The sequence below is a fragment of the Listeria aquatica FSL S10-1188 genome (genome assembly GCF_000525795.1).
Classification (GTDB): domain Bacteria; phylum Bacillota; class Bacilli; order Lactobacillales; family Listeriaceae; genus Listeria; species Listeria aquatica.
Window position 1 is genome coordinate 1 of record NZ_AOCG01000008.1, and the last position, 168,603, is coordinate 168,603.

The following is a 168,603-nucleotide window of genomic DNA, read 5'->3' on the forward strand; positions in this document are numbered from 1 at the left end:
ATTTGGAAGACCAAGCCAATGAAGTCGCCTATAGAAAAAAGAAAAAGCCAGCCTAGACGAACGGGAGGAGAAAGCATGAGCATTGATATGTATGTGTCAAAGTCGAAAGCCCAAGCGACCAGTACGAGTCAAGTTTGCCAGAAACACTTGGAGGGGTATGAAGCTCTTCAACAAGCGATTCATCAATTTACAGTAGATAGCCCTTTACTGAAAGGGAAAGCCTATGATTCAGCCAAAGCTTTTTATAGCGCGGTTCTGTTGCCCCTTGTTCAGGCCGGAATCCTTTTAACAGAAGCGACTGAAGAAGCCGTTCAGAAATTCTCGGAGCGTTATCAAAGTGAAGTCGATAGTGGGGACTTAAAGGAATCTGAGTTAGAAGAACAAATTCGGAAAGCAAATGACCTTATTAATCAAGCGAATGCGCTTCAAACAAAAATCACACAATCTCAATTACCCGAAACGGATCATCGAACGCAACTCAATCTCAATCAAGCTTTGATCAATTCTTATCAAACCAATAAGGAAGAACTGGAAGAAAAACTTCGAAAGTTACGGGCATTTCATGCGAGTTCACCGAGTATTTTTTCAGAAATTGCGAGTTTGAAACAAGCGATTGATCAAGGGATTGCGCAAACCAAGACAGCTTGGAATTCCTCAACAGGAACTTTTATGGTTCCGAAACAAAGCGATTTGACGTGGACTGAAACTATTAAAAATAAATACGAAAAGTATCTAGAATTGACTGGCACAGCACTGATGGCTGGAGGATATGTTTCTACAGCAAATGTAGTTCGAGCTGAAGGTAAGGCAAGCATTAAAAAAAATTAAAGGCGGGACTTGGCATAATTCATCTGTTAGAAGCACAAGATCTGGTAAAAAAAACTTGGGGGCAAGTAAATGGTGATGTAAACCGTTTTAAAAACAGTAAAAAATGCCAAAACAGCTGACGAAATTATTAATGGAACAGGAAAAATATCAAGTGGTTTGCCAAAAAGTATAGGGGTTTTTGGCGGTACAACAGCAGTTCTTGATGGTGGGTTGACTTATCTTGAAAGAAGAGATGAATATGGAGAAACGAGTGCTGTGATAGATGGTGCTGTGCATACAGGTACGGCAGTGGGGTCCTTATATGCAGGGGCCGCAATTGGTTCACTCATCCCTATTCCAGTAGTTGGAACAGTAGCAGGAGCGGTTGGAGGTTATTTAGTCAATGGTATTTCTAACACACTTTACGATGGATTTGCTCATGGAGAATGGAACTGGGATAATTTTAAACTGTGGTAAAATACAGAGAAGAGATTATGATAAAATTCATTCTATGAGGAGAATCCTTTAATGAAGAAAATTATTTATATTGGAGAAACGGCTGGCTATACAGTTTATTTTGATAGAAAAAGAAAGCAAATTTTAAAAATCAAAGAAAAGTCAATGGTTAAGTAACAAAAAAAACTAGAAATAATTCTAAGGTTATCATTCTCACTCTTGTAGCAATTATATTGTGCGGAAGTGTACTAACATTTTTTGGGAAAGATCAGTTTTTTATGGGAGAATATACGATTGGCATATTGTTTTTTTTTTGATTCTTTTTTGGATGTTTGAATTCTTCTTTTTAGCCACTCTAACTCATCGTATTTTATATAAGGACATAAAAAAAAGCAGAGAAAGCAACAAAAAAAAAGAATTTAGAAATGCTGTCCAAAATAATAATATATGGAATATCTTTAACAATAAAAAGGTTACTATCTCTAAGAAAATTTTTGCATGGGTACTTACTTTTTTTATTTTTAGGAACAACAATAGGGTTTTTCTATCTTTTATTTAGGATTAACCAACAAGGTTTATTTTTGGGAAGTCCAATAGGAAGTGAGCTTATTCCATTGAGCCTTTTTGGGGTACTCCCCTATATTGTATTTTATCTCATTTGGCAAAACAATTTGATTAGTTGGTTTAACATAGTGGAAAATTATCAAAAGAGAAAATTGGAGGGGAAATAAAATGGATGGAAAAATTTTACCGTTAGGAAGCGTAGTCACTTTAAAGGATGGAGATGGCTCTGTGTTAATGATCGTTTCCAGAGCAAGTGTGATAGAAGATAGGAAAAAAGCATTTTTTTTATGATTATGGAGCTGTATTAATTCCCCAAGGGATGATATCCCCCGAAGCAGTCTATTTTTTTAATCGAGAAAATGTCAGCCAAGTCTTATTTAAAGGATTTTTGAATGATAAAGAAAGGGAGTTTGCTGAACATTACGATCAAATGATTGAGGAGAATGAAATTCCCAAAGGGACTGTTGATTAAGCGATTTAACTAATTTTATAACCAGAGACAAGTCTAGAATCTATAAATTCTAGACTTTTTTAGTCCAACGAAAGAATGCGGGTTATAACAACCACTGATACTTAGATTTAGTTTATAAAATAATCTATAAAGAAAAGTTTATTATATAGTGAAATAAGCACATGTTTATGAAATGCAATGGAGATTATAGAGATTAAGTGATAAAATTGATTTTAGGAAAAAGTTTTTATAATAGGAAAAAACAGTAGTACAGAACCAATTCCTATCTAATGAAAAAAATTTTATTAATTAAAAGAATAGAAGTGAGGAGGAATTAAAATTATCCAGAAAAAAACATATTATCAATGAATCATGATGAGGCTCGAAGATTTTTTTTTGAAACCTTCTAGTTATTTTAGTCAAAATCTTCCAGTATATTTTAATATTACATACCTTCTCGAAAGTGCTTTGGAAAAGTTAGGAGAAGAAAGTCTAGAAACAAAAAACCACTTGTTTGAGAACCATAAATATTCAAAGTGTCCAAATATAATTATACCATTTACATAAATAAAGAGAGCAACACATATCGACCGCTAACGTTAATTCATCCTTATCTATACGTAGATTTTGTTAATTTGCTGACGAAGGAGACTAATTGGAAAATACTAGTTGAAAGATTCGAAGAACTTCAAGATAGCGTTCAAAATAAAATTGTTTGTAGTAGTTTACCTTTTGAGACAGTTAAGGTTAGTAAAGCAGATAGTAAAAAAGAATACGCACTAAATTTTTGGGAGTCAATCGAACAAGAGACTATAAAATATAGTCTAGAATATAATTGTCTTTTAAAAGTAGATATACAAAATTTTTATGGAAGCATCTACACTCATACCTTATGTTGGGCATTACATGGTGAAGAAAAATCAAAAGAAGCGAAGAACCAAAGCAAACTTGATGACTTATTAGGGGATAAAGTTGATCGAAAATTTCAATATATGAATTATGGAGAAACAGTAGGGATACCTCAAGGAAACATTATTTCAGATCTTATGTCTGAACTTCTACTCGCATTTATAGATTATAAGCTGGTGAGAAGAATTAAAAAAAATTGAAAATGAATCTGAGAAAAGCATTGATTACAAAATATTACGCTATCGAGATGACTACCGTATTTTAACTAAGAATATAGAAGAATCCATGATTATTAATCGAGAGCTCGTAATTCTGTTACAAAGATTTAAACTAAGTCTAGGAAAATCAAAAACGTCCCAAGTTACCGATTTAATTTCTGGTGCATTAAGAGAAGATAAGCAGTATTGGATAGAGCATGATCTAGTAATAAAACTTACAACAGATAAATTATATGAATTACCCCAAAATTTTATGAAACAATCTATTGATAAACAAAAAAACAGGTTAGTAAAGGAAAAAGCATTTTCTAAATTTTTTAGAAAAAACTTTCATAATAGAGCATACAAGACAACTTTGCAGAAACACTTATTTATTATAAAAGCTTTTTCAGATATTTACCCTAACAGTGGTCAGCTTATTTCAGCTTTAAGCGAGTTTGAGAATCGATTATTAGATATGAATTCTACTGATTTTAAGAATACTGGGACAGAAGTAGAGGTAATAATAGCAATATTGGTTGATATTATCAAAAAAAATCCTAAAATTACTGAAATAGGTGTCAAACTTTTATCAACATTAATCCAAAAAATTGAATCAAGTGAATTTCAATTGGAATACTTAGAAGGAATAAGCGATTTTATAAGTATAGATACCAGTGAAATAAAGTTTAAGTATATCCAATCAGTAAATAAAAAACTTCACCAAAGTAGTTATAATGACTATTTAGAAATTTGGCTACAACGATTAATCATAAAAAACTTGAAAGATGATACTGAGATTAGTATGGATTATATTACTAAAAGCAAAAATGAACTTGTACGTCTTTGCAATGCTGTGCTACGGAGGAAAGAAATTAAGAAAGAATTTATTTTTAATGAAGATTGGCTAAAAGAAAAATATAGATTGGATTTGAAAAAATTAGTCAATGAGGAAGAAATATTAAAGCTTCCTGAACTGATTTCTAGTGATGAAATCTATTTAGTAGAGTATGATTTAAATACTTGATGAAGTTATGTGGTAATAGTGAGTACTATTTCCCTGTATAGATTTTGGCAGGGAGTTAAAATCTATACAGGGGAATTTAAATTGGAAAAATGATAACTGTTTAAAATATGAAATTCACATGAAAGTTCAGTATAGAAAAGTAAACCTTCATGATAAAGAAGGGATTCCTTTGATTTGATAAAAAGCTTAAATCCAATAAAACACTAAAAAATTACTCTGAAGAATATCGAAATGAATATGGCTTTACGGAAAAAGAATGGTACGGAGAATAGTGGTAGTACGATGGAACTCAATATGAGCCAAAATCAAATAAGCATGGAGTAGGAACGAATAATGCTCCTTCTGAAAACTGGAGGGGAAATTAATGAGTTTATTTTCAAAGATTGTAAATCAATTCTCCTTTGAACAAGCCCTAGAAAAGAATTCGCTAAATCAGATTTATATAACATTAAATGGAACGGGGAAAGAGCTATTATCTAAAACATTAAAAATATTTATTTTTGCTGTGGTTTCGTTGCTAGTATGTCTTTTTTCTAGCAATAACTGGTTTGTATTTCCAATCATCGCAGCGATCATTATTTTAGTAACAGTCATAGGGTATTTTAGAAGTAGTCTCTATTTTAAACCGGCTATCTATAATATTGCTATCTATTTATTTGTACAAACGGCTCTTATTTTCTATATTTCAAGTCTAGAGGTAACAGATAGTAGCTTTATAAATCGAGTAATTGCTATTGTCTATATATTAATAGGATATAGCCTATCTTTTTATGTAATCAAGTTAAAACTACTAGAAAAAGTGCAGACCAAGTATTTAGAAACAGATGAAAAGCAGTTAAGAAAAAGGAAATCTATTAAGGCTATTAGGATACTTTCTATTGCTTTAGTGAGTCTTATCATAATTATTATTGCAGGTATGCAGTTATATAGAATAAATAAATGGTGGCTTGGTGGGACCAACGCAGATTTCCTTGCTGGACAAAATGGTACATTTGCTGGAACCATTATCGCATCTGTTTTTGTTTGTATTGCATTACTTGTATTATTTCTAATTACTTTACTTCCTACCCTACTTTTAAATGCAACAACGGTTGTAGATGGGTATATTTACAAAAAATACTCAGAAGATTTTAGAACAGAATATGAATATACTGAAGAAGAATGGTATGGCGAATAATCATTAATTCAAGTCTTCCGAAATAATTAAATTCTTCAAAAAGCTCATGTTACCTAAACATGGTTTTTTTTGTTGGGAGACAATCATTCTATAGCATCGACAACTCAATAAACGAACAACTCCCTTTTCCTATTTCATTAGGGAGGGGAGTTTAAAGGTGGATAAGACGACTTGCAAAATATTCGTCTACCTCCTGCTTATCATATCTGGGCATATTAAATACCAGGTATTTTTTAAATGCTTTTTTACTAAGAAACTCATAGAAGTTCTTTCATATTCACGATTTCTTTATACTGAACTAGAATGTCTGAATGCGTTGCAAAATGTGTAGGAATCTTATACACGTATTTTTTAGAGTGTGCCTTACGAGTGCAACTGCCAAGTACTCTGGGGATAAAGGAAGTGCCTATTATAATCTTGACTCTAATCAATATTCTGATTTCATGACTGGATGTTTCCTGGAACAGACTACTGCTTTTAAACTTGGAAGTAGAATATACCTTACAAGATTGTAACTATTCATTCTATTCTTTCTACGTTATAATTCTCTGGAATAAATACATCAGGAGAGTGAAAACATGAAAAAGTTAGATTTAACAAAAATTGGGAGAGTTTTAGCGCCTGCTTTGGTAGCAACGCTTGTTATGACTTCCGTTGCACCAGCAGTTTCTGTATATGCACAAGAGAAACAAATTCCAGCTACACAAAAGGAAGAAGTGGATATAGAAGTGCCATCCAAAGAAGAACTAGAGCGTTTGGGATTATCAGAACAGGAAATACAAGAGTTGATGCAAGTTTCAGACACAGGGATTACGTTAAAAGATGGAGTAGCCTATGATCAAAATGGCGATCGAATTTTGTCTAGAGAACGTGGAAAACTAAAATGGGCTGTTAAGTTATTGAGGGCTGCATGGAAAAAAGTACCTTCAAAAGTAAAGAAAACTTTAGGTGGGGTAGCTGGGTTTGAAAGTTTATTAAGTTTTATAGATCATTTTACAGGAAAAGTATCAGATGCTATTTATTTAGGTTGTCGAAAATTAGGGATGAGTAAAACAGTTTCGTGGTGGGTTATGAAAGTTTTAACCTTTATAGCATTTTAAAAAACTAGGAGAGATCAAAAATGAAATTAAAGCTTACTAAAACCACAAGTACAATCTTTTTTGTTTTGTTGTTCATCCTCATTTTTAGCGTGATTCCTAAATTGTTTCCACATAACAACATTATTTTTTGGATAATAAATATACTGGCTATTCTCTTTGTCATAGCTGTGATTGTAGATTCATATTCTTCACGAAAGAAAAAAAATTGAAGCGCAGAAAAGAAAAAAAATTGCAAAAATAAATCTAGTACTTTTATTATTCGTATAAAAAATTCATGACAATTGTACTCTGTCCATATAAGTTGGATATTTAGTCTGAATTTTGGATTTCAACACAAGAAAGCGTGGATTTTTTATTATGATACGGTTATTCTATAGCATCCACATTTCAATAATCGAAGAACTCCCTTCTCTTATTATCCTGGAGAGGGGAGTTCTGTTTAAAGATGGATAAGACACTTGCAAAATAATCGCGTGCTTCTTGCTTATCAAGACGTGGCATATTAAATACTAGATATTTAGTAAAGGCGTTTTTTTTAAGAAACTCATAGAAATTTTTTGTGCGCACGATTCCTTTATACTGAACTAGAATATCTAAACGTGATATGAATTGAAGTAGGAGTTTTTTGAAAAGAAATACTCACTACTCAACGGAATAAATTCAAACTAGGCCATTGACTTCCTGTTTCGCGCAGAGAAATCGATAGCCTAGTTTTTTTTATTCGCGTCGAATGCCGCACTTGAATTTAGCTTTTCAAGAATTAGTCTTACTGGTTTCAGGTTAGCGTTTAAAGTTTTTTCGCTTCTTTTGACTTTCTAAAACTTCAATAATAGCTAGAAACGCAGGTTTTATTTGTTCATTTTGGAAATAAACTCCGCCGTATAAGTAGGCTTCGTATTGTTTTGTGAGTTCTGTGAAAGCGGAAATGTCGATTCGTGTTGCATAAGCTGTTAGGGTCTCGCTTGGCTCTCTGCTCTTACTAAAGAATTTTGGCAATTTGCGATAAGCAACTTCAAATGGAAGTCTGTCATGCTTGATTTGCCATTTAAAATAGCGCAGCAATAGTGCTTTCCGCTTCACAACTAAGAAAGTAAGCAGAGGGATTACAAGGCCACATAAAATCCAGTAAATGTATTTAGGAAGCTGAAATGACTTATCTTGGTGCCTAGTTTCTTGCTTCGTACTATTTTGGGAAGTTTTGTTTTTCTGCTGTTTTTTAGTGTTCTCTTCTTTTTTAGTTGATTTGTCTTCTTTAGCGGCTGTATCCGAGCGATTTTCGGTTTGACTATTTTGATTAGCATCTAGACGATTATCACCAGTCGTATTTGTGAAAGCTTCTGGATTATGAAAGGTTGCCGTCGGTTCAAACGGGACCCAACCTGTTCCAGGGAAATAAACTTCTGGCCAAGAATGGGCATTGTTATTTTGAACTTTATAAATCGTATTTGCACCATCTTTTCGAGTCTCTTCTCCAGGCGTAAATCCCTTCGCGAAACGAGCAGGTATCCCAAGTGAACGTAACATGACAACCATTGATGTTGAGAAGTTATCACAGTAGCCAACTTTAGTCTCAAACAAAAATTGATCGACATAATCAGCCCCGCGCTTCGTTTCTGTCGCATCTTTCGTACTATAGCGAAACTCACCAGAGAAGCTTAGATAGCGTTCAATGGCTTTTACTTTTTCATACGTATCACTTTCAGACTCTGTCAGCCGATTTGCGAGATTTTTGACACGCTTTGGAAGGCTGTTTGGAAGCTGTGTATAGCGCTCCACAAATTCATCTTGCAAAGTCGTATAGGTCGCTTCTTTCATCTTCCGAATATCATAAGTGGGCCGCTTTATTTCTAGTGAGTAATTTTTTAATGGAACCTTGAGGTGTGACCTTTTCATTAGATGCAACATAACGGAACGGCCCAGCTGTTGACTGAACATTTTGTGTGCCGTAAGCATAAACAAGATAGTCATTAGAAGCTGTGAAGCGAATCGTTGCTTGTTCACTTTGTTCAGCATAATCTTCATTCAGTTTAACAGGGAAGTCTGCCAAGCTATTAAAACGCTCTGGATTTGCCGTACTTGGCTGAGCCCAGCCTTTTCCAGTATAGGTTTGTTTGGATTCAACACGCCAGTAATGTGGATGTTTTGTAGTAACTTGGAATACTTCACTATAATCAGCTTCAAGGGCTCCACCTAGTTCTGTATCGTCTTCACTATAACCGACCGTTCTTGTTGTATCTATTCCAAGTGTTTGGCGAATAAAAGGAACAGGATCGTTCCAAACAGGTTGATGGATAGGAAGAAAAAGCGAAAGCCCCGTAATAATAGCTAAGGTAGCAAGAAATCCGATATGATAAGTAGCAACCCGCTTCGTTGAGTCTAGTTGACTTGCGTAACCAAGTCGCGCTGTTAATGTTAGGTGAAGCAATAAAAAAACCAATAATGACAGTTCGAACAAGTGCCAGTTCACCATGATAGTCTGTGAAGGTATGAATGATAGCAACATAAATCACTGTGAGAACTAGGATGCTCATGATTCGACTTTTCTTTAGCAGTGAATAAGAAGTAATGTAAGCAAGCAACCATAGTGCAACGAGAAACGTCATGAAAATAAATTCGTCACCGATTTCAGTGGCATTAAGATGAATCATATGGCTGATTCCGTTTATGACCATTCTAGTCAGTTCTGAGTAGAATGATGGATCAAAAAGATTACCACCATTAAATAAGAGTGCCATCAAAAGGGCAAGGATAATGAGGTGAAGCGGAATCGAATAGTAGAATCGTAAACCTATAAAAAAGCAACCGAGCGATAAAGCGACAAAAGCCACCATATAAACCGAATAGTTGGTTTCCGTTAAGTAACTAAATGGATAGACCCATTCCGAAACAAGCAGAACAGCCAGCACATAAAGCAGGAATTTTAAAGTTTTTTGTCCCATCAAATGCCTCCTTTGCTGTGTGAAAGTTCCATTTTAGATAAGTAAATAATTTGTGGGTGTTTGGCTCCACTTTCTTGTAGCGCGACAAGTGTGACCTTGTTTTCGCCCCATTTATGCACTTCCCGGAGGAGCACTTCATTCGTAGTCGATGTAAAGAGCAGTAAATGCTCGCTTTGCGCGAGTTCCTCTTGAAGCTCGGGAAGGAGAACAGCGGGTTCTTGCGGCTTGATTTTTGCAAAAGCATGAGAAAGCTCACTTAAGTGCTTTTTCCCTTGGTTAAAATCGAATGTTTCGCTTGGACTTCCAAATAGCGCGACACGGAGTTCCCCATTTTCCTCAACCATTTTGCGAACAAATGAATATGCAGCGCTTAGGGCGATTTCAAAATCTGGATCTGGCGTGCCGAAAAAGCCAACGCTCATACGACTTTTAGCACTATTTTCAAATTCCCTTGTCATCATCGTGCCGGTTTTTGCCGTTGTTTTCCAATCAATCGAAGCGACTCTGTCTCCAGGGTTATATTCACGCAAACCGTGTAAGTTTTCGTTTTTCTTAATGGTCCAGTGTGTGGCATTTTTACCATGTTCCGGTGATGCTTCACTTAATTTGTTAGCGATTTCCGGGAAATAAGTGGGGTAAACAATGAGTGTTTTCGTTTCTCCCATTCTGATACTTCGTTCAATTAACCCGAGCGGATCGCTTGTTCTTAATTCAAGTGGAGGGAATTCATGGATTCCACGTTTGGCTTGTACCGGTTCAAATGGAAGCGTGAGTTTCCTTTTGAAGAAAGGAAAAGTTAATTCGCGAAGCACATGCTGAGCATGGAGCGAATCGGGAAGCGGCTGCTTAACAAGCAGGTAGCAAACTGGAAAGTGCGATTTTCGAGTTAAGGATAGCCTTAAGTTAATGGCATCTCCAGAAAAATATTCTTGTTTGTCAAATTTTCGTATAAGTTGCCAATTTTTCAGCCGATAAATGGAAAAAATAAGGACAAATAATAAAATGAAACCGAAAAAATAAGTTAAAAACCAACTAGAATGGTCACCTTGGAACAAGGCGTAGACGATTAAACACACAAAAAGCAAAGCAAGCCCAAACCATTTAGAGGCAAGAAAAAGGGGGCGTAGCTTATTCATTTAAAGCGCCCTTTTCAATTGGAACGGCTAAATCTGACAGGATATCATGAATCACGTGTTCCGGCTTGATACCGTTATAGAGTGCATTAGCTGTCAGAATGAGACGATGTCCAAAAACGAATGGTGCTAGATATTTAATATCATCTGGTGTAACAAAATTTCTTCCTGAAACAAAGGCAAAGCTTTTCGCAGCTTTCATTAAGGCGATTGTTGCTCGCGGGCTTGCCCCAAGTGTGATTGCTTGATGTTGCCGCGTAGCTTGGGAAAGCTCAACGATATAGCTTTTCAATTCATCAGAAAGTACTACTTTTTGGCTCATCTTTTTGAGCTCCACCAGTTCATCTGAATGAATAACTGTTTGGACGGATGAAAGGACCACTGAACTTCGCTCACCACTTAGCAGCTCGATTTCTTCTGCTTTTGTCGGATAGCCCATCATTATTTTAAAGAGGAACCGGTCAAGCTGAGCTTCTGGAAGCGCGTAAGTCCCTTCATATTCAATTGGGTTTTGGGTCGCCATGACGAAAAAAGGCTCAGCAAGTGGATAAGTCGTCCCATCTACAGTAACGCTGTTTTCGGCCATTCCTTCTAGCAAAGCGGCTTGTGTTCTTGGGGCTGTTCGGTTGATTTCGTCGGCTAAAATAATGTTGCCCATGATCGGACCTGGCCGAAACTCAAATTTGCGGCTATCTGGGTTAAATACCGAAACGCCGGTGACATCAGAAGGCAGTAAATCTGGCGTGAACTGGATACGCTGAAAAGTAGTATCAAGCGATTTTGCAAGAGCACGGACGAGCATGGTTTTACCGACCCCAGGAACGTCTTCAATTAAAACATGACCGCCTGCAAAAAGAGCGGTTAAGCTAAGTTCGATAACGCGGCGTTTGCCGACGATGACTTGTTCAACTTGTTCGATAATCTGTTCGATTTTATGAGATGAGTCATTCATTGGTTAAGAGCCTCCCGTTCATTTGTGTTGTAATAAGTATATGATAGAGAAGGAGTGAAGTACAATAAATTAATTTGAGGTTTCCGCTGAAAAGTATTGCCACGCGGTGTGAAAACCTATAAAATGGAAGTGAAATCTTAAAGAGAAGAGGCTGAATAATGACGAAAAAATCCATTTACGGATTGACGTTTGATGACTTAACGGCTTGGTTTACTGAAAAAGGACAGAAAAAATTTCGGGCAACACAAGTTTGGGAATGGCTCTACCGGAAGCGTGTCGATTCTTTCGATGAAATGAGCAACATACCTAAGGAGAGCATTCAACTACTAAAAGAAAACTTTGTATTAAACACATTAGAAGAACAAATTGTGCAGGAATCTCTTGATGGCACGATTAAATATTTATTTAAGCTAGAAGATGGCAACCTAATTGAAACGGTTATGATGACGCATGAATACGGGCTATCTGTTTGTGTAACGACTCAAGTGGGATGCAACATCGGCTGTACGTTTTGCGCAAGCGGGTTATTAAAAAAACAACGGGATTTGACTGCCGGCGAAATTGTTTCGCAGATTATGAACGTGCAACATTATTTGGATAAACGCGGGAAAGATGAGCGTGTAAGCCATATTGTTGTCATGGGGATTGGCGAACCGTTTGATAACTACGATAACGTTATGAGCTTCCTGCGAGTCGTGAATCACGACAAGGGACTTGCAATCGGCGCACGCCACATCACTGTTTCAACAAGTGGACTTGCACCAAGAATTATTGATTTTGCAAATGAAGACTTCCAAGTGAACTTGGCGGTTTCGCTCCACGCGCCGAATAATGACATTCGGACGAATATCATGCGGATTAACCGGACGTTCCCGCTCGAAAAACTAATGAGCGCGATCGAATATTACATTGAAAAAACAAATCGTCGTGTGACCTATGAATATATCATGTTGCGCGATGTGAACGATTCGAAAAAAGAAGCGCAGGAACTAGCGGATCTACTCAAGAATCAACGGCGTTTGTCTTATGTCAATTTGATTCCCTACAACCCTGTCGATGAGCATAATCAATATGAGCGGAGTCGCAAAGAAGATGTGCTGGCATTTTATGATGTGTTAAAGAAAAATGGTGTCAATTGCGTCGTTCGTCGCGAACATGGGACGGATATTGATGCAGCTTGCGGACAACTTCGAAGCAAACAAATCAAACGTGTTGGCGTAAGAGAAAGAATGCGTCAAAAGAAATCGCTTGAACAAAACTAAACTTTAAAAAAGCTCGCATTAAAACAATGGGTATACTTGTTTTGACGCGAGCTTTTTTTGTTAGTTGAAGTAAGCAAAATGGATGAAAAAGTAGATTTTGGTCAATAGGATGAGCATTCTTAACGGCTTTTTTCAAAAGTGTAAAAAATTTGCTTGCAACTCTTTTTAAAAGTGTTATAATGATTTTGTCGTAAAGGAATTATGGCTTTTCAAGCAGTTATTTTAGGCTGCTTGTTTCGTTTTTTATTCGTAAAAAGGGGTGCCGAAATTGAATAAATCTTTTTTTGCAGAAGCGAGAAAATGTGCAGAACGATTTTGTAAAGCTTTAAATTTTAATCCTGAAAAAAGTGACCATTTAGAGTCAAAAGTTGTAACTTCTTATTTATTTGGTCTACTCACCATGCTCGGATCAGAAATGGATGCCGATGGAAGTGAAATTCAGGCTAGCCTTGTGGCATCGCTTGTTCATGTTTTTGGTTTCAGTGAAAGAGATGCTTCAGATCTCTCAGCGCATGTCATTAAATGTACGGAACGTGAAAGGCATCCGGCACAGTTTACTGTCATTGAAAGAGGTCTTGAAGGTTACATGGAGTATTATCGTACAGGGAAGGATGCAGAATTTCCAAAAGATATCCAAAGTATCTTGGATATTATGCATGAATTTTCCACGGTTAAATAATCAAACGAATGATGGAAGTCCGCTTTTTGTAAAAAAGCGGACTTTTTTACAAAAGGGAGAGAAGGACAACATGAATGAAACCGTTGTGAATAGTTTTTTGATTCTGGTCATTTTAGTGATTTGCGTCGTTAATATCTTGGGGATGGTGGTCTTAAGAAGGGGGCGTTTTTTCACATGATCTTATTCAGTTCGTGACAAATCGGGAAGTGAGAAACCTCTTGATTGGAGCTAAGGATGCTGAAAGAAAAAAAAGCCGTGCAATATTTGACGGCTAGCATCCTAAGTTTTGTCATCGGGTTTTTATCTATTATCCTATTCGCTAATTTAGATGGCTTTGTGTGGACCATTCTTTTTGTATTAGCTGCAATCTTAGTTAGCGGGTTGTTAGAAAAGAAAGCAGAAGAAATCCTCGGTAAAAAAAATAGATCCGAAAAATGCTGTGCGAATTTTAAAAATAAAAAAGAGGAACGAAGTCTCTAATTTTTAATTTAGAATGGTTGGTTTATTAAAATCTTTTTGTTTGACTTGAAGTGGACTTCAAGGCATATACTTCACTTGTAAGATGTTAGACAAATGGAGGTAGAGAATCATGATGTTAAAAGAAACTTATCGTTTAGCAAATGGTAACGAGATTCCAAAACTTGGGTTTGGCACGTGGATGATTGATAATCAAGATGCGGCAAAAGCTGTGCAAGAAGCCATTCAAGTCGGTTATCGCCATATCGATACGGCACAAGCTTATAAAAATGAAGCTGGAGTAGGCGAAGGAATCCGAAACTCAAGCATTGCTCGGGAAGAAATTTTCTTAACAACAAAACTAGCAGCTGAAATTAAAGATTATGCTGGTGCGGTTGTAGCAATTGATGGTTCGCTTGAAAAATTGGGTCTTGATTATATTGATTTGATGATTATCCATAGTCCAAAACCATGGGCGGAATTTCAAAGTGATGCAGATCATTTCTTTGAAGGAAACTTGGAAGCATGGAAAGCGCTAGAAGAAGCTTACCAAGCTGGAAAAATTCATGCAATTGGGGTTTCAAATTTTGAACAAGTGGATTTAGAAAACCTTCTTGAAAATGGCACAATAAAACCTATGGTCAACCAAATTTTGGCACATATCGGGTATACGCCATTTGATGTCATTGCTTTTTCACAACAGAATGGTATTTTGGTGGAAGCTTATTCACCGATTGCTCATGGTGAAATGCTGCGAAGTGCAGAAATTACAAACATGGCTGAAAAATACGGGGTATCTATTCCGCAACTCGCCATCCGCTATTTGTTACAACTTGATTTACTCCCACTTCCTAAAACGCTGAATAAAGCACATATGGTGAACAACGCCGATGTTGATTTCGAAATTTCAAGTGAAGATATGAAGACTTTGAAAGAGCTTAAAAAACCTTGATTATGGAAAAAATACGGATATTCCTGTTTTCCGCCGTGCGACGGATCAGTGATGAATTTTGAAATGCACTTGCCTTTCTGTTTTAGAAACAGGAAAGCAAGTGTTTTTTAGTTAGTCGATGCTTGAGTCTCTTTTTATTGAGATATCTTGTAACTTCCTGTATAAAGAAGTGGGGGGGATAGTAATGCGAATTTATTTTTATGGATGCGTTTCAATGGATGGTTACTTAGCAGATAAGGATCATAAAATTGACTGGCTTCTTGAGACAGGGACAACTGAGGAGACAAATTATGATGCATTTTATAAGCGTATGGATATCACTGTAATGGGAAAAAGAACATTTGATGATATTGCCGATATGGATGGTATCGAATCGTTTTATGGAACGACTGAGAATTATGTCTTTACACATGCAGATAGTCTCTCTGTGAAGAATTTTATTCCCATTTCAGGTAATGTTGTTGAAAGGATAAAAAATATGCCGCAAGATAAAAATATTTGGATTGTCGGTGGAAATACAATTTTAGCGGAGCTACTCGATCATGATATGATAGATGAATTTTATGTTCAGGTTGCGCCGGTTTTGCTTGGTGATGGAATTCCGCTTTTTACACAAAAAGAAGGTGTGAAACGGTTTAAATTGAAAGAGGTTCATCAATTCGGTCCATTTGCAGAAATGGTTTTTGAAAAATAATAGAATGTTTATAGAAATATGGCCTTCAGAGTAGTTTTGAAGGCTTTTTTTTGTTGGTTAAAAAAAAGTAAGTGAACGTATTTACATAATGATGACTTTTATAGTATGATAGGAAATGTTCGAAATAAATATGTATATTATGTTACTTTTATAAAATTAATTGTGATTTTTTACACATTTTTTTCGGGCGCAAAATAACACACTAAACAGGAGGCGTCATGAAGCTTAGGAGGGTTTCTGCGGGTTCTTGTGGGTAGTGTCAGAAACTAGTGAATAAAAATGAGGGGAAGTTTTTTTATGTGGAAAAAGAGTACGAAGCTTTTAGTCGCGCTCGTCATTTTTGGAGGATCATTTATTTCTGGAACAAGTTCTTTTGCGGCAGAAGAGTTAGCGTATGTTCCGAAAAATCCTGGAAACGTATATGATGATTTTAGTGGAAACTATGGCTTACTTGGAGTGGCTTCTAAATTTCATATTTTTGCGAAGGACAAAACGATTTTAACGGCACACGTGAATGGTAACGTTGCAACGAAAGCGCTTGAGGCGTATAACAATTTTGGAACGGATATTGTGGAAGGAACGTTGCCATTTGAAGTAAATTATATACAAGAAACCAACCAACTGATTGCTTCTTCTGAGATTAGTGATACGAGCACGAGAACAGATAAGTTTGTTGTGGGCTCTGAAATTCCAGTCGGGGAAGCAGATGGGCACCCAGTTGTAAATGGAACGAGATTAGACCATTTATCTGTAGATGATTTATATCAAGAAAAGGAAGGGAATCACTACATCGATTTTGAAGCGGAATTTGCGCGCTTAGGAAGTGTGGCAGAACAGTTAAGGCAAACAAGCGCAATCAAAAATTATACGGCAGCTGATTTTCCGGATCGGAACAAGCGAGAAATTGACTTGACGGATGTGAAAGACAAAACAAACACAGTGACTATTAATCTAGATGCGGCTGTTCTGACTCAAGACACGCCACTTACGATTAAAAATCCAAATGATGTAAATCTTGTATTCAATGTTATGCATGGTTCGAATGATTTGGCGGTTCAGTCTCAAATTCATTATAATGATCGGGTCAATCACGAAACAGAAAACTTTGATGATGCGAATGTAGTTTGGAATTTTGGAACCGAATTAGCTCATTTAGCTGTTCAGGCACCATTTCAAGGAACTGTTCTTGCTCCGAATGCTTCCATTACGGTAACGCAAAACTTGGATGGTTCGATTATCGGGAAAGATGTGTCAATCCAAGCTTCTACTAATCGCTGGGATCCAAATCCGATTGCATTACCTAAAGCGACTGAGCAAACGCTTGAAATTTCGGGAGAGAAAGTTTGGCAAGACTTGGATAACAAATGGGATACGCGTCCAGAATCGATTACTGTGAATTTATTGCAAAACGGGAAGGTTTATGACACACAAGAAGTGCGGGCTAATAACGATGGAAAGTGGCTCTATCACTTTTCTGGGGCGCCAAAAATGGATGCGAATGGCAAGGCTTATTCATATACGGTTGATGAAGGAAATGTACCAGAAGGATACGTGAAAAGTGTGAATGGAACGACGATTACGAATACGTATCAAAATTCGACACAAACATCCATTTCTGGCAAGAAAGTTTGGCAGGACTTTGATAATCAATTAAATACCCGTCCAGATGCGATCACGATCGAGTTACTTCAAAATGGTGAAGTCTATCAAACGAAACAAATTCAAGCGGGCGAAAATGGGGATTGGACGTTTTCTTTTTCAGGACTCCCTAAGTATGATGCGAGCGGTGAAGCTTATTCATATACGGTTGATGAAGTGGATGTTCCAGAAGGTTATGTGGAGTCAGTAGAAGGAACGACGATTACGAATACGTATGCGAAAAAGCCGTTAAAAAATATTCAAGGAGATGTCATCTGGAAAGATAAGAATGATGAATACGATACACGTCCTGATAATGTTAAAGTCATTTTGTTTCAAAATGGAAAAGTGTTTCGAGCACAAGAGGTTGATGCAGATCTAGATAGTGATTGGGATTTTGATTTTACGGATGTGCCACAGTTCGATGCGGATGGCAAACCTTATGTATATACGGTAAATGAAGGTAATGTGCCAGCTGACTATGATTCTTCGGTAAGTGGTTATACGATCACAAATGTGCTTGAAGAAACAGTAATGCCTGAACCAGATGATCAGGAAGATGATTTGCCTGATAGTAGACCTGACGGGAGTGTGGACGGAACTACAGATGGAGATTCAAACAGACAAATAAATGAAAACGCGGAGGGGCGTTTGGTTAACGGTTTTAGTGGTTATTCGAATGAGCGCTCGGCGGTAGAAAAAATAACTGCGGCGTCGCCTCGTGTTACGACAAATTCAGTCGCTGTCTCGCCGCAAGAAAAGACAAAACAGCTTCCTAAAACGGGTGATGCAGATGGAAAAAGGTCTCTTTTAGTGGGGATTTTGCTAGCTGGTATAGGGGTTTTTTTGGAACGTAACGGCATATCGTCGTACTCGGAAAACAGGATATTAATTTGGAAAGTAGAAATTGGGCTTTTGAGCGGAAATAAATTCGGCTGAAGTCCAATTTCTTTTTTTAAAAGTGTTAGTTTTTTCGAGCTCAGGGAAAATAACAGATGAGGTGATGAACATGCTAAAAATGAAACGGATTTATGAAGGCGTGACTGAAGGGGATGGTTGCCGGATTCTTGTGGATCGACTCTGGCCGAGAGGGATCTCGAAGGAAAAGGCACAGCTCGATTACTGGGAAAAGGAAATTGCGCCAACGAATGACTTGCGGAAAGCATTTCACTCCGAACAGATCGATTATGAAACTTTTAAAGCTCGCTATTTAGAAGAGTTAAAGCAAAATGAGGCAGTGCCAAGTTTTATTGAGTTGCTTAGAAGGGAACAGGCGAAAGGCGATGTGACCCTTTTATTTGGTGCAAAAAATGAAATGGAAAATCAAGTGACGGTTTTGATGGAATGGTTGCAAGATAAACTTTAATTGAAAATGAGAATCATTATCAATATAATCGAAGGGAACAAAGTACGATTAAGGGGGACTTTGATTGATTATTGTGACGAATACGATTCGAGTTGAAAAAGGTTCATTAGAGCATGTGGTGCGCCAGTTTACGGGTTCGGATAGCGAGCATGGTGGTGTGGCGCAACATATTCAAAATGTGGAGGGCTTTCTTGGGTTCGAGCTTTGGGAGACGGATCTTCCAGATGCAGACTATGAGGAGCTTACGGTGATGAGTAAATGGGAAAGTGCGGAGGCACAGCAAGCGTGGGTGAAAAGTGACGCGTTTAAAAAGGCGCATGGTCGCACGAAGGATTCCCGGGAACAAAAGCGTGATCGTAAAGGGATTCTTGAAAATAAAATTACGCAGTATCAGGTGCGGCATGTGGTGCCTTTGAGCGATAGAGGAATAGCGCATGAGTGAGCTGAAACAGGTGATAGTGGAGCGGCGCTCGGTGAAGCAAATTTCAGGCCGAAAGATTGACCGATCGCTTGTGGAAGAGATAGTGGAACTGGCGGCGTTCGCGCCATTCCATAGCAAGGTGGAGCCGTGGCAAATTTACGTGATTCAAGATGCGAAACAGAAGGAAAAGCTTGTCCGGGCAGTTACTTTTTCTAGAAACGATGGAACGACGTTTGAACAAGTCGAGGAAATGCTTGAGCGAAAATTTCTGACCGCTCCTGTCATTTTGATAGTGACTTCGGCTCTCTTTCAAGACTCGAAGAAGGATTTCGAGTCGGTTGCGGCGACAAGTGCTTTTATTCAGAATTTGCAGTTGGCGGCTTGGGAAAGCGGAATCGGCACGATTTGGCGGACGCCGAAATTTTTGTTTCAGCAGGCGTTTTGTGAGGCGCTTCAAATTGGTGAAGAGGAAATGGTGATGGGGATTTTGCCGCTCACGTTTCTTCCGGATGATAAGCCCGATGTAAAGACGCGACGCAAGCTCAGCGAGTATCTGCATGAGCTTTAAATTTAGCGGTTGCAACTTACCGGTTCCTGACGTACAATAAGTAAGTGATTTAGAGACGGAGGTGCGAATTTATGGCAGTACCTGCTAGACGAACTTCGAAGGCGAAGAAAAATAAACGGCGGACGCATAAGGGGCTTTCGGTTCCGGGTCTTGTTCTTGACAAGGAAACGGGCGAATATCGTATGAGTCACCGCATTTCACCGGATGGTTCTTATAACGGTAAACAAATTATTGAATAGTTTTATTTTACCCATTTTGGCGTGAAGGGCGTTTTTTTTCTTCCGAAAGATGGGTATTTTTTTTTATATTGCACATGATAAAATGGAGAGGAAGAGATGAACTCGAATTTGACAGAAATGAGGCACGGCGATGAGCGATGAATTTGTAAATAACGAAGAGGCTTTGAAAGATTATCAGGCGAATGCTTTTCGGACGCCGGATGGCTATACGAGTGATATTTTACTATTTGCTATGAAAGAGAAAAAAACTTCATGTGCTCTTGATAAAGCGCAGCCAAACGAATGCGGAAGGTCATCCTAATGTAGAGGGCGGCAAATGGGCGTTTCCAGGTGGATTTGTAAATCCGGATGAGGATGCTTATCAGGCGGGGGTTCGTGAGCTTGAAGAGGAAACGGGACTTACTGGTATTACACTGACGCCGTTTGGGGTTTACGATAAACCCGGGCGTGATCCGCGTGGTTGGATTATTTCACGGGCTCATTATGCGTTTGTGCCACTTGAGGCACTACTTAAACGCGTGGCTGGTGATGATGCGGCGCAAGTGGACTTGATTCCTGTCAGTGAGGCGTTTCGTTTGCCACTTGCTTTTGACCACGAAACGATTTTAAGTGATGCCATGGAAAAAATCACACGGGAATTGTTACTTTCAACGAAGATGAGCGACTTTCTGCCAGAATTTTTCAGTGCTAGGGAACTATATGAAGCGATCGCAACTGCCGCTTATCGGGATGCACTGCCACCGTTTGAAGTGTTTGAATCGTATCTTGTTTTGCTTCCGTTTATCGAACGAGACGAAACGGGGCGCTATTCTTTTAACCAAGCGGTGAATGCGCACAGTATTTTCTTCTAAGCAGGGGGGCTGAACATGGAACAGGTAAAAGTAAAACAAATGGAAATCGGAAGCGGAAAGCCTAAAATTTGTGTTCCGCTTGTTGGTAAAACGATTGCTGATTTAAAGCGCGAAGCGAAACAAGCGGCAAGTTTAGGAATTGATTTCGTTGAGTGGCGCGCTGATTATTTTGCAAAAGTCATGGACCTAGAAACAGTGAAATGGGCTTTACGTGAATTTAAGCCGTTTTTAGAAGGGCTACCGCTGTTATTTACGTTCCGAACAAAGGCTGAAGGTGGCGAAACGGAAATTTCAGAGGAATTCTATTTTGAACTGAATCAAGCGATTATTCGAACGAGGGAAGTGGATTTGATTGATTTGGAGCTGTTTCATGAGGAGCGGCATTTAAACCGATTAATCAGTGAAGCCCACCAAGCAGGAATCAAAGTCGTGATGAGCAGTCATGATTTTGAAAAAACACCGCTTAAAAATGAGCTTTTAAAGCGATTTAAGCGGATGGAAGCTTTGGATGCTGACATCACAAAAATTGCTGTAATGCCGCAAGATGGGACGGATACTCTTGCCTTGCTTGATACGGCTGCTGTGATGAATGAAGAGGCGAAGGTGCCATTTATTGCGATTGCGATGGGCGAGCTTGGCGTGCTTTCACGACTTTCAGGGCGCTTTTCGGGTTCGGCTGTCACCTACGCAGCAGCAGAAGAGAATTCGGCTCCCGGACAAATCTCGGTTGCAACGACGAAACAGATTCTAGATGCGCTTGGCGAAAAAGATGCATGATCTTCACAAAACTGTAACAAAGTATTTCGCCTGTTGCTATTGTGCGCTTCTTTGAAATATGATAAGATTAAAATTAGTCAAATTGGACGGTTTTAGGAGGAAAAATAATGAGTACAGTTTTAACGATCATTTTGGTGATTGTATCCGTACTTCTCGTAGCAGTTATCATTCTTCAACCAGGAAAAAGCAACGGTTTATCTGGTGCAATTTCTGGTGGGGCTGAACAATTATTCGGGAAGCAAAAAGCAAGAGGGTTAGAATTGATTTTACATCGGACGACGATTGTTTTATCAATTATTTTCTTTGCTTTATTAATTGCACTTGGCTTTTTTGTTAAATAAGGTTGAGGTTGTAAGAGCGGAATAAATGGATGTGAAAAGCATTCCTGCCTAGAATCTGGCAGAGGAATGCTTTTTTATTTGGGCGGGTTCTACCCGCGAGGGAAAGTAAGTTGGGGAAAGTCTCACCTATATTCCTGCAAAAAAGCAAATGGTTTTCTTTTTTAGCTAGAACATGATATATATTATATTCATGGGGTTAAGAAACATGGTGGGAGGAATAATGAATGAATATTTTGGTTGCGCTTGTGCCTGCGGTTATGTGGGGGCTAATGCCGCTTGCTGTTGCTAAAAGTGGTGGGAAACCTAAACAGCAGATTATTGGAACAGCTTTCGGAGCGTTACTTTTTGCTGTTTTTGTATTCTTATTTACTGAGCCACATTATACAGCAACGATTTTGATTGCGAGTTTTATATCGGGCGCTTTTTGGTGCTTGGGTCAAATGAATCAGTTCCGTGCCTTTACGCAAGTCGGGGTATCGAAGACGATGCCGATTTCAACGGGGATGCAACTTGTCGGGACTTCACTTTTTGGTGTGTTTGCGTTTCATGAATGGGAAACAACAGCTAAATTAGTGCTTGGTTTTAGCGCACTTGCTTTAATTATTATTGGAATTTTTATGACGAGCTATCAGCAATATAAAGATGATGGTTCGGAACAAAATATGAAAAAAGGAATCATCACATTACTGATTTCTTCTATTGGTTATGTCGGTTACGTTGTCACAACGCGCTTTTTTGATATCAGTGGTTGGGATGCGATTTTACCGCAAGCGGTCGGGATGGTTGTTGCGTCGTTCGTATTCACAATTGGCGGTCGCGATGAGCCTCGCTTCACAAAGGCAACGTTCCTTACGATTATTCCAGGTTTAATGTGGGCAACGGGGAACCTAGCATTGCTTTTCTCAAATCGAATGGTTGGAGTCGCAACTGGATTTTCACTCTCACAAATGGGGGTTGTATTGTCAACGCTTGGCGGAATTTTGATTCTTGGTGAAAAGAAAACGAAAAAAGAGCTCGTATTTGTGTTACTCGGTGTCGTTCTTGTGATTGTCGGCGGAACGATGATTGGATTTGCCAAAAGTTAAAGAGAAGCGGCCTTTTCTAAAAGGGCGCTTTTTTTTAGCGGTGGGAATATTTTTGATTGCGGGGAGGCGTTTTTTCTCGTACACTAGACATAGAAACAAAGTCATAAGGAGCGTTTGAAGATGAAATTCACACCGCCAAAACCGTTTTTATTTGAGACGGGGAAAAGGGCAGTTTTACTGTTGCACGGATTTACGGGAAGTTCTGCCGATGTAAGAATGCTTGGCAGGTTCTTGCAGGAAAATAATTATACGGCTTATGCGCCGCAGTATAAGGGGCATGGCGTTTCGCCGGATCTACTTTTAAAGACTGGACCAAGTGACTGGTGGCAAGATGTGCTTGATGCCTATGAGCATCTTCGAGAGCTTGGTTATCAAGAAATTGCGGTTTGTGGATTGTCGCTTGGCGCACTTTTCTCGCTGAAACTGGGATTTACAAAACCGGTGAAGGGGATTGTGTCGATGAGTGCACCGACAAAAATGGATAGTTCATCCCCGATCATTTCCGGGTATATGGATTATGTCCGAAATTATAAGCGGCTTGAAGGGAAATCTCAGGAGACGATCGAACTGGAAATGCAAGATTATGCAGGGAAATCAATGGATCAAATTGCGAAGCTGAAAGATGAAATTAATTCGGTGATACAGGATATCGATCTGATTTATGCGCCGATTTTTGTCGTGCAAGGTCGTTTAGATGATATGGTGGACGTGGACGGTGCGAAGCGGATTTACGACGAGGTGCAGTCGAATGAAAAGCACATCAAATATTATGAGAACTCTGGGCATGTCATTACGATCGACAAGGAGCGAAAGATTTTGCAAGACGATATCCTTCAGTTTCTTGACGGATTAGATTGGCAAGTTTAGAAGAAAAGGAAAATGGAAAGGAGGGGATCCGTGTGAGTGAACAGGAAATGGCACAGCTTGTTTTGAATTTTTTGAAGGAACACAAGGATACGGCTTATTCGCTTGATGAACTTGAGCTTGCTCTGAAGCCGGAAGATGCGGAAAGTTTTAAGGAAATGGTGAAGGCGCTTGTGCGACTTGAGGATAGCGGTGCGGTGATACGAACGAAACGCAACCGCTACAGGATTCCAGAGCAAACGGATTTGATTCAAGGAACGTTTCGGGCACATGAACGTGGTTTTGGGTTTGTGATGCCGGAAAATAAGGACTTGGATGATATTTTTATTCCGCCGAATGAAGTGCGCGATGCGATGAATGACGATGTGGTACTTGCGAAAATCACAAAACGTAAGGGGGATAACCTTGCAGAAGGCGTGATTGAAAAAATTGTGGAGCGGAAAACGGCGCAAGTTGTCGGTACTTATATGGAAGATCTTGCCGGAGCTGGGATTGTGATTCCGGATGATAAGCGTATTTCAGGCGAGATTGATGTGGATCTTGAAGACGGGTTGAAACCAGTTGATGGGCATAAGGTGATTGTGGAACTTACGGCATATCCGCATGGAAACACGCGGGCTCGCGGGATTGTCAAGATGATTATCGGGCACCGCAATGATCCGGGCGTGGATATCTTGTCGGTGATTCATAAATACGGGATTCAGTCGACTTTTCCAGAAGAAGTTATGAAGGAAGCGGCAGAAGCGCCAAGTGATCTTACGGGTGTCGATATTGGAGCGCGTCGCGATTTGCGCGACCAAGTGATCATCACGATTGACGGGGCAGACGCGAAGGATCTTGATGATGCGGTCACGGTGCGCGAGCTTCCAAACGGGAACTTTGAACTAGGGGTTCATATTGCAGATGTTTCATACTATGTAACGGAGGACTCGGCACTTGATAAGGAAGCATTGGAACGCGGTACGAGTGTTTATTTGGTAGACCGAGTGATTCCGATGTTGCCGCATAAACTTTCAAATGGAATTTGTTCGCTGAATCCGCAAGTGGATCGCTTTACGCTTAGCTGTGTGATGGAAATTGATGCGGAAGGGCAAGTCGTGAATCACGAGATTTTTGAAAGTGTGATTAAAACGACGGAACGAATGACTTATGATGATGTCAACTCGATTCTTGTTAATCAGGACGAGGAACTGCGTGAGAAGTACCGGGTAATTGTGCCAATGCTAGATCAAATGCTTGAGCTTTCGAAAAGATTGCATGCGAAGCGTGAAAAGCGTGGCGCGATTGATTTTGATGCTAAAGAAGCACGCGTGATTGTTGATGAAGAAGGGCATCCGCAAGAAGTTGTGATGCGGGAACGTTCAGCTGGGGAGCGCCTAATTGAAGAATTTATGCTTGCAGCGAATGAAACGGTTGCGGAACACTTCCACTGGATGGATGTTCCATTTATTTACCGGATTCACGAAGATCCGAAGGAAGATAAATTGGCGCGGTTCTTTGAGTTTATTACGAACTTTGGACTGGTTGTGAAGGGAACGGCTAACCAGATTCATCCGTCAGCACTTCAACAAGTGCTTGATGAAGTGAAGGGGAAACCAGAAGAAATGGTGGTTTCAACGGTGATGCTGCGCTCGATGCAACAAGCGAAATATGATACGGTTTCGGCGGGGCACTTTGGGCTTGCGACGGACTTTTATACGCACTTCACTTCGCCGATCAGGCGTTATCCGGATCTGATTGTGCATCGTTTGATTCGGGAATACTTGATCAAAGGAGATGTTCGGCCTGAAACGCTTGAGAAACGGGCGGAACAGCTTCCTGAGATTGCGGAGCATTCTTCGAAAATGGAACGGCGTGCGGTTGATGCGGAACGTGAAACGGATGAACTGAAGAAAACGGAATTTATGGTCGACAAGGTTGGCGAGAAATTCCAAGGGATTATTAGTTCGGTGACAAATTTTGGATTGTTTATTGAACTGCCAAATACGATTGAAGGTTTGGTGCATGTTAGTGCGATGAAAGGCGATTATTATCAGTTCCACCAAAATCTGCTTGCGATGATCGGCGAACGCACCGGGAAGGTTTACCGTATTGGCGATGAAGTCGAGGTTGAAGTGGCGAAAGTGGATGTGGATGGTCGCGAAATTGACTTTAAGCTTCTCAGTGAAGGGAAGGATTCGGAGCGCGCGAAAGGAAGTCGGCAGAAGCAAAAGCCGATCAATAAGACACGCGGTTATAAGTCTGTGAACAAGAAGCACAAAGGAAAGGAAAGTAACAAACCGAAAAGAGAAGCGGGTTCTGATGAGGAATGGCATACGAAGCCGAAGAAGAAAAAAACGCAAGAAGGCTTTTTATGAAGGTGTAGCTAAAGGGAACCAGCCGAAGAATAAGAAGAAGAAAAAACGCAGATAGGAAGGAGGCGTTTTTAGATGCCAAAGGGTGAAGGGAAGCTGATTGCTCAAAACAAGAAGGCTCGTCATGATTTTTCGATCGAGGAGACGTTTGAGGCGGGGATCGTTCTTCAGGGAACGGAGATTAAATCGGTTCGGAATGCGCGTGTGAATTTGAAGGATGCTTATGCGCGCGTTGACCGTGGCGAGGTATTTTTACACAATATGCACATCAGTCCTTATGAACAGGGCAATCGTTTTAACCATGATCCGCTTCGGACGCGAAAGCTTTTGCTCCACAAGAAGCAAATTAGCCGTTTGATTGGTGAAACGAAAGAAGCAGGGTACTCGATTGTGCCGCTCAAAATGTATATCAAAGATGGCTATGCGAAAGTCTTGATAGGCATTGCGAAGGGTAAGAAGAAATATGATAAGCGCGAGGATTTGAAGCGGAAAGAAGCGAAACGTGATATCGAGCGGGCGTTTAAGGAAAGGCAACGCTAATTCGTTTAGGGGAAATAAGCGGGTGGCAAGAAAAAATTCGCCGGCATTTCTTGAAACTAAAGCAGTCTTTTAGTATAATTAATGAGTTCGGGGCTGTTACGGATTCGACAGGGATAGGTCGAGCTGGGGTTGCGCGTCGGGGGTGTCGTCCTCGTTAACAACGCAAAAGCCAATAATAACTGGCAAAGAAAACAAATCTTTAGCTTTCGCAGCGTAATAGCGGCTTAAGCTGATCCTCCGTGCATCGCCCATGTGCTACGGTAAGGGTCTTACTCGAAGTGGGATACGACTAAGGGCTTCCGTTTGTAGTCTTTAGGAAGAGATCAATCAAGCTAGCTGAAAGGAAGCCTGTTGCAGGGCCGAGATTCAAGTGAAATTCGAATACTGCGACTACACGCGTAGAAGCTTCGGTGCCGATATTTCTGGACGCGGGTTCGACTCCCGCCAGCTCCATATTTTAAAACAGAAGAGACGCTGTTAGAACTCCCAAATGGTTTTGTGAAGCCATTTGGGAGTTCTTTGTTTGGGTAATTAGTGAGATATGACTTTTTCACAACTTGTTATTACCTTAGGATTGTCATTTATTGTGGAATTGGATTCTGGACAGAGGGCCATTTATTTTAAGGCCAATTGTATAGGGCATAGAAGTCATTAGCAATATGTTTTTATTTAGCACAGTTTTTGCTTACTTGAAGGATATTTATTTGAATAAATGTGGTATGAAAATATTATTGAATAATCTAACAGATAGATTAACAAAGGGGATTAAACTTACACCTATATTAAATTAACGAATAATTCAAAAGATACTATTTTATTCTTCTTGTTTTTGTGCTATGATAAGTCAAAGCTCACTATAGACATGTTTTTAGTGCCTCGCCAATAAAAGTTTCTCGTAAAGCTAATTCACACAACAAAGATATTTCAAAAGAGAAAGTGGAGGATACATCATGAAAAAGCTTATTTTAAAAAACACTTGTCGGAGTCATTTGTTTATCCCTTGTCAGTATATTTGCAGTTCCGTAACATTCTGAAGCAAAATATTATGGTAATGGGGTATATTCCAACAAGAAAAAATGCTGGGTTGACTGGAGCAAAGCTAGAGCAGCGATTGGTAAAATAGTTGTTAATGGATGGATACAACACGGCTCGTTGTGTTCTCATTAATTATTGAAGGTGATTGCTATGAATGAAAAGAAAATACTTTATTTTATTAGTGAGGCCTATTCGGATAAAGAAATTCAAAATAATACTGAGTTAGCCGAGTTACTTTTGAAGTATGCGAAAATGCTAGAAGAAGGGACGGGGTACAAACTCGTTTGTGTGAAACTTAGTAATGCGATTTCTCGCTATTTAGTAACTCATAAACTACAATTTCCAGAAGCTTTGACGGAGCTTTTTAATCAAATTGAGCCGGAAGCTCAGAAATATCGTGGTGCAGTATCGTTAGATATGTGGCTAAATAATTTCTAGATACTAGTTTTGTGTTAGTTAGTTTTATAGGCGTTTTTTCGATAGTAGCTTCATGCGTGAAATGAATAGGAAAATAATGGTTAATAGATTTTAAAAGCCGAGTTTCTAACGAAGCGTTAGAAACTCGGCATTATTTTTTTATTAAATTCGGTATTGGTTAAAGCGATTATTTTTTTTTCCATTTGGATACGAGTTCTTGGTATCTTAATTCTTCTTCATCTGAATAGCCAAGTGTGATCACGCGGTCGATGTTTTCTTCGTTGAAAAAGAGGGATTCGTTTGGGCTTACGCCTTCGGGATAGAGACAGCCGATGTAGTCAAAAAAGGCTTCTTCGCCGTTTTTCTCGATGGTTTGGCTTCGGCCGATAATCATGATTTTTTTGTTGCCTTCTTTTAAATAAACAATTGTTCCCAGTTCTAACATGCTAGGTCTCCTTTTTTATTATTTTTGTGGATTAACCTTGTAATGCTTCCCAATTTGCCCAAACGCCTCGTCCGATTTCATGAGGTGAGGGTTCTGATTTAAGGAATTTATTTTGATCGGTCAACTTGGATATGACGGAATTTCCAACTCCAAAGAAATGATTCCAATCAGTGAGAGTGAATTCTAGAGTGGTTTTACCGGTTGGCTTTTCAATTCCGGAGGCGCTTATGTGGTGCGTGATTCCTTGCCCAATCGTTTTTTTCGTCGTTTTCACTTATGCTTATTACTGTGATGTTTGAAACTTGTTCGTCGTATTTTACCACTTCACCATAGGTTATGATTACTGGGTGAGCGGTGCCTGCTTTTGTGAATGTACTTGATTGTTTCATCGCAGATAATAGTGATTTGTTTTCGGCGCTTGCCGCGATAGTTGTTTTGTTTTCTCTGAGATAGGTTAATACTGAATTTGGAAGTTGATGGCTTGGGTTTTGGCTTAAATATGAATCAAGCTTGTTTAAATCTTGTTTCTTGAGGTTTGGGACTTTTTTTGGCGATCTTATCAATTTCTGATTTTGAAACGTTGTTTAAACTATTTAATTGTTTTAACCAACTTATCGACGCGCTGGCCTCAGGTGTAAAAGTATGGGTTGTGTGGTTATAACTGCCATTAGCCAAATAAGCAACTCCGGCTGCAACTTGTTCTAACAATTGATTTGCTAAATGATAGATGGGCGCACAACTAAAATTGAAATCGTGGAGTTTTTGAATTTGTTCAATGATTTTTTGGGTATTCATTAGTTGGATTTGGGAAGCAGCAATGTAGTTTTGGTTATTTATTTGTGCTTCGTTCAAATCATTGGATAGAGAATTCATTTGCGTGACGATTGCTTGCATAGTGTCTTCATCGATTCGCGCTGACGGGGAAGGATCGACTTGTGCTGCGAATTGCTGCTTAAAGATTTGGTTAGCTTCAATTATAGCTTCGTTTGCCGCGATCATTCCTTCGACAATTGGTAAGTGGTATTCTTGGAAATGCTTTTTCATCCCTTGATAAGCTTTTCCTGTTAAACCGTCTGCTTGTTGTATTTCTAATAAGACGGCTTTTAAATTTTGATTGGCTGTATTTTTTTTGTTTTAAAATGATGTTGATGTTTCGGATTTGTGAGTTCATCTCAGTCATATCGATTTTCAGCCCCATTTTATGTATCCTCCCTTGCTGTTTTCCGGTAGTTGTTTTCTACTTCCTGAATATGCCGCTCTATTTCTCTTTTTTTCTTTGTGCATTTCATCATAGCGGTCGTAGAAACGTTCATTCACCTTGCGTTCTTCTTGAAAAAGTTTGTCTTGAGACTGAATTTGAAATTGTTGCGCGAAATCGCCTTGCCAACAGGAACCTAGTTCATCCAGCAGTTGCTTACTACGATTTAATAGCTGCCCGTAATTTTCTTGCGCTTCTTTTAAATTTTCCATGCCCTTCCCGTGCTTTTCAAAATCTTCCTCGGCCGTTTGCAACTGATAACGAATTCTTTGTAAGTCTTCCTGTCTATTTTGTTTTGAATTCAAGGTATCACCCTTATTTCAGTTGCTGGATTTCTGAAGCTACTACTTTGTCTTGTTCGGAAAAGCATTCTGCTGTTGTAAGGATTTTTTTCGATGCTGTCTTGTAAGTTTTTTGTATACTCGTCAGTGTAGCGCAAGCTGTTACTAAAGGCGCTTTGCATTTCTTTTGCTGGCGTAACTGTAGAAAAAGTTCCAACAGCCAGCAATTGTCTCGTTTGTTGAAGTTCATCGCAAGCTGTCCGCAATTTTTCTGCCAGTTGTTTTGCCTCGGTTTGACTTGATTTGATTTCACTCATTTTTTTCGCCGCCTTTCCCTTGTTTTAAAATTAATGTGCTTTCATCTAAAAAGTATACCATGATCGAATTCAGCGAAAACATGGATTTTTTGTAAATAAAAATCAAAAATTGGCGTTATTGATTAGAAACACACTCGCATAGATGTCAAACAACCCGAACTGAGTTCTCAGAACGGGTTGTTTGGCGTAAGTTTGATCATAAAAATAAATTCGTCTGGATTTTGCACAATTTGATAACGATAGTCATATTTGGTAAGGATGTTATCGACGACGAAGAGTCCAAGGCCGTGGCTAGGGAAGTTTTCGCTAGAATCTTGGGTGTGGAAGGGGCGGACAATCTCTTTTACGTCAAGCTGAATCGGGCTATTCATTTTATTTTGGATATAAAAAATATTGCGGCTAGCCCGGTAGCCAATTTCGATGGTGGAATCACTTGGAGAGTATTTTAACGCGTTGCTGATTAAATTGGAGCAGACTTTTTTGAGATGTTTACCTGGAATGTTAATGGTCATTTCGCCGTTAAGTTTGCTTAGATCCATCGTAATATTTTGATCAAGAATAATTGGTTCAAACCATTCTAGCGTGTTCTTGACAGCTTCGGTTAGGTCGGTCTTTCCTTCTGCGAATTCAATTTCAAGCCGAGACGCATCCATAATTTCATTCACAAGGCTCGTCATGTCATCTAACTTTTTGATCGCAACTTGCATATGATGAGGTTTGTCGGCGTATTCTGGGAAATCATGGAGCATTCCTTCAAGTATGAGCCTGAGCGACATGATCGGTGTTTTGAGTTCGTGATTGCTACCGCGAATGAAGTCAATCCGGTCTTTTTGCTTTTTCTGTTCTTTTTGGTATTGCGATTCAAGATTGCGAGAGGCTTCGTCGAGTTTGCGGAACATTTCTGAGATGTTTTCTTCGAGAACTTGGAATTCGGAAATCAAATTTCGTTTTTTGGATGGTTGACCGGGTGAAACGGTTTTGTAAGAATCAATCAATGTGTTTAATTCGTTGAATTGTTTCCTTAAGTTTCTTGAATAAATAAGGGAAAGAATGCAGGAAACGATAATTCCTAAAAGTAGGCCGTAAAGAAGTAACTCTTTTGATAAGGCAAGGATGGCTCGAGGTGAAAAATCATTGGTCGTAGAAATGAAAACATGATAGGGAGTATGTTTTTTTTCATATTTTAGATAGTCAGAGTTAAGGGAACTGAAGTAATCTTTGTAGTTAGAAATGGTTAAGCTATTGTCTTTTGTATCTTTATAGATATTCAAGTTAGAATAATCGAGTTTGCCATTTTTAAATATGAAAATGACGTAGTCTTGTTTGATCGACATACTATCGATATTATTTGCGATCTCTTTATTTTGGTAGATTTTTAAAAAATTTGCTCTGCTTCTTTTTTTAAAAACTTTTTTGTTGCTGCTTTTGAATGGTTGTAATGAGTAATAAGACGGTGATCAGAAAGAAAAGCAATAAAGTTAGGCCGACACTAACGAAATTAGTGAACCAATTTCGATAAAATAAGTTTATTTTGGTACGCCGACTAGTTTCTTTCAATACGATACCCCACTCCTTTAATTGTCGTAACGAGTTCTGGGAAAAGTTTTTTTTCGAATATTTTTGATGTGCATATCAATGGTTCGTGTATCCCCAAGATAATGATAGCCCCAAATAATATCTAGTAATTCTTCGCGTGTATAAATTTTTCCTTTTCCAAGTAAGAGGGTTTGGAGTAATTCAAATTCTTTTGCTGTTAAATCGACGGGTCCTCCTAAATAAAAAACTTCATAGTTGTTGACTACGAGGCGTATGTCTTTATATTCAATTTCCATTAAGCTTTCTGTGTAAGTTCGCCTAATGACGGCTTCGATTTTATAAGCGAGCAAATTCATGGAGAAAGGTTTGCTGATATAGTCATCAATTTTATACTCGTAAACATTGATTTGAAATAGTTCATCAGTCAAAGCGCTGATTACGATAATGGGGATGTCGCTATTTTTGCGGATTCGTTTGATGAGTTCTTCGCCTGATATCCCTGGAAGCATCATATCCGTCAAGATGACGTGAAATTCTTCACTTTGAAATAAATTCCATGCTTGTTCTCCGTTTTCTGCGGCAGCAACGTCATAACCAGAACGAGTCATGGAAGCTTGGATCGCCGTACGAATATCAGTTTGATCTTCTACTACTAAGAGCTTGTATTTCAACACTATCTCCTCCAAAAGGTATTTTTACAACATTTGGAAAGTCTTTTTGCTCAAATTTATGAACACACTTCTGCGCATAAAGATTATAACAGAGTCTTTTTAGTTAAGATAGCCTTAAAAGAAAAAATTTCGAATAAGCTCATTAGCTCGTTGTAAAGACTCATTTCTTGATTAAATTTTACATAAATTATATATAGGAGTCATTTGAAAAACATAGAAAACTGTCAAAATGACAAAGAAATCTTGACGATCTGGAAAGAAAAAAGACTTCTAAAGCGCATATTTTGAGAGAAGTAGAACGAGGCGGGTTAAGAAAATGAACGAATTAAAAAAGAAATTTTTTCCTTGTTTTATGGACCATCAAAACTTTTTGAGTTATGCGAAGTTAGTCTATTTATCAAAAAATGAAAGATTTACTCCGTGCCAAGATAGGCTTTATTTAATTGATGAAGGCGTTTTTTACTGGGAGTTTTCCGCGAAGAAATACCATGCCTTTATCGGTGAAGGGGACTACTTTGGGTTTGATTCCGAAGAAAAGAAGTCGTATAAACCGGTAACCGATGCTGTACTTTGGGAGATTCCGCTTAGCTTTATTCATGATAATTGCCCGGTGAGTGTATTAGCAGAAATCACTTACCGAGATACAGCACGCTATGAGAGATGGCAGGGGCTTGAGGAAAAAAGAAAACGAGCGACACAGGAAGGCATATGGTGTCTAGCCTTAAGGATGCAGCAAACTCGGCAACAAAGAGAGGCATTTGATGATCACGATTTTTTTCAATTATTTAGTGAGACTTCGCTTACAGATAAGGAGAAAGAAAAGTTTCTTTTATATTTGATCAACCAATGTATTGTCTTAAAGGCGGAACAAATTTACGTTTTATCTTATGTGAATTTAAGTGAGCACATAGAGGAAATGCTAGGATTTTAATGTGCTAATGGTTGTGTCAGATGGACAGAAGTCAAAACGGAATGAGTGTGAAAGAGATGCGAACCAAGTGAAAATGACTTAAAAATTCTTTGAAAAGTATAAGGATAATATAAAAATTTACATTAACTATATATTAGTCTGATAAAAAAATTATGTAAATGTGTAAAAATAAGGATCGTGGTCAAAATACCATGTTGAAATGATTAAGGTTGGAGGAGGTGTAAAAGTGAAACAAGTTTGGCTACTTTTTTTTATTTGCTTTTTTAACCTTTATGGAAACACCAATTCTAGCTTGGGCAAGTGAAGAGCAACCTCCGGATGGAATAAAGTTGCAATCCGTTTTTAAGATACCAGAAGGAGCAGATAGCTCAGTGATAGAAGCGGAGAACCAAGACATTGCTGAAATTACGGCGAATAAGAAAAATCAAGCGGGGGCTATTTGGAATTTAGATAGTTATAAGATGGATCTTACAAAGGATTTTAAGATGTCAATGTATCTTTATTTTGGGAACAAAGGAACGTTAGCTGCAGATGGTGCGGCTTTTGTGATGCAAGCGGATAAGGATCAAAATAATGCTTTTCGAGCAGGTGAAAGCAGGCGTTTAGGTGTTTGGGATTCAAGTCGATATAATGAATTTGGTCTTGCAATCGGTCATTCTTTTGCGGTGGAATTTGATACACATTATGATCGCAATTTTGACAGTATGCTTGCTAAAGGACGTAATCATATTGCTTGGGGCTATCCGGATCAAAGGGAGACCTATAAGGATGAATGGTCACTGCTTGGTTCACAGCGCTCCCTCCTTCACGGGGAACCGATTTTTCCAAATGGCGATTATTTATCGGATGGAAAGTGGCATTTGTTTACAGTGAAGTGGGATGCGAAAATGGCACAGCTTACGTATAAATTTGATAAATTGCGAGAGATTCATGTGCCGATTGATGTCGCGCAGACGTTTGGAACGAATCAAGTATACTGGGGATTCACAGGAGCAACGGGGTCACAGTTTTCGGAAAGTAAAGTGGTTTTTGAGGAATTACCTGGGCGACTTGAGGGAAAAACAGCTGAGCATATTTTTGATTGGTGGTCGAAAAAGTCGGTGAAGAAAGAGGATGTCTATGCTGGACAGATGTTGACATATGAACTAGATACTACTTATTTAACGGGGCAGGAAGAGTGGAAAAATGTGGTACTCAAAAAGCGACTGGATAAGAATGTGGATTATGTCGCAGGATCTCTTCGGATGGTAAACGAGAATGGGGAAGAAAGTGGACTAAATGAAAGTTATTTCGAAGGGAAACTGTTACAAGTCCCATTAGGCGATTTTGAGCAAGGCGGGGCTAATAAAAAGATTCGATTTGAAGTACGTACGCATCAAGTTGCAGAAGATTATACAGTAATAGAGGAGGCCGCATCAGTTGGCGAAAATCTAATTACTCATTCTAGTCCAATCACTTATACACTTAAAAGCAATGTGGCTCCTGTTATTGAGTTACGAAGCTCTGGTGGTGTTGTGGGGGTTGAAAATTTGAGTGTTGAAAAGACGCGTCTGCTAGGAAGTTGGATAGATCCTGATAGCGATTGGGTGAATATCTACTATCAAATTAGTGGTCGTGAGTCAGAAAAACTCGAACAGCAAGACAATAATCCCAAAAATGTTAATCATAATTTTAGCATTGATGTGGACGCGGAAAACTTGAAGCCAGGTGTTTATCAAGTAACTGTCTATGCCGTAGATCGGGAAGGTGTGAAGTCGAATATCGATAAGCTCAATCTTGTTGTCCAGGGGTCGTTGAAATTTGCGGAACTACCTGATTTTGAATTTGAGCTAAGTGAGATTCCGGTAGACAAAACGATGATGATTCATGCCGCCTTTACGCAGAAAATGGCGATTTTGGATACGCGCGGGGAAGGCAGTAGCTGGAATTTAAAGGCGCGTCTTAAGGAGCCGCTTATTTCTAAGGAAGGGCATTATCTTGATCAGCTTTACTATTTAGATGAAACAGGTGCCGCACGTCGGCTGGAGCAAGAGGATTTGATACAAATTCGCGCAGGAAAAACTGCGGAAGAGCCGCTTCAAATTCTTAACTGGAGTGAAAAAACAGGACTTGGCATTAAACTAAGTCCGGCCAATTATATCGGAGAATACAGCGGGACGGTTGAGTGGGTACTTGAAGACACACCGGCGTAACTAGCTGAGAAAATAAAAAAGAAAAAGAGGAACCCAAAATGAAAAAAAGAAAAAATTAGTAGTAGCAGTATCTAGTGTATCAGCGGTGCTTTCACTTGGCATGCAGACGGCCTTCGCAGCTGGAGATACGGCAACATCACAAGTAGAGGTGAAGCTGCAACCGGGGAAAACTGAAAAACCGGTAGATCCGATCGTTCCAAATGAAGACCCTAATGAACCTTCTGGAGAAACGGGGAATGTAGGCTTGTTGACAATTGATAATGTGACCCCGTTTGAATTTGGCCTGCATGATTTGACGGAAGAGACGGAAAACTTTTCTGTCATAACAAAGCACCCCAATGTACAAGTTTCTGATCGTCGTGGTGAAGGACAAGGTTGGGCGCTTCAAGTTGGATTATCTGCTTTTTCAGATGCGAAAGAAAAAGATAAGGTGCTAAAAGGCGCGGAACTTGTGATTCCGGAAGGACAGCTTCAAACGACTGCTGGAAATGTTTCAAAAAAACCGGAAGAATTTGCGGTGAAGCTTGAGGCAGACGGGAAAAGTACGGCTACTTTGATGCAAGCGGATCAAGACTCTGGGATGGGTTCTTGGGCAGATGTGCTAAACAGCAAGGAGATTAAACTTTCGGTGCCTGCGGGCAACTATTCAGGTGAATATAGCGCGACTTTAAGCTTTAGTCTTGTTGATGCGCCAACAAAATAGGAAGGGCGAACAAGGTGGCAATTAGTCTTTTTAGATTGATTGCCATTTTAAGTAGAAAGGAAATGCAGATGGGTATAAATCGGGTTTTAAGTAGTGTGATTATCGGGATTGTTATTTTTTTAGGTGCTGCAGGAAGTGTGCAGGCAAGCGATATGAATTATAGTGTGCAAGCGAATATTCCAGCAAATCAGTTGGATAAAGCGAAGACGTATTTTGACTTGCGGATGAAGCCTCGGGAAAAGGAGACGATTTCGCTGACACTTAAAAACAAGTCGGGAGAAGCGGCAACCATTTTGGTGGAGCCAAACCGGGCAACAACCAATCGAAATGGGGTTATCAATTACGCCGCATCAAATGAAAAGCGAGACAGTTCACTCGAGGTAGATTTTGAACAATTGATTTCTAGCAAAAAGGAAGTAAAGTTGGCGCCAAATGAAGAGAAAAAGGTGGATTTTACGTTACAAATGCCAAAACAGCCGTTTTCTGGAATGGTTTTGGGTGGTTTTTATGTACACAAAAAGGAAGCGAATGCCACTAGGGCAGGGGCGAAAGTGGTACAGGTGAAAAATGATTTTTCTTACGTGATTGGAGTGAAACTAACGGAATCGGATGAACCGGTTGTGCCCGATTTGCAGTTGAATGAAGTGAAACCTGGTCTTGAGAATTATCGGACGATGGTTTCAGCTAATATCCAAAATACTTCGGCAACCATTGTTTCGAATTTGCACATAGAAGCGGAAGTTTTTAAGCAAGGAGGGAAAAGGCGATTCATCATGTGAAACGTGATAATCAAGTGATGGCGCCGAATTCCAATTATGATTTTATCATTCCTTGGGACAAGGCAAAGCTAGCTTCTGGCAAGTATTTGCTGAAATTAAAAGCAGATGATGGTGCGGGGCATAAGTGGGATTTTCGGAAAGGCTTTGTGATCCGAGAGAAAGATCGGGCGTTAAATGAGGAGGCCCTTTTACTTCCAAAGGAGCGACATTCGGTTTTGAAAAGCAGTTTGATCGTTGGCGGACTTTTTGTTGGAATGATTAGCACTTTGACTTTTTTCGTAATCAGAAGTCGAAAGAAAAGCGAAAGCTGAAAATGAGAAATGGTATCTGAAAAAAGCAGGAATCCAGAAGTGGCAACTTCGGATTTCTGCTTTTTCTACTTTATGTGATCATGAACTTTTGAGTTCTTTTATCCAGGTACTTCTTTTGCTCCATAAATATAATTTCATGTTGGAAAGAGAGGCTTCTTTGCTTGAAAAATTCGTAATGGAACTAGCAAAAATTTTACTAACTTTATTTGCTTCATCATCTGCTATAATAATTTTATCTATTTTTCTTGAACTGTCATCTAGATCAAGAAAAGAAAAGAGTGGCTCTACATATGCTTCAGATCTCGGATTCGCTACAGCTTTAATCAATTTTTGATTGGATTTTTTAGTCATTCCAATTGCAAAGTCAAAAGAAATTGTGTTTCCGGTTTTTCCAATAAATTGAGCATTAGGCGTTATGCTTAAATCATTATCTAGTAGAAATTCTTGCAGATCCTCAGAAAAGAAATTCGCAGTTTTATTTCTTGTTGTGAGTAGCATATCATTGATTCGAATAATACATTGAATTAACATATGCTGTTTGACAGGGTAACTCGAAAGATCATCAAATTCAATAAATAACTCATAGGTCTTAGAATTAAAGCTAACGCCAAATGTTCTTAAAGTTTTATTGAAAAAATCTTTTCGTTTGCCTTGTTTGAAAACATCCACTCCTATAGAGTCTAGTTCATCAACAGCATATCCATCGTCAGATAGAATGTAATGAGTAGATTTTTGCTCAAGAAATAGATTAATATAGTCATTACTAGGGTCTACAAAAGGTGTCTCGATCTTGATGAAATCTTGATTCGCTTCAAAATTGATTTTTTTCATGGACCAATCTAAGTATTCCTTTTTTAGCTTGCTTTTTAAATCAATCATGAAACATCTACCTCCTCTCATTCAATATAGGATGGTTGTATTGACATATATCTCGAATTTATCAAGTTTAACAACATGAATTCGTTCTAAAAATTTTCGAAAAACAACAGCAATATCTTCTAGCTCTTCAGATGTCAAATACATTTTAGCATAGTTTTCATTTAAAGGGTATGCAATACTATCACCATATTTTTCATCAGCTATATGAATATGGGGACAGGCGATTATTTGATTGGCATATTCGAAATCGCCATTTGGATTTTCGTGAGCGGGCCCACATAAATCAAGACGGATCAATTTAGTATCTCGATGTAAGTCTTCTCGCAATTGAAACGTGCATTTTGGAGCTTTGCGACCGGCGCGGTTTAAGTCAACTGTAAAGGTTGTTAAATTGCTTTGTAACTTTAATGAAGATTTTTCACCGTTATCTGGCAACCAAATTTTTTGAAGAAAGGGATCGTTTATTTGTTTAAAACTAGCAATTAAATTTCGAATGTCTTCGTTTGTTAGCATAAATATCACTCCAATGATAGTATCTAGATGAAATTTGATCTATAAAAATTTTTCAGTAATTGGGGTAATTTGTTCTTTATAATTAAAAATATCAGTTACAGCAAAGATTTCAATTTCAGTTTTTGCATCATCATTTAAAATGATATATTTTCGTGAATGATTAATATAAAGTCGAAGAATCCATTTGCGTATGTTGTCATCTATAATAATATTGAAGTAGGATCGATTATCACGATAAAAAATTCGGTTTAAATCAATCGTATCTTTCAAAATAAGCTTAGTTGTCGCAAAAGCTTCAATTTCTTCTTCAGTGGTGACAATCTTTGTTTCATCGAATTCCGATTTTTTATCTTCTTCCTCTTCATTGGCTGTCGAAGTAACAGATGAATTAAGAGCAGCAGTCAGTTTACTGTTGACCTGTTCTGCAATGAATTGTTTAAAACCACGTTTTACAACGGGTGTGAATTTATCAATAACTTCTTTTCTTTTTACACCATCATAGATTTTAGCAATGATAAATTTAACGAATTCCTCGCTAGGATCGTTAAGCTGTGTGGTTAAAAACTCTTTTATGTAACCTAAGTATTTTAAATCGGAAGCAGCTTTCGAAATGTCAACCAAATCAAAATTTTCTTTATGAAATTTAAAAATTTCAGTAGTTTGACCATCTTTTAATTCAGTTACGAAAAAAGAGAAGAAGGGTGACCGGTCCATTTTGTTTGGCTCATCTAAGTCTGTGTAAAATCGGTATTCATCACCATTTGTCAAAATACCAATTTTCGCTGAGGTTGTACCAAAATAACGGAACAATTGCGAATCATGCTTATGTAGTTTTTCAGCGACGGATTTTGCTTCGATCAAAATCAGTGGCTCTTTATCTTTCAAAATCGCATAATCCACTTTTTCTCCCTTTTTTATACCAACATCTGCAATAAATTCTGGGGAAAATTCTAGCGGATTAAAAACATCATAGCCTAAAATTTGAAAGAAAGGCATGATAAGAGAAGTTTTTGTGGCTTCTTCTGTTGTAATGCTATCTTTTAGCTGAGTAACACGTTCACTAATCGTTTTTAAAGCTGTTGAAAATTGTTCGAGTTCCAATTTAGTCATCTCCTATATCTGTTTTTGTTCTTAAAACTTGGAATCACAGGCCTTACCACTTTATTCAGATTAAAACTTCATTTACCTATATCAAATTTACCAAAATGCAATAGGTGTTGCAATTTTTTTTGTGACTTTAGATGCAGTTGTTTTCAAAAAAAAAACAGAAGTTGTCTGATCAACTCCTGTTTTCAAATTATTGTCTTTTATTCATTAATATGTCCCTTATTCTTCTTATAGAAATAAATAGGAAGCCCGATAGCAGTGAGGAGGAGCCCAATGCCAGCATTTAAGGGCTGCGTGAACAGCGTGTTTACGACGATGAAAATCCCACCAAGAATCGCAATAATCGGAATAACTGGATAGAAAGGTACTTTGTATGGCCGAACGAGACCGGGTTCGCGTTTTCTCAAAATAAAGACCGCAAAGAAAATCATCGTATAGAAAATCCAAATAACAAAAATCAGCATGTCGGTTAACTGATTAAATTGACCAGAGAAAATCATGATGATCGAGATGAGTAAAATGACAATCCCGCTGTTATAAGGAACGGCTGTTTTTCCAAGTTTGCGGAACCAGCCGCTAAATGGTAGCTGATTTTGTAAAGCCATCGCATATGGAATTCGAATTCCTGTCATGGTATAACCATTGATGGTTCCAAAAACAGAAATCAAAATCCCAATTGTAATTAGCTTTCCGCCGATGGATCCGAAAATCAAGTTTGCCGCATCTGCTGCTGGTGTTGCTGTCGCTGCAAGAGCTGCTGCTGGCATCACCATTAAATAAGCGATATTGATTAGTAAGTAAACGACCATGACGCTCGTAAGCCCAATAACGATCGCTTTTGGCAAGTCTTTTTTCGGGTTTTTCATTTCGCCCGCAATATTCCCAACGTGAATCCAACCGTCATAAGCGAACATCGTAGCTACAAGCCCCGAACCAAGACTCGTGAGAAACGGATGATCCTCAACGCTCATCGGAAATAACCGAAACGCAACATCGCCCTGATGGAATAACCCAAAAATAATAATAAGTGCTAAAGGAACGAGCTTACAAATCGTTGTGACCGCTTGGAAAGAACCTGCAATTTTGGCTCCGAGAAAATTCATGAGCATAATGAATACGGCTGCTGCTATCGCAACGGGAATGATAATGCTGTCGCTTGTACCAAATAAATTAGCTACCTGTGTTGCAAAAATAATGGATAGGGCAGCAATATTTGCCGGAAAATAAATGACCGTCTGCGCCCAACCTAGCATGTAGGAGGCAAGCTTCCCATAGGTTTTGCGGAGATAGACAACCATTCCGCCAGTTTCAGGAATTGCTGCCGATAATTCTGCTGCTGTCAAACCGCCACAAATGGTGATCACACCACCGAGAATCCAAGCAAGAAGTCCAAGCCCAGCCGTTCCAGTTGCAGAAAATACGGCTTCTGGTTTGAAAAATACCCCTGACCCAATTACGGTTCCGACAACAACAGTAAGCGCCGTGAAAAAGCCAATCTCTTTTTTTAGTTTTTGTTGTTCCATAAATTCCCCTAACTGACTGAGAAAGCAAATCGGTTTTACTTTCCCAGCTCATTTTTTATGCTGTAAGCAAAACGTATTAATTTGCCATACTAGTATTTTGCATTTTTTTTGGACAATTTTTCAAGCATATCCTGTGTCATGCGGTCAAGATCGTATTTAGGAGCAAATCCCCATTCGTTTTTTGCACAAGTGACGTCAAGTGAATCGGGCCAAGAATCCGCGATTTTTTGGCGAACAGGATCCACATCATAGCCAAGTGTAAAGTCAGGCATCACTTTTTGAATCGATGCAGCAACTTGCTCAGGATCCACACTCATCGCTGTGATGTTAAAGGCATTACGATGAACTAGGCGACTTGGGTCAGCTTCAAGCAATTGAACAATCGCATCAATTGCATCTGGCATGTACATCATATCCATGAAAGTCCCTTTTCCGATAAAGGAATCATAATGTCCTTTTTTGAGTGCTTCATAATAAATATCTACGGCATAATCGGTTGTTCCACCACCAGGAAGAGTTTTGTAAGAAATAAGACCCGGGAAGCGCACACCACGTGTATCAACGCCGAATTTTGTATAGTAATAATCACAAAGAAGTTCACCCGCTACTTTTGTTACTCCATACATGGTTGTTGGTCGTTGCAACGTATCTTGTGGTGTGTTTTCACTTGGTGTTCCTGGACCAAATGAGCCAATTGAGCTCGGTGTGAAAAATTTCAAATTGAGTTCGCGAGCCACTTCAAGTGCATTCATAAGACCGCCCATATTAAGATCCCAAGCAAGTTGAGGTTTTGCTTCCGCAACCGCTGAAAGAAGAGCTGCCAAATGGATTAAAGTGTCTACTTCATATTTTTTAGCTAAATCTTGCATTTTTTTGCTTATCGGTGACATCCAAAATTTCAAAGATTCCTTCATTGCAAACAGGGCTATCGATCTTACGAAGATCTGTCGCAACCACATTGTCTGTTCCATAATCTTCACGCAAGCGAGTAGTCAATTCTGAACCAATTTGTCCAAGGCATCCAGTAATCAAAATCTTCTTCATTCAAATTCCCTCCAAGTTTTAACTTCCTTTTTTTGACTAGCTTTATTTGTGCTTTAATCAGCTGATTACGCCAAGTTCTTTTCCAACTTTTTCATAAATCGCGAGAACTTGATCAAGCATTTCTTTCGTATGCGCTGCTGTTGGCATGTTACGTACACGACCTGTTCCTTTTGGCACTGTAGGGAAGACGATCGATTTTGCATAAACACCTTCTTCAAGCAAGCGGCGCGAGAATTTTTGCGTTAAGTTTTCATCACCAATGATACATGGTGTGATCGGTGTTTCTGAGTGACCAATATCAAATCCTAGCTCTTTTAAGCCAGTTTTCAAATAAGTTCCATTTTCCCATAATTTATTAATCGTTCCTGGTTCTTTTTCCATCAAATCAAACGCAGTGATACAAGCTGCTGCTGAGCCAGGCGTAAGCGATGTGGAGAATAAAAACGGGCGAGCGCGAACTTTTAACCAGTCGATGAGTTCTCTAGAGCCTGCAACGTATCCGCCGACAACTCCAATTGCTTTTGAAAGAGTCCCAATTTGGAAGTCGATTTTGTCCGATAATCCGAAATGCTTCACGGTTCCAGCACCACCGCCCATAACGCCAGAGCCGTGTGCGTCATCAATATAAGTAATGAGTCCAAATTCTTGGGCGATTTCAACGATTTCCGGAATTTTCGCCACATCGCCATCCATTGAGAAGACGCCGTCACTGATATACATGACTTTTTCATATTCACCACTTTCTGTCGCTTGTTTGGCAAGTTCGCGCAAGTGATCCATATCTTGATGGCGTGCTCGGATGACTTTAGCACCTGAGAGTCGACAGCCGTCAATGATCGAAGCATGATTTAATTCATCCGAGATAATCGCATCCTTTTTCGTCATCACTGCCGAAATTGCTCCCATGTTACAATTGAATCCAGATTGGAATGCGATGGCAGCTTCGGTATGTTTGAATTCCGCGATGCGTTTTTCAAGCTCATCATGAATTGTCATCGTTCCGTTAATCGTACGTACAGCACCAGCACCAACGCCAAATTCTTCTGTCGCTTCTACACAACTTTTCTTAAGACGAGCATCATTTGAAAAACCTAGGTAGTTGTTAGAAGATAAATTGATAAGCTGTTTACCATTAATTTCGATTTCTGCGCCATTTGGACCTTGCAAAGAATCAATTTCGTTATACAATCCTTGTTCGCGAAGCGCTTTCAAATTTGGTTCTAAAAAATCATGTAATGTTGAACTTGTCATTTTTAAAATTCCTCCTGTTTATTTAAAAATATTCTTTATGAAAAGAAGTTTTGTGTCTTTTTTTGTTCCAGAAATTCGCGCAGACTAACAGCAAAGAACGCTTCCAAACTTTTCTTGCCGCCAGATTCAGCTAGAGGTACGAGGCTATCGTCTTCTGTGAGCATATTCAGCAAATACGTAATGATTTCAAGCTCCGCCGCATTAAGCTCATAAGGTAGAACAAAAATCATCACAAGTGAAACCCCAGATTTGACTTCTCCGTCCATCTGAAAATCAATGGAATGAGCCAGCTTGAAAGCGAAAAGAGCCGCCCGGTCAACATTTTCATTCACAACAAAAATCCCCGTATTCATACCTGCAGAAATCATTTTCCGATTCGACTCAAGCGAATTTAGTTTTCCAAAAAGTCTTGTTCCGTCAATGCTTTCATTTAGCTCAGCGATACGCCCGCTTAATTTTCGAAGGTTGTCTTCTGCGTTTCGTGTCATAGCACTTTCCTGCTCAATGACAATGGATTCAAGAAACGAAAGGACGAGCTGAGAGTAATTATGTATACGTTTAAGTTCCGCGATGGTACCCGTTAGACTTGTATCAAATAAGTGATTTTGAACCGCTTGCGTGTTTTTTTTCAGCACTTACTTTTTGCTCCAGTTTCGCTTCGATTTTTGCGATTTCCTCATCAGAAATGAAGATGCTAATCCATTCATAGTCCATGGAAAAATCGCTTAATTCCGTTGTAGAAAGAATGATGTCATATTTTTCGAAATCCGTTTCTTTCGTAAGCTCAAGTGGCGTGACAAATTTCATTTTTTGGAGTTTCGGCAGCCGTTTTTTAAACTTAGCCCGAATCCAAGTGGTGACACCGTTACTTCTTGAAGTTACAACGAGCGCGCTATAAGGACGTAAATTTTCAGCCTGTAAAATCGCGGCTTCAAAGTGTAAAACGATAAAACCACTTTCTTCTTCTGGTAAAGCAGGAAACGGGTAGAGTTCAGACGCAATTTTGTGCACAGAATCAAACAACTCGCCAAATTCGGAGCGGATCAAACTGAGGAGCGGGTTGTTTGGCGGCAGATTCTTTTTCAGCCGCACAAGCGAGTATTGAATATGCTCAGAAAGCCCTAGCAAAAGAGGCATTTCAGCAAGCGGGAGCCCCAGTTCACGCGTTACACGTGAAATCAATTTTTTAGCAATCCGAATAGCTTGAACCTTTTCGTTACGATAGAAAACCGCTTCTCCCGTGTGAATTTCCGATTCGAGAATTTGCATGGTCAATTCCGTTTTTTCCGTTTCAGGAATGGAAAATTCTGGAAGAGTATCTTGCAAAATTCGCTCGGCAATATCATATTCCGGATAGTCTTGAATAAAAATGGGTTGATCCTCTTTTTCAGCGGCAAACTGACCAAGTTCCATTTGCTTAACAGCAATCAGTAGATAAAGCAGTAAATGCAGATAAGAATCTTCTTGAATTTCGTATGGTAGCTTTTTCATCCAACGTGTCAAGACATAATCCGTTTGCTTAAGCGAGTCAAAATTGATGAAAGCGCTTAAAAAATTAAATTCTTCTGGTGATGCGGCAGATAGATCAGGATGACTGAAATAGTGCTGCAATTTAATTTTAGGAATCAACTGGAAAATCAATTCACGAATGAGTTCTCGTTTTATTGTAATCGAGGCCTCAAGTACCACGCCAATCCCGCGACGCCGTTTAATTCGCAATTTGCCATGCCAATCTTCTTCAATATGCGAAAGATCACTACTTACAGTGGACACCGTAACGCCAAGTTCGTAAGCAAGAGAAACAAGTTTAACGGGTTCTGTTTTCTTAAGCAAAATTTGAAGCAACTGCTGTTTGCGCTCAAAAGGTGTAAACTCATGTTTACCGTTTTGGAGCAATGTCCGAAGAATGGTCTCACGGTTTTCCTCGGCACCAGTTACAGATAAACGACTTCCTTTTTTGTCGAGCACAAGTTCAAATTGAGCCAAAGTTTGGCGAACCTCTTCCAAATCACGGCGAACAGTTCGCTCGCTGACATTTAGCCAGTGGGCAAGCTCCGAAACACTCAAATCCTGTTTTTTAGAAAGTATTTTCTCAAGAATAATGCGTGCTCTTGCGGACAAATACATCAGGTTTCTTCCTTTCCAAAAACGCCGGTCATTCTGCCATTTACAAGAACTGCTGGTGTAGACTTGGCTGCTTTATTCTACATCTATATCTTATGACCGCGCTGATTAATAAGCAATATAAACAAATTGTCAATTTGTCCAAAAAAGTTCAATTGAAATGGACAAAATCATGTGAACGATAGAAAAAATCGGAAGGAATCATGGAGAGAGTCTTAGAGGGAGAATCCATTTGCCATTTATATTTTGGCATGTTTGTGAAAAATGAATACTGACTGTTCTCTAAGTATACCGAAGAAAGCTCCAATCGTGAATTGATACCCATCCAAAAAAGAACTTGCGCGACCGTCAAGACAGTCGCGCAAGTTCCCGTTTATACTTTTTAATTTTCTTAATCGCCCAGTCATAGTGGCTGGAAGTGCTAGAAATGAAATACGATCCAAGGGACGTGGTGTTTGTCCAAGGATAGTAACGCTTCGTAAACAATTCCTCATCCGTATGAGCACGAATCAATTCCATCATTCGAAGATGACTTTCCTTAAGCAACCGTTCGGCACATTCCAAATCCGTATCTTGATAGGCTTTCCAAATTTCAAAATTAAGAGCAGGAAGCGTTTTAAAAGTGTAGCCTTCTTTTGGGATGGCTGGCTTTTCCCCGCTCATGCCTATCTTATACCAGGTTTCCATCATATTGTGCCATTCGTGTAAATGGATGAAGACATCACGAATGTTGCGGTCGCGGTCTTCAAATGGAAAGGTTCCCTGTTTCGCATCTGCGCTAAGTGTTTCGATCTCTTTAAAAAGGCGATCAAACTGTTTCTTGCTCGCATCCAGTAATTCGGTTTTAGTTGCAGGTCGAACCATTCTTATCAGCTCCTTATAAAGTTAGTATAAAGGCTGACACGGTGTAAGAGTCAAATTTTTGGCATATACACGATTTCAAATAAGTGTCCATTAGGATCGTAAAAACTCTTGCTTATCATCTCGCCTTCGTTCATTTCCATACCTCGTTCCGCTCCAGCTGCAATTGCTTTTTCATAGAGCTCATCAACTTCTTGTTTGGAACTCGCGCCTAAAGCAGTGATAACAGATGTTTCAGTATCAAATGAGCCAATTGGCTTTTTCGTAAATTGTTTCATAAATTCGGTTGTAAGTAGCATGATGAATAAATGATCACCGAGCACCATACAAGTAGCATTTTCATCAGTGTATTCGGGATTGAATTCAAAACCAAGTTCTGTAAAAAAAGCAATAGATTCGTCGAGATTATTTACGGGCAGATTAACAAAGATACTATCAAAACGTCTTGCCATACTATTCTCCTCCAATTTTAAAGCCCCGGGTCAATCTTTTACGAAAGGCTCCGAGGCAGTTGATTTAGTCTAATATTCTTCTGTGGAAATGCGGTTTTGCTTCTTGTTGCTGTTTTTGTTTCATTTGATTTTGCTCGGCATGCGGGTCATCTCGCTCATTTTGCTTAGCAATATCTTTAATGTCCGGCTGCTGCTTCTTTTCCTTTGAGAGATCCTTCAAGTTGGGTTTTAAGTCATCTTTCATCGTTAAAATCCTCCTTAAAATAACGAACTAGTCTTGATATACCCGAAGGAAAAAGAACGAAACCAAAAAAAGAAAAAAACACTTCTGAAAAAGGGAATAAAAGCGATGAGAACGAGCTTGCAAACGGTTTCTCCGTATACTATAATAAAGAAAGATAATGAAAAAGGATTGTTACTGTTCGGCAGGCAAAACCTGGGTTAATTTAAGAACTGTTTTTGGTGTGCAGTGATTAAATTGATTAAGGTTTTTTTTCTTTTGAAAGGAGGAGGAAACTGTATGAAAATCAAGAAGGTGCTGAATAATAATGTGGTGTGGGCAGAAAATGAACATGCAAAAGAGATTGTTGTGATGGGCCGAGGGATAGCCTTTCAAAAGAAAGTCGGGGATGAGGTTGATGAAGCAAAAATTGAAAAAACATTTATAATGCGATCAAATGAAATGTCAGAGCAGTTAATGGAATTATTAAATGAAATTTCTCCGAAAACCTTCCGTGTTGCAGATGATATTATTCAATATGCAAAAGAAACTTTGGATGCTGAACTGAGTGATAATATTTATATTACACTAACCGATCACATTAACTTTGCAGTTTCTCGGCATAGACAAGGACTGGATATGAAAAATGCATTATTATTTGAAATAAAACGATTTTATCATAAGGAATATTGTATTGGCTTAAAGGCACTTGGAATGATTCAAGAGGAATTAGGTGTGCTTCTTGGAGAGGATGAGGCCGGTTTTATGGCGCTTCATATTGTGAATGCTAGACAAGACGGTCAACAAATGCGGACAACGTTTGAGATGACAAGGATCGTACAGGATATTCTAAATATCGTGACGTATCACTACGGTATGGTTCTTGACGAAACGTCTTTAAACTACACACGTTTTGTTACTCATTTACAATATTTTGCACAGCGGATGTTGACCGATGAAATCAAAGAGTCTGGAGACGATTTTTTGTATGAACAAGTTCGAGTGAAGTATCCAGAAGCGTTTCGCTGTATGCTTAAAATCGATCAATATTTAAAAAAGTACACACCAAGCTGAATTAACACGCGATGAGCAAGTGTATTTAACTATCCATATTTACCGGGTAACGGAGGAAGCTAGATAAGGTGTATGACGAAATAGATAGGTAAACGAATGAAGCTGAGCGATGATGGAACGAAATCGTCATCGCTAAGAATTTTTAAAAAGTGTTTTTTTACTAGATTAGTTTTCTGAATAAAAGTCCGAATAATCTAACTTTAATGATTTGTAAAATGCTAAACTTTGAGATGAGCTAGGTTTCGTAAGGGGGCTCATTAAGTTAAATGCTAAGAGGGGTGGCACTTTATTTTTTTAGAATTTAAATGGGAAAGGGACGATTTAAGTTTCATGCTCACACACGTCAAATTAAAATCATCAAGTGGACATGATAAATTTAGTAAAAATCTAATGGAGGTGTGGCGCCGGATAGGAACCCATTTTTTAACTATTTATACAATGTATATGCAATTATAATACAATATCAATACAATATTAAATGATTATGTGATACAATGAACAAATCGATCTTAATTAGATTGATAACAAAATAGAGAGGAAGATGGAGATGTGCACAAGTATTACTTTACAATCTAAAGAGGGGAATATGTACTGGTCTAGAACCCTAGATGAGACATTTGAGGAAACGGTTGAAGTTAAAATGTTTCCAAAAAATTACCCTATACAAGGAAAGGAGGAAACCTTTACAAGTAAATTTAGCTTTATGGGTGTGGGTGTATCGTTTTCGAATGCCTTAGCTGATGGCATAAATGAAGAAGGTCTTGTTGGCGGATTATTAGTATTAAAAGAATCAAGCTGGGCTGCAAGAGATGAAATTCTAGCAGAGGGTAAAAAGCCAATGTATGGCGAAGAAATAGTGACTTGGATTTTAAGCCAGTGCGGTACAGTAGATGAAATTGAAGAAGCTATTAAGGAGATTGTATTAGTGGATGAAGATTATGTGGAAGGAGCTCATTTCCCTTTACATTATTGTTTCACAGATCGCAATCAAGAACACGTTGTTCTTCAACCGACTGAAAAAGGTCGTTTTAAAGTTTATCGAAATGCGATTGGAATACTAACTAATAGCCCAGAATATCATTTTCATATCAGTAATTTAAGAAATTATATGCATTTGTCTGGATACGACCGCAATGAACCAAATGAAATTCGTGGAGAAATCGTCAAACAAATTGGTTCAGGTTCAGGTCTATTAGGACTACCAGGGGACTATACTTCTCCAAGTCGTTTTGTCAAAGCTGCTTATTTAAGTGAATTTGTAGATAAGCCATCAGATAGTGAAGCGATAATGACCCTATACCGTGTGGCAAGATCTGTTGCCATTGCACCTGGTTGGGAAAAAAATTGATGAAACGGGAGAAAGTGATCGAAACATTTACTGGTCTGGATACGATCAAAATGAACGGGCGATCTACATTCAACCGGCTCGAACAAATACGTTTTCCAAAGTAACGTTAGATCCTTCTAAAACTACTCCTACAAGTTATGAAGTATCTTACAGCCCTTCTATTTTTGAAAGTGCAGAGCGTGTACCAAATGCTCACACGATTGAAATAGAACGTGAAAAATTTGGAAAAGATATTTCAAACAAAGTTTTTAACTAATTCCTAGTAAGAAATAAATAAACCGCCTCTAAAAGAACTGGATTTTTGGTCTTTTCTTTTGGAGGCGGTTTGCAGTTATATCAATAAATTTTGGTTAAACAAAGAAAAAGGACTAATCATTAGCTGGTAAAGTTATGGTTCGACATCAAATGAATAAGCAATCAAGGAGCAAGTGAGAGGCCGATATGAGATGAGAACGAACTGATTTATTATAAGCAAATCCATGCATTTAATAAGTCTCATTTTAGGGTATCTTTTTAAAAGAGGAAGGGATACTTGTTGTGTAAATAGATATTGGAGATGTAGAAATGAGATCATTACAAGAACTTGATTACCAGACTCTTATTTATCTTTACGAAAAAAATATTGAATTAGATAAGGGCTTCTTAAATGCCTGTTACCCTAGTTTATATCGTTTACATCAATATGGATTTTTAACGGATTTATAGAAATCAGAAGCTAAATGATGTCCCGAAAAGAAATGAAAAAAGAACCATGTCATAGATACATGGTTCTTACAAGAATTTCACTTATAAAGTCGTAAAATGATTAAAATTTAGAACGTTTTGGTGTAACTTAAGCAAATAAATCAGCAAGTGCCACATCCGCAACAGATTTTGCTGCAACGAGGAGGGCATCTTCATCGATATCGAACTTCGGATGGTGATTGAAGTAAGGATTTTCGACGCCTTTAGGAGCGGCACCAACGTAGAAGAATGAGCCCGGGATTTTTTCAAGATAGTAAGCAAAGTCTTCAGATCCGGAAAGTTGTGGGAACTCGCTAACCGACGTTAGATAATCACCGATTCCTTTTTGCTCAAGTGTTTCAGCAATTTGCATGGTGATTTTTTCGTCGTTGTAAAGTGGTGGATAGTCACGAGTAAGTTCAAGCTCGCAAGTCACACCAAATTCTGCTTCGATGCCTTTTACGATTTCACGAATGCGTTCGTCGAGTTTGTCTGCCACTTCGTTTGTCATGTAGCGCATATCGCCTTCAAGCGTCACGTGATCTTTAATGACGTTAAATTGCCCCGCACCGTCGAACGAACCAATCGTCACAACTCCCATATCAAAGGGATTTAATGAGCGAGAAACGATAGTTTGGACGGCGTTCACAAAATGGGCACCAGCAACAATGGCGTCATTTGCCATATGTGGTGACGAGCCGTGACCACCTTTCCCTTGGATACGCAACTTGAAGTAGCTTCGGCCGGCCATTGCGTAGCCGGGATGGTAAGCCACTTCGCCTGCTTTCTTGAATGGGAAGAAGTGAATGCCATAAATGTGTTCCACGTCATCTAGCAAGCCGGATTCTACCATACTTTTTGCCCCACCAGGAGGAAGTTCTTCAGCATGTTGATGAATAATTTTAATCGTACCTTTTAGTTCATCTTTCAGTTCAATCAGGCAATCCGCAAGTACAAGCAAGTAAGCCGTATGCCCATCATGACCGCAAGCGTGCATCACGCCTTTTTCGGATGAAGCAAAGGGAAGGCCCGTTTCTTCTTCGATCGGAAGGGCATCAAAATCGGCGCGAAGACCAATTGTTTTGCCGGGTTTAGCACCTTCGATGGTGACAATAATGCCGTGGCCATTTCCGACTTCTTGATCAATTTCAACTGGCTTTCCTTGATAGAAATCAAGGACGAACTGAGCGGTTTTTTCTTCTTGAAAAGACAGTTCGGGATGATTGTGGAGATGGCGTCTGATTTTGATCATTTCATCTTGGCGCTCATCTAGCATTTTCATTAAATTTTTCACGCATTCGAGACAACTCCTATTCGTTAGTTTGCACAGTTTGGACAGCTTTTTTGGTTTGTGGTGTCATGAAGATAACGGCAAGCAGGGAAAGGACGCAGAAAGCTACGTTCGTAAGTAAGCCAACCATTGCTGCGACTTCGATATTTCCACTTGCTGCAATGACACCGTATACAGTGGCAGAAATCGCAACGCCGAAAGATCCACCAAGTGAACTTGCCATTTTGTAGATTCCTGATGCTACACCGACTTTATCTTCTGGCGAGTTGGATACGGCTGTATCGGTTGAAGGCGTTGCATAGATGCCAAGTCCTAGACCGAAGAAAGCATATCCAATGAAGACAAAGATCAAGTAAATCAAATTAGGCAAGAAGGTCATGGCCATGAGTGCAATCCCGATCGCCGTGATGAGGGAGCCAAAAATCATCGGTTTTCTTGCTCCGATTTTTTGTAATAGTTTTTCACCGACGCGAATCATTGCAAGCACGCAGACTACATAGCCGAGCGTGAGCAAACCTGATTGGAAGGCGGTAAAGCCGCGCCCTACTTGGACGTAAGTGTTTGCAACAACGAGTGTTCCAGCTGCTGCATTTAGCAAGAAGTTGGAAAGTGTTGCCCCGCTATAAGCCATGTTTTTGAAGAGGCTGAATTCGATAAAGCCATTTGTTTGGCGTAGTTCAATGCGGAAGAAGAAAAAGGCACTGATTAGGAAGACAAGAATCATGATGATTGTTGTTGGACTTGTCCAACCAAATGTAGAGCCACGTGTAATGACAAGGTTCAAACAAACCATTGCGATGACAAAGGTAACAAGGCCCCAAGTATCGAAACGGCCTTTATTTCCTGTTTGCGCTACTTTGCTTTCTGGTGTGCCTTTAATAAGAAGCATGCCGAGAAGTGCGATGATGATCGAAATGATGAAAATCCAGCGCCAGCCCATGTAAGTGGCGATGGCACCACCGACGAAGGAACAGAATCCAGAACCACCCCAAGAACCAATCGACCAGTAGCTTAAAGCACGTTGGCGGTCTTTCCCGTCAAAGTAAGTTTTCATAAGCGAAAGGGTTGCCGGCATGATGCAGGCAGCAGAAAGTCCTTGGATAACACGACCAATGATGAGAAGTGTGGCTCCATGAGCAAGGACAATGAGTAGCGAGCCTAAAATACTTAAAACAAGTCCGATATAAGTGAGTTTCATTCGACCAAATTTATCAGCTAGTCCGCCAGCAACAACGATAAAGATTCCAGAGAAGAGGGCGGTAAGACTAATTGCGATATTGAGCAAATCGGATGAAATCCCGATGTCACTTTGAATGGCGGGGACAATATTTACCATCGACTGTGCGAACAGCCAGAAGGTTAGAACCCCAAATACGATTCCGATAATCAGTCGGTTCGTTCCTTTATAAGTGGTTTGTTCTTGTTGCATTAGTTTGCACTTCCTTTCAAGTATTCAGAAACCACTGCGCCCATTGATTTAGCAGCAATTAGCAAGCAGTCTTCGTTAATGTCAAATTTTGGATGGTGATGGGGATAAAAGACCCCGTTTGCTGGTTTTGCGCCCACGTAGAAGAAACAGCTTGGTACTTTTTCAGCATAGTAAGCAAAATCTTCGGATGGAGGTTGTGGTTCGCAACGTGTCACTTCAGTTACTTCTTTAATATCTGCATCTTTCAATGTTTGGGAAACAAAATCGGTCAATTTTTCGTCGTTCATAAGGACGGGATAGTCATTTTGATAGTCAAGGTCGTAAGTGATGCCAAACATGGCTTTGATACCATCAAGAATACGTGTAATCTCCGTTTGAATAAGTTTACGTGTTTCTTCTGTCATGGCACGAACATCGCCTTCAAGAGTTACGTGATCTTTTATGACATTAAATTGACCTTTTCCATCAAAAGAGCCAATTGTAATTGTCCCAACACTGAATGGGTCCAAACGCCGACTGATGACTGTTTGAACAGCAGTTACAAAATAGCTTGCTGCAACGATGGCATCATTTGCCATGTGAGGGGACGAGCCGTGTCCGCCTTTTCCGTGGATGGTCACATTGAAATAGGAACGACCGGTTTGGATGGCTCCTTCACGGTAGAAAACTCCGCCTGTATCCATAGGACTCATCACGTGAATGCCGATAACATTGTCGACGCCGTCTAAAGCGCCATCTTTGATCATTTGAAGTGCCCCGCCTGGAGGAACTTCTTCGGCAGGTTGGTGTAATACTTTGATTTTGCCTGTGAATTGATCTTTTAATTCAATTAAAGTTTCTGCGAGGATAAGCATGTAAGCTGTGTGACCATCATGGCCGCAAGCATGCATCACGCCTTCGTTTTGCGAAGCGAAAGGAAGGCCTGTTTCTTCTTTAATGGGAAGCGCGTCAAAGTCGGCGCGAATAGCGAGAGTTTTCCCGGGTTTCCCGCTATCAATTGTGACTACTACGCCGTTTCCGCCAGTAAAGGTTTGAACGTCGCAATCTTTGTCGCGGTAGAAGTCAACGATGTATTGTTTGGTGTTTGTTTCATGGAAGGATAATTCTGGGTGTTCGTGTAAATGACGTCGAATGCTCACGATGCGATCCTTTTTGTCGTCTAAACGTTTGAAAAGTTCTTCTTTCATGTCGTTCATGTTTTTTTCCTCCTATAATAATGAATAATCTATAATGACATTCTTATTATAGCCAGTTTGAACGGCCGGATAGGGGCGTTTTTTTGTGTTGTTTGGGGACTTTTTTTTGTTTTAAGTTTGTGATTGGATTTACGAAGGTTGAAATTTAGGGGTGGATTTTTGACATTAAAATGAAAGTAGGCAAAAATGAAAATGCGAACAAAGAAAAAGCCAAAAAGACGAATGCCTTTTTGGCTTTTATAGAGTTATTCGGCAAGCTTCAGCCGCTCGATATTCAAATACTTCTGTGCGGTGAAGGCGAGCGCCCCGTAAAGCGTGGAATTCTCGCCAAGGGAAGTGTTTTTGATGATGACATCGGCAGCGAGACGGTTAGCTACACGTTCTTTAATGAAATCAATCGTAATCGGGATTTTTCTCGTAATCGAGCTGTTGATCACAACGATTTCTGGCGCATACATCATAATGATATTATTGATGCCTACACTTAGAATATCAGAATATTTTTGGAGTAGAGCTAAAGTTTCCGGATCTTTTTCTTCATAATAACGAACAAGCACATCTGAATTGACTTTTTCAAGTCCTTTTAATTCGCGAAGTTCACTGTAGATCACTTCATTCGCTCCGTAACGTTCTAAGCAGCCACTATTTCCGCAGGGACAAGCCTTACCGTGTGGTTGAAAAATAGTATGTCCGATTTCACCTGCTTTCCCGTCTTTTCCGAGATGCAACTTACCGGCTTCAACGATCCCAGCCCCAATTCCGCTATGCATGCTGATTGCGATCAATTTTTCGTATTCTGATGAAAACGTGTATTCACCGAGTGCTGATAAATTGGCTTCGTTCTCGATGTAAATCGGAAAGGCGTATCGCGCGCCGAGCTCAGTAAATAAATCTAGTTGGTCAAGATCGTAGTAAGGCGTGAAAATAATTTCTTCATTTGACACTTGCCCGTGAATCGCAAGCGTCATTCCAACAATGCCATGTGGAGTTTCTGGAAGATCTGCCGTTAAATTGCGCACCGTTTCTTCTATAACAGAAATCGCATTTTCTGAGGAAATCAGTTTGTCTTTTTGGCTAATACTTTTAATAATCGTACCATCGATATACGCTAAAGCCGCTTCGATGTAGTTGTAGCCAATGTCGAGTGCGAGCAGTAAGGACGATCTTTTATTGAAAGATAACATGATCGGCTTTCTTCCACCGACATTCGAGGAGTCACCGATGCGTGTTTCGAAAATTAGATCAATATCCATGAGCTTTTTCGTGATCGACGAAACGGAAGCCTTGTTTAGTTTGGATAGCTCGGATAGTTTCGCTCTCGAAATTTCTTTGTTTTGAATAATAAAATTTAATATTTTCGCTTCGTTTTGTTCACGAATGGTGTATTTACTGGAAATCATAGGGCGGCTCCTTTCGCTTTTGTCTATAATCATAGCATATATTTTTTGAAAGCGGTTGACAATTATTTTAGAATCTTTTATATTAGTTCTTGTAAGTTAGTTTATCGTACAAATAAACCTAAGTCAACTTTGAATGGAAGGAAGTGAAGGTCTAGCCCAGTTCAGATGGAAACAAAAATTAATTGTAAAGTTTCGCTTGAATTGAAAACGCTATCACTATAAAAGACTTTAAGAGTTTTGATTGAAAATAAATTAGGAAGTTTTATGAAAGCGTTGCCTTTATCAAGCAACATGCATTCGTACAATAGTCATTTGCGGGTTCTAGCAAAAAAATCTTATTGATAAAACAGAAATGAGGGAGCAAAGTGGAGCAAAATCTAGATCAAAAAAATGTGGCTGGCGGGGCAATTAGCACACCGGCAAAAACGGTCAGAGCGAATCAAGTGCCTTGGAAAGAGCGAATCGCATATGCAATGAGTGACTTTGGCTGTAATACAGTTTTTCAAATTTTAGGAACGTATTTTCTTGTATTCTGTACGGATACACTTGGCGTTGCGGCAGCAGCGACTGCTGGACTTTTCGCGTTAACAGCCATCATCGATTCAGTTGACGGCATTTTTTGGGGACAACTGATCGACCGGACGCACACTAAATGGGGAAAATCACGGCCGTACTGGCTTTGGTTCACGATTCCATTTGCCATTTTTTGTGTCATGGCTTTTTCAGCTCCAAGCTTTATTATGGGCAGTGAAACAGCGAAAATTGTATGGATTTATATCGCCTATATTGGCGCGAAAGTTCTTTATTCGGCTATTAATATTCCCGTTACTTCGATTTTACCAGCACTCACCTCTAATCCTAAAGAGCGTGTGACACTTTCAACGATTCGTCAATTTTTTGGAAACTTTGGGTCGGCGCTATTCTTGCCGTTAACCCTTCCCGCTGTTATTTTCTTTGGCGGATTGATGGGCGATGGCGCGAGTGGCTCGAAATCAGCTTCTGGTTGGACGATTTGGGCAATTATCCTCGGCGTTATTACGATCATCGCGATGTTTACTGCGTTTTTTGGAACGAAAGAACGCGTTGTAACGCGAGACTCGAAACGTTCAGTTCCCATGCGAGAAAGCGTGAAAGCAATTAAAGGAAACTATCCGTGGTTTATCATTATTTTCATCAACTTTGTTTTCTGGGGAGCTTTTGCGATTCGCTCAAGCGCGCTTCCTTATTACTTCAAATATAATCTAGGTCAAGAAGCACTCGGCTCGCTTACACTTCTTGGAACTACACTTCAACTGGCTACAACCGCGCTTGTTCCGTTTTTTGTCGGCAAAATCGGGAAACGCAACACGATGATGATCGGAATGATTGGAACGATCGTTTCCCAACTTTTACTATTTTTCTCTGAACAAATGGGCGGGAATGTGCCGGTTATTTTAACAGCCGTCGTTTTCTTCTACCTAAGCCAAGGTTTGATCGGAGCACTAATTGCCGTCATGCTCTCGGACGCAGTGGATTTTGGAGAATGGAAAAATGGCATTCGTGCTGAAGGTTTTGTTACCTCTTTCTCTTCTTTTTCCGCGAAACTGGGGATGGGACTTGGTTCGATGCTTCTCTCTGCAGTACTTGCCATGGGTCACTACATCGAATCGACGGGCGCAAATGCAACGAGCCAGCCAGATACAGCTCTAAACGCGATTTCGCTCGGCTTCATCTGGATTCCGCTGATTGGCTACATTCTATCCGCGATTGCCCTTTACTTCAATAACTTGGATAAATTTGAAGACCAAATGGCATCCGAACTTGACGAAAAACACGCTCGTGAACTATCCGAGTAAAATAAATCATAAAGGAGAATGATGATGAAATTTACAGATGGTTATTGGTTAAGTAAAGAGCAATATAAAATTGAAAATCCAGTTGAGGTTTATGAAGCTTCCGCTGTGCCAGATGAAGCTGGAAATGACTCGCTTCTTGCCTACGCTACGTACCGGAAAATCATCGAACGCGGGAACACACTTAATGTCGGAAATACAACGATTCGTGCGTTCTCGCCGATGGAAAACGTGATTGGCATTCGGTTGACGCATTTCGACGTGGATGACAAAAATCCGCGCTACACACTTTATCCTGAGAAAAACGTGGCACCGAAAGTCGAAATTGAGGAAGGTGAAGTAAACGGACAAGGCGCGGGCGTTCGGGCAGGAAACGCGAAACTGAGCTCTGGTCAGCTTGATGTAGAATTGCCGCTTCACGGCGACTTTAGGATGGCTTTTCATTTTACAGACGCATCAGGAGAGCGCCATGAGCTAACCGCTTCGGAGCAAGCCGCACAAGCGTCGATTGATGACATTACAGCCGGGTCGATGTATCCGCTAAGTGTGTCTGGTGCGCAAGCGAATTATCAGGATGCGCGTCAGGCGGGGACAATTTTGAAGCGTTCGAAGCATTTTATGCGCGAAATGTTGAATCTTGATGTGGATACGAAAATTTATGGAACTGGGGAACGCTTTACACCATTTGTGAAAAACGGCCAAACGGTGGAAATTATCAATAAAGATGGTGGTACAGGTTCGGAACAATCGTATAAAAATATCCCGTTTTACTTGGCGTGTAAGCCAGGGCTTAAAAAGCAAGATGGGCTTTACTACGGCGTATTCGTGAATCACAGTCAACCTGTGAGTTTTGAGATTGCATCCGAAAACGTGCAACGCGTGCAATTTGCAACTGAAGGCGAGCATCTGGAATACTTTGTCATCGCAGGGGCATCTGCAAAAGAGGTACTCGGCAAATTCAACAAATTGACGGGTGGCGGCACTCTTCCTCCTGCTTGGACGTTTGGGCTTTGGCTTTCAACTTCGTTTACGACGGATTATTCGGAAGAAACGGTGATGAAGTTTATCGATGGTATGGAAGAACGCGATTTGCCGCTTGATGTGTTTCACTTTGACTGTTTTTGGATGAAGGGGTTTGAGTGGAGTAATTTTGAGTGGGATAAGGAGGCTTTCCCGGATCCGAAAGGGTTGCTTCGTCGTTTGCATGATAAGGGTCTTAAAATCTGCGTGTGGATCAATCCTTATATTGCGCAAAAGTCGCCTCTCTTTAAAGAAGGAGTCGAAAAGGGATATTTTATTACGCATGAAGATGGTACGCCTTGGCAGTGGGATCTTTGGCAAGCGGGCAATGCTTACGTTGATTTCACGAATCCAGATGCGGTTTGTTGGTATCAAACTCATTTGAAACGTTTGCTAGAAATGGGCGTAGATTGCTTTAAAACGGACTTTGGGGAACGTGTGCCAATGTATGATGCTAAATTTTATGATGGCTCGAATCCACAAGGTGCGCATAATTTCTACACACACCTCTATAATGAAGCGGTTTATGAAGTGCTTAAGGCCGAAAAAGGGGACCGTGAAGCAGTTGTTTTTGCGAGAAGCGCGACCGTTGGCGGACAACAATTCCCAGTTCATTGGGGCGGGGATAATGTTTCAAGCTATACGTCAATGGCAGATACTTTACGCGGTGGTTTATCCTTCTTATTAAGCGGTTTTAACTTCTGGAGCCATGATATTGGTGGGTTTGAAGAAAGTACACCAGCTGATCTTTACAAGCGCTGGACGCAATTTGGATTGTTATCCTCGCATTCGCGCTATCACGGAAACATCCAGTACCGTGTGCCTTGGCTATTTGACGAAGAAGCCGTTGAAGTAACGCGCAAATTTACGAAGCTCAAAGTACAAATGATGCCATATTTGTATCCGCAAGCGCGCAAAGCTGTGGAAGAAGGAATCCCACTTATGCGCCCACTTTTCCTTGAATTTGCGAATGATCCAAACACTTATGGGCTTGATCTACAATATATGCTTGGGGATAGTTTACTTGTTGCACCAATCTTCAACAAAGAAGGTAAAGCGAGATTTTACTTACCAAAAGGAAAATGGACACGCCTTGTCAAGGATGAAGGCATGACAGATGTGGTCGAATCAGATGGCGAATGGTTTGAAGAAACGCATAGTTTCCTAAGCTTACCGCTATTCGTCCGTGAAGGCCACGAGGTGAAACTTGATACGAATCTTAAAAAAGCAGGGGATTATAAGGAAAAAGCATGAAGCCTCGCAAAATCCACTGTGTTCTTGCGAAAAAAGAAAGAAGTCGTTTTCAGTGCGGCTTCTTTTTTGTGCATGAAAATAGTTGTTCATTTTTCGAAAGTAAAATTTGGAAAAAGGGTTATAATAAGAAATAAAGAGAGCGAAAAGTCACAAAGGAGTGAGGAAAATGGCTATTTCAGAAACGAAAGCCCGAGAATTTTACGAGGCGCTGCTTCATAAAAATAAACAGTACGATGGCACTTTTTTTGCAGGAATCAAAACAACGGGGATTTTTTGCCATGCGAGCTGTCCGGCTAGAAAGCCTAAGTTTGAGAACTGCGAATTCTTTTTGACGGCAGAAGAAGCATTACTGGCCGGATTTAGACCTTGCAAACGTTGCATGCCACTAACTTATCCGAATAGCATCCCAGAAGAAGTCGAAACGCTCGTCGCTGCCGTTGAGGCCCATCCAGAAAAGCGCTGGAAAGAAGCTGATTTTCACGAACTAGGGATCCATTCTGCTACAGCGCGCCGCAAATTTAAAGAGATTTACGGCATGACTTTTGTGCAATACGCGCGCTCAAGACGAATGGGGATTGCTTTCAAAGAAATCTTAGCGGGCGAAAAAGTCATAGACCAGCAAGTTTCGCTTGGATATGAATCCGCAAGTGCCTTCAATGATGCTTTCACTAAAATCATGGGGAATCCGCCCAAAAAAACCGAAGTGAAGCCGCTTTACGCCAATATTATCGCGACGCCAGTTGGGCGAATGTTCAGCCTCACAGATGAAGAAGCGTTGTACCTGCTTGAATTCATGGATCGGCGTGGCTTAGAACGTGAAATTGAACAGCTACGAAAAAAACACAACGCCCGAATTTTAGTAGGGAAAACAGAAACGAATGCCAAACTCGAACAAGAGCTAGAAGAATACTTTGCGCAAGAACGAACGGATTTTACGATACCGCTTCATTTGGATGGCACGCCGTTTCAAAAACAAGTATGGCAGTCACTACTTGAGATCCCTTCAGGCGAAACAAGATCCTATCAAGAGATCGCACTCACGCTTGGCAATAAGAATCTCGTTCGAGCGGTTGGAAATGCCAATGGCTTGAATAAAATCGCGATCGTTATCCCGTGTCACCGAGTGATCCAGACAAATGGAGAACTTGGCGGCTACGGGGGTGGCATCAGGCGCAAGAAATACTTGCTTCAATTAGAAGGTCATAAAATGGAATGAAACTTTTCGAAACACTCTTAACCGCTATACTTTTTAGTGGTCAAGAGTATTTTTCTGCTTAGCTATCGTTTTCGTGCAAATAATGAAAAGGGAACGGAAAATTTGTCATATGTGGAGAGGAATCACTGGGGATTTGCAAAATCAAAATGGCGGGTGCAGAATACATTTCTCTTCGGGAAAATCATTAGCTGAAGTTTACTTCGCAAACGCTTCTTCCTCTCGTTGCAAACTTCATTTTTATTGTGTATGATGAATGCGGGTAGTTTTTAGAATAGTCAGAGGTGAATACATAAAATGGATAGTTAAGTACAAAAGTAGAAAAGAAAAAAAATGGTCTTGAAAAAGTGTCTCTTACACATTTTGGAAGTTCAACAGATAATTTAGAGAGGAGGGGCTTATTATCGGCTTCTTTGTTTTTACGGTTTTACCGCTAGTCGCAGTAGGTTTATTGATTTTAATTATTTTACTGTCCATGTTTTTTTTCTAAAAGGAAATAAAACCTATGAAATCGTTGATATGTATAGCATTCAAGAGGGAACACCCATCTACTATAAAGATTACCGACATGTGAAAGTTTATTTATCACGTTTTAACACGGAAAAAGCGATTAACCGTTATATGACGCAAGAAGGGCTTTACTTTGAAACAGTTGCAAGATCCATGTTGGATAAAGAATTAACGGTTTTAGATAAGTCGGTTTTTGTATTAGTAATAGAAGATACTGAGACGAATAAATTGACGATTAGCTATGATATGGAACGTCTGTCTCAGGAGTATTTAGAAACACTCATGCAGCTATCTATTGGTGAGACTGTGCAATTGAAAGATTTGACTCAAGAAGTTTCGCTAGATATTCCTTCGTATGCTTATGTTTTGGTGAATGAGAAATGAATGGAATTCTGTGACTATGTCTATTCCGATGAAGAGGAGATGAGCTATCAGGAACTTGTTGCAGGCTTGGAAAAACACGCAGTATATAGAGCTTAATTGAGATTAAATCAAAACCATCCTTTGTTTTATATTTTTAAAACAAAGGATGGTTTTTTATTGATTTTCTTGATAAAAGCTTTTAAGTTCTGCTTTTCGCTGAACGGGGATCTCTTTTTTAGGAATGTTACAAATGGCTCCCTCAAGAGCATAAAGAAAATGCAGGCAAGCCCCTTTGTCTACAAGATGTTTCGTTTTTAAATAAGCCGATTCTGTTCCGATCGTGACAAGTTCTTCGGCAGTCCTAATACCAGCAAGATTTAGTTTTTCTTCATTCACTTTCCCTAGATTTGGCATGTTTGAAATCTGCATGATATGCACTCCTTTAGCTAGCTGTCTATATTATTAAATATATACTCTCAAAAAGTGAAAAGCAACAAGTGATAGAGGCTACAATTCTAGCATTTGGGCTTATCAGAGATTTTAAGGCAACAAGTCCCCATTGATTTTGATAAGTCTATCCTTACGTTTCCTGCTAGTAGGAAAAAAATTTAAATGAATGCGCTTTCTATAACTGATATGCTTGATTTAACAAAGGAGGAATGAACGATGACGAAAAAAATCTTACTTGTCTGTGGTGCAGGAGCTTCTTCAGGATTTGTCGCGGCGGCGGCAAGAAAAGCCGCAAAAAAAAAGTGGCTTGGATTTCGAAATCAAAGCTAAAAGCGAATCGGAGTTAAATGATAATTTGGAGACGACAGACTTACTTTTAGTGGCGCCGCATTTAAAATACATGATCGACGAAGTAAAAGATGTCTGTGCGGAAAAAGGTGTGAAATATGGTATTATCCCTCAAAAGATTTATGGTTCTCTTGACGGGAAGGGGCTCGTTGAATTTGCTGAAGAAGTTTTAAAGGAAGGGAACTAGTATGGAAAAAGTAAAAAAAAGAAGAATTGAATTTGCTTTCCATGGAGGTCATTTTACATGCTGGAAATGCGAGAGATTTTGTTTTTAAAGCAATTGAACAAGCCGCAAATGGCGATTTTACAGAAGCAGATAGCTTGATGGAGCGAGCAAACGAAGAGATTCATCAAGCTCACAGGGTGCAAACGAGTACACTACAAAAAGAAGCAGAAGGAATTGAAATTCCCTATTCCCCACTGTTTGGGCATGCGCAAGATACACTGATGACTGTGAAAACGGAATTTAACTTAATTCGAGAATTTATAAAGTTGTATAAAAAATCAAGTGAGAGGTGACAGACATCATGGACAAATTTATGACATGGATGACAGATAGATTTTCTCCAAAAGTAAATAAAATTGCTTAAAAATGCTTGGGTCGCTTCCATTCAAGATGCCATTTTAACGGCTATGCCAATGGTTTTTATCGGATCATTTGCTACGATTTTAGCGATTATTAAAGATTACTGGCCGGCTTTTCCAGATTTGTCTCCCATCAGTACATTTTCTTTCGGATTATTTTCCCTGTTTATTTCTTTTCTTATTCCTCAGTCAGTAATGAAACATAAAGGAATTAAAGGAGTTGAAAAACAGGCGGGCTTAGCGGGTGTCGCTTTTTTCTTAATTATGATTTTCCCAACGCTTTCAGGAGATGGCGGAAAAATCACATTTGATTTAAATGCTTTTGGAACAGGTGGCATGATAGCAGCTCTCTTAGCGGGGCTATTTGTTGGATTGATCATGGTGCTTTTTGCCAAACTTAAATTCATTAGTGATGATTCACCGATTCCAGATTTTGTAGCGGTTTGGTTCAATACGCTTTTGCCGATTATTGTTGTTCTTTTGGTGGGCTGGTTGTTCACATTTGAATTGAGAATTAGCTTATATGATATTGTAAACAGCATCTTTTCACCACTCATTCAGCTTGGTTCCAGTTTTTGGGGGGTTCGTCATTATTTATTTCTTAGGATTTTCTTTTCTATATTCATTCGGCATTTCCAGTTGGGTTATTTACCCTGTTCAAGTTGCCATCGCTTTGCCAGCTATTGCACAAAATCAAGCTAATTATGCGGCTGGAGAAGCGGTTACTAACATCTTTACTTCAGAAGCTGGGCAACTGTTTTTGATTGGCGGTGGTGGGGCAACGCTATCGTTATGTATTATGCTTGCATTTATGGCGAAATCCAATCGACTACGGATTATCGGGAAGGCATCGCTGATTCCATCAATTTTCAATATTAATGAACCGATCGTGTTTGGTGCGCCAATTGCGTTTAATCCAATTTTGATGGTTCCTATGTGGATTAATGGGCTAGTTGGCCCAATCATAACGTGGTTTGTAATGAAATGGGGAATTGTTCCGATTCCGTATGAACCGTTTCAGTTGTGGTATTTGCCAGCCCCAATACTTGCGTGGGTAACTACAAAGTCAATTACCGGGCTTTTGCTCATCGTTGTTTTGTTCGTCATTTCTTGGTTAATTTATTACCCATTTTTCAAAGTGTATGATAAACAAGCAGTTGAACAAGATCTCGAAATGGAAGGAAAGTGATCACTATGAGAAAGAATAGCTATCCGTATTTCCCTGAAAATTTTTTTGTGGGGCGGAGCGATTGCCGCTAATCAAGCAGAAGGTGCTTTTACTGCTGATGGCAAAAAGCCAAATACTTCTGATGTGCAACCTTACTTAAAAGGATTATCCAACCAAGAAATTCAGGAGATTGAAAAGGAAGGGATGACACTTAAACAAGTTCGGGAGCATTTGGATGACACTAGTCATTATTATCCAAAACGTCATGGCATTGATTTCTATCATACTTATGAAGCGGATCTGGAGCTGCTTGCCGAAATGGGCTTTAAAACGTTTAGAACTTCGATAGATTGGTCAAGAATTTTTCCAAATGGTGATGAAAGGGAACCAAACGAAGAGGCACTCAGTCATTATGGGCGTATGATCGACAAAATAATTTCACTCGACATGGAACCGATCATCACGATGTTACATTATGAAACTCCGATAGGGATCACACTTCACTATGGCGGTTGGCAAAATAAGCAGGTTATCGATATGTTTGCGCGGTATGGCAAAGTTTTGTTAGATCGTTTTGGTGGTCAAGTAAAGTACTGGATTGTTATTAATCAAATTAATATGATTCAAATAGAGCCGTTTCTTTCACTGGCATTATGTTCTGACCAATTTGAAAATCAAGAGGAAGCGGAGTACCAAGCTGTTCATAATCAAATGGTCGCTAGCGCTAAAATAAAAGAATATGCAAAGGAGTTGCCATTTGATCTAGAGATTGGAACGATGGTTGCAGATGGAACGACCTATCCTTATTCTTGTAAACCAGATGATGTGGTTTTAGCCATGCGCCATAACCGGATGCAATATTTCTTTACGGATGTACAGTTTAATGGTGTTTATCCAAAGTATGCGCTAAATTATTTTGCAGAAAATAAGCTTACAATTGAAATGACCGCAGAAGAAAAAAAGATTGCTAAAAGAAAATACGTTGGATTATCTCGCGATTTCCTATTATTTCTCGCAAATGGTAGATAGTAGCCGCAATGAAGATAAACCGGCATCAGTGACGCCTAATCCAATGCTTCCAGAAAGCCCGTGGGGATGGAAGATTGATCCGCAAGGTCTTTACCATACCCTTTCGCAATATGCAGATCGGTATCAAAAGCCGATTATCATCGCTGAAAATGGATTTGGGACTTATGATGAAGTGGAACATGGTCAAATTCATGATGATTACAGGGTAGATTATTTAAGCAAACATATTGAGCAAGTGGGAAGGGCAATCTATGATGGAGCACGTGTTATTGCTTACTGTGCGTGGGGGCCAATTGATATTGTCAGCTGTTCTTCACAGCAAATGTCAAAACGATATGGCTTCATTTATGTAGATCTTGATGATGAAGGTCGGGGAAGTGGCGATCGAATTAAAAAAGACAGCTTTGATTGGTACAAACAGGTCATTGAAACGAATGGCGAACAAATTTAATTGAAAAACGAAGTGGAAAACTAGCATTTTAATGGGGGCTAGTTTTTTCACTCACTAGTGTGAGGGTGAGAAATATGCCTAATAAAGAGCGATTAGTGGCTTATTTGAAAAATGTATCACAGACGAGATTTGTTTCTGCAAGGGAATTAGCTGAGGTATTAGGTGTCACGGACCGAACGATTCGAAACTATGTGAAAGCGATCAATACAGGACCTAGTCCTTTAATTGAAGCAAATAGGGATGGTTACCGAATTCTTTTACAAAATGAGCAGACACAAGTGACAGATTCAGTGGAAGAGTCTATTGATAGTAGACGTTTTTATATTTTACGGCGCATGTTCAAAAACACAGAACGAGGAATCGATGCTTTGGATATGGCGGATACATTATATGTTTCAGATGCGAGCATTCGTGCTGATTTGGCTGCACTACGCAAGCTAGCGGGGAAATATGATTTAGTGATTCGGCAACAGCAAGGGCGTTTTATTTTGGAAGGAAAAAGCCGAAATAAGCGACGGTTAATGGTTCAACTCATGCGCTCTACTAACCAAGGCGATACTGGTTTTGAAGTAGATATCCAAAAATTTCTTGATGAGATTCCTTTAGAAGAAGTTATAAAAATTGTCACTAGGACATTTGAAAAGTTTCAACTAAAACCAAACTCGTATTTTTTACAAAATTTTATCTTGCATTTGGCTATTGCCATTGGTCGAGCAAAAGAAGAATTTGCAAAGTGGCAAACGAATCAAGAACACGTGGAAACAGGGAATGTTGTTCAAGAAATCAATCACTGTCTAGCAGAACGATTTGGGATTGAATTGCTCCAAGAGGATAGCCAGGAGTTGCAACTTTTATGTGATGGTGAATTTCGCCATACTGACGTTGAATTATTAGAATTTGTGGAACCACAAGTTTTAAAGTCTTTAAAGCGAGCACTGGCTGAGATTAAAGAAGTGTATTTGTTAGATTTTAATGATCAAGCTTTTAAAAAAACGGCTCTTGTTGCATGTGCAAAATTTATATATACGGTCAAAACAGCAAAAATTTTCTAGAAATTTAAGTTTGCTAGAAATTAAAGTGAAATACCCTGTTCTATTTGATATGGCTATTTATTTGTGTTCCATTCTTTCCAATGACTTAAAAGTGACGATTTCAGATGACGAAATTGCTTTTTTAGCACTTCATATTGGTTCTTTTGTAGATGATCAGAGGAAAGCGGAGACTAAAATCAGAGCGGTGATTGTAACGCCTCGCTATAACTCAAATGAAGAGCGTATCAAAAGTCGAATAAAGAAGGAACTTGGAGAAGAAGTCATTATTGAAGCAGTAGTGCAAGATCTATTAGACCTCGATTTATCTATTCAGCCGAATTTAATCATTTTCACACAAATGGTTAGCGAGAAGAAATGGGACTTCTTTTCACAAGCAAAAACAGTTACAATCAAGGAATTTATCACTACAAAGGATTTGAACTTGATACGAAGGAAAGTTGAGGAAATTAAGCAGGAAAAATATAAAACTTTTTTAGAAGTCCTTTTACCCCAACTAATCGAGGAAGCTTTCTATCAGGAAGTGACAGAACGTGTAAATAAAGCGGACATATTCGAAATGATTGCTGAGGGATTTCTCAAAAAGCAATTTGTTCCTGAAAATTTTGAGGAGAAACTCATAGAAAGAGAACGTTTGTCTGCGACTTCTTTTCCAAGTGGAGTAGCAGTTCCACATGCAATTAAATATGTTTCTTATCGCACTGGAATATTTGTTATTCATTCACGTGAATGTATTGAGTGGGAGGGCGTTGATGTTAATTTAGTGATCGCTTTATCGGTTGATCAAGATGATTCAGAGGATTTTAATAAAATTTTTCCAAGAATGATTGAGCTACTTGCGGAGGAAGTGAATGTTGCCTATTTGAATAAAAGTGAAAATCGTAAGGACTTTATCAAGCGATTGATTCATTTAATGACGTCTAACGGTTACTATACCGAATAAAAAAGACGTAAGCAGGAAAGTTTATCCTGCTTACGTCTTTTAGTTTAACTAGCTTTCACGATGATCGAACTTAGCTTCATCAAGTGGAACCATCTTGGTTTTTCTTGCAAGTTTGTATGACAACCAGAAGATCAAGAAAATCGGCAATCCAATATAAGAAATACCAATTTTTTGCCACCAAGCAGGGTTTGTGAAATCAGGATTTAAGAATGACTGATAGTCTTGTCCGATAATCACTAGAATACATAAGATTAAAGCGAGGATGGGTCCAAATGGGAAGAATTTCGCGCGATATTTTAGCTCGCTTAAATCATGCCCTTGTTTTAAAAAGGCTTTTCGGAAACGATAGTGACTAATCGCAATTCCCACCCAAGCAATGAAACCAGTTAGACCAGAAGCGCTTAGTAACCATGTATAGATAATCGTTCCGTTTTCACTAAGTGTTGTGACAAAAGTGAGCGCCCCGACAATAGTTGTGACAACAAGAGCGGCCATTGGGATACCGCGTTTATTGACTTTAGCTAAGAATTTAGGTGCTTTGCGGTCTTTAGCCATGGACCAAAGCATCCGTGTTGATGCATATAATCCTGAGTTTCCAGCAGATAGTACCGATGTCAAAATGACGGCATTCATAACGGAAGCTGCAAAAGCCAGTCCTGCTTTTTCAAATACAAGTGTGAATGGACTAATGGCAACATCGGTTGCTTCGCCGCCAAGTAAGTTTGGACTTGTATAAGGAATGATCAGCCCAATAACAAAGATGGCAAAGATATAAAATAATAAAATCCGCCAGAAAACTTGTTTAATGGCTTTAGGGACACTTTTTTCTGGTGTCGCGCTTTCACCAGCCGCAATTCCGACAAGTTCAGTTCCTTGGAAGGAAAAACCTGCAATGAGGAAAGTTCCTAAAATCGCGAAGAACCCGCCTTTAAATGGGGCTTCACCAAATGTAAAGTTTTTAAAGCCGATAAACTGACCACCGAGAATACCAAAAATGGTAAGAACACCGATGACAAGGAAAACAATAACAGTTGCCACTTTGATGATGGAGAACCAGTATTCACTTTCACCGTATGCCCGAACGGAAAGAGCATTCAATCCGAAAATCAAAACTAGGAAAATCGTGCTCCATAACCAAGCGGGAGTTTGAGGAAACCAGAACTGGACGATGATCGCCGCCGTTGAGATGTCAACGGCAAGTGTGATGGCCCAGTTAAACCAGTAGTTCCAGCCAAGTGCAAAACCAAAAGCAGGGTCAACAAAGCGAGTTGCATAGGTACTAAAAGAGCCAGATACAGGCATATAAGTCGCCATTTCCCCAAGACTTGTCATCAAGAAGAAAACCATTAATCCAATCGCGACATAAGCGACAAGTGCACCTCCTGGTCCTGCTGTTGCGATCGCATTTCCACTTGCGAGGAAAAGCCCCGTTCCGATTGACCCGCCGATTGCGATCATCGATAAATGTCGTGTTTTGAGCGAGCGTTTCACGTCGCCATTTTCATTATTACTCATCAATCAAACTCTCCTTTTTTTGTGTCGATTATTCATGCACTTTAAAGGATTTTAGTCAATAAAAAAACCACTCGCTTCGCTATCAGAAGAGAGTGGATTGAATTTTAATTAACGTCAATTCATCCTTGTCAGATAGCGCACCTACTAAAATGACTGTTTTAGTAGCAGTCCAGCTGCTTTCGCAAACTGTCCCAGCAAAATAAACCGCAAAATTTATCTCACTTCGGCAACTTTCCTGTTTAACTTTCTTCACTGGCGTTTCGCGCGCCTCCAAAAGTTTACTAGTGATCGCTGCAACCTCTACCTCACCAAACGCGGATGAGGATTTGTGTTTTAATTGTAAAAGTTCCTTTTCAATAGTAAAGCAAATCTAACAAGAAAGCAACCCTCTTTTATAAAAAAACAAAATTCAAAAGCAAAACCTTTTTTTTCTTGCAAGAAACGGGGGTCTTGACAACGGAAGCTTCACCCCGTAAACTGAAAAGTGTAGAAAGTAAGCGTCCTAAAAATTTAATCGAGGTGCTTTTGGTGAGTGTAGTAGAATCTTAATTTAGGAACTGAATAGTAGAAATGAAAATTTTCCTCTTTTGAGGCTTATTTCTGCTTGCCTAATGAAGATGCCAACACTTTCTAAAGTTGACTCTCTTTTTGTATAGAGATATTTAGAAACTGCAGGGGTTGTTCTGCAGTTTTTTTTGTTATCGTGGACGCGTGATATGGTGTCTTCTTGCTTGAAAGGAGAACGTAAAATGAATACTCTTACTTTTGATAAATTAGAATACCCAGAACTTACACAGCTATTAGCTGAAAACTGTGTGAGTGATGCGGCTAAAGAAAAAGCACAGCAACTAAAACCTTTTAAAAATAAACGCACAATTGAAGCAAAACTTACTGAAACGAGCGAGGCTCGGAAAATCTTAGATAGCGGACAGAATTTGCCGTTATTTGGTATTAGTAAAATGAAACAAACTCTTATTAAACTTGAAAAAAGCTTTGAAATGACACCTGCTGAATTAATGGGCATTGCGGATTTTTTGCGAAGTACAAGGCGTATCAAACAGTTTCTTGAAAAAAATAGTGGGATCTCTCCGATGCTTGCTCGATTCGCGGAGAGCATTCAAAGTTTTATGGAGATTGAAGAAGCGATTAGTCAGGCGATTAGGAACGGGGAAGTGGACAATGTAGCAAGCGCAACCTTGCGAAAAACGCGGAAGCTTCTTGAGGATAATCAAGCAAAAACGACTGAGCGCTTGGATAAATTTATGAAGAATCCGGAAAACAAGTCTTATATTCAGGAATTCTTTGTGACGCGAAAGAACGCTCACGATACGATTCCAATTAAAGCGAGCTTTCAAAAGTTTGTTCGCGGTACGGTAATTGAAGTTTCAAGTAAAGGAACGACAGTTTTTATAGAACCAGAAACGATTGCAAAATTAAGCGCCATTCGTGCCAATTTGAAGGCAGAAGAGCAAGCGGAAATCTATCAAATTCTGGCAGCACTTTCTGGGGCTGTTCTTGCTGAACTTGATGGGATTAAACATAATCTCGAAGTGATCACGGAATTTGATTTCATCTTTGCGAAGGGGAAGCTCTCAAGGCAAATGGAAGCAACAAGTCCGTCTGTGAATGAAAGAGGCGAAATCAAATTGAAACAAGCGAAACATCCGTTTCTTGCCATGAAATTAGCTGTTCCTCTTGATTTTTCAATAGGTGAAAACTATCGCGGCTTGATTATTACGGGGTCGAACGCGGGCGGAAAAACGGTTGTGCTAAAAACGGTTGGACTTTTGACGTTAATGATGATGGCAGGGCTGCATGTTCCAGCTGCTGAAAACTCGGAACTTGCGGTTTTTGAGCGAGTTTTTGCGGATATTGGGGACAATCAAAGTTTAGAAAATGCACTCAGTACTTTTTCTTCACATATGCAAAATGCGGGCGAGATTTTAGCGCGGGTCAATGAGAAAACGCTTGTCTTGTTTGATGAGATTGGAAGTGGGACAGAGCCAAATGAAGGTGCTGCGCTTGCAATCGCGATTCTTGAAGAATGTTATCGCCGCGGGGGTATAACGCTTGCATCAACGCACTATGAGGCGATTAAACGTTACGGAGGCAAGCATCCAGATTTTATCAATGCACGTATGGCGTTTGATCCAGAGACACTTGCGCCGAAATATCAACTCATTATCGGAGAATCTGGTGAAAGCAATGCCCTTTATATTGCAGAAAAGATGAATATTGATCGCAAAGTCTTACAAAAAGCGAAGCATTACATGAATACGGAAGATTATGCGCTTGAAAAACGGAACTTTAAGCCAAAAAACGTAGCGCATCCTGTAGAACAAACTCATCAGCCATCACTTGAAAAAGGCGACCGCGTACAACTACTTGAAACAGGAGAAATCGGCCTTGTTTTTAGTCATGAACGTGGGGAAGTGATCGTTTATGCGGGCGGCAAGAAACGAGAGGTTTTGGCTCGAAGACTGAAATTGCTTGCCTCAAGAGTGGAACTTTATCCGGCTGATTATGACTTAAATCAGTTGTTTACAAGTTTCGAGGAAAGAAAAGAACAACATGACTTTGCTCGCGGTTCGAAAAAAGCCTTGCGACGTGTTCAAAAAGAAATCAAACAGTCACGTGAGGAAAAGTGACTGTTTGAAAAGATGATTACTTAAGCAGAAAATCCACAGATTTTCTGCTTTTGTGTTTAGTAGAAGAAAAGAGTCCAGCACTTTTTTATTTTTTTTGAGTTGCGCTACAATAATGATGCTAATAATAATTAATAAAAACCAACTTGTTATTTTTCCAATATGTACAGGACGCCATGCGGCAAGCTGATCCGGATAACTCCAAGCGCCAAAGAAACTGGCGATATTTTCTGCCAAATAAATGAAAAAAGCGATGAGAAGAAAAGCAAGTGAAAGAGGCATTTTTAGCTCCTTTTGTGAAACTGTAAAATAAACATGTGTTCTTGCAAAAAGGAGTAAAACAAGAACGATTAGGATATAACGAATATCGGGTAAAAAGTGATGAGTAAAAAAGTTGGCATAAATAAGGAGACAAATCCCGACTGCCAGAAAACTATTGGGCCAATTTTCAAGGCGTAATTGGAATTCTTTAAAGGCTCGACAAATATAACTGGCTACACTGGCGTACATAAAACCGCTGTACAATGGGACACCGAGTAAAACAGCAAAGCCTGAACCTGGATAACTCCAAGAGCCCATCTGTACTTTATAGATTTCGAGACCAAGCCCGATAAGATGGAACAACATGATGACCTTCAGTTCATCAAAAGTTTCAAAACCGTAACGAATCAATAAAATTTGTGTAAGCAAACAAATCAATAAAAGTAAATCGTAGCGGGTAATGAAAGGTAGTGGAAAAAATTTGGTTATTCCAAGTGCACAAAATATAATGGCGGGGAAGAGGCAGCACTTTATTTGTTTCCAAGTGAAGTCTGTTAGTCTAGTTAAAAAAATCATTTAATCACCTTCCCTTCTTTATTAGAATAACCCAAAAAGCTTTAGAAAAGTATAAAATCTAATATAGAATTACTGAAGAAGCAAAATCATATCCGATTTTTGATTTTAAAAGATAGGAGAACACATTCATTATTAATTTATGTAATAATAAATATTAACATTTACTATTTTTATTAATAATAAAATCCCCTTATACTTGAAGAAAGAAAAACGGAGACAGAAGGATTGAAGGGAGAAAATGATGATTTTTACGAAAAAAAAGTTTTTGGATTGCGGCAGTAACGACTCTCATTTGTTCGCTTGCCGGAAAATATTTAGCACTTGTTCCAGGCTTTAGCTTGGTTGGGGCCCTTGTTATTGCTCTTTTATGTGGCATGTTATTTCAAACCGCGAGTCCAGTTATTTACGCAAGTATAGAAGGCATTGGTTTTATTTCGAATAAATTTTTGCGTCTAGGAATCATTTTGTTAGGGTTTCGACTTAATTTATACACCCTTGCAGAATCGGGCATAAAAACGATTTTATTAGCCTTGATTGTTGTTACGGGAACGATTCTACTCACTTACTGGCTTTGCCGAGTTTTCCATGTGGAAAATCGTTTAGCTATTTTGACAGCAAGCGGTTGTGGAATTTGCGGAGCCGCTGCTGTGATGGGTGTTTCGCCGCAGGTAAAGGCGGATAAAGATGATGCTGTGCTTGCGGTTGCGGTTGTGTGCATCATGGGAACTGTCTTCACCTTGATTGAAATTGGCTTGAAACCATTGCTTGGTTTTTCTGATGGACAATTTGGTGTGATGGCAGGCGCTTCGCTTCATGAAATTGCTCATGCAGTTGCTGCAGGTGGCTCGGCAGGTATGGCAGGTTTAGATGCTGCGATCATCACAAAATTATCACGTGTGATTTTACTTGCTCCTGCCGCTCTTTTTATTGGCATCTGGTACACGCGCCGTTCTGCTGGAAGAGGCGAACCAAAAGGGAAATTACCGATTCCATGGTTTATGGCAGGCTTTTTACTTTCAAGTGCGATTGGGAGCTTTTTACCAATTTCGCAGGCTTTGATTGATGGACTTGTAAGCCTTGCTTATCTATTTCTTGGTATGGCCATGGCAGCCCTTGGTATGAGTGTGAATTTTAAAGTGATCGCCGAACGCGGTGGTAAAGTTTTTCTTGCCGCAGGAATCAGTTCGGTCGTATTACTTGGCTTTACAATGCTTGCGAGTAAGCTGTTTTTTTTAAAAAGGAGGGAGACGCTTGTTTCAATTATTAGAGACTTTTATTGCAGTTTATGAAACGAATAGTTTTACAAAAGCCGCAAACGCACTCTATATTTCGCAGCCAACTATTTCGGTGCACATTGAAAAACTGGAAAAAGAACTGGATGTGAAACTATTTGAGCGAAATGCGCGCAACCGAATTGAAAAAACAGAAGCCGCTACTTTATTCTATGAAAAAGCTAAACAAATCTTAAATGGATGGGAAAGTGGCAAAGAGGAGCTTGCGGCTCTTTCTGGGAAGGCAAGAAGGAAGTACACGATTGCGGCTTCCCAAACGATTGGCGGATATTTGCTACCGCAAATCATGAACGCACTTGGACAGCTTTATCCGCAAATTAATTTCGAAATTTTGCTTGATAATTCGACGAATGTCTACAAGGCAGTCCATATGTTTGAAGCGGATCTTGGTCTTGTCGAGACACCTGAAGTTTATCCAGATATGGACCGAACGATTTTCATGAAAGATCAACTTGTCATTTTAGGCGACAGGGAATTAGAACGCTGGATTTTGCGCGAAGAGGGCTCAGGGATTCGGCAGTATACAGAAATGTATTTGAAAGAACAGCAAATTTTGCCAGAAGAAAAAATCATCGCAAGCAGTAATGCTTTGATTTTAGAGCTTGTTAAGCAAGGGATGGGACGGACGCTCCAGTCAGCCCGCGTTGCTGAAAAATTATCTCTCCTAGTTCAAAAAACAGATTTTATCCGTCCGCTTTATTTGATTTTACCGAAAGAGGACAGCGGAAAAAATGTCGAATTGGCACAATCGATTTTGGATCTGTTAAAAAAACTCGGCGATGTTTAAATAAAAAAATCATGAGAAACTGGTAAAAAAAATGTTTATATTGATCTCCCTCAAGGGAAAATGTAGTAGGATAGTAAAGTGGCTAAAACAATTTTTTGAGAGGAGATTACTATTTTGGAACAGCCTTCAGTGGATGAGCTCAAAGAATGGCGAAATATCATGTTGATGCACCGGTTTGCGCTTGAAGAAGTCAACACTAAACTAAAAATTCTCAATGAGGAATTTCAATTTTTACATGATTATAATCCGATGGAACATTTAAAATCGCGCGTGAAATCACTTGAAAGTATCGGGGCGAAGCTAGAGAAAAAGGGTGTGGATATTACACCAGAAAATGCACGGGAACACGTTCATGATATTGCTGGCATTCGAATTACCTGCTCGTTTGTCTCGGATATTTTTAAAATTGAAGAGATGATCAAGCATCAGGATGATCTAAAAATTTTACGTGTGAAAGACTATGTTACATACCCAAAAGAAAGCGGCTATCGCAGTCTTCATATGCTCTGTGAAGTGCCAATCTTTTTGACAAATCGCTCTGAGAAAATCATGGTCGAAATCCAGATTCGTACTGTTGCGATGGATTTTTGGGCGAGCCTTGAACATAAAATTTACTATAAATATCAAGATGAAGCCCCAGAATACTTAACGAATGAGTTGCGTGAAGCGGCGGATATTGTCACGCAGCTGGATGAAAAAATGAAAAATTTAAATGACGAAATCAATAAGTATAAAAATAATCTGGAAAATGAGTGATTTTGTGCGCGAATTGTTAACTTTGTTAATAATTTGCGCATTTTTGGATTTTCCTGCATAATATTATAAGCACAAAAGGAGGAAACTAGAATTGGAGATCTTTTTATTTGTTTTACTGTTATTACTCGCTATATTAGTATCCAATTTACTCAACCGCTTCGTCCCGGTTGTCTCCGTACCGCTGATTCAAATTGGGCTTGGGATTTTAATTGCACTTTTACCACTTGGGTTTGAGCTTGATTTAAATCCAGAATTATTTTTGCTATTATTCATTGCCCCCTTGCTCTTTAATGATGGTAAGCGGACGGATAAGAAGGCTTTGTGGAAACTACGCGTGCCGATTTTACTGCTTGCACTTGGTCTAGTCTTTATTACCGTGCTTGTTATAGGCTATTTTGTCAATTGGATGATTCCAACGATTCCGCTTGCAGCAGCTTTTGCATTTGCAGCTGCGCTAGCACCGACAGATGCCGTAGCTGTGAGTTCACTCTCAGGGCGAATTACTTTGCCAAAACGAGTGATGAGTCTACTTGAGGGAGAGTCCTTAATAAACGATGCATCAGGACTTGTGTCCTTCCAATTTGCTATTGCGGCAATGGTAACAGGGACATTTAGTTTATTAAATGCATCTTGGAGCTTTCTTGTCATTGCTATCGGTGGTGCTCTTGTCGGGCTCATCTTAACTTTACTTAAGTTTCAACTACTAAAGTGGGTGAGGGGACTCGGAATGGAAGATGTCACCTTCCATATGTTGATCGAAATTTTAACCCCGTTTGTGATTTATTTAGCAGCAGAAGAATTACATGTTTCTGGGATTCTCGCGGTAGTTGCAGCAGGTATTATGCATGCCGTTGAACGGAAACGACTGGATCCACAACTTGTGAAGCTAAGTGTAGTTTCAAAAAGTACTTGGTCGGTGATTATTTTTGTTTTAAATGGTCTAGTATTTTTAATTTTAGGTACCCAACTACCATCTATTGCGAGAGTCGTTTGGGAAGATTCTGGAATCAGCAATACACAAGTGTTGATGTATATATTCTTGATTACGCTCGCTTTGATTCTCTTGCGTTTCTTCTGGGTTAGTGGCTTATGGATGTTTGACTGGCTCTTCAAAAGTGATAAATCGAAAAAAACGCAAAAACCATCCGTGCGAGCATCTATTTTAACGAGTTTATCGGGTGTCCGGGGAGCTGTTACACTTGCGACAGCTTTATCCATTCCCTTTTTCCTCGATAACGGCGATATGTTCCCGCAACGAGCATTGATTATTTTTATGGCATCAGGCGTGATATTATTTACACTGCTTATTGCAACATTTATCTTGCCGATTCTTGCTAAGGGAAATGAAGCTGATCTTGGAAATGAACGGGCAGAACGTGCTACACAGATTTGGATTTTGCGCAAAGTGAAACGAGAGTTACAGAATCAAATTACACCGGATAATAAAGCGGCAACGGAAATGGTTATTCGTAATTATAGACGTCGAATTCAGGAATTGCAGCAAGGAGAAAACTCGCAAAAGCGTGATATGACACAAGCTGAGAAAGGAAAAACGGCTGGAGATTATCACTTGGGAACATGAATATACGCAGAAGCTTCTAGCTGATGGAAAGATTAGTACAGAAACGGCCTACCGCTATGGTAGCTTTCTCAACATGATGGAAAGTGCTTTAAAGCAAAGATTCAAAACGAAAATCAAAAATTTTATTCGATTTGGAAGTCGGTTGCTACAAATGCTTTTACATCCAAAACGGTTGCGCGCACTAAAATCAAAAGTACGGAAGCAACACCCTGAACGTACAAAAGCTTTTAAAGAAATCAATTTTGTACGAGTGGAAAATGAAAAAATGGTCATTCGAAAATTAAAAAGCACAAATGAACCAAGATAATATGGATTTATTGTTGCCGCTTTTGAATGAGCATAAGGAACACTTAGAACGTCTTACAACGGAGCGAATTCGTCCAAGTTCGCGAGAAAAATTTGAACAAAAAGTGCATGAAGTGGAACTTTCAGGTATTCAAATTGAACGTGATACCATTCAAGGCTTATTTGAAGAAGGAAAAATTTCGCGCGACCTTGCACGCGATATGAGACAAGACTTGAATCTACTCGAAACTTACACAATCGAAGAAGATTTAGTCTAACTAAGAAGACTTAAAAGAAGGCATTCAAAATGCGCTTTTAAGTCTTTTTTTTTAGCCTAAACCATAGTTTGAAGAAATTTTAAAAAGTATCTTGATGTGTGATTTCAAATGTTGTATAATGATTCTTGCTTTGAGTAAACCTGAAGTTTATAAATACTAAACAAGTGCGTTTTAAAGTTTACTTTTATTAAACTTTGAGAAAGGAAGAAAAGATGGAAATCGGCAACAGAATTAAGAATTTGCGTCTTAGCAAGAACCTGACACAAGAGGAACTAGGAGAACGGACAGACTTATCAAAAGGCTATATTTCGCAACTCGAACGTGATTTAAGTTCGCCGTCGATTGAAACTCTTTTTTCGATTCTTGAAGTGTTAGGCTCTACTCCAAAAGAATTTTTTGATGAAGAAAAAGGCAAACAAAAGGTTATTTACGAACAGAGAGAACGTATTTTTTTTGAAGATGAGGAGAAGGGCTATCATATTGAATGGCTTGTTCCCGAATCGAATGAAAAAGAAATGGAACCTGTGTTGCTTGAAATAGATCCACATGGGGGGTTTTAAAAAAATTTGAACCCTCGCTTTCAGAGACTTTTGCTTACGTACTAAGTGGTGAGGTTAAGGTATGTTTGGGCGAAGAAAGCTACACGGCAAAAGCGAATGAGACCATTTATTTTCATGCCTCAGATCGCCATCAAATTGTAAATCAAACGACTGAAAAGGCAGTGCTCATCTTAGTGGCAACGGAATCGTATTTATAGAAGGGGAGGAATACAATTGACAGAATCCATTATTTGCTTTAACAAAGTTACAAAGCAATTTGATGACGACGAACCCGTTTTGAAAAATGTCAGTTTTGAAATTGAAAAAGGAAAATTCTATACTTTGCTTGGCCCATCCGGATGTGGAAAAACTACTATTTTACGCTTGATTGCAGGTTTTTTAGAGGCAACAGAAGGAGACATCTATTTGGACGGGAAGAAAATCAATTCCGTACCGGCCAACAAGCGCCCGGTAAATACGGTATTTCAAGATTATGCGTTATTTCCACATTTAAATGTATTTGAAAACGTCGCATTTGGCCTTCGAATCAAAAAGCTAAATCAAAAAGCGATTGATGAAAAGGTAAAAGAAGCGTTGCGTTTTGTCAATTTGTCTGGTTATGAGAAACGGGAAATCAGCGAAATGTCTGGTGGGCAAAGGCAACGGGTGGCGATCGCACGAGCTATTGTGAATGAGCCAGAAGTTATTCTTTTGGATGAACCACTCTCCGCGCTTGATTTGAAACTAAGAACAGAGATGCAATACGAATTGCGTGATTTGCAAAAGCGGTTAGGTATCACGTTTATTTTCGTTACGCATGATCAGGAAGAAGCCCTTGCAATGAGCGATGAAATCTTTGTGTTAAATAAAGGAGAAATTCAGCAGAGTGGTTCACCGATCGACATTTACGATGAACCGATTAATCGCTTTGTAGCAGACTTTATCGGTGAATCAAATATCGTTTCCGGGAAAATGATTCAAGATTTTGAAGTGGAATTTGTGAATCGCCGTTTTGAATGTGTCGATCAAGGCTTTAATGAAAATGAAATCGTTGAAGTGGTGATTCGACCGGAAGACCTAGAAATTACAACAGCTGACAAAGGAAAACTGCAAGTCGAAGTGGACTGGGTATTATTCCGCGGAGTGCATTACGAAATGGGCTGTATTGATATTGACGGTAACGAGTGGCTCGTGCATACGACGAAAAAAGCTAAAATCGGTGATAAAATTGGGCTCGCGTTTGATGCCGAAGCCATTCACGTCATGCGACTTGGAGAAACAGAAGAAGAATTTGATAAACGTTTAGAAAGTTACGAAGAGGCGTAAGTGAATGACTAGAAAAGCAAGAAACTTATATCTCGTTCCTTATATTCTTTGGATTATTTTGTTTGTTGTTGCCCCGATTTTATTAATTGTTTATTATTCCTTTTTTGACGTGGACGGGAATTTTACATTCAGCAACTATCAACACTTTTTTACACCCGTTTATTTAAAAATGACGCTGAGTTCCTTTTGGTATGCTTTTTTGATCACTTTGTTCACCTTGCTGATTTCCTATCCGACCGCATATTTGCTCACGAAATTAAAGCATAAACAATTGTGGCTCTTGCTGATTATTTTACCTACTTGGATCAACCTTTTGCTTAAGGCCTACGCTTTTATTGGGATTTTTGGTACCTACGGAGCGGCTAATCAATTTTTAGATTTAGTCGGCATCGGACAACAGCAAATTCTTTGTACCGATTTTAGCTTTTTGTTCGTCTCCACATACATTTTCATCCCTTTTATGATTTTACCCATTTTTAATGCGATTGAAGAAATCAATCCCTCCCTTATTCAAGCATCTCGTGATTTAGGGGCATCTAATTTTACAACATTTCGCCGAGTTATTTTCCCGTTAACTGCAGATGGTGTGAAATCAGGTTGTCAAGCGGTTTTCATTCCTGCGCTTTCGCTCTTTATGATTACTCGTTTGATTGCTGGAAATCGCGTAATTACACTTGGAACTGCTATTGAAGAGCATTTTCTTGTAACGCAGGATTGGGGAATGGGCTCAACCATTGGCGTTTTTCTTATTATTGCTATGATTATTATTATGTTTTTAACTGGAACAAAACGCAGAAAGGGGGCTAAAAAATGAAAAAACGGAAATGGAGTCATCTTTATCTCATTTTTATTTTTATCGTACTTTATGCCCCGATTTTTTATTTGATGTTTTATTCCTTCAATTCAGCTGGAACGATGCATGGCTTTGGAGGATTCACACTCGATTATTACCGTGAAGTGTTTGCTGATACGCGTTTACTTGTGATCGTTTTAAATACATTTGTGATCGCGCTTCTTTCTTCTGTGATTGCAACGGCGATTGGAATTTGCGGAGCACTAGCTATTCGTTTTATGCCAAAGCCGGTTGGGAAAAATTCACTACTAAGTCTAAACAATGTCTTAATTGTAAGTCCTGATGTTATTATCGGTGCTAGTTTTTTAATTTTCTTCACCATACTTGGGCTAAAATTAGGATTCACCTCAGTACTTGTTTCCCACATTGCTTTTAGCATTCCGATCGTTGTATTGATGGTGCTCCCGAAACTGCAGGAAATGAGCCCGACTTTAATTGACGCCGCGCGAGATCTAGGTGCAAGCCAGTGGCAAGTCTTGTCAAAAGTCATTTTACCTTACATTGCTCCAGGCGTTCTCGCAGGCTTTTTTATGGCGTTAACTTATTCGTTAGATGATTTTGCCGTGACATTTTTTGTGACAGGAAACGGTTTTTCCACTTTATCCGTTGAAATTTACTCACGGGCACGCCAAGGCATTTCCTTATCAATTAATGCCCTTTCAACCCTTATCTTCCTATTCACGATTCTGCTTGTCATTGGTTATTACTTCATCAACCGTAAAAATACGAGCAAAACAACGAGAACGGGGGCGAATAAACGATGAAATCCTTGCTTAAAATGTTCATCCCCGTGATTCTCCTTGCGCTCGTCATGATGTTGCTTGCTCATTTTATGAATCGTGAAGAAGGTTACGCTGGAGGAAATACTTTAACTATTTATAATTGGGGCGATTATATTGACCCAAGTTTGATTAAGAAGTTTGAGAAAGAAAGTGGCATAAAAGTGATCTATCAAACCTTCGATTCGAATGAAGCGATGATGACAAAAATAGAGCAGGGTGGAACGACATTTGATGTTGCGATCCCAAGTGATTATGCAATCAACAAAATGAAGCAAGAAAATCTCTTGATCCCACTAGATCATCAAAAATTACCAAATGCTCGGTATATTGATTCGCGTTTTATGGATTTGTCATTTGATGAAGGTAATAAATATTCGATGCCTTATTTTTGGGGGACACTTGGCATTATTTATGATCAAAAACAGTTCCCTCATGTGGATTTTTCTACATGGGATTCACTTTGGAATACGGACTTGAAAAATCAAATTTTACTAATCGATGGTGCACGTGAAATCATGGGGATTGGCCTTAATAGTCTTGGCTATTCTTTAAATGATACAAATGAAGCACATTTGAATGAAGCTCTTCATAAGCTGAAAAAAATGACACCGAATGTAAAAGCTATTGTAGGTGATGAAATCAAACTTTTAATGGCAGACGGCGAAGCAGGAGTGGCCGTTACATTTTCCGGGGAAGCCTCAGAAATGCTTAGCGCCAATAAAGACTTAAATTATGTCATTCCAAAACAAGGATCAAATCTTTGGTTCGATAATATGGTAATCCCGAAAACAGCGAAAAATGTGGACGGGGCACATCGATTCATTGATTTTATGCTCAATCCAAAAAATGCCGCGAAGAATGCAGAGTATGTAGGTTACTCAACCCCTAATAAAGCTGCCGAAAAACTTCTTCCAAAAGAAATTGCAGATGATAAACGTTTTTATCCAAACTTAGATGAACTCAATCATTTAGAAGTCTATGATAATCTAGGAAAACGCATGCTTTCACACTATAATGAACTTTTCCTTGAATTTAAGATGTACCGAAAATAGACAATGCAAGTTCACTTTCTAATTTGATCTTCGCTATGAAAACAACAAATTGTCTTTGTCCCATAGAAAAAGCCTTTGAAAATCAGAAACTGATTTTCAAAGGCTTTTTTGAAATTAAATCTGAATTCTTCTGCTTGATAAAGCCAGAAAGAATAAACTTGGAAAGTCTATATTAAAAGTTAAACCGGTCCATTAACTAGTTCCCATGTGAATTGACTGGAATAATTTCCACTTTGTGCAACACCAGGTGGAACTTCTAGGAAGAATCCGTCGTCTTGATTTTTCCAAGAAACCGAAGTGATATCTCCTGTTGAACTTGTTGTTTGTTGAGTTAGACTATCATACACAGTAGTTGCAGGAGCACCCGGTACAATCGTTTTTTCATCTCCATTCCCTTGCTTGAATAAGAATTTACTGTTGCTATCGTTTGGTAAAACATGATTGTTTGCATCATTTTTAAACGGTGAAGTTTGCTTAAAATTAATATGCCATTCCTTCTTATTCGCTCGAGAGTCCTCTACGTCGAGTTTAAATGTATCATCTTGTTTAAGATGAAGTGTCTTGTTGCTGATTTTACCGCCATTAAAATTCATCACATCTGGAACATCCACAAATTTAAGCTCTCCCGCACGAACAATGACGTTTTCTGATTTCGATAATTGGGTGAGATCAGGATCCTGTATAGAACTTACAAAAGAAGTATGGAACAGTAAAGCATCTTTTCCAGCACCGAAAAATTCATCCTGCTCATTCTTCTCGTATGGAATAGGTTTATCTCCTGTTTTCACATCCAAACTAATCGTAAGAGCAGGTTTACCAGAAGAAACGGCAGGAATTAGTGTAGGATCTGCAAAAGTAAAGCCGTTGGGATTACTGCCAGGTGCGTTTTGAGCCCTAACCGTTTGGCTCTTTCCGTTTACCTTGAACGAATCTCCATCTATCTCCAGTCCAAGATTGTGGGCAGCATCCGAAACCCCAAAGAAGTAAGCACGAGGGTTGAAGTTATCTGGAAATGCGAAGGTGCTTTCTTCGAGTTTAGGCATTCCAGGAAGAGGAACGCCTTTTCCGCCAAGCTCAATGGACATTGTGAATTTGTCGCCAACGCCACCCTCAACAGTATTTTTCAAGTTAGTGTTAGGTTCTCCCGTTTTTGAATTCACAACTTTGAACGAAGAAACGACCTCTGGATTCACCCGAAATCCACCAACTGAATAGCCTAAGACATTTTGAACGAATAGATTGCTTTTGGCGCTTTCTTTATCTACGGATTTAGGCAAAGATGAATCATTCAGTATATTTGGATTATCAATCGAAACCGTGTAATTCATCGGCTGATCGGGAACAGTGATATACGCATCTTCGTTAGGAAAGCCACTATAAATTTGTTTGTAGAGACTTCCGTCTGGTTGCCTTGTTCCATCTGCATTTGCAGCCCAAATCGTATAGATATGTTGGCTGCTGAGTTTATCGGGCAAGAAATCTAAGAAACTTAGCTTTTTCTTTAGCTCATCTGCGGATGGTGTTGGATGAGATAGCTGATATGCAAGTTGTCTTGCAAATTTATTTTTATAACCAATGGCTAATGTGTTATTGCGAGCGGGGGCACCATCTGTAAACCGAGGGGCGAATAAATATAGTTTTCCATTGGGCTTAGTAAAAGCGCTCCCGATAAGCCCCCCTTGGAACATATAATCCATATTTAGAGAGATCCCGTCGTAACTTGGATCGCCGCCTTCTTCGCTAGTTGTACGAATCAAATTTCCATAGAGCGGCCCATCAGCTATCGCGTTTTTACCATTACGGTAATCTGATTTACTATCAAATGCGTCGTCCCAACGTTCAGTTGACTGTGTATACATTGTGTCATATATATTTTCTATACTTAATTCATTTCCTGCCAAACTGTATTTTCTGTTTGGGGCCATCATTATGAAAAAGTCCATCAGTTTTGGATCAAGTGCACCAACTAAATGGTTGAATGCCAAATTCACATTCGTTGTGTTCGTAAGTTTTGTTATCGTATCTGGGATTCGTCCATCCAGTTCATTTTTATATAAATAAAGTTTCTGCAAGTTTGTTAAATTTCCAATAGACGCTGGAATATTACCTGATAGCTGATTACGAGATAAATCAAGGACAGTTAGATTTTCTTTGTTATCAAGAAATTGCTTATTGATTCTTCCTGTTAAGTTATTATTGGACAAATCAAGAGTGGTTAAATTTTTCAAACTTGCTACTGAAGATTCAATATCTTCTATGTTTCCACTAATGTGAGACTCCGTGATTGTGAGGCTTTCTAGCTTCTGTAAATTTCCGATGGATGCAGGTATGGTTCCTCTATATGTCCCTCCTAAATTTTTTATTGAACCTCCGTTTCCGCCAATCATAACCTGTTCTAAGTTTGTTAATTGACCAATCCACTCTGGAACGGGATCTTCCAAGTTAACAACATTTTTCACGAATAGATATTTAAGGTTTGTCAAAGTTCCAATCGACTCAGGTAAGACAAAAGGTTGATAAGGCTCAGTATCACCAGGACCGCTACCTAACCCATTTATCCACAGAAACTGTAATCCCTTAAAGACATCAAAGCGCTTAGGCAAATAATAATTTTGATAAGTTGAACGATTGAACTTTAGTTCTTTGATTTTAGCCAAATCGCCGAAAGTGACCTGACCACGTTGAATAGTGGCATCTTCAGGAACAATCTGTTCAGTGTGTAATTCCTTATTCACAGTGTCTATAAACCAAGCCTTATTTTCAAAAAAATCGTATTGGACGGTTTGATTGGGATCATAGTCGTCTACACGAGGCGTTAAGCCACGCGGAGTAAACTTTGGCTGTGGGTCTGTTTTGACAACGGAAGGAGTAGATGTTGGGTCTTGAATCTGAATTTTAAGTGGCTTAGATTCTAGCTTTTTCCCGTCTCGAATGGTACTTGCGACAAAAGAATAGGTACTGGGCTGAAGCGCCTTTAAAGTAAGCACCACTTTTTTATCCGAATTCGCTGGCCAATCAATCACTAGATTTCCTTTGTTTTTATCTTCTGTAATGGTTGCGTCCCCTTTGGTTTCTCCTTTGTATTCAAAATTTCCACTGATGGGTAAAGTGATCTTTGTATCCGCTTTATTGCTCGACTGAACAGTGAGGGTTAAAAGCTCACCGGCAGTAAGTGCCTCGCGGTCTGCAGATACTTTCAAATCATTACTTTGCTCATCAGCAGCTTCTAATTTCGGAGTAAGAAATACAAAAGAGAGAAAAGCAAAACAAGCTATTCCAAAAGCAAGAAACCAAATGGTTTTATTTTTTGCAAGTTTTTTCATAATACCCTCCTTTTTCATCATGTAAGATCAGGTTGTAAAAATGGGAAAGAGTAAAGGGAAATTTATTTTCCTTTTAAATGAAATAAATCCGACCCTACTTAAAAGAACCTTTTACAACATTTATCATATCAAGGAGATAGGAGTTTTGATTGATACTTTGTAACGTAACACGATCGAAGTAATGAAAATTATGTGATAAAAAAATATAATATTTTACTTTCTTGTGAATTTACAAGTTTTGGAGAAATGAATTTTTCACATTCAGCGAAGCAGTCTTTTTCGAAGTGAAAGAGAGAAATTTCCACCGATCTTTACATTAAAATAGAAGCCAGATTCAGAGGCTTGTTTTAATTTTTCCTTATGCACGAATGCGCTAGACCGTATAGGATTAGAATCGAAAAGCAGAAATAGATAAGCCATTCCAATCGCTCCTTACAAAAATAAAATAAGGTCTAAACAGGATTCGTTGAGTAGCAATAATTGAAATTTGAGGAACATTTGCGTTAAAATTATGAAGCGAGCAAAAAGTAATGGGGGTTACATATATGCCAGCTTATTCAATTAATTGGTCCTATGATGGAGATAAAGGGCCTGAAAAATGGGGACAAATTTGTTCCGACTTCGAGATTGCGCAATCTGGGAAGAAACAATCACCAATAGATATCCGTTCAGAAGATGTCAAGCCACTTGAGGGGAATCCACTTGAAACGAGCTATTCACGGATTCCTTATCAAGTCAAACGAGTGGAGAATTCTGTTCACTTGTTTCCGCAAGAAATGAATCAAACACTTACCTTTCAAAATGAGGTCTATCGTCTAGTCGCATTTCATGCCCACATTCCAAGTGAACACTTGTTAGATTCAGTTGCTTACCCAATTGAGTGGCACTTTGTTCATGAAAATGCGAAAGGTGAAAAACTAGTGTTAGGCGCCTTTATGGATGTTGGAACGACCGTATCCATCGATATGACTGACTTACGTCGCGTATTTCCAGAAGTTTTTCAAGATTTTTCGATTGAGCGTGAGCTTTCACTCGACATTACCGATTTCCTACCAGAAGAAAAAGTATATTTCACTTATGAAGGGTCACTCACAACTCCACCGACAGTTGAAGGTATTCGTTGGATTGTCTTAAAAAACAGACAAACAATCGGACATGTTGCGCATCGAGCACTTGAAAAAGTAATCGGTGGAACGAATCGTCCGGTACAGCCTTTAAATGGCAGAAGTATTCAATTTCATGAATAGAGGCGAACAAACATGCAAAAGATTTTTGTAGCTGGAAAATTACTAGAAAAGACAGAAGAAGTGTTAAAACAAATGGGCGCCACTTTTTGGACAGGGACTGGAAAAATTTCGGAAGAGGAGTTGAAAAAAGGGGCAAAAGATGCGGAAGCTATCATTTGTCCTCTCTCTGCTCCTATAACGAGTGATGTACTCACGGCGAGTCCGAAGTTAAAGATCGTTGCCAATGTAGGAGCTGGATTTGACAACATCGACGTGCAAAAAGCGCAGGAATTAGGAATCGCAGTAACTAACACTCCAAAAGTATCCACCGAGTCAACTGCAGAACTTTCTTTTGGATTGATTCTTGATGTGATGCGCCGCGTTTCAGAAGGCGATAGACTTTTGCGGACCCACCCAGAAGAATTTAAAGGTTGGGCACCTACTTTCTTTTTAGGGCGAGAGTTGCACGGGAAAACACTTGGAATCATAGGGCTTGGACAAATTGGACAAGCCGTAGCAGAGCGTGCCTTTGCTTTTGGAATGAAGATTCTTTATTCGGGGCATCATCCAAAGGAAGTTGCGCAAAAGTGGGATGCCCGTTTTGTTTCTCAGGAGGAATTGCTAGAGAAAAGTGATATTGTTTCTGTCCACGCCGCTTATAGTGATGAACTTTATCATTTATTTCAGAAAGAAACTTTCCAAAAAATGAAAAAAAACTGCTTTTCTAGTGAATGCTTCTCGTGGAAAAGTAATAGATGAAGCGGCTTTGGTCGAAGCGCTTGAAGCAAAGGAAATTGCGGGTGCTGCACTAGATGTATTTGAATTTGAACCACACGTAAATGAGAGCTTAACAAAATTTGAAAATGTTGTATTGACACCGCATATTGGAAATGCAACGGTAGAAACACGTGAACAAATGGGGGACATGGCTGTCGCAAATGTTAAAGCTGTTTTAGCTGGCGATGCGCCCATTCATTCTGTATACTAAAATCATAAAGAAGCGACGGAGAGGCGGGATTAATATGTATGAAAAAGCACTGGAATTTGCAAGAAAAGCACATGCAAGTCAAAAGCGAAAAATTACCGGTGAAAAATATTTTTCCCATCCTTTCAATGTTGCGCGCATTTTAAATGCTGCTGGTTTTCCAGAATATGTCGTTGCAGCAGGATTACTTCATGATGTTGTGGAAGATACAGATGTTACACGGGAAGACATCACAAGGGAATTTGGTGAAGAAACTGCAAATCTTGTGATGGCGCATACAGAAGATAAAACGAAAACATGGGAAGAGCGGAAGGCGCATACGATTGAAACGGTTCGAGATGGGAGCCTTGAAGTCAAAGCTTTAATTGTGGCAGATAAACTCGATAATTTATCTTCTATTCGCTATGCCATGAGCATGGAAGGGAACCGTGTTTGGAACCATTTCAAGCGGGGTTATGATGAACAAAAATGGTATTATACAGGCGTTTTAGATGCGATGACCACTGGGCTTTCTAATGAAGAAATCCCAGCTTTTTTTTACAGCTTATGCGAGGCTTGTTCATACTGTTTTTCGGCGCTAATGAGCAAAAATGAGTGGCTAACGAGTGTTGTCCTGCAGATTTCTGGTAGGACGCTAGTTTTTGGAAAGATGGATTAAAGCGGAAGATAGACTTTTTGTAAGGTCATTTGATATAATGTGAAAAAAGTAACAATTAGGAGGAACAACATGACAATACTTGAACTTTTAGGGATCAAATATCCCATTATTCAAGGAGCCATGGCTCAAATTGCTAAGGCACCGCTAGTTGCGGCTGTTTCAAATGGTGGTGGCCTCGGGATTATTGCTTCTGGCGGGATGAGCGGGGAGGAATTGCGGACTGAAATTCGTAAAACAAAAGCGCTCACGGATAAGCCGTTCGGTGTCAACTTGATGCTTATGATGACGAACATTGGCGAATTAACTGAGGTTTTGATTGAAGAGCAAGTCAAAATTATTACGACAGGAGCAGGGACACCAAAAAGCTTCATGCCTGTTTGGAAAGATGCGGGCATTATTGTCATACCGGTTGTGCCTTCTGTCATGATTGCCAGAAAGATGGCAAAGCTCGGTGCTGATGCGGTTATTGCGGAGGGAACTGAAGCTGGGGGACATGTTGGCGAAACGACAACGATGGCTCTTTTGCCGCAAGTTGTGGATGCAGTCGAGATTCCAGTTATTGGCGCAGGGGGTATTGGAGATGGTAGAGGGGTTGTAGCGGCGTTCGCCTTAGGGGCCTCAGGTGTGCAAGTTGGAACTCGCTTTCTTGCCTCAGAAGAAGTCCCAGTTCATCCACGTTTTAAGGAAGCGGTCTTGAAGGCTCAGGACAGGGATACAACGGTGACGGGGCGCAGTGCTGGTTCGCCGGTTCGCTCTATCAAGAATAAAATGATCAAGGAATATTTGCGGCTTGAAGCAGTCGGAGTGGATCGTGATGAACTAGAAGCATTGACGCTTGGATCACTTCGGAAAGCTGTGTTAGAGGGTGACACAGAAAATGGTTCTGTCATGGCGGGACAAATCGCTGGGCTCGTGAAAGAAATAAAGCCTTGCCGAGAAATCATAACTGAAATGATGACAGAAGCTCAGGAAACGCTGAAATCACTTTCACTTACATAAAAAGGAGTCTGGGAAAGTCCCAGACTCCTTTTATTATGATTGTAGTAGTTTTAGTGATTCTCGGTCAAAAGCTGGTAGATCATCTGGAGTTCTGCTCGTTACAATGTTCCGATCAACTACAACTTCTTCATCTTTTACGGTTGCTCCAGCATTTTTTAAATCTGGACGAATAGAGGTAAAGCCTGTTACAGTTCTGCCTTTTAATTTATTAGTCTGGATTAAAAGTTGGGGACCATGACAAATAGCTAAAAGAGGTTTGTCATTTTCTATAAAATAATCTACAAAATTTACAAAACGATCATCTGCGCGTAATTGATCTGGTGAAAAGCCACCTGGGATAAACAAAGCATCAAAATCACTTGCTTGCACGTCGTCGATTCCTTTATCAATTGTCACAGTTGCTTCTCCTTGCTTACCTGTAACTTGATTGCCCGCTTTTTTCTCGATCGTGACGACTTCGTGTCCTGCTTGCCGGAATGCATCTGCTGGATTTGTAAACTCGACATCTTCAAAAAGATTCGTTATAAGAGTTGCAATTTTTTTTGGACATAAATAAATCCTCTCCTTTAATTATCTGACTCATTCCTTTTTATTCCACATTGTTAGTTGTTTCAACCATTTTACTATTTATGGTTTTTATACCATTCTTCTGCCTTGGCTGTTGCAATTGGGATGGCGCGTTCTTCTGAATAGCCTTCTTTTAACAAGGCGTTTCCAATTTCAATGGCTTTTTTTTCGTTCTTCTTCTTTTAAGTTCTTCCATGAATTTGGATAATCATTTTTAGTCCACGGCATTTTTTTTCACCTCAACTTTAGTGGTTATTTGGAGGATTAATTAATAGGAGCTCCGCCTGTTATCCCGTAAACTTGACCAGTGATATAGCTAGCCTCATCAGATGCAAGAAGGACATAAACGCTCGCTAGTTCAGCGGGTTGCCCAGCACGTTGTAAGGGTTGATTATGTCCGAATTCTGGAATGCTATCTTGTGGCTGACCACCGCAGATTTGTAAGGCTGTCCATATTGGACCGGGCGCAACTGCATTGATTCGAATCCCTTTTTTGCCCAGTTGTGCTGCTAAACTTTTTGTAAGTGAGATTTCGCAGCTTTTTGTCATTGCATAATCGACTAAATGGGCACTTGGTTTTACTCCTTGAATGGATGAAGTTAAAATGATGCTGCCACCTTCGCCCAAATAATTAAGCGCTTCTTGAATTGCATATACAACGGAAAAAACATTGACTTCAAAGGTATCTCGTAGTTGCTCAGAAGTTAAATTTTGAATATCAAATTCGTATTGTTGAACTCCAGCATTTAGCACTAATAGGTCTAAACCACCTAGAGCATTTGCAGCGCTTTTTACCATGTGCTTCGCGAAGCCTTCTTCACGTAAATCACCTGGTAGTAAAACGCATGTACATCCTTCTTTTTCAACGATTGCTTTTACCTCTTGGGCGTCTTGCTCTTCATCTGGATGGTAACTGATCGCTACATCTGCGCCTTCTCTTGCGTAGGCGATAGTGGCAGCACGACCGATTCCGGAATCTCCGCCCGTTATGAGTGCTTTTTTATGAACGAGTTTATCGCTACCTTGATAAGTTTTTTCGCCTGTATCAGGTACAGGTGTCATTTTGCTTTGTAAGCCTGGATATTCCTGTAGTTGCTTTTCGAATTTTCCACTATAATAGTGATTCGTTTGTTTACTGCCTTGCATTGAAAGTCCCTCCTGATTTTTAGCATCCATCTTGTGAGACGCTTTTTAAAATTGGGTTTCCTCAAAGATGTTCCTGTTTTTTGATATTTTGATCAACCTTTTAAAGTGATGCTGTCTAACCCAAATTAGTTAATATTCACTTTAAAAGGTTAGGTTGAAGATCCCTAATTTTTATCACGCTCCCATCTTCTTTGTAATTACTATACCCGGCGATTTTGTTTTTAATACCTTCACAAAGTGTGATTTATTGATGGCCATTTTACTGAAAAATTCTAAGTGGTTCCTGTTTGGTCTAATTCTTGAAAACTGATATACTTAAGTCAGAAAGTGAACTTAAAAGGAGTTGAGCACAATTGAAAAACGTATTTAAATGGGTGTTTATTTTAGTTTTCAGTGTGATCTTGCTTCCGCTTCTTGTTGTTTTCTTCATCTACAAGAAAGCAGTTGGGAAACGCGAGTACGATCCATCCGTATTGGAAAACTTGAAAGACGAGGCTACGCAAAACTATCTAAAAAATACGGCTCCACTATCTGATGTTGATTCTCGTTATAAATATATTCGCTTAAAGGAAAAAGCAACTCCTTCTGCGAAAAATATCGAAATTGGCGCGACGGAAGATAAAAAAATTGATGGGCCAGGTGGAAAAATTCCACTTCGAATTTATACGCCAAAAGAAGAAGGGCCTTATGAAATTATCCTTTATTTCCATGGTGGAGGTTTTGTAACGGGCGGACTTCAATCACATGATGGGATTGCTCGAAAACTTGTACAAACAACGGGTGCGCGTGTGGTTGCTGTTGATTACCGCCTTGCTCCAGAAAATCCGTTCCCAGCGGCAATTGAAGATGCATACGCGGCATTGCTTTGGGCGAATACGCATAAGACAAGTTTGCGGAACAAAGGCACTTCTCTAATTGTGGCAGGAGACTCAACTGGTGGGAATATTGCCGCTGTCATTGCTCAAATGGCAAAAGCTAAAAATGGACCAGAAATCAGCAAACAAATTTTGCTTTATCCAGCAACAGATATTTTCAGTCGAGATGCTTCTGTCCTTTATCCTTCTATGGATCAATTTGCAGAAGGTTATGTTCTTACAAAAGAATCGCTTGATAAATACTTTAAACTCTATTTAAAAAAATGCTTCTGACCGGAAGTATGATCCACTAGTTGCACCGATTCGTAGTAAAGACTTAAGTGACCTTCCAAAAGCATTTATTGTAACGGCAGAGCTTGATCCGCTTCGTGATCAAGGAGAAGCATATGCTAAGAAATTAAAAGATGCTTCCGTTCCTGTCTTCGCTAAACGCTTGGATAATACACTTCATGGTTTCCTTAAAACGGAATCGAAAGCGACAGATGAAACATATGAATTGATCAGTGAATTTTTAGAAGAAAAATAGATGAAAACAGCGCGGCCGAACAGGGGTGCGCTGTTTTTATGTCTGAAAAAATCAGATTGAGAGTTTAATTGAACTGGTGTAAAATGAATGAGAATAGGTTTTACACAAACTTTAGGAAGACTGGAAGTGCAAAAAAATGCGAAAACGGAAAACTATGGATGGAAATGCGGCAGCGGCACATATTTCTTATGCGTTTACGGAAGTTGCGGCGATCTATCCAATTACGCCATCTTCAACGATGGCAGAACTTGTTGATGAATGGTCAGCCGCGGGCAAGAAAAACTTGTTTGGGGAAGCAGTGAAAGTTGTGGAAATGCAATCAGAAGCGGGGGCCGCAGGAACGGTGCATGGCTCGCTTAAAGCAGGAGCGCTGACAAGCACATACACAGCTTCGCAAGGCCTACTTTTAATGATCCCCAATATGTACAAAATTGCCGGAGAGCTTCTCCCCACCGTTTTTCACGTATCTGCTCGTACGATTTCGACGGCAGCGCTGAATATTTTTGGCGATCATAGCGATGTGATGGCGGCGAGACAAACTGGTTTTGCCATGCTTGCGGAAGGATCGGTTCAGGAAGTGATGGATCTTTCGGCAGTGGCTCACCTTGCTTCACTTAGAGGGAGTTTGCCTTTTATCAATTTTTTTGACGGGTTTAGAACAAGCCATGAACTGCAGAAAATTGAGGTTTTAGAGTATGATGAGCTGAAAGAAATGCTTGATGAAAAGGCGCTTGAACGCTTCAGGGCGCGTGCGATGACGCCAAATAATCCGACGACTTCTGGTTCGAGTCAAAATCCAGATATTTTCTTCCAACAACGGGAAACGGTTAATGGCTATTATGAGGCGATTCCTAGAATTGTTCGTGAGGAAATGAACGAGATTAATAAACGGCGTGGAACAGATTATGATCTTGTGAATTATTACGGAGCAGAAGATGCGACGGAAGTTATTGTCGCAATGGGCTCGGTGACGCCTGTCATTGAACAAGTTATTGATTCACTTCTTTTGGAAAATCGCAAGGTGGGGCTTTTAAATATTCGACTTTATCGGCCGTTTCCGGCAGATGTTTTGCTTAGAAAATTGCCAAGAACGGTTAAACGTTTAGCGGTGCTAGACCGGACGAAAGAGCCTGGTTCAGGCGGTGAACCGCTATTACTTGATGTGGAAAGTGCACTTTATCACGCAGAAAATCGGCCTGAACGAATTATCGGAGGGCGTTATGGCTTAGGTTCAAAAGATGTGACACCAGACCAGATACTGGGCGTTTATTCGCACCTAAGAAGTGAAAATCCGAAACCTCGTTTTACAATTGGAATTGTGGATGATGTAACAAATCTCTCCATTCCAGATGTCGGGCGAAAAGATTTAACAAGTAAAGAGACGTTTCAGTGTAAATTTTATGGTTTTGGTTCTGATGGAACGATTGGTTCTAATAAAGCGGCGATTAAGATCGTTGGAGATAAAACAGATTTGAATGTTCAAGGTTATTTTTCCTATGATTCTAAGAAATCTGGCGGATTAACGGTTTCTCATTTGCGTTTTGGTGAAAATCGAATTCGTTCGGCTTACCTTGTTCATGAACCCGACTTTGTTTCTTGTTCTACGGCTGCCTATGTAAATAGCTATGACTTACTTGATGGCTTGAAAAAAGGAGGAACCTTCCTTCTCAATACGGTTTGGCAAGGGGAACAACTTGAACGTCACTTGCCAGCTAAAATGAAACGCTACATGGCTGAAAACGAGATCAAATTTTATACGATCAATGCCATCAAAATTGCTTCTGAGGCGGATCTTGGCAGACGGATTAATACGGTAATGCAGACGGCCTTTTTCAAACTTTCTGGCGTGATGGATTTTGATCTAGCTTTTGAGGAATTAAAAGATTCTGCGATTCGAACTTATGGTAAAAAAGATATGCGCGTTGCTGAAAAGAATATCCAAGCCATGGATCAGACGTTAGCTTATTTGAAGCAAGTGGATGTTCCAGATGCTTGGCGAAATGCGGAAGCTATCGCTAAGTCATCTAAAGTAGAGGAGCAAGAAAAGCCTCGATATATCGAGCAAATTCTTGAACCCATGAATGCTCTCAAAGGGGATTCCTTATCGGTTGGGACATTGATCGAAAATGGCATGGGAGACGGAAGCTATCCGCAGGGTACAGCTGCTTATGAGAAACGTGGCATTGCGCTTGAAGTACCAGAATGGATTTCTGAGAACTGTACGATGTGTAATGAATGTGCTTTTGTTTGCCCACACGCAGCGATTCGCCCTGTTCTTGTGAATGAAGCGGAAGAGGGGAATGCACCGGATAGTTTTGTTACTCGGGAAATGAGAGGAAAAGACGTTTCCTACCGGATTCAAGTTTCACCGATGGACTGCACGGGATGTAATCTTTGCGCACATGTTTGTCCGGCGAAAGATAAGGCGCTTGTGATGAAACCTTTTGATGAAGTTGCAGAAAGGGAACGCGAGAATTGGGATTTTGCCAAAACGGTTTCGCCTAAGAAAAATCCGGGCAAGAAAAACACGCTTCCAGGTAGTCAGTTTGAACAGCCACTTCTTGAGTTTTCAGGGGCTTGTGCAGGTTGCGGGGAAACACCTTACGTGAAGCTTTTGACGCAACTATTTGGTGACCGAATGATGATCGCAAATGCGACGGGATGTTCTTCAATTTGGGGGGCTTCGGCTCCGGCGACCCCTTATACGACAAATAGTGAAGGACACGGTCCTGCTTGGTCTAATTCACTGCTTGAAGATAATGCTGAATATGGTTTCGGCATGTATCTCGCAAACCAAACGATGCGAGCTGGGCTCTTGAAGGAAGTAGATTCGATTCTTTTGGAAGAAGAAATCTCGGAGAACTTGAACCATGCTCTTAGTGAGTGGCGTGAAAACTTCTTAATTGGGGAAGGGACACGTGAACGCGCAGAGGATCTTCAGCTGGCCCTTCTTGCAGAAATGAATGGAAATAGTCGGCTTAAGACTCTTTATGAAAAGCGCGATTTGTTTATTAAGCGGTCGCAGTGGATGATTGGCGGCGACGGCTGGGCATATGATATTGGTTTTGGCGGAATTGATCATGTGCTCGCAAGTGGCGAAGATGTTAATATGCTTGTAATGGATAATGAAGTGTATTCGAACACTGGCGGTCAATCTTCGAAGGCAACACCAATGGCTGCGATTGCGAAATTTGCGGCTTCTGGAAAACGGATGGGCAAGAAGGATCTCGGTTTCATGGCGATGAGCTACGGGAATGTTTATGTGGCGCAAGTTGCGATGGGTGCAAACAAAAAGCAAATGATTAAAGCATTTGAGGAAGCGGAGAAATTCCCGGGACCATCTTTGATCATCGCGTATACACCTTGCATTGCGCACGGGATTTCGGCTGGGATGAAGACTATGCTTTCGGAAACGGAAAAAGCGGTGGAATGCGGTTATTGGAATTTATATCGCTATAATCCAGAGCTACTTGCTAAAGGTAAAAATCCAATGGTGATGGATTTCAAGAAACCAGATTTCGGTTTATTCCATGATTTTTTGAAGCGCGAAACACGCTTTTCAGCACTTTACAAGTCGAATCCGGATGTTGCTCAGGCGATTTCGGATGGGACACGTGAGGATGCTTTACGCCGCTTTAAACGCTACGCTGTGATGGCTGGGCTCGATCTCGCTAAAGTACTCCCAGAAGAAAATGGAGAGAGTAGCGAGGAGAGCGCGAAACCCAAATTAAGCGAAGCGGAGAAGGAACAGCGGAAACTTGAGCGCGAGAAACGGAAACGCGAGCGTTCAGAAGATCCAGAGCGCGAAGCGCGTCGGAAAGCACGGATGGAGCGAAAACAAGCCCGTCTAAATGAAAAGGAAAATGAATAATGAGAAGGTCCCTTTTTGAGTTTTTAGATTCAAAGGGGGCTTTTTTGTTTCTTGCTAAAAAGATTTTGAATTTACGAGCAAAAAAGTTAGATTAGTGCGTAAGAATCTGCTATTTTTATATTAAAAGGGTATACACATACTAAAGGAAGTGCATGGATTTGGAAGAGAATAAACGAAAACCGATTGAAGGTCTAAATCCATATCTTGGTCTTACCCAGAAGGAAGTAGACGAACGCGATCGTCTTGGTTTGAAAAATCATGCATTAAAGCCGCTAACAAGAAGTATCAAGCGGATTTTTGCAGATAATACCCTAACGCTTTTTAATTTAATAAATTTTACGATCGCTTGTTTTATTATTTACACGGGAAGTTATAAAAATCTATTATTTCTCGGCGTTGCGCTTTGCAATACGGCGATGGGGATTTTTCAGGAGATACGTGCTAAGCGTCAAGTTGATAAGCTCACAATTTTGACAGAAGGTAAGGTACGAGTCGTTCGTGAGGGGAAAGAAATTGAAATTGAACAAGAAGAGCTTGTGCTGGATGATGTTATGCTCGTTCGGCGCGGAGATCAAGCTTATGCGGACGGCGTTGTTCTAGAGACAACGGGGCTTGAAGTCGATGAATCGCAACTTACTGGTGAAGCTGATGCTGTCATCAAAAAGCAAGGAGACGACGTGTTTTCTGGTAGCTTTATTTTAAGTGGAACGGCGCATGTTCAAGCAACTGCTATCGGTGCGGATAGTTTTGTTTCTAAGCTTTCCCTTGAAGTGAAGCAAGAAAAAACGGCTTATAGTGAGTTGCTTCGCTCGATTAAAATGATCATTCGTGTGCTGACTTTTGTCATTGTGCCACTTGGTGTGATCTTGTTTTTCTCGCAGTTTTCACAGTCTCAAGATATCAATGCTGCCATTTTAGGAACTGCGGCTGCAATGATTGGGATGATTCCAGAAGGGCTTGTGTTACTAACGTCAATTGCGCTTGCGGTTGGAGTTGTCAATCTGGCACGAAAGAAAGTGCTTGTCAAAACAATGCCCGCGATTGAAACACTTGCCCGGGTAGATGTTCTTTGTCTCGATAAAACGGGTACGATCACGAGTGGCAATCTGAAGGTATCAGAAATTTTGCCTGAAGAGGGATTTACGCAGGCGGATGTCGAAGAGGGGATTTCCGCTATTATTTATACGCTGCAAGATAAGAACTCGACGAGCCTTGCGCTTGAACGTAGTTTCACAGAAAATCCGGGTTGGGATGCAACCGCTCGTTTTCCATTTTCTTCGGATAAAAAGTGGAGCGGGGCTTCTTTTGGAAATCGTGGTACATATATCATTGGTGCGCCAGAATTTATCTTCGAAACTTTGCCGGCGGAAAAAAGGCAACAAATTGATGAATTTGCGAAATCAGGCTATCGCGTATTATCTTTAGCTAAAAAAGCAGGCGCTTTTGAAGATTCCACGCAAAGACTTGAGCTCGTTGGTTTAGTGCTTATAACGGATGAACTACGAGAAGAAGCTAAAGATACTTTCCGCTATTTTAAAGAGCAGGGAGTTTCTATTCGTGTTATCTCTGGAGATAATCCAGCTACAGTATCAAATGTTGCTCTTCAAGCAGAAATTGAAGGCAGCCATCGTTATATCGACATGAGTCAAATCGGTGCAAATCCAGATTATGAGCAACTTGTACAAGATTATGTTGTTTTTGGACGAGTGACACCCCATCAGAAAAAGCATTTAGTACAAGCTTTCCAAGCGGAAGGTCATACCGTTGCGATGACAGGAGATGGCGTGAATGACGTACTAGCCTTAAAAGAATCTAATTGTAGTATTGCAATGGCGGAAGGAAGCGATGCATCAAAAAGTGTGGCTGATTTCGTTTTGATCAATAATAATTTTGATTCTATGGTTAGTGTTTTAAAGGAAGGGCGCCGTGTGATTAATAATATTGAGCGAGTAGCTTCACTTTATCTAATCAAAACGATTTATTCTGTCATCTTGACAGTGATTTATACTTTTCTTTCGAGTCGTTATCCGTTTCAACCCATTCAGCTTAGTCCGATTTCTTCGCTAACTGTTGGAATTCCGTCTTTCTTCCTTGCTATCAAACCGAATTATAAACGGATTCAAGGAGAATTTTTAAAGAAGGTTCTCCACAATGCATTACCAGCTGCAATTTGTGTCGTAACCTATGTGCTTGTTATTAATGCGCTTGGAGGCCTAACAAAGCTAAGCTTTGCACAAACGTCCACTTTAAGTGTCTTGCTTACAGGAACGGTTTGTTTTACGACCTTAATTGCTGTTGCGAAACCCTTTGATTTTAAAATCAAAATTTTGATTACACTTTTAATGACTGCTTTTGTCATGTTGTTCTTATTTGCAGGTTCCATTTTCAATTTAGCTTCCTTGCTAAATGTCAATATGATCATGGTTTATGTGCCGCTCATTTTGAGTGTCTATCCGTTCTTCCATTTTATTCGAGCTTTTATGCTTCGATTCGTAAAATAAAACAACGAAAAAAATCACTCGGACGACTTTGTCCGAGTGATTTTTTCTGTGGTCTAAGATCTGTGGGAATCCTAGACTACGGGGATTTGTATACATAGATAATCTTTTCACGAGAATGAGAAATGACTAGCTACACATACTATTATAACGAATTTCTAAAAAGTTGCACCTGCAATTTCGAGCCTTTTTTTGAAGGAATGTCCATAAACAGCATAAACACTAATGTTACACAAATTGTGAACGTTTTATGACAATTTTGTGTTTATCTGTACTCATTTAGGTAACCTTTGAGGTAAGCGTTTAGCAGTTGTTTAAGTTCTTCTGCTTGGCGGATGAGTTCTTGTCCATTATCCGTATCTCGGACACGCTTTCGTTCAATTTCCGTTTCAATGACTTGGCGCGTAGATAAAATATCTGTTTCGTTTTTGATAGCTTCTTCAGTTGATGTAAATGGCTGATGGCTGGCTAATTGAAGTCCATAGCTGTTAAAAAGTAGCGTGTAACCTGCAAGTCCAGTCGTTTTATGGTAAGAAGGAGAGAAGCCTCCGTCAATAACGAGCATTTTCCCATTTGCTTTAATTGGACTTTCGCCCTTTCCTTCTTTAACTGGGGTATGTCCATTTATAATATGTCCGCAAGTATCTAGCCCGAATTCTTTTAAAATCATGTCACAAGTTTCTGGGTTGTTACGCAAGTTATAATATGGATTTTTTTTCTTCATGATGGGTCTTTTTATCGGCAACAAAATAACGTTCAAAGGTTGTCATTTCGCTTTTGCCAAATAATGAAGAGACAGGACCAGTCCACAAATACCAAGTGATATCGAGTGCATATTCCTTCTCCTTTGTTCCAGCATTCCGAAAATATCCTTCTCGCGCAATTTGCTCAAATTGAACGAATAATTCTTTTCCAGCATATTTTTTGCCATGGAGTTCAAGTTCCATGAAACTTCCGTCTGGATTAAGTGGGATGCAGCCGTGGTAAAGTAAATTGCCGTTATAAGTCAAAAACATGCTTCCCTTCGAATACAAAAATAAAATGTGTTTTTGCAATCGCTCACAATTTTTGAATGAAGCGACAAGTTTCTGGATAATTTCAACTTCCTCTTTTGTAAGTGCGTAAGGGTTTTTAGGATCGATAGTTGGAAAATTCGTGTCAAGAAGAGGGTAAACAGTCCCTTTTAAACGGATTTCACCACGTTCATAGTCGATAAAGTCGAGTACTTTGCGTCCCTTCATGGTAAATTCTGGATGACGGTCAATAACTTGGCCTTCAAGCTTGAATTGAATGATAGAAATCGCTTTGTGCATGCGTGCGATTTGAGTGATTTCGGCGTTACTATAGACTAAACCATCTTCGTTTTTAGGTTGGAAAAACGTGCAAGGATCATCTCCGTAAACTGAATCTGCAAATAGGGCAAGTGGGCGAAGGGAGATTCCATAACTATCCTCTAAAATATCTAAATTCAAATAGCGAGCCGAGATGCGAACGACATTTGCAAGACAAACTTCTGATCCAGCTGCAGCCCCCATCCAGAGCATATCATGGTTACCCCACTGAAAATCAAGTGAGTGGTAATTCATCAGGGTATCCATAATTTTATCCGGGTAAGGGCCCCTATCATAAACATCACCGACAACATGCAAATGATCAACAACGAGTCGTTGAATCAATTTGGATAATGCCGCAATAAATTCTTTTGCTCGGTCCAGTTCAATAATGCTTTCTAGAATTTCTTCATAGTAAAGTTTTTTATCATCTTCATTGTAGTTTTCGTGTAACAGTTCTTCCAGTATGTAAGCAAAATCTTCAGGCATAGCTTTGCGCACTTTAGACCGCGTATATTTGGAAGACACATACTGGCAAAGTTCCACCAACCGAAATAATGTATCTTTATAAAAAGCGCAAGAATCTGGAACGTCCCTTAACAGTAAATCAATTTTTTGTTCTGGATAGTAAATCAAGGTTGCCAAAGTATTAATTTCGTCGTCGCTCATTTCCTCGCTAAAGCAGTCACGGATTTTGCGTTTGACGACACCTGAACCATTTCGCAAAACTTGTTCAAAGGCACTATATTCACCATGAATGTCACTTAAAAAGTGTTCCGTTCCTTTCGGAAGATTTAAAATGGCTTCTAAATTTGTGATTTCAGTCGCTGTTTTAGCGATTGTTGGATAATTCCTTGCGAGCAAACGCAAATATTTAAATTCATTTTGATCCAAACCTCGTCAACCCCTTATGAAAATTGGTATTGTTTATTAATGGGGTTATTATAACTTACAAATCAATTTATATCAATGAAATTAAACTTTTTTAAAAAAATAATTGGTCTATACAAAAAAGGAGCCGTAATTTAGACTTCTTAAAAGTCATTTGCTCCTTTAAATCATTTATTCGCGTTTTAATAATTTGGTATTTGCAAGGTATAAAGCCAGCACAAGAAGTAAAATAGCGCCAGAAAGAATAAGCGTAGCAAGCGCATCTGAATGATCGACAATAATTAAGCGAACGATCGCTGTGATCCCGATGTATATGAAGTAACGCAAGGGGAAATGATAACCGGATTGAAAATATTTGATAATCAGGGCAATGAATTCAAAGTAAAGAAAGAAAATCAAAATTTCTTCAGTCATGTCATAAAAAGAAGTAACTGTATCAGTGATAAACAGGTTATTAAAGATCATAAATGCTTCGCGAATCAAAAAGGCAACTAGTGTCAAGCCGACTAAAATTAATCCGATATTTAAAATGAACTGGAGAAGCAGTGGAACAATTCGTGTGAGTTTATTCAGTAACTTCAATGGAAATCCTCCTTAGTAATGTGCCTAACTTTAGTCTAATTGGCAATGCTTTGTTCCGTCAAGCGCGAAAAGAGAGGATAACAAAATAGGTTTATATTGGAACGAAATATTTTTAGTCATTTTGATTAATACAAAGGGGAAATGCTTTTCTATTCTTTGATGTCGTATAATTTAGAACGATCTATAAAAAAGTTTATCTAAAATGGATTTTTTTTTATTTTTTTAGGTTTGGAATAGACCATTTATGGAAACTGATTAAGAGTAGCAGAATTTTGATAACGAGAAAGGACAGTTGAAATGAAAACTAGAGGCAGTGATGTATTAGTAAAGGTACTTAAAAATTGGGATGTGGATCATGTCTATGGTCTCCCTGGGGATTCAATTGACACGGTTGTCGAGGCACTTCGAAAGGAAAAAGAAGCGATTGATTTTATCCATGTACGGCATGAAGAAGTGGCAACACTTGCCGCTTCCGCTTATACAAAATTAACAGGTAAAATTGGTGTAGCACTTGCAATCGGAGGACCAGGCGCGATTCATTTACTAAATGGGATGTATGATGCGAAGATGGACCGAGTACCAATGCTTGTGCTCGCAGGGCAAGTGGTAACGGATGTTGCGAATACAAAATTTTTCCAAGAAGTGGATTTACCAACTTTATTTGAAGATGTTGCTGTATATAATAAATTAATTGAATCAGCAGATAATATTGCAGAAGTGGTGGATCAAGCTATTGAAACAGCTTACCGAGAAAAAGGTGTAGCAGTCCTTACGATTCCAAATGATATTTTGGCGGAACAAGTTAAAGAAAAACCGCTTAAAAAGCGAGAGTATCAACCAGTTCGCCCACAAATTGATGAAGCGAAAATCATGCAGGCTAAAAAGCTAATTGAGCAGTCAAAAAAACCTGTTATTCTTGCAGGAGCTGGGACACTTGGTGCAAAGGAAGAGTTAGAGCACTTTTCTGAAGCCTTTGATATTCCAGTAATCGTGACGTTACGCGGGCGTGGTGTGATTTCTGATGAACATCCAAACTATTTGGGGAACATTGGTAAGATTGGAACGAAGCCAGCATACGAGGCGATGCAGGAAGCTGATTTGTTACTTATGCTTGGAAACGATTATCCTTATGTCGATTATTTACCTAAACATTCCATTTCATGTATCCAAGTAGATATTAACCCAAGTATTATGAGCAAACGTTACCCAGCTACAGTTGAAATTGTTGGGGATATGAAAGAAGTACTCATGAAATGGAATGAAAATGAAACGAGAAACACGGAATCGGAACGACCATTTTTAAAAGCGGTTCAGCACAATATGGAAAACTGGAACAAATGGATGGCAGAAGATGAAGCAAAAACAGAAGAGCCACTTGCTCCAGAAGCAGTCATGGCAGAAATTCGCAAAATTTCTGAGCCTGATACAATCTTCTCGATTGATGTTGGAACATCAACGGTTTGGAGTACGCGTTATCTACATTTGGGACAGCAAAATGAATTTCTAACCTCAGCGTGGCTTGGTACAATGGGATGCGCACTTCCAGGGGCGATTGCTGCTAAACGAGCTTTTCCAGAAAGACAAACCATTGCTATAACAGGAGATGGTGGTTTTTCGATGGTGATGCAAGATTTTGTCACCGCAGTTCACTATAAGATGCCGATGGTTGTTGTCCTACTTAACAATCAGGAACTTTCATTTATTAAGTATGAACAGCAGTCAGCAGGTGAATTAAATTATGCCATCGATTTACCGAATATTGATTATGCTGCTTTTGCGAAAGCATGTGGAGGCAGTGGTTACCATGTAGAAACACGGGCAGAACTTGAAACTGCACTCGCAACAGCAAAAGACGAACAAGTTCCTGTTTTAATTGATGTACATGTTGATCCAGACGCAGCCCCTCTTCCTGGGAAAATTGTTTGGGATGAAGCAAAAGGCTATCTCTCTTTTGAAACCGGAGAACTGCTTGAAGAACACCGCTTAGCTAAAATGCCACCATTAAAAACTATTTTGCGGCGTTTTTTATAAACTTTATCAAATAAGTTCTCCCTGTTTGTTTTGAGAACTTCATATTAAAATTACAAGAGAGTGATTTGTAGAGAAATCTGAAGAAGAAACAGAAAGCTGAATTTAGTTTAGAAAAAGTGAATGGAGATTAGGGAATCAGGCACTAGTTAAATAATTAGAAAAGCGTAACGAGTTTTTAAGAGCGTTACGCTTTTTTATGGACTTCAAATGAAAGATTTAGATACGAGAATTTTAAAATAAACTTCGCAAACAAAAAAATATTTCTGTTAATTCTGTCTTTTTTGTTCATTTAATCCAATTCTTTCATAAATAATTAATCGTTTAATTGTTTGTAATCATAGTTTTGTCAAAAAAAGAGATCACAAATCCAAAAAAATGGCGTGCTCTAATCCGCTGCTATGTTATAGTTTTTAAGTAAAAAATACTTTTTACAGGGTTTGCTTTGTCAAATTTAAAACGTTTTGACTGGAAAAAATGGCGTTTTAGAAAACGATGAGGTCAATTTTTAAAATTAAATACGAATATGCAGATGAATGGAGTGTTTTTATGAAAAAATTTGGGATTTTAATCTTAATTTTGGTTTTACTTGTACCAGTGGGATTGTCACAAGTTCATGCCGATATGTCGGGAGATTCAAGAGAAATTAGTAGCAGTATTAATGTAAACCCAAACCCAATAGAGGGGAGAAACAATGTAGCAGTAAACGTTAATATCAAGGGAAGTGCAGGAGATTTTGCTGAATCAAATGGTGAAGCCGTCATTACGATTCCGAAAAAAACAGTTGCATCTTCAGGTGAACTTAAGCCAGATAACGTACTGGTTCCTAGTCCGTTCGTATATGATAGAACGGTGCAAGATGAGAATGGGGACTATCAAATCATTGTCAAGTTAGATCCAAATGAAGTAGATGAAAATGAAGCTATTAATACCAACATTACGATCAATTATTCATCGCCTCTTTTCCAAGAAGATAGTACGGAAACATTTAAGGTTGAATATGCTGGAACGAGCGATAGCCAGGATGTAAAAGTGATAGGGAGCGGTGGATCTCCAAATGCTATTTTTTATAAATGGTATCAATATTCGATAGATGATTCTAGAGATGTTGGTTTGCTTGACGTGAATGAACCGGCTAAAAACCGATTTGTACTAGCCGTGAATTATTCAGAGTTGGATTTAAAAAATGTTGTAGTCACAGATACAATTCCTGCTGATACGGAATTGACTTATCCGAACACATTTGCAGGTGCTGGTGGCGACACAATGGTTGTAGATAACATTCGAATTTTAAAGGTAAATGGCTTTGATGATAATCATTTACCAACCGGTTTTACTTATGTAACCGATCAATTTACAGATAAAATTTCTTATGATTCACAATCGAAAACGATGCGTGTTGACTTTGGAGATATCGCAAGTGATGAATCATATCTTGTCGAGTATGCACTAGAAGCTCAAAATCTAGATATGGGAACACAAATGAACGTGGGTAATTTGACGGCTGATGGCTACGATGTAACGAAAGAATTTCCAGTTAAGCCATTATTAACCTCAGATAGCAGTTTCTCGCTTAAGAAAAGTGTTAATAAGCCTAAAATTAATATCGGCGAACATCATTTAGAATATACTTTGGATTTTAGTGTGAAATCTGGAGCTAGTATCCCTGTAGGAATCACAATTACGGACCCGCTTCCAGATAAGATGAAAATTGATAAAATAACAAATATTGATCAGGACTATTTCGATTATACGGTTTCTGAAGATGGCAAGCTATTGACGCTTGTGACTAAAAAGGAAATTTCAAAAGATACGCCACAAAAAGTTTCATTTTTAGTCGAGATTGATGAATCTTTGCAAGTCGGAGATCAATTTACAAATGTGGGGATTTTACACATCAATGGTTCTGATTTAAACACAAATTCAGCAACAACAGTGGTTTATGATGGACGGGTACAAATTATTAAAGTAGATGAAGAGACTGGAGAACGCCTTCCAGGTGCGACTTTTGATATTCTCGATGATGAAGGGAATGTAGTCTTTACAGGGAAGACAGATGAAAATGGCGAGCTGATGAGTATCCCAATGGAGATTGGAAACTATCAAATTGTTGAAACAGCCGCTCCAGATGGTTATCAAGTGAGTGATCAAAAACATGGATTTACAGTTACTGGTGATGAAAAAGAACCGATTGTTGTTACGATTGATAACCAGTTACAACCAGGTAGCGTAACTCTAATTAAAACAGATCAAGCAGATGATAGTAAGCGGCTAGAAGGAGCAGAATTTAGTCTGCTTGATGAAAAAGGTCAAGTCCTGCAAGAAAAATTAACGACAAATGCAGAAGGAGAAATCACTGTAGATCAGTTGAAGCCAGGAAAATATACTTTTGTTGAAACAAAAGCTCCAGCAGGCTATTTACTAGACAAGTCTCCGATTGAATTTACAATTGAAAAAGGACAAAAAGAGACGCTTCAATTAAACGTTAAAAATCAAAAAGATGTAGGTGCTGTTAAACTGACAAAAGTGGACAGTAAGGACCATGATAAGAAACTAGCCGACGCAGAGTTTAAATTAATTAAGACATCTACAGGTGAGGAACTTGAAACTGCACTAGTAACAGATGAAAATGGGGAGATCACATTAACTGATTTAGCTCCAGGGGACTATGCGTTTATTGAAACGAAAGCACCGACAGGCTTTGAACTCGATGAGACAGCACTTCCATTCACTATTCAAAGTGGACAAAAGGAAGTTGTTGAAGTAATGAAAGAAAATGTTAAGCAAACAGATCCTGATGAAGGAACTGATGGAGATAATGGTAAAGACAAGGACAAAGATAAAGGAACTGCTGGAGGAAATACAGGCGGGGGATCAAATGATAAAGATCCTAAACCAGGTGAGCAGAATAAGTTGCCAAGCACTGGAGATAAAACAAATACCTTTACTTTAATACTAGGACTCCTATTTATTGCAGGAACAAGCTTACAATTTAAAAAATAAATTAAATTAAAACAATAAATCAGGTGTGTCCTCAGAAGGACACACCTGATTTATTTTATATTTTGCAAGAAAGTTAAAAATCGTTTAGAAGCATCTGTTAAGAAGCTTTGATTTTTGTAGATGGCATATACCGTTCGTTCAAGTGGGATTGGGTAAGTGTAAACGCTCGCAAGAGAGCTTGCGACCGATTCTGGGACAATCGCAATACCAAGATTCGCTTCAACAAGTCCAAGAATACTTGCGATCTCTAATCCATCGATAGAAGATGAAAGAACAAGTCCATTTTGTAGTAAAAACTGGTCGATAAGTCCTCTCGTTGGGGTTCCGCGATTAAAATGAAAAAAAGTTGCATTCGTTATATCAGTTAACTTAAAAGTCTTTTTTTTGCGTATAGTCCTTTGAAAATAGAACAACCATGTTTTCGGTTGCTACTGGAAAACTTGAGAAAGCAGGGTCCTGTGGTTTTGTCACTGCTAGCCCAATATCAAGTTCTCCACTTTGAACCTGCTCTAATAGTTCATCAGTTCGCGATTCGTGAAAATGAAATTGATTTTTAGGATACAAATTTCGAAAGGCTTTTAGGCACCGGGGAACGAAGGAAAAACCGAGTGTATGCGTAAAGCCAAGTGTAATTATACCTGAATCGGGATCGAGTAATGTTTGGATTTCCTTTTTTGAACTTGCAAGTGTCTCGGTTAGTTTTAAAGCATCTTGATAAAATCGTTTACCGAATTGATTGAGCTGAATTCCTCGCCCGTCACGATCAAAAAGTGGAAAACCTAGCTCCTTTTCGAGATTTTGGATAGCTCGACTGAGTGCAGATTGAGATAAAGCGAGTTTTTCAGAAGCAAGCGTCAAATGCTCACATTCAGCTGTAACAATGAAATAATGCAATTGATTGAAATCCATCTTTAAACACCACCTATGCGAAAAATGCATGAATTTATTCTAATTAATGATTTGTTTGCAAGTTAAATCGAGTATACAATAAAAGAATAGACTTTGAAATAAAGAGGCATCGAATTTTATGAAAAAAGGTTATCTTTACATTATTTTAGCCACTTTTTTATTTAGCACAATGGAAATTGCCATCAAACTTTCAGGTAGCACCTTTCATCCAATCGAACTTAACTTTTTGCGTTTTTTCATCGGGGGCTTAATTTTACTTCCGCTAGCCGTGAACAGATGGCGCAAAGAAAAACGAAACTTCGGCTGGCAGGAACTGGGCTTTTTTGCATTAACTGGATTTTTCTGCATTGTAATTAGCATGACCTTTTTCCAATTAGCGATTGGTTATACAAAAGCAGCTACGGTTGCTATTTTATTTAGTTTAAATCCCGTTTTTGTATTGCTTTTTGCGGCGATTTTCTTAAAAGAAAAAATGACGAAACTTGTTGCCTTGTCACTTGCTATTAGTTTAGCAGGCATGCTGATCATCATTAACCCGTTTTCGTTAACGGATCCAGTTGGCATCACGCTTTCTATTCTTGCAGCGATTTTCTTTGCTATTTATAGCGTAATTAGCCGCTATGGAACAAAGAAATGGCGTTATGGCGGAATTGAAACAACTTGTTTTTCCTTTCTAATTGGTGGAGTAGAACTTTTGCTACTAATGCTCATCAGTCATATTACTCCTTTTGCTACGTTTCTTGCGACTCACGGGCTTGCCCTTTTCAGTGAAATTCCGTTTTTCTCAGGCGTTTCCTTAACAAGTTTACCGATGTTGCTATATTTAGGTGTTGGCGTTACGGGTATTGGCTTTTCGTGTTATTTTCTTGCGATGGAGGAGACGAGTTTATCACTTGCTTCGCTTGTATTTTTCATCAAACCTGCACTCGCACCGATTCTTGCGCTTTTTATTCTTGGCGAAGCCATTCCACTAGAAACGGCTATCGGCATTCTAGTACTTTTGCTCGGGTCCCTCATCACCTTTATTTCGAACCGCGAAGTGCCGAAAATTATAGCTGAAAAAGAAAAAAAATCCACCTCACCGTTCTTGAAAAAGAGCGGTTTTATTTTGCAAGAAATGGGGGAAAGGATTGTTAAGATTTTGTAAAACTTGTGAACTATGTTAGTTTCTACACACATAAATTTGATATACTTTTGATAAAGAGGAACGAGCTAGGGAAGGAGCTGTCTGTTTTTTTGGAATATTATAAGCAGTCATCATCAGAGGTTTTGAAGCAAACAAACACAAGTGAAAAGGGGCTAACTCACTCAGAAGCGAAAGAACGCCTTGAAAAATATGGTTATAACGAATTAAAGCAAAACAAAAAAAGTGCCGGTATGGCAGTTATTCCTAGAAACCTTCAAAGATCCAATGGTCATCGTACTCGTAATTGCAGCGCTTGTACAACTAGCACTTGGTGAAGTCATTGAATCGCTCATCATTTTTATAGTTTTAATCGTGAACGCAATAATCAGTGTTGTCCAAACGAAAAAAGCGGAAAGTTCGCTTGATGCTTTGCGAGAAATGTCAGCTCCTGAAGCAAAAGTTTTGCGCGATGGAGAAAAAGAGACGATTCATGCTCGCGAATTAGTGCCGGGGGATATTGTTTTGCTGGATGCAGGAGATTATGTGCCGGCGGACGGACGCTTGATCGAAAGTAGCTCGTTAAAAGTCGACGAAGGGATGTTAACGGGTGAATCAGAAACTGTTCAAAAGTCGATTGAACCCATCCAAGAAGATGCCGCGCTTGGCGACCGAGTGAATATGGTTTTCAGCAGCTCACTCGTTGCGTATGGTCGTGGAACCTTTGTCGTTACAGCGACCGCTGGGGATTCAGAAATTGGAAAAATCGCTGGCTTACTAGAAAACGCTGAAGCGAAGCAAACCCCATTACAACAAAAACTCGAAAGCTTTAGCAAGAAACTAGGGATCGCCATTCTCGCACTTTGTATTCTCATCTTTGCAGTCGAAGCGGGACGAATCTTTTTTGGAACGAGCGCAGAAACAGATACAACACAGGCCATTTTAAATGCCTTCATGTTCGCAGTTGCTGTCGCTGTAGCAGCGATTCCTGAGGCTTTGTCATCGATAGTTACAATTGTTCTTTCCGTAGGGACCAATAAAATGGCCAAACGCCATGCAATCATCCGTAAACTCCCTGCCGTTGAAACATTAGGATCAACAAGTGTGATTTGTACTGACAAAACAGGAACGCTTACACAAAATAAAATGACTGTCGTCGATTATTATTTACCAAGTGGCACAAAAGAGAGCTTTCCAGACGATCCAAAAACTTGGGAAGAAGCAGAGCGCCGCTTGATGAACATTGCTGTCCTTTGTAACGATTCATCAATCGGAGAAGATGGAAAGGAACTGGGGGATCCGACTGAAACAGCCCTCCTTGCTTTTAGTAGCGCGAGTAATCAAGATCCGAGTGCGCTTCGGAAAATGTATCCACGCATCGCAGAACTCCCATTTGATTCGGATCGTAAATTAATGTCTACGATGCATCTTTTCGGCGGCGAGAACGTCATGCTCACAAAAGGTGGGCCGGATGTCATGTTTAGCCGGGCGAAGTTCCTTTATCTGAATGGAGAAGAGGCCCCGCTGACGGCTGAACGTTTGGCAGAGCTAGAAGAAACCAATGAAAATTTTTCAAAAGAAGCCCTGCGTGTTCTTGCTTATGGGTATAAACGAATGCCAGCGGATAAAACTACTCTTTCGCATGATGCTGAACAGGATCTTGTTTTAGTTGGACTCACTGCCATGATTGATCCGCCGCGCGATGCGGTTTACGCTTCTATTGAAGAAGCAAAAAAAAGCGGGTATCCACACTGTTATGATTACTGGCGACCACAAAACGACAGCCGAAGCGATTGGACGTAATATTGGACTCGTAGAAGAAGGAGATTTTGCAGTAACAGGGCAGGAACTGGACCGAATGAGCGAAAAGGAGCTTGAAGAAAAGCTCGACCATATTACAGTTTACGCACGTGTCTCACCAGAAAATAAAATTCGTATCGTACGAGCTTGGCAGAAAAAAGAAAAAGTAACCGCGATGACAGGAGATGGCGTAAATGACGCACCGGCACTCAAACAAGCAGATATTGGAATTGCGATGGGAAGTGGAACCGATGTAGCTAAAGACGCTTCTGCAATGATTTTAACCGACGATAATTTTGTCTCTATCATCAGCGCTGTCGAAGTTGGACGAACTGTTTTCGATAATATCAAAAAAGCCATTGGTTACCTTTTTGCAGGAAACCTCGGAGCGATTATTGCCATTTTGTTTGCCCTTGTGATGAACTGGGTGAACCCTTTTACTGCATTGCAACTACTCTTTATTAACCTCGTAAACGATTCCTTGCCGGCTATTGCACTTGGAATGGAAAAAGCAGAGCCTGATGTCATGAAGCGCAAACCAAGAGATATGAACGAAGGGATTTTCGCTGGCGGTACTATGCGTGCAGTGCTTTCACGCGGCATTTTAATTGGTGTTGCTGTTATCATCTCGCAATTTATCGGTCTGACTATCAGTCCAGAAATCAGTGTAGCAATGGCTTTTACAACGCTGATTCTCGCGAGAACCTTGCAAACTTTTGCGGCTCGTTCGAATACGCAAACGGCATTTGGTGCAGGCTTTTTCCAAAATAAATACGTGATCGGCGCTGTTGGACTTTGCTTTCTCTTATATATCATCACGGTTTTACCAGGTGTTCGAGAAGTATTCTCGATCCCAGCAAGCTTTGGTCTTACGGAGTGGGGGATTGCCACATCTCTTGCTGTCGGGGCAGTTCTCTTGATGGAAGTTGTAAAACTAATCAGCAATCGAATGGCAAAGTAAGTAAAAAAGAGCTTTGTAACGTAACAAGATAAGAAGTAAACATTCTGTTTTTAAGAATGTTTACTTCTTTTTTGCTAAGAAAATCAATCAGTGAGAAATATTGGAGATAAATAGCTCAATTGTAATGATGTTTAGCAAAACTGCTTTTAGTATTAATAGATTCATTTTTAAATGAAAATCAAGTACTAAAAAGTTTACCTCTAATATTACTCCTATAGTGATTCCATTATTTTGAACCATTCTTTGTAAAGGACTTGGATCTCTTTAGAAGAGGTTGATATTAGCTCTCGGGCTAGATGAGGATTTTACTAACTTAGAAAATAAAATTTAACTCTGTCTAGTCATTTATCGTGTGAAAACAATCTTTCATGTGTTTATTTTGTGAAATCTTCAGAAACATTCACTGGATTGTCACATTTTTTACAGTTGTTTAGTGGTAGAATAATAAATAGAAAGATAAGAATATAATGCATGGAGGAATTTGAGATGAACAACCAAGATCAAAACTTGGAGAAACAATTGATGGAACTTGGAAAAGAAGAAAAAAAATTAAAAGAGGAACTGAATACATTGAACTGGGAATTCGATCAATTTAGTTCGTTGCAAGAAATGCTTTCGGATAGTGAGTTTAGTTCAACATCTATTCTGTTTGGAGAAACTTTCAAGGCACCACGCACCCAAATTTTAGCAAGCCGAATTGATGAGATTTATAAAAATCAACAAACTGATTCGACAGAACAAACAGAGAAATATTTAAATACTTTTTTTGGACAACTAACGGCGGAACAGGCCTTAGTTAGCAAGCGTCTGCTTCATGTTCAAGCAGAGAAGGAACAAATCCAAAATCAGTCTATCAATCCACGGTAGCCAAGCGCAGGCGATAAGCTCAACTTGGAAAATACCTTCTTGCAGTTGCTTCGGCAGCTGTTTTTTTGTGTGTTATAAAACTTATCATAAATAATTATGGTCAATAATCTTCCCTTATGGTAAAATTTTAAAGTGAAGTTTTGCATGCATGTGCAGACGGCAATTTTTTAGATAGACAGGGGAGAAAACAGTGAAGCGATTGAAATTTTTACTACCGCTACTTATGCTTGCTACTGTTCTGCTTGGAAGCTTTGGACTTCCAGTGAAAGCAAATGCTGAGCATTATGAAATTGCAACAGACGAGACGTTTGCGCCGTTTGAGTTTCAAAACAGCAAAGGCGATCTAATCGGCATTGACATGGATATTGTAAAGGCGATCTCAAAAGACCAGGGCTTTACATATACGATGAAACCAATGGGCTTCAATGCAGCTGTTCAGGCGCTTGAAGGTGGTCAAGTAGATGGCGTGATTGCGGGAATGAGCATCACAGATGAACGCAAAAATAAATTTGATTTCTCGGACCCATATTTTGATTCTGGCGTCGTCATGGCTATTAAAAAGGATAACGATACCGTTAAATCTTATAAGGATTTGAAAGGGAAAAAAGTTGCTGTAAAAACAGGGACAGAAGGTTATGCCTTCGCAGATAAAAATAAAGATAAGTATGGTTACACGCTTGTTCCATTTGATGACTCTGCCAGCATGTATGAAGATGTAAAAGGTGGAAATTCTATTGCTTGCTTCGATGACTATCCTGTTATGGCTTACGGTGTGAAGCAAGGGAACGGTCTTAAAATTGTGACAGATATGGAGCGCGGTGGTCAGTACGGCTTTGCGGTTCAAAAAGGTCAAAATAAAGAATTACTCGAAGCTTTTAATAAAGGGCTCGTTAATATTAAAAATAGTGGTGAATATCAAAAAATCTTAGATAAATATATTGGTTCGGATGCTGAACCAGATACGTTCTGGGACACGCTTGTCAGTAGCTTCCCTGCACTTTTGAAGGGACTTTGGAATACGATTCAATTAACCGTGATTTCACTCGTGTTTGCGGCTCTTCTTGGTCTTGTTTTCGGTTTCCTTAAAGTGAGTCGTAGTAAACTTTTACGTGGAATTGCAACAGTTTATGTAGATGTTTTTCGCGGGATTCCGCTAATTGTTTTAGCATTCTTCATTTACTTCGGCATTCCGCAAGCGTTTAATTTCCGAATGGATCCAAACATTGCTGCGGTTATTACGTTAAGTTTAAATGCGGGAGCGTACATTACGGAAATCATCCGCGGAGGGATTCTTGCGATTGATAAAGGACAAATGGAAGCAGCGCGCTCGCTTGGGGTTCCGTATGGCAAATCGATGATGAAAATCATCTTACCACAAGCCGTTCGTGTCATGGTACCTTCTTTCATTAACCAGTTCGTCATTACACTGAAAGATACTTCGATTATGAGCATTATCGGAATCGTTGAACTTACGCAATCCGGGAAAATCATCATCGCGCGTACCTTCGAAACATCAGGTATTTGGCTAGTTGTTGCGATCATGTATCTTGTCGTGATCACTGCGCTTACGAAACTTTCAAATGTGCTTGAAAGGAGACTCGGCAAATGACAAAACTAAAAGTAACGAACCTCAAGAAAAACTTTGGAACAAACGAAGTTTTAAAAGATATCAATGTTGAAGTGGAAGAGGGCGAAGTTGTCTGCTTAATCGGTCCTTCTGGTTCAGGGAAAAGTACTTTTCTGCGCTGTTTAAATCAGCTTGAAGAAATCACTGCGGGCGAAGTTATCGTTGATGATTACCATTTGACAGATAAAGGAACAGATATTAACAAGGTGCGGGAAAATATCGGAATGGTCTTTCAACATTTTAATCTCTTTCCGCATAAAACGGTGCTTGAGAATATTACGTTTGCGCCTGTTGAATTGAAAAAACGTTCCAAGGTAGAGGCAAATGAACTTGGAAAGAAACTTCTTGAGCGAGTGGGCTTGAGTGAAAAAGCCGCGAGCTATCCAAGTGAACTTTCAGGTGGTCAAAAGCAACGGGTAGCGATTGCGCGTGCGCTTGCGATGGATCCGGATATTATGCTGTTTGATGAACCTACTTCTGCACTTGATCCAGAAATGGTCGGAGAAGTTTTAAACGTTATGAAGGAACTCGCAAGAGATGGCATGACTATGATCGTTGTGACACATGAAATGGGCTTTGCCCGTGAAGTAGGCAATCGCGTTATTTTCATGGACGGGGGTTATATTATTGAAGAAGGTTCACCAGAAGCCATTTTTGATCATCCCACCCATGAACGAACAAAAAGTTTCTTAGATAAAGTTTTATAGGTTTGAAACCTGCTTTTTTCGGGAAATTCCTGAAAAGGCAGGTTTTTTCTATAATGAATAAAATTGTAAAAAAAAGCTATTTTTATCGCCTTTTTTGTGTTAGAGTAGACATAGAGAAAGAAAACGCTTAAAAAAAATGAATGAAACCATTTTCTGGAAACGGAGTGATTGAGAAGATGAAAAAAGAACCGAAAAAGATGGATAAGGTTGTTCAAAATCTCAAATCGAAAGGAATTAGCGTTGAAAAAAACAAAATCCCGTAAAGAATTGTGGCAAACGATACAAGTAACACCATTTGTGAAAGTCGAGTTCAGTTTGCGATAATAAGTTTTTTTCATGGCCTTGGAAGATTCCTTCCAAGGCTCTTTTTTTTACTGTCATCAGAAAGTAATTTAGTTTTGATTTTATTGTTATACAAAAGCCATCAAAATAGTGTATGATAAGCTATAGAGAGGTAAAGCGAAAATTGTGAGAAGAATGAGGCAGAGTTGATGAAAAAAGAACTTTCAAATCAAAAGTCAATTTACATTCATATGGATAATGTCATTAATAATGTCGTAACAAGTGGCATTACTTTTTGTGATTTTATGCAGGTAGTTCCTGCGCCACCTGAAAATATTTTGCTCATCAAGCATCACTTTAAAGATACTTCATATAATGCGCATACTGCTTTTCACTACCTAGAATCAAATGATTTGAAGCAGTTAAAACAAGCGCCACTTATTAAATTCAATAATTTTTGCTGGGTTGATTTTGAAGACATTGAACTTGTCAATCAATTATCCCCGCAAGAAGTAGCAGAGTTGCTATATTTGGCACATACAGGAAGACATTTACGATCACCGTTTTACTATAAACTACAAAACAATTTTGTATATTTAACCAAAAAAGATGGAAGATACAATAAGGTTTATTATCGAAATATGAATCATTTTTACGTAGTTTTAAGTCAAGCCATCACGCGAAAAACGGAAGAAATCGTTCATGAGAAAAGCTTTTTGATGCCCAATAGACGAAAAGGCGTTGCGTTACCGCCGAGTGACTTATTAAAGAAAATGATGAAATATTTTAAAGAGGGTGCTTGCATTTCGTTTGCGCACGCAGAAAAATCACGTACACAACTTCGGGTTCCAGTCGGGATTGAGTTCGATGAAGATTTGTCGGAACTTGAGGATTCTCCAGAAGAACTGGTTTATAATGAAGTAGTGGCTGAACTCGTTTACGATTTAAGACGGAGCGAGTGGGATTATATTGAAAAGTAGCTCGAATTTGAGTTTTTACTTATAAAAGAGCCTATGCAAATCAATGAAAACTTGATCTGCACAGGCTCTTTTTTTTATTTTAGTGTAAATGAAGCTTGAAGTGTATCACGTGAATTTCGCCCAACAAATACGTTGAAATCTCCAGCTTCCACTGAAAAGTCCATGTTTTTCGTATAATAATAGAGGTCTTCCCGAGTTAATGTAAAATGGACAGTTGCTGATTCCTGAGCTTCCAAGTTGATTTTCTTAAATTTTTTCAATTCCCGATTAGGGCGAACGACAGACCCGACAATATCTTGGACATAAAGTTGAACCGTCTCAAGCACTGAACGCGAGGAATTATTTTTAACTTGGACACTTACCTGCAATTTTTCGGTCATTTCCACGTCATCTAACGCTAAATCTGAAAGTTCCACGTAACTATAACTTAAACCATATCCAAATGGATAAAGCGGCGCGTTAGGACTATCTAAGTATTTGGAAACAAAGCGTCCTGAGTGCGTTTTACTGTTGAGCGGCCGACCTGTTTGGAAGCCATTATAATAAATAGGCAATTGCCCGACTGAATAAGGAAAACTCATACTTAAGCGCCCGGATGGGTTGATTTTGCCAAACAAAATATCAGCAAGAACACGCCCGCCTTCAGTCCCAGGGAACCAGGCTTGTAAAATAGCGTCCATCTGCTTAGCTTCTTCCGTTAAAACAAGCGGCCGCCCACTGATCGTAATTAAAATGTTTGTTTTCCCGAGTGCAAGCATTTCCTGAATAAACTCTTTTTGCACATCCGGCAAAGTAATATCCGCTCTGCTGCCAGCTTCACCGCTTTGCATAGTGTGCTCACCCATCGCATAAATAATCACATCTGCCTTCTCTCCTTGTCGAAGTGCTTCCGCTAGCGCTTGCTCTCTTTTTGCTTGAGGCATTCGCATAAGCTGGTCTTTACTTCCCCCAAACTCACCGAGAAAACGGTAATCTGACAACATCTCACATCCCGCAGTATAGTGAAATTGTTCGCTAGAAACATGCTGACTGATAGCCTCCTTGATCGTTATGACGTCGCTTGTGTTCCCGTGAATCGCCCACAAGCCGATTAAATTTTGATTATCGCCATAAGGACCGACAAGTAAAATCTTTTGATGATTTTTAGCAAGAGGGAGGGTGTGGTTTTTATTTTCTAATAAGACGATCGACTGGGCAGCAACTTGATACGCCAAATTTCGATTTTCTTCCGTTAAAAGCATCTCCTGCTCCCGCTCGCTAGATGCCCCGCGGTAAGGGTCTTCAAACAGCCCCAGTTTATTTTTCAATTTCAAAACACGCCATACCGCATCATCGATCCGTTTAGAATCAAGCTTTCCTTCCCTAACAAGTGGCTCAAGCTGCTTTGCGTAGCATCCCGTTTTCATATCAATATCATTTGTTGCATTCATGGCCAGAAGTGTGGCTTCCTTTTCATCAGCCGCAATCCCGTGTGCTACAAGTTCTAGTACCGCGGCATAATCCGAGATGATCACGCCATCAAAGCCCCACTCATCTCGCAAGATTTGTTTGAGTAAAAATTCGTTTCCCGTTACAGGAATCCCGTCATAAGTATTAAAAGAAGTCATCACGAGCTCGCTTCCTGCCTCGACTGCCGCCTTATATCCTGGTAAATAGTCTTCTCGAAGGCGCCGCTCTGACATATCAACGGTGTTGTATTCCCGGCCACCTTCCGCCGCTCCGTATGCAGCAAAATGTTTGACGCAAGCCGCAATTCCAGTGATTTTTCCTAACTCCACATGTTGCAATCCCGTAACCATTGCGCGCGCAAAAGCCGCATTAAGTGTAGTGTCTTCACCCGTTGACTCTAGGCACCTCCCCCATCTGGCATCTCTAACAAGATCGACCATCGGTGCAAAAGTCACATGAACGCCAGAAGCTTTTGCTTCAGCAGCCGTCACCCGGTAAGCTTGCTTGATTAGATCAGGATTCCAAGTCGCGCCAAGCCCAAGGGGGATAGGGAAAACCGTCCGGTAACCGTAGACGATATCCGCCATAAAGAGAAGAGGGATTTTATGTCTGCTTTTTTGAAGCCACTTTTCTTGAATCTCCCTTGTCTTCTTTGCTCCGGCAACATTAAGAACAGATCCAGCTAAATCAACCGTCTCTTGCGTAATTCCTAATTTTTGCTTAGGCCCAACGGCTAGCGCTTCCTCACTACTAAAGAAATCCCCTGACAGTTGAATGAGCTGACCAACTTTTTCTTGCCACGTTAAATCTTTTAATAACTTTTTCAAATCTGCTTCATTCATTTACTTTTCCCCCTCGTTTGTAGCCGCCAATTCTTGCTCATAAGTTTTGTTATCTAGCCGTTTAAACCATGGATACCAGAGAATAGGAGACAGAATTAACTGAATGAATAACTGTAAAATGATAATTGAAAGGCTTCCCTGGACGGCAGCATGAAAACCAAGTGGTAATCCAAAAATTGCTTGTACACCGGTGAATTGGGCTACAATATGCCATTTTGTAAGCACATAAGCCAAAATAAGTGCGATCGTATTATTAGTAATAAAGGGAATCGCTAAATTGAAATTAAGAACAAGCGGTGTCCCGAAGATAACAGGCTCTGTGATTCCAAACAAACCCGGTATAAGCGCAATCTTTCCTACTTCACGATATTGCTTACTTTTAGCTCTTAGCATTAATAAAATGAGGCCAAGCGCCATACCACCGAAAGTAATAATGTTGAAAAAGGCTAAACCAACGATATTTGGAGGAACTTGCCCTGCTTGGATGGCATTTAAATTTTCTACATCCATAGACAGCCAAAGTGGCGTTACAAGCGGTAATATAACATTCGTCCCATGGATTCCAAAAAACCATAAAATTTGTTGAATTAAACTTAAAAGAATTACAGCACCAATTGTACCGCCAATTCCTTTCAAGGGTTCCTGAATAATCGAGTAAACGAATTGATGCATGCTACCAAAGCTTGTTAAACCAAATAAAAAGTCAATAATGATAAACAGTAGTCCAATTAGAATGGTCGGAATAAGAGATTCAAACATCCGAGTGACCATCGGTGGGACACCCGCTGGCATTTTAATGGTCCATCCCTTACGTTTAATGAGTAAATAAAGCCGGGCGCTAACAATCCCGATGATAAGCGCAGAAAACACACCTTGCGCGCCGAGCCAAGTGGACGGAATGGCAGAAGCTTTATCTACGGTTTGACCAATCGGTGTGATTATTAGAAAGCTCATCAATGCGATAATTCCCGCTGAGATCGGGTCTTCATCCCGGTCGAGACGACGTACTAGATGATAGGCCATAAGGACAACGATATAAATTGCCATCGCTCCAATAGTGACGGTGTTTACTTTACCGAGCAACTCAGTCACTTGCGTTAAATTTTTAAGGGAAGGCACCATATTCATTAAAACAGTAATTAAAACTGCGATCGAACCGATAAAAATGGGACCGAGTGTCGACATCATAGCACCAGAAATCGCTTGTAGATAAGCATTGCTCCCCATTTTATCAAACCACGGATTGATTTTGTTAAAAAATTGGATGATTTTCTCTTTCATTACTAAACCCCCTGTTTGAACTTATTATAGCTTTATTATATAGAAGATAGCGTTTTCATTTCGTGCCGTTTTTTGACAGGAAATCGGAAAAAATTTTACCTTTTAAAGTATTGCTTCCGATATTGCTGAGGGGAGGTGCCGTAATGTTTGGTAAAGGCATTATAAAAAGATTTGACAGTCGAAAAACCGCTATCAAGCGCAATTTCAAGAATCGTATGGTCGGTATCTCTTAACTTCGAATAAGCTTCGAGCAAACGAATTGAGCTTAAATATTCGCTAAAAGAAACGCCCATAAATTTTTTTATAAAAACGCGAAAAATAAAGAAGGATTATAGTTGAAATGTTCAGCTACAGATGTGAGAGAGAGCCGTTCCTTGTGATGAGTGGCAAGATAATCATTCACTTTTTTTTAACTTAGGGAGGTGCTTGGCCGACTCAATCTCCTTAATTCCTGCAAGCGGCACGCAAAAGTTCTTGGTCAGTTCAGCAATGAGCTCGTAAACACTTGCTTTTGTCGTCAGCCGGTCCCACAAATTTTCTTTTGACAGTTGTTTTTTGATCCGCATAAGTATTACCTTAAGTTCAGGAGTTGCATTCTGCGGAGTCAATTTGTATAGAAACCGATTGCCGTACTGGCTTTCCGTTGCATCTGCCAAAAAATCAAGGGGAATTTGAATTGCTAAACATTTTCCAGGGAGTGGACTTCGTGAGGAATGAATAATATTTGAATTGATGAATAAAACATCTTGTTCGGATAAAGAGAAGCGTTTGTTTGGAAACTGCACTTCTAACTTTCCAGATAAACAAAATAAAAGTTCTACACTGGCATGCCAATGAGGCGGAATCAGCCGGTCTGAACTTTTAGTGTTAAAAATAAAAATTTTGAAAGGAAAATTCATAGTAGGAATAATCGCTTCATGATACACATTTGTTTTTTTCGATCACTTTTTACACCTCTACTTATCATTGGTAAAATCCGAAGTGAACTTATGCTGTATCTCCAGTTTAAATTATATACAGAAGTGAAGCGAAAGACAATTTTATACGTGTCATCTGATTTTAAGGAAACAAACTACTTTACCTTTAGTTGTTTTTTTGTTATATTATAACTAACGAACGTTAGTTAACCTAAATAAGGAGGAATCGAGATGTCCAAAGAAACGCTGAAAAAAAGCGGCCCTAACACTTTTTTCAGAAAAAGGCTACGATGGAACAGCTCTTTCTGAAATTGCCAAAAGAGCAGGAATTAAGACACCTTCGATTTATGCACATTTTGAATCTAAAGAAGAACTTTATTTAACGATTTACCGTGAAGTTATGCACGAAGAGCTAGTCAATGTTAAAGCGGAAAAGCGAGAGGATTATGCGTCAGCTGAGGAGTATCTCAAAGCTTTTTTTTTATGCAGCAACTGATTTTGAACGAGACCCAGAAGTGCGGCGCTTTTTCCAGCGATCCATTTATTATCCACCTGTTTCCTTGAAAGACAAAATGAAGGAAGAATTAGCGAGATATGAAACACAAGCTTTTGAAAAAATCGCAGTATTGTTAGATGAAGTTACACACGATGAAGCCAAAAAAAACACGCTGGATTCGAGTTTTTTATGCTTTCTTGGATGGCCTTGGTGTGGAACATGAACTTTACGACTTAGAGGAATTTGAAAAACGTAGAAAATCAGCTTTTGAAGCTTTGGTTTTACTTTTAAATTAAAGGAGAAGATAGTTATGCAATGGTTTTATTTAGTTTTAGCCGGACTCTCTGAAATCGTCTGGGCTTTTGGACTTAAAGAATCACATGGATTTACAAAATTAGATTTCAGTTTGCTTACAATTGCCTTTTTGATTGTTAGTTTCGGTTTATTCGCCTTAGCGATGCGAACGATTCCTATTGGGACAGCTTATGCGGTGTTCACAGGGATTGGTGCTGCTGGAACGGCGGTCGTTGGTATTCTTTTCTTAAATGAACCAGCGGGACTATTTAAAATCATTTCATTAGTCGTTTTAATCTCAGGGATCATCGGACTCAAACTTGTCGATGATGGCGGCGGAAAGGAAGGAGAAAAATAATGGCATGGATCTATTTAGTGATAGCGGGTCTTTGTGAAATGTGTTTTGTTGTTACCATGAAGCTTTCACAAGGCTTTAAAAAACTTTGGTTCTCGGTTTTAACGATTCTTTTCATGTGCGGAAGTTTCTTCTTGCTTTCACACGCGTTGAAGACAATTCCGATTGGAACAGGCTACGCGATTTGGACAGGAATCGGGGCAGTCGGAAGTGTTATCATGGGGATGCTTCTCTTTAAAGAAAAGAAAAGCGTTATGAAAATTTTCTTTATTGCCATGATCATCGCTGGGGTTATTGGATTAAAACTATCTGCAGGAGCATAGAAGCGAAGCAGCAAAAACTTTTGAAGTGAACAATTCGTTCCATTCAAAAAATTTTTTGCTGCTTTTTTGATTGGAAGCTGAAAGCATTTGCTTCGTGCCATTTTTAAGAAATTGCTTTTAATCTAACAGAAACGTGGTAAAATAGACTACAGAAAAGAATCCGGAGGGATACCATGAAAACAAAGTTAATTTTACTTTATGGCGGAAAATCGGCCGAACATGAAGTATCGTTGCAAACGGCACTTTCTGTCATTAACGCACTTGATTTAAATAAATTCGAAGCACTACCTGTATACATAACCAATGACGGTGACTGGATTCAGGGCCCAGAGATTACGCATCAATTAGATTTTTCGGATCAATTGCGTTTCTCGCCTGAAGAACAGCTGCGTTTAGCGGAAAAAGAAGACGAAGTTTCCTCAGGATTTTTGATCAGTCCAGCTGATGTAACAGAAGAGCAAGAGAATACAGTGGTGTTTCCGTTGCTCCATGGACCAAATGGGGAAGACGGCACTGTGCAAGGGCTTCTTGAAGTCTTGAATCTTCCTTACGTTGGAAACGGCGTGCTTGCTTCAGCGGCTGCGATGGATAAAATTGTGATGAAAAAAGTTTTTGCTGATGCGGGGATCCCGCAACTTCCAGCTGTCGCTGTTCGCTCAATCGATTGGAAAAACTTCCGCGAGGAAATGGTTGCGGATATGGAAGAAGCACTTACTTATCCGATGTTTGTGAAACCTGCGAATCTTGGTTCAAGCGTTGGAATTAGCAAAGCAGAAAATCGAGATGAACTTTATCAAGCGATGGACGAAGCTTTCCTATATGACCGCCGCGTTGTTGTGGAACAAGGAGTGGTCGCTCGTGAAATTGAAATGGCGGTACTTGGAAACGATACGCCCGCTTGTTCCGTTCCTGGCGAAATTTTACCGAAGGGTTCAAAGGCTGTTTTTTATGATTATAAAGCGAAATATCAAGATAATGATACAACACTCGTGATTCCAGCAGAAGTAAGCGAAGAAGTAGAAAATAAGCTGAAAGAATATGCGATTCAAGCTTTTCTCGGACTTGATGCAAGTGGTCTTGTCCGCGCCGATTTCTTCGTAACAGAACAAGATGAAATCTTCTTAAATGAAGTGAATACGATGCCAGGATTTACGCCTGTAAGCATGTATCCGCTACTCTGGCAAGCAAGTGGCATTTCTTATAGTCAGCTGATTGAACAGTTAGTGGAACTTGGACTAGAACGTCATGAAGCGAAGAACCAGTTGAAATACCGTTTAGACGATTAAAACCAGAAAAAGTAGTTTGAATTTATTCAAACTGCTTTTTTCAAGAAGGAAAGTTGGGGCGAAATGAAAAAAAACGCTTTTGGAGATTGCGACTTTAATCAATGCGCAATTAAATCAAGCTCAATTTAATGAAACGAAAGTGACAGGGGTCTGCTTTGATACTCGTCAAATGAAGCAAGGAGATTTGTTTGTTCCATTTGTTGGGGAAACGAGAGATGGGCATTCCTTTGTGCGCGAAGCAGTTAAAGCAGGTGCTGCTGCAAGTTTTTGGCAAATGGATGTGCCAAATCCGCCAGCAGATGTGCCGCTGTTACTGGTTGAAAATACTTCGGATGCTTTTGAACGATTTGCCAAAAAATATCTTGCGGAAGTCGCACCAAAAGTAGTCGCGATTACAGGGAGCAATGGTAAAACAACAACCAAAGATATCACACGGGCGATTATGGAAAGTCGCTATAAAGTCCATGCAACAAGTGGGAACTTTAATAACCACATTGGCTTGCCTTATACGATTTTGACAATGCCAGAAGATACGGAAGTTGCGATTTTAGAAATGGGAATGAATCATCGTAACGAAATTGAAAAGCTAACTCAAATTGCTTGTCCAGATATTGCAATCATTACAAATATAGGCGAAGCGCACATCGAATATCTCGGTTCACGAGAAGAAATCGCAAAAGCAAAACTTGAGATCATTCTTGGATTAAAACAAGAAGGGCTTTTGATTTATCCGCATGAAGAGACGTTAATCAAGCAAAATTTACCTAAAAACGTTCAAACGGAAACTTTTGGGCGGGAACATACGGCGGACATCTACCCACTTACTATTGCTACGGAAACGGAAGGAACGAGGTTCACTACGAATTTGGACCCAGAAACTTCTCTTTACGTGCCTATCATTGGGGAACACAATGTATTCAACACAATGGCTGCGCTACTCGCTGCGCGTAAGCTCGACATTGATTCAGCAACAGCGAAAACCGCTTTAAATGGGATGGAACGATCTAAAAGCCGACTAGAGTGGCTTGAATCGCCTCGTGGAACGAAAATCTTGAATGATTCCTACAATTCGAGTCCAACTGCTTTAAAGGCTGTGCTTAAAACCTTTATGAATATGGAAGCAGATGGAAAACGCAAAATAGCGGTTGTGGCGGATATGTTGGAACTTGGAAAAGATGCGGAGAAATTTCACCGTGAATCGGGTGAAGTGATTGAAGCGAAAAAGCTAGATGAAGTTTTTGCGTATGGGGAAAAGATGCAGGCTTTTGTGGAAGCTGCTAGCGAACGAATAGGTGCGGATCATGTCCATTATTTTACTTCGAAGGATGAACTTGAGAAAGCTTTGCTTCAAGCAGTGACAGGGGACGAATGGGTGCTTTTTAAAGGTTCTTATGGAATGGGCTTGAAAGATGTCGTAGAAAAACTTATGATAGGGTAAGATGATTTTACGATGAAAACAGGAGTTGACAATCAAAATGGTTGCATGTTTGTGTATTCACGGTTATATGGGGACGCCGGATGAATTAAAGCCGCTTGCGGATTACTTAAAAAAGCATACCGATTGGGATGTACTGACACCGACGCTTCCTGGCCATGATAAGCCATATCATTTACGAAATGCGACTTATCAGGACTGGATTGTTTTCATGGAAAGTATTTTGACACAGCTCCTAAAAGAAGACGAGGAAGTTTATTTAATTGGGTTTTCGATGGGCGGCTTGCTTGCTGGTTGGCTCGCAAGACATCATCCAGAGGTGAAAAAGCTTGCTCTTCTTAGCACCTCAGTTCATTATCTGGACTGGCCTAACCTAGTGGATAATAAGGGACAGCTGTTCGTTGAAGTGAAGGATCAGAAGCTCAAGAATAGTTCGGTTTTTAGTCGCTATTTTAAACGCTTCACGGATGTTCCGAGTCAGTCGAAAGCGCAGTTTGCTAAGATGGTCATGCAAGCTAAGCCGGCACTTGCTCATCTTGAGATTCCGACTTTTATTGCACAGGGCGGGATGGACGCTGTGATTTCTGCGAAGCAAAGCGTCGATTATTTGATGGAGACTATTCCAGGGCCGAAGCGGTTATTCGTCATGGAAGAAGCAGGGCACTTGCTCTGTCAGGATAAAGACCGGGAAGTTTTGTTTGAAAACTTGTTGGATTTCTTGAAAGAAAACTAAAAGCGAGCCGTTAAAAAGTTCTTTTAACGGCTCGCTTTTCATTTGGAATGGGTGACTTTGAAATGATAATAAGCGCCTAGCAGGTTGGCGTTATTTCCGAGGCTACTTAGTTCAACACAGGGTTGGATCGTTTCAAGTATGGTATCACCCAGATGGGAAAGAGGTAAAATGAGTTTTTTTAGGCTGGCTTGTATGTAATCAAGCAGAAGTGGCTGAGAGCTGATGCCTCCACCGATGACGATTTTGTCAAGATCAAGAGTGGCTTGGAGGTTCCAGATTTGAACAGCAAGGGAATCTGTGAAACGCTGCATGATGGAGATGGCATCCGAGTCACCATTTTGCAAGGCTTCGAAGAAAAGTTCTCCAGATAGTTGTTTTAAATCAAGTTGTTTAGCTTCGGCGAAAGGACGAAGCAAGGCCTGGATACCATTTCGGGTGACGAGAAAATCGGCTTTTTCTAAATCGGTGCTCGTTTTGAGTAATGAAAGTTCGCCTGCGGATTGGTGTGTGCCGGATAGGACTTTTCGATTTAGCATAATGCTACCGCCGACGCCTGTTCCAAGGACGAACATTGCCCCATTTTGGATGTTCTTAAGCTGACCTTCGTTCATTTCGCCGATGATTGCGGCTTTGGCGTCATTGTGGACAGCTACTGGTAAATCAAAATAAGAGTTGAAGAGCTCTAGTAGATTTTCTTTATGGATGAACTGCAAGGAACCGCCATGAAGGGCAAAGCCGGTTTCAGGGTTGATCACGCCCGGCATGGAAATGGAGACACCGGAAAGTGCACAGGGCACGTTATGAAGGATTTCTACCATTTCTTGCCGAAATTGTTCTTTGAGTTTTGGGGTTTTGAATTTGTTAACATTTCCGAGTTTCCCGTCTTGAACGAGTGCGTATTTCACGAATGTGCCGCCAACATCGAAAACAAGAATATTGGACATTATTTTTCCTCCTTCACATTATCTGGACTTCTTGTGGCTTTTTGATATAATGAATGCAATGATTTTGACAGGAGAAGATAGCAATGTTAGAAAAAATTTCAATGGTACACCAGTTATCGGATTCGGATGAAGCGTTGCGCGCCTTTATTTTTAAAAAATCCAGAGCAAATTTTTAAACTCTCTGCTCGGGAAATTGCGGCTAAAATTCCTTGTTCACCCTCTACTGTAACACGTTTTGTGAAAAAATGTGGTTTTCTCTCGTTTCATGATTTTCAAATTTATATTCGAAATGAAGTGGAAAGCATTATTGAAACGAGTATGACGAATCGGATTTTCTTGGAGCAGATTTTTGTCGACCAAGTGTTTGAAGCCGATATCAATGAGCAAATCAAACGAGTGGGTGAGGTGTTTCGCACGGCGAATTGGATTTGCTGCATTGGCATGGGTTCTTCAGGGATCATGGCTGAATATGCTGCACGGAAGCTCAATATGATTGGTCTTAAGGCACTTTCGTCTAATGAACCCTATGCACCGTTTTTAAAGCAAGAAGCTAAGGAAAGTGGCAATGTGGTCTTGCTTTTCTCAAGTTCCGGTGAAACACGTGAAATGGTAGAACTTGCACAGCTTCTTAAATCTTATGATAAGTTGATAATTAGTGTGACGAATTCGAGCGATAATTTGCTAGCGAAGTTGTCCTCGATTAATTTGTGCTACTACACAGAAAAACAACGTCTGTCTTATCAGTTTGACTTATCTTCACAGGTTCCTGTTGTCGCATTGATCGAATATTTAGTGGCTTATTGTTACAACTTGCAAGCAGCAGAAAATTAATTTTCTGCTGCTTTTTCTTGTTCGAGAATGGCTTCTTGTTGGCATTCTTTTTTATCAGCCATTCGAAAGAACGGGTACCAAGTTAGGACATTGACAATAAGTAGAACGATGAAAACAAGTAGATACGGGAGCCCACCTTTTAGGAACATTACAATAGGAGCGGGGGTCGTAAATGGCATGGCGATCAGTGGGTTATACTTCGAAAAATCAAGGAATGACATCATACCCCAAGCAATTCCTCCCATTAGGCAGGTGAGATGACCATTGGAATGAAGAAAAATGGATTTAGCATTAGTGGCATTCCGAAAATAAGTGGTTCGTTAATGTTGAAAATGACAGGTGGCCCCGCTAGTTTGAAAAGTTGCTTGTAGCGCGCTGATTTCGCACGGAACATGGAAATAACGAGTCCATAAGTCGCGCCTTGCCCACCAAAACCATTTCCGCAGACGTAAGAGACAACGGCCATAGCAAGGTAAGGCAGTTCTTGATGGTGTTGAAAAGCGACCATGTTTGCTGTCATATTCGCTGTAAGTGTTGGCATGACGACTCCGTAAACCATGTTTGGATGGATACCAAAAAACCAAAGCAAGTTAGCGATTGTAAAAATGAGAATGATCGCGACGGGAGACGCGGTCAAGTGCTGTAGTGGCGCTTGTACGAGCATCGTGATGAATGCGAAGATATTTTCAAACGGTGTGTAGGAAAATAGTACGCGAATGATGAAGAAAATAACTAAGATGATACCGGACAAAATCGCGGGACTTAAGGATTCGGATACATTTGTTGGAACAGAATCGGGCATTTTGATGGTAATGTTTTTCTTGATGAGATAGGAATAAAGTAAGCCAACGAGATAGCCAACTAAAATGGCAACGAAAAGTCCAGAACCGCCTGTATAGATCATTTGGAAAGCTTCTACGTTAGAGCTTGATTTAATTAAGGCTTCTGCCGGGAACCTCGTGATGTTTTCTCCTAAAATGTAAGTTTTGATTGCTTGGGGCATTAAAAGGAAAAATGCTGCTATAGCAAGCAATCCTGCTGGCATTGGATCGTGGCCATCTTTTTTAGCGTAGATGTAAGCAAAGTTAAAGACGACATATACGGAAAGCAAGTTGATCGTTGCTCCAAGTGCCGCATTAAAATGTGCGGTTAGGCCGATATTTTTGAGCAATTCAATCCAAGCGGGAATCGGGAAGTTCCCAATAATCATCAGGAGCGCAACGCCCAGTGTGATGGGCGTTGTGCGCATGAAGGCTTCTGCAAGCGCGCTGAAAAATTTGCTGCGGTTCATTCGGGCTGCAATAGGACCGATAAATTTGTTTAAGAAACGTTCGAGTTTTTCCATCAGTCATTCTCCTTTTTTGTTAAACTGGCGCCGTTTGTAGCGATTACTTCTTGGTACCAGTAAAAACTATCTTTTTTGTAGCGATTCAGGGTTTTTTGAGAGGTTTCGTCGCGGTCGACGTAAACAAAGCCGTAACGTTTCTGGTAGCCATTTAACCAACTGAGTAGATCTGTGAAGCTCCACGAACAATAGCCTAAAACTTGTACGCCATCGGTTATTGCTGCTTGAACTTCTTTTAAATGTTGTTTCAAATATTCGATGCGATAAGGATCGTGGATTTCCCCGTTTTCAAAGTGATCGTATTCGCCAAGGCCGTTTTCGGTAATTAAGACTGGTAACGCATAGCGGCTTTCTATTGTGCGAAGGGCTGTGCGAATGCCGATTGGGTCGATCGTCCAGTCCCAGTTCGTTTGCTTGAGGTAAGGGTTTTTTGTGAACGCACTGACAGAAGGAATGGTGATGGAGCGACTCGTTCCTTTTTTCCCGAAATGGTTCATTTGCATATCTTGGGCAGAAAGAGTCATTGTATCACTTTTTGTGACGGTGGCGGATTGATAATAATTCAGTCCAATAAAATCTGGTTTTCCTCGTGCTAAAAGCTCATTGTCCGCTTCGCTTGGTTCTTTCATGACACCAAGTGTCACAAATTGTTTTAAGACAGTTCGAGGATAGTGACCTTTTGCATATACATCTAACCAAAAATAATCCATCAGCTCTTCGGTATCTATTTTAGCGAGCACATTTTCAGGATCAGCATCTAAAGCATAGATGGGGCTGAAATTAAAACTCGGCCCGATTTGTCCCGGGTAATTCCCATCATGAAATGCAGCAATCACAGATGCGTTTGCGAGGTTCGCGATATGATTGGCCTGCAGCATGCGCTTTAAGTTTTTCACTTTCGGTGGATGAAGGGCAAGAAGGTAGCCATGTGTGATGAAAACATTTTGTTCGTTTAAAGAAATCCAGTATTTCACACGATCCGAAAAAGCTTCAAACAGCACCTTCGCGTAGTTGGTGAAATCTTGAATGATTTCTCGAGATTCGAATCCACCGTATTCCTCTTGCAAAGCTTGTGGTAAGTCCCAGTGATAGATCGTAACAATGGGTTCGATTTGATGCTTTACGAGTTCATCAATTAGCGAATTGTAAAAATCTAGTCCTGCTTGATTGATTTCTCCTTTACCATTTGGGAAAATCCGCGACCAAGATACAGAGAAGCGGTATGCTTTTAGACCTTGCTCAGCCATTAGTGCGACATCTTCTAAGTAACGGTGATAATGGTCAACCGCGATGTCGCCAGTAGTATTTTGGAAAGTTGTTCCAGGTTTTTTTACAAAGGTATCCCAGACAGATGCTCCCTTTCCGTCTGTCTTATAAGCGCCTTCAATTTGGTAAGCAGCAGAAGCGCTCCCCCATAAAAAATCATTTGGAAATGCGTCTAAGTGTTTATGTTTCATGGTCATCCCTCACTTCATCGGTTTGTATTACTCTTTTATCATAGAAGATTATATTTGATAATGTAAGCGCTTTTCTTGCTTGTGCAACGCATTTCAGGAATTTGAAACAGAAAAACGGAAAATCTATAGGTAAAACGATCAAGAAAAGTAAAATTTGCTAGTTTTTCCGTATATTTGAATTCGCTTTCTTTTTTTTTATTCGCGAAAACGTCGTAAAAACTAGGTTTTCAGATTGAAATGGAAATGGATTCATGTTATGATGTCTATTAGATGTTTATTAGGTTTTATATGTATAGCCTAGTGAGTTAGAGGGCTTTTTTTTATTTGATACGTCGAATTGTAGATTTCGGAGCGTTTTGGAAATTGCCAAGTGGTGAATAATTCAAAAAGAAATCATAGTTTAGTAACCGGATGAATGAAAGTGATTGAATCATTTTCATTTTTTATGTAGATCATAAAGATTCATCATAAGCGTATGATGAGGATAAAGCTCTCCTGCAAAAACTTTAAGAAAGTAAAGGAGAAATGACATTGACAAAGTTTTCAGAGTTTGGTCTGGACGAAAAAATTGTAAAATCTGTTGAGAGAATGGGGTTTGAAGAGGCTACGCCAATTCAAGAAAAGACGATTCCGATTGGCCTTGAAGGAAAAGATTTAATTGGACAAGCGCAAACGGGGACGGGAAAAACGGCTGCGTTTGGTCTTCCAATGATTCAAAAAATCGATCAAAAGAATTCTAATGTACAAGGATTAATTATTGCACCGACACGTGAACTTGCGATCCAAGTTTCGGAAGAACTATACAAATTAAGTTATGATAAGCATGTACGAGTACTTGCTGTTTATGGCGGTTCAGATATCAGCCGTCAAATTCGTTCGTTAAAGAAAAACCCACAAATTGTTGTCGGAACACCTGGTCGTATTCTTGACCATATTAATCGGCGTACGCTGAAGCTTGACCATGTTGAGACACTTGTGCTCGACGAAGCAGATGAAATGCTTAACATGGGGTTCATTGATGATATTGAATCCATTTTGAAAGAAGTGCCAGATGAACGTCAAACTTTACTATTTTCTGCAACGATGCCGGATCCGATTCGTCGTATTGGAGAACGCTTCATGCATAGTCCAGAACTTATTCGTGTTAAAGCGAAGGAAATGACTGCTCTTTTGATTGAGCAATTTTTCATCAAGGTACATGAAAAAAGAAAAAATTTGATGTACTAAGCCGTTTGCTTGATGTGCAATCCCCTGAGCTTGCCATTGTATTCGGACGGACGAAACGCCGTGTCGATGAGCTTTCGCGTGCACTTGATATGCGCGGTTATGTAGCTGAAGGGATTCATGGTGATTTAACACAGGCGAAACGAATGAGTGTACTTCGCAAGTTTAAAGAAGGAAAAATCGATGTTCTTGTTGCAACGGATGTTGCGGCTCGTGGATTAGATATTTCGGGTGTGACGCACGTTTATAACTATGATATTCCGCAAGACCCGGAAAGCTATGTGCACCGGATTGGTCGTACAGGTCGTGCCGGAAAAGAGGGTATGGCGATTACATTCGTACAACCACGTGAAATGGGTTACCTTCGCACAGTGGAGCAAACTACGAAGAAAAGAATGCAACCTCTTAAGCCACCAACTTGGGATGAGGCTTTTGCTGGTCAACTTCGTGTTGCGACAGAAAAAATCACAGAAATTATCACTGAAGAAAATCTAGCGGACTATAAAGCAGTCGCAAATGAATTGCTTGAAAACTATGATGCGACTGATATTGCGGCGGCGATGCTTAAGATGCTCGCAAAAGAGCCCGATCAAACACCAGTTCACATTACAGAAGAGCGCCCACTTCCTTCTCGTGGTGGAAAAGGCGGCGGAAAAGGGAACTACCGTGGCGGTGGCAAAGGCAATTATCGCGATCGTAACAATAGCGGCAAGGGACGACGCGGTTCAAGCAATGGTTCGCGTGATCGTCGCGGCGGCGGAAAAGGCAATTACTATAAGAAATCAAATAATAACAACAACAAATAAAAGTTGTATGTAAAATGAAAAAGCAGTAATTTAAGGAATTAGTTCCTCAGATTACTGCTTTTTGTTTGGGCAGCATACTTAAAAAGGCTACCAAATAAAGGGAATCAGTTTTTTCGTGTTCTTTTGATAGTCCTCGAATTGTTTTCCGTATTTATCAAGCAGATAGTTGTCTGCATTTGGAATATAAGAGAACATAAAAAGTAAAAGCAAGAAGACAGGAATTGTGAGGGCCCACCAGTTTAAAGTCACAAGAGCAAATCCTGCTACCCAAAGAACGTCTCCGAAATAATTAATGTGGATGGCATATTTAAAAAATCCGCCGGTATAAAGCTTTCCTTTATTAGCTGGATTATCCTTGAAAGGCTTTCGCAATAGTTCAGAAGTGGTATTAACGAAACTGCCAATCAAAAAAAGAGCGATGCCGATCAAATACATGCTCAAGTTGAAAGAACTGTGATCGTAAATTGCAAATAATGGAAAACCAATATAATAAATAGCAAATGCCGTGCTATTTCCAATCGCTTCTTTCCAACTAATTCCTCTAGGAAGCCAAATAAAACTCATGGCATTGAGGCGAATAAAAGTAATCAATAAAAATAAATAAAGTGTATAACTTAAATAACTAGCTAAGTCTGATCTGACGATTAAGTAAACTGCAAGCGTTAAGTAAACGAGTTGTATGATTAATGTAAACCACTTCGATCCAAGCGTTTTTTTGTTTGATTCCATACATATTTCTTTTCCCCCTTTATCTCTCAGTTTGTCATAGTAAAAGGAGATTTTCAACGGAAAAGGGAGAAAATTAAAATAGAAAAGGATGGGGCATTAACCTTAACTAAGTATGAAAACAGGGGTGAAAATCAAAAAAGATTTTCTCGCCCTTTTTTTTGAGTTTATGTAGCTGGGGCTATATCGGCATATTTTCGTAAATTAATAAGTCTAGTTCATTTCTCACCTATGCACGGATAAGGAAGTAAAACGCAAATGAGCAGCCTTCAGATAGGCGCACGATCTATCGACATCTGTTTGTTGTTGCCGATATGGGCGGTCTACAGAGGAACGCGTTCCTTCTCATCAAGTACCTAGTTTCACTTCTATATCTATTATCTGTAACAACATTCGAGGGATTCGGAATAAATACTGACTTACACTAGAACAGGTGCATTAGTTTTAGAAAAGAGTCTGGACATAAATTTTTAGCTAAACATGAAAATCGGGTAGAAAATCTTTTTTTTGATTTTCTACCCGGTTTTTTTTGGCAACTGGGATTTATGTCTCAGTTTTTTTTAAATAGATTATTTCATTGTATTTACGATCAAACCGATATGAGTAAAGTAATTCATAACGCCAAAGGCAACGAAGATGATACCTGCGACAAGCCAAAGTGTCTTCACAGTTTTTACTAGTCCTGCTGCAGGATTCTTCTTTAAGATTAGTGGGAAAAGCACAGCGCCAAGTCCGGTAATGGCGTATAGCAGAGAGATGAAGCTTGCTTCAACAAGAGGATAGTCCGCTAGAAGACCGGAAATAGGTTCTTCTTTCGGTGCGGCAAACAGTTGAAATGTAATGCCTGCGATTCCAATTGCGATAAGTGCAAGCCCCATAGCAGCCCCAAAATAGGAAAGGGGTTTTAAGAGTCCGGGTAAATCCTCTTGAAGACGTTTAGCAATTAATTTATCATTTCTTGCATCGAGTTTTTCGTCCCGCACGTAAACGTGATTACGTCTATGAAGTAAATAAGCAGCGGCAAGAAGCAAAATGCCAAATGCAAGGACAGGTTCACCAAAAATGATATCATCAAATGGAAATCCGATTTTGGAAAGTGGCCATGTAAGTGACATATGAGCACCTGTCAGAGTTAAAATGAATCCAGGGATGGCAAATCCGACAACCCAACTGTCAATTTGTCCGATTTCCTCTTTTTGAAGTTTTCTCCCAAATTGTAAGATAAGTAATAAAGCAATCCCTGTTGCAACCGACATAATGGTATTGTAAACTGCCGTGTTCGACCAATCAATAACCATTTGTCATTCCCCCCTTTTTTATTGAAATAATATTCATTTATTACTATAACACCGTTTGGAAGGGTTTTCTTGTGTTTTGTTTGGGAAAAAATACACAAGTGAAAATAAACTCTATCAGGAAAAACTGGGGAAGTAGTAGAAAATGAGTTTTAATATAAAGAGGAATTATGAATAAGAAAAGTGCTTAATATTTTTATAAATAGAAGAAGAGGATAAAAATTAGGGAACTAATTTTTATCCTCTATAACAAATGAATTTTGATGATATAAGTTTTTTAGATTTGTTCTTTGTTCTTGCGTTTGCGGCGTACAAAAAATAGAATAGCTAGAAGCAAAATCAATAGACCAGCCCCAGATAGGCCAAGAATAAGCCAAATATTTGAATGTTCTAAGCCAACCGCTTCTTTATTAATTGCTTTTGCGCTATCACCAATTTCGAAGTTTTTCTCGAATTTCCACTTATGACCTGATTGATCTTTTGCTGTCATACTAAGATGATATTTTCCAGCTTTTAATTCTTCATCATTCCAAGGAATGGAGAAATCATAGTTAGAGTTTGGTGCCATAGATTGATTTTCTTTTGTCACTTGGTGGAGGACTTTTGTATCCTGAGCTTTTGTGACTTTAGCGTTAATCTTCATGTTTGAGATAATGACAGGTGTCGTATTTTGTAAATTGGCATTTACGACAGTATGATAATTTTCAAGACCAGCTTCTATTTGATTCAATTTAAGTTTTGGAGAAACAGATTTGTCATTTTCAGAAAGTCGAACACCGATAACATAAGAATAATCATTTTTTATTTGAACAGAAGAATCTTTATCTTTATCCGTATCAGCTTGTTTTTTGTGGATATAAAAACCACCTAATAGGATACCATCCAAATCTTTTTCTGGCATGGTTACTTCATAATCGACATCTTTTTTCTCTTTTGCGTTTAGTGTGACGATTTTTTCTCCTGTAACAAGTTTACTAAAATCGTGCTTTAAGCTTGAGTCAGTTTTTTTTCTTAGACGAGCTATAATCAATTACACCATTGCGATTAGTGGTTGCTGTATTCGGAGAGACTTCTATTTGAACTTTTTCATCAGCATTATTTTCAAAGTGAAGTGTCAATTTTTGCTTTTGTCCTGGTTTCATTCGTAGATCAAAATATGTCTTTGTTTTATCAACTTGATTATCTGGAATAATTGCTCGTACACTATAATTCATATCTGCAGCAAAACCTGTGTTTGGCAAGAAAGTGAGAGTTACTAAAATCCCCATTAACATCAAAAATAATTTTTTCATTTGTTTCTCCTTTCAAAAAGAACAATAGTTTGGTTGTTTTTTCATGAAATGATATTTAGGAAATGGGTGCGTCTGTTAATTCCCAATTGATTGTTGCTGTATAATCAACATCAGCATCAGCAGTTCCTGGCAGTACTTTTAGCGTTACATTTTCATTTTTTTTCAGCAGTTCCTGAAAAAACGTCTACCCATGTTCCGCGACCAGTATCTTTTTTGGCATTCATCATGATTTGAGCGTCAGCATTATTAAACGTGACATCTTTTGTGTCTGGTGCTTCAGAGATGTTAGCGCTTTGTGTTTTAGCTTGTCCATTTTTAAAGCTTAGCTCAGCGCCTTTTAATACTTTGTTGCCGTCGGTCGATTTAAACTCTGAAGCTTTAGCAGTTAATGTCCATCCAGCTCCAGTACCACGATTATCTGTAACTTGAACAAAAGGATTTTCATTTTGTGCATAATAAGTCATTGTATTTGAAGAAATTGTTTGTGTTCCAAATTCTATATTCGATACATAGTCAATTGAGAGTGGACCACTATTTCCTGTTCCCGGATTTTCTGGATCAGTTGGATCCACTGGGTTTGGCGGATTTGGATTGTCAGGATCAGTTGGATCAATTGGTGTTGTAGTGCTTTCATCTGCTTCAAACACAATATGATTTTTTGATGTAGCATCACTTACAGATGCTGCATAAGCAGCAGGTGTTACTCCGAATGAAATTAGAAGTCCTAGTCCAGCAGTAATTGTTACTATTTTTTTATTCATTTTATTCTCTCCCTTATTTTGATTAAGCATTTGGTGCATCCACCAAGCTCCAATTTAATGTTGATGAATAGTCACCTGAGTAGTTTCCAGCAGGAACAGTTAGCTTGATTTCTTGATTGTTAAACAAATCTTCCCAAGTGCCCATCCCTGTTTTTTCATTGGCTTGCATAATGATAGCACTACCGCTTCCATCGGCAGCAAGTGTAGAAGCAAAATTATTTGGTGCATCTGAAACATTCCCAGCTGTTGTTTTTAGTTCTCCTTTTGGAATCGTAAGTTCAGCTCCCTTTAATACTTTTGAAGCATCCGTTTGATCTTTAAATTCACTAAGTGCCACTTGAAGTGTCCAACCTTGACCTTCGCCACGACGGTCAGTCACTTGTACATTTGGATTTTTTGCAGTTGATGTATAAGTTTCTGAAGTAGACGAAATTTGGTGCGTTCCAAATTCAAATGGTGTGACATTATCGATAGTTAGGCTACCCGTGTTTCCAGTACCACCACCTGGTTCACTTGGATCGATTGGATCAACTGGAGTAGTTGTATCACCTGCTGTTAAACTAACAAAAGCATGCGAATTAGCAGTATTCGTTTCTTCTGCGAAAACTTGTGCTGCGGGGCTTGCGACGATAGCGCTCCCTGTGATTACTGTTGCAATTACTAAATTTTTCATTTTCATTGTGTTTTTTCCTCTTTTCTTTTTTTTGTTTTGGATAAAGTAGATACTAATCAGAATCATGCCGATAGAAGGGAGGGGAGACTCGGCTTTATCACCTGTTTGGGGCAGGTGAGATATTGATGCTGTTCCACTTGAATTCCTTTTTTCATTTTCAATAGTTTTATTTGTTGATTTAGAAGGATAGGTTGCATTTTTATTCTTTTCATGTTGTGCAGAATCATTCTCCTCATCCCCACTGATAAAATGGATTCCTGCATGACTCTCTGCATGACTTACTGGATTATTAGCAAACACAGAAGTAGGAGAAATAAAGAATAAAGCACAAAGACTAATTATGAACAATGTTTTTTTCATTCTCTATCTCCTTTCTAAGAATTGGGGGTATCTTCTAAAGTCCACTCTACTTCACCAGCATAGTTTCCTTTATATAACCCAGGATTTAAATTAAGTGCAAGTCCCTGATTAGTATTCCAATCAACGACGTGCTCGTTTGTATCCCCGCTCGTTCCTGAATCAATAAGCACTGATTCATTTTCTGAAAGTGTTTGTCTTGAACCATCTGAGCCAATATAAACTAATCCATTTGGGATAGTATGCTTGCCATCAACAGTTGTCATTTCTTTCTTCAATTTTGCGCTAAGTTTCCAACCACTTCCCGCAATTCGAGTATCACTAAATTTAAGACTTCCAGAGGAAACTGGAAAGAGGGTAGTGTTACTTGTTGGAACTGTTAAATCACCAAATGAGAAGTTAGGGATGTCTAAAAAGGTTAAGGTACCATCAACTGCAACAGTTAATTCTTCTACATTAGATGTTGCGTGATCACTATCAACTGCATAAACTTTTACCGCATGTGTGCCTGTGTCAAGTTTTAGTTTTGTTGAAAAGTCGTGCTTACTTCCTACAGGAACGTTAGCGAGATTTTCTGCAAATTTGACAGCAGGAGCGTTGTCCACTTGGTAATAAAGACTTACACTATCACTATCACGATCAAGCCAAGAACCACTTAAAATGAGTTCATCATCATCCTTTAAAGAAACCTGGTTATTAGCATCTTTTAATGTGAGGTTTGGCGGTGAATTACTTGAAATGGTGTATTTCATTTCATCACTGTGCGCAATAAAATTACTCCCTGTTACAACATCAGTATGGGTTACTTCATAATCTTCCTTAACTTGTTTTGCTTGTACATCAAAAACGATTTTTTCAAAATTGTTGTCTGTGCCAAGATCATCTAGCATTATCTGAAGCGAGTTATCATTCCATGAATCATCTGGCAAAGCTTTTTCTTTCCCATCTGGAGTAATTAGCTTCAATGTGCCTGGGACATAGCTTAAATTAGCATCTAAGTTTTTAGTAAGAACAGGATGAGTCCAGTTTACTTTTCCATCTTTATAAGAAGTTGTAATTTCATGCGTTAGCGTATCCCCTGCATAAACTTTTTTTCCAGTCACATTTTGATGGTCCGCTTTTGTGAAGGCCTCTTCATGGACAGTACCATCAACAAGACCCGGAACATTTTCAAAGACTATCCGATTTTGAGCATAACTGTCATCAGTTGACCCTGTGAATCCCCAGTATACACTTGTTGTTCCAAAAACATCAGCCACATTAATTGGAATAGTAATAGGTGCGAGTGAATCAAATTGATAAGTTAATGTGGATGCACTTGCGTTCCAGTTCATTTGAAAGTGATGCCATTTATCATCTGAAAGATATTGATTTTCTGGATATTGTAGGTCATTGTGAATCAATTTCCTATAAGAACTTCCGATAAGAGAGCTATGGTCATAATAAGAAGATTCTTTACCAGGGAAATTCCAAGCAATATGATTTTTCTTTTTGGAAATATCCATATCAAAGTCATCGTTGTAGTGTGTATCAAACTCAATAGCTACAGAATTCATGATCGCAAGACCGAATTCCCCACGTTTGGTTGAATCCCAAACACCAAGCCGTTCACCTTCACCTGTTCTAAAAGCATTGTTTTTATTTGGATCAGCCTGTAACACAAAAGCCATACCATCTGCTGCTTTACTTTCTTTATCGCCGAAGTACATATACATGGATGAAGAAAAATCTTTTGTTAGATCCATCATATTGTTATCTGTATTCCAAATGGCACCGGCTTGTCTCTTTGTATCATTTGTCACTTCAACAATGTCAAGATCATCACCGCTTATAACAGAACTGTTTGCACCGGCTGGAACTTGGAAAATTCCTTCTGTCTTAATTCCGGTTGGTGGGTTGTTGGCTTCATTTGCGAAACTAACTTTAGGAGCACTGATAAATAGTGCAGTAACAATAAGAAAACCAAAAACTATTTTTTTCATTTTCCCCCTCCTTTCAAAAATTTATCAATTTGTAAAGAGTTCTACAGATGATTGGTTCGAATGTTGTTATCAATTCCTTGTTGCAAAATAAATTATATCGGGTTTTTTTTGATGCGACAGACAAAAAATAAGTTATAATAAAAGCTTTTTTGTCTGTAGCTATATAAACAATAGATAATGAATGAGGACGGTTATAAAAGAAGTAGAGAACTAGGGCGGATAGGGGGATTTTAGTGAATATAAAAAACTGACAAGTGCCATCGCGGCACTTGTCAGTTTTTTTCTTATGGAACTAGAAGTCCCAATAAGCGCTTGTGTAATTTGTAGCCATTGTATCACTATTTGAACCAAGAAGTGGTTCTTGAATTGGATCCCATGGAGCCATTGAGCGTCTAAGTGCTGAGTGGAATACATAACCTTGTGAGTTCCCTTGGATTAGACGCATTGGATAAAGCTTTTGTACATTCCCATAATTAATGGAGATATCTGCGTTTACTTCGCCGTGAACTAGCCAAAATTCTTTTGGTGTTTTAAAAGCGATTCTAGTCCCGTTAATAGTAATATCTTTTTCCGAATAAGTGAACCAACGATCTCCTAAAAGCCCTTTACGTTGTACGCGACCACTGATGTTTTCTTTAAATGAAGGTTGTTTAGCAATAGTGGCAAATTCTTGTGGTAACTCAATTGTTAAATAGGAATTGTCACCATCAACAAAACCAGTGTCGAATGACCGGTAGTGCAGATCGATATAGCCTGTTTCAAAACCAGGAATTTCCTCCTTGTCATAGTAAGGAACAATAGAACCTGTCAAGTTTCCGTTTGCGGTAACAACAAGTGTTCTTGATTCTGGTTCCTCCTTATTTACTGCCTTTTTGGCGCTAACAGATGCTGGGGCAAAAATAAGTGAACAACCGATCATTAATCCCATTGCGCCAATAAAAATTTTTTTCTTAAGCATTAAAAATCCTCCTTTGTTTTGTGTACTTGTGGAGTTTAGCATGATTATTATCTTGTGTGCTAAAAAATAGATAAATGTTCACAAAAAATACACAAATAAGTTAGAATTGTCTGTTTAGGATACATGTAAAGTAAACACTTTGTTTTTTGTTGGATTTTCTATTCTAGTTTGTGTAAAATAGATGAACCGGCATTATGGGGGGAAGAAGGAATGATCATTGCATACACAGAACTCGACAAAAAAAATTCGAAGAGAAAAAAGACAGATTTATGATTTTTTTTCTCGGGGAGCAAAGCATGTTTTTATTGAACAGCATCACGGAGAACGCACAGAATTTACGAAAGCTTTAAAACTAATCACGGCTGGTGACCATCTTATGGTAGAAACTATGGATCAGCTTGGGAGAAATTATCAAGAACTTATAACAGTTGTTAAGACTTTAAAAGAAAAAAAAGCTAGCTTATTAGTTACAAGCATTCCGCTACTTAGCCGACCTATAGTAGACTTCAAGGTATCGCAATTTGTAGAAGAACTACTTATTCAGCTATTAAAAGATATGAAAGAGCGTGAGAAGCTTGAACATAAACGTAGGCAAGCAGAAGGTATCCAAGCGGCAAAAGAAAAGGGGGTATATAAAGGCAAGCCCACTTTATATGCGGCGGATGCAAAAGATCCAGAAAAGCGTTCTGCTTATTATAATATTGTCAAAATGCTAAAAGAAGGGGAACCAATTCAAAAGATTGCACGACAGCACCAAATTGCGCGGACAACTGTCTATCGGATAAAACAAGAATTAAACCAACTTGAAAAAGATGGGGATGCCTGTCAATTCGATTAAAAAAGCCGGAAGGAAAATTTTCCTTCCGGCTTTTAACTTAGTCTCCGCCAGGGATTAATGTTTGGTTTTCAAGTTTAAACCGTTTATTATGCCGTAGCGTCAGTACCCACATGAGAAGTAGGTTTGTGACCACGAAAATTGAAAGTAGAACTAGGGAACTGTGCACGTATAAAGAAGTTCCGAGTCCGGATGAAATAGCATCACGGAAACTATAAACAGAGTAACTCATTGGTAAGAATGGATGAATTGCTTTGAAGAAACCATTCGTGAGTGGTAGTGGGAACGTTCCACCGGCACCTCCAAGTTGTAGTACAAGAAGTACCATAGCAAAAAATCTTCCTGGGTTTCCAAGCGTGATGGCAAGGAACATGACAAAGAACATAAAGGCAAGTGAAGTCAAAACAGATGTTAATATAAAGGCACCAATATGATCGACATGTAAGCCAAGCATCAGCATAATTGAATCAAGAATAAGAGCCTGAAGGACAGCGGCTGACGCGCCGATAGAGGCTTTACTGAGCCACCATGAGAGGCCACTTGTTGGATCAATTGCTGGACGACGAATTGGGAAAATAAAGTTAAAGACTAAAGCACCGACATAAAGGCCGAGTGAAAGAACGTAAGGAGCAAGACCGTGACCATAGTTAGGCACTTCACTCATTTTGTGTTCTGTTAGTTTAGCCGGTGTTGCAAACATGTTGAATGTTTTATTAGTTGCTTTTGTATCATTTACTTGTTCGGCACCATCTTTTAATTTTCCAGAAAGTTCCTTGGAACCATCGCCAACTTGCTTAATTCCATTACCAAGATTTGTTGATCCAGCTGTAAGTTTAATTGCACCGTTATTTAATTCTGAAGCACCATTTCCTAGTTGACCAATTCCGTTATTTAACAGTGGAAGTTGACTATTCATTTGATTTAGACCACCAGTTAACTCATTTGCACCTTTTGCTAGTGTCGTGCTACCGGCGTTAAGTGCTGCGTTGTTATCTGTAAGTGTCTGAAGACCGCCATTCAAGGATCCAATACCATCTGTTACTTGTTTTGAACCACTATAGAGGGCATCGACTCCATTTGAAAGAGTAGGGATAGAAGATGTAAGCTGACTCGTTCCAGAAGCTAGTTTGGAGCCTCCGTTTGACAATGCACCAAGCGCTGCAGAAATTTGACTGAATTCATCTATTGTTGATTCTGTTTTTCCTACTAGTTCATTTGTTCCGCTCGCAAGTGTAGGTACCTGCGCGTTAAGCTTGTAAATAGCGTCTGCAACTTGATTACTACTTATCTTTAATTGATCGATCCCAGCATTAATCTCTGCGAAAGCCTTAGCTTGACCATCTGTTACTTGCTTGGCTCCTCCTTTAGCTCCCGCCTTTGCAGTAGCAACGATTTTTTGGGCTTCTGCTGAAGAAAGGTCGATTCCAGCTTGCTTCATTGCATTATCAATTCCAGCATCAATTGCTGCATCATAGCTTGTATTACTTGCTTGAAGTTTTGAAATCCCAGCTTGAACTTGATTCAATCCGGTGGTTAGTTTGTTCTTGCTTGTATCACTTGATGTATTTAAGTTTTTATTTAGCTCTGCAACAGCTGATTCTAGATTATTTGCTCCACTTTTCAGTTGTTGCAACTTTGCTTTTTGTTCGGGTGTATTGCTTTCTTTTAGTCCAGCATCCACCTTTTTTTTTAAGTTCGGCGATTCCTTTATTTAATTGATCGACTCCACCGTTTAGTTGTGTAGCACCTGAAGAAAGGGCGGGTACTTGATTTTTCAGATCTGCAAGTCCACTAGTTACTTTGTTTGAACCTGGGTAAAGCTCAGCAGATCCATTTGCAAGTTTTTGAGTACCATTTGTATATGCTCCAAGTTTTGTGCTGAACTCATTTTCACCTGCACTAAGTGATTTAGCTCCATTCGCTAATTTTTGAGTACCTGCAGTAGCTTCACTTACTGCCACTTGAATTTGAGAAGTACCATCTTTAAAAGTTAATGTGCTGTTCGCAAGTGTATCTAACCCCTTTGTAAGGGTTTTATTACCCTCTGCAAGCTTAGTTGAGCCGTCATTTAATTTTTTGGCTCCGTTTGCAGCAGTTGTCATGCCTTTACCCACTTCTTTAATTTGAGCAAAAACACTTTTTGCATATTCTTTGGTTATTTTTGTTGCAACCTGTGATTTCAACTGGTTTGCAGCTTGTTCAGTAACCACTTCACCTACATAGTTTTGTGAAGGATTGATTTTGTAAGATAAATTCATTTTTTGAGGATTTTTATCAAGCAGGGTAGAGGCATTTTTTGAGAAATTTTTTGGAATCGTGACGACCATAAAATATTTGCCATCTTTGATACCTTGCTCTGCTGATTTTTGACTGACAAAATGCCAACCTAGATCGTTATTTTTCTTTAGGTTATCTACAAGTTCATTTCCGACATCCAGTTGTTTTTCCGCCATATTCTGTTTTTTTTATCGTGATTGACAACAGCAACGGGAAGATCTCCTGTTTTACCATAAGGATCCCAAATTGATTTTAAAAAAGAATCCTCCATATAAGATCGGAATGAATAAAATAACAATGGAAGAAATCAGTAGGATTTTATTTTTCCCAAACTGCATCCATTCGTTTTTTAACATATTCACTTTCTAATCAACACCAATCTAAAAATTTAATTCAGGATGACTTTCGTTCCAGTCTTTGAACGGAAGCTCCTCTTGACCAAGCGTTTCAAGCAGTAAATCTGCAACAGTACGGTTTTTTAGCACTTCTTTCCAAGCAGCGTCCGCTTCTTCAAAAGTTTTCGTTACCTTCTTTTCACCTTTAGAAGCCACATTTTTACGAATATCTCCAAATACGGTTTTGATCAGTCCTGTATCTGGATAACTCGAGAGGTCGCTTTCGATCGCTTCTACAATTTCAAGTAGCGAAATTTTTTTTCGGACTTTTGGCTAAAGAAAATCCACCGTTGTTTCCAGAAACGGAACGAATAATATCTTTAACCACTAATTTTCGCATGATTTTTTTTAGGTAAGAAGAAGAAACTTGCAGGCGTTTGCTGATTACATCTGATGCAAGTGGCACCGTGCTATCTTGAGTGGAAAGTAGTGTGATGATACAAACCGCTTGTTCTAAGCTTCGGGTTAACTTCATCAAATTCACCTCACTTGTATTAAACGCTATAGAGATACCATATATCTATTATGGATATCAATAGTCTATGATAATTATAATCATTTCTACTGAAAAAGCAAGCTGCAATGTTTTCTTTTTCTTGAAGGGGTTTTCATTTTTAGAAAACTGCGCTATAATAATGTGATTTTAAAAAAACGTAGTTCGAAACCATCCTACGTAAAAAAAACTAGGGAGAGATTAATAGTGAAAATGAAATGGATTACAACGAATGCGATTGTTGCAGCATTGTACATCATTCTGGGCTTTTTAGTTCAGCCGCTTGTTTTTGGCGCTGTGCAATTTCGTATTCCAGAATTATTCAATCATTTGATTGTGTTTAATAAGAAATTTTTCTGGGGAATTATACTCGGCGTTTTTATAACGAATCTGTTTTCACCACTTGGTTGGTATGACCTTGTTTTTGGTGTTTCGCAGTCTGTTATTTCGATGCTCATCATGTTTATCGTGATGCATTATTTGAAAGGACAAGTTGCGCGGATGATTGCTAATACGCTAGTTTTCTCATTGACGATGTTTATCATCGCATTTGAGCTTTACCTCGCATTTGATTTGCCATTTTTTGCAAGCTGGCTATTCGCATCTTTTGGGGAACTCGCGGTGATGGGAATAGGTATTCCAATTATGTATGTGCTAAACAAGCGCATGAAGCTGGATTCGCTTTAAATATTTAAAAAGAGCTGGGAACATTAATCTGTTCCAGCTCTTTTTATGTCACGAAGTGAAGCAAGAACCTTCAGTCTAGCCTGCAACGTTTTGTGTTCAGATTTATTTGAAGATAGCCCTGATAAAGTAATAAGAAGCCTAAGCTCCGTTTTCTTGCCTTCTGCATCTATTTCAGTAAGTGTTAAGAAATTTTCACCATTTATAAAATCACGAAAAAAAAAGCTTATGTTCAGTTGTCATTTTTTGTGTAGAAATCGTTTCGTGAGTTGTAGTGTAAGTAATTCGAGAGGGTTCTTTTGTTGTGAACTGGATTTTCACTTGGTTGTTCTCAAGTGAAACAAGTGGAGCTCCAATCGAATAATCATCTGTCAGAAATAAATCCGTTAAGTCTTCTGAGGTTTGGTTAGATTGTAGAACCTCCGTTTCGGGGGCAGCTGTTACTTTTATAGTGGGAGCAGAAAAACTCACAATAGAGAAAAGAAGCGTTACAATCATCCAATAAATCCATTTTTTTTCGCATCTTATTTCTCCTCTCGAAAAATGTTATACTTAGCATAGCACGAAATTATGAACAAAAAATGAATGGCGACTTATTTTTAAAAATTAAACGAGGGAGGGTATTATGGAACTTACCAATTTAGAAAAGAAACTGCCAAAAAAAAATAAAAAAGGGTTTGGCAGATTTCATACGGGGTTGTGGGGGTTTTACTTGTTTTAGCAACAATTGGAAGCTATCTAATATTTTCTGCAACAGATGTGAATCTCTGGTTCAGTGCTATTGTATTCGCAGTTGCTTTACTTTATTTTATCTTTATTTATGGGTTTATTATCCCATTTAGGTGGATGAGATGGAGTTACCAAATTAAACATGATGAAATCGAAATTCAACATGGCATCATTTTTCGGAAACGTGTTTTAATTCCGATGATTCGAATTCAGCATATTGAAACCTCACAAGGTCCACTGCTTAGACAGCAAAATCTTGTTTCACTTTCAATTACAACAGCGGCAGGAGCAAATGAAATCGAGGCGGTCAATGCTTCGGAATCAGATGAACTACGTGAGTATATTCTTAGTCTCGTAAAGGTGGCGAAAGAAGATGTATAGCGAACGTAAATTGCATCCGATCGCACTTTTGAAAGAGATGTTCGATAATCTTCGTAAAAGCATTATTCCGATTGTCATTGGCTTGTTTTACATTTTTCAAGCTATTAAAAACAATCAATGGTTTCAAGCTTGGCTTTTCCCGATCTTGATTATAATAGTGATTCTTTTGATGTTTGCTCCAGCCATGATCAAATATTGGACTTACCGGTATACGCTTGAAGAGAAGGGCTTGCGCATTAAATATGGTTTGATTTTCCGGAAAAATATTTTTATTCCATATGAAAGAATTCAAACCGTTCAGCAAAAGCAGTGGTTCTTTTTCATCCCCTTTAATGTCGTTCAAATTCTTGTAGAAACGGCAGGAACAAGTGGGAAAGCAGAGGCGGATTTAAGTGCTGTGCCAAAGAGTGTGGCACAAGAACTTAAGGATTTAAGAGATGGTAAAAAAGCGGAAAAAGCAGTAGAACAAGGAGAAAATCCAGATCAAGTAATAAAAAAAAGCTTTTGCTGTTCAAAATGAATCTGAAGATAGCATTCGAACAGTTGAGCTGAAAACAAAAGAACTACTTCTCATGGCTGTTACTTCAAGTGGAGTGTTCGGAAGTCTTGCCCTTATTATTGCTTTTCTATCGCAATTTTGGGAAGCGATCCCGGAAGAGTGGCTCGTATCTGGGTTCGAACAAGCCATTCGATTAGGGATTTTATTGTTTGTAGTTATAGCCATTTTACTTTTAATCGTTTTATGGATTTTTTCAATCATTTTGACATTGTTTAAATTTTTCCAATTTAAACTGCATCAATTTGAAGATCATCTTGTGGTTGAAAAAGGTCTATTTGAACGAGATACAACAACGATTAAATATGAGCGTATTCAAGGGGTTGTAATTGTCGAATCTCCGCTGCGGCAGATACTTCGCCTAGTGAGCGTGAAAATCATCACGGCTGGAGGGGCAGACGAGCAGAATCAATCGGGAAATATTTTGCTCATTCCGATCATGAAAAAACAATTAGCGCTTGAGACGATCAAAGAGATGCTCCCAGCTTATCACTTTGAAGAAGCTAAAATTGAGAAGCTACCTAAGCAAAATCTGGCACGTTTTTTGATGATTTATCTCGTTTGGTCTATTATTCCATTTCTCATTTTGAGTGTGCTTTTCTATCCTTACGGGCTTATTGCAGTACTTCTTCCTCTTTTTGCAGGATTAAAAGCAATTGCGAGTTTTCGCGCGACAGGATTCAGTCTGAGTGAAGGGACTCTTTTACTTCGCGCAAGACCGTTTCTTTCAAAAACAACCCACCTAGTTAGAAAAGAACGAATCCAGTCCATGAAAGTTTCGAGGAGCATCTGGATGGAACGTACAAAAACAAATCATCTAAGTATCGCATTGAAATCCGGTAACTCTGAAACTACACCATTTTTGCGTTATCTTTCCGGGGAACAAGCAGAAAGACTTTATAAGTGGTATCATCCCAATGCTTAAGGAAAACTGCACTTCTCATTTTTTGAAGTGCAGTTTTTACTTACCCAAAGTAAGCATCTTGCTTGCAAAATCAGTGTGATTCTCCTACAATATACAAGGCATAGAGCGTGTAGCAAAGTGAGCAAACTGTGACTATTAATCCTCCTTATTTCATCGGAATAATTGGTTTTGCGATAATTAAGGAAGAAAATGAATAAAAGGAGAACAATAACATGAAAAAGATAGCAGCGTTTTTACTAACTTCCATTTTAGTGGTGGTTTTAACTGCTTGCGGTGGGAGTGGAAGCTCTTCAAGTGATAATGAAATGAAAAAAAATCGAAAAAGAGGGGACTATCACAGTCGGGACAGAAGGTACTTATCGCCCCTTTACTTTTCATGACTCTAAAACGAACAAATTAACCGGATTTGATATTGATGTCGTTAAAGAAGTTGCGAAACGACTTGATCTTAAAGTGAAATTCGAAGAAACACAATGGGATTCGATGTTTGCGGGACTTAATTCTTCTCGCTTTGATGTTGTTGCTAATCAAGTTGGGATTAATAAAGAGCGTGAAAAGAAATATGATCTATCTGTACCTTATTCAAAAAGCACAGCTGTCATTGTTACAGCAAAAGACAACGATTCAATCAAGACAACAGCTGATTTAAAAAGGCGTGAAAGTCGCTCAAAGCCTGACAAGTAATTACGGAAAAATCGCGAAAGATGCAGGGGCTGATATTCAGTCCGTTGATGGTTTGTCGCAATCACTTACTTTAATTAAGCAAGGCCGGACGGATGCAACTGTTAATGACAAACTCGCTGTGCTCGATTATATGAAGCAAACTAGTGATAATAAAGTGAAAATTGCAGCTGAGTTAAATAAAGAAACAAGTAGCAGCGCTTTTGCTTTTCGTAAGGATTCCGGAATCAAAGCTTCTTTTGATAAAGAGCTAAAAGCTATGAAAAAAGACGGTACATTAAAACAGATCTCAGAAAAATGGTTTGGACAAGATGTTTCTGAATAATTTACTTTTAGGAGCTGTTTCGCTTGATAATTTGAACTTTGATGTGCTGAAAGAAGCTTTTTGGCCAATGGTAAAGGGCGGGATCGAATATACGATTCCGCTTACGCTTTTATCCTTTGTCATTGGAATGGTCATTGCGCTTGTCATTGCACTTTTCCGTCTTTCAAGTTCGAAAATTTTTCGTGGGATCGGTCGTTTTTATGTTTCACTAATTCGCGGGACTCCGCTTCTTGTCCAACTGTTTGTCATCTTTTACGGTTTGCCGACAATTGGCCTTAAGTTTGATCCGTTTCCTGCTGCCATCATTGCTTTTTCGTTAAATATTGGCGGTTATGCGGCTGAAATTGTGCGTGGTGCGATTCAGTCTGTGCCAAAGGGTCAGTGGGAAGCGGGATACACGATCGGGATGAGCTATACACAAGTATTGTTTCGGATCATTATTCCTCAAGCTGCACGCGTTTCTGTTCCACCGCTTTCCAATACATTTATAAGTTTGATTAAAGATACATCGCTAGCTTCACTCGTGCTCGTTTCTGAACTCTTTCGGAAATCCCAAGAAATCGCAGCAACGAGTTATGAGTTTTTGCTAGTTTATATGGAAGCGGGACTGCTTTACTGGATTGTTTGTGTATTTTTGTCAGCATTACAAGGTCGTCTTGAAAAACGGTTAGATCGTTATATCGCGAAATAAGGAGTGAAAGCTATGTATCTTGAAGCGAAAAATATTGAAAAGGCATTTGGGGAAAATCAAGTTTTGCGTGGCATCGATCTAACTGTGGAGAAAGGGACTGTAACGGTTATTATCGGGCCTTCAGGTTCTGGGAAAACCACTTTTTTAAGGTCGCTAAACGCGCTTGAAATTCCAGAGACGGGTTCCCTTCAGTTTGATGATTTGGAAATTGATTTTTCAAAGAAATTGTCCAAAAAACAAATTGCAGATCTGAGAAAAGAATCCACGATGGTTTTCCAAAATTATAATCTTTTTCCGCATAAGACAGCCCTTGAAAATGTGATGGAAGGTCCTGTCCAAGTGAAGAAAATGCCGAAAGAGCAAGCCAAACAAGAAGCGCTAGAATTGCTTAGAAAGGTTAATTTATCGGAACAAGCCGATCTTTACCCCTATCAACTTTCAGGCGGTCAGGAACAGCGTGTTGGGATCGCCCGTGCGCTTGCGATGAAGCCTAAATTGATTTTGTTTGACGAACCAACATCGGCGTTAGATCCGGAACTAGTCGGGGATGTCCTCAAAGTGATGAAAAGTTTAGCGAGCGATGGTTGGACAATGATCGTCGTTACTCATGAGCTTAAGTTTGCTGAGCAAGTTGCCGATGAAGTGATTTTTATGGATCAAGGTGTCGTCTGTGAACAAGGAAAACCAGAAGATATCTTTAAAGCACCGAAGGAACCACGTACCAAGCAATTTTTGGAACGAATTTTAGATCCCATTTAAAAAGGAGAAGCCTCGCAATTGAAGTTGTTTTATGCAGCTATTCTTTGTAGGCTTTCTTTTTTTTTGTGCTAAAATAGTAGAGCAAAAATGGTTAACAGAGAGAGGTGCTGAAAAGAATGAAACGAATAGTAATTATCGGCGGTGGACTTTCCGGTTTATCGGCAGCTTATACGCTTCATCAGATGGGAAATGAGGATATAAGCTTTGATGTATATGAAAAAGAATCCCATTTTAACGGGAAATTTGAAACAGTGAAACGCGACGGGTTTTTGATTGAGAAAGGCCCCGACTCGTTTCTTGCAAGAAAAACAGCAGGAGTTGAGCTCGTTGATGAACTAGGACTAAGTGATGAACTAGTAGCTAATGCAACGGGAAGATCCTTCATTTATAATGGAAGCGGGCTATTTCCAATTCCGGAAGGTTCAGTTATGGGAATTCCGACAGACGAGGCAGCGCTTGCAGAAAGTGAATTGATTTCAGAAGCTGGAAAGGCCTATGCTCTGCAAGAAAAGACGCGTCCCTATATCCCCGTTAAAAATGATAGTTCACTAGGAGATTTCTTTGAAGCGCGCTTCGGAAAAGAGCTTGTGAAAGGCTTGATCGAGCCACTTTTATCAGGAATTTATGCAGGAAATATTTACAACATGAGTTTGCGGGCGACTTTTCCGCAGTTTGAGACGACGATTGAAAAAAGTGGTAGTTTGATGAAAGGTTTAGCAATGCCGGCACAAGTTAATATGCAAACAACAGGAACTAAAAATACGATCGGAGCTTTCAGAACCCTAAAAAATGGACTTTCTGAACTGCCAAATGCACTTGTAGCATCGCTTCCAAGTGAATCACTTCACACTTTGAAAGAAGCTGTTAAGCTGGAACGAAAGGGTACAGGCTACCAAATTTTGTTTGCAGATGGTTCGCGAGAAGAGGCAGATGCAGTCTTGATTGCGGCAACGCATGATGTGGTACTTAAACTTTTGGATAGAGATACGGCGGTCCCGTTTGAAAACCGACCGCTTTCGACACTAGCGACAATCTCATTTGCTTATGATCATCTGGATAAAGCAGCCTTAAAAGAAGGTACAGGCTATTTGGTTTCCCGTGTAAATGATTACCGAACAACTGCTTGTACATGGGTGCACAAAAAATGGCCGCATATGGTTCCAGACGGAAAAATGCTATTGCGCGGTTTTCTCGGAAAAGCTGGCGAAAATTGGATTGAAACAACATCTGATCAGGAATTGATTGATATGGTTTTGGCCGATTACAAAGAAATGATGGGGCTAACTGAAACACCGCTCTTTGCGGAAGTAAGTCGTATGCCACATGCGATGCCACAATATGATGTGGGTCATAAAGAGCGGTTAGCGACCTTTAAGCAAAATCTTTCGGCGAATTATCCGCGTGTTCACGTAGCAGGAATGAGTTACGACGGCGTTGGGATTCCAGATTGTATAAGGCAGGCTCGGACTATGGCTGAACAAATAGCCGAAGAGGTGAATCAAGTTGATTAAAGGAATCGGGCTCGATATGATTGATTTAGACCGAGTAAAAGCGGTCTTAGAGCGGAATCCGCGTTTTATTGAACGGATTTTGACCCCAGATGAAGAAGTGCTTTTTCATGGTTATAAAGGATCGAGACAAATTGAGTTTCTTGCCGGGCGTTTTGCGGCTAAAGAAGCGTACGCAAAAGCAAGCGGCACAGGGTTTGGGAAAGATCTAAGCTTTACGGATGTAGAGATTTTAACGGGACAAAATGGGGAGCCGCGTTTAATCCAACCGAAGCGAACAGATGAGTTAGTTTTTGTAAGTATTACGCATACAGGAAGGTCGGCAGCAGCACAAGTGATTATTGAAGCAAACGAAAGGAGAAGCTGAATCATGAGTGAACTGAGGACATATACCGGTGTACATCGTCCGACGTGGATTGAAGTAGACTTAAAGGCTATTCAAGCAAACATTCAAAATGAACAACAACTTTTACCAGAGGGAACGGGAATTTTTGCTGTTGTAAAAGCGAACGCCTATGGACATGGCATTTTGGAAGTGGCAAAAGCTGCCGAGCAAGCCGGAGCAACTGGATTTTGTGTTGCTATTTTGGATGAAGCACTTTATTTACGAGAAGCGGGCTTTACCTGTCCTATTCTAGTGCTTGGAGCAATTTTTAAAGAAGACGTAGCGCTCGCTGCAGAACAAGAGATTTCAATTACTGTCTATAATGAAGAATTTTTTGAAGGATTATCTCTTCCGGATAAACCGCTTAAAGTGCATGTTAAAGTGGATACGGGAATGGGACGACTAGGGTTTCAAACAGAAAAGGAAGTACTTTACGCAATCGAACAGATTGAAGCTGATCCTCGGTTCGAATTCGAGGGAATCTACACCCACTTTGCGACAGCTGATCAAAAAGAAACTAGTTATTTTGAAACGCAGTTACAGAAGTTTCGTTCTATCCTTCTTCGCCTTAGCAGGAAGCCACGTTATGTGCATGCTGCAAATTCGGCAACCGCTCTACTTCACACGCAGGCAGATTTCAATATGATTCGGCTTGGGATTGCCATGTATGGTCTTTCGCCCTCTGTTGAAATAGAAGATATTCTTCCGTATACCCTTCAACCTGCCCTGTCCCTTTATACACAAATAGCGCAGGTGAAAAAACTTCAATCGGGAGACCACGTGAGCTACGGGGCAACTTATGAAGCAGAGCAGGAAGAATGGGTCGCAACGCTTCCGATTGGCTATGCAGATGGAATACTTCGACGATTTAGTGGTTATGAAGTGTTAGTGGATGGTCGTCCTGCTGAAATCATCGGCCGAGTTTGTATGGACCAAATAATCATTCGGCTGGATCGCTATTACCCTGTAGGTACTGTTGTTACAATAATTGGAAGAAGTGGCCGGTTAAAACGGACAGCAACAGATGCGGCAGAATATCTTGGGACCATTAATTATGAAATCACTTGCGCGCTTTCGGCTCGTGTCCCAAGGAAATATATGGACTAAAACCGCTATCCGTGCTTTTCTAGTAAAAGGCGTTTATAATGGAATAGCAAAGAGCCATCTAAGTGTATCTTAAACAGTCGAAACACCTGAATGCATGGTTAAAAAAATTTGATTTTCGGCTGAAAAAAATGAGAAATTGCTTTTCTAATAACTCTTAGAATGGTACGATAGATACATAGAGCAAGATAGTATCAATGCAACTTTGGGGGTGTAAGAGGTGTTAGAAAAAAAAACAACAAAAAGAGATTTCTATATCTCTAACACAAGATTTGCTTGAAGAACTTGATTTATTTGTGCAAAAAGAAAAAATGGAGCGGAGTGAAGTGATCATGGAAGCGACGCAAGAGTTTTTGAAGCGCAAAAAAGCGCGTGAAGTTCGTGTAGAGATGGAACGTGGCTACATTGAAATGGCAAAAATCAATTTTGCAATTGCTTGCGAGTGCACCCATGCAGAGTCAGAAGCAGAAAATCGGAATATCGAAATATTAGGAGGTTAGGCCGTTGGTAAAGCGTGGTGATGTCTACTACGCAGATCTTTCCCCCGTGGTCGGAAGCGAGCAAGGGGGAACAAGGCCTGTTCTCATCATTCAAAACGACATTGGAAATCGTTTCAGTCCAACTGTGATTGTCGCAGCGATTACTGCGAAAATTCAAAAAGCGAAATTGCCGACCCATATTGAAGCTACGAAAAAAGACGGCTTTGATCGAAATTCTGTCATTTTGCTTGAACAAATTCGAACAATCGATAAGCAGCGGTTAACAGATAAGATCACGCACCTGGATGATGAATTAATGGAGAAGGTGGATCATGCTTTAGAAATTAGCCTTGGCATGATTGAATTTTAAAAGCCTTCCATTTACTTTTGATGATGACAAGTGTAAACGAGGATGATGAAGAAGGGCAGAACCTGCGTAAAGAACTCTTGAATGAACAGGTTGTACATAGTTTAGATTTGCTCACATAATAAATGTCTGATTTACCTGGCATAAGAGACAAGAACTTTGGGTTCAGTTAGCTTGTTTTCTTTTGTCAGGTTTTTTCAAACAAAAAAACAGTAAAGTGGGAAGAAAGAGAGGCGTAACAGAACAGCATGTACTCAGATTTTGCCGATTTTATTCGCGAAAACCAGACGGCGCTTTTAGAAGCCTGGGTTAGAGAAATGAAAGAACAAGAAGATCCTAAAATTGCAAGTGTTGCGACTGATGAAATGTATGAAGAAGTGACACGAGAATTTATTGATTTGATCGTAAGCAAAATAGATGGAACTGAAAATCAAGCTGAATTTCATGGGAAACTGAAGGACTTCGCTGAAAAAGTTGTGCTGCTTGGTTGGCCCATTCACTTTATTACAACAGGCATTCATAATTTTGCCTTGCTTACGTATAAAGGAATGCGCGGGAAGGCACTTTTTTTTTAAGCGTGAAGATAATCCAGAAGATGATGCTTATTATCGCTTTGAAAAGTGGCTTGCTTCGATTTATAACAAAATTGTAACGGTATATGCAGAGACTTGGGAAAAAACGGTATCGCAACAACGACAAGCCTTGCAAGAATTATCGGCACCACTTTTGCCGATATTTGATAATATCTCGGTCATGCCACTTGTTGGGACAATAGATACTGACCGTGCAAGGCAAATTATGGAAAGTCTGCTTGTTGGTGTTGTTAAGCACCGTTCAGAAGTGGTGCTAATTGATATTACGGGCGTTCCGATTGTGGATACAATGGTTGCCCATCATATCATTCAAGCGGCAGAAGCTGTGCGTTTAGTTGGTTCAAAACCAATGCTTGTCGGAATTAGACCAGAAATCGCTCAAACGATTGTTAATCTTGGTATTAACTTAGAGCAACTGATTACGACAAATACCCTTCAGAAAGGGATGGAACGGGCACTAGCATTAACAAATAGAGAAATAGCACAAAAAGAGGGGTGAAACCATGGGGATTCCAATTTTAAAATTAGGCGAATGCTTACTTATTTCTATTCAAAGCGAGCTTGATGATCATACCGCAATTGAGTTTCAAGAAGATCTTCTTGCAAAAATTCATGAAACGTCTGCACGTGGCGTTGTGATTGATATTACCTCAATTGATTTTATCGACTCTTTCATTGCGAAGATTTTGGGTGATGTGGTTAGCATGTCGAAACTTATGGGCGCACGAGTAGTGGTTACGGGGATTCAACCTGCTGTTGCAATCACGCTTGTCGAGCTCGGAATTACTTTTGAAGGAGTTCTTTCGGCTATGGATTTAGAAAGTGGCTTAGAAAAATTAAAACAGGAATTGGGGGAATGAAGATGACATTCCAATCCTGTGTAAAAATAACAGATGAATGGGACATTGTTTCTGCTAGGCAATTAGGGCGGAAAATTTCCAAAGAAATTGGATTTGGTACGGTGGATCAAGCACGGATTACAACGGCAATCAGCGAACTAGCCCGGAATATTTTCTTGTATGCGAAAACGGGAGAAATTTGTATCTTGAAAATTAATGAAGCAGGAAGACAAGGTTTAAAGATAGTAGCTAAAGACCAAGGACCCGGGATTTTAGATATTCGAAAAGTCATGCAAGATGGTTATACAACATCAGGCGGACTTGGAGCAGGACTTCCGGGTGTGAAGCGTTTAATGGACAGCTTCGATATTGAGTCTAAAACAAATGGAGACGAAAAGGGAACGATTATTACAGCGATGAAATGGATAAGGTGAGAGCAGGGGGGCTTTAAGGGATGAACGAGCAATTTGAGGCGAAATATGACGAAATTTTAATGGATTATTTAGAACATCAAGATGAGGCTATTTTATATGACTGTGAAAAATTAACAAAAGAAGCCATGGACCAAAGTATTCCGCCAGAAGAAATTATCAATATTCATCGTTCTGCCCTTGAAAAATATGATAAAAATATGCCTGACTATGTGAAGAAATCATTTGATGTATTACTTGAAACGATGGTTGGGTATGGTCTTGCTTATTTGGAACATATTAGTCTACGAACGGAACAGCGTGCCTTGAAAAGCGAAATTGAGCAAGCAGAATCCATGCAAAAAACACTCCTTCAAGCTGATTTGCCAACTGGAACAGAACTTGATTTTGGCGTCGTAAGTAAAGCTGCGAGACAAATGAGCGGCGATTATTATGCTTTTTTGGATTTGGATGGTAAAAAAGAAAACATTGGGATTTCACTTGCTGATGTTATTGGTAAAGGGATCCCCGCAGCTTTTAGTATTTCGATGATTAAATATGCTCTTCCTGGAATTGCGGAAGAATACGAAGATCCAAGTCGTGTACTTAGAGCACTGAACAAGGTGGCAGAAGAAAATATTAACGACAATATGTTTATTACGATGTTTTATGGTGTTTACAGAAAAGCACTACACCGATTTGAATATGCTTCCGCAGGACACGAAGTAGGTGTTTTCTATGAAGCAAAGACGAATCAATTCTCTGACCTATATGCTCGCGGCTTGCCACTTGGAATCAATAAAGAAGTGGAGTACCGGAAATTTGAAAGAGCGGTCGCACCAGAAGATGTGATTTTTATTATGTCTGATGGTGTCACAGAAACGCGAACCAAAGAAGGCTTTTTAGAACGGCCGGAGTTGCTCGCTATTTTTGAAAAGTATATGAAGCTAGAAGCACAGGAAATGGCGGATGCGATTTATGAGCATCTCCTTAAATTACAAGACTTTAAGCTTCATGATGATTTTACTTTGATTGTAATTAAACGAGAAAAAGAGGTTTAAGCATTGCCTGAATCGGGTAATGCCACTCGTATACCAATTTTTAATGAGGTGACAAATAATGAATATCAATATCAAGATTGAAGATAAGAGTGAAAAGCAAGCCGAAGCTTTTATCTCAGGAGAAATAGATGCCTATACAGCACCAAAACTGAAAGAAGCACTTGACGGTTATCAAAGCAAAGAGAATTTCACACTCAAAGTCGATTTATCTGATGTTGGTTATATGGACAGCACGGGTTTAGGCGTTTTTGTTGGTCTCTTTAAAAACTTGCGAACAAAAAACAGCGAACTTGTTCTTATCGGGCTTTCCGAGCGCTTGTATCGCTTGTTTGAAATTACTGGACTCTCAGAAATCATTGAAATCAAAAATATAGAAGGTGAAACAAATGGCAACCTATGATAAGATCGAGCTAAATGTGCCGGCCAAGCCTGAATTCGTAAGCCTTGGAAGGTTGACTCTCTCTGGAATCGCTAGCCAAGCAGGTTTTTCATATGAAGTGATTGAAGACCTGAAAATTGCAGTTAGCGAAGCCATCACAAATTCCATTCGTCACGGTTTTAAAGAAAAGTCGGATGGTGAAGTGAAAATCGAGTTCCATATCTATTCGGACAAACTGGATGTGATTGTGAGCGATAAAGGAAAAAGCTTCGACCTCGAAAACAAAAAAGAAAAGAAGGCGGTCCATATGAAGCGGATGAGGATGCCGATTTAATAAGGATTGGCGGGCTTGGACTTTTCTTGATTGAAACTTTAATGGATGATGTGAAATTTTATTCGGAAGACGGAGTTTCCGTTTTAATGACTAAATATATTAATGAAAAGCAGGTGGAGGAGAATGCCAAAAGTGTCTCAACCTGATAAGGAAAAAGTTTATGAGTGGATCGAAGCATTTCAGAAGACAGGGGATGAAAATGCCCAATATCAACTTGTCGTTCATTATAAAAATTTAGTCGAATCCATTGCACGAAAATATTCACAAGGAAAATCGTTCCATGAAGATCTCGTTCAAGTAGGAAATATCGGGCTTCTTGGCGCGATCCGGAGGTATAATCCTGAATTTGGTAAGAGCTTCGAAGCTTTTGCCGTGCCAACTATTGTTGGTGAGATCAAGCGCTTTTTACGGGATAAAACTTGGAGCGTCCATGTGCCAAGACGAATCAAAGAACTTGGACCCAAAATCAAAAATGCCGTAGAAGAATTGACTCGAGAGATGCAAGACTCTCCGCAAATTTCTGATATCGCAGCTTATATTGATGCTTCTGAGGAAGAAGTTCTTGAAGCGATGGAAATGGGAAAAAGCTATCAAGCACTTTCTGTCGATCATTCTATTGAAGCCGATTCTGATGGTAGCACGATCACGCTCTTGGATGTTGTTGGAAATGATGATGACGGATTTGAACAAGTTAATCAGCGAATGTTACTTGAAAAGGTATTACCGATACTCGATAGTCGGGAACAAAAAATTCTACAATACACATTTATTGAAAATCGCAGTCAAAAAGAGACAGGTGAACTGCTTGATATTTCGCAAATGCACGTTTCTAGAATTCAACGTCAAGCGATTAAAAAGTTACGCGAAGCCTTGCAAAATGAGGAAGTGGACTGACCATGTCAAGCATTGTAAAGACGAATGTAGAGTTGTTTACGTTCCAGCGGTCAAAGGATTTGCAACAATACTCAGGAGACATGTATTTTTTTTACGGAGTTACCTAACAATGAATTTTTATGTGTCTTAGCAGATGGACTCGGAAGTGGTATTGAAGCGCACCGATCAGCAAAAGCTGTAATTGACGCCGTGAAAGAAGATCCAGCAGAAGAGCTTGACTCGTTGATGGACAAATGCAATCAAGCCGTTTCCGGGCTAAGAGGAGCAGCTGTGGCGATGATTCGGGTTGATTTTGTTGCACATACGCTTACATACACGGGAACCGGTAATATCCGCTTTTATTTCATGGAAGCTTCTGGGAAAATGAGTTTTCCGCTTTCAACGATGGGGTTTTTATCTGGTAGAAAACAGCTTTTTAAACTCAAACAGTTTCAATATAAGCCGGGAAGTAAATTTCTAATTCATTCGGACGGGCTTAAACTTCGGAAAGTGAGATCTTATTTGGATAGCTCGATTAGCGCTGTGCATACAGGGCATAGTATTGAACGTCAAATTGCAAGCGTTCCCGAGGATGATGTCAGCTTTGTTGTCGGGAAATTTTTAGATTGAGTCAAAACTGCCATGGATGTGTGGCAGTTTTTTGCTTGATAAGTCAGTACAAGGATGGAAATGAGGAGAAAAATCAAAATGGAACAAAGCATAATGCCTTTTATTTATAAAAAATTAGACTATCAAAAGACGCAAATTGATGCGGTTATTAAGTTGCTTGAAGATGGAAATACGGTGCCTTTTATTGCACGTTACCGAAAGGAAAATACTGGTAGCTTAGATGAAGTGGCTATTCGCGATATTGAAGAAACATATGATTATGTTTTAAAGCTTGAAACGCGGAAAGAAGAAATCTTGCGTTTAATTGAAGAGCAAGGAAAACTAACGGATGAGTTGCGAGAACAAATTATAAAAGCTGATCAGCAACAAAAGCTTGAAGACTTATACCGCCCGTATAAGCAAAAGAAACGCACAAAGGCAACGATTGCAAAAGAACACGGCCTTGAACCGCTCGCAAAGTTTCTGTGGACTTTTTCAGATGCTGATGTGGAACAAGAAGCAAAGGGGTATTTGTCAGAAGATGTGGTAGATGTAAATGCTGCGCTACTTGGGGCACATGAGATTATTGCAGAAGAAGTTAGTGATCAGCCAGAGTATCGTGAATGGATCCGTAATTTCACGCGGAAATTTGGGATGATCCACACAGAGAAAAAAGAAAAAATGCTGTGGATGAAAAAGCCGTATATGAAATGTATTATGATTATCAGGAAATGATTCAAAAAACGGCTCCTTACCGTGTACTTGCTTTTAACCGTGGTGAGAAAGAAGAAGTACTCCGAGTTTCTATTGAAATTGATGCCACTAAAATTCATGCTTATTTGGAAGAAAAGAACTTACCCAATAAGGAAAACGGATCTGTGAGGCTTGTACGAGAAGCTGTTTTTGATGCTTATAAGCGTTTTATTGCGAAAGCTGTGGAACGCGAAATTCGTTCAGAATTAACGGAAACGGCAGAAGATCATGCGATTGAAATTTTCTCGCTGAATTTGCGAAAACTGCTACTTCAACCGCCGCTAAAAGGGAAGGTGATTCTTGGCGTCGATCCGGCTTTTCGGACCGGCTGCAAACTTGCGGTTCTTGATCCTACCGGAAAAGTTCTTGAAATTGGCGTGATCTACCCTCATACCGGAAAGGGGCGTGTACCCGAGGCAAAAAGCAAAGTGACCGAGCTTTTGAAACGCTACGGAGTTCAAGTTATTGCGATCGGAAACGGAACGGCTTCGCGAGAAACAGAACAATTTATTGCGGACTTACTGCACGAAACAGGAAGTGAGGCGCTATACACTATTGTTAATGAAGCAGGAGCAAGTGTTTATTCAGCGAGTGAAATTGCTCGTGAAGAATTTCCTGACTATCAAGTAGAAGAGCGAAGTGCAGTTTCAATTGGAAGACGTCTCCAAGATCCACTTGCGGAACTTGTGAAAATCGATCCTAAATCTGTTGGCGTTGGACAGTATCAGCATGATGTTTCTCAGAAAAAGCTAAGTGACGCTTTAACGTTTGTTGTGGAAACAGCTGTTAACCAAGTAGGAGTAAATGTGAACACGGCTTCTGCAGCACTTTTACAGTACGTGGCTGGCTTAAATAAAACGGTAGCCGGAAATATCCGAAAATATCGGGAAGAAAATGGTCCCTTCACTTCTCGAACAGAACTAAAAAAGGTACCACGACTCGGAGCGAAATCTTACGAGCAAAGTATTGGTTTTATGCGAATTCTCGAAGGGGAAAATCCACTAGACAAAACAGCAATTCACCCGGAAAGCTATAAAGCGGCAGAACAATTAATCAAGAAACTTGGGTTCACGCTTCAAGATATTGGGACCCCCAAGCTAAAAGCTGAATTGCAGCAGGCGAATGTCGGTGAAATGGGGCAAGAACTTGAAATCGGGAAGGAAACGCTTCAGGATATTATTCAAGATTTAATCGCGCCAGGACGGGATTTGCGTGATGAATTGCCGCAACCAATGCTTAAACAAGATGTCATCAAAATGGAAGACTTAAAGCCAGGGATGCAGCTTGAAGGCACGGTTCGAAATGTAGTAGACTTTGGTGCCTTTGTGGATATCGGAGTGAAACAAGATGGACTCGTTCATATTTCAAAACTTAGTCAATCATTTGTGAAGCGACCGATGGATGTCGTTTCCGTTGGCGATATTGTAACGGTTTGGGTGGATGAAGTGGATTTGAAGAAGAATCGAATCGCGCTTTCCATGGTTGCACCAAAGGATGCGAAATAGCATGGAAAATGCAGAGCTTCAAGCTTTGATGGAAAGCGTATCCGTGGAATATTTTGGCAAGTCTTTTTCTCATCAAGCTCGGTTCAATGCGCGACTTCGTACGACGGGAGGGCGCTATTTACTACGCTCGCATGACATTGAAATGAATCCCAAATACCTCTCTACTTTCGGGAAAGCGGAATTCATCCAAATTATGAAGCATGAGCTCTGTCATTACCATCTTCATTTAGAAAACCGAGGGTATAAACATCGCGATGCCGATTTTCGAAATTTACTACGCGAAGTGGGGGCGCCTCGGTTTTGTAAGCCGATCGAGATGGAAAAGAATTTGCATGGATATGCATGTAAGAAATGTGGAACGAGCTTTATGCGGCAACGTAAAATGAATGTAAGTCGCTATCGTTGCGGAAGATGTGGTGGGAAACTTGTTTATTCAGGACAGAAAAAGGGGATGCAAGCAAGTTTCAATGAAAAGTGAAATGAGGCAAGAAGAAGGGGTTTTTTACGAGCTCTTTAGCTCGAAGGAACAGAACTTTTTCTTGCTTTTTTAATTATCCATTATTATAATAAAAGTAAATTTATTCCACAGTAGCTCAGTGGTAGAGCAATCGGCTGTTAACCGATCGGTCGTAGGTTCGAGTCCTACCTGTGGAGTTTTTGTTTTTATGGAGAAATACTCAAGTGGCTGAAGAGGCGCCCCTGCTAAGGGTGTAGGTCGTTTGCGCGGCGCGAGGGTTCAAATCCCTCTTTCTCCGCCATTTATAGTGTGAAATCAAGCTTTGCCTTTCTGTAGGTAAAGCTTTTTAGTTGCGGTGCCAAAAAGTAAGTTTTACGTTGCGGTGCCGCCCATTTACTGATACACTTAAGAAAGTCTGATAAACTAGGAATGAAAAAGAAGGTGAACATAGATGGTTAAACCGGTAGTAGCGATTGTGGGCCGTCCAAATGTCGGCAAATCTACTATTTTTAACCGGATCGTCGGAGAGCGTGTTTCGATCGTTGAAGATGTTCCGGGTGTGACAAGAGACCGAATTTACAATACAGCGGAGTGGCTTGGAAAAGAGTTCAATATTATTGATACGGGAGGAATTGACCTTTCAAACGAACCTTTTTTAGAACAAATCCGTGCACAAGCTGAAATTGCGATTGACGAAGCAGATGTTATCATTTTTATCACAAATGGTCGAGAAGGCGTAACGGATGCTGATGAACAAGTGGCGAAAATTTTATATCGTTCGAAAAAACCTGTCGTTTTGGCGGTTAATAAAGTAGATAATCCTGAAATGCGTGACCAGGTATATGACTTTTATTCACTCGGTTTTGGTGAGCCTTATCCAATTTCAGGGTCACATGGTCTTGGTCTTGGTGATTTGCTGGATGAAGTTCGAAAGCACTTTCCAAATGAAGAAGAAGATGAATACGATGATGATGTCATCAAATTTTCTTTAATTGGTCGACCAAATGTTGGGAAATCTTCGCTTGTTAATGCTTTTCTTGGAGAGGATCGTGTCATCGTTTCTGATATTGCAGGAACCACGCGGGATGCGATTGATACGAGTTATAGCTTTGACGGACAAGAATATGTGATGATTGATACGGCAGGGATGCGAAAAAAAAGGAAAAGTTTATGAAACAACGGAAAAATATAGTGTGCTTCGGGCGATGCGAGCAATTGAACGCTCAGATGTTGTTTTAGTCGTCTTAAATGCTGAAGAGGGTATTCGTGAACAAGATAAACGAATTGCTGGTTATGCGCATGATGCTGGTCGAGCAATTATTATTGTTGTGAACAAATGGGATGCGATCGAAAAAGACGAAAAAACGATGAAGGCCTTTACAGAAGACATTCGCGAGCAGTTTCAATTTCTTGATTATGCACCGATTGTGTTTGTATCCGCGAAAACGAAACAGCGTCTAGCGAACATTTTCCCGTTGATTAATCAAGTGAGTGAAAATCACTCCCTTCGTGTGCAATCAAGCATGTTGAATGATGTGATCAGCGATGCCGTTGCTATGAATCCAGCACCGATGGATAAAGGAAAACGACTGAAAATCTTCTACACCACTCAAGTAGCTGTTAAACCGCCTGCCTTTGTTGTGTTTGTGAATGAACCTGAACTTATGCACTTTTCATATGAACGCTTTTTGGAAAATCGAATTCGTGAGGCATTTCCATTTGAAGGAACTCCAATTCGTGTAATACCACGTAAACGTAAGTAAGCTTTTAGGAGGATGATTTTCGTGACAAAACAAAAAGTAGCAGTTTTAGGAGCAGGAAGCTGGGGGACAGCACTTGGAATGGCTTTGAGTGATAACGGGCACGATGTCGTGCTTTGGGGAAATCGTGAAGATATTGTGGATGAAATCAATCAAAAACACCACAATTCGCACTATTTGAAAGAAATTCAGTTGCCGAACGGATTAAGAGCAACCCTTTCACTTACAGAAGCTTTAGCTGATGCGTACTTAGTAGTTTTAGCCGTTCCGACAAGTGCCATGCGTGAAGTGGCACGCCAAGTGGATGCTGAACTTCGTGCACCGCAAATCATTGTCCATGTTAGTAAAGGAATTGAGCCTGAAACCAATTTGCGGATGTCAGAAGTCATTGCTGAAGAGATTTCTCTAGAAAAGCGCAAAGGGATTGTGGTTCTTTCTGGCCCTAGTCATGCGGAAGAAGTGGCTGAAAGACATCCTACAACACTTTGTGCAAGCTCTGAAAATGATGAGCTTGCGTGCCTTGTTCAAGATGTCTTTATTAATAATAACCTGCGAATTTACACGAATCGAGACGTGATCGGTGCAGAAATTGGCGGAGCTTTGAAAAACATCATCGCACTTGGCGCGGGAATCTCAGATGGCCTTGGATACGGGGATAATGCGAAAGCGGCTCTTATGACGCGTGGAATGGCTGAAATAACACGCCTAGGAGTTGCCGTGGGTGCAGATCCACAAACTTTTTATGGGTTAACGGGTATCGGTGATTTGATTGTTACTTGTACGAGTGTCCATTCCCGCAACTGGAGAGCAGGAAACAAGCTCGGACAAGGCGAGAAGCTTGATAAAGTGCTTTCTGATATGGGAATGGTGGTTGAAGGTGTTCGCACTGCAAAAGCCGTGTTTGGCTGGGCTCAGGAGCTTAAGATTGATATGCCGATTTCAAGGGCGATTTATGAAGTCCTCTTCCTAGATAAAGATCCTGCGGAAGCAGTGGATTCGTTAATGGGACGAAAGAAAAAAGAAGAAAAGGAAACTTTTTAATTGGAAACCTTTTGAGACTCTCTAGTCTTAAAAGGTTTTTTTTGTGGCTCAAGCAAGATTTGTCAAAGTTGTGTCAAAAAAGCTCCGAAAAGATATTTTTTAGTTTCTGGATTTTATTCATTTGTGAAAAAGTTTCTGCACTTATGCTAAAATAAAAAAGAACTAAGGAGGCTAGCAAACATGAAAGTAACACGAGATAATAATTATTACGTAATTTCTTGGGAAAACAGTGAAGCACCCGCCGGAACAGTACTTTATGAGAGTTTTCGTCCTCGGAAAGATGAAACAGCAAACAAACTTACAGTCATTCAAAATGGAGAAAACTCATTTCAAGCGGCGATTAAGTCAGAAAAACGGACTTATTTTATGCTTGAAAAACCAAACGGCGAAAGGAAAACAGCTGCTGAACGCATATTAGCAGTTCCAGGAGTGTTCAATTTTCGTGATTTAGGCGGCTATCTGAATCGCTCTCAAAAAACGGTGAAGTGGGGCATGCTGTATCGTTCAGGGAGCCTCGCTAAGCTTACGAAAGCTGGTGAAGAAAAGCTACAAGAACTAGGAATTCACTGGATTTGCGATTTGCGCAGTGAAGCAGAAGTGCAAGCGGCTCCGACACCTGTTATAAAAGGGATTCAAAATAAAAATATTCCTATTGGTGCGGCTAAAAATGAACTGAAAGGGCAACCTAAATTGGAGCTCCCGTCAGATCATACGGTTTACGAGCCATTAATGGGGGATAGTTATAAAGTTTTTATTCATTCAACAAAGGACTACTTTACAATTTTTAATGCGTTATTAAAACCACAAGGAACCCCGTTTTTATTCCACTGTACGGCTGGAAAAGATCGGACGGGGATTCTTGCTGCTCTTTTGCTCCATTTACTAGATGTTCCTGAAGAAACGATCTTTAAGGATTATGAGATTACTAATGAATTTACGGAACAAATTCTAGAAGAAGTTGGAGCGCTTGCAAACTCTTTTTCAGCACAAGAAGAAAAGGTAGCGCTTGAAACTTTTCGGCCCATGGCAGAAGCGCGTCCAAGCTATTTGACGATTGCTTTTGATGAGATGAAGCGGACGTCGGGTTCTGTGGATCTTTTTTTGGAAAAAGAAGTGGGGATCACAAGTGAAATGAAGCAAAAATTGCAGGGACTATTGTTAGAATAAAGTAGGCGCAGAATCCTAGATTTTTCAGGTAATGAGCTCATTTTTGGCGCGTTTTTTTATGAAAAAAGAACCATTTTTTTTATGAAAAGGTGGTTTTACTTGCTATTCTAAGCCTTCTCGGTTAGTATACTGGGTAACAGGTTGGTACTATCACGTTTATAAGTTTATTTCAAAAGCTAATAATGTGAAGTTTTAGTGTCAATTTGGGGTTAAACCTTGCAGTATCAATGATTATGTGATAATCTTTTATCAGAAATACTGTAAATGCTTGTTTTAAAGCCGTTTCGGTCTTAATTGAACAAAAAATCTCTTACAGATAAAGATAATTTGGGAAAGAAAAACAGCCAAATAATAATTAAGACCTGATTATTTTGGATTATCCTTTGAGGGAGGTGAAATAACAATGGCAAACAAAACTGATTTAGTAAATAGCGTAGCTGAAAAAGCGGAACTTTCTAAGAAAGATGCTGCTAAAGCTGTAGAAGCTGTTTTTGAAACTGTTCAAGAAAAACTTTCTAAAGGTGAAAAAGTTCAACTAATTGGTTTCGGTAACTTCGAAGTTCGTGAACGTGCTGCTCGTAAGGGTCGTAACCCACGTACGAAAGAAGAAATCGATATCCCAGCTAGCAAAGTGCCAGCATTCAAACCTGGTAAAGCGCTTAAAGATGCTGTGAAATAATTACATACAACTTTAAGCCAATAGCTGCTCGCTTGCACATTTGTGCAGGCGGGTTTTTTGTTATGTATTCGGTTCTGGATGTGATTTAATTTTTGAAAGAAGAATTTTCAGTTTTTTCACTAAAAATACATAAAAGAATTGTAAAACCCAGCCATTTAAGTTATTGTTAATACAAGGGGTTAGGCTCGTTTTTGAAAGTGGGTGGCAAACATGACAGATCAATTTTCTGAAGATGAAATCGTTTATGGGGACTCTTGGGGTCTTGTACACCGCGGTGTTTTAGAAGATCGAGAAATTGAAAGAATGAAAGCGCTACGAGATAAAGTGTTTGGTAAAAGTGGTGTAGCTGTGACAACCATGAAGCCTATTGGACGTGTTGAAATAGAGGGGGAAGTCTATGAAGCGCGACTTGAAAACGGATACTTGGATGTGCGCACACCAATAACAGTCATTGGAATTGATTTTGGTTATTTGTTAGTAAAAGAATTAAAGATGGAGGCGAAGTAAATGTTTTCAGGGTCGTTTATTATTATTGCTGTAGTTGTTATAGTCGTACTTATTGTGTTCTTATCACTTGTACCAATCGGATTGTGGATTAGTGCTATTTCTGCTCGAGTACCTGTTGGAATCGGAACATTGATTGGAATGCGCTTGCGTCGCGTTGTTCCTTCGCGTGTCGTAAAGCCGCTTATTAAAGCAGTTAAAGCAGGGCTTGAACTTGAAGTCAATCAGCTTGAGAGTCATTATCTAGCTGGTGGGGATGTAGATAATACGGTAGATGCGCTGATTGCTGCACACCGAGCAAATATTGAACTTGATTTTAGTCGTGCTGCTGCGATTGACCTTGCAGGGCGTGACGTTTTGGAAGCTGTTCAAACTTCAGTTACGCCAAAAGTGATTCGGACTCCAGAATTTACTGGGGTTGCACAAAATGGAGTAGAGGTAAAAGTTATTACACAAATTACAGTTCAATCAAATATCGAACGAATTGTTGGTGGTGCCGGAGAAGATACAGTTATTGCCCGGGTTGGGGAAGCAGTTGTTTCGACAGTCGGGGAAACACGTGAGCACACAGATGTTCTTGAAAATCCAAATAGCATTTCGAAAAAAGTTCAGGAACAAGGGCTTGGGGACGGTACGGCTTATACCATTCTTTCAATTGATATTGCAGAAATGCGGATTGGCGATAATATCAAAGCAAAACTCGATATTGAAAAAGCCAACGCAGATATGGAAGTTGCCCAAGCGGCGGCTTCGAAGCGTAAAGCAGAAGCGATTGCGCTCGAACAAGAAAACCGTGCAGCAGTTGTTGCGGCTGAAGCTGAAGTACCACGTGCGATCGCAACCGCTTTTGAAAACGGTACACTAGGCGTAATGGATTATTACAAGATGGAAAATGTGCAATCAGATACACATATGCGTGATTCGATTGCTGGAGACAATAAACCAGAATTTCATGAGTAAGAAAGAAGGTGTCTCTTATGCCATTTAATTTAGAAGATTTTTTTGATAATATTTCTGGGTTTATTCCCGTTTTGATTATTATTGGCGGAGCTATACTGTCACTATTCTCTAAACAAGAAAAGAAAAAAAACAAGTACAAAAAAAACAGACGCCCAAGAAAAATCCGGTGAAGCCTCTTCAAACTCGTGTGGAAAAGGTAAAACAACCAGTTTCATCTGGGACATTTAAAACAGGGCAGTCAAAACCAAAACAAACGGCAATCAAAACTTCAAAAGTTGAAACGCCAAAAGCACGAGAGGTTTATCGTGAAGAGGCAAAGCGGCTCCAGAAAGCGCATCCTGCCCCTGTTACTGTCGCAACTAATCCGCAAGCTAGAAAACAAGCTGAGAAGACGCTACAGGGTCTTGATTTAAAGCGTGCGATA

Annotated in this window: 138 protein-coding genes, 2 tRNA genes, 1 other RNA gene, 27 pseudogenes and 2 riboswitches; of the genes and pseudogenes, 111 read left to right on the top strand and 57 right to left on the bottom strand. The window is 39.5% G+C overall.

The window, feature by feature from the left end; genetic code table 11:
- The 8 genes from MAQA_RS06250 to MAQA_RS13665 all read left to right on the top strand — a co-directional run.
- Positions 1–828, top strand: an 828-nt coding sequence (locus MAQA_RS06250) for a T7SS effector LXG polymorphic toxin (RefSeq protein WP_241463132.1), incomplete at its 5' end; no start/stop codon positions are given.
- A 156-nt stretch (positions 829–984) separates the two neighbouring features.
- Complete coding sequence (locus MAQA_RS15470) at positions 985–1,284, top strand: hypothetical protein (protein WP_241463133.1); 300 nt, start codon at positions 985–987, stop codon at positions 1,282–1,284.
- Between the two features lie 711 nt (positions 1,285–1,995).
- Positions 1,996–2,118, top strand: a complete 123-nt coding sequence (locus tag MAQA_RS15475; protein ID WP_241463134.1) for a DUF4176 domain-containing protein — start codon at positions 1,996–1,998, stop codon at positions 2,116–2,118.
- A 28-nt stretch (positions 2,119–2,146) separates the two neighbouring features.
- Positions 2,147–2,299 (top strand): DUF4176 domain-containing protein, encoded by a 153-nt coding sequence (locus MAQA_RS15480; protein WP_241463135.1) that lies wholly within the window; start codon positions 2,147–2,149, stop codon positions 2,297–2,299.
- A 614-nt stretch (positions 2,300–2,913) separates the two neighbouring features.
- The gene (locus tag MAQA_RS15485; RefSeq protein WP_241463136.1) at positions 2,914–3,387 is read left to right on the top strand and encodes an RNA-directed DNA polymerase; all 474 of its coding nucleotides are present in this window, start codon (positions 2,914–2,916) and stop codon (positions 3,385–3,387) included.
- Positions 3,388–3,472: 85 nt separating this feature from the next.
- A complete protein-coding gene (locus MAQA_RS15490) occupies positions 3,473–4,411 on the top strand; it encodes a reverse transcriptase (RefSeq protein WP_241463137.1) in 939 nt (312 codons plus the stop codon).
- A 364-nt stretch (positions 4,412–4,775) separates the two neighbouring features.
- On the top strand, positions 4,776–5,588 hold the full coding sequence (locus tag MAQA_RS13660; RefSeq protein WP_052008496.1) for a hypothetical protein: 813 nt from the start codon (positions 4,776–4,778) through the stop codon (positions 5,586–5,588).
- A 578-nt stretch (positions 5,589–6,166) separates the two neighbouring features.
- Positions 6,167–6,688, top strand: coding sequence for a hypothetical protein (locus MAQA_RS13665; protein WP_052008497.1), 522 nt, complete (start codon positions 6,167–6,169; stop codon positions 6,686–6,688).
- Between the two features lie 780 nt (positions 6,689–7,468).
- Here the strand turns inward: MAQA_RS13665 and MAQA_RS13670 are convergent.
- The 4 genes from MAQA_RS13670 to MAQA_RS06300 form a co-directional block, all read right to left on the bottom strand.
- Entirely contained in the window at positions 7,469–8,503 is a 1,035-nt protein-coding gene (locus tag MAQA_RS13670) for a transglutaminase-like domain-containing protein (RefSeq protein WP_052008498.1), read from the bottom strand.
- 10 nt (positions 8,504–8,513) lie between these two features.
- Positions 8,514–9,143, bottom strand: a complete 630-nt coding sequence (locus MAQA_RS14550; RefSeq protein ID WP_052008499.1) for a transglutaminaseTgpA domain-containing protein — start codon at positions 9,141–9,143, stop codon at positions 8,514–8,516.
- Between the two features lie 483 nt (positions 9,144–9,626).
- On the bottom strand, positions 9,627–10,763 hold the full coding sequence (locus MAQA_RS06295) for a DUF58 domain-containing protein (RefSeq protein ID WP_052008500.1): 1,137 nt from the start codon (positions 10,761–10,763) through the stop codon (positions 9,627–9,629).
- On the bottom strand, positions 10,756–11,712 hold the full coding sequence (locus MAQA_RS06300) for an AAA family ATPase (protein WP_036072356.1): 957 nt from the start codon (positions 11,710–11,712) through the stop codon (positions 10,756–10,758). The genes MAQA_RS06295 and MAQA_RS06300 overlap by 8 nt, the downstream gene beginning before the upstream one ends.
- 158 nt (positions 11,713–11,870) lie before the next feature.
- On the opposite strand from MAQA_RS06300, the gene rlmN reads away from it, so the two are divergent.
- From rlmN to MAQA_RS06395, 20 genes and pseudogenes are all read left to right on the top strand, one after another.
- Positions 11,871–12,974 carry a dual-specificity RNA methyltransferase RlmN gene (gene rlmN / locus MAQA_RS06305; protein WP_036072358.1) on the top strand — a complete coding sequence of 368 codons (1,104 nt, stop codon included), beginning with the start codon at positions 11,871–11,873 and terminating at the stop codon, positions 12,972–12,974.
- A gap of 268 nt (positions 12,975–13,242) precedes the next feature.
- Positions 13,243–13,653, top strand: coding sequence for an Imm48 family immunity protein (gene imm48 / locus MAQA_RS06310; protein WP_036072360.1), 411 nt, complete (start codon positions 13,243–13,245; stop codon positions 13,651–13,653).
- 234 nt (positions 13,654–13,887) lie between these two features.
- Positions 13,888–14,133, top strand: coding sequence for a CDP-alcohol phosphatidyltransferase family protein (locus tag MAQA_RS06320; protein WP_036072364.1), 246 nt, complete (start codon positions 13,888–13,890; stop codon positions 14,131–14,133).
- A gap of 109 nt (positions 14,134–14,242) precedes the next feature.
- The gene (locus MAQA_RS06325; RefSeq protein ID WP_241463138.1) at positions 14,243–15,061 is read left to right on the top strand and encodes an aldo/keto reductase; all 819 of its coding nucleotides are present in this window, start codon (positions 14,243–14,245) and stop codon (positions 15,059–15,061) included.
- A 184-nt stretch (positions 15,062–15,245) separates the two neighbouring features.
- On the top strand, positions 15,246–15,755 hold the full coding sequence (locus MAQA_RS06330) for a dihydrofolate reductase family protein (protein WP_036072366.1): 510 nt from the start codon (positions 15,246–15,248) through the stop codon (positions 15,753–15,755).
- Between the two features lie 297 nt (positions 15,756–16,052).
- Positions 16,053–18,332 carry a Cna B-type domain-containing protein gene (locus tag MAQA_RS13680; RefSeq protein WP_052008501.1) on the top strand — a complete coding sequence of 760 codons (2,280 nt, stop codon included), beginning with the start codon at positions 16,053–16,055 and terminating at the stop codon, positions 18,330–18,332.
- A 70-nt stretch (positions 18,333–18,402) separates the two neighbouring features.
- Entirely contained in the window at positions 18,403–18,759 is a 357-nt protein-coding gene (locus tag MAQA_RS06340) for a DUF488 domain-containing protein (protein WP_241463139.1), read from the top strand.
- A gap of 64 nt (positions 18,760–18,823) precedes the next feature.
- The gene (isdG, locus tag MAQA_RS06345; protein WP_036072368.1) at positions 18,824–19,201 is read left to right on the top strand and encodes a heme oxygenase IsdG; all 378 of its coding nucleotides are present in this window, start codon (positions 18,824–18,826) and stop codon (positions 19,199–19,201) included.
- On the top strand, positions 19,194–19,748 hold the full coding sequence (locus tag MAQA_RS06350; protein ID WP_036072370.1) for a nitroreductase family protein: 555 nt from the start codon (positions 19,194–19,196) through the stop codon (positions 19,746–19,748). Before isdG ends, MAQA_RS06350 begins: the two co-directional genes overlap by 8 nt.
- 71 nt (positions 19,749–19,819) lie before the next feature.
- On the top strand, positions 19,820–19,987 hold the full coding sequence (gene rpmF, locus MAQA_RS06355; protein WP_036072372.1) for a 50S ribosomal protein L32: 168 nt from the start codon (positions 19,820–19,822) through the stop codon (positions 19,985–19,987).
- A gap of 130 nt (positions 19,988–20,117) precedes the next feature.
- Positions 20,118–20,838, top strand: a pseudogene (locus MAQA_RS06360) (NUDIX domain-containing protein).
- A 15-nt stretch (positions 20,839–20,853) separates the two neighbouring features.
- Positions 20,854–21,615 carry a type I 3-dehydroquinate dehydratase gene (gene aroD, locus MAQA_RS06365; RefSeq protein WP_036072374.1) on the top strand — a complete coding sequence of 254 codons (762 nt, stop codon included), beginning with the start codon at positions 20,854–20,856 and terminating at the stop codon, positions 21,613–21,615.
- A gap of 107 nt (positions 21,616–21,722) precedes the next feature.
- Entirely contained in the window at positions 21,723–21,956 is a 234-nt protein-coding gene (secG, locus tag MAQA_RS06370; RefSeq protein ID WP_036072376.1) for a preprotein translocase subunit SecG, read from the top strand.
- A 224-nt stretch (positions 21,957–22,180) separates the two neighbouring features.
- On the top strand, positions 22,181–23,041 hold the full coding sequence (locus MAQA_RS06375; RefSeq protein ID WP_036072378.1) for a GRP family sugar transporter: 861 nt from the start codon (positions 22,181–22,183) through the stop codon (positions 23,039–23,041).
- A 120-nt stretch (positions 23,042–23,161) separates the two neighbouring features.
- Positions 23,162–23,908, top strand: coding sequence for an alpha/beta hydrolase (locus MAQA_RS06380; RefSeq protein WP_036072380.1), 747 nt, complete (start codon positions 23,162–23,164; stop codon positions 23,906–23,908).
- Between the two features lie 47 nt (positions 23,909–23,955).
- A pseudogene (gene rnr, locus MAQA_RS06385) lies at positions 23,956–26,317 on the top strand (ribonuclease R).
- 17 nt (positions 26,318–26,334) lie between these two features.
- The gene (gene smpB, locus MAQA_RS06390; protein ID WP_036072382.1) at positions 26,335–26,799 is read left to right on the top strand and encodes an SsrA-binding protein SmpB; all 465 of its coding nucleotides are present in this window, start codon (positions 26,335–26,337) and stop codon (positions 26,797–26,799) included.
- An 89-nt stretch (positions 26,800–26,888) separates the two neighbouring features.
- Positions 26,889–27,255: a transfer-messenger RNA gene (ssrA, locus tag MAQA_RS14135) on the top strand.
- 594 nt (positions 27,256–27,849) lie between these two features.
- Positions 27,850–27,966, top strand: a pseudogene (locus MAQA_RS15495) (leucocin A/sakacin P family class II bacteriocin); the annotation flags it as partial.
- 18 nt (positions 27,967–27,984) lie between these two features.
- The gene (locus tag MAQA_RS06395; protein ID WP_052008502.1) at positions 27,985–28,272 is read left to right on the top strand and encodes a bacteriocin immunity protein; all 288 of its coding nucleotides are present in this window, start codon (positions 27,985–27,987) and stop codon (positions 28,270–28,272) included.
- A 166-nt stretch (positions 28,273–28,438) separates the two neighbouring features.
- On the opposite strand, the gene MAQA_RS06400 is transcribed toward MAQA_RS06395, so the two are convergent.
- The 6 genes and pseudogenes from MAQA_RS06400 to MAQA_RS06430 all read right to left on the bottom strand — a co-directional run bounded on the left by MAQA_RS06400 (position 28,439) and on the right by MAQA_RS06430 (position 32,759).
- On the bottom strand, positions 28,439–28,696 hold the full coding sequence (locus tag MAQA_RS06400; RefSeq protein WP_036072384.1) for a DUF4176 domain-containing protein: 258 nt from the start codon (positions 28,694–28,696) through the stop codon (positions 28,439–28,441).
- A 504-nt stretch (positions 28,697–29,200) separates the two neighbouring features.
- A pseudogene (locus MAQA_RS06410) lies at positions 29,201–29,788 on the bottom strand (T7SS effector LXG polymorphic toxin); the annotation flags it as partial.
- Positions 29,789–29,884: 96 nt separating this feature from the next.
- Complete coding sequence (locus MAQA_RS06415) at positions 29,885–30,259, bottom strand: DUF3958 family protein (protein WP_036072390.1); 375 nt, start codon at positions 30,257–30,259, stop codon at positions 29,885–29,887.
- Positions 30,256–30,552 carry a hypothetical protein gene (locus MAQA_RS06420; RefSeq protein WP_036072392.1) on the bottom strand — a complete coding sequence of 99 codons (297 nt, stop codon included), beginning with the start codon at positions 30,550–30,552 and terminating at the stop codon, positions 30,256–30,258. Before MAQA_RS06420 ends, MAQA_RS06415 begins: the two co-directional genes overlap by 4 nt.
- A gap of 167 nt (positions 30,553–30,719) precedes the next feature.
- Complete coding sequence (locus MAQA_RS06425) at positions 30,720–31,886, bottom strand: sensor histidine kinase (RefSeq protein WP_036072394.1); 1,167 nt, start codon at positions 31,884–31,886, stop codon at positions 30,720–30,722.
- A 240-nt stretch (positions 31,887–32,126) separates the two neighbouring features.
- Positions 32,127–32,759, bottom strand: a complete 633-nt coding sequence (locus MAQA_RS06430; protein ID WP_052008503.1) for a response regulator transcription factor — start codon at positions 32,757–32,759, stop codon at positions 32,127–32,129.
- 316 nt (positions 32,760–33,075) lie between these two features.
- Between MAQA_RS06430 and MAQA_RS06435 the strand changes: the two genes are divergently transcribed.
- From MAQA_RS06435 to MAQA_RS15500, 4 genes and pseudogenes are all read left to right on the top strand, one after another.
- Positions 33,076–33,690: a hypothetical protein gene (locus tag MAQA_RS06435; protein WP_036072397.1), complete on the top strand. Its 615-nt coding sequence runs from the start codon at positions 33,076–33,078 to the stop codon at positions 33,688–33,690.
- Between the two features lie 272 nt (positions 33,691–33,962).
- Positions 33,963–35,882 (top strand): lectin-like domain-containing protein, encoded by a 1,920-nt coding sequence (locus MAQA_RS06440; protein ID WP_077913567.1) that lies wholly within the window; start codon positions 33,963–33,965, stop codon positions 35,880–35,882.
- 100 nt (positions 35,883–35,982) lie between these two features.
- Positions 35,983–36,585, top strand: a complete 603-nt coding sequence (locus MAQA_RS06445; protein ID WP_052008517.1) for a WxL domain-containing protein — start codon at positions 35,983–35,985, stop codon at positions 36,583–36,585.
- 152 nt (positions 36,586–36,737) lie between these two features.
- Positions 36,738–37,675: pseudogene (locus MAQA_RS15500) on the top strand (WxLIP family cell surface protein).
- A 78-nt stretch (positions 37,676–37,753) separates the two neighbouring features.
- Here MAQA_RS15500 and MAQA_RS06455 read toward each other — a convergent pair.
- The 11 genes and pseudogenes from MAQA_RS06455 to MAQA_RS06505 all read right to left on the bottom strand — a co-directional run bounded on the left by MAQA_RS06455 (position 37,754) and on the right by MAQA_RS06505 (position 47,673).
- A complete protein-coding gene (locus MAQA_RS06455; RefSeq protein WP_052008506.1) occupies positions 37,754–38,554 on the bottom strand; it encodes a DUF1828 domain-containing protein in 801 nt (266 codons plus the stop codon).
- 21 nt (positions 38,555–38,575) lie between these two features.
- A complete protein-coding gene (locus tag MAQA_RS13690) occupies positions 38,576–39,067 on the bottom strand; it encodes a DUF6978 family protein (RefSeq protein ID WP_052008507.1) in 492 nt (163 codons plus the stop codon).
- Positions 39,068–39,106: 39 nt separating this feature from the next.
- Positions 39,107–40,177 (bottom strand): type I restriction endonuclease, encoded by a 1,071-nt coding sequence (locus tag MAQA_RS06465; protein WP_077913569.1) that lies wholly within the window; start codon positions 40,175–40,177, stop codon positions 39,107–39,109.
- 197 nt (positions 40,178–40,374) lie between these two features.
- Positions 40,375–41,697, bottom strand: a complete 1,323-nt coding sequence (locus tag MAQA_RS06470) for an APC family permease (protein WP_036072402.1) — start codon at positions 41,695–41,697, stop codon at positions 40,375–40,377.
- 89 nt (positions 41,698–41,786) lie between these two features.
- Positions 41,787–42,741: pseudogene (locus MAQA_RS06475) on the bottom strand (L-threonine 3-dehydrogenase).
- 57 nt (positions 42,742–42,798) lie between these two features.
- Complete coding sequence (locus tag MAQA_RS06480) at positions 42,799–43,992, bottom strand: glycine C-acetyltransferase (RefSeq protein ID WP_036072403.1); 1,194 nt, start codon at positions 43,990–43,992, stop codon at positions 42,799–42,801.
- Positions 43,993–44,027: 35 nt separating this feature from the next.
- Positions 44,028–44,627, bottom strand: coding sequence for a hypothetical protein (locus MAQA_RS06485; RefSeq protein WP_036072404.1), 600 nt, complete (start codon positions 44,625–44,627; stop codon positions 44,028–44,030).
- A complete protein-coding gene (locus MAQA_RS06490; RefSeq protein ID WP_036072405.1) occupies positions 44,584–46,119 on the bottom strand; it encodes a BglG family transcription antiterminator in 1,536 nt (511 codons plus the stop codon). Before MAQA_RS06490 ends, MAQA_RS06485 begins: the two co-directional genes overlap by 44 nt.
- A 345-nt stretch (positions 46,120–46,464) precedes the next feature.
- A complete protein-coding gene (locus MAQA_RS06495) occupies positions 46,465–46,980 on the bottom strand; it encodes a ClbS/DfsB family four-helix bundle protein (RefSeq protein WP_036072406.1) in 516 nt (171 codons plus the stop codon).
- A 50-nt stretch (positions 46,981–47,030) separates the two neighbouring features.
- The gene (locus MAQA_RS06500) at positions 47,031–47,429 is read right to left on the bottom strand and encodes a VOC family protein (protein WP_036072407.1); all 399 of its coding nucleotides are present in this window, start codon (positions 47,427–47,429) and stop codon (positions 47,031–47,033) included.
- Between the two features lie 64 nt (positions 47,430–47,493).
- Complete coding sequence (locus MAQA_RS06505; RefSeq protein WP_036072408.1) at positions 47,494–47,673, bottom strand: hypothetical protein; 180 nt, start codon at positions 47,671–47,673, stop codon at positions 47,494–47,496.
- A 276-nt stretch (positions 47,674–47,949) separates the two neighbouring features.
- On the opposite strand from MAQA_RS06505, the pseudogene licT reads away from it, so the two are divergent.
- The 3 genes and pseudogenes from licT to MAQA_RS06520 all read left to right on the top strand — a co-directional run bounded on the left by licT (position 47,950) and on the right by MAQA_RS06520 (position 50,327).
- Positions 47,950–48,790: pseudogene (gene licT / locus MAQA_RS06510) on the top strand (BglG family transcription antiterminator LicT).
- Between the two features lie 519 nt (positions 48,791–49,309).
- Positions 49,310–50,071: a linear amide C-N hydrolase gene (locus MAQA_RS06515; protein WP_036072410.1), complete on the top strand. Its 762-nt coding sequence runs from the start codon at positions 49,310–49,312 to the stop codon at positions 50,069–50,071.
- Positions 50,040–50,327 (top strand): hypothetical protein, encoded by a 288-nt coding sequence (locus tag MAQA_RS06520; RefSeq protein ID WP_149023327.1) that lies wholly within the window; start codon positions 50,040–50,042, stop codon positions 50,325–50,327. Before MAQA_RS06515 ends, MAQA_RS06520 begins: the two co-directional genes overlap by 32 nt.
- A gap of 576 nt (positions 50,328–50,903) precedes the next feature.
- On the opposite strand, the gene MAQA_RS06525 is transcribed toward MAQA_RS06520, so the two are convergent.
- The 4 genes from MAQA_RS06525 to MAQA_RS06540 all read right to left on the bottom strand — a co-directional run bounded on the left by MAQA_RS06525 (position 50,904) and on the right by MAQA_RS06540 (position 56,110).
- Positions 50,904–52,076 (bottom strand): amidohydrolase, encoded by a 1,173-nt coding sequence (locus MAQA_RS06525; RefSeq protein WP_036072567.1) that lies wholly within the window; start codon positions 52,074–52,076, stop codon positions 50,904–50,906.
- 28 nt (positions 52,077–52,104) lie between these two features.
- The gene (locus MAQA_RS06530) at positions 52,105–53,514 is read right to left on the bottom strand and encodes an MFS transporter (protein WP_036072414.1); all 1,410 of its coding nucleotides are present in this window, start codon (positions 53,512–53,514) and stop codon (positions 52,105–52,107) included.
- Positions 53,514–54,701 carry a M20 family metallopeptidase gene (locus tag MAQA_RS06535; RefSeq protein WP_036072568.1) on the bottom strand — a complete coding sequence of 396 codons (1,188 nt, stop codon included), beginning with the start codon at positions 54,699–54,701 and terminating at the stop codon, positions 53,514–53,516. The genes MAQA_RS06530 and MAQA_RS06535 overlap by 1 nt, the downstream gene beginning before the upstream one ends.
- 254 nt (positions 54,702–54,955) lie before the next feature.
- A complete protein-coding gene (locus tag MAQA_RS06540; RefSeq protein WP_036072416.1) occupies positions 54,956–56,110 on the bottom strand; it encodes an ROK family protein in 1,155 nt (384 codons plus the stop codon).
- A gap of 365 nt (positions 56,111–56,475) precedes the next feature.
- Between MAQA_RS06540 and MAQA_RS06545 the strand changes: the two genes are divergently transcribed.
- From MAQA_RS06545 to MAQA_RS06560, 4 genes are all read left to right on the top strand, one after another.
- Positions 56,476–57,945 (top strand): glycoside-pentoside-hexuronide (GPH):cation symporter, encoded by a 1,470-nt coding sequence (locus tag MAQA_RS06545; protein WP_206537529.1) that lies wholly within the window; start codon positions 56,476–56,478, stop codon positions 57,943–57,945.
- Between the two features lie 24 nt (positions 57,946–57,969).
- Positions 57,970–60,216: an alpha-xylosidase gene (yicI, locus tag MAQA_RS06550; RefSeq protein WP_052008508.1), complete on the top strand. Its 2,247-nt coding sequence runs from the start codon at positions 57,970–57,972 to the stop codon at positions 60,214–60,216.
- 166 nt (positions 60,217–60,382) lie between these two features.
- Entirely contained in the window at positions 60,383–61,432 is a 1,050-nt protein-coding gene (locus MAQA_RS06555) for a bifunctional transcriptional activator/DNA repair enzyme AdaA (RefSeq protein ID WP_036072418.1), read from the top strand.
- A gap of 516 nt (positions 61,433–61,948) precedes the next feature.
- On the top strand, positions 61,949–62,323 hold the full coding sequence (locus MAQA_RS06560; protein ID WP_036072420.1) for a hypothetical protein: 375 nt from the start codon (positions 61,949–61,951) through the stop codon (positions 62,321–62,323).
- 153 nt (positions 62,324–62,476) lie between these two features.
- Here MAQA_RS06560 and MAQA_RS06565 read toward each other — a convergent pair whose 3' ends face one another.
- Positions 62,477–62,731 carry a TfoX/Sxy family protein gene (locus MAQA_RS06565; RefSeq protein ID WP_036072422.1) on the bottom strand — a complete coding sequence of 85 codons (255 nt, stop codon included), beginning with the start codon at positions 62,729–62,731 and terminating at the stop codon, positions 62,477–62,479.
- A gap of 237 nt (positions 62,732–62,968) precedes the next feature.
- Here MAQA_RS06565 and MAQA_RS06570 point away from each other — a divergent pair.
- From MAQA_RS06570 to MAQA_RS06595, 7 genes and pseudogenes are all read left to right on the top strand, one after another.
- Positions 62,969–63,287: pseudogene (locus MAQA_RS06570) on the top strand (PTS sugar transporter subunit IIB).
- Between the two features lie 41 nt (positions 63,288–63,328).
- Positions 63,329–63,619: a PTS sugar transporter subunit IIA gene (locus MAQA_RS06575; RefSeq protein ID WP_052008519.1), complete on the top strand. Its 291-nt coding sequence runs from the start codon at positions 63,329–63,331 to the stop codon at positions 63,617–63,619.
- Positions 63,620–63,682: 63 nt separating this feature from the next.
- Positions 63,683–64,387: a hypothetical protein gene (locus MAQA_RS15505; RefSeq protein WP_241463146.1), complete on the top strand. Its 705-nt coding sequence runs from the start codon at positions 63,683–63,685 to the stop codon at positions 64,385–64,387.
- Positions 64,332–64,874 (top strand): PTS transporter subunit EIIC, encoded by a 543-nt coding sequence (locus MAQA_RS15510; RefSeq protein ID WP_241463144.1) that lies wholly within the window; start codon positions 64,332–64,334, stop codon positions 64,872–64,874. Before MAQA_RS15505 ends, MAQA_RS15510 begins: the two co-directional genes overlap by 56 nt.
- 15 nt (positions 64,875–64,889) lie before the next feature.
- Positions 64,890–66,333 (top strand): annotated as a pseudogene (locus MAQA_RS06585) (glycoside hydrolase family 1 protein).
- Positions 66,334–66,407: 74 nt separating this feature from the next.
- Positions 66,408–67,385 carry a BglG family transcription antiterminator gene (locus tag MAQA_RS06590; RefSeq protein WP_036072426.1) on the top strand — a complete coding sequence of 326 codons (978 nt, stop codon included), beginning with the start codon at positions 66,408–66,410 and terminating at the stop codon, positions 67,383–67,385.
- Complete coding sequence (locus MAQA_RS06595; protein WP_077913571.1) at positions 67,306–68,325, top strand: PTS sugar transporter subunit IIA; 1,020 nt, start codon at positions 67,306–67,308, stop codon at positions 68,323–68,325. Before MAQA_RS06590 ends, MAQA_RS06595 begins: the two co-directional genes overlap by 80 nt.
- Before the next feature lie 48 nt (positions 68,326–68,373).
- Here MAQA_RS06595 and MAQA_RS06600 read toward each other — a convergent pair whose 3' ends face one another.
- On the bottom strand, positions 68,374–69,840 hold the full coding sequence (locus MAQA_RS06600; RefSeq protein WP_036072430.1) for an amino acid permease: 1,467 nt from the start codon (positions 69,838–69,840) through the stop codon (positions 68,374–68,376).
- A gap of 125 nt (positions 69,841–69,965) precedes the next feature.
- Positions 69,966–70,151, bottom strand: a riboswitch (Lysine riboswitch).
- A gap of 438 nt (positions 70,152–70,589) precedes the next feature.
- Here MAQA_RS06600 and MAQA_RS06605 point away from each other — a divergent pair.
- A complete protein-coding gene (locus MAQA_RS06605) occupies positions 70,590–72,488 on the top strand; it encodes an endonuclease MutS2 (protein ID WP_036072432.1) in 1,899 nt (632 codons plus the stop codon).
- Here MAQA_RS06605 and MAQA_RS06610 read toward each other — a convergent pair.
- Positions 72,471–73,322 carry a DUF817 domain-containing protein gene (locus MAQA_RS06610; RefSeq protein WP_052008509.1) on the bottom strand — a complete coding sequence of 284 codons (852 nt, stop codon included), beginning with the start codon at positions 73,320–73,322 and terminating at the stop codon, positions 72,471–72,473. The genes MAQA_RS06605 and MAQA_RS06610 overlap by 18 nt on opposite strands.
- Before the next feature lie 290 nt (positions 73,323–73,612).
- Between MAQA_RS06610 and MAQA_RS06615 the strand changes: the two genes are divergently transcribed.
- The 9 genes and pseudogenes from MAQA_RS06615 (at position 73,613) to MAQA_RS06665 (ending at position 82,854) form a co-directional block, all read left to right on the top strand.
- Positions 73,613–74,611: a YeiH family protein gene (locus MAQA_RS06615; protein ID WP_277619946.1), complete on the top strand. Its 999-nt coding sequence runs from the start codon at positions 73,613–73,615 to the stop codon at positions 74,609–74,611.
- Positions 74,574–75,401 carry a LysR family transcriptional regulator gene (locus MAQA_RS06620; RefSeq protein ID WP_036072434.1) on the top strand — a complete coding sequence of 276 codons (828 nt, stop codon included), beginning with the start codon at positions 74,574–74,576 and terminating at the stop codon, positions 75,399–75,401. The genes MAQA_RS06615 and MAQA_RS06620 overlap by 38 nt, the downstream gene beginning before the upstream one ends.
- 114 nt (positions 75,402–75,515) lie before the next feature.
- Positions 75,516–76,157, top strand: coding sequence for a GTP pyrophosphokinase (locus tag MAQA_RS06625; protein ID WP_036072436.1), 642 nt, complete (start codon positions 75,516–75,518; stop codon positions 76,155–76,157).
- A gap of 91 nt (positions 76,158–76,248) precedes the next feature.
- A pseudogene (locus MAQA_RS06630) lies at positions 76,249–78,302 on the top strand (Na+/H+ antiporter).
- Between the two features lie 212 nt (positions 78,303–78,514).
- Positions 78,515–79,059, top strand: a pseudogene (locus MAQA_RS06645) (helix-turn-helix domain-containing protein).
- Between the two features lie 16 nt (positions 79,060–79,075).
- Entirely contained in the window at positions 79,076–80,167 is a 1,092-nt protein-coding gene (locus MAQA_RS06650) for an ABC transporter ATP-binding protein (RefSeq protein ID WP_036072442.1), read from the top strand.
- 4 nt (positions 80,168–80,171) lie between these two features.
- On the top strand, positions 80,172–80,981 hold the full coding sequence (locus MAQA_RS06655) for an ABC transporter permease (RefSeq protein ID WP_036072444.1): 810 nt from the start codon (positions 80,172–80,174) through the stop codon (positions 80,979–80,981).
- Positions 80,978–81,784 carry an ABC transporter permease gene (locus MAQA_RS06660; RefSeq protein WP_036072446.1) on the top strand — a complete coding sequence of 269 codons (807 nt, stop codon included), beginning with the start codon at positions 80,978–80,980 and terminating at the stop codon, positions 81,782–81,784. The genes MAQA_RS06655 and MAQA_RS06660 overlap by 4 nt, the downstream gene beginning before the upstream one ends.
- Entirely contained in the window at positions 81,781–82,854 is a 1,074-nt protein-coding gene (locus MAQA_RS06665) for an ABC transporter substrate-binding protein (protein ID WP_036072448.1), read from the top strand. The genes MAQA_RS06660 and MAQA_RS06665 overlap by 4 nt, the downstream gene beginning before the upstream one ends.
- A gap of 179 nt (positions 82,855–83,033) precedes the next feature.
- Here the strand turns inward: MAQA_RS06665 and MAQA_RS06670 are convergent, their stop codons facing one another.
- Positions 83,034–86,177: a leucine-rich repeat domain-containing protein gene (locus tag MAQA_RS06670; RefSeq protein ID WP_036072450.1), complete on the bottom strand. Its 3,144-nt coding sequence runs from the start codon at positions 86,175–86,177 to the stop codon at positions 83,034–83,036.
- A 545-nt stretch (positions 86,178–86,722) separates the two neighbouring features.
- Between MAQA_RS06670 and MAQA_RS06675 the strand changes: the two genes are divergently transcribed.
- The 4 genes and pseudogenes from MAQA_RS06675 (at position 86,723) to MAQA_RS06690 (ending at position 90,045) form a co-directional block, all read left to right on the top strand.
- A complete protein-coding gene (locus tag MAQA_RS06675) occupies positions 86,723–87,424 on the top strand; it encodes a carbonic anhydrase family protein (RefSeq protein WP_036072452.1) in 702 nt (233 codons plus the stop codon).
- Between the two features lie 12 nt (positions 87,425–87,436).
- Positions 87,437–88,391, top strand: a pseudogene (locus tag MAQA_RS06680) (NAD(P)-dependent oxidoreductase).
- Between the two features lie 34 nt (positions 88,392–88,425).
- Entirely contained in the window at positions 88,426–89,046 is a 621-nt protein-coding gene (locus MAQA_RS06685; RefSeq protein ID WP_149023328.1) for an HD domain-containing protein, read from the top strand.
- 69 nt (positions 89,047–89,115) lie between these two features.
- Positions 89,116–90,045 carry a nitronate monooxygenase gene (locus MAQA_RS06690; protein ID WP_036072454.1) on the top strand — a complete coding sequence of 310 codons (930 nt, stop codon included), beginning with the start codon at positions 89,116–89,118 and terminating at the stop codon, positions 90,043–90,045.
- Between the two features lie 33 nt (positions 90,046–90,078).
- Here the strand turns inward: MAQA_RS06690 and MAQA_RS06695 are convergent, their stop codons facing one another.
- The 3 genes and pseudogenes from MAQA_RS06695 to MAQA_RS06700 form a co-directional block, all read right to left on the bottom strand.
- Positions 90,079–90,603 carry a type 1 glutamine amidotransferase domain-containing protein gene (locus tag MAQA_RS06695; RefSeq protein WP_036072456.1) on the bottom strand — a complete coding sequence of 175 codons (525 nt, stop codon included), beginning with the start codon at positions 90,601–90,603 and terminating at the stop codon, positions 90,079–90,081.
- Between the two features lie 65 nt (positions 90,604–90,668).
- Positions 90,669–90,840: pseudogene (locus MAQA_RS14435) on the bottom strand (DUF2188 domain-containing protein).
- A 36-nt stretch (positions 90,841–90,876) separates the two neighbouring features.
- A complete protein-coding gene (locus MAQA_RS06700; RefSeq protein ID WP_036072458.1) occupies positions 90,877–91,758 on the bottom strand; it encodes an SDR family oxidoreductase in 882 nt (293 codons plus the stop codon).
- Between the two features lie 353 nt (positions 91,759–92,111).
- Here MAQA_RS06700 and MAQA_RS06705 point away from each other — a divergent pair.
- The 3 genes and pseudogenes from MAQA_RS06705 (at position 92,112) to MAQA_RS06715 (ending at position 99,531) form a co-directional block, all read left to right on the top strand.
- Positions 92,112–93,159, top strand: a pseudogene (locus MAQA_RS06705) (alpha/beta hydrolase).
- A gap of 136 nt (positions 93,160–93,295) precedes the next feature.
- On the top strand, positions 93,296–97,030 hold the full coding sequence (gene nifJ / locus MAQA_RS06710) for a pyruvate:ferredoxin (flavodoxin) oxidoreductase (protein WP_036072460.1): 3,735 nt from the start codon (positions 93,296–93,298) through the stop codon (positions 97,028–97,030).
- A gap of 158 nt (positions 97,031–97,188) precedes the next feature.
- The gene (locus MAQA_RS06715) at positions 97,189–99,531 is read left to right on the top strand and encodes a cation-translocating P-type ATPase (protein WP_241463141.1); all 2,343 of its coding nucleotides are present in this window, start codon (positions 97,189–97,191) and stop codon (positions 99,529–99,531) included.
- A 262-nt stretch (positions 99,532–99,793) separates the two neighbouring features.
- Here MAQA_RS06715 and MAQA_RS06720 read toward each other — a convergent pair.
- A pseudogene (locus MAQA_RS06720) lies at positions 99,794–101,753 on the bottom strand (fructose-1,6-bisphosphatase).
- A gap of 168 nt (positions 101,754–101,921) precedes the next feature.
- Positions 101,922–102,332, bottom strand: coding sequence for a phosphate-starvation-inducible protein PsiE (gene psiE / locus MAQA_RS06725; RefSeq protein WP_036072462.1), 411 nt, complete (start codon positions 102,330–102,332; stop codon positions 101,922–101,924).
- A gap of 297 nt (positions 102,333–102,629) precedes the next feature.
- Between psiE and MAQA_RS06730 the strand changes: the two genes are divergently transcribed.
- Both MAQA_RS06730 and MAQA_RS06735 read left to right on the top strand, forming a co-directional pair.
- Positions 102,630–104,363 (top strand): pyruvate oxidase, encoded by a 1,734-nt coding sequence (locus tag MAQA_RS06730; protein WP_036072464.1) that lies wholly within the window; start codon positions 102,630–102,632, stop codon positions 104,361–104,363.
- 546 nt (positions 104,364–104,909) lie between these two features.
- Positions 104,910–107,363, top strand: a complete 2,454-nt coding sequence (locus tag MAQA_RS06735; RefSeq protein ID WP_077913573.1) for a SpaA isopeptide-forming pilin-related protein — start codon at positions 104,910–104,912, stop codon at positions 107,361–107,363.
- Positions 107,364–107,413: 50 nt separating this feature from the next.
- Here MAQA_RS06735 and MAQA_RS06740 read toward each other — a convergent pair whose 3' ends face one another.
- Positions 107,414–107,776, bottom strand: a complete 363-nt coding sequence (locus MAQA_RS06740) for a LysR family transcriptional regulator substrate-binding protein (RefSeq protein WP_036072466.1) — start codon at positions 107,774–107,776, stop codon at positions 107,414–107,416.
- Complete coding sequence (locus tag MAQA_RS06745) at positions 107,733–108,272, bottom strand: LysR family transcriptional regulator (RefSeq protein ID WP_052008512.1); 540 nt, start codon at positions 108,270–108,272, stop codon at positions 107,733–107,735. Before MAQA_RS06745 ends, MAQA_RS06740 begins: the two co-directional genes overlap by 44 nt.
- A 118-nt stretch (positions 108,273–108,390) precedes the next feature.
- Between MAQA_RS06745 and MAQA_RS06750 the strand changes: the two genes are divergently transcribed.
- From MAQA_RS06750 to MAQA_RS06775, 6 genes and pseudogenes are all read left to right on the top strand, one after another.
- Positions 108,391–109,419, top strand: coding sequence for a DMT family transporter (locus tag MAQA_RS06750; RefSeq protein WP_077913575.1), 1,029 nt, complete (start codon positions 108,391–108,393; stop codon positions 109,417–109,419).
- 89 nt (positions 109,420–109,508) lie between these two features.
- Positions 109,509–112,156 (top strand): annotated as a pseudogene (locus tag MAQA_RS06755) (cation-translocating P-type ATPase).
- A gap of 486 nt (positions 112,157–112,642) precedes the next feature.
- Positions 112,643–113,023, top strand: a complete 381-nt coding sequence (locus MAQA_RS06760) for a hypothetical protein (RefSeq protein WP_036072468.1) — start codon at positions 112,643–112,645, stop codon at positions 113,021–113,023.
- A gap of 223 nt (positions 113,024–113,246) precedes the next feature.
- The gene (locus tag MAQA_RS06765) at positions 113,247–114,632 is read left to right on the top strand and encodes an amino acid ABC transporter substrate-binding protein/permease (RefSeq protein WP_077913579.1); all 1,386 of its coding nucleotides are present in this window, start codon (positions 113,247–113,249) and stop codon (positions 114,630–114,632) included.
- Positions 114,629–115,357, top strand: a complete 729-nt coding sequence (locus MAQA_RS06770) for an amino acid ABC transporter ATP-binding protein (protein ID WP_036072472.1) — start codon at positions 114,629–114,631, stop codon at positions 115,355–115,357. Before MAQA_RS06765 ends, MAQA_RS06770 begins: the two co-directional genes overlap by 4 nt.
- 491 nt (positions 115,358–115,848) lie before the next feature.
- Positions 115,849–116,619 (top strand): hypothetical protein, encoded by a 771-nt coding sequence (locus MAQA_RS06775; RefSeq protein WP_036072474.1) that lies wholly within the window; start codon positions 115,849–115,851, stop codon positions 116,617–116,619.
- A gap of 74 nt (positions 116,620–116,693) precedes the next feature.
- On the opposite strand, the gene bglX is transcribed toward MAQA_RS06775, so the two are convergent.
- The 4 genes from bglX to MAQA_RS14880 form a co-directional block, all read right to left on the bottom strand.
- Positions 116,694–118,910, bottom strand: coding sequence for a beta-glucosidase BglX (gene bglX / locus MAQA_RS06780; RefSeq protein WP_036072477.1), 2,217 nt, complete (start codon positions 118,908–118,910; stop codon positions 116,694–116,696).
- Positions 118,911–120,191, bottom strand: a complete 1,281-nt coding sequence (locus MAQA_RS06785) for a PTS sugar transporter subunit IIC (protein ID WP_036072479.1) — start codon at positions 120,189–120,191, stop codon at positions 118,911–118,913.
- Between the two features lie 95 nt (positions 120,192–120,286).
- Positions 120,287–120,484: a helix-turn-helix domain-containing protein gene (locus MAQA_RS16595; RefSeq protein WP_206537531.1), complete on the bottom strand. Its 198-nt coding sequence runs from the start codon at positions 120,482–120,484 to the stop codon at positions 120,287–120,289.
- A gap of 102 nt (positions 120,485–120,586) precedes the next feature.
- The gene (locus tag MAQA_RS14880; RefSeq protein WP_206537532.1) at positions 120,587–121,117 is read right to left on the bottom strand and encodes a cupin domain-containing protein; all 531 of its coding nucleotides are present in this window, start codon (positions 121,115–121,117) and stop codon (positions 120,587–120,589) included.
- Between the two features lie 222 nt (positions 121,118–121,339).
- Between MAQA_RS14880 and MAQA_RS16600 the strand changes: the two are divergent.
- From MAQA_RS16600 to MAQA_RS06820, 6 genes and pseudogenes are all read left to right on the top strand, one after another.
- Positions 121,340–121,900: pseudogene (locus tag MAQA_RS16600) on the top strand (TetR/AcrR family transcriptional regulator).
- 14 nt (positions 121,901–121,914) lie between these two features.
- Positions 121,915–122,256, top strand: coding sequence for a DMT family transporter (locus MAQA_RS06800; RefSeq protein ID WP_036072481.1), 342 nt, complete (start codon positions 121,915–121,917; stop codon positions 122,254–122,256).
- On the top strand, positions 122,256–122,576 hold the full coding sequence (locus MAQA_RS06805) for a DMT family transporter (protein ID WP_036072484.1): 321 nt from the start codon (positions 122,256–122,258) through the stop codon (positions 122,574–122,576). The genes MAQA_RS06800 and MAQA_RS06805 overlap by 1 nt, the downstream gene beginning before the upstream one ends.
- Before the next feature lie 173 nt (positions 122,577–122,749).
- Positions 122,750–123,862: a D-alanine--D-alanine ligase gene (locus tag MAQA_RS06810; RefSeq protein WP_036072486.1), complete on the top strand. Its 1,113-nt coding sequence runs from the start codon at positions 122,750–122,752 to the stop codon at positions 123,860–123,862.
- Positions 123,863–123,941: 79 nt separating this feature from the next.
- Positions 123,942–125,300: a UDP-N-acetylmuramoyl-tripeptide--D-alanyl-D-alanine ligase gene (locus MAQA_RS06815; RefSeq protein WP_036072488.1), complete on the top strand. Its 1,359-nt coding sequence runs from the start codon at positions 123,942–123,944 to the stop codon at positions 125,298–125,300.
- Between the two features lie 37 nt (positions 125,301–125,337).
- Entirely contained in the window at positions 125,338–126,030 is a 693-nt protein-coding gene (locus MAQA_RS06820; RefSeq protein ID WP_036072490.1) for an alpha/beta hydrolase, read from the top strand.
- Positions 126,031–126,068: 38 nt separating this feature from the next.
- On the opposite strand, the gene MAQA_RS06825 is transcribed toward MAQA_RS06820, so the two are convergent.
- Positions 126,069–126,974: an ROK family protein gene (locus tag MAQA_RS06825; protein ID WP_036072492.1), complete on the bottom strand. Its 906-nt coding sequence runs from the start codon at positions 126,972–126,974 to the stop codon at positions 126,069–126,071.
- Positions 126,975–127,100: 126 nt separating this feature from the next.
- On the opposite strand from MAQA_RS06825, the gene MAQA_RS06830 reads away from it, so the two are divergent.
- A complete protein-coding gene (locus tag MAQA_RS06830; RefSeq protein WP_206537533.1) occupies positions 127,101–127,805 on the top strand; it encodes a MurR/RpiR family transcriptional regulator in 705 nt (234 codons plus the stop codon).
- On the opposite strand, the gene MAQA_RS14885 is transcribed toward MAQA_RS06830, so the two are convergent.
- Genes MAQA_RS14885 through MAQA_RS06840 form a run of 3 tightly spaced genes read right to left on the bottom strand, consistent with a single transcriptional unit; the run spans position 127,802 to position 130,607 of the window.
- Complete coding sequence (locus tag MAQA_RS14885) at positions 127,802–128,029, bottom strand: hypothetical protein (protein ID WP_206537534.1); 228 nt, start codon at positions 128,027–128,029, stop codon at positions 127,802–127,804. The two genes, MAQA_RS06830 and MAQA_RS14885, sit on opposite strands and share 4 nt — an antisense overlap.
- A 20-nt stretch (positions 128,030–128,049) precedes the next feature.
- Positions 128,050–129,150: a PTS sugar transporter subunit IIC gene (locus MAQA_RS06835; RefSeq protein WP_206537535.1), complete on the bottom strand. Its 1,101-nt coding sequence runs from the start codon at positions 129,148–129,150 to the stop codon at positions 128,050–128,052.
- Positions 129,150–130,607, bottom strand: a complete 1,458-nt coding sequence (locus tag MAQA_RS06840) for a glycoside hydrolase family 1 protein (protein WP_036072495.1) — start codon at positions 130,605–130,607, stop codon at positions 129,150–129,152. Before MAQA_RS06840 ends, MAQA_RS06835 begins: the two co-directional genes overlap by 1 nt.
- Positions 130,608–131,138: 531 nt before the next feature.
- Between MAQA_RS06840 and cshA the strand changes: the two are divergent.
- Positions 131,139–132,637: pseudogene (gene cshA, locus MAQA_RS06845) on the top strand (degradosome RNA helicase CshA).
- Between the two features lie 87 nt (positions 132,638–132,724).
- Here the strand turns inward: cshA and MAQA_RS06850 are convergent.
- The 8 genes and pseudogenes from MAQA_RS06850 to MAQA_RS06880 form a co-directional block, all read right to left on the bottom strand.
- A complete protein-coding gene (locus tag MAQA_RS06850) occupies positions 132,725–133,366 on the bottom strand; it encodes a methyltransferase family protein (RefSeq protein WP_036072497.1) in 642 nt (213 codons plus the stop codon).
- A 566-nt stretch (positions 133,367–133,932) separates the two neighbouring features.
- Positions 133,933–134,661 (bottom strand): DUF981 family protein, encoded by a 729-nt coding sequence (locus MAQA_RS06855; RefSeq protein ID WP_036072499.1) that lies wholly within the window; start codon positions 134,659–134,661, stop codon positions 133,933–133,935.
- A gap of 274 nt (positions 134,662–134,935) precedes the next feature.
- Entirely contained in the window at positions 134,936–135,688 is a 753-nt protein-coding gene (locus MAQA_RS06860) for a DUF3324 domain-containing protein (RefSeq protein WP_052008513.1), read from the bottom strand.
- Positions 135,657–135,950, bottom strand: a complete 294-nt coding sequence (locus MAQA_RS13695; protein WP_052008514.1) for a DUF916 domain-containing protein — start codon at positions 135,948–135,950, stop codon at positions 135,657–135,659. Before MAQA_RS13695 ends, MAQA_RS06860 begins: the two co-directional genes overlap by 32 nt.
- Before the next feature lie 55 nt (positions 135,951–136,005).
- A pseudogene (locus MAQA_RS06865) lies at positions 136,006–136,750 on the bottom strand (WxL domain-containing protein).
- Positions 136,734–137,744, bottom strand: a complete 1,011-nt coding sequence (locus MAQA_RS14895; RefSeq protein WP_149023329.1) for a WxL domain-containing protein — start codon at positions 137,742–137,744, stop codon at positions 136,734–136,736. The pseudogene MAQA_RS06865 and the gene MAQA_RS14895 overlap by 17 nt, the downstream one beginning before the upstream one ends.
- A gap of 14 nt (positions 137,745–137,758) precedes the next feature.
- Complete coding sequence (locus MAQA_RS06875) at positions 137,759–139,723, bottom strand: lectin-like domain-containing protein (protein WP_036072501.1); 1,965 nt, start codon at positions 139,721–139,723, stop codon at positions 137,759–137,761.
- A gap of 292 nt (positions 139,724–140,015) precedes the next feature.
- Positions 140,016–140,681, bottom strand: a complete 666-nt coding sequence (locus MAQA_RS06880) for a hypothetical protein (RefSeq protein ID WP_036072503.1) — start codon at positions 140,679–140,681, stop codon at positions 140,016–140,018.
- A 217-nt stretch (positions 140,682–140,898) separates the two neighbouring features.
- On the opposite strand from MAQA_RS06880, the gene MAQA_RS06885 reads away from it, so the two are divergent.
- On the top strand, positions 140,899–141,519 hold the full coding sequence (locus tag MAQA_RS06885; protein WP_052008515.1) for a recombinase family protein: 621 nt from the start codon (positions 140,899–140,901) through the stop codon (positions 141,517–141,519).
- 37 nt (positions 141,520–141,556) lie between these two features.
- Here MAQA_RS06885 and MAQA_RS14145 read toward each other — a convergent pair whose 3' ends face one another.
- From MAQA_RS14145 to MAQA_RS15525, 4 genes are all read right to left on the bottom strand, one after another.
- On the bottom strand, positions 141,557–143,197 hold the full coding sequence (locus MAQA_RS14145; RefSeq protein ID WP_206537537.1) for a YhgE/Pip family protein: 1,641 nt from the start codon (positions 143,195–143,197) through the stop codon (positions 141,557–141,559).
- Positions 143,121–143,969 (bottom strand): YhgE/Pip family protein, encoded by an 849-nt coding sequence (locus MAQA_RS14150; RefSeq protein ID WP_077913577.1) that lies wholly within the window; start codon positions 143,967–143,969, stop codon positions 143,121–143,123. Before MAQA_RS14150 ends, MAQA_RS14145 begins: the two co-directional genes overlap by 77 nt.
- A gap of 204 nt (positions 143,970–144,173) precedes the next feature.
- Positions 144,174–144,344, bottom strand: a complete 171-nt coding sequence (locus MAQA_RS15520) for a hypothetical protein (protein WP_241463142.1) — start codon at positions 144,342–144,344, stop codon at positions 144,174–144,176.
- Between the two features lie 85 nt (positions 144,345–144,429).
- Positions 144,430–144,663, bottom strand: coding sequence for an RrF2 family transcriptional regulator (locus MAQA_RS15525; protein WP_241463143.1), 234 nt, complete (start codon positions 144,661–144,663; stop codon positions 144,430–144,432).
- A 172-nt stretch (positions 144,664–144,835) separates the two neighbouring features.
- A riboswitch (PreQ1 riboswitch) is annotated at positions 144,836–144,881 on the top strand.
- Positions 144,882–144,888: 7 nt separating this feature from the next.
- On the opposite strand from MAQA_RS15525, the gene MAQA_RS06900 reads away from it, so the two are divergent.
- Positions 144,889–145,368, top strand: coding sequence for a QueT transporter family protein (locus MAQA_RS06900; RefSeq protein WP_036072505.1), 480 nt, complete (start codon positions 144,889–144,891; stop codon positions 145,366–145,368).
- 207 nt (positions 145,369–145,575) lie between these two features.
- Here the strand turns inward: MAQA_RS06900 and MAQA_RS06905 are convergent, their stop codons facing one another.
- Positions 145,576–145,863 carry a hypothetical protein gene (locus tag MAQA_RS06905; RefSeq protein WP_036072507.1) on the bottom strand — a complete coding sequence of 96 codons (288 nt, stop codon included), beginning with the start codon at positions 145,861–145,863 and terminating at the stop codon, positions 145,576–145,578.
- A 270-nt stretch (positions 145,864–146,133) separates the two neighbouring features.
- Here MAQA_RS06905 and MAQA_RS06910 point away from each other — a divergent pair.
- The 30 genes and pseudogenes from MAQA_RS06910 to MAQA_RS07050 form a co-directional block, all read left to right on the top strand.
- Positions 146,134–146,475 (top strand): annotated as a pseudogene (locus tag MAQA_RS06910) (PH domain-containing protein); the annotation flags it as partial.
- Positions 146,468–147,956: pseudogene (locus MAQA_RS06915) on the top strand (PH domain-containing protein). The pseudogenes MAQA_RS06910 and MAQA_RS06915, both read left to right, overlap by 8 nt.
- Before the next feature lie 212 nt (positions 147,957–148,168).
- Positions 148,169–148,962 (top strand): annotated as a pseudogene (locus MAQA_RS06920) (amino acid ABC transporter substrate-binding protein).
- Positions 148,949–149,653, top strand: a complete 705-nt coding sequence (locus MAQA_RS06925; protein WP_036072509.1) for an amino acid ABC transporter permease — start codon at positions 148,949–148,951, stop codon at positions 149,651–149,653. Before MAQA_RS06920 ends, MAQA_RS06925 begins: the two are co-directional and overlap by 14 nt.
- A gap of 12 nt (positions 149,654–149,665) precedes the next feature.
- Positions 149,666–150,412: an amino acid ABC transporter ATP-binding protein gene (locus tag MAQA_RS06930; protein WP_036072511.1), complete on the top strand. Its 747-nt coding sequence runs from the start codon at positions 149,666–149,668 to the stop codon at positions 150,410–150,412.
- 116 nt (positions 150,413–150,528) lie between these two features.
- Positions 150,529–151,923 carry a protoporphyrinogen oxidase gene (gene hemG, locus MAQA_RS06935; protein ID WP_036072513.1) on the top strand — a complete coding sequence of 465 codons (1,395 nt, stop codon included), beginning with the start codon at positions 150,529–150,531 and terminating at the stop codon, positions 151,921–151,923.
- Positions 151,916–152,287: a holo-ACP synthase gene (acpS, locus tag MAQA_RS06940; protein WP_036072515.1), complete on the top strand. Its 372-nt coding sequence runs from the start codon at positions 151,916–151,918 to the stop codon at positions 152,285–152,287. Before hemG ends, acpS begins: the two co-directional genes overlap by 8 nt.
- A gap of 3 nt (positions 152,288–152,290) precedes the next feature.
- Entirely contained in the window at positions 152,291–153,412 is a 1,122-nt protein-coding gene (gene alr / locus MAQA_RS06945) for an alanine racemase (protein WP_036072517.1), read from the top strand.
- A gap of 245 nt (positions 153,413–153,657) precedes the next feature.
- Positions 153,658–153,909, top strand: coding sequence for a CopG family ribbon-helix-helix protein (locus tag MAQA_RS06950; protein ID WP_036072519.1), 252 nt, complete (start codon positions 153,658–153,660; stop codon positions 153,907–153,909).
- A gap of 4 nt (positions 153,910–153,913) precedes the next feature.
- Positions 153,914–154,258 carry a type II toxin-antitoxin system PemK/MazF family toxin gene (locus MAQA_RS06955; RefSeq protein ID WP_036072521.1) on the top strand — a complete coding sequence of 115 codons (345 nt, stop codon included), beginning with the start codon at positions 153,914–153,916 and terminating at the stop codon, positions 154,256–154,258.
- Between the two features lie 245 nt (positions 154,259–154,503).
- Positions 154,504–155,347 (top strand): annotated as a pseudogene (locus tag MAQA_RS06960) (RsbT co-antagonist protein RsbRA).
- Between the two features lie 4 nt (positions 155,348–155,351).
- Positions 155,352–155,708: an STAS domain-containing protein gene (locus MAQA_RS06965; RefSeq protein WP_036072522.1), complete on the top strand. Its 357-nt coding sequence runs from the start codon at positions 155,352–155,354 to the stop codon at positions 155,706–155,708.
- A 2-nt stretch (positions 155,709–155,710) separates the two neighbouring features.
- Positions 155,711–156,121 (top strand): anti-sigma regulatory factor, encoded by a 411-nt coding sequence (locus MAQA_RS06970; protein WP_036072524.1) that lies wholly within the window; start codon positions 155,711–155,713, stop codon positions 156,119–156,121.
- A 20-nt stretch (positions 156,122–156,141) separates the two neighbouring features.
- Positions 156,142–157,158: a PP2C family protein-serine/threonine phosphatase gene (locus MAQA_RS06975; RefSeq protein WP_036072526.1), complete on the top strand. Its 1,017-nt coding sequence runs from the start codon at positions 156,142–156,144 to the stop codon at positions 157,156–157,158.
- Between the two features lie 58 nt (positions 157,159–157,216).
- On the top strand, positions 157,217–157,558 hold the full coding sequence (locus MAQA_RS06980; RefSeq protein ID WP_036072528.1) for an STAS domain-containing protein: 342 nt from the start codon (positions 157,217–157,219) through the stop codon (positions 157,556–157,558).
- Positions 157,545–158,017: pseudogene (gene rsbW / locus MAQA_RS06985) on the top strand (anti-sigma B factor RsbW). Before MAQA_RS06980 ends, rsbW begins: the two are co-directional and overlap by 14 nt.
- On the top strand, positions 157,995–158,765 hold the full coding sequence (gene sigB, locus MAQA_RS06990) for an RNA polymerase sigma factor SigB (RefSeq protein ID WP_036072530.1): 771 nt from the start codon (positions 157,995–157,997) through the stop codon (positions 158,763–158,765). The pseudogene rsbW and the gene sigB overlap by 23 nt, the downstream one beginning before the upstream one ends.
- A 2-nt stretch (positions 158,766–158,767) precedes the next feature.
- Positions 158,768–159,374, top strand: a pseudogene (locus tag MAQA_RS06995) (PP2C family serine/threonine-protein phosphatase).
- A gap of 60 nt (positions 159,375–159,434) precedes the next feature.
- A pseudogene (locus MAQA_RS07000) lies at positions 159,435–161,611 on the top strand (Tex family protein).
- A gap of 1 nt (position 161,612) precedes the next feature.
- A complete protein-coding gene (locus MAQA_RS07005) occupies positions 161,613–162,089 on the top strand; it encodes a SprT family protein (RefSeq protein WP_036072532.1) in 477 nt (158 codons plus the stop codon).
- 104 nt (positions 162,090–162,193) lie between these two features.
- Positions 162,194–162,265: transfer RNA gene (locus tag MAQA_RS07010), tRNA-Asn, on the top strand.
- Between the two features lie 13 nt (positions 162,266–162,278).
- A tRNA-Ser gene (locus MAQA_RS07015) sits at positions 162,279–162,369 on the top strand.
- Between the two features lie 150 nt (positions 162,370–162,519).
- A pseudogene (der, locus tag MAQA_RS07020) lies at positions 162,520–163,831 on the top strand (ribosome biogenesis GTPase Der).
- Positions 163,832–163,852: 21 nt separating this feature from the next.
- Positions 163,853–164,869 carry an NAD(P)H-dependent glycerol-3-phosphate dehydrogenase gene (locus tag MAQA_RS07025; protein ID WP_036072536.1) on the top strand — a complete coding sequence of 339 codons (1,017 nt, stop codon included), beginning with the start codon at positions 163,853–163,855 and terminating at the stop codon, positions 164,867–164,869.
- A gap of 180 nt (positions 164,870–165,049) precedes the next feature.
- Positions 165,050–166,036, top strand: coding sequence for a tyrosine-protein phosphatase (locus MAQA_RS07030; RefSeq protein ID WP_036072538.1), 987 nt, complete (start codon positions 165,050–165,052; stop codon positions 166,034–166,036).
- A gap of 403 nt (positions 166,037–166,439) precedes the next feature.
- Positions 166,440–166,715 (top strand): HU family DNA-binding protein, encoded by a 276-nt coding sequence (locus tag MAQA_RS07035; RefSeq protein ID WP_036072540.1) that lies wholly within the window; start codon positions 166,440–166,442, stop codon positions 166,713–166,715.
- A gap of 210 nt (positions 166,716–166,925) precedes the next feature.
- On the top strand, positions 166,926–167,222 hold the full coding sequence (locus tag MAQA_RS07040) for an NfeD family protein (protein WP_036072542.1): 297 nt from the start codon (positions 166,926–166,928) through the stop codon (positions 167,220–167,222).
- Positions 167,223–168,179 (top strand): flotillin-like protein FloA, encoded by a 957-nt coding sequence (gene floA / locus MAQA_RS07045; RefSeq protein WP_036072544.1) that lies wholly within the window; start codon positions 167,223–167,225, stop codon positions 168,177–168,179.
- 17 nt (positions 168,180–168,196) lie between these two features.
- Entirely contained in the window at positions 168,197–168,349 is a 153-nt protein-coding gene (locus MAQA_RS14560) for a hypothetical protein (RefSeq protein WP_159099962.1), read from the top strand.
- A partial coding sequence (locus MAQA_RS07050) for a hypothetical protein (RefSeq protein ID WP_036072546.1) occupies positions 168,346–168,603 on the top strand: 258 nt, incomplete at its 3' end. The genes MAQA_RS14560 and MAQA_RS07050, both read left to right, overlap by 4 nt.

Excerpts from the sequence above, each read along its gene's own strand:
- MAQA_RS13670 (WP_052008498.1), bottom strand. The coding sequence starts at position 8,503 with ATGAAAGAAGCGACCTATACGACTTTGCAAGATGAATTTGTGGAGCGC.
- MAQA_RS06350 (WP_036072370.1), top strand. The coding sequence starts at position 19,194 with ATGAGTGAGCTGAAACAGGTGATAGTGGAGCGGCGCTCGGTGAAGCAA.
- yicI (WP_052008508.1), top strand. The coding sequence starts at position 57,970 with ATGAAATTTACAGATGGTTATTGGTTAAGTAAAGAGCAATATAAAATT.
- MAQA_RS07040 (WP_036072542.1), top strand. The coding sequence starts at position 166,926 with ATGACAGATCAATTTTCTGAAGATGAAATCGTTTATGGGGACTCTTGG.
- rlmN (WP_036072358.1), top strand. The coding sequence starts at position 11,871 with ATGACGAAAAAATCCATTTACGGATTGACGTTTGATGACTTAACGGCT.
- MAQA_RS06685 (WP_149023328.1), top strand. The coding sequence starts at position 88,426 with ATGTATGAAAAAGCACTGGAATTTGCAAGAAAAGCACATGCAAGTCAA.
- MAQA_RS06745 (WP_052008512.1), bottom strand. The coding sequence starts at position 108,272 with ATGGATTTCAATCAATTGCATTATTTCATTGTTACAGCTGAATGTGAG.
- MAQA_RS06515 (WP_036072410.1), top strand. The coding sequence starts at position 49,310 with ATGTACTGGTCTAGAACCCTAGATGAGACATTTGAGGAAACGGTTGAA.
- MAQA_RS06560 (WP_036072420.1), top strand. The coding sequence starts at position 61,949 with ATGTATAGCATTCAAGAGGGAACACCCATCTACTATAAAGATTACCGA.
- MAQA_RS13680 (WP_052008501.1), top strand. The coding sequence starts at position 16,053 with ATGTGGAAAAAGAGTACGAAGCTTTTAGTCGCGCTCGTCATTTTTGGA.
- MAQA_RS06880 (WP_036072503.1), bottom strand. The coding sequence starts at position 140,681 with ATGCTTAAGAAAAAAATTTTTATTGGCGCAATGGGATTAATGATCGGT.
- MAQA_RS06540 (WP_036072416.1), bottom strand. The coding sequence starts at position 56,110 with ATGATTTCCAGTAAATACACCATTCGTGAACAAAACGAAGCGAAAATA.
- MAQA_RS06445 (WP_052008517.1), top strand. The coding sequence starts at position 35,983 with ATGCAGACGGCCTTCGCAGCTGGAGATACGGCAACATCACAAGTAGAG.
- MAQA_RS06525 (WP_036072567.1), bottom strand. The coding sequence starts at position 52,076 with ATGAAAATGCTAGATGAGCGCCAAGATGAAATGATCAAAATCAGACGC.
- secG (WP_036072376.1), top strand. The coding sequence starts at position 21,723 with ATGAGTACAGTTTTAACGATCATTTTGGTGATTGTATCCGTACTTCTC.
- MAQA_RS13695 (WP_052008514.1), bottom strand. The coding sequence starts at position 135,950 with ATGAAAAAATTATTTTTGATGTTAATGGGGATTTTAGTAACTCTCACT.
- MAQA_RS06770 (WP_036072472.1), top strand. The coding sequence starts at position 114,629 with ATGACAAAACTAAAAGTAACGAACCTCAAGAAAAACTTTGGAACAAAC.
- MAQA_RS06325 (WP_241463138.1), top strand. The coding sequence starts at position 14,243 with ATGATGTTAAAAGAAACTTATCGTTTAGCAAATGGTAACGAGATTCCA.
- rpmF (WP_036072372.1), top strand. The coding sequence starts at position 19,820 with ATGGCAGTACCTGCTAGACGAACTTCGAAGGCGAAGAAAAATAAACGG.
- MAQA_RS06425 (WP_036072394.1), bottom strand. The coding sequence starts at position 31,886 with ATGTCGATCAAACAAGACTACGTCATTTTCATATTTAAAAATGGCAAA.
- MAQA_RS06820 (WP_036072490.1), top strand. The coding sequence starts at position 125,338 with ATGGTTGCATGTTTGTGTATTCACGGTTATATGGGGACGCCGGATGAA.
- MAQA_RS06480 (WP_036072403.1), bottom strand. The coding sequence starts at position 43,992 with ATGACAAGTTCAACATTACATGATTTTTTAGAACCAAATTTGAAAGCG.
- MAQA_RS06495 (WP_036072406.1), bottom strand. The coding sequence starts at position 46,980 with ATGGTTCGACCTGCAACTAAAACCGAATTACTGGATGCGAGCAAGAAA.
- MAQA_RS06320 (WP_036072364.1), top strand. The coding sequence starts at position 13,888 with ATGCTGAAAGAAAAAAAAGCCGTGCAATATTTGACGGCTAGCATCCTA.
- bglX (WP_036072477.1), bottom strand. The coding sequence starts at position 118,910 with ATGAATGAAGCAGATTTGAAAAAGTTATTAAAAGATTTAACGTGGCAA.
- MAQA_RS06665 (WP_036072448.1), top strand. The coding sequence starts at position 81,781 with ATGAAATCCTTGCTTAAAATGTTCATCCCCGTGATTCTCCTTGCGCTC.
- MAQA_RS13690 (WP_052008507.1), bottom strand. The coding sequence starts at position 39,067 with ATGCTAACAAACGAAGACATTCGAAATTTAATTGCTAGTTTTAAACAA.
- MAQA_RS06930 (WP_036072511.1), top strand. The coding sequence starts at position 149,666 with ATGTATCTTGAAGCGAAAAATATTGAAAAGGCATTTGGGGAAAATCAA.
- MAQA_RS06855 (WP_036072499.1), bottom strand. The coding sequence starts at position 134,661 with ATGGTTATTGATTGGTCGAACACGGCAGTTTACAATACCATTATGTCG.
- MAQA_RS06925 (WP_036072509.1), top strand. The coding sequence starts at position 148,949 with ATGTTTCTGAATAATTTACTTTTAGGAGCTGTTTCGCTTGATAATTTG.
- sigB (WP_036072530.1), top strand. The coding sequence starts at position 157,995 with ATGCCAAAAGTGTCTCAACCTGATAAGGAAAAAGTTTATGAGTGGATC.
- MAQA_RS15490 (WP_241463137.1), top strand. The coding sequence starts at position 3,473 with ATGATTATTAATCGAGAGCTCGTAATTCTGTTACAAAGATTTAAACTA.
- MAQA_RS06800 (WP_036072481.1), top strand. The coding sequence starts at position 121,915 with ATGCAATGGTTTTATTTAGTTTTAGCCGGACTCTCTGAAATCGTCTGG.
- MAQA_RS06595 (WP_077913571.1), top strand. The coding sequence starts at position 67,306 with ATGATCAAGCTTTTAAAAAAACGGCTCTTGTTGCATGTGCAAAATTTA.
- MAQA_RS06605 (WP_036072432.1), top strand. The coding sequence starts at position 70,590 with ATGAATACTCTTACTTTTGATAAATTAGAATACCCAGAACTTACACAG.
- MAQA_RS06675 (WP_036072452.1), top strand. The coding sequence starts at position 86,723 with ATGCCAGCTTATTCAATTAATTGGTCCTATGATGGAGATAAAGGGCCT.
- MAQA_RS06340 (WP_241463139.1), top strand. The coding sequence starts at position 18,403 with ATGCTAAAAATGAAACGGATTTATGAAGGCGTGACTGAAGGGGATGGT.
- MAQA_RS06825 (WP_036072492.1), bottom strand. The coding sequence starts at position 126,974 with ATGTCCAATATTCTTGTTTTCGATGTTGGCGGCACATTCGTGAAATAC.
- MAQA_RS06775 (WP_036072474.1), top strand. The coding sequence starts at position 115,849 with ATGAAAAAAGAACTTTCAAATCAAAAGTCAATTTACATTCATATGGAT.
- MAQA_RS06765 (WP_077913579.1), top strand. The coding sequence starts at position 113,247 with ATGCTTGCTACTGTTCTGCTTGGAAGCTTTGGACTTCCAGTGAAAGCA.
- MAQA_RS06750 (WP_077913575.1), top strand. The coding sequence starts at position 108,391 with ATGAAAAAAGGTTATCTTTACATTATTTTAGCCACTTTTTTATTTAGC.
- floA (WP_036072544.1), top strand. The coding sequence starts at position 167,223 with ATGTTTTCAGGGTCGTTTATTATTATTGCTGTAGTTGTTATAGTCGTA.
- smpB (WP_036072382.1), top strand. The coding sequence starts at position 26,335 with ATGCCAAAGGGTGAAGGGAAGCTGATTGCTCAAAACAAGAAGGCTCGT.
- MAQA_RS07005 (WP_036072532.1), top strand. The coding sequence starts at position 161,613 with ATGGAAAATGCAGAGCTTCAAGCTTTGATGGAAAGCGTATCCGTGGAA.
- MAQA_RS06330 (WP_036072366.1), top strand. The coding sequence starts at position 15,246 with ATGCGAATTTATTTTTATGGATGCGTTTCAATGGATGGTTACTTAGCA.
- MAQA_RS07030 (WP_036072538.1), top strand. The coding sequence starts at position 165,050 with ATGAAAGTAACACGAGATAATAATTATTACGTAATTTCTTGGGAAAAC.
- MAQA_RS16595 (WP_206537531.1), bottom strand. The coding sequence starts at position 120,484 with ATGGGCGTTTCTTTTAGCGAATATTTAAGCTCAATTCGTTTGCTCGAA.
- MAQA_RS06875 (WP_036072501.1), bottom strand. The coding sequence starts at position 139,723 with ATGAAAAAAATAGTTTTTGGTTTTCTTATTGTTACTGCACTATTTATC.
- MAQA_RS06380 (WP_036072380.1), top strand. The coding sequence starts at position 23,162 with ATGAAATTCACACCGCCAAAACCGTTTTTATTTGAGACGGGGAAAAGG.
- MAQA_RS07035 (WP_036072540.1), top strand. The coding sequence starts at position 166,440 with ATGGCAAACAAAACTGATTTAGTAAATAGCGTAGCTGAAAAAGCGGAA.
- alr (WP_036072517.1), top strand. The coding sequence starts at position 152,291 with ATGAGTGAACTGAGGACATATACCGGTGTACATCGTCCGACGTGGATT.
- MAQA_RS15475 (WP_241463134.1), top strand. The coding sequence starts at position 1,996 with ATGGATGGAAAAATTTTACCGTTAGGAAGCGTAGTCACTTTAAAGGAT.
- nifJ (WP_036072460.1), top strand. The coding sequence starts at position 93,296 with ATGCGAAAACGGAAAACTATGGATGGAAATGCGGCAGCGGCACATATT.
- MAQA_RS15480 (WP_241463135.1), top strand. The coding sequence starts at position 2,147 with ATGATATCCCCCGAAGCAGTCTATTTTTTTAATCGAGAAAATGTCAGC.
- MAQA_RS06440 (WP_077913567.1), top strand. The coding sequence starts at position 33,963 with ATGGAAACACCAATTCTAGCTTGGGCAAGTGAAGAGCAACCTCCGGAT.
- MAQA_RS06840 (WP_036072495.1), bottom strand. The coding sequence starts at position 130,607 with ATGAAACATAAACACTTAGACGCATTTCCAAATGATTTTTTATGGGGG.
- MAQA_RS15525 (WP_241463143.1), bottom strand. The coding sequence starts at position 144,663 with ATGAAGTTAACCCGAAGCTTAGAACAAGCGGTTTGTATCATCACACTA.
- MAQA_RS06760 (WP_036072468.1), top strand. The coding sequence starts at position 112,643 with ATGAACAACCAAGATCAAAACTTGGAGAAACAATTGATGGAACTTGGA.
- MAQA_RS06375 (WP_036072378.1), top strand. The coding sequence starts at position 22,181 with ATGAATATTTTGGTTGCGCTTGTGCCTGCGGTTATGTGGGGGCTAATG.
- MAQA_RS06530 (WP_036072414.1), bottom strand. The coding sequence starts at position 53,514 with ATGCAACAAGAACAAACCACTTATAAAGGAACGAACCGACTGATTATC.
- MAQA_RS06975 (WP_036072526.1), top strand. The coding sequence starts at position 156,142 with ATGAACGAGCAATTTGAGGCGAAATATGACGAAATTTTAATGGATTAT.
- MAQA_RS06810 (WP_036072486.1), top strand. The coding sequence starts at position 122,750 with ATGAAAACAAAGTTAATTTTACTTTATGGCGGAAAATCGGCCGAACAT.
- aroD (WP_036072374.1), top strand. The coding sequence starts at position 20,854 with ATGGAACAGGTAAAAGTAAAACAAATGGAAATCGGAAGCGGAAAGCCT.
- MAQA_RS06555 (WP_036072418.1), top strand. The coding sequence starts at position 60,383 with ATGGCTATTTCAGAAACGAAAGCCCGAGAATTTTACGAGGCGCTGCTT.
- MAQA_RS13665 (WP_052008497.1), top strand. The coding sequence starts at position 6,167 with ATGAAAAAGTTAGATTTAACAAAAATTGGGAGAGTTTTAGCGCCTGCT.
- MAQA_RS06660 (WP_036072446.1), top strand. The coding sequence starts at position 80,978 with ATGAAAAAACGGAAATGGAGTCATCTTTATCTCATTTTTATTTTTATC.
- MAQA_RS06490 (WP_036072405.1), bottom strand. The coding sequence starts at position 46,119 with ATGTATTTGTCCGCAAGAGCACGCATTATTCTTGAGAAAATACTTTCT.
- MAQA_RS06805 (WP_036072484.1), top strand. The coding sequence starts at position 122,256 with ATGGCATGGATCTATTTAGTGATAGCGGGTCTTTGTGAAATGTGTTTT.
- MAQA_RS14885 (WP_206537534.1), bottom strand. The coding sequence starts at position 128,029 with ATGATGTCATTCCTTGATTTTTCGAAGTATAACCCACTGATCGCCATG.
- MAQA_RS06600 (WP_036072430.1), bottom strand. The coding sequence starts at position 69,840 with ATGAGTAATAATGAAAATGGCGACGTGAAACGCTCGCTCAAAACACGA.
- MAQA_RS06465 (WP_077913569.1), bottom strand. The coding sequence starts at position 40,177 with ATGACTAAATTGGAACTCGAACAATTTTCAACAGCTTTAAAAACGATT.
- MAQA_RS06905 (WP_036072507.1), bottom strand. The coding sequence starts at position 145,863 with ATGATTGTAACGCTTCTTTTCTCTATTGTGAGTTTTTCTGCTCCCACT.
- MAQA_RS06850 (WP_036072497.1), bottom strand. The coding sequence starts at position 133,366 with ATGGAATCAAACAAAAAAACGCTTGGATCGAAGTGGTTTACATTAATC.
- MAQA_RS06535 (WP_036072568.1), bottom strand. The coding sequence starts at position 54,701 with ATGAAAGAAGAACTTTTCAAACGTTTAGACGACAAAAAGGATCGCATC.
- MAQA_RS06965 (WP_036072522.1), top strand. The coding sequence starts at position 155,352 with ATGGGGATTCCAATTTTAAAATTAGGCGAATGCTTACTTATTTCTATT.
- MAQA_RS06735 (WP_077913573.1), top strand. The coding sequence starts at position 104,910 with ATGAAAAAATTTGGGATTTTAATCTTAATTTTGGTTTTACTTGTACCA.
- MAQA_RS06470 (WP_036072402.1), bottom strand. The coding sequence starts at position 41,697 with ATGGAACAACAAAAACTAAAAAAAGAGATTGGCTTTTTCACGGCGCTT.
- MAQA_RS14560 (WP_159099962.1), top strand. The coding sequence starts at position 168,197 with ATGCCATTTAATTTAGAAGATTTTTTTGATAATATTTCTGGGTTTATT.
- MAQA_RS06395 (WP_052008502.1), top strand. The coding sequence starts at position 27,985 with ATGAATGAAAAGAAAATACTTTATTTTATTAGTGAGGCCTATTCGGAT.
- MAQA_RS06970 (WP_036072524.1), top strand. The coding sequence starts at position 155,711 with ATGACATTCCAATCCTGTGTAAAAATAACAGATGAATGGGACATTGTT.
- MAQA_RS14895 (WP_149023329.1), bottom strand. The coding sequence starts at position 137,744 with ATGAAAAAAACATTGTTCATAATTAGTCTTTGTGCTTTATTCTTTATT.
- MAQA_RS06505 (WP_036072408.1), bottom strand. The coding sequence starts at position 47,673 with ATGAAAGATGACTTAAAACCCAACTTGAAGGATCTCTCAAAGGAAAAG.
- MAQA_RS06455 (WP_052008506.1), bottom strand. The coding sequence starts at position 38,554 with ATGATTGATTTAAAAAGCAAGCTAAAAAAGGAATACTTAGATTGGTCC.
- MAQA_RS06435 (WP_036072397.1), top strand. The coding sequence starts at position 33,076 with ATGAACGAATTAAAAAAGAAATTTTTTCCTTGTTTTATGGACCATCAA.
- MAQA_RS06590 (WP_036072426.1), top strand. The coding sequence starts at position 66,408 with ATGCCTAATAAAGAGCGATTAGTGGCTTATTTGAAAAATGTATCACAG.
- MAQA_RS06300 (WP_036072356.1), bottom strand. The coding sequence starts at position 11,712 with ATGAATGACTCATCTCATAAAATCGAACAGATTATCGAACAAGTTGAA.
- MAQA_RS06575 (WP_052008519.1), top strand. The coding sequence starts at position 63,329 with ATGGAGGTCATTTTACATGCTGGAAATGCGAGAGATTTTGTTTTTAAA.
- MAQA_RS06400 (WP_036072384.1), bottom strand. The coding sequence starts at position 28,696 with ATGTTAGAACTGGGAACAATTGTTTATTTAAAAGAAGGCAACAAAAAA.
- MAQA_RS06610 (WP_052008509.1), bottom strand. The coding sequence starts at position 73,322 with ATGATTTTTTTAACTAGACTAACAGACTTCACTTGGAAACAAATAAAG.
- MAQA_RS06420 (WP_036072392.1), bottom strand. The coding sequence starts at position 30,552 with ATGAGTGAAATCAAATCAAGTCAAACCGAGGCAAAACAACTGGCAGAA.
- MAQA_RS06655 (WP_036072444.1), top strand. The coding sequence starts at position 80,172 with ATGACTAGAAAAGCAAGAAACTTATATCTCGTTCCTTATATTCTTTGG.
- MAQA_RS06295 (WP_052008500.1), bottom strand. The coding sequence starts at position 10,763 with ATGAATAAGCTACGCCCCCTTTTTCTTGCCTCTAAATGGTTTGGGCTT.
- MAQA_RS06730 (WP_036072464.1), top strand. The coding sequence starts at position 102,630 with ATGAAAACTAGAGGCAGTGATGTATTAGTAAAGGTACTTAAAAATTGG.
- MAQA_RS06500 (WP_036072407.1), bottom strand. The coding sequence starts at position 47,429 with ATGGCAAGACGTTTTGATAGTATCTTTGTTAATCTGCCCGTAAATAAT.
- MAQA_RS06785 (WP_036072479.1), bottom strand. The coding sequence starts at position 120,191 with ATGAAAGAGAAAATCATCCAATTTTTTAACAAAATCAATCCGTGGTTT.
- MAQA_RS06980 (WP_036072528.1), top strand. The coding sequence starts at position 157,217 with ATGAATATCAATATCAAGATTGAAGATAAGAGTGAAAAGCAAGCCGAA.
- hemG (WP_036072513.1), top strand. The coding sequence starts at position 150,529 with ATGAAACGAATAGTAATTATCGGCGGTGGACTTTCCGGTTTATCGGCA.
- MAQA_RS06835 (WP_206537535.1), bottom strand. The coding sequence starts at position 129,150 with ATGGAAAAACTCGAACGTTTCTTAAACAAATTTATCGGTCCTATTGCA.
- MAQA_RS06690 (WP_036072454.1), top strand. The coding sequence starts at position 89,116 with ATGACAATACTTGAACTTTTAGGGATCAAATATCCCATTATTCAAGGA.
- MAQA_RS14150 (WP_077913577.1), bottom strand. The coding sequence starts at position 143,969 with ATGGCGGAAAAACAACTGGATGTCGGAAATGAACTTGTAGATAACCTA.
- MAQA_RS06670 (WP_036072450.1), bottom strand. The coding sequence starts at position 86,177 with ATGAAAAAACTTGCAAAAAATAAAACCATTTGGTTTCTTGCTTTTGGA.
- MAQA_RS06830 (WP_206537533.1), top strand. The coding sequence starts at position 127,101 with ATGAAGCGTTGCGCGCCTTTATTTTTAAAAAATCCAGAGCAAATTTTT.
- MAQA_RS13660 (WP_052008496.1), top strand. The coding sequence starts at position 4,776 with ATGAGTTTATTTTCAAAGATTGTAAATCAATTCTCCTTTGAACAAGCC.
- MAQA_RS06700 (WP_036072458.1), bottom strand. The coding sequence starts at position 91,758 with ATGCAAGGCAGTAAACAAACGAATCACTATTATAGTGGAAAATTCGAA.
- MAQA_RS06565 (WP_036072422.1), bottom strand. The coding sequence starts at position 62,731 with ATGCAGATTTCAAACATGCCAAATCTAGGGAAAGTGAATGAAGAAAAA.